We start from the raw sequence: 227858 nt of genomic DNA on the forward strand, positions 1-227858 counted from the left end.
CCGCCTCTTCGCATCGGCTATTGATCGGCGCCTGTTCGGTCAGGCGCTGGATCTCGGCCAGGTAGTAATCCATCAACGTGGAGGCGCGCTGGATGTGTGCTTCGTCCAACACACTGGCCTCTTCAACCATGGCCAGCACGCCCGCGATGCGCAGTACATTCGCCGCGGCCTTGCCCGCGACAGGCTGGACGCCGGCCAGCTCGCCGAACTCGCCAGACTGGCACTCGATGGTGTCGTGAATATCTATCCAGGCACGACGGGCACGGGGAGTCAGCTCCAGCGCGACAGGATTGAGTGACCCATCCTTGTGAAGCGACCAGGGCTTTTGCAGCAGGGCGGTGATTCGCTGTTGGTAGCGCTGGACTTTGGCATCTCGGCTCAGGTCGATCGCCTTGTAAAGTCGCTGGCCGGCCAGGCGCTCGGGCCAACTGATCAGGCATCGGCCGAGGATGCCTTGGCCATTGATCACCGGGTCTTTGAACAGCTGGTTGGCCAGGTAGGGCTGCAGCATCAGATGCAGGCTGAGGCGGCGGTCATAGGCGCGCAGGCTTTCTCCGGCCATAGAGCGGGCCCGGTCGATAGGGCTGCCATCCCACAGTGTCGACAAGGTGGTGATCGCCTTGAGCAGATTCTCTTTGCTCATGGTGCTGCTGCCCAAGAACTGTCCACCTTCATCATTGAACAAGCCCATGCTGGGCAAGCCATGGCACAGACTTTTGACCAGGGCCTCAATGGTGGGCTCGGCAATGATCAGTCTCGGCGGTACCGGCTCGGATAGTTCACCGCCTTCCGCCTCCGCATGCTTCTTTGAGGTTTTGGGTTTGGCCATGATGCTGGTAGCGGCGCGATAGGCTTTAAGCTTTTCCGCATACAGGGTCCACTGTTGCCGCTCCCAGTCGCGCGCTGCCCTTAATGCCAGGTGATCCACCGCGCTTTTGCGATCCCCCGAGGACGCCACCGTTAGTAGGTAGAGGGACAGCGGATAGGTTCGACCGTCGAGTTGGGCATTGGCGTGGCCCTGGCTCACCAAGGCAGTGGTAGCCAGCACCGACTGTGCAGCCATGGCGCAGGGCACGCCGATCACCTCGGCCAGTCGCTCGACCGCAGGGCCCAACAGATCCCCGAGTGCTTCGACCGGGTAGGGCAGTGGCGCCTGCTGGTACTCCAGCAAGGGTTGTGGGGGCTCGAACGCTTCGCACAGTTGCATCGAATTCTCCTGAGATTATCGATTTCGTCCTCACTCATCCCGCCGCGGTTGTTGAGTGTTATCAGGGATCAAGGCCCCTGCGACCTGTGAGGTTTGTCCACTAACGCGGGACTGACGGCTCCTTACGGCCGGGAGCTTGGGCATCTCATGATCTGGCCTCCTGAACACCGATAGCGGTGGGCGGGTGGAGGCTGCACTGGCTGACGAGACCGGTGTCGCGAGATCCTGAGTCGGGTGAAGGCAGTGATGCGATGACTGGGGCATGCCTGACTGTCAGTCAGGTGCAGTCCATTTCATGGGCTGCGGTACCATCATCGGCATCGCTGTGGCGAGTGAGCATTCGGTGTTTGTCACGCCGATTGTCACGAGGGGGAAAGCCGCAAAGGCCCGTGCGAACAGGGCTGCAGCAGTGTGATATGCGCCCGTCTCTTTAGGGGGCAAAGAGACGGGCAAAAGGTTGGCGCAAGAAATAGCCAAGCGGATAAGTTGCTGCAGAGCAGCCAGGAGGGGGCATGAGTTGCCGCAGTGGGCATTCTGGAAGAAGTGGCATCCATCACATCGCTGTGACTGTGCGAGCCGCCGGACGCTAATCGCACTTGGGGTGAACCACCACGATGTGGCGTAGCCTCAAAGGTTCTGGCTACCTGGGTGCTGTCGAGGACAGCGCTTGTACGGTTCTGGTTTAGCGCTCGTTCTGCTCGCGGTCAACAGTATTTTGGGGGCGACTGTTGAGCCAATCGGTAGCGCTGGAAGACCTTGGAGGCCGGTAGCTTTCCATGGTCGGGTTGTCGTTCGTCGGTTTTAATGTGAGCCCGCGCGAGTGGGAATGCGGAGCCTTCCCGCTCGCGTGGGCTTGGCCGAGAAAGCCCCAAGAGGGAGGCTTGCAACGGCGACAGTCGCCACTTCTGTCGCCATGCTGCAAACCAGGTATTACGCGGGTTGTCGCCGGTGTCGCCGCTGTCGCCAAATCAACAATCACTCCATCTGGGGAGTCATTCTCGGTTACTGGTGGCGTCCGGTGAGCGCTCACCGTATCGGCACCACGTTGTGGTCCCTGGTTTGATTGATCGCAGATGCCGACAGGTTGCCAGTGGCCGCTTTCTGGATGTGCTCACTCCACCAAGCCATCATCGGACGCCGGCGCTCGATATAGTCAGCTCGGTTGTAAGCGCTTCGGACTTCGTCCTTGTCGACATGCGCCAGCGCGACTTCGATCAGCTCCGGATCCCACCCATGCTCGTTCAGGATGGTGCTGGCCATGGAGCGCATGCCGTGGCTGACCAAGCGGTCCTGGAAGCCCATGCGTTTCAACGCCATGTTGGCGGTCTGGCTATTGGCGTGGGTGCGCGGGTTTCTATCTGCCGGGAACACGTATTCCCTGTGGCCGCTGTGGGGCTTGAGCGTCTCCAGTAACGCGAGTGCCTGTTCGGTCAGCGGGATGGTGTGCGGACGACGCTTTTTCATACGCTCCGGCGGGATGGTCCAGATGCGTTTGTCAAAGTCGATGTCTACCCATCGGGTGGTAGCCGCTTCGGCAGGACGGGTCATGGTGTGCAGTTGCCATTCGATCAGGCAGCGGGTGATTCGCTTGATGCTGGCGTTCGCGATTTCGATCATGAGCTCGGGTAGCTCTTCGGGTCGTAGCGCGGCCATGTTCTCTTTCTTGGGCTTCTTGAAGACCGCCCGAATGCCGCTGAGAGGGTTAGCGAAAATCAGTCCGGAGTTCACCCCGTAAGTCATGATCTCGTTGAGTCGTTGGCTCAGCCGCTTCACTGTTTCGAGGCTGCCTTTGGCCTCAATCGGGCGAAGGAGCTTGATCACCATAGGAGCACTGACTTCAGAAAGCGGCGTCGATTTCATGCTCGGAAAAACATGCAGCGTGAGTGAACGCCAAATGTCCTCGGCATACGCTGGCGTCACTGAGTCTTTCTTCAGTTCGAACCAGGCGGTGGCTATCTTCTCGAAGGTGTGTTCGGTCTCAGCCAGCCTGGCTTGCCTTTGCTCATCGCGCTGGGCTTTGGGATCAATGCCTTGAGCAAGTAGCTCTCGCGCCTCGACTGCTTTCTTCCGAGCATTCGCTAATGAGAGGTCGGGGTATGGACCGAGCGCCATATTAAGACGGCTTCTGGTCAACGGCTCGCGATAATTGAAATTCCACATCATCGAGCCGCTGGCGCGTACTCGAAGCTGCAGGCCGTCGCCGTCGCTGAGGACGAAGTCTTTACCAGTTGCCTTGACTGCCTTGAGCTGGCGATCGGAGAGGCGGGTTGCGTTAGTAGGCATGGGGGCTACCTCCAGCACCGTTTTGGTATCCTGAAAATAGCATTTGGCCGTCCGGGATACCACCTGGGATACCAAAGCGCCTGGAACTCAGAAACCCTGTAAAGCCCCCATAAGCGCTGAAACCCCTGTATTTACTGGATTTCAGGCACAAAAAAAGACGTCCGTGGACGTCTTTAGATGATGAAGTGGTGGAGCCGGGGGGATTTGAACCCCCGTCCGCCAGTACTCCGCTGTCGGTACTACATGCGTAGCCGTGTCTATTAAGTTAACCCTCAGCGACCCGACGGGCAGGGTGCTTTGGGCGAGTTGTGTAAGTTTTAGCCGCTTCGTCCACAACGTACTGCACGGCGATTCTGTTCTATATGACAATCACTTTGGGTTTACAGACATCCCCTGGTGATTGCTGGACCCGAAGGTACCAGAAGCTCAGGGCTAAGGCTGCTTACGCAGCGAGAGCGAATTCCTGGCCGTAGTTTTCGTCATTGGCAACTATAAGTAGTTGCAACAGTGGATTTACGAGTTCTGTTACCAACTCGGCATGCACCTAAAGTTTCGCAACCGGCGTCGAATCCTAAACGGCCCCGAACTCATTGCTCGTGAATCCGATGAGCAACAAGCCTGTGTAGTCTACGCCAATGTGGCACGGAAGGCCAACCCGAAGGTTGGCCTTGTCTGTGATCACTTTTTCGTAGGGCTGCGCTGCTGAATTTTCTCAAGCATCTGACTGGAGATCTCGATGCAGTCCTTCTCGTTACCGGCTGCCTTGGCCTTTTCCGCATCCTCCAGCGCAGTTTTTGCGTTATCCATGGAGCTCTCGGATACGGCAGGCGCGGTGGTGATGGCGTTCTTCAGTTTGGCAATGTTCCCGTCACAAAGATTTTCGTCCGCTGCGAACACCGGCGATGCCAACAGTGCAGCAGAAATGAACAATCCAGCCATTGCAGAGTGCTTCATGGGTATCTCCTTGCGCATGAGGGCTCGGTGCTGCCGGTGAATCGGGCTGCCAGCCGAGGTGGTTATAAGCCCGATTAGAGGGCCTAGCTAAATGACTATAGCCGCGCGCAGGAATTCGGTTTTTTTTTGCGATTTTGTGGGGTAAGAATTTGTAGGAGCGAGCTCGCGATGGATCTTGGGGTAACGAGTTTATCCAGACAGCACGCGTTATCGTTGACGTCCATCGCGAGCAAGCTTGCTCCTACAGGGTGGGGCGCGCTTGGGTTACGCGGTCTACCAGGTACACCAGGCTGTGATAATCGATTCCGCCATGCTGGCTCAAGCCGATTTCGCAGGTGCGGCTGGTGGAGATGCCTTCGCTGCAATACTGCACGGCATCCTTCAACGTGCGCAGCGAATGGGCGTTCAGCTCGGGGGTGGTGAAGCCCTTGTCGCCGGCAAATCCGCAGCAGTGAATGCCTTCGGGGATGACCACGTGGTTGCTGCATTTGCGCGCCAGATCGATCAGCGCCTGGCTTTCGCCAAGGTGCTGGGTGCTGCAGGTGACATGCACCGCGATGGGCGCTTCCTGCGGCGTGAAGTCCAGTCGATCCATCAGGTGCGTACGAATGAAGCGCACCGGGTCGTACAGGTCCAGGCGCACATCGCCCAGGTCCTGGGTCAGGCGCAAGGTGCAGGGGCTGGTGTCGCAGTAGATCGGGTCGAGTCCGCCACGGCTGGCGTGGAGCAAAGCGCCGATCAGTTCCTGGCGTTTGTGTTCGGCCTGTTCGGCATAACCCTTGGAGGCGAACGGCTGGCCGCAGCAGAGGTTGTCCAGGTTGTCCGGGAAGACCACCTGGTAACCGGCTTTTTCCAGCAGGCCGCGGGTCTTGTCGTACAGCGACATCTGTTCCTTGTCGCCCGCCGCCGGCCCCATCGCGCGTGAGACGCACGCGGCCAGGTACACCACGCGCGGGCGTTCGTCGGTCACCGTCGGGCTGAAGCGAATGGCTTTTTCCGGCTGCGGCATGGCGTTGGTCCATTGCGGGACCTGACCTTTGGACAAGCGCGTCAAGGTCGCTGACAACCTGGCCAGGCGTGGCGCACCCAGCAACATCCGTGCGCCATTGGCCACGTGCAGGGTGAAACGCGCACCTTGCAGCGCCGTGGCGAAATTGCCTTCAAGCCAGTTGGCGGTTTTCGTATGAGATGCGTGTAGGCCGCGAAGCTTTTTCACCAGCTCGCCGGTGTTGATTCCCACAGGGCAACGCTGGGCACAAAGACCGGTGGCCGCGCAGGTATCGATGCCCTGGTATTCGAAGGCCGCTTCAAGTTCGCGGGTATCGACCCCGGCGCGTTTCTTCGCCTGGATGTCCCGCCAGATGACGATGCGCTGGCGCGGGCTCAAGGTCAGTCCTTTGGACGGGCAGACCGGTTCGCAGAAGCCGCATTCGATGCACTTATCCACAATCTCGTCGGCGGCGGGTAAGGGTTTCAAGTGCTTGAGGTGGATCTGCGGGTCTTCGCTGAGAACCACGTCCGGATTGAGTATGCCGTTGGGATCGAGCAGGCGCTTGAGCTGCCACATCAACTGATAGGCGTCGCTGCCCCATTCCAGTTCGACGAAGGGCGCCATGTTGCGCCCGGTGCCGTGCTCGGCCTTCAGTGAACCGCCGAACTCGACCGCCACCAGTTGCGCCACGTCGTCCATGAACGCCTGATAGCGTGCGACTTCTTCCGGGTTGTTGAAGCCTTGGGTGAAGACGAAGTGCAGATTGCCTTCCAGTGCATGTCCGAAAAGGATCGCTTCGTCGTAGTGATGTTTGTCGAACAACTCGATCAGTCGGTTCACGCCGATGGCCAGTTGTTCCACCGGGAAGGTCACGTCCTCGATAATCACCGTGGTCCCGGTTTTGCGCACCGCGCCGACGGCGGGGAAGGTGTCCTTGCGGATCGCCCAGAGCCGGGCGTTTTCCAGCGGGTCTTCGGTGAAGTCGACTTGTTTCTCTACCGGGAACGAGGACAGCGACGCCATGATCTGCGCCAGTTGTTCCTGCAGCAACGAGGACGATGCGGCGCGGGATTCGATCAGCAGGGCGCAGGCATTGTTCGACAGCTGTTGTACGAAAGCGGGCATGCCCGGCTTGTTCTGCACCGAACGCAGGCTGCGCCGGTCCAGCAGCTCTACCGCTGACACCGGTTGGCTTTTCAGCACGGTGACGGCGTTGCAGCAGGTTTCCACATCCGGGAATACGATCAGCGCCGAAGCTTTGTTCGGGTGATCGATGACTGTGTCGTAAGTCACCGCGCTGATGAAACCGAGGGTGCCTTCGGAGCCCACCAGCAAGTGGCTCAAGATATCCACAGGCTCGTCGTAATCCACCAGGGCGTTGAGTGACAGGCCGGTGGTATTTTTCAGACGGTATTTGTGGCGAATTTTCGCAGCCAGATCGGCATTGGCGCGGGTCTCGCGGCCCAAGGTCGCGAGACGCTCCAGCAGGGTGCCATGACTGGCGCGAAACGCCGCGACACTCGCAGCATCTTCGGTATCGAGACGGCTGCCGTCGGCCAGCACCAGGCGAATGCCGGCCAGGGTGTGATAGGTGTTTTGTGCCGTGCCGCAGCACATGCCGCTGGCATTGTTGGCAACGATGCCGCCGATTTTGCAGGCGTTGATCGAGGCCGGGTCCGGGCCGATCTTGCGCCCGAACGGTGCCAGCCAGGCATTGGCCTGCGCGCCGATCACCCCCGGTTGCAGGCGGATTTGTGTGCCCTGGCCACGGATCTCGCGACCGTTCCAGTTATCCCCCAGCACGATCAACACCGAATCGCTGATGGCTTGCCCGGACAGACTGGTGCCGGCGGCGCGGAAGGTCACCGGCACCCGATCGCGTTGCGCCAGTTTGAGCAGCGCCACCACTTCCTCTTCGGACTCGACGCGAATCACCAGTTGTGGAATCAGGCGATAGAAGCTGGCATCGGTGCCGAAGGCCAGCGTCGACAGCGGATCGTCGAAACGTCGTTCCTGGGGAATCAGTTGCTGCGCATCGCGCAGGAAAGCGGCTGGTAGACTCATTGGTCCTCCAGGATCAGCACCACCAGGTCTTTCGGACCGTGGGCGCCGTAGGCCAGGACTTGCTCGATGTCAGCGGTTTTCGACGGGCCGGACACGAGCAAGGCATTGGTCGGCATGCCCTGGGCCCATTCGAATTCCTGTTGTACCTGATAGAAATTGTCGCGGATTTCACTGGCCTTGAGCAGGGCGAAATGCACCGGGGGCGCCAGGCTCATCAGGCGCGGTTCTTCCCGCGTCGGCCAGATAATCAGGCTGCCCGTGGCGGCGATTGCGCCAAGGGTGGTGGTCAGGCTCGCCGGGGTGTCGTTGAACAGTTCGGCTTTCCATTCTTCAACCGGACGGTTGTAGGCCTTGAGTGTTGGCAGCTCGGGATTTGTCGCCCAGTGCTGCGTGACACGTTGCCCATGCGGCGTAGTCGGGGCGATCAACAGGCTGGGCAGTTGGCGCTCCTGCAGCAGTTTCGCCAACAACGCCGGCCAGTCTTCGCCAGACGTCAGATGGATTTCCGTGTGCACCGCTTCCATCAGTTTGCGCAGCTGCGGGATGCGTTGTTCCGGGGTGTAAGTGTAGGGCTGGGTCACCAGATCGACATCGAAGTTGTCAGCCACTGGTGTGGTGCCTGTCAGACTCTTGCGCAATTTGGCGAGGATGTTTTGCTTGGCGCTCATCAACGGTCTCCCTGTTTGGCCAGATGCTCGCGGGCCATGTCATGCAGTGAGCGGGCAGCGGGTTTTGGCGCGCTGTGGTTTTGCGTCCACGGGCCGACATTCCTTGGCGTCAGGGCGCGCAGGCGAGTCGCCGCCAGGACGAACAGGCGATACAGCGTCGGCGAGCTGTTGAGCCTGGCCCAGGCGTTCCAGATGAACCGCTCCTTGCGCGAGTACTTGCTGCCCTGGCCGCGCATCACTTGATGAGGGCTGTCGGGCGCCTTGACGTTTTCTTCCCGCAGGCGACGCAGCAGTGAAGGAATCGGAATCTTTACCGGGCACACCTCACCGCAGGCACCGCACAACGAAGAGGCACTGGGGTGGTCCGGGACTTTCGCCAGGCCAACCATGTGCGGGGTGATGATTTTTCCGATAGGGCCGGGGTAGACCTCGCCGTAGGCATGGCCGCCGATTCGAGTGTAGACCGGGCAATGATTCATGCAGGCGCCGCAACGGATGCAGTTCAGGGTCTGGCGCAGTTCGCTGTCGGCAAAGGCCTGGCTGCGACCATTGTCGAGCAATACCAGGTGAACTTCCTGAGGGCCGTCGAGCTCATGCGCCTTGCGCGGGCCGGAGATCATGTTGACGTAGGTGGTGATCGGGATGCCCAGGGCCGAGCGGGTCAGCAACGACAGCAGCGGCACCACGTCGCGCAGGTTCTCCACGACTTTTTCGATGCCGGTGACGGCGATGTGCACCGGTGGCACCGTGGTGGTCATGCGACCGTTGCCTTCGTTTTCCACCAGCAGCAGGGTGCCGGTCTCGGCCACGGCGAAGTTGACGCCGGAGACGCCGATGTCCGCTTCGAAGAATTTCTGCCGCAGGACCCTGCGACCGATCTGAATGAGTTGGTCAACGTCCTTGGTGTATTCCACGCCAAGTTTGTCGTGGAACAAGGACGCGACCTGACCGGCATTCTTGTGGATCGCCGGCATGATTATGTGTGAAGGCTTCTCGTGGTCGAGCTGGACGATGTACTCGCCCATGTCCGATTCCAGGCATTCAATGCCCTGTTCAGCGAGGACGTGGTTCATCTCCATTTCTTCGCTGACCATCGATTTGCCCTTGATCACTTGCCGCCCCTCGTGAGCGCGGATGATCGAGAGGACGATGCCATTGGCTTCGTCCACCGTTTCCGCCCAGTGCACTGTCACACCGTTGCGGGTCAGGTTTCGTTCAAGTTGCTCGAGCAGGTCGGGCAACTTCGATAAAGCTCGGGCGCGGACAGCATTGCCCAGCGCGCGCAGGTGTTCTCTTTCATGGGCATCGCTGAACGCCGCGGCCCGTTTGGTCATCAGTGAATCCATCGCCTTGCGGAAGTTGCCTCGCAACTGCGCATCACCCAAGGCCTCGTGAGCCCGGTTGCGGAAGTCTTCTTCTACGGCGACCGTAGGAATAATCTCGGCGGCGCTCATTGGGCACCCCCGGTACGCTGCCAGAGGAAACTGGCCAGGTGTTGGCCGCGCAACGCTTCTTTCTGTTTCTCCAGCGAGCCGTTGATATTCATCAGGCAACCGCAATCGGCACTGAGTACCTGGTGCGCGCCGGATTCCTTCAGCGAGCGGGTCTTGTCGGCCACCATCGCCCCGGAAATGTCTGGCATTCGGACGCTGAAAGTCCCACCGAAGCCACAGCATTCGCTTTCGTGACTGTGCTCGACTCGTTCCACGTTGCCCAGTTGCGCCAACAGTTCGCGGCCGTGCAGGTGGGTGTTCATTTCCCGGCGGGCCGAACACGAGGTGTGCAGCGCTACCTTCACCGGCGTGCCACTGTCCTTGAACTGCACTTTGCAGACAAATAACAGGAACTCCGCCAGCTCATAAGTCCTGGCAGCCAGGCCCTGGACCTGTTTCAACGTCTCCGGCTCATCCTTGAACAAGTCGGCATAGTGTTCGCGCAACATGCCCGCGCAGGAACCCGAAGGCACCACCACCGGATAATCCCCGGCGAACAGCGCCAGTTGCGAGCGCGCCACGGTCCTGGCCTGCTCGGTGTAACCCGAGGTGTAGGCCGGTTGCCCGCAGCAGCTTTGCCCTTGCGGGTACTCGACACGGATGCCTTCGCGTTCCAGCAAGTGGATCGCGTCCATTCCGGCTTGCGGGTAGAACAGATCCACTACGCAGGTGCCGAACAGGTACACCCGTTGCGGTTTTTCGCTGGGATATTGCCGAGGCTCGGGCAGTGGCGGGGCGACGCGGGTCGCATTCGGCACAGCGTTGTAAAAAAGCTCGCTCATCAGGCGTGTCTCCGGGTGGGCCCGGTTATCCGTCCGCTGAGGCCGCTGAATATAGACAGAGATTCTTTCAGCAGCCTTGCAGACCGGGTGGTGAATAGCTGACGCCGGGGTTGTGGCCCGGCGTCGGTTTTTTCCTTGTCGCCTGTAGTACTCAGTGCACCAGCATGCCGGTGAGCCAGTAGGCCTGGGCCAGGGTGATCAGGCCGACAATCGTTGCAAAGAACAGGCTGTGCTTGAGGGTGAAGCGGAACAGGTCCGATTCCTTGCCCACCAGGCCAGTCGCGGCGCAGGCCACGGCGATCGATTGTGGCGAGATCATCTTGCCGGTCACGCCGCCGCTGGTGTTCGCTGCCACCAGCAAGGTGTCGTTGACGCCGATCTGGTGGGCGGTGGTTGCCTGCAACGAACTGAACAGCGCGTTGGACGAGGTATCGGAGCCGGTCAGGAACACGCCCAGCCAGCCGAGGAACGGTGAGAAGAACGGGAAGGCAGCGCCCGTGCCGGCGAGGACCAGGGCCATGGTCGAGGACATGCCCGAGTAGTTGGTGACGAACGCAAAGGCCAGCACCATGCCGATGGACAGGATCGGCCAGCGCAGTTCGTAGAAGGTCTCTTTCAAAGTGGTCAGACCAGTTTTGATATTGATCTTCAGGACCAGCATCGAGATCAGCGCCGAGAAGAAGATCGCGGTGCCGGTGGCGGAAATCGGGTCAAGCTTGAACACGGCCGGGAGGGCGGTCGGCGCGGCCACGATCGGCGCGACCTTGATCACCAGCTGATCCAGGTGCGGAATGGCGAAGTTGAACACGAAGCTGTACATCGAGCCACCAGCGGCAAACATCGCCTTGAACGGCTTGAGGGTCCAGATGGTCACCAGCACGGTCAGGATCAGGAACGGCGACCAGGCTTTGAAAATTTCCCCCAGGCTGTAAGGCGAAGCTACGGTAGTGCGTTTCTGGCCGAAGCCACCGGCGCTGGCGCTGACCACGGAAGCCGACACGGCACCGACGATGTGCTGGCCGGCGGCGCGTTTGGGCTGCCAGACCTTGAGGAACAGGGTCAGGGAAATCAGGCTGGCCAGGGCCGACGTGATGTCCGGCAGTTCCGGGCCGATGAAGTTGGAGGTGAAGTATTGGGTCACGGCGAAGCTCAAACCTGCGACTAGCGCTGCCGGCCAGGTTTCACGGACGCCACGCAGGCCATCCATCATGAACACCAGCCAGAACGGCACGAACAGCGACAGCAGCGGCAGCTGGCGACCGGTCATGGCGCCGATCTTGAAGGCGTCGATGCCGGTCACTTGCCCGGCGACGATGATCGGAATACCGAGGGCCCCGAAGGCCACTGGCGCGGTGTTTGCGATCAGGCACAGGCCCGCGGCGTACAGCGGGTTGAAGCCCAGCCCTACGAGCAGCGCCGCGGTGATCGCCACCGGTGCGCCGAAACCGGCCGCGCCTTCGAGGAACGCACCGAAGCAGAAGCCGATCAGCAACACTTGCAGGCGCTGGTCGTCGGTGATCGACAGCACTGAGCTGCGGATCACTTCGAACTGGCCACTCTTGACCGTCAGTTTGTAGAGGAATACCGCCGCCACGATGATCCAGGCGATCGGCCACAGGCCATAGGCAAAGCCATACCCGGCGGCGGCGAGCGCCATGTCCACGGGCATCTTGAAGGCAAGGATCGCCACCAGGATTGACAAGGCGAGGGTGATGCTGCCGGCCACGTGTCCTTTGAGACGGAACACGGCCAGGGCCAGGAAGAAAAACACGATGGGAATGACGGCTGCGAGTGCGGACAGGCCGAGGCTGCCGAGCGGGCTGTAGAGCTGTTGCCAGGTTTGCATATGGGGTGGCCCCTAATTGTTGTTGGTCAGGCACTGATCAGCGTTCTTGGTTAATTGGTAATACCAATTTACAATCGCTGTTGGCTAGGGTAAAAGCCTTGTAGGCGGTGTGTCAATTTGCCGCCCTAAAACTTTTGTCGTAGGCAGGGTTTTGCGCAGGATCTGGCCTGTTCGGGAAATGCTCGCGTGGCAGGTGCCTGCGCCGTATGGATAGGCCAGAATAGAGCCCCGGCGCACCGTCGGGTTGTTGGAGAAAATGAGTTATGGCGTTTGATCAGATTCGGCAGCGCCGTTTGTCTGACGATATTGTCGAGCAGCTCGAGGGGATGATCCTCGAGGGCACGCTGAAGGCGGGTGAGCGCTTGCCGGCCGAACGCGCGTTAGCCGAGCAATTTGGCGTTTCTCGTCCATCGTTACGCGAAGCCATTCAGAAACTGACCGCCAAGGGCCTGTTGGTCAGTCGTCAGGGCGGCGGCAATTACGTGGTCGAATCCCTGGGCACGACCTTCAGTGATCCCCTGTTGCATCTGCTGGAAAGCAACCCCGAAGCCCAGCGCGATCTGCTGGAGTTTCGCCACACGCTGGAGGCGTCTTGCGCCTATTACGCGGCGTTGCGCGCCACCGACGTTGACCGCGAGCGACTGACCGCGGCGTTCAATCAATTGCAGGACTGCTATTCGCGCCACGATGAAGTCAGTCGGGCGGAAGAGGGCGCGGCGGATGCAAGTTTCCATCTGGCGATTGCCGAAGCCAGTCATAACGCGGTGTTGCTGCACACCATTCGTGGCCTGTTCGATCTGCTCAAGCGTAACGTAGTGACGAACATCGGCGGCATGTACAAGCAGCGCTCCGAAACCCGCGACATGCTGATTACCCAGCACCGGGAGTTGTATCAGGCGATTATCGAAGGCAGGGCGGAACAGGCGCGGGAAGTCTCCAGTCGACACATCCTGTATGTGCAGGAGGTGCTGGAGGAGGTGCGTCAGGAAGTACAGCGCGTGGCTCGGGCGGAGCGGCGCAAGGGGATGTAGTCAGACGGTTTTGTGTCGTTTTTGCGATTGCATTCGCGAGCAAGCCCGCTCCCACATTTGTTTTGTGTCGTTCACAAATCCATTGTGGGAGCGGGCTTGCTCGCGAAAGCGGTCTCAGGGCAAAGACTAATCTTCCTTGCCCTTGTTGCGCACCGCACGCTGCAATTCGCGCCCGGCGTCGCGTTCGCGCTCGGTATCGCGCTTGTCGTATTCCTTCTTGCCCTTGCCCAGAGCGATCTCGCACTTGACCATGTGCTTGCTCCAGTACCAGGACAGGCACACGCAGGCGTAGCCTTTTTGCTGCACGGCGGCGGCAAGCTTTTCCAGCTCGCGCCGGTTGAGCAGCAATTTTCGCGTGCGCACCGGATCGGCGATGACGTGGGTGCTGGCGGTCGTCAGGGGCGTGATGTGGCTGCCGAGCAGCCAGGCTTCGCCATCCTTGAGCAGTACGTAACTGTCAACCAGTTGCAACTTGCTTGCCCGCAGACTTTTTACTTCCCAGCCGGCCAGGACCAGACCAGCCTCGAACCGATGTTCGATGAAGTAATCGTGTCGCGCCTTTTTATTTTGCGCGATGGTCCCTGTTGGGTGTTTCTTCTGTTTAGCCATAGGGGCGGCATTATAGGGAGTTGCGCGCGAGTCGGCTACGGGATTGCTGCGTGCTTGAGCAGGTTGATTGAATCCCGGACAATGCGGCCTCTTTTTTGAACGCTTGGTCGTAATAACGATGTCGACAGACAAGGTTTCTGTCCACGGCAGTTGGGCTAGCCGCTGGGTCTTCATACTCGCCGCGACCGGTTCGGCCGTGGGCCTGGGTAGTATCTGGAAATTCCCCTACATGGTCGGGGTCTATGGCGGCGGGGCCTTCGTGCTGATGTTCCTGGCCTGTATCGCATTGATCGGTGTGCCGGTCATGCTCGCCGAAACCCTGATCGGCCGGCGCGCCCGGCAGAGCCCGGCCAACGCCTTGAAGGTGCTGGCGCTGGAAGCGGGGCATTCGGGCAAGTGGTCCTGGGGCGCGTTTGCCGGAATGATCACGGCGTTGCTGATCCTGTCTTTCTATAGTGTGGTCGGCGGCTGGTCGCTGGACTACATCATCGACATGGGGCGTGGCGACTTCCAGGGCGCGACGGCCGATCAGGTGGGGGCGTACTTTGGCAACGTGATCGCCGATCCATGGCGCCTGACACTTTGGCACACGATTTTCATGCTGCTATCGGCGATAGTCATCGCCAAGGGCGTGGTGGCGGGGCTTGAGCGCAGCCTGCGGATCATGATGCCGCTGCTGTTCGTGATGATCCTCGTGTTGCTGGGCTACAGCATGACCACCGGGCATTTCATGGAGGGCGTACATTTCATGTTCGACTTCCACCCGGAAAAAGTCCTCGACGGCTTGCTGCCGGCCATGGGGCACGCGTTCTTTTCCCTGAGTGTCGGGGTCGGTTCGATCATGATCTACGGCGCCTACATGCCCAAGCATTCGTCGATTTCCGGGACCGTCGTCGGTGTGGCGCTGCTGGATACCTTCGTGTCCCTGGTGGCCGGCCTGGCATTGTTTCCGATTGTGTTTGCTGGCGGCTTGAACCCGAGCGAAGGCCCTGGCCTGATGTTTGTCAGCCTGCCATTTGCCTTTGGTAACGTAGCGTTTGGCCAGTTGATGGGCGTAGTGTTCTTCGTGCTGGTCGCGATTGCAGCCTGGAGTTCGGCCATATCCTTGCTCGAACCCATGGTGGCTTATTTGGTCGAGCGCTCGAAGATCAGTCGCGCCTGGGTCACCTTCTGGCTGGCGTTTACCTGCTGGTTTGTCGGTCTGGGCACCGTGTTTTCCTTCAATATCTGGAAGGAGGCCAAGTTTTTCGTGAACGAAGGCGGGCTGTTTCACCTCTATCAATGGGGTGCGGCGGGCGGCCTGGATTTCTTCGGCGTGATCGATTTCTTCACCTCGCGAATCATGCTGCCGCTGGGTGGATTGTGTTTCGTGGTATTTGCAGGCTGGGTAATGGGGCGTGACGCAGTGCGTGATGAACTGTCGATGCGTAACCCGATGTTGTTTGCCCTGTCCTTGTTCTTGATGCGCTATGTGGCGCCCATCGGCATTCTCGTAGTGTTTGCCGCCCAGCTCTGGAAGTGACGCTGACATGACGACACACATTTCACGTTCGGCCTTGCTGCCGTACCCCGCGCAAGCGCTGTATGACCTGGTCAACGACGTGGCGCGGTATCCGGAATTCCTGCCCTGGTGTTCAACGGCCGAAGTCCTGGAAAGCTCCGCCGAGCATATGCGAGCCAGCGTTGGCGTGGCCAAGGGCGGGCTCAGCCAGCATTTCGTGACGCGCAACACCCTGGTGCCCGGCCAATCGATCGAGATGAATCTCGAAGAGGGGCCGTTCACTCAGTTGCATGGTGTGTGGGTGTTCAAGCCGTTGGGCGAGAAAGCCTGCAAGATCAGCCTGGACCTGTCGTTCGATTACGCAGGCCCGATCATTCGCGCGACCCTGGGGCCGTTGTTCAATCAGGCGGCCAATACGCTGGTGGACGCGTTCTGCCAGCGCGCCAAGCAAATGCATGGTTGAGGCGATGATAGAGGTCGAGGTGGTCTATGCCGCCGTTGATCGCCAGGTGCTCTTGCCGGTGAAGGTGCCGGCAGGCACATCCGTTCGCGCCGCATTGCTGAAGTCCGGTATTGCTCAAGCTTTTCCGGAGCTGGAACTGTCGCAGTGCCCGGTGGGGATTTTCGGCAAGGTGGTCGTCCATCCCGACAGTCGCCCGGTGCAACCGGGGGATCGCATCGAGATTTACCGGCCATTGCTGGCGGATCCGAAGGAGGTGCGTCGACTACGTGCGGCCAAGGCTGCCGAGGCTAAAGCGCGAAATCAGTGAGCCGGGTAAATGCCAGGCATTAAAAAACCCGGACATGCCGGGTTTTTTTACGTCGCAAATTATTGCGGCGAGGTTTCCAGAGGTTCTGGAGTCGGAACGGGTACGGTTTCGACACCGTCCACTTCCTTCTGGATCTGATCGAGCAACGAACCTGGCTTGACCGGTTTTTCCGGTTTCGGCTGTTCGACGTTCTCTGCCGGCGCAGTGACGGCAGGGGCGCTGTCCTTGCCCAGAATGGCTTCGTCGCGGCTCATGCCGGGCATGAAGTCGCCAGAAAGGCTGACAAGCTGGTCATTTGGGTTGAAGATAACGCTAATGCGTTCCTGTTGGCGTTCACCGCCACCCGGTTGCAGGCTATACAAGTAATCCCAGCGATCGGCATGGAACGTATCAGTCAGCAGAGGGTTGCCCATGATAAACCGTACTTGCTTTCGGGTCATTCCCGGGCGTAACTGGTCTATCATGTCCTGCGTGACGACATTGCCCTGCTGGATGTCGATTTTGTAAACCCCGGGGAATGAACAACCGGCGAGTGCGAGCAGTCCCACAAAGGTGAAACTGGTTAGCAAGAGCTTGGTGTTTTGCATCGGTGGGCGACTTCCACTATCTTGGCTGGGACAACGTAAACGCCGATCATACCCGCATTAAGAGAAGCTGCGAAGCAGCATCGCGAGAAAGCTGACCATGGTTGAAAATAGCGAACTACGCAAAGCCGGCCTCAAAGTGACCCTGCCACGGGTCAAGATTCTGCAAATGCTCGACTCTGCCGAGCAGCGCCACATGAGTGCCGAGGATGTCTACAAGGCATTGATGGAGGCTGGCGAGGACGTCGGTCTGGCCACGGTTTACCGTGTACTGACCCAGTTCGAGGCAGCTGGACTTGTGGTGCGGCACAACTTCGACGGAGGCCACGCGGTCTTCGAACTGGACGACGGCAAGCATCACGACCATATGGTCAACGTCGAAACCAGCGAAGTGATCGAATTCTTCGACGAAGAAATCGAGCGCCTGCAGAAAGCCATCGTCGACAAGTATGGCTTCGAGATGGTTGATCACAATCTTGTGCTGTACGTGCGCAAGAAAAAGTAAGCATGTCGCGCGAACCCACGGTTCGTGAAACGAACGAAGGCGACCCCAGGGTCGCCTTCGTGCTTTCTGCTGCTTGTGCAGGTTTGGATAGGCCTGTAGGAGCTGCCGCAGGCTGCGATCTTTTGACCTTATAAAAGCAAGATCAAAAGATCGCAGCCTGCAGCAGCTCCTACAGTTCGCTTTAGATTTTTGCGGTGACGACCATTTTCTTGGCGTGAGCCAGGGATTCCTTGGTCAGGTCGATGCCGCCCAGCATCCGGGCCACTTCTTCGACGCGATCGTTCTTGCTCAGTTTGGAGACGGCCGTGCGAGTGGCATCCGCGCCGCGAACTTTGTGCACAAATAAATGCTGATGGCCCTGCGCCGCTACCTGGGGCAAGTGCGTGACGGTCAGGACTTGGCCGCGCTCGCCGAGACGACGCAGCAACTGGCCGACGATTTCCGCGGTGGGGCCACCGATGCCCACGTCCACTTCGTCGAACACCAGGGTCGGAACGCGGGAGGTTTGCGCGGTGATGACCTGGATGGCCAGGCTGATTCGCGACAGTTCGCCGCCCGATGCCACCTTCGCCAGCGCTTTCAAAGGCTGCCCCGGGTTCGCGCTGACCAGCAGTTCTACCTGCTCAAGCCCGTTCGGGAGCAATTCATTGCTGTTGTTCGGTCGCAGCTCGATGGCAAACCGCCCGCCGGGCATGCCCAAGCGCTGGATCTCCTGTTCCACCGCGCTGGCCAGGCTGCTGGAGGCCTGGTGGCGCAGGTCGCTTAACTCCCGAGCCTTCTCCTGATAATGACGGGCATAGGACGCCAGCTCATCGCTCAGTCGCTCGATGGACTCATCGTTGGCGTTCAGGGTTTCGATTTCATCCAGCAAGCGCTGCTGCATCTCGGCGACTTCGGTCGGCTGGATGCGGTGTTTGCGCGCCATGGTATAGATCGCATCGAGGCGTTCTTCCAGGTATTGAAGGCGCGCCGGGTCTGCGTCGAAGTTATCCAGGAAGCGGTTCAGCTCACCCACGGCCTCTTCAACCTGGATCTGCGCGCTGGTCAGCAGGCTGCTGGCTTCGCCCAGCGCGCCAATCGAGCTGTTCACGCTCGACAGGCGGTTCAGGCTTGCCGTCAGGGCGTTGAGGACATTGCCGGAATCGCTCTCGCTGCATTGTTCGACCACTTGCCGGCAGATACCCAGCAAGGTTTCCGCGTTTGTCAGGTTCTTGTGTTCCTGTTCCAGTTCTTCCAGTTCGTTGTCGCCCAGGCCAAGGTTTTCCAGTTCTTCAAGCTGGTAGCTGAGCAACTGATGGCGAGCGCGCTGCTCATCGCCGGAGTTGGACAGTCGCTCAAGCTCCTGGTGAGTCTGGCGCCAGCGCTGGGCCGCCAGATGCACCTGGCGGGCGAGGTCCGTGGCACCGGCGTACTCGTCGAGCAGGCGGCGGTGGGTGTCGGTCTTTAGCAGGGACTGGTGTTCGTGCTGGCTGTGGATATCGATCAGCAGCTCACCCAGGGCCTTGAGATCGCCCAGCGGGCAGGGCGTGCCGTTGATGTAGCCGCGGGAACGCCCTTCGGCGGTGATGACCCGGCGCAAGATGCACGGGCCATCGTTCTCGAGGTCGCGCTCGGCGAGCCAGGCGCTGGCTTCCGGGATGTCGACCAGGTCAAAGGTGGCCAGGATGTCGGCCTTGTCTGCGCCGGGGCGGACCACGCCGCTGTCGGCGCGATCGCCGAGGGTCAGGCCCAGGGCGTCGAGCATGATCGACTTGCCGGCGCCGGTTTCCCCTGTGATCACGCTCATTCCCCGATCCAGTTCAAGATCGAGATGTTCAACGATGGCGTAGTTATGTACGGACAGGTGCACCAGCATGAAGGCCGCTCCCAGGCTTTAGGTCTGGTTATTTATACAGTGTTTTGTTTCTGGCTGACAATGCCCCTCGTTAGCTCGTTTCGCTTGAGCCGACGAAATCCTTAGCGCGCCGGGGAATGACAATGCAGAGCTTTTTGTAGGGTTAATCGCATCCAGCCCCTTGAAGCCGGATTTTGCGGCCCCATATAGCTGGACAGAAGCGCGAGTCGAGCTCGCGGACGATATTGAAAGGAGAATTCTATGGCTGACGAACAGACAGTGGATACGCAAAATCTAGACGCCGACCAGGCTTCCCAGGCTTCGGGTGATGACCTGGCGGCTCGTGTACAAGTGCTCGAAGAGCAACTGGCAGCTGCGCAGGATCAGGCTTTGCGTGTAGCCGCCGATCTGCAGAACGTCCGCCGTCGCGCCGAGCAGGATGTGGAAAAGGCTCACAAATTCGCGCTGGAAAAATTCGCCAGCGACCTGCTGCCGATCATCGACAGCCTGGAGCGCGGCCTGGAGTTGTCCAGCCCGGATGACGAAAGCATCCGTCCGATGCGCGAAGGGATCGAGCTGACCCTGAAAATGTTCCAGGACACCCTGAAACGTTATCAGCTGGAAGCGATCGATCCGCACGGCGAACCGTTCAACGCCGTTCTGCATCAGGCAATGGCCATGCAGGAAAGCGCCGACCTCGAGCCGAACAGTGTTCTGAAGGTGTTCCAGAAGGGTTATCAGCTCAATGGACGCCTGCTGCGCCCGGCCATGGTCGTGGTCAGCAAGGCCCCTGCGCCAGTTTCGCCTTCGATTGACGAGCAGGCTTGAAATTAGCCGCAAGGCCCCCATTTAGAAGTCAAGCGTTTAAGTGCTACCGCAGTTAGCCACCACTGCTGCGGCAACCAAATCCAAAGTTTCGGGAGAGTGAACATGGGCAAAATTATCGGTATCGACCTGGGGACTACCAACTCCTGCGTCTCCGTGCTGGAAAACGGCAAGGCCAAAGTTATTGAAAACGCAGAAGGCGCGCGTACCACGCCGTCGATCATCGCGTACGCCAACGATGGCGAAATCCTGGTTGGCCAGTCCGCCAAGCGTCAGGCTGTGACCAATCCGCACAACACCCTGTATGCGGTGAAGCGTCTGATCGGTCGTCGCTTCGAAGAAGAAGTGGTACAGAAAGACATCCAGATGGTCCCTTACAAGATCGTCAAGGCTGACAACAACGACGCCTGGGTTGAAGTGAACGGCCAGAAAATGGCGCCGCCACAAATCTCGGCTGAAATCCTCAAGAAAATGAAGAAGACCGCCGAAGACTACCTCGGCGAGCCAGTGACCGAAGCGGTGATCACCGTTCCGGCCTACTTCAACGACAGCCAGCGTCAAGCGACCAAGGACGCCGGCCGCATCGCCGGTCTGGACGTGAAACGTATCATCAACGAACCAACCGCAGCCGCTCTGGCTTACGGTATGGACAAGGCCAAGGGCGATCACACCGTGATCGTTTACGACCTGGGTGGCGGTACGTTCGACGTTTCCGTGATCGAGATCGCTGAAGTCGATGGCGAGCACCAGTTCGAAGTATTGGCCACCAACGGCGATACGTTCCTGGGCGGTGAAGACTTCGACATTCGTCTGATCGACTACCTCGTCGACGAATTCAAGAAAGAAAGCGGCATGAACCTCAAGGGTGATCCGCTGGCGATGCAGCGCCTGAAAGAAGCCGCTGAAAAAGCCAAGATCGAGCTGTCTTCCGCTCAGTCGACCGACGTCAACCTGCCGTACATCACTGCAGACGCCACCGGTCCAAAGCACCTGAACGTGAAGATCTCCCGCGCCAAGCTGGAATCGCTGGTTGAAGACCTGGTTCAACGCACCATCGAGCCTTGCCGCATTGCGCTGAAAGACTCCGGTATCGAGATCGGCGCGATCAACGACGTGATCCTGGTCGGTGGTCAGACCCGCATGCCACTGGTTCAGAAACTGGTGACCGAGTTCTTCGGTAAAGAAGCACGTAAAGACGTGAACCCGGACGAAGCTGTAGCCATGGGTGCTGCCATCCAGGGCGCGGTACTGGCCGGTGACGTGAAAGACGTTCTGCTGCTGGACGTCAGCCCGCTGACCCTGGGTATCGAAACCATGGGTGGCGTGATGACCGCGCTGATCGAGAAAAACACCACGATTCCTACCAAGAAATCGCAAGTGTTCTCGACTGCCGACGACAACCAGGGCGCCGTGACCATTCACGTGCTGCAAGGTGAGCGTAAGCAGGCTGCACAGAACAAGTCCCTGGGCAAGTTCGACCTGGCCGAGATTCCACCAGCACCACGTGGCGTGCCACAAATCGAAGTGACCTTCGACATCGACGCCAACGGCATCCTGCACGTAGGCGCCAAGGACAAGGCCACCGGCAAGACTCAGTCGATCGTGATCAAGGCCAACTCCGGCCTGTCCGACGAAGAGATCGAGCGCATGGTGCGTGATGCCGAGGCCAACGCCGAGGAAGACCGCAAGTTCGAAGAGCTGGCCGCTGCCCGTAACCAGGGCGATGCACTGGTTCACTCGACGCGCAAAATGGTTGCCGATGCTGGCGACAAGGTAAGCGCTGAAGAGAAGACTGCGATCGAAGCTGCCGTGGTTGCCCTGGAAGCCGCCGTGAAAGGCGACGACAAGGCTGCTATCGAAGCCAAGGTTGAAGAGCTGTCGAAAGTCTCCGCTCCAGTGGCGCAGAAGATGTACGCCGAACAGGCTCAGCCAGCTGAAGGCGCGGCACCGCAAGGTGAGTCGGCCGAGAAGGCTGATGACGTGGTCGACGCTGAGTTCGAAGAAGTCAAAGACCACAAGTAAGTTGTTGGTCGGCCGGTTGACTGCCTTGCGGCGGTGACTGGTAGGATGTCGCCGCGCGGGAGCTTGCTCCCGCGTTGGCGTATCTGGAATACGCGAATTTTTACAGCATGCGACAACGTTCGGATGTTGGTGGTATGGCCGGAAATGCTCCTGCTTTTCGCGCCGCAAGTACCGCAAGAATCAAAGACCAGGATCGTTGAATTGACGTGAGTTGGGTCCGGGCCTGTATTGGGGCTCAATGAGTTCGGCAGACTCAGGAGGGTTTTGTCGAACGTCCTCAAGAGTGCAGAGACTTATGGCAAAGCGTGACTATTACGAGATATTGGGTGTTGAACGAGGCTCAAGCGAGGCGGACCTGAAAAAGGCTTACCGTCGCCTGGCGATGAAGCACCACCCGGACCGTAATCCTGATGACAAGGCATCGGAAGAGTTGTTCAAGGAGGCCAACGAGGCCTACGAAGTGCTGTCCGACTCCAGCAAGCGTGCGGCGTACGACCAGTACGGCCATGCCGGTGTAGACCCGAGCATGGGTGGCGGCGGTGCCGGTTTCGGCGGTCAGAACTTCTCCGACATCTTCGGCGATGTCTTCAGCGACTTCTTCGGTGGCGGTCGCGGTGGTTCCCGTGGCGGTGCCCAGCGTGGCAGTGACTTGCGCTATACCCTGGAGCTGGACCTGGAAGAGGCGGTGCGCGGTACGACCGTGAATATCCGCGTTCCGACATTGGTCAACTGCAAGCCGTGCGACGGCTCGGGGGCCAAGAAAGGCTCCTCGCCAGTGACTTGCCCGACCTGTGGCGGTATCGGCCAGGTGCGCATGCAGCAAGGCTTCTTCTCGGTGCAGCAAACCTGCCCGCGTTGCCATGGCCAGGGCAAGATCATCTCCGACCCGTGCGACTCCTGTCACGGCGAAGGTCGTGTCGAAGAGTACAAGACCCTGTCGGTGAAAGTGCCGGCCGGTGTCGATACCGGTGACCGCATTCGCCTGTCGGGCGAAGGCGAGGCGGGCGCCATGGGCGGGCCGACCGGCGATCTGTACGTGGTGATCAACGTGCGCGAGCACTCGATCTTCCAGCGTGACGGCAAGCACCTGTTCTGTGAAGTGCCCATCAGCTTCGTCGATGCGGCGCTGGGTGGCGAGCTGGAGATTCCGACCCTCGATGGTCGGGTCAAGCTGAAAATCCCTGAAGGGACCCAGACCGGCAAGCAGTTCCGCGTGCGTGGCAAGGGCGTTGCGCCGGTGCGTGGCGGCGGTGCGGGTGACTTGATGTGCCGTGTGGCGGTCGAGACGCCGGTCAACCTGAGCCGTCGTCAGCGTGAAATGCTCGAAGAGTTCCGCAACTCCCTGGCGGACGACAACAGTCATTCACCGAAAACCACAGGCTGGTTCGAAGGCGTGAAACGCTTCTTCGGCGATTTGTAAGGAGACAGGCATGCGACGTATAGCTGTGATGGGCGCCGCCGGGCGCATGGGCAAAACCCTGATCGAAGCCGTGCAGCAGGCACCGGGTGCCGGCCTGACGGCGGCAGTGGATCGTCCTGACAGCACGCTGGTCGGCGCGGACGCTGGCGAGCTGGCTGCCATCGGTCGCATCGGCGTGCCGCTGTCGGGTGATCTGGATCGTGTGGTCGATGAGTTCGACGTGCTGATCGACTTCACCCACCCGACGGTGACCCTGAAGAACCTCGCCTTCTGCCGTAAGCACAACAAGGCGATGATCATCGGCACGACCGGCTTCAGCGTTGAAGAGAAGCAGTTGCTGGCGGAGGCGGGCAAGGAAATCCCGATCGTCTTCGCGGCCAACTTCAGCGTCGGCGTAAACCTGTGCCTGAAGCTGCTCGACACCGCCGCTCGGGTGCTGGGTGACGATGTCGATATCGAAATCACCGAAGCCCACCATCGGCATAAAGTCGATGCGCCGTCTGGTACCGCCGTGCGCATGGGTGAAGTGATTGCCGACGCCCTGGGTCGCGACCTGAAGAAAGTCGCGGTTTACGGTCGTGAAGGCCAGACGGGTGCTCGCGAGCGCGAGACGATCGGTTTTGCCACTGTTCGTGCTGGCGACATCGTCGGTGATCACACCGTGCTGTTCGCCGCCGATGGCGAGCGTGTCGAGATCACCCACAAGGCCTCCAGCCGCATGACCTTCGCCAAGGGTGCGGTCCGTGCCGCTTTGTGGCTGGATGGGCGCGAGCCTGGTCTTTATGACATGCAAGACGTGCTCGACCTGCGTTAAGATGCACCCGAAACCGGGCTCGCGCACAGCGTTCGAGCCCGGTTTTATCCCGCCAAGCGACGTCCTGTCGCATTCTCCAGCCTTTAAGGCTCATTGGCGGTAGACCAAAAAGGCCTTTTTCTGTAAGCTACAGCTTTAGTGTGTCCACTAAAAGCGCGCAGAATAATTCAGTGAAGAAGCGGGGTGACGTGTCCATACGTCACTCCGCTTTTTTACAACCTGCGATCGCCCTTTCAGGCTTTATTTACGGGAGGTCTTCTTGACTAAGCCAGCCATACTCGCCCTTGCTGATGGCAGCATTTTTCGCGGCGAAGCCATTGGAGCCGACGGTCAAACCGTTGGTGAGGTGGTGTTCAACACCGCAATGACCGGCTATCAGGAAATCCTTACCGATCCTTCCTACGCCCAACAAATCGTTACCCTGACTTACCCGCACATCGGCAACACCGGCACCACGCCGGAAGACGCCGAGTCCAACCGCGTCTGGTCGGCTGGCCTGGTCATCCGTGACCTGCCACTGGTGGCGAGCAACTGGCGTAACACCATGTCCCTGTCCGACTACCTGAAGGCCAACAACGTTGTGGCCATCGCCGGTATCGACACCCGCCGCCTGACGCGCATCCTGCGTGAAAAAGGCGCGCAGAACGGCTGCATCATGGCCGGTGACAACATTTCCGAAGAAGCCGCCATCGCCGCCGCCCAGGGTTTCCCTGGCCTCAAGGGCATGGACCTGGCAAAGGTCGTCAGCACCACCGAGAAGTACGAGTGGCGCTCGACTGTCTGGGATCTGAAAACCGACAGTCACGCGACCATCGAAGCCTCCGAGCTGCCGTACCACGTGGTGGCCTACGACTACGGCGTCAAGGTGAACATCCTGCGCATGCTGGTCGAGCGCGGCTGCCGTGTGACCGTGGTGCCTGCCCAGACGCCTGCCGCCGATGTACTGGCCCTGAAGCCGGACGGCGTGTTCCTGTCCAATGGCCCTGGTGATCCGGAGCCTTGCGACTACGCGATCCAGGCGATCAAGGACGTGCTGGAAACCGAGATCCCGGTATTCGGCATCTGCCTCGGTCACCAGCTGCTGGCCCTGGCCTCCGGCGCCAAGACCCTGAAAATGGGCCACGGCCACCACGGTGCCAACCACCCGGTCCAGGACCTGGACACTGGCGTGGTGATGATCACCAGCCAGAACCACGGTTTCGCGGTAGACGAAGCGACCCTGCCGGCCAACGTTCGTGCGATCCACAAATCGCTGTTCGACGGCACCCTGCAAGGTATCGAGCGTACCGACAAGAGCGCCTTCAGCTTCCAGGGTCACCCGGAAGCGAGCCCTGGCCCGAACGACGTAGCACCCCTGTTCGATCGCTTCATCAACGAGATGGCCAAGCGACGCTGATCGCTCGCCCTGATGTTGCAAAGCCTGAGGGCGGCCCCGACACCGGTGGCCCCCTCGGGTCTTCACAGATTGAACAAGACGGCTTGCCGACTGACCTGCGGATTTGAGTGACAAACCCATGCCAAAACGTACAGACATTAAAAGCATCCTGATTCTCGGCGCTGGCCCGATCGTTATCGGCCAGGCCTGCGAATTCGACTACTCCGGCGCCCAGGCCTGCAAAGCCCTGCGCGAGGAGGGCTACCGCGTCATCCTGGTGAACTCCAACCCGGCCACCATCATGACCGACCCGGCCATGGCCGACGCAACCTACATCGAGCCGATCAAGTGGCAGACCGTTGCCAAGATCATCGAAAAAGAGCGTCCGGACGCGCTGCTGCCAACCATGGGCGGCCAGACTGCACTGAACTGCGCCCTGGACCTGGAGCGTGAAGGCGTTCTGGAGAAGTTCGGCGTAGAAATGATCGGTGCCAACGCCGACACCATCGACAAGGCTGAAGACCGTTCGCGTTTCGACAAGGCGATGAAGTCCATCGGCCTGGCGTGCCCGCGTTCCGGTATCGCCCACAGCATGGAAGAGGCCAATGCGGTCCTCGAGAAGCTCGGCTTCCCGTGCATCATCCGTCCGTCCTTCACCATGGGCGGCACCGGTGGCGGTATCGCTTACAACCGTGAAGAGTTCGAAGAAATCTGCGCCCGCGGCCTGGACCTGTCGCCGACCAAAGAGCTGCTGATCGACGAATCGCTGATCGGCTGGAAAGAATACGAGATGGAGGTTGTCCGCGATAAGAAGGACAACTGCATCATCGTCTGCTCCATCGAAAACTTCGACCCGATGGGCGTGCACACCGGTGACTCGATCACCGTGGCACCGGCACAGACCCTGACCGACAAGGAATACCAGATCCTGCGTAACGCCTCCCTGGCGGTACTGCGTGAGATCGGCGTGGAAACCGGCGGTTCCAACGTTCAGTTCGGCATCTGCCCGAACACCGGCCGCATGGTCGTGATCGAGATGAACCCGCGTGTATCCCGCTCGTCGGCACTGGCTTCGAAAGCCACCGGCTTCCCGATTGCCAAGGTCGCGGCCAAACTGGCTGTGGGCTACACCCTGGACGAGCTGTCGAACGACATCACCGGCGGCAAGACCCCAGCGTCCTTCGAGCCGTCCATCGACTACGTCGTGACCAAGCTGCCACGTTTCGCCTTCGAGAAATTCGCCAAGGCTGACGCGCGCCTCACCACTCAGATGAAGTCGGTGGGTGAAGTCATGGCCATCGGCCGTACTTTCCAGGAATCCCTGCAGAAAGCCCTGCGCGGCCTGGAAGTAGGCGTTTGCGGCCTGGACGAGAAGGTTGACCTGAGCAACCCGGAAAGCATGAGCGTGCTCAAGCGCGAGCTGACCGTGCCGGGCGCCGAGCGTATCTGGTACGTGGCGGACGCCATGCGCGCCGGCATGAGTGTTGAAGACATCTTCGGCATGACCATGATCGATCCGTGGTTCCTGGTACAGATGGAAGACCTGATCAAGGACGAAGAGAAGGTCAAGACCCTGGGTCTGACCAGCATCGATCGCGACCTGATGTTCCGCCTCAAGCGCAAAGGCTTCTCCGACATGCGCCTGGCCAAGCTGCTGGGTGTGACCGAGAAGGCCCTGCGTGCTCACCGCCACAAGCTGGAAATCTTCCCGGTCTACAAGCGCGTCGACACCTGCGCCGCCGAGTTCGCCACCGATACCGCGTACCTGTATTCGACGTACGAAGAAGAGTGCGAAGCCGCGCCATCGGGCCGCGACAAGATCATGATCCTGGGCGGCGGTCCTAACCGTATCGGCCAGGGCATCGAGTTCGACTACTGCTGCGTACACGCGGCACTGGCCCTGCGCGATGACGGGTACGAGACCATCATGGTCAACTGCAACCCGGAAACCGTTTCCACCGACTACGACACCTCCGATCGCCTGTACTTCGAACCAGTGACCCTGGAAGACGTGCTGGAAATCGTCCGCGTCGAGAAGCCAAAAGGCGTAATCGTCCAGTACGGCGGCCAGACCCCGCTGAAACTGGCCCGTGCGCTGGAAGCCGCAGGCGTGCCGATCATCGGCACCAGCCCTGACGCCATCGACCGTGCCGAAGACCGCGAGCGCTTCCAGCAGATGGTCCAGCGCCTGAACCTGCGTCAGCCGCCAAACGCCACCGTGCGCAGCGAAGACGAAGCGATTCGTGCCGCCGCCAAGATCGGTTACCCGCTGGTGGTGCGTCCGTCCTACGTATTGGGCGGTCGTGCGATGGAAATCGTCTACGAAGAAGAAGAACTCAAGCGCTACCTGCGTGAAGCGGTTCAAGTGTCCAACGACAGCCCGGTGCTGCTGGACCACTTCCTCAACTGCGCCATCGAAATGGACGTGGATGCGGTCTGCGACGGTAAAGACGTCGTCATCGGCGCGATCATGCAGCACATCGAGCAGGCCGGCGTTCACTCCGGTGACTCGGCATGCTCGCTGCCACCGTATTCGCTGCCGGCGCACATCCAGGACGAGATGCGCGAACAGGTCAAGAAAATGGCCCTGGAGCTGGGCGTGGTCGGCCTGATGAACGTACAGTTGGCGCTGCAAGGCGAAGACATCTACGTCATCGAAGTCAACCCGCGTGCTTCGCGTACCGTACCGTTCGTGTCCAAGTGCATCGGTGTTTCCCTGGCGATGATCGCCGCACGCGTGATGGCCGGTAAAACCCTGAAAGAGCTGGGTTTCACCAAGGAAATCATCCCGAACTTCTACAGTGTGAAAGAGGCGGTGTTCCCATTCGCCAAATTCCCTGGCGTTGACCCGATCCTCGGCCCGGAGATGAAGTCCACCGGTGAAGTGATGGGCGTGGGCGACACCTTCGGTGAAGCATTCGCCAAGGCCCAGATGGGCGCCAGCGAAGTGCTGCCGACCGGCGGTACTGCGTTCATCAGCGTTCGTGATGACGACAAGCCACTGGTTGCGGGCGTGGCCCGTGATCTGATCAACTTGGGCTTCGAAGTGGTTGCCACTGCCGGTACCGCCAAGCTGATCGAAGCGGCAGGCCTGAAAGTGCGCCGCGTGAACAAGGTGACCGAAGGGCGTCCGCACGTAGTCGACATGATCAAGAATGACGAAGTCACCCTGATCATCAACACCACTGAAGGCCGTCAGTCGATCGCTGACTCCTATTCCATTCGTCGCAACGCGCTGCAGCACAAGATCTACTGCACCACGACCATTGCTGCTGGCGAAGCGATCTGCGAAGCGCTGAAGTTCGGTCCCGAGAAGACCGTACGCCGCTTGCAGGATCTACACGCAGGATTGAAGGCATGAGCATAACCAAGTACCCGATGACCGTTCAGGGCGCTCGCGCCCTGGAAGAAGAACACACTCACCTGACCAAGGTCGTTCGTCCGAAGCTCAGCCAGGACATCGGTACGGCCCGTGAGTTGGGTGACTTGAAGGAAAACGCCGAATACCACGCTGCTCGCGAGCAGCAGGGTATGGTCGAGGCGCGGATCCGTGACATCGAAGGCCGGATCCAGAATCAGGTCATCATCGATGTCACGACCATTCCTCACACCGGCAAAGTGATCTTCGGCACCACCGTTGAAATCGCCAACGTCGAGACGGATGAGCGCGTCACCTACCACATCGTGGGAGAGGACGAGGCAGACTTCAAACTCGGCAAGATTTCGGTGGGCGCACCCCTGGCCCGTGCCTTGATCGGCAAGGAAGAGGGTGATGTGGTTGCAGTAAAAACGCCAAGCGGCGTTATCGAGTACGAGATTGTCGAAGTCCGTCACATCTGAAGCCAGGCGCCCGCTGCATGCGGGCGCCATGCTCTGGCAGCTGGCCCAGATGTTGTGGGTCGGCGGCCTGTGGCTGGTACATCTCGGCTTGCAGCCGGTGTTGGGTCGAATTGGCCTGGCACCGTTGCTGATCGATGAGATCGCCGGCTTGTTCGAAACCATGGTGGTGATGTTTGCCGCCGTGTGCGTGATCTTTCAGGCTTTGGTGCTGGTACAGGCCAATGGCCTTGCCAGTCTATGGCGGGATTTTCGTGGGCAGGTGTTGCTGATCGCGTTGTGCGCGTGTGCGATGTTTGTCGCGGTGCTTGTCGGCTGGCCTGATGCGCAGCGCTGGCAGGTGTTCAGCTATATGGTTCTGGGGTTCTCGGGACTGGTGCTGATCATGCAGCCGGTACCCGGATGGAGTGGCAGGGTGCGCGAAGCACACCCTTGACCCTTGTCATCACTTGAAGCGATGGACGTTCGACAGCTGCTTGTTGACGCTGAAGTTCTTGCGGTAAATCAGTGCCATCTTGCCGATGACCTGTACCAGGTCCGCTTTGCCAACCTTGCACAGCTCGGCAATGGATGCCAGGCGCGATTCGCGATCGAGGATGTTGAGCTTGATCTTGATCAGCTCGTGATCCGCCAATGCGCGTTCGAGTTCGGCTAACACACCTTCAGTCAAACCGTTGTCAGCCACAATCAAAACTGGTTTCAGATGGTGGCCAATGGATTTGTACTGTTTCTTCTGCTCTTGAGTGAGCGGCATAATCTGACCCTTTCGTCTGGATTCTGTAAAATGGCGGCCATTTTACCCGAGGGTTCGTGGATCCGCCCAACTAATCACGACCCTTATCATCGAGGTGCCCGATGGCGCGTTCCAAGACAAGCCTTGAGTGGCTGAAAAGACATGTCAATGACCCCTATGTGAAGCAGGCGCAGAAGGACGGGTACCGCTCGCGTGCGAGTTACAAGCTTCTGGAGATCCAGGAGAAGTACAAGCTGATCCGTCCGGGCATGAGCGTTGTCGACCTGGGTGCGGCGCCCGGTGGCTGGTCGCAGGTGACCAGCCGGCTGATCGGTGGCCAGGGTCGTCTGATCGCCTCGGACATCCTGGAAATGGACGGCATTCCGGACGTGACTTTCATCCAGGGTGACTTCACCCAGGACGAAGTGCTCGCCCGGATCCTTGAGGCCGTCGGTAATTCGCAGGTGGACCTTGTGATTTCCGATATGGCCCCCAATATGAGTGGTACGCCTGAAGTGGACATGCCCAAAGCCATGTTCCTGTGCGAGTTGGCACTTGATTTGGCTGAGCGGATACTCAAACCTGGTGGTAATTTCGTGATCAAGATCTTTCAGGGCGAAGGTTTCGATGTCTACCTGAAGGACGCTCGCAAGAAATTCGACAAGATCCAGATGCTCAAGCCGGACTCTTCGCGTGGCAGCTCTCGCGAGCAATACATGCTGGCTTGGGGCTATCGCGGTCGCAGTGAGTAAAACAAGGTTTTTTGGCGGGGTGATAGGTTTTTCGTATTTCGCCTCGCGTGCATAAGCGAATATTGTGTAGAAAGTGTTTCACAAAGGGTTACAGACGGCGCCTGCCAGAGTTGTAGGTAATGTAGTAAGTTAGGCCGGTGAATATCATGCGAAGCGCGCGCCAACGCGGCGCTTGCTTCAGAGGGTAGTTAATTGAACGATATGGCAAAGAATCTGATCCTGTGGTTGATCATCGCGGCTGTCCTGGTGACGGTGATGAACAACTTCTCCAGCCCTAACGAGCCGCAGACCCTCAACTATTCCGACTTCATCCAGCAGGTCAAGGATGGCAAGGTCGAGCGCGTGGCGGTTGATGGCTACGTGATTACCGGCAAGCGCAACGATGGCGACAGCTTCAAGACCATTCGTCCGGCAATCCAGGACAACGGCCTGATCGGCGACCTGGTGGATAACCACGTCGTGGTCGAAGGCAAACAGCCTGAGCAGCAAAGCATCTGGACTCAACTCCTGGTGGCGAGCTTCCCGATCCTGGTGATCATCGCGGTGTTCATGTTCTTCATGCGCCAGATGCAGGGCGGTGCCGGTGGCAAGGGCGGGCCGATGAGCTTCGGCAAGAGCAAGGCGCGCCTGCTCTCCGAAGACCAGGTGAAAACCACCCTGGCAGACGTTGCAGGTTGCGACGAAGCCAAGGAAGAAGTCGGCGAGCTGGTCGAGTTCCTGCGTGATCCGGGCAAGTTCCAGCGCTTGGGTGGCCGCATTCCTCGCGGCGTGCTGATGGTCGGTCCTCCGGGTACCGGTAAAACCTTGCTGGCCAAGGCGATTGCCGGCGAAGCCAAGGTGCCTTTCTTTACCATTTCCGGTTCCGATTTCGTCGAAATGTTCGTCGGTGTCGGTGCCAGCCGTGTTCGCGACATGTTTGAACAGGCCAAGAAACACGCGCCATGCATCATCTTCATCGATGAAATCGACGCCGTCGGTCGCCACCGTGGTGCCGGCATGGGCGGTGGTCACGATGAGCGCGAGCAGACTCTCAACCAGTTGCTGGTGGAGATGGACGGCTTCGAAATGAACGACGGCATCATCGTGATTGCCGCGACCAACCGTCCCGACGTACTGGACCCTGCGCTGCTGCGCCCGGGCCGTTTCGACCGTCAGGTCGTGGTCGGCCTGCCGGATATCCGTGGTCGCGAACAGATTCTCAAGGTCCACATGCGCAAAGTGCCAATGGGTGACGACGTCGCTCCGGCCGTGATCGCTCGTGGTACCCCTGGCTTCTCCGGTGCCGACCTGGCCAACCTGGTCAACGAGGCGTCGTTGTTCGCTGCCCGTGCCGGCAAGCGCATCGTCGAAATGAAAGAGTTCGAACTGGCCAAAGACAAGATCATGATGGGCGCCGAGCGCAAATCCATGGTCATGTCCGAGAAAGAAAAGCAGAACACCGCTTATCACGAAGCCGGCCATGCCATTGTCGGTCGTGTCGTGCCTGAGCATGATCCGGTGTACAAGGTCTCGATCATTCCGCGCGGTCGTGCGCTGGGTGTGACCATGTTCTTGCCGGAGGAAGATCGCTATAGCCTGTCCAAGCGCGCACTGATCAGCCAGATCTGCTCGCTCTACGGTGGCCGTATCGCTGAAGAAATGACCCTGGGCTTCGATGGCGTCACCACCGGTGCATCGAACGACATCATGCGTGCCAGCCAGATTGCGCGGAACATGGTGACCAAGTGGGGCCTTTCCGAGAAGCTCGGTCCGCTGATGTACGCCGAAGAAGAGGGCGAAGTGTTCCTCGGTCGCGGCGGCGGTGGCCAGAGTGCAAGTTTCTCCGGTGAGACAGCCAAGCTGATCGACTCCGAAGTGCGCAGTATCATCGACCAGTGCTACGGCACGGCCAAGCAGATTCTCACGGACAACCGTGACAAGCTCGACGCCATGGCCGATGCCCTGATGAAGTATGAAACCATCGATGCCGAGCAGATCGACGACATCATGGCTGGACGCACCCCTCGCGAACCTCGCGACTGGTCGGGCGGTACCGGTACATCCGGCACCCCTCCGGCAGTGCAGGGCGAACGTCCGGAAACACCTATCGGCGGTCCCGCTGCTGACGTTTAAGGTTTGAAATGACTTTTGTTCAGTCCTCGACCCGGTTGCCTTGCGGCAACCGGGTTCTTGATTTGGCCCAGACGCATGTCATGGGCATTCTCAATGTCACTCCCGATTCTTTCTCCGATGGTGGTCGATTCAGCCAGCTCGATGCGGCGTTGCGCCATGCCGAAGCCATGGTCGCGGCTGGCGCCACATTGATCGATGTCGGCGGCGAGTCCACTCGTCCGGGCGCCAGGGCGGTTTCTCCGCTCGAAGAGCTGGAGCGCGTGGCGCCGATCGTCGAGCGGATCCACCGTGAGCTGGATGTGATCATCTCGGTTGATACCTCCACACCCGCGGTCATGCGCGAAACAGCGCGACTCGGTGCCGGCTTGATCAATGACGTGCGTTCGTTGCGCCGCGAAGGAGCGCTGGATGCGGCGGCGGCTACCGGCTTGCCCGTGTGCCTGATGCACATGCTCGGTGAGCCGGGTGACATGCAGGACAACCCGCACTACCAGGACGTCACCCAAGAGGTGGGCCAGTTTCTTGCCGAGCGCATGGCTCAATGCGCAGCGGTGGGCATTCCGGCTGAGCGGATCATTCTCGATCCGGGTTTTGGCTTCGCAAAAAACCTGCAGCACAATCTAAGCTTGTTCAAGCACATGGAAGCCTTGCATGCCTTGGGGCGCCCGCTGTTGGTTGGGGTGTCGCGCAAGAGCATGATCGGTCAGGCGTTGAATCGTCCCGTCGGGGAGCGCCTGTACGGCGGTCTTGCCCTCGCGGCGCTGGCATCGCACAAAGGTGCGCGTATATTGCGTGTCCATGACGTAGCTGAAACAGTTGATGTGGTGAAAATGATCACCGCCGTGGAATCAGCCGAATAAGAAAGATGGAGTAATTATGACTAAGAAATATTTTGGCACCGACGGTATTCGTGGTCGGGTCGGCGTTTATCCGATCACTCCTGACTTCATGCTCAAGCTGGGCTGGGCTGCCGGCATGGCGTTCCGCAAGATGGGCGCGTGCAAGGTGCTGGTAGGCAAGGACACGCGGATTTCCGGGTACATGTTCGAATCGGCACTCGAGGCCGGGCTGACGTCGGCGGGTGCCGACGTGATGCTCCTGGGCCCGATGCCGACGCCGGCCATCGCTTACCTGACGCGTACCTTCCATGCTGAAGCCGGCATCGTGATCAGTGCGTCGCACAATCCCCATGACGACAATGGCATCAAGTTTTTCTCCGGGAAGGGCACCAAGCTTCCCGATGAAATCGAGCACATGATCGAAGAGCTGCTCGATACCCCGATGACCGTGGTTGAGTCGAGCAAGATCGGCAAGGTCTCGCGAATCAATGACGCCTCCGGTCGTTATATCGAATTCTGCAAGAGCAGCGTGCCGACCGGCACCAGCTTTGCCGGCCTGAAGGTCGTCATCGACTGCGCCCACGGTGCCACGTACAAGGTGGCGCCGAGCGTATTCCGCGAGCTGGGTGCCGAGGTCGTGGTCCTGTCCGCGCACCCCAATGGCCTGAACATCAACGACAACTGCGGTTCGACCCACATGGGCCAGCTGCAGGCTGCCGTGCTGGCCGAGCATGCCGACCTGGGTATCGCGTTCGACGGTGACGGCGATCGCGTGCTGATGGTCGATCACACCGGTGCCATCGTCGACGGCGACGAACTGCTGTACATCATCGCTCGCGATCTGCATGAGCAGAACAAGCTGCAAGGCGGTGTGGTCGGTACATTGATGAGTAACCTGGGGCTGGAGCTCGCCCTGGCGGACCTGGCGATTCCCTTCGTGCGCGCCAACGTCGGTGACCGTTATGTGATCGCTGATCTGCTGGAACGCAACTGGCTGGTGGGTGGCGAGAACTCGGGGCATATCGTGTGCTTCCATCACACCACCACCGGTGACGCAATCATTGCCGCGCTGCAGGTGCTGATGGCATTGAAGACTCGCTCCCAGGGCCTGGCAGAGGCACGCCAGGCATTGCGCAAGTGTCCTCAGGTGTTGATCAACGTGCGTTTCGGCGGCGGTGCAAACCCGCTCGAGCATGCGTCGGTCAAGGAAGCCAGCGAGCGTGTTACCCAGGCCATGGCGGGTCGCGGGCGGGTTCTGTTGCGCAAGTCCGGGACAGAGCCGCTGGTACGTGTAATGGTCGAAGGCGAAGACGAAACCCTGGTTCGCGGCTACGCCGAAGAGCTGGCAAAACTGGTTACTGAAGTTTCTGCCTGAATTCGGCTTGCCAGCCTCGATTGTGTTGGGTAACATCTGCGCCCACTTTGACCGACGAGGTACAGCATGCGTCGCCCTATGGTAGCTGGTAACTGGAAGATGCACGGTACCCGCGCCAGCGTCGCTGAGCTGATCGACGGCCTATGTGACTTGGCCTTGCCGAGCGGTGTTGAGGTAGCGGTATTCCCGCCTTTGTTGCATATCAGCCAAGTGGTTGATGGCTTGAAAGGAAAGTCGGTTTCGATCGGCGCGCAGAATTCTGCGGTGGAATCCGGACAAGGTGCACTGACCGGTGAGGTCTCGCCAAGTCAGTTGGTGGATGCAGGTTGTTCCCTGGTGCTTGTCGGGCACTCCGAACGCCGCCAGATAATGGGCGAGCAGGACGAAGTGCTGATTCGCAAGTTTGCAGCGGCACAGGCAAGCGGCCTGGTTCCGGTGTTGTGCATAGGGGAAACCCTGGAGCAGCGTGAAGCCGGCAAGACCCTTGAAGTTGTCTCGCAGCAACTGGGCAGCATTATCGACGAGCTGGGTGTCGGTGTGTTTGCCAAGGCAGTAATCGCTTACGAGCCGGTCTGGGCCATTGGCACCGGGCTGACTGCTTCGCCGCAACAGGCGCAGGATGTGCACGCAGCCATTCGCGCACAGTTGGCGGCAGAGAATTCTGAAATCGCACAAGGTGTGCGGCTTCTATACGGCGGCAGCGTGAAGGCGGCCAATGCGGTCGAACTGTTCGGCATGCCGGATATCGATGGGGGTCTCATTGGTGGGGCTTCCCTGAATGCAGATGAGTTCGGTGCGATTTGTCGCGCCGCGGGAAACTGAAAAAATGCTGGAAACAGTCGTAGTCGTTTTTCATCTGCTGGGTGCATTGGGCGTAGTAGCTCTGGTTTTGCTGCAGCAGGGTAAAGGTGCGGACGCTGGCGCGTCTTTCGGAGCAGGTGCTTCAAATACTGTGTTCGGAAGCCAAGGTTCCTCTACCTTTCTTAGTAAGTTTACTGCTATACTTGCCGCAGGTTTCTTCATAACCAGCTTAGGGTTAGGTTACTTTGCTAAAGAGAAAGCTCACCAGCTGACTCAAGTAGGTTTGCCAAACCCGGCAGTGTTGGAAGTTCCAAAGCAACAACCGGCTTCTGATGATGTCCCGGTGCTTCAAGAGCAAAAGTCGGCTACTCCAGCGACTGACGTACCTCCAGCTCAAGAGCAGAAGTAAGAAGGGTTTCAAACGTAGTATTGCCGAGGTGGTGGAATTGGTAGACACGCAACCTTGAGGTGGTTGTGCCCATAGGGTGTAGGGGTTCGAGTCCCCTTCTCGGTACCAATTAGTCAGGAGAGCCCGCTGTTGCGGGCTTTCTTGCAGGTGGAAGGTTACATTGACCCTGTAGGGGATCGGTCGTATACTTCCGCCCCAGCTTTGTCGCGGGGTGGAGCAGTCTGGTAGCTCGTCGGGCTCATAACCCGAAGGTCGTCGGTTCAAATCCGGCCCCCGCAACCAGTTTAAGGAGCCCCTTTTAAGGGGCTTTTTGTTAGCTGGACACTTCCAGCGCCGCTGTTCGACGGCGTTTCAAGGATGGGCGTTTCGCCCATTTTTTTATTTTGCACAGCATGCACATACATGCACGAGGGGGTTCAGGTGTCGAGCAAGCTAGAAGAGTTGCAGGCCTTGCTGGCCCCGGTGGTCGTGGCCCTAGGCTATGAATGCTGGGGTATCGAGTTTTCGGCTCAGGGTCGTCACTCGATGTTGCGCGTTTATATCGATAAAGAGGGCGGTGTGCTGGTGGACGATTGTGCCATCGTCAGCCGTCAGATCAGCGGTGTACTGGATGTTGAAGATCCGATCTCCGTTGAATACACCCTCGAAGTTTCCTCGCCAGGCATGGAACGCCCGCTGTTCACTCTTGAGCAGTTTGCAAAATTTGCCGGTGAACAAGTGAAGATCAAGCTGCGCTCGCCTTTTGAAGGACGACGCAACTTTCAGGGCCTTCTGCGCGGTGTAGAAGAGCAGGACGTCGTGGTGCAGGTAGATGACCATGAGTTCCTGTTGCCGATCGATATGATCGACAAGGCCAACATTATTCCCAGTTTTGACTGAGGCGTGCCAGATACTGCGGATCCCGCGGATCCAATGGCTTGCGAAAGGCGAGGCGTACGATGAGCAAAGAAGTACTGCTGGTTGTTGAGTCGGTATCCAATGAAAAGGGTGTACCGGCAAGCGTAATTTTTGAAGCGCTGGAGCTGGCTCTGGCCACGGCTACCAAAAAGCGTTTTGAAGACGAAGTTGATCTGCGTGTGGAAATCAACCGCCACACCGGTGCTTACGAAACCTTCCGTCGCTGGACGGTCGTCGAAGAAGAAAACCTGGACGATCCGGCCATCGAAACCTGGCCGAGCAAGGTTGCTGAAACGCACCCTGGCGCCAAGGTCGGTGACGTTGTAGAAGAGAAGATCGAATCGATCGAGTTCGGCCGCATCGCTGCACAGACTGCCAAGCAAGTCATCGTGCAGAAGGTTCGCGAAGCCGAGCGCGCCCAGGTTGTTGACGCTTACCGCGAGCGCCTGGGTGAAATCATCTCCGGCACCGTGAAAAAAGTCACCCGCGACAACGTGATCGTCGACCTGGGTAACAACGCTGAAGCGTTGCTGGCCCGTGAAGACATCATTTCTCGCGAAACTTTCCGGGTTGGCGTGCGCTTGCGTGCGCTGCTCAAGGAAATCCGCACCGAGAACCGCGGCCCACAGTTGATCCTGTCGCGTACCGCGCCGGAAATGCTGATCGAGTTGTTCCGCATCGAAGTGCCGGAAATTGCCGAAGGCCTGATCGAAGTAATGGCTGCGTCCCGTGATCCGGGTTCGCGCGCCAAGATCGCCGTGCGCTCCAAGGACAAACGCATCGACCCGCAGGGCGCTTGCATCGGTATGCGCGGTTCGCGCGTCCAGGCAGTGTCGGGCGAGTTGGGCGGTGAGCGTGTGGACATCGTCCTGTGGGACGATAACCCGGCTCAGTTCGTGATCAACGCCATGTCCCCGGCCGAGGTTGCGGCAATTATCGTTGACGAAGATGCCCATGCAATGGACATCGCCGTTGGCGCAGACAATCTGGCTCAGGCCATCGGTCGTGGTGGTCAGAACGTGCGTCTGGCCAGCCAGTTGACTGGCTGGACCCTGAACGTGATGACCGAATCGGACATCCAGGCTAAACAGCAAGCAGAAACCGGCGACATCCTGCGCAACTTCATCGACGAGCTGGAAGTCGACGAAGAGCTGGCACAGGTGCTGGTCGATGAAGGCTTCACCAGCCTGGAAGAGATTGCCTACGTACCGTTGGAAGAAATGCTCAACATCGACGGCTTTGACGAAGAAATCGTCAACGAGCTTCGCGCTCGTGCCAAGGATCGTTTGTTGACCAAAGCCATCGCTACTGAGGAAAAGCTGGCAGACGCCCATCCGGCCGAAGACCTGCTCTCGCTTGAGGGTATGGACAAGGATTTGGCGATGGAACTGGCGGTGCGCGGCGTAATTACCCGCGAAGACCTGGCCGAGCAGTCTATTGACGACCTGCTCGACATCGACGGCATTGACGATGATCGTGCCGGCAAGTTGATCATGGCCGCCCGAGCCCACTGGTTCGAGTAATTAGGCGCGGCCTGAGGAGAGAAGTGCATGACGCAAGTCACGGTGAAACAACTGGCCGATGAGGTCAAAACACCGGTAGAGCGCCTGTTGCAGCAGATGCGTGAGGCAGGTCTGCCGCACACCGCCGCCGAAGAAAGTGTGACTGACAGTGAGAAGCAATCGTTGCTGACTCACTTGAAAAGCAGCCACAAGGCGAAAGTGGAAGAACCACGCAAGATTACGCTGCAGCGTAAAACCACCAGCACCCTGCGTGTTGCTGGCAGCAAAAGCATCAGCGTTGAAGTACGCAAGAAGAAAGTCTTCGTACAGCGCAGCCCGGAAGAAATCGAAGCCGAGCGCAAGCGTGAACTGGATGAACGTCGCGCAGTAGAAAATGCTGCACGTCAGAAGGCTGAAGAAGAAGCCAAGCGCCGCGCCGAAGAAGAAGCGCGTCGCCAGCCTGCTGCTGCGCCGACCGCTCCAGCCCAACCCGTTGCAGCGCCCGCTGCGGTGGCCGAGCCTGTGCGCGAAAGTGCACCGGTCGTGGCAGCCGCTCCGGCACCTGCAGCCGATGCCCGCAAGCGTGACGAACAGCGTCGTCCGGACAAACCACGTGCCGACGACAGCAATCGTCGCGGTAGTGGCGATGGCGAGCGCAAAAACGCTCCGCATCGTGCTTCGGTCAAGGAAAAGGCGCCAGCGCCACGTGTTGCCCCACGTACTACCGACGAAGAAAGCGATGGCTTCCGTCGTGGTGGTCGCGGCAAGGCCAAGCTGAAGAAACGCAACGCCCACGGTTTCCAGAGCCCAACCGGCCCTGTCGTGCGCGAAGTGAAGATCGGCGAAACCATCACTGTTGGCGATCTCGCCCAACAGATGTCGGTGAAGGCTGCTGAAATCATCAAGTTCATGTTCAAACTGGGTACCCCAGCGACCATCAACCAGGTACTGGACCAGGAAACTGCCCAGCTGGTTGCCGAAGAGCTGGGCCACAAAGTGACCCTGGTCAGCGACACCGCCCTGGAAGATTCCCTGGCCGAGTCCCTGAAGTTTGAAGGCGAGGCTGTTTCCCGTGCACCAGTCGTGACCGTAATGGGCCACGTTGACCACGGTAAGACTTCCCTGCTCGACTACATCCGTCGTGCCAAGGTAGCTGCTGGCGAAGCCGGTGGTATCACCCAGCACATCGGTGCCTACCACGTTGAAACCGACCGTGGCATGGTGACGTTCCTCGACACCCCTGGTCACGCCGCGTTTACCGCCATGCGTGCCCGTGGTGCCAAGGCGACCGACATCGTGATCCTGGTGGTTGCAGCGGACGACGGCGTGATGCCGCAGACCATCGAAGCTGTTCAGCACGCCAAGGCTGCTGGCGTTCCGCTGGTTGTCGCGGTGAACAAGATCGACAAGCCAGGTGCTGACCTCGATCGCATCCGTAGCGAACTGTCGGTACACGGCGTGACCTCGGAAGAGTGGGGTGGTGACACTCCATTCGTACCGGTTTCGGCGAAGATGGGTACTGGCGTCGACGAACTGCTCGAAGCCGTTCTGTTGCAGGCCGAAGTCCTGGAACTGACCGCTACCCCATCGGCTCCTGGCCGTGGTGTCGTGGTTGAGTCCCGCCTGGACAAGGGCCGTGGCCCGGTGGCTACCGTGCTGGTTCAAGACGGTACCCTGCGTCAAGGCGACATGGTCCTGGTCGGTTCGAACTACGGCCGTGTACGTGCCATGCTCGACGAGAACGGCAAGCCAATCAAGGAAGCCGGTCCGGCCATCCCTGTCGAGATCCTCGGCCTGGACGGTACCCCGGACGCTGGCGACGAGATGAGCGTGGTTGCCGACGAGAAGAAAGCCCGTGAAGTGGCTCTGTTCCGTCAAGGCAAGTTCCGCGAAGTCAAGCTGGCCCGTGCTCACGCCGGCAAGCTGGAAAACATCTTCGAAAACATGGGCCAGGAAGAGAAGAAGACGCTCAACATCGTCCTCAAATCCGACGTCCGTGGTTCGTTGGAAGCGTTGAACGGTGCCTTGAACGGCCTGGGTAACGACGAAGTGCAAGTGCGCGTGGTCGGTGGCGGTGTCGGTGGTATCACCGAATCCGACGCCAACCTGGCACTGGCCTCCAACGCTGTACTGTTCGGCTTCAACGTGCGTGCCGATGCTGGCGCGCGCAAGATCGTCGAGCAGGAAGGTCTGGATATGCGTTACTACAACGTGATCTACGACATCATCGAAGACGTCAAGAAAGCCCTGACCGGCATGCTCGGCAGCGATGTTCGCGAGAACATCCTGGGTATCGCCGAAGTGCGTGACGTGTTCCGTTCGCCGAAGTTTGGCGCGATCGCCGGTTGCATGGTGATCGAAGGTGTCGTTCACCGTAACCGTCCAATCCGTGTACTGCGTGAAGACATCGTTATCTTCGAAGGCGAGCTGGAATCCCTGCGCCGCTTCAAGGATGACGCGTCGGAAGTACGTGCCGGCATGGAATGCGGTATCGGCGTGAAGAGCTACAACGACGTCAAGGTCGGTGACAAGATCGAAGTCTTCGAGAAGGTTCAGGTTGCTCGCAGCCTCTAACTCGCGCACTTCAAGAGCCGTGATGGCCAGCCGCATGCAATTGCGCGGCGCATCGCCCGGACTCTAAACGCAACGCCCGGTCTGGCTTTTGTCAGGCCGGGCGTTTGCCGCTTTCAGACCACACGGGTTTCACCGTGGGGCAGTAACAGGTAACAAGACATGGCAAAAGAATACAGCCGTACCCAACGTATCGGCGATCAGATGCAGCGCGAGCTGGCACAACTGATCCGTCGTGAAGTCAAAGACCCGCGCGTCGGCCTGGTCACCATTACCGCTGTGGAAGTCAGCCGTGACGTCGGTCACGCGAAGATCTTCATCACTGTAATGGGCCAGGACAGCCACGAAGACATCGCGCAAAGCATCAAGGTGCTCAACTCCGCCGCCGGTTTCCTGCGCATGCAGCTGGCTCGCGAGATGAAGCTGCGCAGCGTTCCGCAGTTGCACTTCCACTACGATGAAAGCGTCGTGCGCGGTGCGCATCTGTCGGCCTTGATCGAGCGTGCAGTAGCCGAAGACAACCAGCACTCGGTTGCGGCACAAGCCGAAGACACCAAGGAGTAATCGGTGGCTCAGGTCAAACGTATCCGTCGTAACGTCAGTGGCATCATCCTGCTCGATAAACCGCTGGGGTTCACCTCCAACGCGGCCTTGCAGAAGGTCCGCTGGTTGCTCAACGCCGAGAAGGCCGGGCACACCGGCAGTCTCGATCCGCTGGCCACTGGCGTGTTGCCGCTGTGCTTCGGTGAGGCCACCAAGTTCTCGCAGTACCTGCTCGATTCCGACAAGGGTTACGAAACCCTGGCGCAGCTGGGCAAGACCACCACCACGGCCGATGCCGAGGGTGAGGTTTTGCAGGAGCGCCCGGTGACCGTTGGTCAGGCCGATATCGAAGCCGTACTGCCGCAATTTCGTGGGCAAATCAGTCAGATACCGCCGATGTACTCGGCCCTCAAGCGTGACGGGCAGCCCCTGTACAAGCTGGCCCGTGCAGGTGAAGTAGTGGAGCGCGAAGCGCGTTCTGTTACTATTACGCGCTTGGAATTGCTGGCCTTCGAAGGGGATACTGCGCGGCTTGCGGTGGATTGCACCAAAGGCACCTATATCCGCACCCTGGTGGAGGATATCGGTGAGCAACTCGGTTGTGGCGCTTACGTTGCAGAACTGCGACGTACCCAGGCCGGGCCTTTCACCCTGGCGCAAACCGTTACCCTCGAAGAGCTGGAAGCGGTACATGCCGAAGGCGGCAACGAGGCGGTCGACCGCTTCCTGATGCCATCGGACAGCGGCCTGCTGGATTGGCCACTGTTGCAGTTCTCGGAAGCGAGTGCGTTCTACTGGCTCAACGGCCAGCCGGTACGCGCCCCGGATGCCCCGAAGTTCGGCATGGTACGGGTACAGGATCACAATGGTCGCTTCATCGGTATCGGTGAAGTGAGCGAAGACGGGCGCATCGCGCCGCGTCGACTGATTCGGTCAGAATGACCGAACGAGTGTGGCTGTTAGCAGGCACGGTCACTACTCATTTTTAGATACAGGGATTTGTCCCTGGCCTGTTGAAACTGTTTTTGAAACAGTTTCCTGATAAAAGGATTGCCACATGGCTCTCGACGTTCAAGAAAAAGCTCAAATCGTAGCTGACTACCAGCAAGCTGTTGGTGACACTGGTTCGCCAGAAGTGCAAGTTGCACTGCTGACCGCCAACATCAACAAACTGCAAGGTCACTTCAAGGCCAACGGTAAAGACCACCACTCCCGTCGTGGTCTGATCCGCATGGTTAACCAGCGTCGTAAGCTGCTGGACTACCTGAAAGGCAAAGACGTGAGCCGTTACAGCGCTCTGATCGGTCGCCTGGGTCTGCGTCGCTAATAAGCGATTGCGCTAGAGGTTGGTTGTCTGTCGTGCGTCAGCGGTTTTCCGCCGGCGCGTGGCAGGCTCCCAGCCTCAAGTTTTATCTGGATATCCGTTTTGCCTGTGTGACACCCAGGACAACCGGTCGGGCCGATTCCCGGCGTTGCCCAAGAATTTCGCAAGAACCCAGTTTCCCCAAGAGCCACAAAAGAAGGTAGGACACCGTGAACCCGGTAATCAAAAAGTTCCAGTTCGGTCAGTCGACCGTCACCCTCGAGACCGGCCGTATCGCCCGTCAGGCCTCCGGCGCAGTATTGGTCACCGTTGACGACGACGTCAGCGTATTGGTGACCGTCGTTGGTGCCAAGCAAGCCGATCCAGGCAAGGGCTTCTTCCCTCTGTCTGTTCATTACCAGGAAAAGACTTACGCTGCCGGTAAGATCCCTGGCGGTTTCTTCAAGCGCGAAGGCCGTCCTTCCGAGAAAGAAACCCTGACTTCCCGACTGATCGACCGTCCGATCCGTCCGCTGTTCCCTGAAGGCTTCATGAACGAAGTGCAGGTTGTCTGCACCGTCGTGTCCACCAGCAAGAAGACCGATCCGGACATCGCTGCGATGATCGGTACCTCGGCTGCCCTGGCCATCTCCGGCATTCCTTTCGATGGCCCGATCGGCGCAGCCCGCGTTGCTTTCCACGAAAGCACCGGCTACCTGCTGAACCCGACTTACGAACAGCAGGCTGCTTCGAGCCTGGACATGGTCGTTGCCGGTACTTCGGACGCCGTGCTGATGGTTGAATCGGAAGCCAAAGAGCTGACCGAAGACCAGATGCTGGGCGCGGTACTGTTTGCTCACGACGAATTCCAGGTTGTGATCAACGCTGTTAAAGAATTGGCCGCTGAAGCTGCCAAGCCAACCTGGACCTGGGCTCCTGCGCCAGAAGCCACCGAACTGCTGGGCGCTATCCGTGCCGAGTTCGGCGAAGCGATCTCCCAGGCTTACACCATCACCGTCAAGGCCGACCGTTACGCTCGCCTGGGCGAGTTGAAGGACCAGGTCGTTGCCAAGCTGTCCGGTGAAGAAGGCCAGCCTTCCTCCAGCGAAGTCAAAGCGGCTTTCGGCGAGATCGAATACCGCACCGTTCGCGAAAACATCGTAAACGGCAAGCCACGTATCGACGGTCGCGACACCAAGACTGTACGTCCGTTGAACATCGAAGTCGGCGTTCTGCCAAAGACCCACGGTTCGGCTCTGTTCACCCGTGGCGAAACCCAGGCCCTGGTAGTCGCGACCCTGGGCACCGCCCGTGACGCACAACTGCTGGACACCCTGGAAGGCGAGAAAAAAGACCCGTTCATGCTGCACTACAACTTCCCTCCGTTCTCGGTGGGCGAGTGTGGTCGCATGGGTGGCGCTGGTCGTCGCGAAATCGGTCACGGCCGTCTGGCCCGTCGTTCGGTTTCGGCCATGCTGCCTGCCGCTGACGTGTTCCCGTACACCATCCGTGTAGTGTCGGAAATCACCGAATCCAACGGCTCGAGCTCGATGGCTTCCGTTTGCGGCGCTTCCCTGGCCCTGATGGACGCTGGTGTGCCGATGAAGGCACCGGTTGCCGGTATCGCCATGGGCCTGGTTAAAGAAGGTGAGAAATTCGCCGTCCTGACCGACATCCTGGGTGACGAAGACCACCTGGGCGACATGGACTTCAAGGTAGCCGGTACCGCCAAAGGCGTCACCGCGCTGCAGATGGACATCAAGATCAAGGGCATCACCGAAGAGATCATGGAGATCGCTCTGGGCCAAGCCCTGGAAGCGCGCCTGAACATCCTCGGCCAGATGAACCAGATCATTGGCCAGTCGCGTACCGAACTGTCGGCCAACGCTCCGACCATGATCGCGATGAAAATCGACACCGACAAGATCCGTGACGTCATCGGTAAAGGCGGCGCGACCATTCGTGCGATCTGTGAAGAGACCAAGGCTTCGATCGACATCGAAGACGACGGCTCGATCAAGATCTTCGGCGAAACCAAGGAAGCTGCAGAAGCTGCTCGTCAGCGCGTCCTGGGTATCACCGCTGAAGCCGAAATCGGCAAGATCTACGTCGGTAAGGTTGAGCGCATCGTCGACTTCGGCGCATTCGTCAACATCCTGCCTGGCAAGGACGGTCTGGTTCACATCTCCATGCTGAGCGATGCTCGCGTTGAGAAAGTGACCGACATCCTGAAAGAAGGTCAGGAAGTGGAAGTACTGGTACTGGACGTGGACAACCGCGGCCGTATCAAGCTGTCCATCAAGGACGTAGCAGCAGCGAAGGCTTCGGGCGTTTAATTACTCCCGCGTCTGACCGCTGAACAACAAAACGCCCCGACTGGTTCGGGGCGTTTTGCTGTGCGCAGATCGCAGCTTATGCAGGAGCTGCCGCAGGCTGCGATCTTTTGATTTTAAACGTGTTCGAAGTTGCCTGACTCCATGGTCAGTGCTAGGTTTAGCCCACTGCCCGTGTAGCTCAGCCGGTAGAGCAGCGCACTCGTAACGCGAAGGTCGCAGGTTCGATTCCTGTCTCGGGCACCAGCGACACGTTGTTTTCAGATGATCCCGAATGGTTCTGAAGGCCAGAAAAACCGGGTTTTAAGCGGTTTTTTTGCGTCAGAGAGATCCTTGATGATCCAGATCCATCTTCCATTCCCCCGATCTAAGAGAACGCCATGACCGTTAAAGAGATGTCCCAGGAAGCAAGGCACGTAGAAGCACTGAAGAAATACGTGTTGGATGCGCCAGAATTGATGGACGAGATCAAGGACCTGCCCGCCGACGATCAGAAAGACCAGATCCAGTGGGCGTTCGAGGATGAAGCCGAAGCCCAGGGCTTGCAGCCGTGGGAACTGACGCTCAAATACACATCAACCCCCGAAGAGTACGAGGCCGAGCGCCTGAAACTGCATAAGGAAGCGGCTGAAGTGTTGGGTGTCGAGTGGGATGAGTACTGCGAGATGAACAATCTCGTCGTTTGACGAGAGCTACTAGCTCCAAGCCGCAAGCTACAAGTCAAAGCGGGACCGCTTTAAGCTTGTAACTTGCCGCTTGTGGCTCGCAGCTCCTCAGAGGCTCAGTCGCATCGACAGATCCACAGCCTTCACATCCTTGGTCATCGCCCCAATCGAAATGTAATCCACCCCGGTTTCGGCAATCGGCAGCAATGTGCTTTCGTTGATCCCGCCGCTGGCCTCCAGCTTTGCCTTGCCATCGTTCAGGCGCACGGCTTCGCGCATGTCATCCAGGCTCAGTTCGTCGAGCATGATGATGTCGGCCCCGGCCGCCAGGGCTTCCTTGAGTTCATCAAGGCTTTCCACTTCGATCTCTACCGGCTTGCCCGGTGCAATCTTGTGCGCGGCAGCGATGGCCTGGGGGATGCCTCCGCTGGCGGCGATGTGGTTTTCCTTGATCAGGAAGGCGTCATACAGGCCGATGCGGTGGTTGTGGCAACCGCCGCAGGTGACCGCGTACTTTTGCGCCAGACGCAGCCCCGGCAAGGTCTTGCGGGTGTCGAGCAGTTTCACCCGGGTTTCGGCAACGAAGTCTGCCAGTTGCTGCGCGCGAGTGGCGACACCAGAGAGCATTTGCAGGAAGTTCAGCGCGCTACGTTCGCCCGTCAGCAGCGAGCGGGCCGGCCCTTCGAGGTGGAACAACACCTGGTTGGGCTTTACGCGCTCGCCATCGGCGACCTGCCAATGCACCGCCACCCGTGGGTCCAACTGCCGGAACACAGTATCGACCCAGGCAGTGCCACAGATGACGGCGGCGTCGCGGGTGATGATGGTGGCTTTGGCCAGGCGTTCGGCCGGGATCAGCTGCGCGGTGATGTCGCCGCTGCCGATGTCTTCGAGCAGCGCGCGGCGCACGTTGGCTTCGATTTCGGCGTTCAAATCGGCGAGACGTAGATTCGGCATAAGCAACTCCACAAACAAAGTGGTCCGATTATAGGGCCATGCTACCGGGCAACCCAAGGCATCCGCATTGTTCCCGGTCGATTCCGCGCCTGATCGACATCCGTGAGACTGTTCTTTTCATGCGCAACGAGCGTCGGGGTGGCGTTAGGGCTACCTTTGTCCGATAATTCGCCTTGGATTTGACGTCACGACTTTGACGGCTGCAGGTTTCAGGAGGCTGGATGCACAACGACGGGAATGTGGTGCCTTTGCGCAGGGTCGCTACCGACCAGACGACGCACCCGCCACTCGCCCGCCTGCCTGTCATCGTCCTGCAGGTTCGCGACAAGGCTACTCAACAGCTCAGGCAGGGCTTGCAGGCGCTGTTCGATAATGCCGACGATAGCCTCTTCGAAATGGCTGACCGGGCACTCGATGATGTTGAGCAGAACCTGTTGTTTGAGGCGACGCGCGATTTGCGCTTGAAGCGCAAAAGCATCGAGCGGTTGTTTTTCGAGCAATTCTTCGAGGCGTTCATCAGCCTCGGTCACTGCGACCTCGCTTACAGGGCCCTGCCTCGGTCATTGTCTGCCGATACCCGTGGGGCGCTGCCGGATGACGGGCTGGGGCGTAACCAGGCTTTGGATGCGATGGTCAATCAGGTGCTCTATCGCGACGGATTTGCCCTTGACCAACTCACCGCCCGCCTCAGCACGTTGCTGGGCAGGACGCTGATCGAGCAGAACAATCCCCTGGGGCCGACGATGCTCTGCCAGTGCTTCCTTGGGGCCGGACGCCACCTGGGCGTGGACATCAAGGTCAAGCTGATTATCCTCAAGCTGTTTGATCGCTATGTGCTCAGTGGCGCCGGCCAGCTTTACGCCCAGGCCAACCAACTGCTGGTCGCCACCGGTGTGCTACCTGGCCTCACGCCCGCCCCGACCATCTCCACAACGGATAACGCCAGCGCCGGTACGGTTGCCACGTCAGCAGATCCGCAGGCTGATGAGATCGTGCCCGCGGTACTGGCGGCGCTGCAGGACCTGTTGTTGCAGGTGCGCGCGAGCATTGCCAATTCTCCTGAGGCCGAGGCCGGTGATCATGAGCGCGACAGTCTGTACCGGCGCATCGAGCAAGTGGCGCAGCGTTTTTTGGACGAGTTTGTCGACGACCCGGCGATATTTTCTGAACTGCTGAATGAATTCCTTGCGTTCGCCCGTGACGAACGCCGTCGCAGGGAATTGCTTGAGCAGCGGATTCGTGATGCCGAGGAAAGTCGCGGCAGAACCGCTTTGGCCCGCCAGCGAGTCGAGCAGGCTTTGAATCAGGCGCTGCTGGGCAAGAAATTGCCACAAAGTGTGCTGGCGTTCGTGCAAGACGCCTGGAGCAACGTTTTGCTGATGACCTGCCTCAAGCATGGCCATCTGTCGCTGCCGTGGCAGGCTGATGTGCAGACCATGGTGCAATTGATCTGGAGCGTCCAGCGTCATGACCTGCCCGATGCACGAGAGCATTTGTTGACGCTGGTCCCGGGGTTGCTCAAGTCATTGCGCGAGGGACTGAGCAGTTCGGCGTTCGATCCGTTTGCCACGAGCAAGTTTTTCAGCGAGCTGGAGCGCTTGCACGTTCAATTGTTCGAGCATCCAGGGCATTCACCAGGTGCGACGGCGATGGTCGAGGTGTTGGAGCCATTCACTCTGCCTACGGCTGGGGAAAGTCCCGCCGACACTGCTCGCGTGCTCGAGGATAGCGCATTGTTTGAACGCGCCCTGGCGTCGGTGATCGCAAAACTGCAGCGCCTCAATCGCGTCTAGTGATCGCCCCCGGTGGGCTATCGCGGCATACTGGGTGCCAACACAGTCGTCGTGAAGGAATCTGTATGCAGCTGGACCCCGCGAGCGGTTGGTGCAAGGGTGTGCATTTATGCCCCTCGCCCAACTTCAATGCGCGCCCCGAGGGCGAAATTTCCCTGCTGGTGATTCATAACATCAGCCTGCCGCCAGCGCAGTTCAAGACTGGCAAGGTGCAGGAGTTTTTCCAGAATCGTCTGGATGTCACGGAGCATCCCTACTTTCAAGGGATTGCCGACCTGCGGGTGTCTGCGCATTTTCTGATCGAGCGTGACGGGACCGTCACTCAGTTTGTCTCTTGCCTTGAGCGTGCCTGGCATGCGGGTGTTTCGAGTTTCGAGGGGCGGGAAACCTGTAACGATTTTTCCGTAGGCATCGAACTCGAAGGCACGGATGATCTGCCATTCGACGATGCGCAATACCGAGCGTTGACGACCCTGACCCGCCAGCTGCAGTCGGCGTTTCCGGCAATCACCACGCAACGTATCTGCGGGCACAGCGACATCGCCCCCGGGCGCAAGACTGATCCGGGGCCCGCGTTCGACTGGGCACGCTATCGGGCAGCCCTGGCACAAGAGGAAGGATAATGAGTTTTCTGGTGTTGCTGTTGGCGGTGTGGATCGAGAAATTTTCGGCCCTGCGCCATCGGGTTCAACGCGACGCTGGCTGGATTCGCGAGCTGCACAAGCTTGAACTCGGCCCGCGCCTGGTGAACCGTCCGTGGCTGGTCCTGGCGGTGCTGGTGTTGTTTCCGGTGGCGTTGCTGGGCTTGCTGCTGGTGGTGCTCGACCCAGTCGCCTACGGCCTGTTGGCGCTGCCGGTGCATTTGCTGGTGGTGATCTACAGCCTGGGTCGCGGTGATCTGCTGGCCGGTCTCGGTCCCTTCCGCGATGCCTGGCGTCGCGAAGACCTGCAAGCGGCGGCCCATGTGGCCAAGCGTGACCTGGACATCTGCGCCGACAATGCCGAGCAACTGCTGGAGCGGGTCGAAGGGCATTTGCTGTGGGAGGCCTACCAGAGCTTTTTCGCGATCATTTTCTGGTACTTCCTGCTGGGGCCGGTCGCCGCGCTGAGCTATCGATTGCTGGCCCTGGCCGAAGAACACGGGCAAAACCCCGCCGTGGTCGAGCGCGCCGCGCAACTGCGCCATGCATTCGACTGGGTGCCAGTGCGTCTGTTGGCCGCCAGCCTTGCCCTGGTCGGCAACTTTGTCGCGGTCAGCCGGGTGATGCTGCACGAACTGCTGAACTGGAACATCAGCGCCGCCCAACTGATCGAAAGGGTCGGACTGGTGGCCGGTGAAATTCCAGCGCCGGTGGTCGGGCCTGAGGGTATCCACAATCTTGACCGTATCTGGGAGTTGCTGCTGCGGGCGGCAGTGCTCTGGTATGCGGGGTTTGCGTTGTGGACTGTGTTGCCGTAGGAGCCGGCTTACCGAGTCGCCGCATGCTCGCGGATGCACCCGACCCACTGTAGGAGCTGGCTTGCCAGCGATGGAGGTCAACGATGACGCGTGGAGCCTGACACCCTGCGGTGTTCTCAGGTTTTTCGCGAGCAAGCTCGCTCCTACAGGGTTAACCGGGTTGCCCACAGCGCAGAACCTGGTACACGGTTCCCTGCCTGCGCCAGCAAGAATTTGTGCGCACCGTTAACCTTAAGTTACAAAACATCCCCCTGATTTACGCTATACAGAGATAGCGCCGAATAGTGGCTATCTGCTGTCTCGCTGCGCCCACCCATAAAAATAAGAAATCCAAGGGAGACTTCCAGTGAAGAGCTTGCTCTATCCCGCCGTCGCGCTGATGAACCGCCTGAGTTTTGGCATGAAGTTCAGCCTGATCAGCGTACTGTTCCTGGTGCCAATGCTGGTCACCAACTTCTACCTGGTGCGTGACTCCTATCGCGAATTCCAGGGCACCCGGGTCGAACTGCAGAGCCTGGACCTGTTGGGCAGCAGCCTCGCATTACGGCGTGATCTGGAGACCCTGAACAATCTTGTGCAGATCAACGTCGCCCTGGGCCAATCCGGCAAGGCGGCGAATCTCGAGGCGCAGATCAATACGCTGGAACAAGGCGTTCTGGCACGCTTGCAGGGGTTGACGGCGATGGCCACCGATCCCGAGCAGATCGCATTGTTCGATGGCAAGCGCGATGAAATGATCAGCGCGTTCAAGGCCCAGCAGACGGAAAAATCCCTGCAAAGCAAAAGTGCACTGATCGGCAAACTGGTCGGCAATGCCCAGGTCTTCGGCCAGATTATCGCCAGCCAGGCCGGCCTGAGTCACGACAGCCAGAGTGACATGCGCCAGCTGAGCGAACTCGTCACCAGCATCACCCCGCGCATCACCCAGATGCTCGGCGAAGGCCGTGCATTGGGCTCCGCTTCGCTGGGCCAGGGGTTTCTAAATTCGTCGTCGAGTACGCGTTTTGATGAATTGCTCGCGCAAATCGAAAAGCTCCAGGCCGAGTATGGCCTGAAGCTGCAGGATGCCACGGGCTCCAGCAATGCCGCGCGTGAAGCCCTGGCTACCCCGGCTGACAGCAGCAAGGCCTCGTTGAAAAAGGCCAGTGAACTGTTCGAAGAGCAAGTGGTGATGGCCGACACGCTCGATGCACCGTGGCTAGCCTTTTACGATCAGGTCTCGACGCTGATGGGCCAGACCTACCAGCTCAATGAAGCCACCTTGAAATTTCTCGGTACCCAGTTGCAACAGCGCCTGGACCAGAACCGCACGCACATGATCCTGCAGGCCGTTGCGCTGTCGGTGGTGTTCGTACTGATCTTTTATCTTTACGGCGCCTTCTACGCCTCCACCCGCACCACCCTCAAGCGTCTTGGCGCGGTCATGGACAAGGTGGCGGCTGGCGACATGACGGTCACCTTCAATGCCCACAGCCGTGATGAACTGGGTGAGTTGGGCGAGGTGTTCAACGGCACCGTGAAAAAGATCCATGACTTGATCGAGCGTGTCGGGCAGACGGTCGGCGAAGTCGAGCGCCAGGCTGGGCAAGTCGAGAGTGTCTCGGCGCAAAGCAACCAGGCCGTGGCCGGGCAGCGCTCGCAGATCGAGCAGGTCGCCACGGCGATGAACCAGATGTCGGCCACTTCCCTGGAGGTGGCGCGCAGCGCGGCCGCCGCCGTCAGCAGCGCCCACAGCGTCAACGACGAAACGGTGAGCGGTCGTGGGCTGGTGCAGTCGCAGCAGGGCAGCATCGCGGCACTGGCCAGCGAAATCGACCAATCGGTGCAGGTGATCAACCAGTTGGCCAGCGACAGTCAGTCCATCAGCCGTGTGCTGGAGGTGATAAAGAGCATCGCCGAACAGACCAACCTGCTGGCGCTCAATGCCGCTATCGAGGCTGCCAGGGCGGGTGAGCAGGGTCGCGGGTTTGCGGTGGTGGCGGATGAAGTCCGCACGCTGGCCAAGCGCACCCAGCAATCGACCGAAGAGATCGAACAGATGATCGCCAAGCTGCACGGCGGTGTCGGGGCCGCGGTCAAGGCGATGGGCGTCAGCCATGAGATGGCCAGCGGCACGGTGGGGCAGTCGGAAAAGGTCCAGCAGGCCCTGGAAAATATCCTTGGGGCGGTCGGCATGATCGTCGACCAGAACCAGCAGATCGCCGCGGCTGTGGAACAGCAGACCGCAGTCGCCCATGACATTGACCAGAACATCGTCGAGATCAATCGTGCCGGAGAGCGCACGGCCGAAGGTGCGCACCAGACCGAGGATGCCAGTCGAGCGCTTTCGGCGCAGGTGGTCGAGCTCAAACAGCTGATCAGCGCGTTCCGGGTCTGAAAGCTCTGTAGTACCTCTTCCCAATGCCTGGAGGAAACCTCCTGTTTTCCTCCGGGCTCTGGTTTTTCGGCTTCAATGAAGGAGTATCCACTTCACTGACCGCTTGGAGGAGGCACGGTTATGGCTGTTGCAACACTTGGAATCCAGGGTCGCTGTGCACATTGCCAGCGCACGCTGTTGCTTAAACCCTGGCAACTCCCATTGCAATCAACGAAGCATTCACCTGTTCGCACTGCCAGAAAACCCTGCAACTGTGCGACCCGAAACAGATCAGGCGCTTCAAGTCCCTGGACTCGATAGCCATGTTGAAGGCAAGCCTGTTGGTCACGATTTGCACCACATTGCTGGTGGTGCTGGTACTGGAATGGATCGGTATATTCAGCGTCGTGGAACAGCTGAATTTTTCGCTGGGCGCGATTTTCGTCTACTTCGTTGCCCTTCGATTTGCCCGTCAGCGTCAGCACATGACGCTGATTCTCGAGGCCGCCAAGGCCCACGTCGACTGATCACCAGTTGAACAGTTCACGGGCATTGGCGGTGCTGGCGGCGGCCAGTTGTTCGGGGGCGAGCGACATGATTTGCGCCAGCGCCGTGCAGATCGCCGGCAAGTGCGCCGGGCTGTTGCGCTGGCCGGGGAACATCGCCGGTGCCATGTCCGGCGAGTCGGTTTCCAGCACCACCGATTCCAGCGGCAACCGCGCGAGCACCCGGTGCATGCGCAGTGCCTGGGGCCAGGTCGCCGCACCTCCGAGACCGAGCTTGAAACCGAGCTTGATGTATTCGCGGGCTTCTTCCTGGCTGCCGGCGAAGGCATGAATGATCCCGGCGCGTTTCAATTTGAAGCGTTTAAGCGTGGCAATCACGGCCGCATGACTGCGGCGCACATGAATCAGCGCGGGCAGGTGGAAATCCACCGCCAGTTGCAGTTGCGCGTCGAACAGCGCTTGCTGACGTTCGCGATCCAGGGTTTCGATGAAGTAGTCCAGGCCGATCTCGCCCACCGCACACAGCTGGCGATGGCCAGCCAATCGCGTCAGCCAGTCGCCCAGCTCGGTAAGGTGCTCAGGAAGATGATCCTCCAGATACACCGGGTGCAAACCCAAGGCCGCATGCAGGTCCGGATCGTTTTGCACCAGGTCCCAGACACGTTGCCAATTGCCCTGATAAACCCCCAGCACCACCATCTGCCGCACCCCGAGTGCGCGGCTTTCGGCCATCAGCGCCTGACGATCCGCGTCGAAGTCGGGGAAGTCCAGGTGAGTGTGGGTGTCGATCAGGTCCATGGCTCAGTCCTGGCGAATACGTTGTTTGAACGTCCGCGCGATGGCCTGCACACCGGGTTGGTAATCGGATTGCTCGATGGCGGCCAGAGCCAGTGCGAGAGCCTTGTCGGCAATCAACTGGTGTTGCTGTGCCATGGCATTCACCGGCAGCGGCAGGAAATCCAGCAACTGGGTGTCACCAAATGTGCCGAGGCGCAGCGGACGGGTTTTCAGCGGGAAGTCGTGCAATGCATCGAACACGCCCTGCAGCAGGACATAGGACGTGGTCACCAGGGCTTCTGGCAAATGCCCTACGCGCTGGAGCAATTCTTCCATCAACTGTTTGCCGCATTCACGGCTGAACGAATCACCGTGTTCGATCAGGACCTCGCCGTCGTACCCGATCAAGGCCTCCTTGAAGCCGGCGGCCCGTTCCTGGCTGATGCTCAACTCGGGGCGGGCACCGATCAAGGCGATCTGTTTGGGCAGCGGATCAAGCAGGCTCCGGGTCAGATGCAGGCTGGCCTCGCGGTCGTCGCTGATCACCGAGCAGAAATACTCGGGCTCCATGACCCGGTCGATGGCGATGATCGGAATGCCTTTGGTTTGCAGCAGGCGATAGCTGTCGTCGCCCGGCGGCAGGCAACTGGCGACAATCAGGGCATCACAGCGACGGGCGCGGAACAGTTGCAGCAGTTGCCGTTCACTGTCGGGTGCATCGTCGGAGCTGGCGATCAACAGCTGATAGCCACGCGCCCGGGCACCTTGTTCCAGGAGCTTGGCGATCCGCGCGTAACTGGGGTTTTCCAGGTCCGGCAGAATGAAGCCCAAGGTTCGGGTGTGGCGACTGCGCAGGCCGGCCGCCTGGGGATTAGGCGTGAAGCCATGTTCTTCGACCACCGCGCGCACGCGCTCGACGGTAGCGCTGCTGATGCGTTGCTGTTCGGCCTTGCCATTGATGACGTAGCTGGCGGTGGTGACAGACACACCGGCCAGCTGGGCTATATCACTGAGTTTCAACCCGCTATTCCTTGTTTTCTCGAGGTTGCCTCGACATTTTCACCAATCCTACCCGATTCAGGCAGGCGACCTTTGTCACAACGCATCCGACAAGTTGGGCTTCAACGATGCAACATTATCGAGTAACGTGCCAATCACTCTAGATTAAACGATTCAGCAAGCGTATTTTCTACATTAATGGCTGCTTTGGCCGGTTCTGCCGCGAAACCACCAAAGATTGTTTAAAGACAAAGGCCTAAGCTGAATCATTCAAAAACAATACCTGGCGCCCCAAGGGTGCCAACAGGAGAAAGCATGCTCGAGCTCACCATAGAGCAGATATCCATGGGCCAGTCGGCTGTGGATAAGTCCGCCGCGCTGCAACTGCTGGCCCGGCACCTGGTTGCCGATGGCCTGGTTGACGAGGGCTACCTCGCCGGCTTGCAGGCACGCGAAGCGCAGGGCTCGACCTTTCTCGGACAAGGTATTGCCATCCCCCACGGTACGCCCGAAACCCGCGATCAGGTGTTTTCCACAGGCGTACGCCTGATGCAATTCCCCGACGGCGTGGACTGGGGCGACGGACAGATTGTCTACCTGGCGATTGGTATTGCCGCCAAGTCCGACGAACACCTGCGCCTGTTGCAACTGCTGACCCGTGCCCTCGGTGAAACTGATCTGGGCCAGGCCTTGCGCCGCGCCGGTTCCGCCGAGGCCCTGCTGAAATTGCTGCAAGGGGCGCCGCAGGAGCTGGCGCTGGATGCGCAGATGATCGGCCTGGGCGTTGCCGCCGAAGATTTCGAGGAGTTGGTCTGGCGCGGCGCGCGTTTGCTGCGTCAGGCCGACTGCGTCAGCAACGGTTTCTCCGCCGTGTTGCAGCAGGTTGAAGCGCTGCCGCTGGGCGATGGCCTGTGGTGGCTGCACAGTGAGCAAACGGTCAAGCGCCCGGGCCTGGCGTTCGTCACCCCGGACAAACCGCTGCGTTACCTCGGCCAACCGCTGAACGGTTTATTTTGTCTGGCCAGTCTTGGCGAGGCCCATCAAGCGTTGCTCGAACGGCTGTGTGCGTTGCTGATAGAAGGTCGCGGCCATGAGTTAGGCCGCGCCACCAGTTGCCGCGCCGTGCTGGAAGTGCTGGGTGGTGAGCTGCCAGCCGATTGGCCGAGCGCGCGCATAACGCTGGCCAACGCCCACGGCCTGCATGCCCGTCCGGCGAAAATCCTCGCGCAACTGGCGAAGAGTTTTGAGGGTGAGATTCGTATCCGCATCGTCGATGGCCAGGACAGCGCGGTGTCGGTCAAGAGCCTGAGCAAACTGCTCAGCCTCGGCGCCCGTCGTGGCCAGGTGCTGGAAATCATCGCCGAGCCAGGCATTGCTGCCGACGCCTTGCCCGCCTTGTTGGCCGCCATCGAAGAAGGCCTTGGTGAAGAAGTCGAGCCGCTGCCACCGATGAGTCAGCCGCGTGAAGAGATTGTCGAGGTGGCCCAGGTGCTGCTCGCCCCGGCGTCCGGCAGTCTGGTGCAGGCCATCGCGGCCGCCCCGGGAATCGCCATCGGCCCGGCGCATATCCAGGTGCTGCAAACCATCGATTACCCGCTGCGCGGAGAATCCGCCGGCATCGAGCGTGAGCGTCTCAAGCAAGCGTTGGCGCACGTTCGCCAGGACATCGGCGGCTTGATCGAGCGCAGCAAGGCCAAGGCTATCCGCGAGATTTTCATCACCCACCAGGAAATGCTCGACGATCCGGAATTGACCGATGAAGTCGACACCCGTCTCAAGCAGGGCGAAAGCGCGGAAGCGGCGTGGATGTCGGTGATCGAAGCCGCCGCCCGGCAACAGGAATCCTTGCAGGACGCCCTGCTCGCCGAGCGCGCCGCCGACCTGCGTGATATCGGTCGACGGGTGCTGGCGCAACTCAGTGGTGTCGAAACCCTGAGTGAACCTGAACAACCGTACATTCTGGTGATGGACGAAGTCGGCCCGTCCGACGTGGCGCGGCTTGATCCGATCCGGGTCGCCGGCATTCTCACCGCCCGGGGTGGTGCCACCGCCCACAGCGCGATTGTGGCGCGGGCCCTGGGGATTCCAGCGCTGGTCGGCGCCGGCGCGGCGGTGTTACTGCTGGCGCCGGGTACGCCGTTGTTGATCGATGGCCAGCGCGGTCGCCTGCATGTAGACGCTGATGCCGCCACGTTGCAACGCGCCACCGTAGAGCGCGACACCCGCGAACAACGCCTGAAAGCCGCCGCCGAGCAACGCCATCAACCGGCGTTGACCACCGACGGTCACGCCGTTGAAGTGTTCGCCAACATCGGCGAAAGCGCCGGCGTCACCAGCGCGGTGGAGCAGGGCGCCGAAGGCATCGGTCTGCTGCGCACCGAGCTTATTTTCATGGCCCACCCGCAAGCGCCGGACGAGGCGACCCAGGAAGCCGAATACCGCCGCGTGCTCGATGGCCTGGCCGGTCGGCCGCTGGTGGTGCGCACTCTGGATGTGGGCGGCGATAAACCGCTGCCGTATTGGCCGATCGCCAAGGAAGAAAACCCGTTCCTCGGCGTGCGCGGCATTCGCTTGACCCTGCAACGGCCGCAGATCATGGAAGCGCAGTTGCGCGCCTTGCTGCGCGCCGCCGACAACCGTCCGCTGCGGATCATGTTCCCGATGGTCGGCAGCGTCGACGAGTGGCGCCAGGCCCGGGACATGACCGAGCGCCTGCGCCTGGAAATACCGGTGGCGGACCTGCAATTGGGGATCATGATCGAAGTGCCATCGGCCGCCTTGCTGGCGCCGGTGCTGGCCAGGGAAGTCGATTTTTTCAGCGTCGGCACCAATGACCTGACGCAATACACCCTGGCCATCGACCGTGGCCATCCGACCTTGTCGGCCCAGGCGGATGGCTTGCATCCGGCGGTGCTGCAACTGATCGACATCACCGTGCGCGCGGCCCATGCCCATGGCAAGTGGGTGGGCGTGTGCGGCGAGCTGGCGGCCGATCCGCTGGCGGTGCCGGTGCTGGTCGGCCTGGGTGTGGATGAGCTCAGTGTCGGCGGGCGCAGCATTGCCGAGGTCAAGGCGCGAATTCGCGAGCTCAGTCTCGCCCAGGCCCGCACGCTGGCCCAACAAGCCCTGCTCGTGGGCAGCGCCAATGAAGTACGTGAATTAGTGGAGGCCCTGTAATGGCCAAGATTCTGACCCTGACCCTGAACCCTGCGCTGGACCTTACGGTCGAGTTGTCGCGCCTGGAGGCCGGTCAGGTCAACCGCAGCGACGCCATGCACACCCACGCCGCCGGCAAAGGGGTGAACGTGGCGCAAGTGCTGGCAGACCTGGGGCATCAACTGACGGTCAGCGGCTTCCTCGGCGAAGACAATCCGCAGGCGTTCGAAACCCTGTTCGCCAAACGCGGTTTTGTCGATGCCTTTATCCGGGTTCCCGGTGAGACTCGCAGCAATATCAAACTGGCGGAAAGCGATGGGCGCATCACCGACCTCAATGGTCCGGGTCCGCTGGTCAGTGCTGAGGCGCAGCAGGCCTTGCTCGAGCGACTCGAGCGGATTGCACCTGGGCATGACGCGGTCGTGGTGGCCGGCAGCCTGCCCCAGGGCATCAGCCCGCAGTGGTTGCAGGCGTTGATCGTGCGCTTGAAAGGCCTGGGCCTGAAGGTGGCCCTCGACACCAGTGGGCCGGCCTTGCGTGCCGCGCTCAAGGCCGGTCCATGGTTGATCAAGCCCAATGCCGAGGAGCTGGCTGAAGTGCTCGGTGGCGAGGTGGTGTCGGTGATGGCCCAGGCGCAAGCCGCCAGCCGTCTGCACGGCCAAGGCATTGAACATGTGGTGATCTCCCACGGCGCTGAAGGCGTGAACTGGTTCAGTGTCGGTTCGGCGCTGCACGCCACGCCCCCCAAGGTCAGTGTCGCCAGCACGGTCGGAGCGGGTGATTCGCTGCTGGCCGGCATGCTGCATGGCCTGGTCAGCGCCGACACGCCGGAGCAGACGTTGCGCACCGCCACGGCGATCGCCGCGATGGCGGTCACCCAGATCGGTTTCGGTATCAGCGATGCGGCGCAACTGGCGCAGCTCGAACAGGGTGTGCGCGTGCGCCCCCTGACAGAACAATAAGAGGGTTGGTCATGAAGTTAGCCATTGTTACTGCCTGCCCGAACGGCATGGTCACCAGTGTGCTGTGTGCCCGCTTGCTCGATGCGGCGGCCCAGCGTCAGGGCTGGAGCACCAGTGTCGAGATCAGCGATGCGGCGCACCCCGAACGGCAATTGTCGGCGGCCACGATCGACGCGGCCGAATGGGTGTTGCTGGTGACCAGCGCGCCTGTGGATATGTCGCGCTTCGTCGGCAAGCGCTTGTTCCAGAGCACCCCGGCCCAGGCGCTGCAAGATGTCGAAGCGGTGCTGCGTCGTGGCGCTGAAGAGGCTCAGGTGTATGTCGCACCTCAAGCCGTGGTCGAGCCGGTGGCCGTGGTCAAGAACGCGCCGCGACTGGTTGCCGTGACGGCCTGTCCGACCGGTGTCGCCCACACCTTCATGGCGGCCGAAGCCTTGCAGCAAGCGGCCAAGCGCCTGGGCTATGACTTGCAGGTGGAAACCCAGGGCTCGGTCGGCGCACGCAACCCGCTGAGCAGCGACGCGATTGCCGACGCCGATGTGGTACTGCTGGCGGCGGACATCGAAGTCGCCACCGATCGTTTTGCCGGCAAGAAGATTTACCGTTGCGGCACCGGCATTGCTCTCAAGCAGGCTGAGGCAACGCTGAATAAAGCGCTGGCCGAAGGCAAGCAGGAAACCGCCTCGACCGGTGCCAAGGGGCCAGCCAGGCAAGAGAAGACCGGCGTCTACAAACACCTGCTGACCGGCGTGTCGTTCATGTTGCCGATGGTGGTGGCGGGCGGCTTGATGATCGCCTTGTCGTTCGTGTTCGGCATTACCGCGTTCAAGGAAGAGGGGACGCTGGCGGCGGCGCTGATGCAGATCGGCGGCGAGACTGCGTTCAAGCTGATGGTGCCGTTGTTGGCGGGTTATATCGCCTACTCGATTGCCGACCGTCCGGGCCTGGCGCCGGGGATGATTGGCGGGTTGCTGGCGAGTACCCTGGGCGCCGGGTTCATCGGCGGGATCATCGCCGGTTTTATCGCCGGTTACGCGGCGCAGGCGATCAATCGTTATGCACGGTTGCCGCAGAGTCTTGAGGCACTGAAACCGATCCTGATCATCCCGTTGCTGGCGAGCCTGTTCACCGGCCTGGTGATGATCTACGTGGTCGGCAAACCGGTGGCGGGCATGCTCGCCGGGCTTACGCACTTCCTCGACAGCATGGGCACCACCAACGCGATTCTGCTCGGCGTGTTGCTGGGCGGCATGATGTGCGTCGACCTCGGCGGGCCGATCAACAAGGCTGCCTATGCGTTTTCGGTCGGGTTGCTGGCGTCGTCGAGTTATGCACCGATGGCGGCGACAATGGCCGCCGGCATGGTGCCGCCGATCGGCCTGGGCATCGCCACTTTCATCGCCCGGCGCAAGTTCGCCCAGACTGAACGCGAGGCGGGTAAGGCGGCGCTGGTGCTGGGGCTGTGCTTCATCTCCGAAGGCGCAATTCCGTTTGCCGCGAAGGACCCGCTGCGGGTGATCCCGGCGAGCATTGCCGGCGGTGCGCTGACCGGTGCGTTGTCGATGTACTTCGGCTGCAAGCTGATGGCGCCCCATGGCGGGTTGTTCGTGTTGGCGATTCCGAATGCGATCAACCATGCGCTGCTGTATCTGCTGGCGATTGTTGCCGGGAGTTTGTTGACGGCGGTGGTGTATGCGCTGGTCAAGCGGCCGGAGGGGGTGGAGTTGGCGTTGGAGCCCGTCAAGGCATAGATCAAAAGATCGCAGCCTTCGGCAGCTCCTACATTGGAATGCATTCCCCTGTAGGAGCTGCCGAAGGCTGCGATCTTTTTTCCGGGAGAACACCATGAGCGAATTCGACTCCGGTCGGCGGCGTGTCATCCAGGCGCTCGGTGCCGGTTTGTTGATGCCGAGCCTGGCACCGGCGGTGATCGCGTCGGTCAAGGATCGTCCGCAACTCACCGATGGCTTGCAGTCCGGCGACTTGCAGGGCGATAAAGCGATCGTCTGGAGCCGCTGCGATCGCCCCGCACGCATGGTGGTGGAGTGGGACACCCGCAGTCTTTTTCCCAACCCCCGGCGCTTCGTCTCGGCGCTGACAGACGCCCGCAGCGACTTCACGGCGCGGGTCGATCTCACCGGCCTGCCCGCCGACCAGGCGATTTTCTATCGCGTGCAATTCGAAGACGCCCAGAGCGGCGTCGCCAGCGAGCCGTGGTTCGGCCACCTGCGCAGCGTGCCCCAGACCCGGCGCGACATTCGTTTCGTCTGGAGCGGCGACACTGCTGGCCAGGGCTACGGTATCAATCCAGACATCGGCGGCATGCGCATCTACGAAGCGATGCGCCTGCGCCTGCCGGACTTTTTTATCCACAGCGGCGACACCATCTATGCTGACGGCCCGATACCGGCGCAGCTCCTCACCGAGGGCGGCCGGGTGTGGCGCAACATTACCAGCGAGGCGAAGAGCAGGGTCGCCAAAAGCCTCGACGATTTCCGTGGCAATTACCGCTACAACCTGATGGACGAAAACATCCGCCGCTTCAACGCCGAAGTCCCGCAGATCTGGCAATGGGATGACCACGAAGTGGTGAACAACTGGTCTCCGGGCATAGCGCTGGGTGTGCGCTACGCCAACAAAGATATCCACAGCCTGGTCAGTCGTGGACGTCAGGCCTGGCTTGAATATGCACCGATGCGATGGCAGTCCGCCGAGGGTGGCAAACGGATTTATCGTCAACTGAGTTACGGCCCGTTGCTCGATGTGTTCGTGCTCGACATGCGCAGTTATCGCGGGGCCAATGACGCCAACCTGGGCGATGCCAAACCGTTTCTTGGGCGCGAACAACTGGACTGGTTGAAGGCTTCGTTGAAAGCGTCCAAGGCCCAATGGAAAGTCATCGCCGCCGACATGTCGATTGGCCTCGGCGCACCGGATGGCAAGGTCAGCCCCGGCGTAACGCGCTGGGAAGCGGTGGCCAACGGTGACCCCGGACCGGCTCAGGGGCGGGAGCTGGAAATCGCCGAGCTGCTGGGTTTTCTGCGGGCGCAGCAGGTGCGCAATTTTGTCTGGCTGACGGCGGAGGTGCACTATTGCGCGGCGCATCACTATCACCCGGACCGTGCCGCGTTCCAGGACTTCGAACCGTTCTGGGAGTTTGTCGCGGGGCCGCTGAATGCGGGGAGCTTCGGCCCGGATACGCTGGACAGAACCTTCGGTCCTGAAGTGGTGTTCGAGAAAGCGCCACCGGTGCACAACATGTCGCCGTTTGGCGGATTCCAGTTTTTTGGCGAGGTGAACATCGACGGGCAGAGCGGGGAGTTGAGTGTGGTGTTGCGGGATCTGGAGGGGGTGGCGGTGTTCGAGCAGAAGTTGCAACCTCTGTAACAACACCAATCCCATCCTCCTGTAGGAGCTGCCGCAGGCTGCGATCTTTTGATGTTGAAAAAAAATCAAAAGATCGCAGCCTGCGGCAGCTCCTACAAGGACGTGCGGGGTCAGTAGACGTCGCGGCGGTAGCGGCCCTGTTCGATCAGGCGCTCGACCTCGGCAGCGCCGAGTACATCGTTGAGCACTTGATCGACGCCTGAGGCCATGCCCTGCAGGCTGCCGCAGATGTAGATCACCGCACCGTCCGCCAGCCATTTCTTCAGCTCATTGGCCGATTCGCGCAGGCGATCCTGCACGTAGATCTTCTCGGCCTGGTCCCGGGAAAACGCCAGGTCCAGGCGCTCGAGATCGCCGGCAATCAACCACTCTTGCAGCTCATCGCGACACAGGTAGTCGTGCTCACGATTGCGCTCGCCGAACAACAGCCAGTGACGCTGTTGGCCATCGGCAATGCGCGCCTTGAGCAGGCTGCGCAAGCCGGCGAGGCCGGTGCCGTTGCCCAGCAGGATCATCGGCACCGGTTCATTGGGCAGGTGAAAGCCGCTGTTGCGCCGCACCCGCAGGCTGATGCTGCCGCCCACAGGGGCGTGTTCGGTCAGCCAGCCGGAACCGACGCCAAGGCTGCCATCGGGATGCAGCTCCTGGCGCACGATCAGCTCCAGGACACCATCGGCGGCAATCGAGGCGATGGAGTATTCGCGCATCGCCAACGGCACCAGCGCATCCACCAGCGCCTGGGCATGCAAGCCGACCAGGTGCGTACGGTTCTCGGGCAGTTGGCGACCGGCGAGGGCCTGCTCCAGGGTTTGCGCCAAGCCATCGAGTTCAATCGTGGCGCGGCCGTCGATCCCCAGGCCGTCGAGGAAGTGTTCGATGGCCCAAGGGCAATTGCGTGGCAGCACTTCCACCAGGTCACCGGCCAGCCAACTGCTGGTGGTGGGGGCGGCCAGGCCAATCAGGTACACCGGGGCACCGCAGCTGTCCGGGTTGAGCAGCTCGCGACGGGTCAGGGTCCAGTTGTCGTATCGCGGGGCCTGCCAGGAGTCGATCGGCGCCTGGCCGGTCAGCTGGCCGAGTTGCTGCTGCCAGTGACGCAAGGCATAGGGGTCGCCACTGTCGACTTCCACCGGCGCGAACAAGGTCTTGCCGCCGTGCTCGCCCAGCCAGTTGTGCAGGCGGTGGGCGAACCCGCAGAAGTGTTGATACTGCCGGTCGCCGAGCCCAAGCACGGCGTAGTTCAGGCTGTCGAGGCTCAACGCACGGCCCAGCACCTTGCGTTCGAAACCGCGGGCGCTGTCCGGGGCCTCGCCGTCGCCAAAGGTACTGACCACGAACAGCGCATTGCTTGAGCCCTGCAGATCCTGCTCGCTGACAGTGGCCAACGGCTGCACGTTGACTGGCAGGCCAGCAGCCTGCAACTGGCCGGCAGTCTGCCAGGCCAGTTGCTCGGCAAAGCCACTCTGGCTGGCGAAACCGATCAGCCATGCCGGGGTGTCGCCGGCGGGTTGGGCCAGGCCTTTGCGGGCGTCCTTGATCTGGCGTTTCTTGCGTCGACGATCCAGGTACAGCAGCCAGCCGGTGATGAAGAACAGCGGCATGCTCAAGGCCGTGAGCGTCAGGATGATGCGTCCGACGATGCCGAAGTAGCTGCCCACGTGCAGCGCATAGATGCTGGTCAGCAGTTGCGCTTTGACGCTCTTGTCGCTGTAGCGGTCATGGCGTTTGATCGCGCCGGTCACCGGGTCGAGGCTTATCTGGTTCAGCGCACGGTCGTGGGGCGAGTTTTTCAACAGGTAGAAAACGGTCGCCGGTTGCCCGGCCACGGGGGGCATGCGCGTGTTGTAGAAGCTCAGGTCGGGACCGGCGGCGCTGTAGATGCTGCTCCACATCGCCGAATAATCGGCCGTCGGCGCCGGACCGCTTGGCCCAGGGCCGCGTCCGCCGCGCACGCGTTCGTTCTGCGGCGAATCGGAGAGCAATCGGGTCAGGCCCTTGTTGTACCACTCGTAGGACCAGGACAGCCCGGTCAACGCGGCCAGGAGGTAAAACACCAGGCACCAGGTGCCGGCAATCGAGTGCAGGTCCCAGTTGAAGCTGCGGCCTTTTTTCTTCCAGTCGAGGGTCAGCCAGGCGCGCCAGCTTTTCCACTGGCGAGGCCAGCGCAGGTACAGGCCGGACAGGCAGAAGAACACCAGGATCAGGGTGCAGGCACCGGTGATCTGCCGACCGGTATCGCCCATGGCAAGGAAGCGGTGCAGTTGCAGCATCAGGCCGAAGAAGCCCTGGCCGGTGGCGTCGCCCAGCAGTTCACCGGTGTAGGGGTCGAAGTAGCGCATGGGGCCGCGCCGCTCGCCCGCTGGCGGAGTGAAGAACACTTTGGCGGCAGTGTCGCTGTCGATGCCCACCGAGAGCATTGCGACTTTCATGCCCGTCGTCGCTTCGATCTTTTCCACCAGATCGGCGGGTGGCAGCACGCCAGCGACTTGCTTCTGGACTTGCAACACGGAAGGGTTCAGCGCGGACAGGATCTCATCCTGAAACGAGACCGTCGCACCGGTGATGCCCATCAGGGCCAGGACCAGTCCGGCAGTGATGCCAAAAAACCAGTGCAACTGGAACAGGGTTTTCTTCAACACGTCGCTCGCCTTGTTCGTTCAAAAGTAATCATCACGGCGCGCATTATGCCGTGGGTTGTCGAGAAACATTCCCTTTGCACACAAAAGCCCCGTTCACCTGGATGAACGGGGCTGGCCCCCTGTGAGCTGCCGAAGGCTGCGATCCTTTGATCTTGAAAAACAAAATCAAAAGATCGCAGCCTGCGGCAGCTCCTACAGGTGAGTACGCATTGCCCTGTAGGAGCTGTCGAGTGCAACGAGGCTGCGATCTTTTAAAAGGCAGCGCCTACAGGTTTGAGTCATCAGAAGTGGAAGTTGGTGCTCAGCAACGCAGTCCGGCCCGCCGCCTGGTTGGCGAAGTGCGTGGAGAACGCCTTGTCGTAGTAGGTGACGTCGGTCAGGTTCTGCACGTTCAGTTGCAGGTCGATGTTCTTGGTCAGCTTGTAGGCGGCCATCGCGTCGTAACGCACATAGTCGTTGACCATGGTGGTGTTGGCCACGCTGCCGAACACGTCGTCGACATAGAACGCACCGCCACCGATGGTCAGCTTCGGCGTGACCTGGTAGGTCGTCCATAGGCTGGCGCTGTTTTTCGGGGTGTTAGGCAGTTCGTTGCCATCGTTGGTCGCACCCAGCGGACCACCGTCAACTTGCTCGCTGTCCATGTAGGCGTAACCGGCGAAGACTTGCCATTTGTCGGTGAGCTTGCCGGTGGCCGACAGCTCGACACCCTGCACGCGGGTCTTGCCGGCGTTTTCGTACGAGGTGGTATCGACCTGCACACGGGCGTTGTCTTTCTCGGTGCGGAAGATATCCGCGGTCAAGGACAGACGATCGTTCAGCAGATCCCACTTGGTACCGATTTCGTAGTTCTTGGTGGTTTCCGGCTCCATGTCGCTGCTCAGCAGGTTGCCGTTACGATCCGGAGTGCCGCCCAGCGGGTTGCCGTCCTGACCTTCGCCAAGCGTGGAGCCCGGAGGCGTCGCGGACGTTGCGTAGGACGCATAGATGCTGCCGTTTTCCGCGGGTTTGTAGACCACACCGAACTGACCGGTAACGAACTCGCTGACGTCATCGCCCTTGGAAGTCGTGGTGCCGGCGGCGTTGTAGGTCTTGTAGTCGGTGTCGAAATGGTCGTAGCGCAGGCCCATGTTCACCAGCCACTGATCGGACAACGTCAAGGTGTCGAACACGTAAAGCGCGTAGGTTTTACCCGTGGTGTCGGTGCCGGCGTAGTTGCGGCTGATCGAACCGTTCCATGGATCGTTCGGGTTCGGGTTCGCCAGCGAGGTGCAGTTGTAGCCACTTGGTGTGCCGATGATTGCCGGGTTGCAAGTGGTGGTGGCTGCGGGTGTCCCCGGCGTGGTGTCGGTGTTGACGGTGTATGAGGACTTCTTGCTTTCCTCGCGGCTCAACTCGATACCGGTGGCGAAGCTGTTCTTGAAGCCGGCGATGTAGACATCACCAAACAGGTCGGTCTGGTTGGTCGTCGTATCGGTGTTGCTGACACGGGTGTTGGCCCGACGCCAGACGGTGCCGTTGTTGACGTTGCCCTTGCTGTCGTCCGGCTGGGTCAGGATGTAGTCCTGCATGCTGCTGCCGTGGCGCAGGGTGTTCTTGACGGTCAGTGCGTCGTTCAGGTCGTGCTCGACGGCGATGGTCGCGGTGTCGGTACGGCCCTTGCGGAAGTCACGATCGGTCAGGCCGTAGAAGTTGCTGCTGTCGCCGCCGGCGTAAGGCTTGTCCGGATTGGACTTGGTACGGGCAGCGGAGCCACCGGCCGGGATGGTGTAGGGAATACCCGAATCCGGCGTGTCGTTGCTTTCCAGGTGGTAGTAGTCAAGGTTGACGCGGGTGTCGGTGCCCAGGCCGAAGGCCAGCGATGGCGCGACGCCCCAGCGATCGTAGTCGACGCTTTCACGGCCGGCGACGTTGCTTTCGTGGCTCATCAGGTTCAGACGACCGGCAGCGGTGTCGGAGAACTGGTAGTTGCCGTCCATGGTGTAGCGCTGGGTCTGGTCTGAACCCCAGGTAAAACCACCGTCGAACGAGTCGCCCAGGTGCGCTTTCTTGCTCACCAGGTTGATGCTGCCGCCGGCAGCGCCGCGACCGCCAATGGCCGAGTTCGGGCCCTTGCTCACTTCGATCGATTCAACGGCGAAGATTTCGCGGCTCTGCGAACCGGTATCGCGCACGCCGTCCAGGTAGGTGTCCCCCTGGGCATCGAAGCCACGGATGAAAGGACGGTCGCCCTGTGGGTTGCCGCCTTCGCCAGCACCGAAGGTGATGCCTGGAACGGTACGCAGTGCGTCCTGCATGTTCAGGGCGCCGGTGTCCTTGAGGACCTGCTGCGGGATGACGGTGATCGAGCGCGGAGTGTCTACCAGCGGCGCGGTGTACTTGGGCGAGGAGGCTTTCTCGACGTTGTAGGAGGTCTCGTCCTGGGCTTCGCCGGTGATCGCGGTAGCGCCAAGGGAAATGGTGTTGCTCGGCGCTTTCTCGTCGGTTTTTTCGGCGGCGAAAGCCATGTGGCCCGCAGAGCCGGCCGTGATTGCCACGCCAATGGCGCAAGTGAGCAGACGCGGTGAACTGACCGGTAGTTGTGGGTGCTGACGTGACATTTTTTATTCCCCTCCCCAAGGATTTGAGGCGGCGGAATATAGGGTAAACACGTATTCGTATCAATTGCGAAACATTACTATTCGCACTGAATTTACATTCTTTACAATTTAACCTTACGGTTTTTGCTGTTTCATTCGTCTGGCGGGTTTTACACAGGCAATAAGAATCAATACCATTGGCACCCTTTTGCTTTCAGGTGCTTGCCCCATGCTGCTGCACATTCCCGGCTTGTTCGAAAAAGAAGAAGTGCAGCGCATTCGCGAGGCCTTGCAACGGGCCGATTGGGCCGATGGCAAGATCACCGCCGGCTATCAATCGGCCAAGGCCAAGCACAACCTGCAGCTGCCGGAAGGTCATCCGCTGGCCAAGGAAATCGGCGCGGCCATGCTGGAGCGGCTGTGGAAGAATCCGCAGTTCATGTCGGCGGCATTGCCGCACAAGGTGTTTCCGCCGTTGCTGAACTGTTACACGGCCGGCGGCAGTTTCGACTTCCACATCGACAACGCCGTGCGCCAGCCCAAGGGCAGTATCGAACGGGTGCGCACCGACCTTTCTGCCACGCTGTTCTTCAGCGAACCCGAGGACTACGACGGCGGCGAACTGGAAATCCAGGACACCTACGGCACCCAGCGCGTGAAGTTGCCGGCTGGGGACATGGTGCTGTACCCCGGCACCAGCCTGCACAAGGTCAATGCGGTTACCCGAGGTACACGTTACGCCTCGTTCTTCTGGACCCAGAGCCTGGTGCGCGAAGACAGCCAGCGTGCCCTGTTATTCGAGATGGACGGGGCGATCCGGCAGTTGACCGAGGACGTGCCGGATCACCCTTCGCTGATTCGCCTGACCGGTACCTATCACAACCTGTTGCGTCGCTGGGTCGAGGTATGAGTTTTCAATTGCGTCGCGAGGAAGTCTTCGACGGCGATGCGCTCAAATCCATGCTTGATGAAAGCCCGGCCCGTGCTGCCCAAGCCATTTTGATGGCTGCCCGCGAAAACCTCCTCGATGCCCAGGCGTTGCTCGGGCAGATTCTGCTGGACGGGCAGGGGATCGCCCAGGATCAGCCGCTGGCCGTGCGCTGGTTTGACATCGCCGCCCGGCGTGGACATCTGATGGCGCGCAACATGCTCGGGCGTTGTCATGAGCATGGTTGGGGCTGCGAGGCCGATGCTGCGAAGGCCGCCAAGCACTATCGAATTGCAGCTGAAGCCGGACTGGATTGGGCGATGTACAACTACGCCAACCTGTTGGCGACCGGGCGTGGGGTGGTCGAGGATCAGCTGCAGGCGCTCAATCTCTATCGCCGCGCGGCTGAACTGGGCCACGCGAAATCGATGAATCTGCTGGGGCGATATCTGGAAGAAGGGCAGGTCTGCCCGGCGGATCCGGCAGCAGCCCGTGACTGGTATCGGCGTTCGGCCGAGGGTGGGGATTTTCGCGGGCAGTTCAGCTTTGCGGCGGTGTTGGCTGATGAAGGGAATGTCGATCAAGCGCTGGTTTGGCTACGTAAGGCGCTGATCACCGGGAATCTGAATTTTCTGCGGGTGGCGAGCGGGGCGCTGATGAGCGCCACGGATCCGCGCATCCAGATGCTGGCGAACGATTACCGCCGCCGCTGCACCGAACTCGCCTCGGTCCTGTAGGAGCCGGCTTGCTGGCGATTAACGGTCACGCGGTATATCTGGTTAACCGCGGTGCCTGGATCGCCAGCAAGCCGGCTCCTACAGGGTTGTGGTGGGTCGATATTTTGTAATCACCCACAAAAAAGCCCATGACACGTCATGGGCTTTTTGATTTCTGCGAGCGGTACTTACACGTAGAACGACTTCAGCGGCGGGAAGCCATTGAACTCGACGGCGCTGTAGCTGGTGGTGTACGCACCGGTCGACAGCCAGTACAGGCGATCACCGATGGCCAGGTTCAGCGGCAGGCCGTACTTGTAGTTCTCGTACATGATGTCGGCGCTGTCGCAGGTAGGACCGGCGATGACGACTTCTTCCATCTCGCCTTTCTTTTCGGTCCAGATCGGGAACTTGATGGCTTCGTCCATGGTTTCGATCAGGCCGGAGAACTTGCCCACGTCCGTGTACACCCAACGCTCGACGGCGGTACGGGATTTACGCGCGACCAGCACCACTTCGCTGACCAGGATGCCGGCGTTGGCGATCAGCGAACGGCCCGGCTCCAGGATGATTTCCGGCAGGTCGTCGCCGAAGTCTTCCTTGAGGAAGCGAATGATTTCTTCAGCGTAGGTTTCCAGGCTGTTGGTGCGGGTGATGTAGTTGGCCGGGAAGCCACCGCCCATGTTGATCAGCTTCAGGACGATGCCGTCTTCTTCCTTCAGGCGCTCGAAGATCACCTTGACCTTGGCGATCGCGGCGTCCCAGACGCTGATGTCGCGCTGCTGCGAGCCAACGTGGAAGGAGATGCCGTACGGCACCAGGCCCAGGTCACGGGCGAGGATCAGCAGGTCCATGGCCATGTCGGTCTGGCAGCCGAATTTGCGCGACAAAGGCCAGTCGGCGGTGGTCGAGCCTTCGGTCAGGATACGTACGTAGACTTTCGAGCCCGGTGCGGCCTTGGCGATGTTGCGCAGGTCGGCTTCGGAGTCGGTGGCATACAGGCGCACGCCCTTCTCGTAGAAGTAGCGGATGTCCTTGGATTTCTTGATGGTGTTGCCGTAGCTGATCTGGTCGGCGCTGACGCCGCGGCTCAGCACTTTGTCCAGCTCGTAGATCGAGGCGATGTCGAAGCTCGAGCCTTTCTCTTTGAGCAGGTCGATGATTTCCACGGCCGGGTTGGCCTTGACCGCGTAGTAGACCTTGGCGAATTCGAAACCGGCGCGCAGGTCATCGTAGGCCTGGCTGATCATCGCGGTGTCGATCACCACGAACGGGGTTTCTTGCTTGTCGGCGAACGCCTTCATTTTCTGAAAGGTTTCGCGCGCGAAATAATCTTCGACCTGGATCGACATGCTGGGAACTCCTACTGGCAAACTGAAATTATCAATGGGTGCAAATGAACGTCCTCCGTATCCCCACTTTGGTTCGCCTACTTCCCAAGGCATGTCGCCGAAAGCAAAAAGGCCATGGGGAAGCGCTGCTTTCCCTTGGCCTTGCTGTCTCGTCGTCAGTACTTGAGCCGGATGGATCGTTTCCAGCATGGACGTTCGGCGCGAACTTTAGGGCGTGAGGGGCTTGAGATCAACAAAAAATGTCGCGTTTGTGCACGCTTCTGACGTGCGTCACGGATATCACTCTTTGTAGCGGACCGAGATGACGAACAGATGTTCCCCAAGAATTTTCAAGTGTTAAAAATACCTGCACGTTCGACGCTGTTGTGCGCCAATTTGCTGGAAGTATGAAGGCGTCAACATCGGCGACGTTGGCGGCGAGAGAAGGGGTGAAAGGGGATTTTGGTTGATAAGGAAGGTCTGACAAGGCAAGAATTTCAAACATTGCTGTTGATATTTCTTGCCGCCCTGCAGATCACTGAACAATCACACTGAACCTGTGGGAGCCAGCCTGCTGGCGATGACAATTTCATCATCAAAACAGAGTTGACTGAGATTGACCTATCGCCAGCAGGCTGGCTCCCACAGTTTTTCATGTTTACCGGGCGGTTCGAGTTATCAGGCGACCACTGCTTCAGCCGGCGAGACGATGCTGGTCTTCATCCCACGGGAACGACCGGAACTCAAATAAGCCGCAATCGACTCCTGAGTCACCTCACCCAAAAACACCCGCTCGGCATCCATCACCGGCAACCACGAGCGATTGAACTCATACATGCGCGACAACAGGATGCGCAAATGCTCGTCATACGCCGCCGTGGCGTTGAACTCACGCAGATACTGCCCGCAAGTGCCGCTCTGACGGTGCAGGTCGCGGCGGCGCACATAACCCAGCGCCTTGTTCTCGGCACAGGTGACCACCACGTAGCGACGGTCATGCTCGTCCATCAATTCCAGCGCATCGGCCACCGGCGTTTCCGGGCTTACCGACGGCGCGTTGTCCGCCGCATCTTCGGCTTTCACCAGCAACAGACGCTTGAGGGTGCTGTCCTGGCCGACGAAATTGCTGACGAAATCGTCCGCCGGGTGCGCCAGCAGGGTGTCCGGATGGTCGATCTGCAGCAGTTTGCCGGCGCGGAAGATCGCGATCTTGTCGCCCAGCTTGATGGCTTCGTCGATGTCGTGGCTGACCATGATCACGGTCTTGTTCAGCGCCCGCTGCATCTCGAAGAACTCGTTCTGGATCATCTCGCGGTTGATCGGGTCGACCGCGCCGAACGGTTCGTCCATCAGCAACAGCGGTGCATCGGCGGCCAGTGCGCGAATCACGCCGATCCGCTGTTGCTGGCCACCGGACAGTTCCCGAGGGTAGCGATGCAGGTATTGCTTGGGTTCCAGCTTGATCATGCTCATCAACTCGCGGGCGCGGTCGTGGCATTTCTGTTTGTCCCAGCCGAGCAGCTTGGGCACCACCACGATGTTTTCTTCGATGGTCATGTTGGGGAACAGGCCGATCTGCTGGATCACATAACCGATGTTGCGGCGCAGGGTCACTTCGTCGAGGCCGGTGGTGTCTTCGCCATTGATCAGGATCTTGCCCGAGGTCGGTTTGATCAGGCGGTTGATCATCTTCAGCGTGGTGCTCTTGCCGCAACCCGATGGCCCGAGGAATACGCAGATTTCGCCTTCATTGACGGTCAGGCTCACCGAGTCCACGGCTTTCACGTCTTTGCCGTTGCTTTGGAAGGTCTTGCTGAGGTTTTGAAGTTCAATCATTTGAGCAGTCCTTTTGGAGTCAGCGAGCGTTGCAGCCATTGCAGAAGCAGGTCGGCGAAGATGGCCAGGAGGCTGACCAGCACGGCGCCGACGATCAGCATCGACATGTCGCTGCGGCTGATGGAAGCGAGGATGAGTACGCCGAGGCCGCCGGCGCCGATGGTGGCGGCGATGGTCATGACGCCGATGTTCATGACCACGGCGGTGCGCACACCGGCGAGGATCACCGGCACGGCAATCGGCAGTTCGACCATGCGCAGGCGTTGGCCGAAGGTCATGCCGATGCCGCGCGCGGCTTCGCGGATGCCCGGTTCGACGTTGGTCAGGGCCAGGTAGGTGTTACGCATGATCGGCAGCAGCGAATACAGGAATACCGCGGTGATGGCCGGCATCGGGCCCAGGCCTTGGCCGAACTTGGAGTAGAACGGCAGCAGCAGGCCGAACAGGGCAATCGACGGCACGGTCAGCAGCACCGTGGCGCTGGCCTGGAGCGGGCCGGCGAGCGTCGGGAAACGCGTCATCAACACGCCCAGCGGCACACCGACCACGATCGCCAGGGTCACGGCGATGCCCACCAGGGTGATGTGTTGTCCGGTCAGGTGCAGTACCTGTGCCCAGTCGAGGTGGGAAAAGGCGTTGAGAAATTCCATGGCTTTTCCTCCTTATTTGATTGGATGCTGGCGCAGGAAATCTGCGGCAACGGACGAAGGACTTTGGTGATCCACGTCGACCCGTGCATTGAGCTCGCGCATGGTGTTGTCGTCGAACAGTTCAGCCAGCGGCTTGAGCTGTTCGGCCAATTGCGGGTGCGCATCGAGGTAGGCCTGGCGCACCACGGGCGCGGCGGTGTAGTCGGGGAAGTAGTGCTTGTCGTCTTCCAGCAGCTTGAGCTTGAAGGCGTTCAAGCGACCGTCGGTGGTGTAGACCAGGCCGGCAAACACCTGGCCGTTGCGCAGGGCGGTGTAGACCAGGCCGGCGTCCATCTGGCGGATGTTCTTGCGGGTCAGGCTCATGTCGTACAGCTTGACCATGCCATCCAGACCGTCGGAACGGTTGGCGAACTCGGTGTCCAGCGCCACCAGATTGTTGGTCCTGGCTTCATCGCGCAGCACCTTGTTCAGATCGCTGATGCTGTGGATCTGCGGGTATTTATCCGCGACGTTTTTCGGCAGGGCGAGGGCATAGGTGTTGCTGAATTTCGACGGTGTCAGCCAGACCAGGCCTTTTTTCCCGTCGAGTTCTTTCACCCGGGCGTAGGACTGTACGCTGTCGAGTTTTTCCGTCACATGGTTGTAGGCCACCAGCGACACGCCGGTGTATTCCCAAAGCATGTCCAGCTGCCCACTTTCGTGGGCGCTGCGGGCCAGATTGCTGCCCAGGCCGCCGGTCACCTGCACGTCATAACCCTTGGTGCGCAGGTACTGGGAGGTGATCTCCGCCAGCAGCGTCTGTTCGGTGAACACCCGGGCGCCGATGCGGATCAACGGTTTTTCCGCGGCTTGGGCAAATCCTGCGAACAGCAGGACGCAGCCCAGTAAAAAGCTTGAAGTCTTCATGATGATTCCTTTGCCGAGGCTTAAGACGGGCGCAAACCGCGTTCGAGCCAGAGACGGCTGGCGATTGTCACCAGGCCATCGAGCAGCAACGCCAGCAGGGCGGTGCAGGCCGCGCCCAGCAGCAGTTGCGGCTGGTTGTTCAGGGCGATGCCGGGGAAGATCAGGCTGCCCAGGCTGTTGGCGCCGATCAGGAACGCCAGTGGCGCGGTACCCACGTTGATCGCCAGCGCCACGCGCACGCCACCGATGATGATCGGCACGGCATTTGGCAGTTCGACCCGCCACAGCACTTGAGACGGGGTCATGCCGATGCCGACGGCGGCTTCCTTGAGCGAACCCTGGACGTTTTTCAGGCCTTCGTAGGTGTTGCGCACGATGGGCAACAGTGAAGCGAGGAACAGGGCGAAGATCGCGGGGCCGCTGCCGATGCCGAGGATGCCCAGGGCGATGGCCAGTACGGCGAGAGGCGGCACGGTGTTGCCGATGTTGAAGATCTGCATGAAGCGCTCGGCGCGGCCCACCATGCTCGGGCGGCTGAGGAAGATGCCGGCGGGGATGCCCACAACGAGGGCGGCCAGCATGGAAGCGAGGACGAGAATCAGATGAGCTTGCAGGTAAAACAACAAATCGTCGCGGTAGTGTTCGATCGTGTTGATGCCGATCCAGTGGATCAGCAGGGCCAGAAGGGCGATTACCAGCGCGCCTCCTATCAGCCCTTTGCCATAGCGAATAGCCACAGGCGGACTCCTTTTTTTCAGTCGGCGAACACTTCCCCGTGTGGCAACGCCATTCCTGGCTGCCGAAAAAGTGATCGCGAGATGCAGCTCATGCCAAGCGCTTTCCACTGTAGGAGCGAGCTCGCTCCTACAGAGGATCGGCGCACGGCTATCGAGCCATGAGCACAGCCTCGTCAGGCTGAAATGCGGGTGTTTCAGGCCCCCGACGAGTGGTCGTTACGGGGGAGTGGACGTCTCCGTGCTTTAAAAGGTTCCCATCTACGGCAGCATTTGGCCACCCCTGATGTGCTCAACGGTTCGGTTATTGCCTCAACTTGGGCTATAATCTGCGCCCTTTTTTGAATCACCTGCCAGGCGATTTCCCATGACCAAACAGGCCGCCGAAGTCGCGAAACGCCGCACTTTCGCCATTATTTCCCACCCCGATGCCGGTAAGACCACCATCACCGAGAAGCTCTTGCTGATGGGCAAGGCGATTGCGGTAGCCGGTACGGTGAAATCTCGTAAATCCGACCGCCATGCCACCTCCGACTGGATGGAAATGGAAAAACAACGGGGTATTTCCATTACCACGTCGGTCATGCAGTTCCCGTATCGCGAGCACATGATCAACCTGCTCGACACCCCGGGCCACGAAGACTTTTCCGAAGACACCTACCGCACCCTGACGGCAGTGGACTCGGCCTTGATGGTCCTCGACGGCGGTAAGGGCGTTGAGCCACGGACCATCGCCCTGATGGACGTCTGCCGTCTGCGCGACACGCCGATCGTCAGCTTCATCAACAAACTCGACCGTGACATCCGCGACCCGATCGAACTGCTCGACGAAATCGAAGCGGTCCTCAAGATCAAGGCCGCGCCGATCACCTGGCCGATCGGCTGCTACCGTGACTTTAAAGGCGTGTATCACCTCGCCGACGACTACATCATCGTCTACACCGCCGGTCACGGCCACGAACGTACCGAAACCAAGATCATCGAGAAGCTCGATTCCGATGAAGCCCGCGCGCACCTGGGTGACGAATACGAGCGTTTCATCGAGCAGCTGGAGCTGGTGCAGGGTGCCTGCCACGAGTTCAACCAGCAGGAATTCCTCGATGGCCAGCTGACCCCGGTGTTCTTCGGTACCGCACTGGGCAACTTCGGTGTCGACCACGTCCTCGACGCTGTCGTTGACTGGGCGCCGCGCCCACTGGCCCGGGTGGCCAACGAGCGCACCGTGGAGCCGGTGGAAGAGAAGTTCTCGGGCTTCATCTTCAAGATCCAGGCGAACATGGACCCGAAACACCGCGACCGTATCGCCTTCATGCGCATCTGCTCCGGCAAGTACGAAAAAGGCATGAAGATGCGCCACGTGCGCACCGGCAAGGACGTGCGCATCGGCGACGCGCTGACCTTCTTCTCCTCCGAGCGTGAGCAACTGGAAGAAGCGTTTGCCGGGGACATCATTGGCCTGCACAACCACGGCACCATCCAGATCGGCGACACCTTCAGCGAAGGCGAAGTCCTGGGTTTCACCGGCATCCCGCACTTCGCGCCGGAACTGTTCCGCCGCGTACGCCTGAAGGACCCGCTGAAATCCAAGCAACTGCGCCAAGGCCTGCAACAGCTGGCCGAAGAAGGCGCGACCCAGGTGTTCTTCCCGGAACGCAGCAACGACATCATCCTCGGCGCCGTCGGTGTGCTGCAGTTCGACGTGGTCGCCAGCCGCCTGAAGGAGGAATACAAGGTCGAGTGCTCCTACGAGCCAATCACCGTTTATTCCGCGCGCTGGATCGAATGCAGCGACAAGAAGAAGCTTGAGGAATTTTCCAACAAGGCCGTGGAAAACCTGGCACTGGACGGCGGCGGTCACCTGACCTACCTCGCGCCTACCCGGGTCAACCTGGCCCTGATGGAAGAGCGCTGGCCGGACGTGAAATTCCGCGCGACGCGCGAGCATCACTAAGCGCTACAGCAAAGGCGAAGCTTTCTGGCTTCGCCTTTTTTACAATCAAAAGATCGCAGCCTCCGGCAGCTCCTACATTGATCCGTGTAGGAGCTGCCGAAGGCTGCGATCTTTTGATCTTTTCGGCATAACTATTATTCAAAACCAGTCTGCCAATTACGGGCAATTTCCCTTAAGCGTTAGCGTCCTATTATGGAGAACGAGGCTGATCGCGACTAGATTTAATCAGCGCCAGACAGGCACTCTACGAAAGGATGGACTCGGCTATGAACAGGTTGCTACGCGTTGTGTTGCTGTTGAAGGTGTTGGTGATGCTGGCCCTCGGCAGTTCGGCGGTCTGGGCCGAGTGCGAGGATCATGAAACCCAGGCGGCGAGCGGGCAGGGGACCCAAGGTGAGCTGATGATCGCCAAGTCCGAATCGGAACCGGGCGACAAGGGGCAGGGTGGTGCCGACAACGATGATGACTCGACCACCGATGAACCGGACTCCGACGATTCGGACGAAGGCGATAGCCAGACGTAAATGGCAGACAAAACAACCCCCCTGTAGGAGCGAGCTTGCTCGCGATGGACGTCAACGATGACACGTGCTTTCAGGAAGAACGCGGCGTATTTGAGTGCATCGCGAGCAAGCTCGCTCCTACAGGAGTTCTGGTCTCAGGCTTGAAGCCCGTAGACCACCGGCCCGTGATGACCGAAGTCGATGAATGCCTCGGCGCCAATGATAATGCGAGCGGCGCCCTGCACCTTCACGTCCCACGCCAGTCCCCCTGAAGGACCAAAGGAAACCCACCCGTCCCCGTTCCTGCCGAATCGGGTGTCAGGGTCGCCATTGGGCAACAACCTGCCAGCGATGATATGCAGTGCCCGATTGTGACCGACCACGACAATCTTGCCATCCGGCTGCTGGGCCAAGGATCTCCAGAATGTTTCAGGACCGGTGTCGGTCAATACCGGACGCCCGCCATTCCACTCCTTGTCGGGGAGACCGTCTGCGGTAAATCTCATCACCATGCCGATGGTATCCAGCAGACCGCCAGCACACACCAGCTTGCCATCAGCTTGTGCGATGAGTTGACGCATTCTGAGTGAGCCATCCGTTATTGCGAAGAAAGCAAAGCCATCGACACCAAATTGGCTATCGATCTTCCCTTGCAGGTCATAACGTGCAAGAAAGAGCTGACCGGATAGGGTGGTCCCGCCAACAACTATTTTTCCGCCTTGAATCACAACGCCATTAACACGGATGAAGTCATCCCCGTTTTCGATCTCGATAAAACCCCTCGTGCCGAAACCGGTATCGAGTTCACCATTACTGTGCAGGCGCACCAGCAGTGACCCTTGGGATTCACTGATGTAATAGGTGAACGACACAAGCACTTTTCCATCAGCCTGCAGACAACCGTCGATCAACTCCACTTGGGAATAATCATGCTGTGCCACAGGAACAACGACACTGCCAAAGACCAGGTCAGGGCTGCCGTTGGCATTAAAGCGTCTCAGTGCTGCCCGGCGGATACCGTCGGGTTCCCGGGTCTCGCCGATCACCAGGATCTTGCGATCGTCCTGCAGTAGCAAGCGCACCGGCGTTGCCTGTTTACCGCTGACAAACTGCCACTCACCGGTGTTGCCGTCATGACCAAAGTTCGTGTCCTTGATACCGTCAAAATCAGTGCGGTACAGAGTGAAACCCTTTCCCTGCTGGGTAGCGTAGGTCAGGGCACCTTCAGCCGATAACACGACGGCCCTGACCGAGCCGGCCAGAAAGTCGGGGCGGATCTGGCCAAAATCACCAAATCCCGGGTCTAGCTGACCAGCGTTTTCGATTGTTGTTTGAATTTCCATGATGCTTGCACCTGTCCCTGTCGTTTGAATGTTTCCGGGTCTACGCCTTGTGTCGCGTGACTCTCCGACGGGATTCAAACAAAACGGCTGGGCGTGCGTAACTGTCAGAAAAGACAGTGCACTTGTGCAAACAAAAGAAAAACCCCTCCTCCCTCGATTGATGGCAATCGAAAGAGAAGGGGTTTGCCTGATTAAAGCGCCTCAGTGACCGAGGCGTTATTTACGCCGCGCCGTCGAGGAATTGCTCGGCGTAATGGCAAGCCACCTGGCGACTGTCGAGCAGGCGCAAGGCCGGCTCTTCAGTGCTGCAACGCTCGGTGGCGTAAGGGCAGCGCTTGTGGAAAGCGCAGCCGGCGGGCGGGTTCAGCGGGTTGGGCAACTCGCCGACGATCTTGATTTTCGGTTTGTCCGGGTCCGGGTGGATGGTCGGCGTGGCCGACAACAGCGCCTGGGTGTACGGGTGCAGGGGACGGGTGTAGATGTCTTCCTTGGGACCCATTTCCACCGGGCGGCCGAGGTACATCACCATCACGTGGTCGGCGACGTGACGCACCACCGCCAGGTTGTGGGAGATGAACACGTAGGCGGTGTTGAACTCTTGCTGCAGGTCCATGAACAGGTTGAGCACCTGCGCCTGGATCGACACGTCCAGCGCCGAGGTCGGTTCGTCCGCCACCAGCACTTTCGGTTGCAGCATCATGGCGCGGGCCAGGGCGATCCGCTGACGCTGACCGCCGGAGAACATGTGCGGATAGCGCTGGTAGTGCTCGGGACGCAAGCCCACCTGCTTCATCATCGCCTGGACTTTTTCGCGACGTTCGGTGGCCGACAGGTTGGTGTTGATCAGCAAGGGTTCTGCCAGCTGGTCACCGATTTTCTGCCGTGGGTTCAACGAGGCGTATGGGCTCTGGAACACCATCTGCACGTCTTTGCGCAGTTGCTTGCGCTGGGCCTTGTCGGCACCGGCGACTTCCTGGCCGGCGATTTTCAGGGAGCCGGAGGACGGCTCCTCGATCAGGGTGAGGGCACGGGCCAGGGTGGACTTGCCACAGCCCGACTCACCCACGACAGCGAGGGTCTTGCCGGCTTCCAGTTCGAACGACACCCCGTTGAGGGCGCGCACGGTAGCGTGACCCTTGAACAGGCCACGGGACACTTCGTAGTGACGGGTCAGGTCGCGGGCGGTAAGTACGACGGCCATTACGCCACCTCCTGGTTCAGCGGGTAGAAGCAGCGGGCGAGGCTGTTGCTTTTCGGGTCAAGGGCCGGACGCTGCACACGGCAGTTGTCCTGCACGTACGGGCAGCGCGGCGACAGCAGGCAGCCCTGCGGACGGTCGTAGCGACCGGGAACGATGCCCGGCAGGGTCGACAGGCGCGAGGCGCCCAGGCTGTGTTCCGGAATCGCCTTGAGCAGCGCTTCGCTGTACGGGTGCGCCGGGATGTCGAACAGCTGCGGCACCTGGCCGACTTCGACGGCTTGGCCGGCGTACATCACGCACACGCGCTGGGCGGTTTCGGCCACGACCGCGAGGTCGTGGGTGATCAGCACCAGGCCCATGTTCTGCTCTTTCTGCAACGCCAGCAGCAGGTCCATGATCTGCGCCTGGATCGTTACGTCCAGCGCCGTGGTCGGTTCGTCGGCGATCAGCAGTTTCGGCTCGCCGGCAATCGCCATGGCGATCGCGACGCGCTGGCTCATGCCACCGGACAGTTGGTGCGGGTAGGCGTCCATGCGGCTGGCCGCGCCCGGGATTTCCACTTTTTCCAGCAGCTCGATGGCGCGCTTGCGGGCGGCCTTGCCGGACATTTTCAGGTGCAGGCGCAGCACTTCTTCGATCTGGAAACCGACGGTGTAGCTCGGGTTCAGCGCGGTCATCGGGTCCTGGAAGACCATCGACAGGTCCTTGCCGACGATCTGCCGACGCTGACGGTTGCTGAGCTTGAGCATGTCCTTGCCGTCGAAGCTGAGCGAGTCGGCGGTGACGATGCCGGGATGCTCGATCAGGCCCATCAGCGCCATCATGGTCACGGATTTACCCGAACCCGACTCGCCAACGATGGCCAGCACTTCTCCCTTGTCCACTTTCAGGTCGAGGCCATCGACCACGGGCGTGGCGTTCTTGTCGCCGAAGCGAACGTTGAGATTCTTGATTTCTAACAGTGACATTGGAATCTCCTCAGGCGGCGTTCTTGAGTTTCGGGTCCAGCGCGTCGCGCAGGCCGTCACCCATCAAGTTGATTGCCAGCACGCTGAGCAAAATGGTCAAACCAGGCAGACTCACGACCCACCAGGCGCGTTCGATGTAGTCGCGGGCCGAGGCCAGCATGGTGCCCCACTCAGGGGTTGGCGGCTGAACGCCAAGGCCGAGGAAGCCCAGTGCGGCGGCATCGAGAATCGCCGAGGAGAAGCTCAGGGTGGCCTGGACGATCAGCGGCGCCATGCAGTTGGGCAGCACGGTGACGAACATCAGGCGTGGCAGGCCGGCACCGGCCAGGCGCGCGGCGGTCACGTAGTCGCGGTTCAGTTCACCCATCACCGCGGCGCGGGTCAAACGAACGTAGGACGGCAGGGACACCACGGCGATGGCGATCACGGTGTTGATCAGGCCAGGGCCGAGGATGGCGACGATCGCCACGGCCAGCAGCAGGGACGGCAGGGCCAGCATGATGTCCATCAGGCGCATGATGGTCGGGCCGACCGCTTTCGGGAAGAAGCCGGCGAACAGCCCCAGCAGGATCCCCGGTATCAGCGACATCACCACCGACGACAAGCCGATCAGCAGCGACAGGCGCGAACCCTGGATCAGGCGCGACAGCAGGTCGCGACCCAGTTCATCGGTCCCCAGCAGGAACTGGATCTGCCCGCCTTCCAGCCAGGCTGGCGGGGTGAGCAGGAAGTCGCGGTACTGCTCGCTCGGGTCATGGGGGGCAACCCACGGGGCGAAGATGGCGCAGAAAATCACCAGCAGCATGAACATCAGGCCGGCAACGGCACCTTTGTTCCTGGAAAACGCTTGCCAGAATTCCTTGTATGGAGACGGGTACAGCAGGCTTTGATCCACGGCGGAAGCGGCGGTGGCTACTGAGGATGTTGGAGTGCTCATGGTATTGACCTCAGCGCTGATGACGGATGCGTGGGTTGGCAAAGCCGTAGAGGATGTCCACTACGAAGTTGACCAGAATCACCAGGCAGGCGATTAACAGGATGCCGTTTTGTACGACGGGGTAGTCACGGGCGCCAATGGCTTCGATCAGCCATTTGCCGATGCCCGGCCAGGAGAAGATGGTCTCGGTCAGGACCGCACCGGCCAGCAGGGTGCCGACTTGCAGGCCGACCACGGTCAGCACCGGAATCAGCGCGTTGCGCAGGCCGTGCACGAACACTACGCGCGACGGCGACAGGCCTTTGGCGCGGGCGGTACGGATGTAGTCTTCACGCAGCACTTCGAGCATCGACGAACGGGTCATGCGCGCGATCACCGCCAGCGGGATGGTGCCCAGCACGATGGCCGGCAGGATCAGGTGATGCAGGGCATCGAAGAACGCGCCGACGTCATCGGCCAGCAGCGTATCGATTAGCATGAAGCCGGTGCGCGGCTCGATGTCATAGAGCAGGTCGATCCGCCCGGACACCGGGGTCCAGCCCAGGGACACCGAGAAGAACATGATCAGGATCAGGCCCCACCAGAAGATCGGCATCGAGTATCCCGCCAGGGAGATGCCCATCACCCCATGGTCGAACAGGGACCCTCGCTTGAGGGCCGCGATCACCCCGGCCAGCAGGCCCAGGATGCCGGCGAACAGCAGGGCGGCCATGGACAGTTCCAGGGTCGCAGGGAAGAGGGAGGTGAACTCGTTCCAGACGCTTTCACGGGTACGCAGGGATTCCCCGAGATCGCCGTGGGCCAGTTTGCCGATGTAATCCAGGTACTGGGCATACAGGGGTTTGTTCAGACCTAGGCGTTCCATTGCCTGAGCGTGCATTTCCGGGTCGACTCTGCGTTCGCCCATCATGACTTCCACGGGGTCGCCAGGGATCATGCGAATCAACGCGAATGTCAGCAAGGTGATGCCGAAGAACGTGGGGATCAGTAACCCCAGTCGGCGGGCAATAAAACTAAACATCGTAAGGTGTACCTCATCAGCCGGTTAGGCGTGCCCGGCATGCCAGGGTGCGGCAATGCCGGGAGTTTCTTATCTACTTCACCTGGGTGGTGGCGAAGTTATTGGTGGTGAGCGGGCTAATCTGGTAGCCCTCTACGTTGTTGCGCATTGCGGTAAACATTCTAGTGTGTGCGAGGCTGATCCATGGCTGGTCCTGGTTAAAGATAACCTGAGCCTGTTCGTACAGCGCTGCACGCTCGGCCGGGTCGGTTTTTTCACGGGCCTGGTCAAGCAGGGCCTGGAATTTTTCATTGCACCAGCGAGCGTAGTTTTCGCCGTTCTTCGCGGCCTCGCAACTGAGCATAGGCGTCAGGAAGTTATCCGGGTCGCCGTTATCGCCCGCCCATCCGGCGGAAACCATGTCGTGCTCGCCGTTTTTCGCGCGCTTGAGCATCTCGCCCCATTCCATTACGCGGATGTCGATCTTGATCCCGACCTTGGCCAGGTCGGCCTGCATCATCTGCGCGGCAAGCATCGGGTTCGGGTTGGTTGCGCCGCCACCGTTGCGGGTGAACAGGGTGAAGGTGGTGCCTTCCGGTACGCCGGCTTCCTTGAGCAGGGCGCGCGCCTTGTCCAGGTCGCGGGTCGGGTTTTTCAGCGTGTGGTTGTAGCCCAGCAGGGTGTCCGGATACGGGTTGACCGCCACGGTGGCATTGCCCTTGCCGAACAGCGCGTTGACCGCGGCTTCCTTGTCGAACGCGATGTCGATGGCCTTGCGCACGCGCGCATCGCTCAAGTACTTGTGCGTGGTGTTGATGGCGATGTAGGCGACGGTCATCGCGTTCATTTCCTCGACCTTCAGGTTCGAGTCTTTCTTGATGCTCGGGATGTCATCCGGCTTCGGATACAGCGCGACCTGGCATTCGTTGGCCTTGAGCTTCTGCAGGCGCACGTTGTTGTCGGTGGCGATGGCCAGGATCAGCGAATCGGCCGGCGGCTTGCCACGGAAGTAGTCCGGGTTGGCCTTGAAGCGAACCTGGGCGTCCTTGTTGTAGCGCTGGAAGACGAACGGCCCGGTGCCGATCGGCTTGCTGTTGAGGTCGCCGGTCTTGTTGGCCTTGAGCAGCTGGTCGGCGTACTCGGCAGGGTAGATCGAAGAGAACGCCATGGCGATGTCGGCCAGGAACGGCGCTTCGCGGCGGGTCAGGGTGAACTTGACCGTGTTGTCGTCGACCTTCTCGACGCTCTTGAGCAGCTCTTTGAAGCCCATGCTTTCAAAGTACGGGAAACCGACGCTCGAGAGCTTGTGCCACGGATGGTTCGGGTCCAGCTGGCGCTGGAAGCTCCAGACCACGTCGTCGGCATTCATGTCGCGGGTCGGCTTGAAGTAGTCGGTGGTGTGGAACTTGACGCCTTTGCGCAAGTGGAAGGTGTAGGTCAGGCCGTCTTCACTGATGTCCCAGGATTCGGCCAGGGCCGGAATCACCTCGGTGGTCCCTGGTTTGAAGTCCGCCAGGCGATTGAAGATGGTTTCGGCCGCCGCATCGGCTGTGACTGCAGTCGTGTACTGGACCATGTCGAAGCCTTCGGGGCTGTTTTCGGTACAGACCACCAGCGGCTTGGCCGATACACCCACCGCGACGCTCAGCAAGGCGGCCGCGATGGCCGCGCGTAGGGGAAGCATTTTCATCAAGAACCCTCTGCAATCGGTTTAAGGACAATAGTCGGACGGCTGATTCGTCGCTGAATCAGCCATCCGGCGGGTGCATTTACAGGATGTTGAACGGAACCGTGGTCACCAGACGGAACTCGTTGATGCTGCCATCAGCCTGGTTTTCACTGGCGCGGTGAGCGGTGTAGGTGCCACGGATAGTGGTGGCCTTGAACGGACCGCTCTGCACGGCGTAGGTTGCACCGATGCCATATTCGTAGTGGTGTTCGCCGTCTTGCGACTGGATACCGTCGTAGCCCTTGTCCGCCACGCCCTTGTTGCCGGTGTAGTGGGTACCGTCGATGCCCCAGCCACGTGCCTGGTAGATGTTGAACTTCAGGCCGGGTACGCCGTACTCGGCCATGTTCAGGCCGTAGGCGATCTGGAAGGACTTCTCGTTCGGGCCGTTGAAGTCCGACAGCAGGGAGTTGGCCAGGTAGATGCCGTTGGTTTCGTGCAGGTAGTCGAAGTACTCGTTACCGTTCACTTCCTGGTACGAGAAGGTCAGGGTGTGCGCCTGGTGGGTCAGGCCGAACGACAGGGAGTAGGTGTCGTTGTCGATGTCGCCGATCAGTGCTTTGCCTTCTTCCTGGGTCTTGTAGTAGTTCAGGCCGGTGGTCAGGCTCAGGACCTGGCTGTCACCCAGTACGTGGGTGGCGCCGAAGTAGTACTGGTTCCAGATGTCTTCGGCCTGGGTGGCCCAGAGGCTGGTGGTCAGGCTGGCGAACGGGGTGTAGGTGATGCCGCCGGTGTAGACGTGATCGGTTTCAACGATGCCGTTGGCGTATTCGGTGCGGAACTTGCGCTGGCTTTCTTCGGTACGCGGAGAGTTGCGATCGAAGGTGGCCAGGTCGAATTGCAGGTTGTTCAGCTCTTCACTGTGGATCGCCACACCCTGGAAGCTCGAAGGCAGCGCACGGTTACCGATGACGTCGACCATCGGGCTGCTGAAGTTCTGGCGACCGGCAGTCAGGGTGGTGTTGGAAATACGCGCCTTGACGTTGGCCAGGCCCAGCTTGCTCCACTGGCCAACGGCGTCGCCGCCTTCTTCGGTCAGGGTACGGTTGTTGCCCGCGCCTGGGCGAGTGCCCGGTGCGCCACCGTTGTTGGACGCCAGGTCCTTGCGGTCCTGGTCCAGGGCGATGGCGTTGTAGGCCGCGACTTCAGTGCTGAAACCGAGGGCACCTTCGGTGAAGCCCGAGTTGTACTTGACGATCGTGCCTTGAACCCAGTTGATACGGCGGTCAGTCGGGGTCGAAACGCCGTCTTTCTTGTAGGAAAATTTGGCCCCACGTTTCAGTTGTTCGTTGGCGTACCAGTTACGGGTCGTGCCGCTGATCGACTGGCCTTCCAGGAAGCCGGTTGCTTCGCTCTGGGCGCTTTTTTCATTCAGGGTAACCGGGGTATACGCCTGGCTTTGGGTTTCAGCGTATGCCGTGGCGGTTACGCTGCTAATGGCCAGGGCCAGTATCGCAGTGCTGCTCAGTTTCATGGGTGAAGCTCCTTACTTTCTATTATTAATGCCGGTCTTTTTTGGTGATCCGGCTATTTGCTTTGGAACACTTGCACACATCGCAAACGTTTGCTGTGGACCAGAATGGCGAATGACGGCAATACGCTTGCGTGGAGGCGCAATGCGCCCCCAGCGTTTTCAGCTACACGGTTTTATTTTTCGATGCCGACACCCGAGAACACGTTGCGACCGAAGGGGCTGACCTTGAACCCTTCGACTTTAGCGCTCAACGGCTGGTTGACCGTCGAGTGGGCGACCGGCGTGATCGGTACCTGCTGCTTGAGGTACTGCTGCGCCTGTTTGTAGAGCAGGGTGCGCTGGTCGCGGTCGGTCACGACCTTGGCCTGCTTGATCAGCTTGTCGTAAGCCGGATCACACCACATGGAGTAGTTGTTGCCGCCAATGGCGTCGCAGCTGTACAGCGTGCCGAGCCAGTTGTCCGGGTCACCGTTGTCGCCGGTCCAGCCGATCAGGCTGATATCGTGCTCGCCATTCTTGGTGCGCTTGATGTACTCGCCCCATTCGTAGCTGACGATCTTGACCTTGAGGCCGATCTTCGCCCAGTCAGCCTGGAGCATCTCGGCCATCAACTTGGCGTTGGGGTTGTAGGGGCGCTGTACGGGCATGGCCCACAGGGTGATTTCGGTGCCTTCCTTGACGCCGGCAGCCTTGAGCAGTTCCTTGGCTTTTTCCGGGTTGTAGGCGGCGTCCTTGATGCTGTCGTCGTAGGACCATTGGGTCGGCGGCATGGCGTTGACCGCCAGTTGACCCGCACCCTGGTAAACGGCGTTGAGGATGCTTTGCTTGTTCACCGCCATGTCCAGCGCCTGGCGCACTTCGAGCTGGTCGAACGGCTTGTGCCGTACGTTGTAGGCGATGTAACCCAGGTTGAAGCCGGGCTTTTCGATCAACTGCAGCGCGGGGTCGTTTTTCAGAGCGGTCACGTCGGCGGGGCGCGGGTGCAGGGTGACCTGGCACTCGTTGGCCTTGAGCTTCTGCACGCGCACCGAGGCGTCGGTGTTGATGGCGAAAATCAGGTTGTCGAGCTTGACCCGGTCAGGGGCCCAGTAATGCTTGTTGCCGGTGTAACGGATGTTCGAGTCTTTCTGGTAGCTCTTGAACACGAACGGCCCGGTGCCGATCGGCTTCTGGTTGATGTCGCTCGGCTTGCCTTCCGCCAGCAGCTTGTCGGCGTACTCGGCGGAGAGAATCGCGGCGAAGCTCATGGCGATGTTCTGGATGAACGCGGCATCCACGCTGTTGAGCGTCATGACCACGGTCAGCGGCCCGGTCTTTTCGACCTTGGCGATATTCTTGTTCAGGCTCATCCCGTTGAAATAGGGGAATTCGGTCGGATAGGCCTTACGGAACGGTTGCTGCGGATCGAGCATGCGATTGAAGGTGAACAGCACGTCGTCAGCGTTGAAGTCGCGGGTCGGCGTGAAGTACTTGGTCGTGTGAAATTTCACCCCGGGACGCAGGTGAAAAGTGTACTTGAGGCCGTCCTCGGAAATATCCCAACTCGTGGCCAGGCCCGGTACGACATTGGTCGAGCCTTTTTCGAACTCGGCCAGGCGGTTGTACAGCGGTTCGGCGGCGTCGTTATCGGTCGCGGTGGTGTATTGCGCGGTGTCGAAGCCGGCGGGGCTACCTTCGGAACAGAACACCAGGCTATTGGAGGCAGCCTGGCTCATGGACGTGGCGGCCAACAGGCCCGCGCCCAGCAGTGCGGATAAAACCAAGGTATGGCGCATGACGCTCTCTCTTGTTCAGTGTTTGACAATGAGAACTCCGGGTATAGGGAGGCCTCATCGGTCTCAATCCATGACGTGCAGCAAAACCGATGACCCACGCATGAACTGGTCGAATCCCGACGGTATGAAGCGTGGGTCCGGCAGTAAATACGAAGAGTCCTAAAGACTCGTAGGAAAAGGCGACGCGTCCTAATGCTCTGCTGTAGGCAGCAGGCGATTTGGAGGTGGGCGGATTCCTGCTTTCTCGGACGATAACGTAACGGCGACGTCAAGAAACGTCGCCGTTACCGAACCTTATTTGCTGACGCTGACGCCGTAGAAGGAGTTCAAGCCAAACGGGCTGATCTTGAAGTCCTGCACATTGGCGCGCATGGGTTGGAACACCGTCGAGTGAGCGATAGGTGTCATTGGAACAGCATCTTTGAGGACGTGTTGCGCCTGTTTGTACAGTTCGGTGCGCTTGCCCTGGTCCGAAGTACGCTTGGCTTGTTTGACGATGTCGTCGAACTTCTTGTCGCACCACTTGGAGAAGTTGTTGCCTTCCAGCGAGTCGCAGCCGAACAGCACGTTCAGCCAGTTGTCGGGATCACCATTGTCACCGCTCCAGCCAATCAGCATCGCCTGGTTCTCGCCACCTTTGGAGCGCTTGATGTACTCGCCCCACTCGTAGCTCTGGATCTTGACCTTGAGGCCGACCTTCGCCCAGTCGGACTGCAGCATTTCTGCCATCAGCTTGGCGTTCGGGTTGTATGGACGCTGGACCGGCATCGCCCACAGAACGATTTCGGTGCCTTCTTTCACACCGGCTTCCTTGAGCAGCTCCTTGGCTTTCTCAGGGTTGTACGGCGCATCCTTGATGGTGGTGTCGTAGGACCACTGGGTCGGCGGCATGGCGTTGACGGCCAGTTGGCCGGCGCCCTGGTACACGGAGTCGATGATCTGTTGCTTGTTGACGGCCATGTCCAGTGCCTGACGCACTTTCAGTTGGGCCAACGGGTTTGGCTCGTTGCTGCCCTTGACCTTGTCCATCACGTTGTAGGCGATGTAACCCAGGTTGAAACCAGCCTGGTCAGGCAGCTTCAGGGTCTTGTCTTCGCGCAGCGCTTTCAGGTCGGCTGGACGAGGGAACAGGGTGACCTGGCACTCGTTTTTCTTCAGCTTCTGGATGCGTACCGAGGGGTCGGTGGTGATGGCGAAGATCAGGTTGTCGATCTTGACGTCGTCCGGCTTCCAGTAGTCCTTGTTCCCGGTGTAGCGGATGTTGGAGTCTTTCTGGTAGCTCTTGAACACGAACGGACCAGTGCCGACCGGCTTCTGGTTGATGTCAGCGGCCTTGCCTTCTTTGAGCAGCTGGGCGGCGTACTCGGCGGACTGGATCGAGGCGAAGCTCATGGCCATGTTCTGGATGAACGCGGCATCGACGTCTTTCAGGGTGAACTTGACGGTTTTGTCGTCGACTTTATCGATCTTGGTGATGTTGGTGTCCATCCCCATGTCGGTGAAGTACGGGAATTCGGTCGGGTACGCTTTGCGGAACGGGTCATCCTTGTTAATCATGCGATTGAAGGTGAACAGCACGTCGTCCGCGTTGAACTCACGAGTCGGCTTGAAATACGGGGTGGTGTGGAACTTGACGCCTTCGCGCAGGTGGAAGGTGTAGGTCAGGCCGTCATCGGAGACGTCCCAGCTGGTCGCCAGGCCAGGAATGACGGCGGTACCGCCGCGCTCGAACTGGGTCAGGCGGTTGAACATGGTTTCGGCAGAGGCGTCGAAGTCGGTTCCGGTGGTGTATTGACCTGGATCGAAACCGGCCGGGCTCCCTTCGGAGCAGAACACCAGGTTAGTCGCAGCTTGGGCGAACGGTGCGCTAGCTAGCAAGCTGGCACCTAATAAAAACGGAATGACCGCTTGTTTAAGCATGGTGGCCTCATGATTTGTTGTCATTTTTTGATTTTGAGGACGACCTCGTGAGTCGTGCCTGCGGATACTTATGCAGGGGCCATACCCAATGCAAGATCCAGAGCGACTACAGGCATTAAACAGTGGCACGAACGTACCTTAATGTCGCATTAGTATAAAACCTGGCGCATTTGAACGTTTGCGCGGTGTTTTTGTAGTGCAATTGGCGCACCTTTATGGTGCGTTAAAGCCTTGGGCTGCCCGTGGGTGGGGCGGGGTGTTACCTATTTATACCCAGTCCTTGAGAGGGGTGTGGGGCTTAATGGGAGTGGTTATCGTTGCACTGGTATTGGTCGCGGGTTGCGAGTTGTACAAGGTGCAACTTTTCATTCCAATTTGTACGACATCTCTGTAGGAGCGGCCGCAGGCTGCGATCTTTTCGGTCGCCGCTGAAATGTCTTTGAGAGCATAGAACAAGATCAAAAGATCGCAGCCTGCGGCAGCTCCTACAGTTTGAATTCGAAAAAAAACGGCGGTCACCTGAGTGATCGCCGTTTTTTGTATTCAGTTATCGAATCAAGGCATCAGCACTTCAATCGAGCCATCGGCCGTCATGCTGACCTGGCTGGTGCCGGCTTCCACTTCCGGGGTCACCGGAGCGGCGTCCATGCTGGCTGCTTTCATCATCATCGGGGCGCGCATGTACGGTTGCGGGTAACCATTGCTGTTGAAGTTCAGGTTGACGATTTTGTAACCCTTGCCGCCCAGGGCGTCAGTGGCCAGTTGGGCGCGGGCCTTGAAGGCCGTCACGGCCTCCTTCAGCAAGGCATCTTCGCTGGCCTTGCGGGTGGGGGTGGCGATCGCGAAATCCATGCCGCCCATTTTCAGGTCGCCGAGCAGTTCGCCGGTCAGCTTGGACAGGGCCGCGAAGTCCGGGCTTTCCAGACGCAGTTCGGCACGCTCACGCCAGCCGGTGATTTTCTGGCCCTTGGCGTCGTAGATCGGGTAGCTGTTGCGGCTGCCCTGGCGCAGGGTGATGTCCTTCACTTGCTTGGCCTGGGCCAGGGCCTTGTTCATGGTGGTGCTGACGTCCGCGGCGAGTTTGGCCGGGTCGGTGTTCTGATCTTCGGTGTAGAGGGTCACGATCATCAGGTCGCGAGCCACTTCCTGGCTGACTTCGGCGCGCAGGGAAATCTGGTTGTAGTGAAGCTCGTCGGCGGCCATGGCCGGGAGGGCGGCGAGGGTGCCGGCACTCAGGGCGAGGAGGGCGGCGCTGCGGCGGAATGTGTGCATGAAGGCTCCTGGGTGGGTGCGCAGGTTGTTGGTGCGTGCCTGCGTGAAACCATCAGACTCTAGCTTTGATGATCCGGTTCGCGCACTTACAACTTTTGTACAGACGATTGCAGGTGGCTGCTTCGCAGCCAATCGCGGGCAAGCCACGCTCCTGCAGGGGTATGCGTTTGAATGTGGGAGTGTGGCCGTTTGCCGCACTTTCGCCTGCCAGCCCCCGCGCTTGGTTATACTCCCGTCGATCCGCCTGGAGCGCTCATCAGGAGAGCTCATGCTCGCCCCCGTTCAAATCACTTCCGCCACACGCCAGAATCTCTGGCGGCTGACGTTCATCCGCACCCTGGTATTGGCCGCTCAAGCTGGTTCCGTGGGCCTGGCCTACTGGTTCGAGCTGCTGCCACTGCCCTGGTTCCAATTGGCCGCGACCCTCGGCTGCTCGATGTTGCTGTGTGCTTTCACGGCCATCCGGCTGCGCACCACCTGGCCGGTCACCGAGCTCGAATACGCGGTGCAACTGGCCTGCGACCTGTTTATCCACAGTGCGTTGCTGTATTTCTCGGGTGGCTCGACCAACCCGTTCGTTTCTTATTACCTGGTGCCGCTGACCATCGCGGCAGTGACCTTGCCATGGCGATATTCGGTGATTCTGTCGGGCATCGCCCTGACCATGTACACCTTGCTGCTGGCGCGCTTCTACCCGCTGCAAACCTTCCCGATTGCCCGGGAAAACCTGCAGGTGTACGGGATGTGGTTGAGCTTCGCGCTGGCGGCGGCAGTGATCACGTTCTTTGCCGCGCGCATGGCCGAAGAGCTGCGTCGCCAGGAAGAGCTGCGGGCCATTCGCCGGGAAGAAGGCCTGCGCGACCAGCAGCTGCTGGCCGTCGCCACCCAGGCGGCGGGCGCTGCCCATGAACTGGGCACGCCGCTGGCGACCATGAGCGTGTTGCTCAAGGAGATGCAACAGGATCATCCTGACCCGATGCTGCAGGATGACCTGAAAGTGCTGCAGGATCAGGTCAAGTTGTGCAAAGAGACCTTGCAGCAGCTGGTACGGGCGGCGGAGGCCAATCGCCGGCTGGCCGTGCAGATGCAGGACGTCACCGACTGGCTCGACGAAGCGCTCAATCGCTGGCACCTGATGCGTCCGGAAGCCAGTTATCGCTTCCAGCGCCTGGGCCAGGGCTCGGTGCCGCGCATGGCACCACCGCCGGACCTGACCCAGGCGTTGCTCAATTTACTCAACAACGCGGCGGATGCCTGTCCCGAAGGGCTGCAAGTGACCCTGGACTGGAATGCCGAAGACTTGACCATCAGCATCCGCGACCACGGTGCGGGCGTGCCGCTGGCCATCGCCGAGCAGATCGGCAAGCCATTTTTTACCACCAAGGGCAAAGGTTTCGGCCTGGGCCTGTTTTTGAGCAAGGCCAGCGTGACACGCGCCGGCGGCTCAGTGAAACTCTACAGTCATGAGGAAGGCGGCACGCTCACCGAGCTGCGCCTGCCCCATGGCGCCCGAGGAGACGAACATGAGTGACGAAATCCAAGTTGAAGGCGAAGAACTGCCGCATTTGCTGCTGGTCGACGACGACGCGACCTTTACCCGGGTGATGGCCCGCGCCATGGCCCGCCGTGGCTTTCGCGTCAGCACCGCCGGTTCCGCCGAAGAAGGGCTGACCATCGCCCAGGCCGATCTGCCGGACTATGCCGCGCTGGACCTGAAAATGGATGGCGACTCGGGCCTGGTGCTGCTGCCCAAGTTGCTGGAAATGGACCCGGAAATGCGCGTGGTGATCCTCACCGGTTATTCGAGCATCGCCACGGCCGTCGAGGCGATCAAGCGCGGCGCCTGCAACTACCTGTGCAAGCCGGCCGACGCCGACGACGTGCTGGCGGCGCTGCTGTCCGAACACGCCGACCTCGACAGCCTGGTGCCGGAAAACCCGATGTCCGTGGACCGCCTGCAGTGGGAACACATCCAGCGCGTGTTGACCGAGCACGAAGGCAACATCTCCGCCACCGCCCGCGCCCTGGGCATGCACCGCCGCACGCTGCAGCGCAAACTGCAGAAGCGTCCCGTTCGACGCTGAATCAACGCTGAACGAATGCGGGCCGCTCCTCGCGACAAACCGAACCGATCATCTATGATCGGTTCGTGCATGTATTTTTTCTTATCGAGCCTTATCCATGAATCAGAACGCTGAATATTCCGCGGTCAATGATGCTGTGCGCGGGCAGTTTTTTCGAAAAGTCTGGGCGATGATCACGCCTTACTGGCAGAGCGAAGAAAAGGTCAAGGCCTGGACATTGCTGATCGCCGTGATTGCGTTGTCGCTGATGAGCGTGGGCATCTCGGTGTGGTTCAACACCTGGTACAAGGATTTCTACAACGCCCTGCAGCAAAAGGACGAGGAAGCGTTCTGGCGGCTGATCCTGTACTTCTGCGCGATTGCGGCGGTGGCGATCGTCGGTGCGGTGTACCGGCTCTACCTGACGCAGATGCTGACGATTCGCTGGCGGGCCTGGCTCACCGAAAAACATTTCGCCCGCTGGCTGGGCAACAAGAATTACTACCAGCTGGAGCAGGGCGGCTACACCGATAACCCGGACCAGCGCATTTCTGAAGACCTCAACAATTTCACCTCCGACACCTTGAGCCTGGGCGTTGGGCTGTTGCGCAATGTCGTCAGCCTGGTGTCGTTCTCGATCATCCTCTGGGGTGTGTCAGGGAGCATCGAGGTATTCGGGGTGACCATTCCCGGCTACATGTTCTGGTGCGTACTGGTCTACGCCGTGGTGGGTAGCTGGCTGACGCATTTGATCGGTCGCCGCCTGATCGGCCTGAACAACCGGCAACAACGCTTCGAAGCCGACCTGCGTTTCTCCATGGTGCGGATTCGCGAAAATGCCGAAAGCATCGCGCTGTACAACGGCGAGCCCAATGAGAACCGCCGCCTGACCCAGCGTTTCTCGATGGTCTGGCACAACTTCTGGGACATCATGAAGGTGTCCAAGCGCCTGACCTTCTTCACTTCCGGCTACGAGCAGGCCGCCATCATCTTCCCGTTCATGGTGGCCGCGCCACGTTATCTCTCCGGCAAGATCGAACTGGGTGAGCTGATGCAGATCAGCTCGGCGTTCGGCAATGTCCAGGACAGCTTCAGTTGGTTCATCACCGCGTACCAGAGCCTCGCCTCATGGCGCGCCACCTGCGATCGTCTGCTCAGCTTCCGTCAGGCCATGACCGACAACGAGCAACGGGCGCCAGCCATTGACGTGCAGAACTCAGGCTCGGCCTTGAAGGTGCACAACCTCGGCCTCGACCTGGCCGACGGTCGCCACCTGTTGACCAGTGCCGACATGACTGTGGAGGAGGGCGAGCGCGTCATGCTCAGCGGCCGTTCCGGCAGCGGCAAGTCGACCTTGCTGCGGGCGATGGGGCACCTGTGGCCAGCGGGGCATGGCAGTATCCGGCTGCCGTCGGCGCGCTATCTGTTCCTGCCGCAAAAGCCTTACTTGCCGATTGGCACGCTGCGCGAAGCGCTGAGTTATCCACAGGCCGGCGATACCTACCCCAACGAGCGCTACGTGCACGTTCTGGAAACCTGCCGTTTGCCGCATCTGGTGGCGCGACTCGACGAAGCCAATCACTGGCAGCGCATGCTGTCGCCGGGCGAGCAGCAACGCCTGGCCTTCGCCCGTGCACTGCTTTATGCACCGCAATGGCTGTACATGGACGAAGCGACTTCGGCGATGGATGAAGAAGACGAGGCGTCGCTGTACCAGGCACTGATCGATGAGTTGCCGGGCCTGAGTATCGTCAGCGTCGGCCATCGCAGCAGCCTCAAGCGTTTCCACCCACGGCACGTTCGTATCGAGAACGGGCATTTGGTGGACCAGACCGTGACCGCCTGATGGGTGATCGTACAACCGCGTTGCGCTATGATGCGGTTTCAGCAGCCGAATTTTTCGAGACAGATGTTCACCATGGAAAACCCGAACGCCGCACCACGCCTCCCTCGCAAGCGCCGCAGCCTCGCTCAGGAACTGGTGACGGTGCTGTCCGAGCAGATCCGCGACGGTCACCTCAAGCGTGGCGACAAGTTGCCCACCGAGTCGGCGATCATGGATGCCCATGGCGTCAGCCGCACCGTGGTGCGTGAAGCGATTTCCCGTTTGCAGGCGGCGGGGCAGGTGGAAACCCGTCACGGCATAGGCACCTTCGTGCTCGACACCCCGAGCCCGAGCGGTTTTCGCATCGACCCGGCGACTGTGGTCACCCTGCGTGACGTGCTGGCGATTCTGGAACTGCGCATCAGCCTTGAAGTGGAATCCGCCGGCCTCGCCGCGCAACGCCGCAGCCCCGAGCAGTTGGCGCTGATGCGCGCGGCACTGGATGCGCTGAACGAAAGTGTTTCCCACGCCAGCGATGCCGTGGCCTCGGACTTCCAGTTCCACCTGCAGATTGCCCTGGCAACCGGCAACCGCTACTTCACCGACATCATGACTCACCTGGGTACCAGCATCATTCCGCGTACCCGCCTGAACTCCGCGCGCCTGGCCCATGACGATCAGCAGCACTACATGAATCGCCTGAGCCGCGAGCACGAAGAGATCTACGACGCCATCGCCCGCCAGGACTCCGACGCGGCGCGCGCCGCCATGCGCCTGCACCTGACCAACAGCCGCGAGCGGTTGCGTCATGCCCATGAAGAGGCTGAGGCGCAGCGCGGGTAAGCGATCTACCTCGTGTCATCCATCGTCTGGGTTATCGCTATCGCCGGCAGGCTGGCTCCCACAGGAGTACGCGTTCCAATGTGGGAGCCAGCCTGCTGGCGATAGGGCCAGCGGCCATCCCACAGATCTTTCGGTTGTCTGGGCTAATCTTCCGACAACGTATCTCCTACGAACCCGCTAGACGCCACATTCCTCTCCGCTTTCCCTATCGCTGCAGCCTTTGAAAAACTGAGCTGGCGCTCTTTTTGTCGAACAATTTTCACCCGCAGCGATGAAATGCAGTTGACGGTTATTTTTTAAGTTGTACGATGACCTACAACTTCGGCGCAGGCTGAACGGTTTTCTCACACACAAACGTCGCTACCCAGGGTGTTCGAATAATGAATCCACAAGAACTGAAGTCCATCCTCTCTTCCGGTCTGCTGTCTTTCCCGGTCACCGATTTCAATGCCCAGGGCGATTTCAACCGCGCTGGCTACATCAAGCGTCTGGAATGGCTGGCCCCATACGGCGCCTCGGCTCTGTTCGCCGCAGGCGGCACCGGTGAGTTCTTCTCCCTGGCGGCCAGCGAATATTCGGAAATCATCAAGACTGCCGTCGACACCTGCGCCACCAGCGTGCCAATCCTCGCCGGCGTCGGCGGTTCGACCCGCCAGGCTATCGAGTACGCACAGGAAGCCGAGCGTCTTGGCGCCAAAGGCCTGTTGCTGCTGCCGCACTACCTGACCGAAGCCAGCCAGGACGGCGTCGCCGCCCACGTTGAAGCCGTGTGCAAGTCGGTCAACATCGGCGTGGTGGTCTACAACCGTAACGTCTGCCGCCTGAACGCGCCCCTGCTGGAACGTCTGGCCGAGCGCTGCCCGAACCTGATCGGCTACAAGGATGGCCTGGGTGATATCGAGTTGATGGTGTCGATCCGTCGCCGCCTCGGTGATCGCTTCAGCTACCTGGGTGGCCTGCCGACCGCCGAAGTCTATGCCGCGGCCTACAAGGCGCTGGGCGTGCCGGTCTACTCCTCGGCGGTGTTCAACTTCATCCCGAAAACCGCGATGGATTTCTACCACGCGATCGCTCGCGAAGATCACGCCACCGTCGGCAAGATCATCGATGACTTCTTCTTGCCGTACCTGGACATCCGTAACCGCAAGGCCGGTTACGCAGTGAGCATTGTCAAGGCCGGGGCAAAAATTGCCGGCTACGACGCAGGTCCTGTGCGTGCGCCGCTGACCGACCTGACCGGCGAAGAGTACGAAATGCTCGCCGCGCTGATCGACAAGCAGGGTGCGCAGTAATACATCCGATTTAGTAAGGCCGCTGAGCGATCAGCGGCCTTTTGCGTGAGGAGATCTTAAAGTGGCAGATGCAAAGCGTTTCGATAACTACATCAATGGCGAATGGGTTGCCGGTGGCGATTACTCGGCCAACATCAACCCGTCCGAACTGACCGATGCCATCGGCGATTACGCCAAGGCTGACCTGGCCCAGGTCAACGCCGCCATCGACGCTGCCCGTGCCGCGTTCCCGGCATGGTCCACGTCCGGTATCCAGGCGCGTCACGACTCGCTGGATAAAGTCGGCACTGAAATCCTCGCCCGTCGCGAAGAGCTCGGCACCCTGCTGGCCCGGGAAGAGGGCAAGACCCTGCCCGAAGCCATCGGCGAAGTGACCCGCGCCGGCAACATCTTCAAGTTCTTCGCCGGTGAATGCCTGCGCCTGTCCGGCGACTACCTGCCGTCAGTGCGTCCTGGCGTCAACGTGGAAGTCACCCGCGAAGCCCTGGGCGTGGTCGGTCTGATCACCCCGTGGAACTTCCCGATTGCCATCCCTGCGTGGAAAATCGCCCCGGCCCTGGCCTATGGTAACTGCGTGGTACTCAAGCCTGCCGACCTGGTGCCGGGTTGTGCCTGGGCCCTGGCTGAAATCATCTCCCGTGCGGGCTTCCCGGCCGGTGTGTTCAACCTGGTGATGGGCAGCGGTCGTGTGGTTGGCGATGCACTGGTGCACAGCCCTAAAGTCGATGGCATCAGCTTCACCGGTTCCGTGGGCGTCGGTCGGCAGATCGCCGTCAGCTGCGTGTCGCGCCAGGCCAAAGTACAGCTGGAAATGGGCGGCAAGAACCCGCAGATCATTCTCGACGACGCCGACCTCAAGCAAGCGGTCGAGCTGTCGGTGCAGAGCGCGTTCTACTCCACCGGCCAGCGTTGCACGGCATCGAGCCGCTTTATCGTCACCGCCGGGATCCACGACCAGTTCGTCGAAGCCATGGCCGAGCGCATGAAGTCGATCAAGGTCGGCCACGCGTTGAAAGCCGGCACCGACATCGGTCCGGTGGTCTCGCAAGCCCAGCTCGAACAGGACATTAAATACATCGACATCGGCCAGTCCGAAGGTGCGCGCCTGGTCAGCGGCGGGGGTCTGGTGACCTGCGACACCGAGGGCTACTTCCTCGCGCCAACGCTGTTTGCCGACAGTGAAGCGTCGATGCGCATCAGCCGCGAAGAGATCTTCGGCCCGGTGGCCAACATCGTTCGCGTGGCCGATTACGAAGCCGCACTGGCCATGGCCAACGACACCGAATTCGGCTTGTCCGCGGGCATCGCCACGACTTCGTTGAAATACGCCAACCACTTCAAGCGCCACTCCCAGGCCGGGATGGTGATGGTCAACCTGCCGACCGCCGGCGTGGATTACCACGTTCCGTTCGGTGGGCGTAAAGGTTCATCCTATGGATCACGTGAGCAAGGTCGCTATGCGCAAGAGTTCTACACGGTCGTGAAAACGTCCTACGTCGGCTCCTGATACACCGCAATACCCCTGTAGGAGCTACCGCAGGCTGCGATCTTTGCTTTTAAAGATCAAAAGATCGCAGCCTCGTTTCACTCGTCAGCTCCTACAGGGTGAACCAAAGATTCACCCCGCATAAAAATAATCAGTGGGAGTACATCTACATGCAATCGACCAAGAAGCCGACTCACGTCCGCTATCTGATCCTGCTCATGCTGTTTCTGGTGACCACGATCAACTACGCCGACCGCGCCACCATCGCCATCGCCGGCTCCAGCCTGCAGAAAGATCTCGGCATCGACGCAGTCACCCTCGGCTACATCTTCTCCGCATTCGGTTGGGCCTACGTGGCCGGGCAAATTCCCGGTGGCTGGCTGCTGGACCGTTTCGGTTCGAAAAAAATCTATGCACTGAGCATCTTCACCTGGTCGCTGTTCACCGTGTTGCAGGGTTATGTCGGCGAGTTCGGCATGTCCACGGCGGTGGTCGCGCTGTTCATGCTGCGCTTCCTGGTGGGCCTGGCCGAAGCGCCATCCTTCCCCGGCAACGCACGCATCGTCGCGGCCTGGTTCCCGACGGCTGAACGCGGCACCGCTTCGGCAATCTTCAACTCGGCGCAATACTTCGCCACCGTGTTGTTCGCGCCACTGATGGGCTGGATCGTCTACAGCTTCGGCTGGCAGCACGTGTTCATCGTAATGGGCGTGATCGGCATCATCTTTTCGGGCATCTGGCTGAAAGTGATCTACAGCCCACGCCAGCACCCGATGATCAATGACGCCGAGTTCAAGCACATCGCCGACAACGGCGGCATGGTCGACATGGACCAGGACAAAGGCAAAGGCAAAAAGGGCGATGGTCCGAAGTGGGACTACATCCGTCAGCTGCTGACCAACCGCATGATGCTCGGCGTGTACCTGGGCCAATACTGCATCAACGGCATCACCTACTTCTTCCTGACCTGGTTCCCGGTGTACCTGGTGCAGGAGCGCGGCATGACCATCCTCAAGGCTGGTTTCATCGCCTCATTGCCGGCGATCTGCGGCTTCATCGGCGGTGTGCTCGGCGGGGTGATTTCCGACTATCTGCTGCGCAAGGGCCATTCCCTGACCTTCGCCCGCAAGGCGCCGATCATCGCCGGCCTGCTGGTGTCCAGCAGCATCGTCGCCTGCAACTACGTGGACGTTGAATGGATGGTCGTGGGCTTCATGGCCCTGGCGTTCTTCGGCAAAGGCGTGGGTGCATTGGGTTGGGCCGTGGTGTCCGATACTTCTCCGAAGCAGATCGCCGGTTTGAGCGGTGGCCTGTTCAACACCTTCGGTAACCTGGCCTCGATCACCACGCCAATCGTCATCGGTTACATCATCAGCTCCACCGGTTCGTTCAAGTGGGCGTTGGTGTTTGTCGGTTGCAACGCACTGGTCGCGGTGTTCAGCTATCTGGTCATCGTCGGTCCGATCAAGCGAGTGGTGCTCAAGGAGCCGCCGGTAAACGGTCCTGAAGCATCCGGTAAATTGTCTCAAGCGCATTCCTGAGGAGCGGCGTCATGCAGTTGATTGAACATTCCGACTCGCCGCGTTACATCCGCCTGCACGAGCGGGACAACGTGGTGATCGTGGTCAATGACCAGGGTGTACCGGCCGGTACCGAGTTCCCGGATGGCCTGGTCACCGTGGACTTCGTGCCACAGAGCCACAAGGTCACCCTTGAAGACATTCCCGAGGGTGGCCAGGTGATTCGCTACGGCCAGGTCATCGGCTACGCCCTGCAGCCGATTCCCCGTGGCAGTTGGGTCAAGGAAGATCAACTGCGCATGCCGACTGCGCCGCCGCTGGACAGCCTGCCGCTGTCCACCGAAGTGCCGGCCGCGCAGGCACCGCTGGAAGGTTATACGTTCGAGGGTTATCGCAACGCCGACGGTACGGTCGGCACGCGCAACATCCTGGGTATCACCACCACGGTGCAGTGCGTGACGGGTGTGCTGGATCATGCGGTCAAGCGCATCAAGGACGAGTTGCTGCCCAAGTACCCGCACGTCGATGACGTGGTGGCGCTGACCCACAGCTACGGCTGTGGGGTGGCAATCACCGCCACCGACGCGTACATCCCGATCCGCACCGTGCGCAACCTGGCGCGCAACCCGAACCTGGGCGGCGAAGCCCTGGTGATCAGTCTGGGCTGCGAGAAATTGCAGGCCGGGCAGGTGATGCACGAGGACGATGCCTCGGTGGACTTGAGTGAGCCGTGGCTGTATCGCCTGCAGGATTCCAGCCACGGTTTTACCGAGATGATCGAGCAGATCATGGAACTGGCTGAAGCCCGCCTGAAGAAGCTCGACCAGCGCCGCCGGGAAACCGTGCCGGCGTCGGAGCTGATCCTCGGCATGCAGTGTGGCGGCAGTGATGCGTTTTCCGGGATCACTGCCAACCCGGCCCTGGGTTATGCCTCGGACCTGTTGCTGCGTGCCGGTGCGACGGTGATGTTCTCCGAAGTGACCGAAGTGCGCGACGCGATCTACCTGCTGACCTCCCGCGCGAAAACCGAGGGCGTCGCGCAGGAGCTGGTGCGGGAAATGGATTGGTACGACCGTTATCTGGCCAAGGGTGAGGCGGACCGCAGCGCCAACACCACGCCGGGTAACAAGAAGGGCGGGTTGTCGAACATTGTCGAGAAGTCCCTGGGCTCGATCGTCAAGTCCGGCAGCAGTGCTATCACGGGTGTTCTCGGCCCTGGCGAGCGGTTCAAGGAAAAAGGCCTGATCTTCTGCGCGACCCCGGCCAGTGACTTTGTCTGCGGTACGTTGCAACTGGCGGCGGGGATGAACCTGCATGTGTTCACCACGGGGCGCGGTACGCCTTATGGACTGGCCATGGCACCGGTGGTGAAAGTGTCGACCCGGACCGAACTGGCGCAGCGCTGGCCGGACCTGATCGACATCGACGCCGGGCGCATTGCCACCGGGCGCGCGTCCATTGAGGAGCTTGGCTGGGAGTTGTTCCACTACTACCTGGATGTGGCCAGCGGCAAACAGCAGACCTGGGCTGAAAAGCACAAGCTGCATAACGACATCACCTTGTTCAACCCGGCGCCGATTACCTGATACCGCGTTATCGTTCATCGCCAGCAGGCTGGCTCCCACAGTGATCTTCGGTGATTGCACATTTTGTGCAACAAAGAAGATCCCCTGTGGGAGCCAGCCTGCTGGCGATAGCGATCTACCAGACGCCATTGTCCCTGGTGGCTTATCATTAGCCAACTAACGACACCATCTAGGTTCCCACCGGCATGCTGGCAATTTTCCTCGAAACCCTGAACATCACCGCACCGGTGTTCGCCATGCTGTTTCTCGGGGTGTTGCTCAAGCGCATCGACTGGATCAACGACAACTTCATCCATACCGCCTCGTCCCTGGTGTTCAACGTCACCATGCCGGCGCTGCTGTTCCTGGGCATCCTGCATGCCGATCTGCATGCCGCGTTGCAACCGGCACTGCTGATCTACTTCTCCCTCGCCACCTTGGTGTGCTTCGCCATTGCCTGGGGCTGGGCGATCTTCAGGTGCCCGCGCGAAGACCGGGGGATTTATACCCAGGGTGCGTTTCGCGGTAATAACGGCGTGATCGGCCTGGCACTGGCCGCGAGCATGTATGGCGACTACGGGATTTCCCTGGGGGCGATCCTGGCGGCGCTGGTGATCCTGTTCTACAACACGCTGTCGACCATCGTGCTGGCGGTCTACAGCCCGGTGATCAAGTCCGATCCGTGGAGCATCTGCAAAAGCGTGATGGTCAATCCGCTGATCATCAGCGTAATTGCCGCGGCGCCCTTTGCCTATTTCAAGATCAGCCTGCCGGGCTGGCTGGAGACCTCCGGCCAGTACCTGGCACAAACCACCTTGCCGCTGGCGTTGATCTGCATTGGCGGCACGCTGTCGCTGGCGGCCATGCGCAAAAGCGGCTCTATGGCGCTCAGTTCAAGCCTGGTGAAAATGCTCGGCCTGCCGATCCTGGCGACGCTCGGCGCGTGGCTCTGGGGTTTTCGTGGTGCGGAGCTGGGCATTCTGTTCCTGTACTTCGGCAGCCCGACCGCCGCCGCCAGTTTTGTCATGGCCCGGGCAGCCAATGGCAATCATGAACTGGCGGCGGCGATCATCGTGATCACCACGCTGATGGCGGCGGTGACCACCAACATCGGGATCTTTTTGTTGCAGTGGGGTGGGTGGATCTAGCGGCTGGCCATCTCGGGCAGGGTTTTGCACAGTGGCCCGGTCTCTGGAGGTGCTGCGGTCGGGTAGCGATCAGGCAGGACCTGTACCGGTGTGGTGACGACAAAACCATCGGCGAAGGTCGCCTCGACAAATGTTGCTGTCCAGCCCTGTTCGGGTGTTTCTATCTGTACCTGTGCATGCAATGGGGTGGAAGGGGTGACATGCCGTGGCTGATAACGAACTCCGCAAGCATCCCGGAAGTCTCGCGCCGTCGGGTTCACGGCCGTCCATTGAGTCACCTGAACCGGCGCCTCGGTAAAGTGCAGCGAAACGGCTTTGCCCGTTCCATGGGTTGTTGCGCTTGTCGTCACGGAGGGTAACGGGCGATCTTGCTGCCACCGGTTGACCACAGGAATCAGTGAGCTTTCAACGAATTGCCGGATGCCGTTGTGGCTGGAATTGGGGGCAACCCGCAGGCTCTTCGGCCCAGGCAGTCGATCGAAATAGATATCCGAATTGTCAGGGGTGAAAAAGTCGTCACTGCTGGCGTTGACGATGTATTTCGCAATGGCCAATCGCTCGGCATAGGCACTGTCCAGATAAGCCAGGGGGTCGACGATTTTCAGCAGTTTCTCGAAGTTTTCGGTGTGGCGCAGACGGAGCACCCCTTCGCTGTAATAGTCATAGAAGGCCAGCGGCCAGTTTTTGCCATAGGTTTGAAAGGTATGTTCGAACACTTTGGCTGTGCCGAGTCCATCAATGACAAATGGCACGACGGCGTTGACGCGCTCATCGGCAATAGCGGCCAGCCAGGCTGCCCAGGCGCGTTTCGACACCCCACTGGCAATAAATCGTTCAACGTTCCATGGCTTCAGTTCTTTCTGGGCAAGGTCCATCGCCTTGACCAGAGACGCCATCATCGGAACATGAGCAGACATGTAAGGGCGCGTTTCAGGACTTTCGAGAAATAATTTCCAACTATGGGCGACGCTTGAGTCTTCTGTGCGGGGAACTCCGTCATCGGCGTAAGTGAGATATTGATTGGGGATGTTGCTGAGCGAGATGACGATTGTATTGGTTTGGCGTGCAACTTCCAGGGCCATGGCTTGAGTGAAATCTGTAGGTTCAGATTTAGCCTTGTTGCCGGCGGGTATGTTGGTTCCGTTGTTCGCCACCAGTAGTGCCTGTCCATGAAGGGCATTGTGCGGGATATAAATATCGACGCTATGTTTCCATTGTTCCGGGCTGACCAGTCCTTCAGGCGACCACTGTTGAGATGACAGATCAAAGCTGCGCTTCTCTACGCCAGGAAAGACCTGGGTGCCTTTTGCTACGTAGAGTAATGGTTTGGAGGCTTCCTGGTTTTTATAGCAGTTCAGTATTTCGCTGAAGTCGTTGGGGGAAGAGCATTTGTCGACCAGCGTTTCGGCTTGTGCCGTGAAGCTTGCCAATCCAAGAGTTAATAACATGTTTGGTAAAATGACACGAAGTGTGGATCGCATTGGACTAGTCTCGCTTGTTTCAATTTGTTTTATGATTGTTATCGCGAATTTTTTTTGCGGCGGGAAAATATTGTCTTCGTGTCATTGATATTGGAAGTTTTTTTGGAGGTGTTGTTTTTCGGGATATATGTAATGGAAAGTGACTTATATAAGTAGGCTTGGAGTTTTGGCGGTCGAATGCATTCGACGGGACGGCGAAATCAATCACCGTCCCCTCGAACGAAGTTTTAACAGGTAGGGGGGGTTACTGATATTGCTCGATCACTTCCTGCGCCGCGCGAAACGCATCGATGGCCGCCGGCACGCCGGCATACACCGCACAATGCAGCAGTGCCTCGCGAATCTCCTCCACGGTGCAGCCGTTGTTCAGCGCGCCGCGCACATGACCTTTCAATTCCTGCGGGCACTTCAGCGCGGTCAACGCGGCCAGGGTGATCAGGCTGCGGGTTTTCAACGGCAGGCCTTCGCGATTCCACACCCCGCCCCAGGCATGTTCGTTGACGAAGTCCTGCAGCGGCTGGGTGAACTCGGTGGCGTTGCCCAAGGCGCGGTCGACGAAGCTGTCGCCCATCACTTGGCGACGTACTTCGACGCCGGATTTTTTATTCTCGGTCATGGCAATTCCCTCTTGTGGTGTTGGCGACGCCAGGCGCGCAGTGACGTGAACAACAGGAACGCCAACAGTGCCGGCAGGACAAAAAACAGCATCAGGTGTTCAAGCTTGCCGGCCAGCGGCATGCCGGTGGTGAACGACACCACGTGCAGGCCGTAGGCCAGGTACAGGCCCAGAAACAGCAGGCCTTCGGCGCGGGTCACCCGGTAACCGGAATAGAATACCGGCAGGCACAACGCCGCGACGCCGAGCATCACCGGCAGGTCGAATTCCAGCGCGTTAGGCGATACCGACAAGGGCGACGGCGCGATCAGCGCCGTCAAGCCAAGCACGCCCAGGAGGTTGAACAGATTGCTGCCGATCACGTTGCCCACGGCAATTTCCCGTTCACCGCGCAAGGCGGCGATCAGGGAAGTGGCCAGCTCCGGGAGTGAGGTGCCGACGGCGACGATGGTCAGGCCGATGATCCGCTCCGACAGCCCCAGGTCGGTGGCGACCGCGACCGCCGCACCCAGCAGCAGATGCCCGGCGTACACCAGCATCGCAAGGCCGGCGACGATCATCAGCAGGCTGGTGAACCATGGCGCTTCCCCTGTATGGCCATGAGTCGACACCGGGCGCACCGAATGTCGCGACTGGCGCAGCAACAAGGCCAGGTACAACAACAGTGCCACCAGCAGCATGACGCCGTCGGTACGGGTCAGCTCTTCATTCCACGCCAGGAAGAACACCAGCAGGCTGGCGCCGATCATCAGCGGGATGTCCAGGCGCACCAGTTGCCGGGAAACCCGCAACGGTATGATCAGGGCGGAGAGCCCGAGGGTCACGAGGATGTTGAAGATGCTGCTGCCGATCACGCTGCCGACGGCAATGTCGGCGTTATGTGCCAGGGTGGCTTGCAGGCTGACCGCCATCTGCGGTGCGCTGCTGCCAAGGGCGACGATGGTCAGGCCGATGATCAGCGGGCGTACATGCAGGCGTGCCGCCAGGCGCACCGCAGCGCGCACCATCAGTTCGGCGCCGGCAATCAGCAGCACCAGCCCGCTGAGCAATTCGATCACGCTGATCAGGGGTAAATCGGCTAGTCCGAAAATGGTCGGGGCTCCGTCGGTCAGTCGAGGGCTTGCACGCGAACCCGCGCGGTGCCGCTCTTGAGCATGCCCAGGCGCTCGGCGGCTTCGTGGGACAGGTCGATCAGGCGGCCACGGGTATGCGGGCCACGGTCGTTGATGCGCACCACGCAGGATCTGTCGTTGTTCAGGTTGGTGACCTTCACCCGTGTACCGAAGGGTAGCTGGCGATGGGCGGCGGTCAGGGAATTCTTGTTGAAGCGCTCGCCACTGGCGGTGCGTTTGCCTTGGTGTTTGGCGCCGTAGTAAGAGGCAACGCCGGTTTTGTCGTAGCCGTGGGGGTCGACAACATCGTTGCTGGCGCAACCGGCGAGTAGAGACAGGAGGGCGCAAAGGCTGAGCAGACGATTCATTGAAGGTTTCCCAAAAACAAATGTGGGAGCCAGCCTGCTGGCGATTGCGGAGTGTCAGACACGGATAAGTTGAATGTCAGACCGCTATCGCCAGCAGGCTGGCTCCCACAAGGAGTGGAGCCAGATTTGAAGGCTGGCTCCATTTGCATCAGCCTTCGAGCTTGCTTTTCAGCAATTCGTTCACCTGTTGCGGGTTGGCCTTGCCTTTGGAGGCTTTCATGGCCTGGCCGACGAAGAAGCCGAACATCTTGCCGCGCTTGGCTTCGTCCGCCGCGCGGTATTGCTCGACCTGCTCGGCGTTGGCCGCGAGCATTTCGTCCAGCACCGCCGAAATGGCGCCGGTGTCGGTCACTTGCTTCAAGCCGCGCTTGTCGATGATCTCGTCCGCGCTGCCTTCGCCGTTGGCCATGGCTTCGAACACCACCTTGGCGATCTTGCCGGAGATGGTGTTGTCCTTGATGCGCTGCAACATGCCGCCCAGTTGCTCGGCGGAAACCGGCGACTGATCGATGTCCAGGCCTTGCTTGTTGAGCAGGCTGCCCAACTCGACCATCACCCAGTTGGCCGCCAGCTTGGCGTCGCCACCAATGCTCGCGACTTTCTCGAAGTAGTCGGCTTGTTCGCGGCTGGTGGCCAGGACGCTGGCGTCGTACACCGACAGGCCGAACTGCTCCTGGAAACGCTCGCGTTTCTGCGGTGGCAATTCCGGCAGGGTGGCGCGCACGTCATCGAGGAAGGTGTTTTCGATCACGACTGGCAGCAGGTCTGGATCGGGGAAGTAACGGTAGTCGTTGGCTTCCTCTTTGCTGCGCATCGGACGGGTCTCGTCCTTGTTCGGGTCGTACAGGCGAGTCTGCTGGATCACCTTGCCGCCGTCTTCGATCAGCTCGATCTGACGCTGGATTTCGCTGTTGATCGCCTTCTCGATGAAACGGAACGAGTTGACGTTCTTGATCTCGCAGCGGGTACCGAACTCGACCTGGCCTTTCGGGCGGATCGACACGTTGCAGTCGCAACGCAGCGAGCCTTCGGCCATGTTGCCGTCGCAGATGCCCAGGTAGCGCACCAGTGCGTGGATCGCCTTGACGTAGGCCACGGCTTCCTTGGCGCTGCGCATGTCCGGCTCGGAAACGATTTCCAGCAGCGGAGTGCCGGCACGGTTCAGGTCGATGCCGCTGGCGCCGCTGAATTCTTCGTGCAGGCTCTTGCCGGCGTCTTCTTCCAGGTGCGCGCGGGTGATGCCGACGCGTTTGACCGTGCCGTCCTCAAGGGCGATGTCCAGGTGGCCCTTGCCGACGATCGGCAGTTCCATCTGGCTGATCTGGTAGCCCTTGGGCAGGTCAGGGTAGAAGTAGTTTTTACGGGCGAACACGTTGTGCTGGCCGATCTCGGCGTCAATCGCCAGACCGAACATCACCGCCATGCGCACCGCTTCCTGGTTCAACACCGGCAACACGCCGGGCATGCCCAGGTCGATCAGGCTGGCCTGGGTGTTCGGCTCGGAACCAAATGTGGTGGAACTACCGGAAAAGATTTTCGACCGGGTGGTGAGCTGGGTGTGAATCTCCAGCCCGATCACGACTTCCCATTGCATGTGTGTCTCCTCAGAAGCCGGTTGGGGTGCGGGTGTGCCAGTCAGTGTTCAACTGATACTGGTGGGCAACGTTCAACAGGCGACCTTCCTGGAAATACGGAGCGAGCAGTTGCACGCCGACCGGCAGGCCGTCGACAAAACCGGCCGGCATCGACAGGCCTGGCAGGCCGGCGAGGTTGGCGGTGATGGTGTAGACGTCTTCCAGGTAGGCAGCGACCGGGTCGCTGTTCTTGGCGCCGAGCTTCCAGGCCGGGTTCGGCGTGGTTGGGCCGAGGATGATGTCGACCTCGTTGAAGGCGGCCATGAAGTCGTTCTTGATCAGGCGACGGATCTTCTGCGCCTTCAGGTAGTAGGCGTTGTAGTAACCGGCGGACAGCGCGTAGGCACCGACCATGATCCGGCGCTGCACTTCCGGGCCGAAGCCTTCGCCACGGGAGCGCTTGTACAGGTCGATCAGGTTGACCGGGTTTTCGCAGCGGTAGCCGAAACGCACGCCGTCGAAACGCGACAGGTTGGACGAGGCTTCCGCCGGGGCGATCACGTAGTACGCAGGGATCGCGTGCTGCATGTTCGGCAGGCTGATTTCCTTGACCACGGCACCGAGCTTTTCCAGCTCCTTGACGCTGTTGTGGATCAGCTCGGCGATGCGCGGGTCGAGACCGGCGCTGAAATACTCTTTAGGCACGCCGATGCGCAGGCCTTGCAGCGAACCGTTGAGGCTGGCGCTGTAGTCCGGCACGGGCTCGTCGATGCTGGTGGAGTCGTTCGGATCGAAGCCGGCCATACCTTGCAACAATATTGCGCAGTCTTCGGCCGTGCGCGCCAACGGACCGCCCTGATCGAGGCTGGAGGCGTAAGCGATCATACCCCAGCGCGAAACACGACCGTACGTCGGTTTCAGGCCCGTCAGGTTGGTCAGCGCAGCGGGCTGACGAATGGAGCCACCGGTGTCGGTACCGGTAGCGGCTGGCAACAGACGAGCGGCCACCGCAGCGGCCGAGCCACCGGACGAACCGCCGGGCACGTGTTCCAGGTTCCACGGGTTTTTCACCGCGCCGTAGTAGCTCGACTCGTTGGCCGAACCCATGGCGAATTCGTCCATGTTGGTCTTGCCCAGGGTCACGGCCCCGGCAGCGGCCAGCTTGGCGACAACGGTGGCGTCGTACGGCGCCTTGAAGTTGTCGAGCATCTTCGAGCCGCAGCTGGTGCGGATGCCCTGGGTGCAGAACAGGTCCTTGTGGGCGATCGGCGCGCCGAGCAGGGCGCCGCTCTCACCGTTGGCCCGGCGTGCGTCAGCGGCTTTCGCCTGCGTGAGCGCCAGGTCTTCGGTGAGGCTGATGAAACTGTTGAGCTGCGGGTCGAGCTGGGCGATGCGCGCCAGCAGGACTTTGGTCAGCTCTTCGGAGGAAAACTTTTTATCGGCGAGTCCGCGGGCGATCTCGGCCAGAGTCAATTGATGCATTGCAGGCTCTTTCCCTTTAGTCGATGACTTTCGGAACCAGGTACAGGCCGTTTTCGACCGCTGGTGCGATGGACTGGTAGGCCTCGCGGTGATTGGTCTCGGTCACGACGTCCGCACGCAGGCGCTGGCTGGCTTCCAGTGGGTGGGCCAGCGGCTCGATACCGTCGGTATCGACTGCCTGCATTTCGTCGACCAGCCCGAGAATGCTGTTGAGGGCCGAAGTGATGTGTGGAAGATCGGCATCATTGAGGCCCAGACAGGCCAGATGAGCGATTTTTTCCACGTCGGAGCGTTCAAGCGCCATTGGGATTCTCCAGTGGAAAACAAAACGGACGGCGTCCGTGTGTTAGATTGTCGGAACACTACCGCACTTCTACGGTCATATGGCCGCGATTGTGGGGTTTGGTGCACATAAAAGCGGTCAATTTAACATATTGGCGCCTTGCCCAAAATCCCTGTCGTTGTTAGAGTTTGCCGCACTTTTTTACCCACGCGTTGCCTAGGGTCCCTTTCCCATGTTCAAGAAACTGCGTGGCATGTTTTCCAGCGATCTTTCCATTGACCTGGGCACTGCCAACACCCTTATTTACGTGCGTGAGCGCGGTATCGTCCTGAATGAGCCATCGGTTGTGGCCATTCGGACGCACGGTAACCAGAAAAGTGTCGTTGCTGTCGGCACCGAAGCGAAGCGCATGTTGGGCCGTACGCCGGGCAACATTGCTGCCATTCGTCCGATGAAAGACGGCGTGATCGCCGACTTCAGCGTCTGCGAAAAGATGCTGCAGTACTTTATCAACAAGGTTCATGAAAACAGCTTCCTGCAGCCCAGCCCTCGTGTGTTGATCTGCGTTCCGTGCAAATCCACCCAGGTTGAGCGTCGTGCCATCCGTGAATCGGCACTCGGTGCCGGTGCCCGTGAAGTATTCCTGATCGAAGAGCCGATGGCTGCCGCGATCGGTGCCGGCCTGCCGGTTGAAGAAGCCCGCGGTTCGATGGTCGTGGATATCGGTGGTGGTACCACCGAAATCGCGCTGATCTCCCTGAACGGTGTGGTGTATGCCGAATCCGTACGCGTTGGCGGCGACCGCTTCGACGAAGCGATCATCACCTACGTGCGCCGCAACTACGGCAGCCTGATCGGTGAATCGACGGCCGAGCGCATCAAGCAGGAAATCGGTACCGCCTACCCGGGCGGCGAAGTTCGCGAAGTCGACGTTCGTGGCCGCAACCTGGCCGAAGGCGTTCCACGGGCATTCACCCTGAACTCCAACGAAGTGCTCGAAGCGCTGCAAGAGTCGCTGGCGACCATCGTCCAGGCCGTGAAAAGCGCCCTGGAGCAATCGCCGCCGGAACTGGCTTCCGACATCGCCGAGCGTGGCCTGGTGCTGACCGGTGGTGGCGCCTTGCTGCGTGACCTCGACAAGTTGCTGGCCCAGGAAACCGGCCTGCCGGTGATCGTCGCCGAAGACCCGTTGACCTGCGTTGCTCGCGGCGGTGGCCGTGCATTGGAAATGATGGATAAACACACCATGGACCTGCTCTCCAGCGAATAAATGCCGGATCGCCTCTATGCTGTTGAGCGCGCAGGCGGCACTTTGCAGTGCTGCCTGTTCGCGTTTATCTTCTGTCGTCTGCATCCAGGCCGGTTTGATGCCGTATGAATAAAGAGAACATTTGCCTGGGAGGAGCGGCTTATTAAACCGCTTTTCACCAAGGGTCCCTCACTGGGCGTGCGCTTGTTGGTGCTGGTCGTGCTGTCGGTCGCGCTGATGGTGGTCGATGCCCGCTTCACACTGTTCAAGCCAGTGCGTAGCCAGATGTCGCTGGTGCTGATGCAGTCTTACTGGATCACCGACCTGCCGCAGCGGCTATGGCAGGGTGTGGCCAGCCAGTTTGGCAGCCGCACCGAGCTCGTCGCCGAAAACGAAAAACTCAAGAGCGAAAACCTGCTGTTGCAGGGGCGCATGCAAAAGCTTGCCTCCCTCACCGAGCAGAACGTTCGGCTGCGCGAGTTGCTCAACTCTTCGGCACTGGTCAACGAAAAGGTCGAAGTGGCCGAACTGATCGGCATGGACCCCAACCCGTTCACCCATCGCATCATCATCAACAAGGGTGAGCGCGACGGCGTGGTGCTCGGTCAGCCGGTACTCGATGCCCGTGGCCTGATGGGCCAGGTGGTCGAGTTGATGCCCTACACGTCCCGGGTCCTGCTGCTGACCGATTCCACCCACAGTATTCCGGTGCAGGTCAACCGCAACGGCCTGCGCGCCATTGCCAGCGGCACTGGCAACCCGGAGCGCCTGGAGCTGCGTCATGTGGCCGATACCGCCGATATCAAGGAAGGCGACCTGCTGGTCAGCTCCGGCCTCGGCCAGCGTTTCCCGGCCGGTTACCCGGTGGCGACGGTCAAGGAAGTGATCCACGATTCCGGCCAGCCGTTCGCCATCGTTCGCGCCGTACCGACTGCCGCCTTGAACCGCAGCCGTTACCTGCTGCTGGTGTTCAGCGACACCCGCACCGCCGAAGAGCGCGCCAACGACGCTGCCCAGGCCCAGGAAAGCCTGGATGCGCAGGGTGGTGGGCCGATCATTCCGGCGACTGTGCCGAGGCCGGCGATTGTTCCGGCGGCTGTTGCCGCTCCCGCTGCTCCAGCCGCCCCGACTGCTGCCACCACCCCGGCCAAGCCTGCCGCCGCGACTGCACCCGCCAAGCCACCGGCGGCGCAACCCGCCGCCGCCAAGCCTGCGGCCAAACCGCCTGTCTCCGCGCCGGCTACCACCAGGGGACGAGAATAATGGTTGGTGTTACTGCTTCCCGAAACGGCTGGATCGTCTGGCTGACATTCGCCATCGGCATGTTGCTCAGCGTATCGCCGCTGCCGCAATTCATGGAGATCCTGCGCCCCCTGTGGCTGGCCTTGCTGCTGGCGTTCTGGGCGCTGGCGCTGCCGCAGAAAGTCGGGATGGTCACCGCGTGGTGCCTGGGCCTGGCGGAGGATGTGCTGTACGGCACGCTGCTGGGCCAGAATGCGTTGATCCTGACGCTCATCACCTACCTGGTGCTGGCGCTGCAACAACGCCTGCGCATGTTCCCGATGTGGCAACAGAGCCTGGTGATCCTGGTGATCTTCGGCCTGGCCCAGCTGGTACAACTCTGGCTCAGCGCCCTGACCGGCAACCGTCAACCGACCCTGGCGCTGGTATTGCCGGCACTGGTCAGCGCGTTGCTCTGGCCCTGGATCAGCTTCGGTTTGCGCGGATTGCGTCGACGCTACAAAATCAATTAATTCGCCTCGGCATTCAGACAGGGAGAGGTCTTGATGAAACAGCTGTACCTCGCCTCTGGCTCACCGCGTCGGCGTGAGCTGCTCACGCAGATCGGCGTGCCATTCACCGCCGTCAGTGCGGACATCGATGAAACCCCTTTGACCCATGAAAGCCCGTCGGCCTATGTCGAGCGCCTGGCGCGCGGCAAGGCCGAGGCCGGACGCGGCGCGATCTCGCCTGCAGCCTCGTGCTGCGTGCTCGGTGCCGACACCGCCGTGGTGCTCGACGGAAAAATTCTTGGCAAACCAGTTGATGAAGCCGACGCGTGCGCCATGCTGAAGATGTTGTCCGGGCGCGAGCATCAGGTCCTGACCGCGATTGCGCTGCTCGACGGCGAGCGCTGTGAGTCTCGGGTGGTCATCAGCCAGGTCCGCTTTCGGGCTATCAGCCCTGATGAAGCGACCGCCTACTGGGCCAGTGGCGAACCCCGGGACAAGGCCGGTGGATACGGTATTCAAGGACTGGGCGCGGTGTTTGTCGCCGGGCTCACTGGAAGTTACTCGGCGGTGGTTGGACTGCCGTTGTGCGAAACCGCGGAACTGCTCGGCCATTTCGGCATACCCTGTTGGCAACCCCATAACGCGCGCTAAGCGTTGTATCCGGCCATTATCGTGAACATGCCTGAACGAGACCCTGCCATGAGTGAAGAGATCCTGATCAACATCACGCCGATGGAATCGCGCGTGGCGGTGGTCGAAAACGGTGTCCTGCAAGAAGTTCATGTCGAGCGCACGCAAAAGCGCGGGATCGTCGGCAACATCTACAAGGGCAAGGTGGTGCGGGTATTGCCGGGCATGCAGGCGGCGTTCGTCGATATCGGCCTGGACCGCGCCGCGTTCATTCATGCGTCGGAAATCTCCCTGCGTGAAGGGCCGGCGGTCGAGAGCATCAGTGCGCTGGTGCACGAAGGCCAGAGCCTGGTGGTGCAAGTCACCAAGGACCCGATCGGCTCCAAAGGCGCGCGCCTGACGACGCAGCTGTCGATCCCTTCGCGTTACCTGGTGTACATGCCGCGCACCGCGCACGTCGGTATTTCGCTGAAGATCGAAGACGAAGCCGAACGTGATCGCCTCAAGCAAGTGGTGACCGATTGCGTGGCGAAGGAAGGCATCAAGGAAGCCGGCGGTTTCATCCTGCGCACGGCGGCCGAGGGCGCCGGCGCCGATGAGATCCTCATGGACATCCGCTATCTGCGCCGGTTGTGGGACCAGATCAGCGAGCAAATCAAGACCATCAGTGCCCCCAGCGTTATTTACGAAGACCTTGGCCTGGCGCTACGCACGCTGCGGGACCTGGTGAGCCCGAAGATCGAGAAAATTCGCATCGATTCCCGGGAAACCTTCCAGAAAACCACGCAGTTCGTCGCCGAACTGATGCCGGAGATCGCCGATCGCCTGGAACATTATCCGGGCGAGCGACCGATTTTCGACCTGTACGGCGTCGAAGATGAAATCCAGAAGGCCCTTGAGCGCAAAGTCCCGCTGAAGTCCGGCGGATACCTGGTGGTCGACCCGGCGGAAGCCATGAGCACCATCGACGTCAACACCGGGGCGTTCGTCGGGCATCGCAACCTTGAAGAAACCATCTTCAAGACCAACCTCGAAGCGGCGACCGCCATTGCACGCCAGCTGAGGCTGCGTAACCTGGGTGGCATCATCATCATCGACTTCATCGACATGGAAGATGAAGAGCACCAGCGCCAGGTGCTGCGCACGCTGGAGAAGCAACTGGAGCGTGACCACGCCAAGACCAACATCATCGGCATCACCGAGTTGGGCCTGGTGCAAATGACCCGCAAGCGCACCCGCGAAAGCCTCGAGCAGGTCCTGTGCGAGCCGTGCACGAGTTGCCAGGGGCGCGGCAAGCTGAAAACGCCGGAAACCATTTGCTATGAAATCTTCCGCGAAATCCTCCGTGAGGCTCGCGCCTATCAGGCGGAAGGCTATCGTGTATTAGCGAACCAGAGAGTCGTCGACCGCCTGCTCGATGAAGAGTCGGGCAACGTCGCCGAACTTGAAGTGTTCATCGGGCGCACCATCAGGTTCCAGGTCGAAACCATGTATTCCCAGGAACAATACGACGTCGTGCTGCTCTGAACTGCTGCGTCTTGAATTTTCCTGAACGGCTGGCCTCAGCTTTCTGCAAGACTTTTGCCATGGGAGCCAACTGACATGGAGCGTCTGACACGCATATTGGCCGCACTGACCCGCTGGGGTCTGGGCCTGTGCGCGTTGGTTTTGGTGTTGATGGCGTTGTACGTCAGCCTTGGCCGGGAACTGGCGCCGTTGGTAGCCGAGTACCGTGCCGAAGTCGAAACCAAGGCCAGCGAAGCCTTGGGCATGCCCCTGCAAATCGGTGAGTTGAAAGGCAGTTGGAGCGGCTTCGCGCCTGTTTTGTCCGCTCACGACGTGACGGTGGGCGAGGGTGCCAACGCCTTGCACCTGGAGCAGGTGCGGGCGATCCCGGACCTGTGGGCCAGTCTGCTGGCTCGCGATGTGCGCATCGCCAATCTGGAACTCAATGGCCTGAAGATCAGCCTCAAGCAAGGCGATGATGGCAAGTGGGCGCTGGAAGGTTTGCCGGTAAAGGACGATCAGCCCCTCGACCCGGAGCAGTTGCTCAATCGCATGCAGATGATCCAGCAGCTGTCGGTGCTCGACAGCCAGGTCACTTTGCAGCCGTGGGGGGAATCGCCGCTGACCCTGACGTACGTCGGCTTGAGTCTCAAAACCGGCGCCTACCGCCAGCGCCTCGATGCCCGCTTGACCCTGCCCGATGGCCAGCCGATGGCCATGAGTTTGCGTAGCCGCATTCGCGCCAGCGAGTGGAAGGACGGCGAGGTGGAAGCCTATGCGAGCCTGCCGCAAAGCGACTGGGCGAAATGGTTGCCCGAAACCCTGACCCAGAATTGGAATTTCTCCGAGATCAAGGCCGGTGGCGAGCTGTGGGTTACCTGGGGCAAGGGCGCCCTGCAAAGTGCCGCCATCCGTTTGAATGCCCCGCAACTCAAGGGTGCCTATGCCGAGCGCAAGCCGATCCAGATCAACAACCTGGCGCTTAACGGTTATTTCCAGCGCAGCGCCGAGGGCATGCTGGTCACGGTAGATTCCCTGGCCATGAACCTTGCAGAGACGCGTTGGGAGTCACGCCTGCAATTGAAGCAGACCACGGCCGCGGACAGCACCCAGAATCTCTGGCACCTGCAAGCCGACCGTCTCGACCTGACGCCGCTCACACCGCTGCTCAATGCCCTGGCGCCCTTGCCGGAAGGTGTTGCCAAGGTGGTCGAACGGCTCAAGGTCACCGGTGGACTGCGCAACGTGCTGATCGACGTGAAACCCAATGCCACAGACGACAGCCGATTCAGCTTCGCGGCCAACCTTGATCGGGTCGGCTTTGACGCGTATCACGGCGCGCCGGCGGCGCGTAATGTCTCGGGCAGCATCAGCGGGGACCTTGGCCATGGCGAGTTGCGCATGGACAGCAAGGATTTCATGCTGCACCTGGACCCGATTTTCGCCAAGCCATGGCAATACATCCAGGCCAACGCCACCTTGACCTGGAAGCTCGACAAGGAAAGTTTCACCCTGATCGCGCCGTACCTGAAGGTGTTGGGCGAAGAGGGCAAGATTGCCGGCGATTTCCTGATCCGCCTGTTCTTCGATGACACGAAGGAAGACTACATGGACCTGCGGGTCGGCATGGTGGAGGGCGACGGTCGCTACACCGCGAAATACCTGCCGACCGTTCTCAGCCCGGCGCTGGACGAATGGCTGCGTACGGCGATTCTCAAAGGTGCGGTGGACGAGGGTTTCTTCCAGTACCAGGGCTCGTTGAACCATGGCGCGGCGGAAACGGCCCGCAGCATCAGCCTGTTTTTCAAGGTCCACGATGCCGAACTGGCGTTTCAGCCTGGCTGGCCGCATGTCAGCAAGGTCACCGGTGATGTGTTCGTAGAAGACAGCGGCGTGCGGGTTCTGGCCAGCCAGGGGCAGTTGCTCGACACCAAGGTCCGCGACATCTACGTCAATATTCCCCACGTGCCTGACGGGCAGAACAGTCATCTGTTTCTCGATGGCGCGTTCGCTGGCGGCTTGGGCGATGGCCTGAAAATTCTCAAGGAAGCGCCGATTGGCACGGCCGAAACGTTCGCTGGCTGGGAAGGCGAAGGCGACCTGCAAGGCAAGCTCAAGCTGGATATTCCACTGGCCAAGGGCGAGCAGCCGAAGATCCTGGTCGACTTCAAGACGGCCAAGGCCCGCCTGAAACTGCCCGAGCCGCCCCTTGAGCTGACTCAGCTCAAAGGTGATTTCCGCTTTGACAGCAGCAAAGGCTTGAGTGGGCAGAACATCAGCGCGCGCGCCTTCGACAAGCCGGTGACTGCGCAAATTTTCGCCGAGGGTCGCGAGGGCAAGCTCAACACCCGGGTCACCGCTTCCGGGCAGGTCGAAGTGAAGAAACTCACGGACTGGCTGAGTGTCACCCAGCCGTTGCCGGTGAGCGGCGTGATCCCCTATCAATTGCAACTGACCCTCAATGGCGCCGATAGCCAGTTGCTGGTCAATTCCAATCTCAGGGGTGTGGCCGTCGATCTGCCGGCGCCCTTTGGCCTGGCGCCGGATGCCGGGCGCGACACCTCATTCCGCATGACCCTGCAAGGCGAGGAGCGGCGCTACTGGGTGAACTACGGTGAACTGGCGAACTTCACGTTTGCTGCACCGGCCAGCAACTTTGCCAACGGCCGTGGCGAGTTGTTCCTCGGCAATGGCAATGCCGTGTTGCCCGACACAAAGGGCCTGCGCATTCGTGGCACGCTGTCGGAGCTGGATATCGGCCCGTGGCAGGACCTGATGAACAAGTATGCCGGGCAAGACCCAGGCGGTAATGCCAAGCAGTTGCTCAGTGGATTGGACGTCAAGGTCGGCAAGCTCCGCGCTTTCGGCACAACGTTGGACCAGGCAGCGGTGCAGCTGACACGCAAACCTTCCGCCTGGGCCTTGCAGCTCGACAGCCAGCAGGTCAAGGGCAACGCCAGCCTCCCCGATGCCAAGGCCGCGCCGATGGTGATCAACCTGCAGACCGTGCGGCTGCCGGCACCTGACCCGACGGTGCTGGCCGATGAAAACTCGCCGGACCCCCTGGCCTCGGTGGACCCGAAAAAGATCCCGGCGCTGGATATCACCATCAACCAGCTGTACCAGGGCAACGACCTGGTCGGTGCCTGGTCGCTGAAAGTGCGTCCGACGGCCAAGGGTATAGCGCTCAACTCGCTGGACATGGGCCTCAAGGGCATCCTCCTGCAAGGCAGCGGCGGCTGGGAAGGTGCGCCGGGCGCCAGCACCAGCTGGTACAAGGGGCGGATCAGCGGCAAGAATCTTGCGGATGTGCTCAAGGGCTGGGGCTTTGCGCCGAGCGTCACCAGCCAGGAATTCCACATGGATGTCGACGGCCGCTGGCCCGGCTCGCCGGCATGGCTGGCCACCAAGCGCTTCTCCGGCACCCTCGATGCATCGCTCAATGAAGGCCAGTTTGTCGAGGTTGAAGGCAGTGCCCAGGCGTTGCGGGTGTTTGGCCTGCTCAACTTCAACTCGATTGGCCGCCGCTTGCGCCTGGACTTTTCCGACCTGTTCGGCAAAGGCCTGAGCTATGACCGGGTCAAGGGCCTGCTGGTGGCGACCAACGGTGTGTACGTGACCCGCGAACCTATCCGCCTGACGGGCCCGTCGAGCACCATCGAGCTCAACGGTACCCTGAACATGGTGGCCGATCAGATCGATGCCAAATTGATGGTGACCTTGCCGGTGACCAACAACCTGCCCATTGCCGCACTGATCGTCGGCGCGCCGGCCATCGGCGGGGCGCTGTTCCTGATCGACAAGTTGATCGGTGACCGTGTGTCGCGTTTTGCCAGCGTGAAATACACGGTCAAGGGGCCGTGGAAAGAACCGAAAATCACCTTCGACAAGGCTTTTTGAGAAACCACTGCCCTGGCCTATGGAGTAGCATGGCCGTACCCCCCCTGCGTTGATATCCGAACAGGAAAAGGCCATGTCTGTAGCGGTAATTCAAATGGTCAGCCAAAGCGAAGTGCCGGCCAATCTGGCCCGGGCGCGCCAATTGCTGGAACAGGCGGCCGCCGGCGGTGCGAAACTGGCCGTGTTGCCGGAAAACTTCGCCGCCATGGGCCGGCGCGACGTCGCCGACATCGGTCGCGCCGAGGCGCTGGGCGAAGGCCCGATCCTGCCGTGGTTGAAACAGACGGCCCGCGACCTCAAGTTATGGATAGTGGCCGGTACCTTGCCGCTGCCGCCGGTGGATCAACCGACGGCCAAGGTGCATGCCTGCTCGTTGTTGGTAAATGATCACGGCGAGACGGTGGCGCGCTACGACAAGCTGCACCTGTTTGACGTGGACGTGGCGGACAATCGCGGCCGTTATCGCGAATCCGATGACTATGCTTATGGCAGTGGCGTGGTGGTTGCGGACACACCGGTGGGGCGAGTCGGCCTGACGGTCTGTTATGACCTGCGCTTCCCGGAGCTGTATAGCGAATTACGCGCTGCCGGGGCGGAGTTGATTACCGTGCCATCGGCGTTTACCGCGGTGACCGGCGCGGCGCATTGGGAGGTGCTGATTCGTGCGCGAGCCATCGAAACCCAGTGTTATGTGCTCGCGGCCGCCCAGGGTGGAACGCATCCGGGGCCCAGGGAAACCTGGGGGCACGCGGCCATTGTCGACCCCTGGGGGCGGGTACTGGCACAACAGGATCAAGGCGAGGCCGTGCTGCTGGCCGAACGCGATAGCAGCGAACAGGCGTCCATCCGGGCGCGGATGCCGGTGTCCAGTCACCGGCGCTTTTTCTCGCAGGGCGCCCAGCGACCTGCCTCAGAACGATGAATTTAAGGCGTAAAGCATATGAGCGAGTTGTTGTCCTCAGTCAGTGAACACCTCCTGGCACCGGGTGGCGTAACGATCGAAAGTCTGCAAGGTGTGCTTGGCGACCTGGCCGGCCCGGGCATCGATGCCGCCGACCTGTATTTCCAGGGGCAGATTTCCGAGTCCTGGGCGCTGGAAGACGGCATCGTCAAGGAAGGCAGCTTCAACCTCGACCAAGGGGTTGGCGTGCGCGCGCAATCCGGTGAGAAGACCGGTTTTGCCTACAGCAACGCCATCACCCTGGAAGCCCTGGGCGCGGCGGCCCGTGCTGCCCGGTCGATCTCCCGAGCCGGGCAGAATGGCACCGTGCAAGCGTTTACCAGCCAGGACGTGGCGCAGTTGTACGGGCCGGACAATCCTCTGGAAGTGCTGACCCGTGCCGAGAAAGTCGATCTGCTCAAGCGCATCGATGCGGCCACCCGAGCCCTCGATCCGCGCATCCAGCAGGTCACCGTGAGCATGGCCGGTGTCTGGGAGCGGATCCTTGTGGCGTCCACCGACGGCGGCCTGGCGGCGGATGTACGGCCGCTGGTGCGCTTCAACGTCAGCGTGATCGTCGAGCAGAACGGCCGCCGCGAGCGCGGTGGCCACGGCGGTGGCGGGCGTACCGACTACCGTTATTTCCTCGCTGAAGACCGGGCCATGAGCTATGCCCGTGAGGCGCTGCGCCAGGCCTTGGTCAACCTGGAAGCCATCCCGGCGCCGGCCGGTACCTTGCCGGTGGTGCTGGGTTCGGGCTGGTCGGGCGTGTTGCTGCACGAAGCGGTCGGCCACGGCCTGGAAGGCGACTTCAACCGCAAAGGCAGTTCGGCCTACAGCGGGCGCATGGGCGAAATGGTTGCGTCCAAGCTGTGCACCATTGTCGATGACGGCACCCTGGCCGGGCGTCGCGGCTCCTTGAGCGTCGACGACGAAGGGACGCCGACCGAGTGCACCACGCTGATCGAAAACGGCGTACTCAAAGGCTACATGCAGGACAAGCTCAACGCCCGCCTGATGGGCGTGGCCCGCACCGGTAACGGTCGTCGCGAATCCTACGCGCACCTGCCGATGCCACGCATGACCAACACCTACATGCTGGCCGGCGAAAGCGATCCGGAAGAAATCATCGCCTCGGTGAAACGCGGCATCTACTGCGCCAACCTCGGCGGTGGCCAGGTGGACATCACCAGCGGCAAGTTCGTGTTCTCCACCAGCGAGGCGTACCTGATCGAGGACGGCAAGATCACCGCCCCGGTCAAAGGCGCGACGTTGATCGGCAACGGCCCTGAAGCCATGAGCAAGGTGTCGATGGTCGGTAACGACCTGGCACTGGACAGCGGCGTGGGGACGTGTGGCAAGGATGGGCAATCGGTGCCGGTGGGTGTCGGCCAGCCAACGCTGAAGATTGATGCGATCACCGTGGGTGGCACGGGCGCATAGGGATTGATACATCCCCTGTAGGAGCTGCCGAAGGCTGCGATCTTTTGCTTTTTAGAAGATCAAAAGATCGCAGCCTTCGGCAGCTCCTACAGGAGTTGCGATGGCTTAACGCAGACCGCGTTGAGTCTCGTCCAGCTCACGGATGTACTTGAAGATTTTACGGCTGGAAGCAGGAGGCTTGTTTTGCGCAACCTCGTGCTGGGCCTGACGGATCAGGGAACGCAATTGCTGGCGGTCCGCGTCCGGGTAGTCGACGACGAATTTTTCCAGTACGGCATCGTCGCCGGCGATCAGGCGATCGCGCCAACGTTCCAGGTTATGGAAGCGTTCGTTGTACTGGCGAGTGGAGGCATCGAGTTGATCGAGCAAGACCAGAATCGCGTCAGTGTCCTGATCGCGCATCAGCTTGCCGATGAACTGAAGGTGCCGTTTACGCGCGATGTTCGCGGTGTGCTTGGGCGCATCGGCCAGGGCCCGACGCATGGCGTCGGTCAATGGCAGTTTTGCCAGCAAGTCAGGCTTGAGCGTTGTAAGGCGCTCGCCGAGGTCAACCAGAGCATGCAGCTCGCGTTTAACCTGGGATTTGCTTTTTTCTCCCGTATCGAGGGAGTCGTCGTAAGAATCAACCATGGTGGCCGTCCGCAAAGAAACGCCGCCATGATAACCAGTCGGGGGCCGCTTGTCCGGCCCGGTCGCTCGATGACCGTTACCGAAAGCAGAATTTGAGTGGAGAACAGCATGAGTGCAGTTGAGAGCGTCGGCCCACAAGCGTTGCCGGCACTGCAAGAACAGGTCGAGCAGATCATCGCTGAAGCCAAGCGCCAGGGCGCCAGTGCCTGTGAAGTGGCGGTGTCGCTGGAACAAGGCCTGTCGACCACGGTTCGTCAGCGTGAAGTCGAAACCGTCGAATTCAATCGCGACCAGGGTTTTGGCATCACGCTGTACGTCGGTCAGCGCAAGGGCTCGGCCAGCACCTCGGCCAGTGGCCCTGAGGCGATTCGCGAAACCGTTGCCGCTGCCCTGGCGATTGCCAAACACACCTCGGAAGACGAAGCCTCGGGCCTGGCGGATGCCGCGCTGATGGCCAAGGACGTGCAGGACTTCGACCTGTTCCACCAATGGGATATCACCCCGGAACAGGCGATCGAGCAGGCTCTGGCCTGTGAAGCTGCAGCCTTTGCTGCTGACAGCCGGATCAAGAACGCCGATGGTACGACCCTGAGTACCCATCAGGGCTGCCGTGTCTATGGCAATAGCCACGGGTTTGTTGGCGGTTATGCGTCGACCCGGCATAGCTTGAGCTGCGTCATGATCGCCGAGGCCGATGGCCAGATGCAGCGCGATTACTGGTACGACGTGAACCGCCAGGGCAACCTGCTGGCCGATCCGGTGAGCATCGGTCAACGTGCTGCCCAGCGCGCGGCGAGCCGTCTGGGCGCGCGTCCGGTGCCGACCTGCGAAGTGCCGGTGCTGTTTTCCGCGGAGCTGGCCGGTGGTTTGTTCGGCAGTTTCCTGTCGGCGATTTCCGGCGGCAGCCTGTATCGCAAATCGTCGTTCCTCGAAGGTACCCTGGGGCAGAAGCTGTTCCCGGAATGGCTGACCATCGACGAGCGTCCGCACCTGATGCGGGCCATGGGCAGTGCGGCATTTGACGGCGATGGCCTGGCAACCTACGCCAAACCGTTCGTCGAAAAGGGCGAGCTGGTGTCCTACATCCTCGGCACCTACTCCGGCCGCAAGCTTGGCATGCCGAGCACCGCCAACGCGGGCGGCGTGCACAACCTGTTCGTCACCCACGGTGATGAGGACCAGGCTGCGTTGCTGCGTCGCATGGGCCGCGGCCTGCTGGTGACCGAACTGATGGGCCAGGGCCTGAACATGGTGACCGGCGATTACTCCCGTGGCGCGGCGGGTTACTGGGTCGAGAACGGCGAAATCCAGTTCGCGGTCCAGGAAGTAACCATCGCCGGCAACATGCGCGACATGTTCAAGCAGATCGTTGCCGTGGGTAATGACCTGGAGCTGCGCAGTAACATTCGCACCGGTTCGGTGTTGATCGAGCGGATGACGGTGGCGGGCAGCTAAGCCTCGCCGTTACACAAAAAGGCGCGCCACCCCTCAGGTGGCGCGCCTTTTTTTATATGCCTTACACAGATCCCATGTGGGAGCGGGCTTGCTCGCGAAGGCGGCACGCCAGTCAACGAAGATGTTGAATGTGCAGGCCTCTTCGCGAGCAAGCCCGCTCCCACAGTGAGTTCTACGTGCGCTATCGAGCTTGTGTTGGTTCTCATTATCATCTAATAATAAATCTCATTACCGAATGAGCCCCGGATCATGAGTTCTGCCTTGCACGAGCAGCCTTACCTCGAAAGCTGGCGCTGGATGAGTCGCCAGATCCGTTGCGCGATGGATCCCGACGAGCCGCGCCTGATCGATCATTACCTGGCCGAAGGCCGGTATCTGGCCTGTTGCACGGCAACCTCGCCCTGGACCATTGCCCAAACCTCCTTCCGTTTGCTGCTCGACACCGCTGCGGATGTCGCGCTGCCCTGGCACTGGCGCACTTACTGCCTCGACCAGGCCTGGCGCCCTTTGCGCGAACTCGAACGCCTCGCCTTGTGCAAATGCCGACTCAAGCGCTGGCAGAGCTACACCTGGCAACTGGCGACCTGCGAGCTGCAACCCTCGATTCCCTTAACTGAACTGGTGCAAGGATTTTCAGATGACCAAGACACGTATTGAGCGCGACAGCATGGGCGAGCTTCAGGTCCCGCATGACGCCCTCTATGGCGCACAGACTCAGCGTGCAGTGGATAACTTCCCGATCAGCGGCAAGCCAATGCCGGTGCAGTTCATTCGCGCGTTGATCCTGGCCAAGGCTGCGGCAGCGCGCGCCAACATCGAGCTCAAGCAGATCAGCGAGTCCCAGGGCATCGCCATCGTCGAGGCTGCGCAAGGCTTGCTGGAAGGCGATTTCATGCAGCACTTCCCGGTGGATGTGTTCCAGACCGGTTCCGGCACCAGCTCCAACATGAACGCCAACGAAGTGATCGCCACCCTGGCCAGCCGCCTGCTCGGCGAGCCGGTGAACCCCAACGATCACGTCAATTGCGGGCAGAGCAGCAACGACATCATCCCGACCACTATCCACGTCAGTGCCGCGCTGGCCTTGCACGAACAGTTGTTGCCGGCCCTGAACGGGCTGGTTCAGGTGATCGAACGCAAGGCGCAAGAGGTGCATCACCACGTCAAGACCGGGCGCACCCACCTGATGGATGCCATGCCGGTGCGCATGAGCCAGGTGCTCAATGGTTGGGCGCAACAACTCAAGGCCAACATCGGCCATTTGCAAGGCCTGCAGCCAAGCCTGCAATCCCTGGCCCAGGGCGGTACGGCAGTGGGTACCGGGGTCAATGCGCATCCCGAATTCGCTGCGCGCTTCAGCCAACAACTGAGCAAGCTGACCCAGGTGCAATTTACGCCGGGCGTGGATCTGTTTGCCTTGATCGGCTCCCAGGACACCGCCGTGGCCGTTTCCGGCCAGCTCAAGGCGACCGCGGTGTCGCTGATGAAAATCGCCAACGACCTGCGCTGGATGAACTCCGGTCCTCTGGCTGGCCTGGGTGAGATAGAGCTCGAAGCCTTGCAGCCGGGGTCTTCGATCATGCCCGGCAAGGTCAACCCGGTGATCCCGGAGGCCACCGCCATGGTCGCCGCCCAGGTAATCGGCAACGACACGGTGATCACCGTCGCCGGTCAGTCGGGCAATTTCGAGCTCAACGTGATGCTGCCCATCGTCGCCCAGAACCTGCTGGGCAGCATCGAATTGCTGGCCAACTCCAGCCGTCTGCTGGGGGAAAAGGCCATCGCCAGCTTCAAGGTCAACGAAGACCGGATCAAGCAAGCGCTGTCGCGCAACCCGATCCTGGTGACGGCACTCAACCCGATCATTGGCTACCAGAAAGCCGCTGAAATCGCCAAGAAGGCTTATCAGCAGGGCCGCCCGGTGATCGATGTCGCACTGGAGCACACCGAACTTCCGCGTAGCCAGCTGGAAACGTTGCTCAACCCGGAAAAACTCACCGCTGGCGGCGTGTAACCACCACCACCGCTTTGGAGGCTCACCATGGAACACTGGAAACGCACGATCGAAAGGGCAAATCGCTGTTTCATGTTGGGCGAGCTGGTCGATGCCCGCGAGGCTTACTTGCAGGCATTGGCCCTGGCCCAGGTGCTGTTCGAGCGCTGGGCAAATGCCGATGAAGCGGTGGCGGCCTGCGTGATCTCCCATCACAACCTGGCGGACCTGCATTTGCGCCTGAACCAGCCGGAGGAGAGCGCCGAGTACCTGTGCGCCATCCACCAGCGCCTGCTACAGACCGTGCAGGACCCGCGACTGACGCCAGCGCTGCGTGAAGCGGCGCTGCGCCAGAGCAACAAGACCTACGTCGAACTGCTGAATTTCATCAGCGAGCACGGTGAATATCCACGCACCCATCGGTTGCTGCACATCGAGACTGCCTCACCGTCGCATCGCCCTGCGCCTCACCATCATGGAGTCCACTGAACATGGCTTTTACCCTGCCTGCCTTGCCGTATGCCTACGACGCCCTGGAACCGCACATCGATGCGCAGACCATGGAAATCCACTACACCAAACACCACCAGACCTATATCAACAACCTCAACGCTGCGGTCGAGGGCACCGAGTTCGCCGAGTGGCCAGTGGAAAAGCTGGTGGCCGCCGTGCAGCAACTGCCGGAGAAGCTCCGTGCGGCAGTGATCAACCAGGGCGGCGGCCACGCCAACCATTCATTGTTCTGGGAAGTCATGGCGCCGCACGGCGGCGGCAAGCCTGAAGGCGCGCTGGCCAAGGCGATCGATGAGCAGCTGGGTGGCCTCGACAGTTTCAAGGACGCTTTCACCAAGGCGGCGTTGACCCGTTTCGGCAGTGGCTGGGCGTGGCTGAGCGTAACCCCACAAAAGACCCTGGTCGTGGAAAGCAGCGGCAACCAGGACAGCCCGTTGATGAACGGCAATACGCCGATCCTCGGCCTGGATGTGTGGGAACACGCCTATTACCTGCGGTATCAGAATTGCCGTCCGGAATACATCAGCGCGTTCTACAACGTGATCAATTGGCCGGAAGTTGCGGCGCGCTATCAAGCGGCACTGGCCTGAGTCCTTTATAAAAACAACCCAAGGCTGATTATGGGCACTGAAACGCTGGCGATCGGAAGTGGACGAATGTTTCGTTACGCATTCGGATCGCTGTTACTGCTGGCGGGCATGAGCTTGCTGGTTGCACATGGGCTGGCCTGGCTGGACCTTGAACCGCGGCTGTCGCGGGCGTTGCAGGGCGGTGCGATCTGCGCCCTGGGCACGGCGCTCGGGGCTGTGCCGGTGCTGGTGATCCGGCGCATGCCCCAGGCACTCAGCGATTCGCTGCTGGGCTTTGGTGCTGGCGTCATGCTCGCGGCGACAGCGTTTTCGCTGATCATGCCGGGCATTGCCGCGGCAGAAAACCTGGGCATGAGTCCGTGGGCTGCCAGCGGCCTGATGTGTCTTGGCATCCTGCTCGGCGCCTTCGGTCTGTTCCTGGTGGATTGCCAGGTCTCGGGTGCTTCACCGCAAATGCTCGTCGGCACCGTGGAGCATCCGGTCATTGCGCCACGGATCTGGCTGTTCGTGTTTGCCATCATTGCCCATAACATCCCCGAAGGCATGGCGGTCGGCGTGTCGGCCGGTGGCGGCATGCCTGACGCCGACAGCCTGGCGATGGGCATTGCCCTGCAGGATGTGCCGGAGGGGTTGGTGATCGCGCTGGTGCTGGCGGGAGCCGGGATGTCGCGGTTCAAGGCTTTCCTGATCGGTGCTGCTTCAGGGTTGGTGGAGCCAGTGTTCGCGCTGTTGTGCGCATGGCTGGTGAGCCTGGCCGAACTGTTGTTGCCTTTGGGGTTGGCGCTGGCGGCGGGGGCGATGCTGTTGGTGGTCACCCACGAAGTGATTCCCGAGTCGCGCCGCAATGGTCACGACAAATTGGCAAGCCTTGGGCTGCTGATCGGGTTTTGCCTGATGATGGTGATGGATACGGCGTTGGCCTAAAAAGATCGCAGCCTGCGGCATCTCCTACAGGTAAACACGATCCCATGTAGGAGCTGCCGCAGGCTGCGATCTTTTGATCTTGACCTTTATTCGCCTTCGTCGAAGTAGTTGTTGATCAACTTCACCAGCGCATCCAGCGCTTCCTGTTCCTGCTCGCCTTCCGTGCTCAGGTAAATCCTGGTGCCCTTGCCGGCGGCCAGCATCATCATCGCCATGATGCTTTTACCGTCGACGGTGGTCTCTGGCGTGCGTCCTACCCTGATCGTGCAATCCTTGAATTGACCGGCGATTCCAACGAATTTTGCCGAAGCGCGGGCATGCAGGCCCAGCTTGTTGATGATTTCGATTTCCAGAGCAGGCATCGCGGTGTGAATCCTTTAGCTGAGGTCGCGGTGGCGAACCTGGACGTTCTTCAGGGATTGCTGCAGGACCTGGCCAAGACGTTCAGTCAGGTAGACGGAGCGGTGATGGCCGCCGGTGCAGCCAATGGCAATAGTGACATAGGCGCGGTTGCTGGCGGCAAAGCGTGGCAGCCATTTGAGCAGGTACGTAGAAATGTCCTGGAACATCTCCTCGACATCGGGTTGCGCCGCCAGGTAATCGGCCACCGGTTGGTCGAGCCCGGACTGCTCGCGCAGTTCCGGCTTCCAGTAAGGATTGGGCAGGCAGCGCACATCGAATACCAGGTCGGCGTCGACCGGCATGCCACGCTTGAACCCGAACGACTCCACGAGGAATGCCGTGCCGGGTTCCGGCTGGTTCAGCAGGCGCAGCTTGATGGTATCGCGCAGTTGGTACAGGTTCAGGCTGGTGGTGTTGAGCTTGAGGTCGGCCAGGTCGGCAATCGGCCCGAGCAGGGTGGTCTCGTCGTTGATCGCCTCGGCCAGTGAGCGATTGGCATTGCTCAGCGGGTGACGGCGGCGGGTTTCCGAGAAACGCTTGAGCAGGGTTTCCTCGTCGGCATCCAGGTACAGGACATCGCACTGGATGTGGCGGCTGCGCACTTCGGCCAGCAGTTCGGGGAAACGCGACAGGTGACTTGGCAGGTTGCGCGCATCGATGGATACGGCAACCAGCGGTTGCGCCAGCTCGGTGTGAATCAGCGCGCGCTCGGCCAGTTCGGGCAGCAAACCGGCAGGCAGGTTGTCGATGCAGTAGTAGCCGTTGTCCTCGAGGACGTCGAGGGCGGTACTTTTACCTGAGCCGGAACGACCGCTGACGATGATCAAGCGCATGATTAGTGACCGTTTTGCTCGTCCAGGACAACCTGATACAAGGCTTCATTGCTCGCGGCGCTGCGCAGTTTTTCGCGCACTTCCTTGCGGTCGAGCATGCTGGCGATCTGGCGCAAAAGCTCCAGGTGCGCATCGGTAGCGGCTTCCGGGACCAGTAGCACGAACAACAGGTCAACCGGGGCGCCATCGATGGCGTCGAAATCGATAGGGGCGTCGAGGTGCATCAAGGCGCTGATGGGCGATGTGCAGCCCTTCAGGCGACAGTGGGGAATGGCGATGCCGTTGCCAAAACCGGTCGAACCGAGTTTTTCACGGGCGATCAAAGCCTCGAAGACATCTTGCATCTCCAGATCCGGCACTTCCCGGGCGATCAGGTTGGCAATTTGCTCGAGGGCTTTCTTTTTACTGCCGCCCGGCACGTTCACCAGGGAACGGCCGGGGGTCAGGATGCTTTCAAGTCGGATCATGGGTTGGGAGTGTTAACGACCCGTAGCGCCCTGGAGGAGGCTCTGGGTCTTTTCCTTATGCTTTTTGAGTTGTTTATCCAGCTTGTCGGTCAGTAAGTCGATAGCTGCGTACATATCAGTATGTTCCGCGTTTGCGACGACCTCATTGCCGGGAATATGCAGCGTGGCTTCGATTTTTTGCTTCAGCTTTTCGACGCACATCGTGACTTGCACGTTGGTGATCTTGTCGAAATGTCGCTCCAATCGTTCGAGTTTTTCGCCGATGTAGGTGCGAAGAGGTTCGGTCACTTCCAGTTGGTGTCCACTGATGTTGACTTGCATACAGCTTCTCCTTCGTTGCCAGTGCATAAAGCGGCAGATCCAGATGATCTGCCACTGGAACGCTGTGGCGTGGCCCTACATCAACCGCTTGCGTTCGCTCGAAGGCGCGATCCCGAGGGATTCGCGGTACTTGGCGACGGTGCGGCGAGCCACCTGAATGCCTTGTGCCTCCAGTAAACCAGCGATCTTGCTGTCACTCAACGGCTTTTTCTGATTTTCCGCCGCCACCAGTTTTTTGATGATCGCGCGAATCGCCGTGGACGAGCATTCTCCGCCCTCGGAGGTGCTGACGTGGCTGGAGAAAAAGTATTTCAGTTCATAGATGCCCCGAGGGGTATGCATGAATTTCTGCGTGGTCACCCGCGAAATCGTCGACTCGTGCATGCCGACCGCTTCGGCGATGTCATGCAGCACCAGCGGTTTCATGGCCTCGTCGCCGTACTCCAGGAAGCCGCGCTGATGCTCGACAATCTGCGTGGCCACTTTCATCAGGGTTTCGTTGCGGCTCTGCAGGCTCTTGATGAACCAGCGGGCTTCCTGCAGCTGATTGCGCATGAAGGTGTTGTCGGCGCTGGTGTCGGCACGGCGCACGAAGCCTGCGTACTGGGCGTTGACCCGCAGGCGCGGCACCGACTCCTGGTTCAACTCCACCAACCAGCGCTCGTTGTCCTTGCGCACGATCACGTCGGGCACCACATATTCGGCTTCGGTCGACTCGATTTGCGAGCCAGGGCGCGGGTTGAGGCTCTGCACCAGTTCGATCACCTGGCGCAGTTCGTCTTCCTTGAGTTTCATGCGGCGCATCAGCTGGCTGTAGTCGCGGCTGCCGAGCAAGTCGATGTAGTCGGTGACCAGGCGCTTGGCCTCGGCCAGCCAAGGCGTCTTGGCGGGTAGCTGGCGCAATTGCAGCAGCAGGCATTCGCCCAGGTTGCGGGCAGCGATACCGGCGGGTTCGAATTGCTGGATGCGGTGCAGGACGGCTTCGATTTCGTCCAGTTCGATGTCCAGTTCCGGATCGAAGGCTTCGAGGATCTCCTCCAGCGTCTCGTCCAGATAACCCTGGTTGTTGATGCAGTCGATCAGGGTCACGGCGATCAGGCGATCGGTGTCGGACATCGGTGCCAGGTTCAATTGCCACAGCAGGTGGCTTTGCAGGCTCTCGCCCGCCGATGTGCGGGTGGTGAAATCCCACTCGTCGTCATCGTTGCTCGGCAGGCTGCTGGCACTGGTCTGGTACACGTCTTCCCAGGCGGTGTCGACCGGCAGTTCGTTAGGAATGCGCTCGTTCCAGTCGCCTTCCTCGAGGTTATCGACCGTCGGGGCGGTTTCCTGGTAAGAGGGTTCCTGGATGTCGGTACTGGGCTTGTGTTCGGCGTTGTCGGCCAGCGGGTCGGAATTGTCGAAGTCGTCGCCTTCTTCCTGGCGCTCGAGCATCGGATTGGACTCCAGGGCCTCCTGGATTTCCTGTTGCAGGTCCAGGGTCGACAATTGGAGCAGGCGGATGGCCTGTTGCAGCTGCGGTGTCATCGTCAGCTGCTGGCCCATTCTCAAGACTAGCGATGGTTTCATGGCAGGGGCTTAACACCTTATTCGCCGGCGCACATGCGCCATCCACTACAGGGCGCCGGAGCGCCAAACATAAGCAAATTATATGCCCGAAACCGCGGCGTTTGCCTAGAGCGCTGTAACAATAAAAAAAGGTTGATTTTTTATTGCGCCGAGCGCTCGGTCGACCCGCCGGACACCTCGACGCTTACAGACGGAATTCGTGCCCCAGGTACACTTCCTTGACCAGGTCATTGGCCAGGATGGTTTCAGCGTCACCTTCGGCGATCAGTTGGCCATCGTTGACGATGTAGGCGGTTTCGCAGATATCCAGGGTTTCACGGACGTTGTGGTCGGTGATCAGCACGCCGATGCCCTTGGCCTTGAGGTGATGGATGATCTGCTTGATGTCGCCCACTGAAATCGGGTCGACGCCGGCGAACGGTTCGTCGAGCAGGATGAATTTCGGGTTGGTGGCCAGTGCCCGGGCGATTTCCACGCGGCGGCGTTCGCCGCCGGACAGGCTCATGCCGAGGTTGTCGCGGATGTGGCTGATGTGGAATTCCTGCAGCAGGCTTTCCAGTTCCTTGCGGCGGCCGGCCTTGTCGAGTTCCTTGCGGGTCTCGAGGATGGCCATGATGTTGTCGGCCACCGACAGTTTGCGGAAGATCGACGCTTCCTGTGGCAGATAGCCGATACCCGCCTTGGCGCGACCGTGCATCGGCTGGTGGCTGACGTCGAGGTCATCGATCAGCACGCGGCCCTGATCGGCCTGTACCAGGCCGACGATCATGTAGAAGCAGGTGGTCTTGCCGGCGCCGTTGGGGCCGAGCAGGCCGACGATCTGGCCGCTGTCGATGGACAGGCTGACGTCACGCACGACCTGGCGGCTCTTGTAGCTCTTGGCCAGGTGCTGGGCTTTCAGAGTTGCCATTACGGGGCCTTTTGCTCGTCGGTTTTCTTTTTCGGCTGGATCACCATGTCGATGCGCGGACGCGACTCGGTCACCTTGCTGCCTGTGGCGCGACCGGCGCTGGCCAGTTTCTTCTCGGTGTCATAGACGATTTTCTCGCCTTGGGTGACGTTGTTGTCCTTGTCGATGACTTTGGCCTTGTCGATCAGCACGACGCGGTTTTGCGGAGCGAGGTACTGGATGGTCACGCCCCAGCCCTGCACCGGCTTGGAGTCGCCAGCCGTCTGCATTTGCTCGAAGTAGGCCAGGTTGCCCACCGAGGTCACCACGTCGATGTCGCCGTTCGGCGCGCGGGTCATGGTCACCTTGTTGCCGGTGACCTTCATCGAGCCCTGGGTGATGATGACGTCGCCGGTGTACGTGGCGATGCCTTGCTTGTCGTCCAGCTGGGCATCGTCGGCCTGAATGCGAATAGGCTGCTGTTGATCGTCCGGCAGAGCCCAGGCGCTCACGCTTCCCAGTGCAGCGCCCAGACTGAGCAAAATAGGGAGGGTTTTAACGAGCCTCATACTGTCCTCTTACGTTCGATAGCAGGTGTATCCTGCTTTCTTTCAAATACGCCTTCATTCCCTTGCCAGTCGATACACCGCCAGCGCCGTCGATTCTAACGTCTCGCTCGGTCTGCGCATATTGCTGCTGCGGGAACACGGTCATGCGAGTGGTGGTGATCAGCGTCCTGCGATTTTTCTCGTCAAAACGTGTAATGCGTACCGAATCGATCAACTCGACCTCAGTGCCGTCGGGATTGACCTCGCCTTTTTCGCTCTGCACGTGCCACGGAAACTCGGTGCCGCGGAACATGTTCAGGTCGGGGTTTGTCAGCAGCGTCACCTCGGTGGCCTTGAGGTGCTCGACCTTGTCCGACGTCATCTCGTACTGCAGCCTGCCGTCCGGCAGGAACTGTACGCTGTGGGCGTTGGTGGCGTAATAGTCGATCGCACTCTCATCGACTTGCACGACCGGCTTGTCGAGGAAGCGTTCCGGGCTGATGTTCCAGTAGCCGACCGCAGCGAAAATCGCCGTGATGCTACCGAACACCAGTATGTTGCGAAACTTTTTACTTAGCATTATCTGGCTCACAGGTACGCGGCGTTAGCCTCATCGAGACGGCCTTGGGCGCGCAGGATCAATTCGCAGAATTCACGGGCGGCACCTTCGCCACCTCGGGCCTGGGTGATGCCGTGAGCGTGCTCGCGCACGAAGCTGGCGGCATTGGCCACGGCCATGCCCAGGCCGACGCGGCGGATCACTGGCAGGTCCGGCAAATCGTCACCGAGGTAGGCGACCTGCTCATAGCTTAGGCCGAGTTGGCCAAGAAGCTCGTCGAGCACCACCAGTTTGTCCTCGCGGCCCTGATACAGGTGGGGGATGCCGAGGTTCTTCGCCCGTCGCTCGACCACCGGGGTCTTTCGCCCGCTGATGATGGCGGTTTGCACGCCGGCCGCCGTCAGCATCTTGATGCCCTGGCCGTCGAGCGTGTTGAAGGTCTTGAATTCGCTGCCGTCTTCGAGGAAGTACAGGCGCCCGTCGGTCAGGACGCCGTCGACATCGAACACCGCCAGCTTGATCTGTTTGCCGCGTTGCAGCAGGTCAGCGCTCATTACATTACTCCCGCACGCAGCAAGTCGTGCATGTTCAAGGCGCCGACCGGGCGATCTTCGCTGTCGACCACGACCAGCGCGTTGATTTTGTGATCTTCCATTATTTTCAGGGCCTCGGCGGCGAGCATTTCGGCGCGGGCCGTCTTGCCGTGGGCTGTCATGACCTGATCGATGGTGGCGCTGTGGATGTCGATACTGCGGTCCAGCGTGCGTCGCAAATCGCCGTCGGTGAAGATCCCGGCCAGCTTGCCATCGGCCTCGAGCACCACGGTCATGCCCAGGCCTTTGCGGGTCATTTCCATCAGCGCATCCTTGAGCAGGGTGCCGCGTTGTACTTGCGGCAGCTCCTGCCCGGCGTGCATGACGTTTTCGACTTTCAGCAGCAGGCGACGACCCAATGCACCGCCCGGGTGGGAAAAGGCGAAATCCTCGGCGGTAAAACCTCGGGCTTCCAGCAGTGCAACGGCCAGGGCATCGCCCATGACCAGCGCGGCGGTCGTCGACGAGGTGGGCGCGAGGTTCAGCGGGCAGGCTTCATGCTCGACATGCACATTCAAGTTGACCTCGGCGGCCTTGGCCAGCGGTGAGTCGGGCTTGCCGGTCATGCTGATCAACTGGATGCCCAGGCGCTTGATCAGTGGCAACAGGGTGACGATTTCATTGGTTGAGCCGGAATTCGACAGCGCCAGGATGATGTCGTCGCGGGTGATCATGCCCATGTCGCCATGGCTGGCCTCGGCGGGGTGAACGAAAAAGGCCGTGGTGCCAGTACTGGCCAGGGTCGCGGCGATCTTGTTGCCGATATGCCCCGATTTGCCCATGCCGACCACGACGACACGGCCTTTGCTGGCCAGAATCATTTCGCAGGCGCGCACGAAATCCGCGTCGATACGGGGCAGCAAGCCTTTTACGGCTTCCACTTCGAGGCGGATGGTGCGTTGTGCTGACTTGATCAGGTCGCTGGATTGGCTCATTTCGAAAATGTTTAGCCTGATGAAAAGGCGGCGATTATAGCCGGTATGGTTCAAACCCTCACGCAAGTTCGTTGCCCATTGTCATTCATTGTTACCTAATCCCCTCTGGATTGAGCCTTCCTGGCTGTCATGTTGCTGAACATGGCCCGGCATTGGCCTTGGGCGCGTGCCGCTTGCAGTGATATAGTTCGCCGCCAGTTCGGCCCGCCCAGGAGGTAGTGTGCTTTTGTCAGGAAGCCAGGCGTCCGAGTGTGAGGCTGCATCGCAAGGAGTTTAGATGAGCGCCGATAACGCCTACGCGGTCGAGCTGAAGGGACTGACCTTCAAGCGCGGTACGCGCAGCATTTTCAATAACATTGATATCCGCATCCCGCGCGGCAAGGTCACCGGCATCATGGGGCCTTCCGGATGTGGCAAGACCACGCTGTTGCGCCTGATGGGCGCGCAGTTGCGGCCTGCCAGTGGCGAAGTCTGGGTCAATGGCCAGAACCTGCCGACGTTGTCGCGCAGTGATCTGTTCGATGCACGCAAGCACATGGGTGTGCTGTTTCAGAGTGGCGCACTGTTTACCGACCTCGATGTCTTCGAGAACGTCGCCTTCCCGTTGCGCGTTCATACCGGGCTGCCCGAAGAAATGATCCGCGACATCGTCCTGCTCAAATTGCAGGCCGTGGGGTTGCGTGGCGCCATCGACCTGATGCCCGACGAGCTGTCCGGCGGCATGAAACGTCGCGTCGCACTGGCGCGGGCGATTGCGCTCGATCCACAGATTCTCATGTATGACGAGCCTTTTGTCGGCCAGGACCCCATTGCCATGGGCGTGCTGGTGCGTCTGATCCGCTTGCTCAACGATGCGCTGGGCATTACCAGTATCGTGGTGTCCCATGACCTGGCCGAAACCGCCAGCATTGCCGACTACATCTATGTGGTCGGCGATGGCCAGGTATTGGGGCAGGGCACGCCCGACGAACTGATGAACTCGGACGAGCCGCGTATCCGTCAATTCATGACAGGCGAGCCCGACGGTCCGGTCGCCTATCACTTTCCAGCGACGGATTACCGCGCAGATCTTCTGGGGAAGCGTTGATGCGCAAGATTTCACTGTTGGAAAGGGTGCGCCGGTTCGGCCACGCGGGCATCGATGTGCTGGCGGTGTTCGGGCGCTCCTCGATTTTCCTGTTTCATGCACTGCTGGGACGCGGCGGTATCGGTGGCGGGTTTGGCCTGCTGGTCAAGCAACTGCATTCGGTGGGGGTGATGTCCCTGGTGATCATCGTGGTCTCCGGGATATTCATCGGCATGGTGCTGGCGCTCCAGGGCTTCAACATCCTGTCCAGCTACGGTTCGGAGCAGGCGGTGGGGCAGATGGTGGCGCTGACGCTGCTGCGTGAACTGGGGCCGGTGGTCACCGCATTGCTGTTCGCCGGGCGTGCCGGTTCGGCGCTGACGGCGGAAATCGGCAACATGAAGTCCACCGAACAGCTCTCCAGCCTGGAAATGATCGGGGTGGACCCGCTCAAGTACATCATTGCCCCGCGCCTGTGGGCCGGCTTCATTTCCTTGCCGGTGCTGGCGATGATTTTCAGCGTGGTGGGTATCTGGGGCGGTTCCTGGGTGGCCGTCGACTGGCTGGGTGTCTATGACGGCTCCTACTGGGCGAACATGCAGAACAGCGTGACGTTTGCCGACGATGTGCTCAACGGCATCATCAAAAGCATGGTTTTTGCCTTTGTCGTGACCTGGATCGCCGTATTCCAAGGCTATGACTGTGAGCCCACTTCAGAAGGGATCAGTCGTGCCACTACCAAGACCGTGGTGTATGCCTCTTTGGCTGTGCTCGGCCTGGACTTTATTCTGACCGCCTTGATGTTTGGAGATTTCTGATGCAAAACCGCACCCTGGAAATCGGTGTCGGCCTTTTCTTGCTGGCTGGCATCCTGGCTTTGCTGTTGCTGGCGTTGCGGGTCAGTGGCCTGTCCCCGAGCCCGAACACCGAAACCTATAAACTTTATGCGTATTTCGACAATATCGCCGGATTGACTGTCAGAGCCAAGGTGACCATGGCCGGTGTGACCATCGGCAAGGTCACGGCAATCGATCTGGACCGCGACAGTTTCACTGGTCGGGTGACCATGCAGCTGGAGAAGCGTGTAGATAATCTACCGGCAGACTCCACTGCATCTATCCTGACCGCTGGCCTGTTGGGCGAGAAGTACATCGGTATCAGCGTGGGTGGGGAAGAAGCCCTGCTCAAGGATGGCGGGACCATCCATGACACCCAGTCGTCGCTGGTGCTCGAGGACCTGATCGGTAAATTCCTGCTCAATACCGTTAGCAAAGACGCCAAATGAGGAGCTTTTGAATGATCTCTACCTTGCGACGTGGCCTGTTGGTTTTGCTCGCGGCCTTGCCGTTGGTGGCTAACGCCGTGGCGGCGCCTTCCGCGCACGAACTGGTCCAGGACACCACCAACCGGTTGCTGGCCGACCTGGCCGCCAACAAAGAGAAATACAAGCAGGACCCGCAGGACTTCTATGCGGCGCTCAACAGCATTGTCGGCCCGGTGGTGGATGCCGAGGGCATTTCCAAGAGCATCATGACGGTCAAGTACTCGCGCAAAGCCACACCTGCGCAAATGAAGACCTTTGAAGAAAACTTCAAGAAAGGTCTGTTCCAGTTCTATGGCAATGCCCTGCTCGAGTACAACAACCAGGGCATCACCGTTGATCCTGCCAAGGACGAGTCGGGCGAACGTACCAGCGTCGGCATGACGGTCAAGGGCAGCAACGGCGCGATCTATCCTGTGTCCTACACGCTGGAGAAGGTCGGCGGCGAGTGGAAGCTGCGTAACGTCATCATCAACGGCATCAACATTGGCAAGCTGTTCCGTGATCAGTTCGCTGATGCGATGCAGCGCAATGGCAACGACCTGGACAAAACCATCAATGGTTGGGCAGGGGAAGTCGCCAAGGCCAAGGAATCCACCGAGAAACAGACCCAATGAGTGAGTCGGCGGTCCGCATGGACGAGGCCGGCGAGCTGCGGCTCAGCGGTGTGCTGGATTATCGAACCGGTCCGGAACTGCGCCGGCAGGGGCAGTCGCTGATTAACTCCAGCAAGGCCGCGGCCGTGGTGGTCGATTGTTCAGCGGTGGAGAAGTCCAGCAGCGTCGGTCTGTCGTTGCTGTTGTGTTTCATGCGTGATGCCCAGGCGGCCGGCAAGGCGCTGAGCATCCGCGGGATGCCAGAAGATATGCGCGAAATAGCCCAGGTCAGTGAGCTGACCGAGCTGTTGGCGCATCCCTAACCCGCATCTATAAGGAAGCCCCCCGTCAGAGTCCTGCTTCCCGGGGTTCGCAGGCGCGGGGCTTTTTTGTATGATGTCCGACCCGCGCGCACAGGGCGCCGATTGAGGTTGAGCATGCAGGCCAACGAAGTTAAGAGCTTTCTTGAAGGAAAGCTGCCCGGAACGAATGTAGAAGTCGAGGGCGAAGGCTGCAATTTCCAGCTGAACGTGATTAGCGATGAACTGGCGGCGTTGAGCCCGGTGAAGCGTCAGCAGCAGATCTATGCCCATTTGAACCCATGGATCACCGATGGCAGCATCCATGCGGTCACTATGAAATTTTTCAGCAGCGCGGCCTGGGCCGAGCGCACCTGAGCCCAAGGGCGTCGAGATTCTTATGGATAAATTGATTATTACTGGCGGTGCTCGTCTCGATGGCGAAATCCGTATCTCCGGGGCAAAGAACTCGGCACTGCCGATTCTCGCTGCCACCCTGCTGTGCGACGGTCCCGTGACCGTGGCCAACCTGCCGCACCTGCACGACATCACCACCATGATCGAGTTGTTCGGTCGCATGGGCATCGAGCCGGTGATCGACGAGAAGCTGGCCGTTGAAATCGACCCGCGCACCATCAAGACCCTGATCGCTCCGTACGAACTGGTTAAAACCATGCGTGCGTCGATCCTGGTGCTGGGCCCGATGGTTGCCCGCTTCGGTGAAGCCGAAGTCGCGCTGCCTGGCGGTTGCGCCATCGGCTCGCGTCCGGTTGACCTGCACATCCGTGGCCTGGAAGCCATGGGCGCGATCATCGACGTCGAAGGCGGCTACATCAAGGCCAAGGCCCCTGAAGGCGGTCTGCGTGGCGCGCACTTCTTCTTCGACACCGTCAGTGTGACCGGTACCGAAAACATCATGATGGCGGCCGCTTTGGCCAAGGGTCGCAGCGTTCTGGCTAACGCCGCGCGCGAGCCGGAAGTGGTCGACCTGGCGAACTTCCTGAACGCCATGGGTGCCAAGGTTTCCGGTGCTGGCACCGACACCATCACCATCGATGGCGTCGAGCGTCTGCACACCACCACCTACAAGGTGATGCCGGACCGTATCGAAACCGGCACCTACCTGGTGGCCGCGGCCGTGACCGGCGGGCGTGTGAAGGTCAAGGACACCGATCCGACCATCCTCGAAGCCGTGCTGGAAAAACTCCGCGAAGCCGGTGCCGAAATCACCTGCGGCGAAGACTGGATCGAGCTGAACATGCACGGCAAGCGGCCTAAAGCCGTCAACGTGCGCACCGCTCCGTACCCGGCGTTCCCGACCGACATGCAGGCGCAGTTCATCTCCCTCAACGCCATTGCCGAAGGCACGGGCGCCGTGATCGAGACAATCTTCGAAAACCGCTTCATGCACGTGTACGAACTGCACCGCATGGGCGCCAAGATCCAGGTCGAAGGCAACACCGCCATCGTTACCGGTACCGAGAAGCTCAAGGGCGCGCCAGTGATGGCCACCGACCTGCGTGCCTCGGCCAGCCTGGTGATCTCGGCGCTGATCGCCGACGGCGACACCCTGATCGACCGCATCTACCACATAGACCGTGGTTACGAGTGCATCGAAGAGAAACTGCAGATGCTGGGCGCCAAGATCCGCCGCGTTCCGGGCTAGTACCTGCTGCATGGGCACAGGGAAGTGCCCGTTGAATTGTTCAAAGTCGAGGGTGGTCTACACCCTCGATGTATGTCCGGCGCCATTTGCGACCGGGCATGAGTACCTTGATAAGGACTGACGTTTCCCATGTTGACCATCGCACTGTCCAAGGGCCGCATCCTTGACGACACCCTGCCGCTTCTGGCTGAAGCGGGCATCGTGCCGACCGAGAATCCGGACAAGAGCCGCAAGCTGATCATTCCCACGACCCAGGAAGATGTACGCCTGTTGATCGTGCGTGCCACCGACGTGCCGACTTATGTCGAGCATGGTGCCGCCGACCTCGGTGTCGCCGGTAAAGACGTGCTGATGGAATACGGCGGCCAGGGCCTGTACGAGCCGCTGGACCTGCAGATTGCCCAGTGCAAGTTGATGACCGCCGGCAAGGTCGGCGCAGTCGAGCCCAAGGGCCGCCTGCGTATCGCCACCAAGTTCGTCAACGTTGCCAAGCGCTACTACGCCGAGCAGGGCCGTCAGGTCGACATCATCAAGCTCTACGGCTCGATGGAGCTGGCGCCGCTGATCGGCCTGGCCGACAAGATCATCGACGTGGTCGACACCGGTAACACGCTGCGGGCCAACGGCCTGGAGCCACAGGATTTCATCGCGGCCATCAGCTCCCGACTGATCGTCAACAAGGCTTCGATGAAAATGCAGCACGCCCGTATCCAGGCGTTGATCGACACCCTGCGCAAGGCAGTGGAGTCTCGACACCGCGGCTGATTCACCTGCGCGGCCTTGAGTCGCGCCCGTCTATCCGCCTCATAGCCAGAATTCTCAGGTGCCCAAGCGGAAACGACTGCTAAGTTAGGGCGCCTGAGTTTTTTGCCAATCCTATGAGGCTCTCGCTATGACCGCACCGACTGCAATTCGCCGACTCAACGCTGCTGACCCGGATTTCGCGCATCATCTGGATCATCTGCTGAGCTGGGAAAGTGTGTCTGACGACTCGGTCAATCAGCGAGTGCTGGACATCATCAAGGCCGTGCGCGAGCGCGGTGACGCGGCGCTGGTGGACTTCACCCGTCAGTTCGACGGCCTGGACGTGAAGTCCATGGCGGACCTGATCCTGCCGCGAGAGCGTCTGGAACTGGCACTGACGCGCATTACCGTGCCCCAGCGCGAAGCCCTGGAAAAAGCCGCGGCCCGGGTACGCAGCTATCACGAAAAGCAGAAGCAGGACTCCTGGAGCTACACCGAGGCCGATGGCACCGTGCTGGGCCAGAAGGTCACGCCGCTGGATCGCGCCGGCCTGTATGTGCCGGGTGGCAAGGCGTCCTACCCGTCGTCGGTGCTGATGAACGCGATTCCGGCCAAGGTCGCCGGCGTGACCGAAGTGGTCATGGTGGTGCCGACTCCCCGCGGTGAGATCAACGAGCTTGTGCTGGCTGCCGCCTGCATCGCCGGTGTCGACCGTGTATTCACCATCGGTGGTGCCCAGGCGGTGGCCGCGTTGGCCTACGGTACCGAAAGCGTGCCGATGGTCGATAAAGTGGTCGGCCCGGGCAACATCTACGTTGCCACTGCCAAGCGCCACGTATTCGGCCAGGTCGGTATCGACATGATCGCCGGTCCGTCGGAGATCCTCGTGGTGTGTGACGGCAAGACCGATCCGGACTGGATCGCCATGGACCTGTTCTCCCAGGCCGAGCACGATGAAGACGCCCAGGCGATCCTGGTCAGCCCGGATGCCGAGTTCCTCGACCAGGTTGCCGCGAGCATCGCCAAGCTGATGCCGACCATGGAACGCGCCCAGATCATCGAAACCTCGATCAACGGCCGTGGTGCGCTGATCAAGGTGCGCGACATGGAGCAAGCCATCGAAGTGGCCAACCGCATCGCGCCGGAGCACCTGGAGCTGTCGGTTGCCGATCCACAGGCCTGGCTGCCGCAGATTCGCCATGCCGGTGCCATCTTCATGGGCCGTCACACCAGCGAAGCGCTGGGCGACTACTGCGCAGGCCCGAACCATGTGTTGCCGACTTCCGGCACGGCGCGATTCTCGTCGCCGCTGGGTGTGTACGACTTCCAGAAGCGTTCGTCGATCATTTTTTGCTCGGAGCAGGGCGCGTCCGACCTGGGCAAAACCGCTTCCGTGCTGGCCCGTGGCGAGTCGCTGACCGCCCACGCCCGCAGTGCCGAATACCGCATCATCGACGACAAGCAGGGGAACTGAGATGAATAAATTCTGGAGCCCGTTCGTCAAGAACCTGGTGCCGTACGTACCGGGCGAACAGCCAAAACTGGCGAAACTGGTGAAGCTCAACACCAATGAAAACCCGTACGGTCCATCGCCCAAAGCCCTGGCTGCGATGCAGACTGAACTGAATGACAACCTGCGCCTGTACCCGGACCCGAACAGCGATCGGCTGAAAAATGCCGTGGCCCAGTACTACGGCGTGCAGAGCAACCAGGTGTTTCTCGGCAACGGTTCCGACGAAGTCCTGGCGCACATCTTCCACGGCTTGCTGCAGCACGATCAGCCGTTGCTGTTCCCGGATATCAGCTACAGCTTCTACCCGGTCTACTGCGGCTTGTATGGCATCCAGTTCGATGCGGTGCCGCTGGACGAGCAGTTCCAGATCAACCCGGCGGACTACGCCAAACCGAACGGCGGGATTATTTTCCCCAACCCGAACGCACCGACCGGTTGCCTGTTGGCACTCGATGCCATCGAGCAGATCCTCAAGGCCAGCCCGGATTCGGTGGTGGTGGTCGATGAGGCCTACATCGATTTCGGCGGTGAGACGGCGATCAGCCTGGTGGATCGTTACCCGAACCTGCTGGTGACCCAGACCCTGTCCAAGTCGCGCTCGCTGGCCGGTCTGCGGGTCGGCTTGGCGGTGGGGCATCCGGACCTGATCGAGGCGCTGGAGCGGATCAAGAACAGCTTCAACTCCTATCCGCTGGATCGGATGGCGAATGTCGGGGCCGCGGCGGCGTTCGAGGATCGTGAATACTTCGACAAGACTTGCCGCCTGGTGATCGAGAGTCGCGAGAAGGTCGTTGCACAGTTGAAAGCGAAGGGCTTTGAAGTACTGCCATCGGCGGCGAACTTCATTTTCGCCCGTCACCCCCAGCACGATGCAGCAGGCCTGGCGGCCAAACTGCGCGAGCAAGGCGTGATCGTCCGGCACTTCAAGCAGGAGCGGATTGCCCAGTTCCTGCGGATCTCGATCGGTACACCTGAGCAGAATCAGGCACTGATCGACGGCCTCGGCGACCTATAAACCCTGTGGGAGCGAGCTTGCTCGCGAAGGTGTGTCAGCGACATGGGTGTCGACTGACACACCTTCGCGAGCAAGCCCGCTCCCACATTGGTTTTTGTATACGGCTTAGTTTTCTTCTTTCTCTTTGACCGGCGCAGGCGGCGGACGCAAGCCAATCTCAGCCGTTAGCTTCAGTTCCTTGCCATTGCGCATCACCTGGATCGCGACCTTGTCGGTCGGCTTGATCCGCGCCACCTGATTCATCGAGCGACGGCCATCGCCAGCCGGCTCGCCGTCGATGCTGAGGATCACATCGCCCAATTGCAGGCCGGCCTTTTGCGCCGGACCGTCACGGAAAATCCCCGCGACCACGATGCCCGGGCGCCCCGACAGGCCAAACGACTCCGCCAGTTCCTGGGACAACGGCTGCACTTCGATACCGAGCCAGCCGCGAATCACCTGGCCGTGTTCGATGATCGACTTCATCACTTCCATGGCCAGCTTTACCGGAATCGCGAAGCCGATGCCCTGGGAGCCGCCGGACTTGGAGAAAATCGCCGTGTTGATGCCGGTCAGGTTGCCGTTGGCGTCCACCAGCGCACCGCCTGAGTTGCCGGGGTTGATCGCGGCGTCGGTCTGGATGAAGTCTTCGTAGTTGTTCAGGCCCAGCTGATTGCGCCCGGTGGCGCTGATGATGCCCATGGTCACGGTCTGGCCGACGCCGAACGGGTTACCGATGGCCAGGGTCACGTCGCCGATGCGGATGTTGTCGGAGCGGCCCACGGTGATCGACGGCAGGTTCTTCAGGTCGATCTTGAGGACCGCCAGGTCGGTTTCCGGATCGCTGCCGATCACCCTTGCCAGGGTTTCACGGCCGTCCTTGAGCGCCACCACGATCTGATCGGCACCGCTGGTCACGTGGTTGTTGGTGAGGATGTAGCCTTGCGGGCTCATGATCACGCCGGAACCGAGGCTCGACTCCATGCGTTTCTGCTTGGGCGAGTTGTCGCCGAAGAAACGGCGAAACTGCGGGTCCTCGAACAGCGGGTGATTGGGTTTGTTGATGACTTTGGTGGTGTACAGGTTCACCACCGACGGCGCGGCGGTGGTCACCGCGTCGGCATAGGACACCGGACCTTGCTGCATACTGGTGGTTTGCGGGGCTTGTTGCAGGTTGACGTCGAGGCTTGGAAGCCCGACCCACTGCGGGTAACGCTGGATGATTAACAGAGCGACAAGCACGCCGGCCAACAGCGGCCAGCCGGAAAAACGCAGCGCCTTGAGCATTAAGCACGTCCTGAGAGAGTTGCAGGCGGTATGAGACCGCTCATAATGACGCGCATTATACGAGGCCGCGCGTGCCTCTGAACGGGATATTTAGGAGTCTTTTATGGCCGTCGCCCTGAGCACCCTGGTCGAAGAAGCCGACCGTTACCTCGGCAGTTCGAAAATTGCCGATTACTGCCCCAACGGCCTGCAGGTCGAGGGCCGGCCGCAGGTGATGCGCATCGTCAGCGGCGTCACCGCCAGCCAGGCCTTGCTCGATGCTGCGGTGGAGGCCAACGCCGACCTGGTGCTGGTGCATCACGGCTACTTCTGGAAAGGCGAAAACCCGTGCATCACCGGCATGAAGCAGCGCCGCCTGAAGACGCTGCTCAAGCACGATATCAGCCTGCTGTCCTATCACCTGCCGCTGGACCTGCACCCTGACGTTGGCAACAACGTGCAGTTGGCGCGGCAGCTGGACATCACTGTCGAAGGTCCGCTGGACCCGGACAACCTGAAGATCGTCGGCCTGGTCGGTTCGTTGAACGAACCCGTGACGCCCCGGGACTTCGCCCGCCGCGTGCGCGAGGTGATGGGCCGCGAACCTTTGCTGATCGAAGGCGGCAACATGATACGCCGGGTCGGCTGGTGCACCGGTGGCGGTCAGGGCTACATCGATCAGGCGGTGCTGGCGGGTGTCGATCTGTACCTGAGCGGGGAAGCGTCCGAGCAGACCTTCCACAGTGCCCGTGAGAACGACATCAGCTTCATCGCCGCCGGTCACCATGCCACCGAGCGGTATGGCGTGCAGGCGCTGGGTGACTACTTGGCGCGCAGGTTCGCCCTCGAACACATCTTCATCGATTGCCCCAACCCGATCTAAATGTGGGAGCGAGCAAGCCCGCTCCCACAAAGGTCCGAGGCGCCCAAACGGGCGGGCATATTCATATGCTCTTTCGATCTAGTTGGCGTCCTCATTAGAAGGGGGCGCTGTGCTAGGATTCCCCGCTCGAACACGGCCCGCTGGCCGTTCATAAGAAAGATTTCGTGAGTAGCCATGGTCGACAAACTGACGCATCTGAAACAGCTGGAGGCGGAAAGCATCCACATCATCCGCGAGGTGGCCGCCGAGTTCGATAACCCGGTGATGCTGTACTCCATCGGTAAAGACTCCGCCGTGATGCTGCACCTGGCACGCAAGGCCTTCTTCCCAGGCAAGCTGCCGTTCCCGGTGATGCACGTCGACACTCGCTGGAAATTCCAGGAGATGTACGCTTTCCGCGACAAGATGGTTGCCGAGCTGGGCCTGGACCTGATCACCCACGTCAACCCGGATGGCGTGGCGCAGAACATCAACCCGTTCACCCACGGCAGCGCCAAGCACACCGACATCATGAAGACCGAGGGCCTGAAGCAGGCACTGGACAAGCATGGTTTCGACGCCGCCTTCGGTGGTGCCCGTCGCGATGAAGAGAAATCCCGTGCCAAGGAGCGCGTGTATTCGTTCCGCGACAGCAAGCACCGCTGGGACCCGAAGAACCAGCGTCCGGAGCTTTGGAACGTCTACAACGGCAAGGTTAACAAGGGTGAATCCATCCGCGTATTCCCGTTGTCGAACTGGACCGAGCTGGACATCTGGCAGTACATCTACCTGGAAGGCATCCCGATCGTCCCGCTGTACTTCGCCGCCGAGCGTGAAGTCATCGAGAAGAACGGCACCCTGATCATGATCGACGACGAGCGCATCCTCGAACACCTGAGCGATGAAGACAAAGCCCGCATCGTCAAAAAGAAAGTGCGTTTCCGTACCCTAGGTTGCTACCCGTTGACGGGCGCGGTGGAGTCCGAGGCCGAAAGCCTCACGGACATCATTCAGGAAATGCTCCTGACGCGAACTTCCGAGCGCCAGGGCCGTGTCATCGACCACGATGGCGCAGGCTCCATGGAAGACAAAAAACGTCAGGGTTATTTCTAAGGGGTTGTCATGTCGCACGCATCTGATTTGATCAGCGAGGACATCCTCGCTTACCTGGGCCAGCACGAACGTAAAGAGCTGCTGCGCTTTTTGACCTGCGGTAACGTCGACGACGGCAAGAGCACCCTGATCGGGCGCCTGCTGCACGACTCCAAGATGATCTACGAAGATCACCTGGAAGCCATTACCCGCGACTCGAAAAAAGTCGGCACCACCGGTGAAGACATCGACCTGGCGCTGCTGGTCGATGGCCTGCAGGCCGAGCGCGAGCAAGGCATCACCATCGATGTCGCATACCGCTACTTCTCCACCGCCAAGCGCAAATTCATCATCGCCGACACCCCCGGCCATGAGCAGTACACCCGCAACATGGCCACCGGTGCCTCCACCTGTGACCTGGCGATCATCCTGGTCGATGCCCGCTACGGCGTGCAGACCCAGACCCGCCGCCACAGCTTCATCGCCTCGTTGCTGGGCATCAAGCACATCGTCGTCGCCATCAACAAGATGGACCTCAAGGACTTCGACCAGGGCGTGTTCGAGTCGATCAAGGCCGACTACCTGCAGTTCGCCGAAGGCCTGAAGCTCAAGCCGACCAGCATGCACTTCGTGCCGATGTCCGCCTTGAAGGGCGACAACGTGGTGAACAAGTCCGAGCGCTCGCCGTGGTACACCGGCCAGTCGCTGATGGAAATCCTCGAGACCGTGGAAGTGGCGGGCGACCGCAACTTCACCGACCTGCGTTTCCCGGTGCAGTACGTCAACCGTCCGAACCTGAACTTCCGCGGTTTCGCCGGCACCCTGGCCAGCGGCATCGTCAAGAAAGGCGACGAAGTCGTGGTGCTGCCGTCGGGCAAGAGCAGCCGCGTGAAATCCATCGTCACCTTCGAAGGTGAGCTGGAACACGCAGGTCCAGGTCAGGCAGTCACCCTGACCATGGAAGACGAAATCGACATCTCCCGTGGCGACCTGTTGGTTCACGCCGACAACGTGCCGCCGGTGACCGACAGCTTCGAAGCCATGCTCGTATGGATGGCCGAAGAGCCGATGCTGCCGGGCAAGAAATACGACATCAAGCGCGCCACCAGTTACGTGCCGGGCTCCATCGCCAGCATCGTCAACAAGGTCGACGTCAACACCCTGGAAGAAGGCCCGGCCAGCGCGTTGCAGCTGAACGAAATCGGCAAGGTCAAGATCGCGCTCGACGCGCCGATTGCCCTCGACGGTTACGACAGCAACCGCACCACCGGCGCGTTCATCATCATCGACCGCCTGACCAACGGCACTGTCGGCGCCGGCATGATCGTCGCCCAGCCGTTGGCCCATGGCACCAGCACCCACCACGGCAAACTGGCCCACGTTGCCACCGAAGAACGCGCCCAGCGCTTCGGCCAGCAACCGGCCACCGTGTTGTTCAGCGGCTTGTCGGGCGCTGGCAAGAGCACCCTGGCCTATGCGGTTGAGCGCAAGCTGTTCGACCTGGGTCGTGCGGTGTTCGTGCTCGATGGCCAGAACCTGCGTCACGACCTGAACAAAGGTCTGCCACAGGATCGCGCCGGGCGCACCGAGAACTGGCGTCGTGCCGCGCATGTGGCGCGTCAGTTCAACGAAGCCGGCCTGCTGACCCTGGCGGCGTTCGTTGCACCGAGTGCCGAAGGTCGTGAACAGGCGCGGGAACTGATCGGCAAGGAACGTCTGCTGACGGTCTACGTCCAGGCTTCGCCGACGGTCTGCGCCGAGCGTGACCCGCAAGGCCTGTACGCGGCGGCCGGGGATAACATCCCGGGCGAATCCTTCCCGTACGACGTGCCGCTGGATGCCGACCTGGTGATCGACACCCAGTCCGTGTCGCTGGAAGAGGGCGTGAAGCAAGTGCTGGATCTGCTGCGTAAACGCGGCGCGATCTAAGCCTTAGCCAGAAATGAAAAACCCGCCGATGAGTGATCATCGGCGGGTTTTTTATTGAGACCTACTCGGTCAACTGTGGGAGCTAGCCTGCTGGCGATTACGGTGAATCAGTCAACAGATCTGCTGAATGTGAAACCGCTATCGCCAGCAGGCTAGCTCCCACAGGAGATCAGTGTCGGTTCGGATATTCGTGGTGCATCTGCCCCAGGAGCACATCCTTGTCTTCCCACAACTGGTTGATCCAGCCTTGGAACTGCAACCGATACTCACCATCCTGGTCATAGTTCTTGCCAATGAACTGCGGCGGAATCTTCAGCTCCTCAAAGTGCACCACCACATCCGTCACATTCCCGCACAACAAATCCCAAAAACCGGGACGCCCGGCCGGGTAGTGGATGGTCACGTTGACGATGGATTCCAGTTGCTCACCCATCGCGTCCAGCACGAACGCAATGCCACCAGCCTTGGGTTTGAGCAAATAACGGAACGGCGATTTCTGCTGGGCATGCTTGCCTTCGGTGAAGCGCGTGCCCTCGACGAAATTGAAGATGCCCACCGGGTTATCGCGAAATTTCGCGCAGGTCTTGCGCGTGGTTTCCAGGTCCTTGCCTTTCTTCTCAGGGTGCTTTTCCAGATAGGCCTTGGAGTAGCGCTTCATGAACGGAAAGCCCAGCGCCCACCACGCCAGGCCAATCACCGGTACCCAGATCAGCTCTTGCTTGAGAAAGAACTTCAGCGGCTGGATACGCCGATTGAGCACGTATTGCAGCACGAGGATGTCGACCCAGCTCTGGTGGTTGCTGGTGACCAGGTACGAGTGCTGATAGTCGAGGCCCTGCAGGCCGCTGACGTGCCAGCGGGTGCGCCGGACCAGGTTCATCCAGCCCTTGTTGACGCTGATCCAGGCCTCATGGGTATGGCTCATCAGCCATTGGGCAATGCGTTGGGTGAGCGCGAACGGCAACACCTTGAACAGCGCCACACAGAACAGGAACGAGCACAGCAAAATCGTGTTCAACGCCAACAGCAGCGCGGCGATTACTCCGCGTAAGAACGCGGGCAGGAAATCCAGCATTTACACATCCATAGGTCGGTTGGCAGCTTGAATCGCCGTCAGGGCGATGGTGTAGACGATGTCGTCGACCTGCGCGCCGCGCGGCAAATCGTTCACCGGTTTGCGCAGGCCTTGCAGCATCGGCCCGAGGCTGACGCAGTCGGCGCTGCGCTGCACGGCTTTGTGCGTGGTGTTGCCGGTGTTCAGGTCGGGGAACACGAACACCGTGGCGCGACCGGCCACCTGGCTGTTCGGCGCCAGTTGCCGGGCCACGGTTTCGTTGGCGGCGGCGTCATACTGCAATGGACCGTCGATCAGCAGCGAGTGTTGCTGTTCATGGGCGAGCAATGTCGCTTCGCGTACCTTCTCGACTTCCTCGCCGCTGGCCGACTCACCGCTGGAATAGCTGATCATCGCCACCCGCGGGGTGATGCCGAACGCGGCCGCCGAGTCGGCGCTTTGCAGGGCAATCTCGGCCAGTTCGCTGGCGCTCGGGTGCGGGTTCATCACGCAGTCGCCGTAGACCAGCACTTCTTCGGGAAACAGCATGAAGAACACCGACGACACCAGGGTGCAGCCCGGCGCGGTCTTGATCAGCTGCAGGGCCGGGCGAATGGTATTGGCGGTGGAGTGAATGACCCCGGACACCAGGCCGTCCACTTCATCCAGCGCCAGCATCATGGTGCCGATCACCACGGTGTCTTCCAGCTGCTGCTCGGCCATCGGTGCGTTGAGGCTTTTGCTTTTGCGCAGGGCCACCATCGGCTCGATGTAGCGCTCGCGGATCAGGTCCGGGTCGAGGATTTCCAGGCCTGGCGGCAGCTCGATGCCTTGGGCGCGGGCCACGGCTTCGACGTCTGCCGGTTTAGCCAGCAGCACGCAACGGGCAATGCCACGGGCCTGGCAGATGGCGGCGGCCTGGACGGTCAGCGGTTCGCTGCCTTCCGGCAGGACGATGCGCTTGTTGGCGGACTGGGCGCGCTGGATCAATTGGTAACGGAACACTGCTGGGGACAGGCGCATCTCCCGTGGCGTGCCACAGCGCTGGTGCAGCCAGTTGGCGTCGAGGTGGCTGGCGACGAAATCGGTGATGATCTCCGCGCGCTCGCGGTCGTCGATCGGGATTTCCTTGTTCAGGCCATTGAGCTGGTTGGCGGTGTCGTAGGAGCCGGTGCTCACTGACAACACCGGCAAGCCCGCCTGCAGGGCGCCACGGCACAGGTCCATGATGCGAGGGTCGGGCAGGGTATCACTGGTCAGCAACAGGCCGGCCAGGGGCACGCCATTCATGGCCGCAAGGCTCACGGCGAGGATGATGTCGTCACGATCGCCGGGGGTCACCACCAGTACGCCGGGCTTGAGCAGCTCCACGGTGTTGCGCATGGTGCGCGCGCAAATGATGATCTTGGTCATGCGCCGGGTTTCGTAATCGCCGGCGTTGAGCACCTGGGCGCCCATCAGGTCCGCCACGTCTCGCGTGCGCGGCGCATTCAGCTCCGGCTGGTACGGGATGCAACCAAGCAGACGGAAGTCGCCACTGCGCAACAGCGGCGAGTGTTCGTTCAGGCGTGCGGCGAAGGCTTCCATGCTTTCGTCGGTCTTGACCTTGTTGAGGATCACGCCGAGGACTTTCGGGTCCTTGGGGCCGCCGAACAATTGCGCCTGCAGTTCGACGCGACCGGACAGTTCGGTCAGTACTTCGTTTTCCGGTGCCGAAACCAGGATCACTTCGGCATCGAGGCTCTTGGCCAGGTGCAGGTTGACCCGCGCGGCATAGCTGGCGCTGCGGGTCGGGACCATGCCCTCGACGATCAACACGTCCTTTCCGATGGCGGCCTGCTGATAAAGGGTGATGATTTCTTCGAGCAGCTCATCGAGCTGGCCATCGCCAAGCATGCGCTCGACATGGGCCAGGCCCAAGGGTTGCGGCGGCTTCAGGCCGTGGGTGCGCGCCACCAGTTCGGTGGAGCGCTCGGGTCCGGTGTCGCCCGGATGGGGCTGGGCAATCGGCTTGAAAAAGCCGACCTTGAGGCCGGCCCGCTCGAGGGTGCGTACCAGCCCGAGGCTGATGGAGGTCAGGCCCACGCCAAAATCGGTGGGTGCGATAAAAAAAGTTTGCATGCGGATTCTCTAGAGGTGCATGGCAGTGGTGATCATCTATATCTGACGATCTACCGAAATTCAGTCGCCAAGGTTATCGCTAACCGAGCCCTGTGCGCACCAACCGCAGTCAAAGCGCTGGCCTATTTTTTCAAGGCGTTGCGCAGGGTCCAGGACCCAGGCCCGGGATTGCCAGGGTGGCTGGTGCCGCAGGTGCTGGGTGTGGCCGCAGGAAAGCTCGACCACCCAGTGGCCGTCTTCGTCCTGATGAAAGCCCGTGATCGTCGAATCCCGTCTGTCCGGGTTGTGTTCGCTTTCGGGCGATTGCTTCGCTAAACTGGGTCTTTCAATATTCTTATGCAAAAGGTCTCGCCCCATGCTGATCGCCGCCAATAAGGCTGTCTCCATCGACTATACCCTGACCAACGACGCTGGTGAGGTCATCGACAGCTCAGCCGGCGGCGCGCCGCTGGTCTACCTGCAAGGCGCAGGCAACATCATCCCGGGCCTGGAAAAAGCCCTGGAAGGCAAAGCAGTCGGCGACGAGCTGACCGTGGCCGTTGAACCGGAAGATGCCTACGGCGAGTACGCTGCCGAACTGGTCAGCACCCTGAGCCGCAGCATGTTCGAAGGCGTTGATGAGCTGGAAGTGGGCATGCAGTTCCACGCTTCCGCTCCGGACGGCCAGATGCAGATCGTGACCATCCGCGATCTGGACGGCGACGACGTCACCGTAGACGGCAACCACCCGTTGGCTGGTCAGCGCCTGAACTTCCAGGTCAAGATCATCAACATCCGTGATGCCAGCCAGGAAGAAATCGCCCATGGTCACGTCCATGGCGAAGGTGGCCATCACCACTGATTTCTGCGCTAAGCTCAGATAGCTGGAGAGGCGCCCCGAGGGCGCCTTTTTAGTCTGCGGCTGTTCCAGGCGACACCACCAAGTGGCTGTTTCGAGAAGAACACGGGAATCTGGAGTACGTCATGAGTGCTTTTCACGAACTTAATTTGACAGCCCTGGATGGTCAGGCGCTCCCTCTGGCCCCTTTCAAGGGGCACGTCGTGCTGGTGGTCAACGTGGCCTCCAAATGCGGCTTGACCCCGCAGTACGCGGCGCTGGAAAACCTCTACCAGCAATACAAAGGCAAGGGTTTCAGCGTGCTGGGCCTGCCGTGCAACCAGTTTGCCGGGCAGGAACCAGGTACCGAGCAGGAAATAAAGGACTTCTGCAACCTCAACTATGGCGTGACCTTTCCGTTGTCCAGCAAGCTGGAAGTCAACGGTCACGAGCGTCATCAGTTGTACAAGCTGCTGGCGGGCGAGGGCGCGGAGTTCCCCGGCGACATTACCTGGAACTTCGAGAAATTCCTGCTGGGTAAAGACGGTCGTGTGCTGGCGCGGTTCTCGCCACGTACGGCGCCGGATGATCCGAGTGTGGTTCAGGCGATCGAAAAAGCCCTGGCCTGATACCCCCCCTGTAGGAGCGAGCTTGCTCGCGATGGTCGTTAACGATAACGCTGCCAGCCTGACACCCCGCAGCGTTCTCAGGTTCATCGCGAGCAAGCTCGCTCCTACAGTGTTCCCTCCTTCTGACCCTTAATCACGCTGATCAATAATGCTGTTCAAGGCGTCGGACTCTCCATATTATCGCCGTCATAAAGTCATTCTTCCGTGGAGCGTCCAAATGCCCGTTAAAGCCCTGTTCAAACCGTTCCACCTCGGCAGCCTCGAATTGCCGACCCGTGTGGTCATGGCGCCGATGACCCGTTCGTTTTCGCCGGGCGGCGTACCCAATTCCAAAGTGATCGAGTACTACCGTCGTCGCGCCGCCGCCGGCGTGGGCTTGATCATCACCGAAGGCACCACAGTCGGGCACAAGGCTTCGAACGGCTACCCGAACGTTCCGCATTTCTACGGTGAAGCGGCCCTGGCCGGCTGGAAGAAAGTTGTCGATGCGGTTCACGCCGAGGGCGGCAAGATCGTTCCGCAACTGTGGCATGTCGGCAGCGTGCGTCGCATCGGCACCGAGCCGGACGCCAGCGTGCCAGGTTACGGTCCATCGGAAAAAGTGAAGGACGGCCAGGTCGTGGTTCACGGCATGACCAAGCAGGACATTCAGGACGTGATTGCCGCGTTCGCCCAAGCGGCGAAGGATGCCCAGAGCATTGGCATGGACGGCGTGGAAATCCACGGTGCCCACGGTTACCTGGTCGACCAGTTCTTCTGGGAAGGCAGCAACCAGCGCTCCGACGAATACGGCGGCAGCCTGGCCAACCGCTCGCGTTTCGCCATCGAATTGATCCAGGCGGTACGTGCCGCGGTTGGCGAAGGCTTCCCGATCATCTTCCGCTTCTCCCAGTGGAAGCAGCAGGACTACACCGCGCGCCTGGTGCAGACGCCAGAGGCCTTGGGCGATTTCCTCAAGCCCTTGGCCGACGCTGGCGTGGATATTTTCCACTGCTCGACACGCCGTTTCTGGGAGCCGGAGTTCGACGGTTCCGAACTGAACCTGGCAGGCTGGACGCGCAAACTCACCGGCAAGCCGACCATCACCGTGGGCAGCGTTGGCCTGGATGGCGAGTTCCTGCAGTTCATGGTCAACACCGACAAGGTAGCGCAGCCGGCCAGCCTGGAAAAACTGCTGGAGCGTCTGAATAACGACGAGTTCGATCTGGTGGCGGTGGGGCGTGCGCTGTTGGTGGACCCGGACTGGGCGCAGAAAGTGCGTGACGGTCGCGAGGAAGACATCCTGCCGTTCAGCCGTGAAGCGTTGATGACGCTGGTTTAAGTCGAGTCCGTAAGGGCCCCATCGCCAGCAGGCTGGCTCCCACATGGTTTCTGTGGTGTACACAGAACCTGTGGGAGCCAGCCTGCTGGCGATGACTGACCCAATGTCACCCTAGGCTCAGGGCAAGGTCGGTGCATTCGGCACCACCACCTCCCCAACACAAGCCCCTCGCAACTGCCCCTCGAACTGTTCAATGATCGCCGCCCAACCCTGGCGACTCGCATGCTGGCGCGCATTGAGCCGCAGACAACGCAAGTTTTCGCGCTTCTCCAGCAACCACACCGCGGCATCGCAAAACGCCTCCTCATCCCCCGGCATCGCCAGCACACCGTTGTAGCCATGGCGAATATGCTGCGCCGCTGCTGCCTGGTCGTAAGCCACCACCCCCAGCCCCGAGGCCAGCGCCTCAAGCACTACATTGCCGAAGGTTTCGGTCAGGCTCGGAAACACAAACACATCCCCCGACGCATAATGACTGGCCAGGGCTTCGCCTCGTTGTGCCCCACAGAAAATCGCTTCCGGTAATTCGCTTTCCATCTGCAGACGCTGCGGGCCATCGCCCACCACAATCAGCTTCAAGGTGCGCTGTGGATAAGTAACCTTGAGCGTGTCGAAACAGCGTTTGAGCAACCCGAGGTTTTTCTCCGCAGCCAACCGTCCTACATGGATGACGGCGATGTCTTTTTCCCCCAGCCCCCATTGATCTCGCAGCGCATTCAAGCGTTTGGCCGGGTGAAACAACTGGCTGTCGACCCCGCGGGACAGCAACGCCAGGCGCTCGAAATGCCGACGTTCCAGCTCCATGCGCTGGCTGACACTGGGCACCAGCGTCAGGTTCGAGCGATTGTGGAACCAGCGCAAATAGTGGGTCAGCAGGCGAGACAGCAAGCTGAAGCCGTACTGGCTGGAGTACTGCTGGAAGTTGGTGTGAAAGCCGCTGACCACCGAGATGCCCAGGCGTCGTGCGGCGCGCAAGGCCGACAGGCCGAGCGGTCCTTCGGTGGCGATATACAGCACATCCGGGCGATGGCGCTTCCAGCGCCGCAGCAGCTTGTGCATCGACGACTGCCCCCATTGCAGCCCGGGATAGCCCGGCAGTGGCCAGCCTCGGCACAGCAGCAACTCATCGTCGCTGCTCGCCGATTGATCGCAACCCTGGCGAGGTCGCACCAGTTCCACCTGATGCCCGCGCGCGCGCAAACCGTCGCACAGGCGCCCAAGGGTGTTGGCCACGCCATTGATTTCCGGGGGGAAGGTTTCGGTGATCAGGGTGATATGCAGAGCTGTCGTCATGACCTCAGTGTGGCCTGAGGCCATGTCGGCATTGTGACGACAGGATGATGGATTTGTGACCGACTCAGCGCTGGGTCACCAGATTCTCCGCCCCACGCTCACGCACCCAGAACAAGGTCGCGCCGGCCACGGCCGCCGGCATCATCAGGATGTTCACCACCGGAATCAGCAGCACCAGGTAGACGATGCCGCCAAAGCTCATGCTCTGCCAGCGCTTCTGGCGCAGCCAGGCGAGCATCTCGTTCCAGCCCAGCTTGTGGTTGTCCGCCGGGTAGTCGATGTACTGGATCGCCATCATCCACACCCCGAACAGCAGCCACAGCGGCGCCGCAATGATGTTCACCACCGGGATGAACGACAGGATGAACAGCCCGAGCGCCCGGGGCAGGAAGTAACCGAGCTTGCGCATTTCCCGGGCCAGGGTGCGCGGGATCATGGCGATCAGCTCGCCCCAGCTGAAGGCCGGGAAGTCGTCGGTGCCGCGCACCACCACCTCGACCTTTTCCGCCAGGAAGCCGTTGAACGGCGCGGCGATAACGTTGGCGAGCATGGTGAAGGTGAAGAACACCATCAACACCACCAGCACCACGAACAACGGCCACAGCACATAGTTGAGGAAGCTTAGCCAGTCGGGCAGGGATGGCATCAGCGTATCGACCCACAGGCTGAACTGATGGCCGGCCAGATAGATCAATCCGACGAACAGCACCAGGTTGATCACCAGTGGCAGTAATACAAAAAGGCGCAGGCTGGGGCTGAGCACCAGTTTCAGGCCTTCACGCAGGTATTGCGGGCCGGACAGTACAGGGGCGGGCATAGGGTGCTCCGAACAAAGGAAAACGCGCCGACCTTACCGGCTTTGCCTGACCGGCGAAAGCGCGACAGCGACATCGACATTAACTGTAACAAAGGCGTCCCGATCATCACTCAGTAGGGATAGAGACCACCTATGAGCTGGATTGTTAAACGGTATTTCCTTAATCTTCGCCCCCTCGATACGCTGCACCCAACTTTTTACAGGACTGTCGAGTTCAAGCCTTCCCCAAGTGCTTTCAATGGTCCTTTTTTATTCCCGCCGGTCATCCGGCGTTCCGCGCCAGGTATTCCGGGCCGGTCAACAGGAGCAGGTCATGTCTGAAGTCCGTCATTCGCGAGTGATTATTCTCGGTTCCGGCCCTGCCGGTTACAGCGCCGCCGTCTATGCCGCCCGTGCCAACCTCAAGCCACTCTTGATCACCGGCATGCAGGCCGGCGGTCAATTGACCACCACCACCGAAGTCGACAACTGGCCGGGCGACGTCCATGGCCTGACCGGCCCGGCGCTGATGGAGCGGATGCGCGAGCACGCCGAGCGCTTTGAAACCGAGATCGTGTTCGATCACATCAATGCCGTGGATTTCGCTGCCAAGCCGTACACCCTGACCGGCGACAGCGCGACCTACACCTGCGACGCCCTGATCATCGCCACCGGCGCCAGCGCTCGTTACCTGGGCCTGCCATCGGAAGAAGCATTCATGGGCAAAGGCGTTTCGGCCTGCGCGACCTGCGACGGTTTCTTCTACCGCAACAAGCCAGTGGCCGTGGTCGGTGGCGGCAACACCGCTGTCGAAGAGGCACTGTACCTGGCCAACATCGCCAGCACCGTGACCCTGATCCACCGTCGCGAAACCTTCCGCGCCGAGAAGATCCTGATCGACAAGCTCAATGCCCGCGTGGCTGAAGGCAAGATCATCCTGAAGTTGAACGCGAACCTGGACGAAGTCCTGGGCGACAACATGGGCGTGACCGGTGCCCGCCTGAAGAACAACGACGGCAGCTTCGACGAGATCAAAGTCGACGGCGTGTTCATCGCCATCGGCCACACCCCGAACACTTCGTTGTTCGAAGGCCAGTTGACCCTGAAAGACGGTTACCTGGTGGTGCATGGCGGCCGTGACGGCAACGCCACTGCGACCAACCTCGAAGGCATCTTCGCCGCCGGCGACGTGGCCGACCACGTCTACCGCCAGGCGATCACCTCCGCTGGCGCCGGTTGCATGGCGGCACTGGATGCCGAGCGTTACCTGGACAATCTGCAGAACGCTTGATTCTGCGTTGGTAAAAAAACCGGCTTCGGCCGGTTTTTTTCTGTCTGCAATTCATGCCTGAATGCTATCCCCTGTGGGAGCGGGCTTGCTCGCGAAGGCGGTGTGACAGTTGATATAGATGTTGCCTGACACGACGCCTTCGTCGGAACGCCGCCCGGACCAAGCCCGCTCCCACATTGGTTTTGTGTTCAGGTCAGTTTGGTGAGGCACGCCTCAAGGATGTCCAGGCCTTCCTCCAGCACCGAAGATTCGGTGGTCAATGGCGCCAGCAAGCGAATGATGTGGCGCGACTTGCCGCTGGGCATCAGCAACAAACCGGCGTCCCGCGCCAGGGCCAGCAGTTGCGTCAACTGAGCTGAAGCCGGTGTGCCGTCAGCGTTGGCCAGTTCAATGCCGCGCATCGCTCCAACGCCGGTCAGGCGGCCAAGGAACGGTGACAGATTACGATCGCGCCAGCTTTCGTAGCGACTGACAATCGCTTCTTCCTGTTGCGAACCCCAGGCCTGCAGATTGGCGTCAGTCATTTCGTCCAGGGTCGCCAGCGCAGCAGCGCAAGCGATAGGGTTGCCGGAATAGGTGCCGCCGAGCCCGCCCTTGGGCAAGTTATCCAGCAGCGCCTTGCGCCCGACCACCGCACCCAGCGGCACGCCGCCGGCGATGCTCTTGCCCAGCAGGATCAGGTCCGGTTCGATGCCCAGTCGCGAGAATGCAAAGCGCTGGCCAGTGCGGCCGAAGCCGGACTGGATTTCATCGGCAATCAGCACAATGCCTTTTTCGTCGCAGAACTTGCGCAATGCCTGGGCGAACTCGACATCCATGGCCAGGAAGCCCGCTTCGCCCTGCACCGGTTCGACGATGAAGCAGGCCACGTCCGCAACATCGATCTCGACGCTGAACAGGCGCTCCATGGCTTTCAGGGCCTCGGCACAGGTCACGCCGTTGTCCCGGCTGGGGAACGGCAGGTGATACACCGGCCCGGGCAACACCCCGACTTTCTGTTTGTAGGGCGCCACCTTGCCGTTGAGGTTGAGGGTGGCCAGCGTTCTGCCGTGGAATGCCCCATCAAAGGCAATCACGCCCGTACGCCCGGTCGCGCCACGGACGATCTTCAGCGCATTCTCCGCCGCTTCGGCGCCACTGTTGGTGAGCATGCCGCTGACCGGGTAATCGACCGGGATAAAGGCGCTGAGGCGGTCCATCAGGTCGATGTAGGGCGTATGGGGCGCGGCGTTGAAGGCGTAGTGGGTCAGTCGGGTGGCCTGTTCGCGGATGGCATCGACGATGCGCGGATGGCAATGGCCGAGGTTCAACACGCCGATGCCGCCGACGAAGTCGATGTAGCGCTTGCCATCGGTGTCCCAGACCTCGGCGTTTTTGCCGTGGCTGAGGGTGACAGGGTGAACGATGTTGATCGACTGGCTGATTGTTTCACTGCGCATGGGGGACCGGCTCGGAAGAAGGAGGACTTCTTTTTATCTAAGCCGTGAGCAGCGGTGGCGGGCAAACGAAATAAAGTGAGCGGGTTAATCTTAAAAGTCGGGATGTGTTGAACATTCCAAAAACAGACGCAGAACCTGTAGGAGCTGGCTTGCCAGCGAAGGGACCCTTGAATTTTGCATCACCCCTCAGGACGCCTTCGCCGGCAAGCCGGCTCCTACAAGGATCAGCGGCGGGTCAGGGGCTGCTGGGTGAATTTCACCCCGGCCAGGCCATGCACCATCAACGCACGAATATTGCCGTGATCGCTGCCCTCGGGCGTCGCCAGCACCGAACGGTAATGCTCGCCGAACGCCAGCAGTGCTTCGTCATCGCTCAGGCCTTCCAGCAATGCAAGGCCCAGGGTCTTGCACGAGCCTTCGTTCTGCCCGGCGGCGTTTTCCACGCCGCCATTATTGAAGGCCTGGGGCTGGTAGTCGTAACCGGCGGCAATGAATGCCAGGGTGTCGGCGAAGACGTGTTCGCCGCTCTTGAGGCTGGCGCGCAGGGTGTTCAAATCACTCATTGGGTTTTCCTTTGGCGAACGCCGCTTGTTGTTCGGCGCTGGCTTCTTGCTGAAATTTGGCTTTCCACTCGGCGTACGGCATGCCGTAGACCACTTCGCGGGCGTCATCGAGGCTGACCTCGATCTGGCGCTCGTCGGCCGCGGCCTTGTACCACTTGGACAGGCAGTTGCGGCAGAAACCGGAAAGGTTCATCAGGTCGATGTTCTGCACATCCTTGCGGCTGTCCAGGTGGGCCACCAGCCGGCGGAAGGCGGCGGCTTCGAGCTCAAGGCGTTCTTGATCGGTCATGGGGGGCTCTGTGAGACAGCTTCAAGCGGCAAGCTTCAAGCTGCAAGATGGTTGGCGGTGAGGTGAAGTTTACAGCTTGCGGCTTGAAGCTTGAAGCTAGCGGCTCGCTGCAAGCGTTATCGACACCGACTCGGCGAATCGCAGGGCGTGGGGCTTGTCGACTTCGACTTCGGCGTACAGCACCGACTCGTTGGCCATGACCAGGTCCAGCAACTCCTGGGTCAGGCGTTCGAGCAGGGCGAAGCGATTGCCTTCCACGTGGGCGATGATCGCCTTGGTGATGGTGCGGTAGTTCAGCGCGTGATCGATATCGTTGTCGCGCACCGCTTCCTGGGCTGCGTACAGAATGGTGAGGTTGATCAGCACATCCTGCTTGTTGAGGATTTCATCCTCGTTGATGCCGATGTAGGTGCGCAGGCACAGGTCCTTGACCCGGATGCGCGCCATGCCTGGTTGAAGTTGTGGCATTGCTACTTGCTCCGTCCAATCAATTGCAGGAACTCCTGGCGGGTGTTGCTCGACTCGCGAAAGGCGCCGAGCATCACCGAGGTGTTCATGGTCGAATTCTGTTTTTCGACGCCGCGCATCATCATGCACATGTGCTGCGCTTCGATGACCACGGCGACGCCGGCCGCGCCGGTCACCTGTTGCACGGCGTCGGCGATTTGCCGGGTGAGGTTTTCCTGGATCTGCAGGCGACGGGCGAACATGTCCACCAGCCGCGCAATCTTCGACAGCCCCAGCACCTTGCCCGTTGGAATATAAGCCACATGCGCCTTGCCGATGAAGGGCAGCATGTGATGTTCGCACAGCGAATACAGCTCGATGTTGTCGACGATCACCATTTCATCGTTGTCGGACGCGAACAAGGCGCCGTTGATGATTTCCTCGACACTTTGCTCGTAACCATGACACAGGTACTGCATGGCTTTGGCCGCGCGCAGCGGCGTATCACGCAGGCCTTCGCGATCTGGGTTCTCTCCGAGCCCGATGAGGATCTCGCGATAACTCTGTGACAGGCGATTATGGGGTAGCGAAAGCGTCATGGAAGTTCCTCAGGGACACTTATTTGATGTGCCTTCCGCCGTTGACGGTCAGGGTGGTGCCGGTGACATAAGGGTTGTCGAGCAGATAACGCAGGCTCTGATAGATCACTTCGCTGCCAGGTTCGATGCCCAGCGCGGATTTGGCCAGTGCCTTGGCGCGATAGGCCGCATCATCGTCGGGATTGAACAGTAGCAGGGCGGGGGCGATTCCGTTGACCTTGATGCCGGGCGCATATTTGGCGGCGAAGGACAGGGTCAGGCTGTCGAGCCCGGCTTTGCTGGCGCAGTAGCCGATGTGCTTGCTGCTGCCCTTGCGGGTCACGTCATCGCTGATGTGTACGATGTCGGCGGGGCTCGAGCGTTCGAGCAGTTCGGCGCAATGCAGGTTGATCAGGTAAGGCGCCAGCATGTGCACGCTGAACATGCGGCCGAATGCCGTGGCATCGGTGTCCGGTGTTTCGGCCAGCCATTCGGAGGCGTTGTGGATTATCGCTCGCAGGCTGTCGGTATGGGTTTTCAGTTCACTGATGAAGGAGACGATCCCGGCTTCGCTGGAGAAGTCCGCGAACAGCCCGATCGCCCCCAGGTCACGCAAGGTTTGCACGCCGGGACGTTCACTGCGGTAACTGAAAATCACCCGATGACCGTCTTCGAGCAAGCGCTGCGCGCAATGCAGGCCGACACGTTGGCCGGCACCGGTGATGAGAATGGGGGCTGCGGTAGAGGTCATGAACGGCTCGCATCGCGGTAAGAGCAAAACTATACCAGCGACGCGGGCGGTCTACCTATTTCAGCGGTTCTGGGTGGACGGTCGAACAGGCAACGGTCGTGCAGATGTGCCATTCAACCAATTGGCCAACAAACGGGTCGACAACGGAATGAAGAAATAGACCATCAACGGCGTCAGGCACAGGGTGCTGATCAGCACGCGAGGCAACAGCGTCATCTCACTCAGCAACGGCCCAAGTACAAAATTGAACAACAGCGACACCGGAAAAAACGCCAGCCAGATCGCGACAGCCTGTTTCCAGCGCGGCGGGCGTTGTCCTGCCGCGCCGAACCAGCCTTCGATGCCACTGACCCGATGTTCCTTCGGGTGAGCGAACAGATCGCTGCCACGGGCCAGCCAGGCGGTACGCGAAGCCGAGAGCTCCCAGGCGTGCAGCGTCGGCTCGTCGGCGAAACGGAAGATGATCTGGAATTCGTTATCGTCGGGCGGCGGAGCGAGCACGCCGGAGCCCAGGTAACCGGGGAAGTCGGTGGCCAGTTGTTCGCCTTCGCGCAACCAGACCATCAGGTCCTGATAACGCCCATCGGCGACGCGGCGCGCCACCATCAGCGTGACGGGGGAGGTAGACATCATGTATCTCCGTAAACAAATGCGTCGCTCCGGGTAGGAGTTTCGCCAGGCGCAGCGCCGGGGTGGTGGGCTGCATCTTGGGACAAGCAAAAATTATTCCTGATTCTACCCGCGACGTCAGTGGCTCGGTAACAATCTATGCCTTGAACCATAGAGGTGCAGCGGAGGTACAATGGGATTTGAACCACACATGGATGTAGGCCGATAAATGCCTGTCTTGACCGACGTTGACCTGGATGTGTCACCGGCGCTCTCCCTGGAACGGGAAGAGCTTTTTCCGATTCGCGAGGTGGCGCGCCTTACCGGTGTTAACCCGGTCACGCTTCGCGCATGGGAGCGACGGCATGGCCTGATCGTGCCCACTCGCACCGAAAGCGGGCACCGCCTGTATTCGATGACCGATATCGAGCGGGTGCGCAGCATCCTCAACTGGATCGAGCGCGGGGTAGCGGTCAGCAAGATCAGCAAGATCCTGGCCAAGACCGCGCCGTTACAGGCACTGGCCCACATCATTCCCAACAATCTGGTGCAGGCCGATTACGCACAATGGCAGCAACAGATTGCGGCTGCCGTCAGCGCTTTTGACGACGCCCGGCTGGAGCAGGTCTATGGGCAGATTTTTTCCAGCTACTCCCAGCCGGTTGTTTTCCAGGACATCCTTCTTCCGCTGTGGCGGCAATTGCTGCAGCGCCAGGACACGTTTGGCCGGGCCAGCGAGTGGTTGTTCCTCGATGGTTTCCTGCGCTCACGGGTGGTGCAGCGCCTGCTGTTGATCCGTGACAGGCACCCCAGGCGCGTCATCGTGAGCGCCTTGGCAGGCCAGTGTCGCGAGCTTGAATTGCTGATCGCCGCGTTGTTCCTCGCAAACGATCAAATGGGGGTGCGGGTGCTGACCACCGGCCAACCGTTCGACGAACTGACCCTGGTCTGCGAAAGGATCAAGCCCCGGGCGCTGGTGCTGTTTTCCAACCACGTCCCCAGCCCCGACTTGCCCCGGCGCCTGAATCGTCTGGCGATGAGCCTGGATTGCCCTTTGCTGCTGGCCGGTGATGCGTGCGACCTGGCGCAGGAAAACCTCGCCGGGTCATCGATCGGATGCCTGGGAAATGAGGGAACGGTGATGCGTCAGCGCCTCAACCAGTTTCTGGCGGGCAACCTGGATACCTGATGTTCAGAGGGGCAGGGTTCAGAAGGGCAGGATTCAGAAGGGTAGGGCTCAGAGGTGCAGGGTAGGATGGGTCAAGCGATGTTGTTGCAGAATGAACTGGCGCAGGCGCTCGGTTTCATCCAGATCGTTCTGGCTCAGTTGGTAGGCTAAGAAACCCCGCTCGGTTTCTTTTTCCAGCGTGCCACGCAAGGCGATCCGCTCATAACCTGATGGGCTGAACCACAAGGCGAAATGCTTGGGTGCCTTGGTCTTGTTGCGAATCTCCAGCAACACCCCTTTGAACGATACTTCGTGCACCCACAGGGTGCCGGGTTGGCCCTTGGCGTTTTCCAGCGCCACCGGTTCGTCGAGTACCAGCCGCCATGGCCGGACCGATGGCCCGCCTTCATAAATGCTCGGCACGCCCAGGCGCAGGTGCATGGCATGAAATTCGTCTTCCACCAAATGCAGGGGGAAGGTCATTTGCTGGTTTTCGAAATTGGCTTGCAGGGTGACCTGCTCATGCGCGGCCAAGCGCGTGAGCAGGTCACGGATCTGCGACCCACCATTGACGAGCAGGCTCGACGTCGCATCCCGCACATTCAGCTGCGGGTTGTGTTGCATGGTCTGGATAAAATCCAGCTCGTCCTGGGTGAGGAGCGCGTCGCGTTGCATGATGGGCTCGAAAAATTTAGTTACAGAGGCACTGGTGATTGTAGTTAATGACAATTAATTCGCGGTTTTGTTTTTGCCGTTCGTCGCTTTGAGCGCATCAAGCTCGGCCTGGACCTCGGCCAATTGAGCTTCAAGCTGCACCACTCGCTGCTGCGCCTTGACCTGGATGGTCACGTCCTTCTGTACGCCAATGAAATAAACCTGCCCGTCACTCGAACTTTTCACCGTCGAAAGCGACAGTTCGTTCCAGAACGGCGTGCCATCCTTGCGGTAGTTGCGCAGGATTTCCCGGCAGGAGCCTTCACTGGCCAGCGCGTCACGAATCTTCGGCAAGGCGTCCTGGTCGCGGTCCCCTGACTGCAGGAAGCGGCAATCCTGGTAGAGGATTTCTTCGCTGGTATAGCCGGTGAGGCGTTCGAAAGCCGGGTTGACGTAGATCAGGATCTTGTCCTGATCGCCTTCCTTTTCGGCAATCACGATACCGTCGTTGGAGGCATTGATCGCCAGCTGCAGCAGCTTCGCGTTGATCATCGGTAAAACCCTTCCTTGTTGGTCGTCTGTGGGATTCTAAAAGAACAATCCAGACCGTGCTGTTAATATCCCGGTCTTTTATTCAGCTTCAGGATCAGATTGATGAAAGTCGCCATCATTTCCGGCTCGGTGTACGGCACGGCCGAAGAAGTTGCCCGCCATGCCGCCAATATTTTGAAAGACGCCGGTTTCGAAACCTTCCACAACCCCCGTGCCAGCCTCGCCGATCTTCAGGCCTTCGCGCCCGAAGCCTTGCTGGCGGTGACGTCGACCACCGGCATGGGCGAGCTGCCGGACAACCTGCAGCCCCTGTACTCGATGATTCGCGACCTGCTGCCCAGTGCCTGGCGAGGCTTGCCGGGGGCCGTGATCGGCCTGGGCGATGCGAGCTATGGCGATACCTTTTGCGGCGGTGGTGAGCTGATGCGCGAGCTGTTCGGTGAGTTGGGCATTGTCGAAGTCCTGCCGATGCTGCGCCTGGACGCCAGTGAAAGCGTGACCCCGGAAACGGACGCCGAGCCTTGGCTGGCGGAACTGGTCGACGCCCTGCGGGGCTGATCGACACCGCTGACTCGCTCGGCCATCAAGCTGGCTGCCAATGCAACTACGCGAACCTCGGAGGGTGACTAGACTCGGTAGTCATTGGAAACACTCCATAATAAAAACCGAGGTTCCTTTTCGTGAGCGTAGCCCCCGTCCAATCCGCTTCCAGCGTCAAAGACCAAGTCAGCGCTGCCGAGTGGCAGGCCCGCGTCGACCTCGCTGCCTGCTACCGCCTGGTCGCCCAGCATGGCTGGGATGATCTGATTTTCACCCACATCTCCGCCAAGGTGCCCGGCACCGAAGACTTCCTGATCAACCCCTATGGGCTGATGTTTCACGAAATTACCGCCTCGAGCCTGGTCAAGGTCGATCAGGCAGGCAACAAGTTGATGGACAGCCCCTACGAGATCAACCCGGCGGGGTACACCATCCATAGTGCGGTGCATGAAGTTCGCCACGATGTCGTGTGCGTGCTGCACACCCATACGGCTTCGGGCGTGGCGGTGTCGGCGCAGCGCCAGGGCATTCTGCCGATCAGCCAGCAGTCGCTGTTTGTCCTGTCCAGCCTGGCGTATCACGGCTACGAAGGCGTTGCCCTCAACCACGAGGAAAAGGCGCGACTGCAAGCCGACCTCGGTGAAAACAATTTCCTGATGCTGCACAACCACGGTCTGCTGACTTGTGGCAGCACCATCGCCGACACCTTCCTGGCGATGTTTATCTTTCAGCGCGCCTGCGATATCCAGGTCATGGCGCAGAACGGCGGGGCAGAACTGATTGCCATCGAACCGCAGATTCTCGCGGGGGCCAAGGCGATGATCGCCGGTGTCACCAAAAGTGCTCAAGGAATGGGCGGAGCGCTGGCCTGGCCGGCGCTGCTGCGCAAGCTCGATAAACTCGACCCGGGATATAAACTCTAATGCAACTTGCCGAGATCCCCCTGAGTGTCTGGCGCAAGCGCGGCCAGACTTTCGTGTTTCGTGGTCACGCCATCCGTTACTGGACGGCGGGGCAGGGTGAGCCGCTGTTGCTCATCCATGGTTTCCCGAGCGCCAGTTGGGACTGGCATTACCTTTGGCAACCCTTGGCTCAGCGTTATCGGGTGATTGCCTGTGACATGCTCGGTTTCGGCGACTCGGCCAAACCGCTGAATCACGAGTACAGCCTGCTGGAGCAGGCCGACCTGCAACAGGCGCTGCTGGCCCACCTGGGCATCGAGCAACCGCTGCACCTGCTGGCCCACGACTACGGCGACAGCGTGGCCCAGGAACTGCTGGCCCGGCACTACGAAGCGGGCATCGACCTCGCCAGTTGCGTGTTCCTCAATGGCGGGCTATTCCCCGAAACCCATCGCCCGGTGCTGGTGCAAAAACTCCTGCTCAGCCCGCTGGGTTGGATGATCGGCCGTGCGTTCAGTCGCGATGGCCTGGTGAAGAGTTTCCGCCAGATCTTCGGCCCGCAGACCCGTCCCAGCGAGAGCCAGATGGATGATTTCTGGAGCCTCGTTGAGAGTAATCACGGGCCACGAGTCATGCACAAATTGATTGCCTACATCCCCGAGCGGCGAGTCCAACGCGAGCGTTGGGTCGGGGCGATGCAGCGCGGCGACGTGCCGCTGCGGGTGATCGATGGCGAGGTCGATCCGATTTCCGGTGCGCACATGGTGGCGCGCTACCGTGAACTGATCCCCAGCCCGGACGCGGTCCTGCTCAGCGACATTGGTCATTACCCACAAATCGAAGCGCCATGCCAGGTGCTCAAGCACTACCTGGCGTTTCGCGACCGTTTGATCGCAATGCCGCTCAAGGTGGCTTGCTCCTAGTAGCCCTGTGGAAACCGGCCCTCGCGACCACACCCGATCCCCTGTAGGAGCTGGCTTGCCAGCGATGGAGGTCAACGATGACGCGGGGAGCCTGACACCCCGCGGTGCTCTCAGTTTTTTCGCGAGCAAGCTCGCTCCTACAGGGTTCATGTTCATCATCCCCCTGCCTTATCGCACACCATTCAGCCTCCCCCGTATTCATTGTGACCCGCAGCCCCGTGCCTGACACTCCAATCCATTGTCCCTGGCCTGCTGGAGTTCCCCATGAATGAGTCTGTGCGTTTCGAAGATAAAGTCGTGATCATCACCGGCGCGGGTGGCGGCCTGGGACGGGCGCACGCACTGCTGTTCGCCAAACAGGGCGCCAAGGTGCTGGTCAACGACCTCGGCGGCTCGACCCAGGGCGAAGGCGCCAATGCCTCGGCGGCAGACCGCGTGGTCAGCGAAATTCGTGAGGCGGGCGGCACCGCCGTCGCCAACCACGACTCGGTCACCGACGGCGACAAACTCGTCCAGCACGCCCTTGACGTCTTCGGTCGCGTCGACGTGGTGGTCAATAACGCCGGCATTCTGCGCGACAAGACCTTCCACAAAATGGAGGATGGCGACTGGGACCTGGTGTATCGCGTCCACGTCGAAGGCGCCTACAAAGTCACCCGCGCCGCGTGGCCGCACCTGCGCGAGCAAAACTATGGCCGGGTCATCTTCACCGCGTCCACCTCAGGCATCTACGGAAATTTCGGCCAGTCCAACTACGGCATGGCCAAGCTCGGCCTCTACGGCCTGACCCGCACCCTGGCCATCGAAGGCCGCAAGAACAACATCCTGGTCAATGCCATCGCCCCCACCGGCGGCACCCGCATGACCGAAGGCCTGATCCCGCCGCAAGTGTTCGAGCAACTCAAGCCGGAACTGGTCAGCCCGCTGGTGGTGTACCTGGCCAGCGAAAACTGCCAGGAAACTTCCGGGCTGTTCGAAGTCGGCGGCGGCTGGATGGGCAAGGTGCGCTGGGAACGCAGCCTCGGCGCCGGGTTCGATCCGCGGGTCGGTTTCTCGCCGGAAGACGTCGCGGCGCACTGGCAGCAGATTTGTGATTTCGAAGGCGCGGCGCATCCGAAGGACAATATTGAGGCGCTGAAGGAAATGATGGGGAATTTGCAGAAGTATTCGATTTAAGGGTTTAGATACCCCAAGCCGCAAGGTGCGGCTTGGGGTGTGATTTTTTACTCGACGTAGCGTTTTTCTATGACGAACTGGGGGGCTTTCCAGTTGGGCCCTTTGTTTGATAGTCCCTTTTCCCCCTTCACTAAAACACCCTTTTCAAACAGTCGCGCATAGGAGATTCGAAGTTCTCCGTGCCGGATGGCTTCAGGCTTATAGCGACATATCATCATGTCTAAATGCGGGTGAGCTTTAATTAGAGCGAAAACTGTAACGATATCGTCTAAGGATTCATTGTTAACGATTTGTTGAATATCGCTCATTTCCATATCTCCTTCAGGAATCGTTGATAGTCACGCTCATCTTGTTTCTCCGCAGCGGCTAGCGCTTCCGGCGTGTACAGCAGTGAGGGATCATCTTTCAGTTTGAAATCTTCCAAAGTGGCAGTATGAACATTGTTCCATGCGGGGGACTCAGTACGCCTAATTCCCGTGCGATTGATTGCAATGGTGGCACCGGGTCCGTGGGGCCTTCATTTCGGGTCGCTGTAAGTTCTGCTTCCAGGGTTGCCGGTAGCTGAGCGGATCTGGTTTGATACTCCTGTTCCAGCGCTCGAGTGGTGTTTATTACGGTTCCACGATTTTGATTATAAGTTGATACCCCAGGTCCAAAAGGTCCCGCTTGCAAACGCGTTCCCGATTGGGGAGGGGGAATAAAGTGATCGGGTGCTACCCCGATTGTTACCAGCGGCGTGTCTATTTCAAGAAAGCCGGGTCTTGAATTTTTGTCCTTGGGGCGCGCTGGTGGCCTTTGCATATTAAAATCCTTTTAGTAGGAGCGTGTTTGGGACGCAAACATGTTGGCGCGGTTACGCTACCAACCGTCTTGTCTGGCCACTAAAAAGTTACAGCTAAATGACAAGTAAGGGGTCTGAGAAGTGCGTAGGCTTTTACAGAGGAAATTGAGAGAGGTTTCGATCCGGCAGGAATATATGCTGGATTATCTTTCTGTGTGAAAAGCTATTTCTTATAGTGTTATAGGAAATTTCTTGTAGGACGTACGTTTTAACTTTAGTGGTTGGGAAATTCCGCACAAACCACCGCCCATAAAAAAGGCCGCTGCAAACGCAGCGGCCAAAGAAGACGTTGGATCCAGGAGCTACAAATCAACGTCGATGTACACGGGGCGATGACTCGATACGTTCAAATCATCTGAAATCTGTCGCGAACCGCGAGGGCGCTTTGCGGCTGCTTTTTCCGAAAGCGCAGGGCAAGAATAAGTCTTTGCCGGCCAAGGAAAAATAGCGATCGCGGAGATGCACCGTTACGGTTGGTGCAACAGTCCTGCCTGCCAGCAGCGTAGACCATGTTTCTGAATGATGCCTTCACATCCAGTGTGTCTATGCCCCGCGCAATCCCCCCGTGCCACGCAGTCATTCATCCTTTCGAGCGACACCACGAATACCTCCTTGGTGCGCTTATCGCTCCCGGCGCTCGGCAGTAGGGTGTGGCCTTCTGTCACTCACCGGGGAAGACGCATGACAAAAACAACAATGCGCGCCATCTTCACACCGCAGGCGCTGGCCGTTGCGGTGGCCTTGGGGTGCTGTGCCCAGGCGCAGGCGCTTTCATTCAACATTGGCGAAATCGAGGGCACGTTCGACTCTTCGCTGTCGGTCGGTGCGAGCTGGGGCATGCGCGATGCCGATGATGCCCTGGTCGGCATCGTCAACGGTGGCAGCGGGCAGGCGTCGACGGGTGATGACGGGCGGCAGAATTTCAGCAAGGGTGAAACTTTCTCGAAGATCTTCAAGGGTATTCACGACCTTGAACTCAAGTACGGCGACACCGGTGTGTTCGTCCGTGGAAAGTACTGGTACGACTTCGAATTGAAGGACGAAGACCGGCCGTTCAAGCCGATCAGCGATCACAATCGCAAAGAGGGCTCCAAGTCGTCCGGTGGGCAGATCCTCGACGCCTTCGTCTATCACAACTATTCCATCGCCGATCTGCCAGGCACGGTGCGCGCCGGCAAGCAGGTGGTCAGTTGGGGCGAAAGCACCTTCATCGGCAACTCGATCAACAGCATCAACCCGGTCGACGTCTCGGCTTTCCGCCGTCCCGGTGCAGAGATCAAGGAGGGCCTGATTCCGGTCAACATGCTGTTCGCCTCCCAGGGCCTGACGGACAAGTTGACGGTGGAAGGCTTCTATCAGCTGGAGTGGGACCAGACCGTCGTCGATAACTGCGGCACCTTCTTCGGCGCCGACGTGGTGGCCGATGGGTGTGACAAGGGCTACACCGTGGCCAGCCCGGCCATTGCGCCACTGCAGCCGATTGCCGCTGCGTTTGGCCAGGGTTTCGAGGTCACCCGCGAAGGCGTGGTCGTTCCTCGTGGTCAAGACCGCGATGCCCGGGATTCCGGGCAGTGGGGTACTGCGCTGCGCTGGCTGGGGGATGACACCGAGTACGGTCTGTATTTCATGAACTACCACAGTCGTACGCCCAACGTCGGTACCACGACGGCCGGCCTGTCCACACTGGCGAGCATTCCCGGAATTGTCGCGGCCGCCAACCGTATCGCTCCCGGTAGCGGCTCAGGCCTGGCGCAAAGCGTAATGCTCGGTCGCGGCCAGTATTACCTTGAATACCCGGAAGACATTCGCCTGTATGGCGCGAGCTTCTCCACCACCTTGCCCACCGGCACGGCGTGGACCGGCGAGATCAGCTATCGCCCCAACCTGCCGGTCCAGATCAACAGCACCGACCTGACCCTGGCGATGCTCAACCCGATTGCCGGTGGCGCCGCGTCGCCGATCCAGACTTCACCGGGTGCCGACAACAAAGGCTACCGGCGCAAGGAAGTGACCCAGGTCCAGAGCACCCTGACGCACTTCGTCGACCAGGTCGCGGGCGCGGATCGCCTGACCCTGGTGGGTGAAGCGGCCGTGGTCCGGGTCGGTGGCCTGGAGGCGCGCAGCAAGTTGCGCTACGGCCGCGACTCGGTGTACGGCCAATACGGCTTCGGCGGTGACACCGATGGTTTCGTCACGTCGACCTCCTGGGGTTATCGCGCCCGCGCCATCCTCGATTACAACAACGTCATCGCCGGGATCAATTTCCGTCCCAACCTGTCGTGGTCCCACGACGTCGCCGGCTACGGCCCCAACGGGCTGTTCAATGAAGGGGCCAAGGCGGTCAGCCTCGGCGTCGATGCGGACTACCGCAACACCTACACCGCAAGCCTCAGTTACACCGACTTCTTCGGCGGTGACTACAACGTGCTCGAAGACCGCGATTTCGTCGCGTTGAGCTTTGGCGTGAACTTCTGACCTGGCTGAAAAAGGATGAATTCAATGCGCAAGATGATTCTGCAATTGGGCACCGCCCTGGCCCTGAGCCTGCTGGCCGTCAACGTGATGGCGGCGGTATCGGCCGAAGAAGCCAACAAGCTCGGCACCAGCCTCACGCCCCTGGGCGCCGAGAAGGCCGGCAATGCCGCCGGAACGATTCCAGCCTGGACCGGTGGTATTCCCAAGAATGCGGGTGCGGTGGACAGCAAGGGCTTTTTGGCCGATCCGTTCGCCAATGAAAAACCCTTGTTCATCATCACCGCCGCGAACGTCGACCAGTACAAGGACAAGCTGTCCGATGGCCAGGTCGCAATGTTCAAGCGTTATCCCGAGACCTACAAAATACCGGTCTATCCGAGCCATCGCACGGCGGCACTGCCGCCGGAGGTTTACGAGGCGGCCAAGCGCAGCGCACTGAATGTGACGCCGACCAACGACGGCAACGGCCTGGCCAATTTCACCGGCAATCGCTACTACGCCTTTCCGATTCCGAAGAACGGGGTCGAGGTGATCTGGAACCACATCACCCGTTATCACGGTGGCAACCTGCGTCGCACCATCACCCAGGCCACGCCCCAGTCCAATGGCGATTTCACGGTCATCCGCTTCAAGGACGAAGTGGCGGTGCCGTCACTGCTGGGAGACCTGAAGCCAGGCAGCGATGAAAACGTCCTCAACTATTTCAAGCAGGAAGTCACCGCGCCGGCGCGCCTGGCGGGCAACGTGCTGCTGGTCCACGAAACCCTCGACCAGGTCCAGGAACCCCGCAAGGCCTGGATCTACAACGCCGGTCAGCGCCGTGTGCGCCGGGCACCGCAAGTGGCCTATGACGGCGTGGGCACTTCGTCCGACGGGTTGCGCACCACGGACAACTTCGACATGTTTTCCGGCGCGCCGGATCGCTATGACTGGAAGCTGATCGGCAAGAAGGAAATGTACATCCCCTACAACAGCTACAAGCTCGACTCGCCTAACCTGAAGTACACCGATGTGATCAAGGCCGGGCACATCAACCAGGACTTGACCCGCTATGAGCTGCATCGGGTCTGGGAGGTGGTTGCCACGGTCAAGCCCAATGAGCGGCATGTGTATGCCAAGCGTCACATGTACATCGACGAAGACACCTGGCAGGTGGCCCTGGCCGATCATTACGACGGTCGTGGCCAGCTCTGGCGGGTGGCTGAAGGGCACGCGCAGTTCTACTACGATCATCAGGTCCCGGCCTACACCGTTGAAGCGCTGTACGACCTGATTGCCGGTCGTTACATCGCCTTGGGGATGAAGAACGAGGAGAAGCGCAGCTTCGAATTCAACATCGCCGCCAAAGCCGGGGACTACACGCCTGCAGCATTGCGGAGTACAGGTGTGAGGTAGATTTCCTACAGCGTTTGCACAAAAAGGTGACCTCGTGGTCACCTTTTTTATAGGGCTCGATAAGTGTGTTGAATACTTCTTCAATAAGCGCTCGACAGGGGGCTAGGGTGGCGCCACAAAAATAAAAAGGCGCACCACTATGACTGCCATGACGACGTGTCTGGACCGTCCTGGACACCTGCCCCGATTGTCTCCACATCACTTGTATCGCGCGCGCCTGGTCGAGCCGTTGCTGGCCTCGACGGCGCGGGTGAAATTGCTCTGCGCGCCGGCCGGCAGTGGCAAGAGTGCGCTGCTGGTCGAGTGCATGCTCAATGCGCCTGCAACCTGCCAGGTCCGCTGGCTGCCAATGGCGGGGGAGGCGCTCAGTGTCGATGGCTTTTGCCAGCGCCTGGCGCAGGCGCTGGGACTGGCAACGGCGGATGAGTCGGTATTGTTGGAGTACCTGGCTCGATTACCGACCGCAACCTGGCTGTTTATCGATGACTACTGTCGTGTTCCTCACCCGGCGCTGGACCTGTTGCTCGATCGCTTGCTGGCCGGCAGCAGCCCGATGATCACCTGGTGGTTGAGTGGGCGGCGACGTGCGCAATGCAACTGGCCACGGCTGCTGCTCGGTGACGAGCTGTACGATGCCGAGCCTGCCGCACTGGCGTTCAATCAGGATGAAATCGAAAAACTCTTGCATCACCTGGAGCCGGCCCTGGCCGCGAAAGGTGCCGAGAGAATTTTCCGGAACAGTGGTGGCTGGTGCGCCGGGGTGCGGATAGCGCTGCTGCAAAAATGCGACTGGACCCGCCACGACACCCCGAACGGTCGACCGGATACCCTGCACGACTACCTGGAGCATGAGCTCTTCGCCCATCTGGCGCCGGAGCTTGCCGAGGCCTGGCGGGTGCTGGCGCAGTTGCCACGGTTCAACGCTCGGCTCAGCGATCACCTGTTCGGCGCTGGCGAGGGCGCGCAATACCTGAGTGCGTTGCAGGAGCGGGGCTGTTTCATCGAGCCCTGGCAAGACTCCACAGACTGGTTGCAGGTCTTCGCTCCCCTGAGCCGTTTGATGCGCGATGAACAATGGCCGGCCGCACGCTTCTGGCATCGTCGTGCCTGCCAGTGGTTCGTCGCCGAGCAGGACTGGAAGGCCGCGTTTGAACAGGCCTTGCTGGCGCAGGAGTTCGAGGTCGCCGTCAGCTTGTTGCAGCATTTCGGTTTCGAGCAGTTGTTCGAAGAGCAGACCGTCGTTTTGCTCCTGCGTTTGCACGAGCAACGCGGCGAGGAGTTGCTGTTTGGCTCGCCGCAACTGGTCGGCTTGATCACCGCGGCCTTGTTGTTCGCCGGGCGCTTCGAACAGGCAGCCGAGTGCATCGAACAATTGTCGCGATTCAGCCCCCAGCCGTCGGCATTTCTGCAACGGCAATTGATCGCACGCTGGCAGGCTCAACAGGGTTGGCTCCTGCATTTGTTGGGGCGCATGGATGCGTCCCGGGCGCACTTGCTCGAGGCGCTCGACGAGCTCGACCTGGAGTGTTGGCCTGCCCGGCTGATGTGCCTGTCCGGGTTGACCCAACAGGCCTTGCTGCGGGGCGAACTCGACGTCGCACAGGCGCTCAGCCGGGAGGCGTTGTGTCTCGCCCGGGCGCAAGGCTCACTGGTATTCGAAGGCTTGCTGGAGCTCGATCACGCGCAATTGCTCGAGCAGCGCGGAGCGTCCGGCAGGGCCGATGACCTGCTCGCCCACATGCACGGCCTGCTCTGCAGCCAGCATGGCAATGCCGGACCCTTGTTGGGGCGGATCGCCCTGCGTCGCGGCCGCTTGAACCTGAGCCTGGGCCGCGAGCAACAGGCGGCCATGTACTTCGAGACCGGTCTGCAGATCTGCTTGCGCAGCCAGGACAAACGCGCGCTGTATGGCTTCCTCGGGCTGGCCCAGCTGGCGGCGAATCGCCTCGATTACGCCCAGGCATTCGACCAGCTGCGCGACGCCGAACGGCTGATGCAGCAACGGCGGATTCCCGAGACCGTGTATCGCGGAGTCTTGCTGCACACCAGTATCCATTTCTGGTTGCAACAAGGGCGACCGCAACTGGCGTACCAGGCCCTGACCCGGGTGTTGCGTCACTATCATGGCCCCTGTGCACGCCAAGCCCCTCCGGCCACGCTGGAGCTGATTGACGGCCTGGAATTCCTGCTGGTCCTGACCGAGGTTTACCTGGGGCAGGCGCAAACGCCTCTGGAGCGGCTTGAAGGGCAACTGCAACGGGCCAGGCAGCGGGGGATGACGGCGCTGCAAGGGCAATTGCATCTGGCGCTGGCTGAAGTCGCCTGGCTTGCAGGCGATGCGGACGCTGCCCGGCAAGCACTGGCGCAAGGACTGGCACTGGTCGAGCGGTGCAACCTGCAACAGGCCCTGCGCGATCTGCAGTTGCGCCAGGCGCAGCTGCCGCAAGCCATTGGCCTGACCGAGTCGCGCGATGATCCCCAGGCGCCGGGTGCGGACCAGAACCGCTTGAGCCAACGTGAAATACAGGTTCTGCGGCTAGTGGCGCAGGGCAACTCCAATCAACAGATTGCCGATCTGTTGTTCATTTCCTTGCATACGGTCAAGACCCACGCGCGACGCATCAACGGCAAGTTGGGTGTGGAGCGCCGGACGCAAGCCGTGGCCAGGGCGAAAGTATTGGGTATTGTTACTTGATGTTTGAATTGGCAGGTACTTTGTCTGTTCATGAATGCACACAAGTTTCGGGGTGTACTTCGCTGGCTGGAGTGTTTATAAAATTTGAATCGCCCCGGTAGTGACAGTCATTCAGTTTGAGTTTTTGAACAGGTTGGGGCGTTCGCAGTAACAAACTGCATAATGATGGATGCAAAAAGGACAGTGCATGAATATTAATGGATTAACCAATGAGGCCAAGTACAGGCTTCAAGAAGAAGTGTTACGCCCGACCAGGCAAACACAACAGCTGCCGGATTGGCTGCAGCGTGCAAGTGAGGAGGATCGCCAATACTACTTTGATGCCGAGCAGTCCCTGACAGAAAGTGAACAGGCGCTGGACAAACTGCTGGGTGAAACAAAATCCTTCAAGGCGTTCGCCCGATTTTATGCGCAGGAAGTTGTACGGATTCTCACCGGTGAAGTTCTCGAGCCGGAACATGTTTTCGTCAACGCTCGCCACACATTCTTTGTCGGCAAGCAAAAGGTCGTGCAGGGCAATCGCGTAACGCTTCCCGAATTCATGCTCAACGGATTGTACGGATCCACCGCAATCCCGCTGGAGATCAAACTGGAAGGGGAGGCGCTGCCGTCCGGCATGGATGAGGAAGATCTTTTGGAGCTGATGCTCGACGCAAGCATGCGCAAGCTCTATGCGGAAAAATTCGAAAAGAAATACGCGGACGAAGCCGTGCTTCAGGCCCTACAGCTTCTTTTGGGGTGTCGTATAGCCCTGAGTTCGTTCAGTGCGAAACTGCAGAGACAAATTAATGACGAGAGCCTGAAGATCGTCGCTATTGCCACGCAGGGTGACGAGCAATATTCAATGGGAGCACTCTCGATCGTTGATTCGAAAAGCGGTTTCGAGGGGATGATTGTCTATTGCGGGCCACAGGGTGAAGAAGGCCCTTGTGTACTTTATGCTCCGCAGGGTCCGGGTGGCCGGAGCTGGTATGAGTTCCCGAGCTTCAGGCAGTTGACTTTCCATCTGGCTGACTGGATCGCTCAAGCCGAAGGGCGCAGTTACCTGAGCCGCCAGACCCTCGCCAGTGAACGCGCCAGCATCGACGCGTACATGAGACTCGTACAAGACCTGCCGACTCAGTGGCGTGGCATCCAGCGCAGCCCTTGGTCGAATAGTGCAGAGGGTGCATTGCACAAGGCAGTTATGCAGCATGTCGATTGGCTGCGGGGAGAAATGGACGCGGTTGTGCCCGCAGGCTATCGCTCGGCTACCGCAGCCCAGCGCCAATGTTATGCCCGGCTGAACACCGAGCTCAAAGGTTTAACCCGACTTGCAAGCCGCGAGGCAGCGCTGATCAGTTACGAAGAATTCGCCCATGGGCTGATCAAGAAGTGTGCAGAGGAGGTCCTGGCGCAAAACGGCGAAACAGTCGACATCGATCCTGACCTGATTGTGGTAAGGCTTGATGCCTCGAAAGAGATGACCTTGTCCCGGATGATCATCGAGGAACATCACATTACCGAAGCCAGTGGTCCCGCCCACAACCCCGGAATCTACCCGTCCATTCGTCTATCTCCCGGTCATCCGCCTGTTTCCGACCTGCTGATCGAGTATTTGCCGGGCTGGTCAAGAACGTTGCGCCCAGGTGAGCAGTACATCGCCATGTTGAGGCGCGACTATCTGGATCAGGGCGCCCCGGGTTATGCCTTGAAGCGCGACGTCTTCCTGGATCTGCGGCGACATGAAATGCATCGATCAGCGTTGGAAGAATTGTTCAGAGGTCATCTTGAACACCAACAATTTGAGCAGCTCGAACGGCTCATTGATCAGCTGCGCGAAGCGGAACCTGGCGCAAGTCCGGATTCTGAAGATCCTGATTCCCCTCAACGCGAGGGTGTCTACACGTTTTATCTGCAAGATCGCCAGGTCGACGGCGTTTATATTTTCCGCCTCATGCGCAATGGCGTCGCCGAGGATCTGCTGTATACCCCCTATGCACCGGATTGCAGATCGTTCAGACCCTTGGCCGAGTTTGCCAAATCGGTAAAAACGGCGGGCCTTGGCAGTTATTACAGCAAGCGAGTCAAGTACACGCAGCAGAAAGTCGTCGATGCATACCTCGAGAAAGTGAAGCGCAGCAGCATCGAGGACATCCCTCATTTGCAGTTCGATAGTCGAGTCCGCGATTTCTCCCGTTGCTACACCGATGCAATCGCTCAAATCATTGACGACGTTGATGCCAAGACTACCAGCCTTGGGGAGATCGTCGGCAAGCTGATCTACGATACTGCCGTCGCGGCGGTCGCCATTGCCAGCATTCCTTTTGCACCCATCGGACTCGCATTGAGTGCAGTCGTGATGACGAAAGCGGTGTTTGAGGGGGCTAAGGCGTATCAGGAAGGGGACTACGAGAAGTTGTTCTCAAGTTACCTCGATTGCATGATGGAACTGGCCACCATGCGCATCGGCAAATTGGGGTTCTCGGTGGCGCAGAAGGCCATTGCCAAACAGCTCGGGAATGTTAATACCTGCATGGGGGCAATCTCTGCGTGCACCGGCACAACGGTGGATCTGGCCGTTGTCAGCGAACTGATGAAGCAGTCGCTCGCCGAGCCTGATTCCAGCGAGCGAACGATCTTGATGTAATCCGGCTAGCCGATGACGGTGGACGGTTCATACCCCATCCGCCAACTGACGGCCCGGGTCGCCGCCAGCAAGCGCTGGGCCGCCGGGCCGTTTTCGTCGGCATGGAACAACGAGGCCGGGCCGACAATGGTCATCACGGCAGCCACCTGCCCGACGGCGTTGAACACTGGCGCGGACAGGGCATCGACGCCGGGCATCAACAAGCCGTGCACATGATGCAAGCCGCGGTCGCGGATCTGCCCGCAGAGCGTTTCATAGGCCTGATCATCGCCGAGGGGATGGGCGCTGACGGATTGCAGTTCCTGCTCGCGCAACTCGACGGTTTCGCGCTTGGGCAGGTAGGCGCCGAAGACCAGGCCGGTCGATGAACTGAGCAACGGCAATACCGAGCCCAATTGGGTCACCACCGTCACCGCGCGCACCGCCGGTTCGATATGCACCACGGTCGCGCCCTGGTTGCCCCACACCGCGACAAAACAGGTTTCGTTCAAGTCGTCGCGCAGTTCGGCCAATGGCAGGGCAGCGACTTTCAGCACGTCCATACTGTTGAGTGCCGCCAAACCGACGCGCAACGCTTCGCGGCCGAGCCCGTAATGGTTGGTCGCGGCATTCTGTTCGGCAAAACCACTGGCGATCAGCGCCTGCAGATAGCGATGAACCTTGCTCGCCGGCATTTGCACGTGCTCGGCCAGGCGCGACAGCGAAGTCGAGGGCGACAGCTCGGCGAGCGCCTTGAGGATGTCGGTACCCACCTCGGCGGAGCGGACTTTCTGTTTACCGTTGCTTTCAGGCTTTTCCATGGAGGGATCCCGGGACGAATGGGCGTCTTTATAGCTTGACGGTCAATACCAATCAAATTACGTTATGCGTAATCAGATTACGATAAAAACAACCCCGGCGTGCCATGATCGCTGTCATAGCGTGAAGGGCCATTGCCGACTCCCTGTTCAGGAGGCTCCATGAACTCCGATTCAAACGTCCAGGCGCTGGCCTATCAGTCAGGCTTTGGCAACGAATTCAGCAGTGAGGCATTGCCCGGCGCACTGCCCGTCGGCCAGAACTCCCCGCAAAAAGCGCCGTACGGTCTCTACACCGAACTGTTCTCCGGCACCGCCTTCACCATGGCCCGCAGCGAAGCGCGGCGGACCTGGATGTACCGCATTCAGCCTTCGGCCAATCACCCGGCGTTCGCCAAGCTCGATCGGCAACTGGCCGGCGGTCCGTTGGGCGAAGTGACGCCCAATCGCCTGCGCTGGAACGCGCTGGATATGCCAGACGAGCCGACCGATTTCATCGACGGCCTGGTGAGCATGGCGGCCAACTCTGGCGCGGATAAACCGGCGGGGATCAGCATCTACCAGTACTGCGCCAACCGCTCCATGGAGCGCGTGTTCTTCAACGCCGACGGCGAGCTGCTGCTGGTGCCGCAACAGGGCCGTCTGCGCATCGCCACCGAACTGGGTGTGCTGGAAGTGGCGCCGCTGGAAATTGCCGTATTGCCTCGCGGGTTGAAATTCCGTGTCGAACTGCTCGACCCGCAAGCGCGCGGCTACATCGCCGAGAACCACGGCGCGCCATTGCGCCTGCCGGACCTGGGGCCGATCGGCAGCAACGGCCTGGCCAATTCGCGGGACTTCCTGACCCCGGTGGCGGCCTACGAAAACCTGCAACAACCCACGACCCTGGTGCAGAAATTCCTCGGTCAGTTGTGGGCTTGCGAGCTCAATCACTCGCCGTTGAACGTGGTTGCCTGGCACGGTAACAACGTGCCGTACAAATATGACCTGCGCCGTTTCAACACCATCGGCACGGTCAGCTTCGATCACCCGGACCCGTCGATCTTCACGGTGCTGACCTCGCCGACCAGCGTCCACGGCCTGGCCAACCTCGACTTCGTGATCTTTCCGCCGCGCTGGATGGTGGCCGAGAACACCTTCCGTCCACCGTGGTTCCACCGCAACCTGATGAACGAGTTCATGGGGCTGATCCAGGGCGAGTACGATGCCAAGGCCGAAGGTTTCGTGCCCGGCGGCGCGTCGCTGCACAGCTGCATGAGCGCCCACGGGCCTGACGGCGAGACCTGCACCAAGGCGGTCAACGCCGACCTCAAACCGGCGAAAATCGACAACACCATGGCCTTCATGTTCGAGACCAGCCAGGTGTTGCGCCCGAGCCGCCATGCCCTCGATTGCCCGCAACTGCAAACCAACTACGATGCTTGCTGGGCCACGCTGCCCGCCACTTTCGACCCGACCCGGAGATAACCCATGACGCAAACTTCCATCACTCGCAGCTGGGTTGCTTCGGCCAACGATCATGCGAATTTCCCGCTGCAGAACCTGCCGCTGGGCGTGTTCAGCGTGAAAGGTTCGGCGCCGCGCAGTGGCGTGGCCATCGGCGACCATATCTTCGATCTGCAAGCGGCACTCGAGGCCGGCCTGTTCGAAGGCGCTGCAAAAGTTGCGGTCGAAGCCACCCGTGGCGGCCAGTTGAATGCGTTCTTCGAGCTGGGCCGCGAGGCTCGCGTGGCCTTGCGTGAACGCTTGATCGAACTGCTCAAGGACGGCAGCACCCTGCACGGCAAGATCGAAGCCCAGGGCGCAAAACTGCTGCCTCTGGCCGCGGATTGCGACATGCACCTGCCGGCGAAAATCAACGACTACACCGACTTCTACGTCGGCATCGAGCACGCGCAGAACGTCGGCAAACTGTTCCGCCCGGACAACCCATTGCTGCCGAACTACAAGTACGTGCCCATCGGCTACCACGGCCGCGCCTCGACCATTCGCCCGTCGGGCACCGACGTTCGCCGTCCGAAAGGCCAGACGCTGCCGGCCGGCCAGACCGAGCCGACCTTCGGCCCGTGCGCGCGCCTGGACTATGAACTGGAGCTGGGCATCTGGATCGGCCAGGGCAATGACATGGGCGATTCCATCGCCATTGGTGATGCCGCCGATCACATCGCCGGTTTCTGCCTGCTCAACGACTGGTCGGCACGCGACATCCAGGCGTGGGAATACCAGCCGCTGGGGCCGTTCCTGTCGAAGAGCTTCATCACCAGCATTTCACCCTGGGTCGTCACCGCCGAAGCGCTGGAGCCGTTCCGCCGCGCCCAGCCTGCACGCCCGGAAGGCGATCCGCAGCCGCTGCCGTACTTGTTCGACCAGCGCGACCAAGCCGCCGGCGCTTTTGACATCGAGCTGGAAGTGCTGTTGCTGACCGAAGCCATGCGCGAACAGAACCTGCCTGCCCATCGCCTGACCCTGAGCAACTCGAAACACATGTACTGGACCGTGGCGCAAATGGTCGCGCACCACAGCGTCAACGGCTGCCAGTTGCAGGCCGGTGACCTGTTCGGTTCGGGCACCTTGTCCGGGCCGGAAAACGGTCAGTTCGGCAGCCTGCTGGAGATCACCGAGGGCGGTAAAAAACCGATCGAACTGGCCTCGGGCGAGGTGCGCAAATTCCTTGAAGACGGCGACGAAATCATCTTGCGTGGCCGTTGCAGCCGCGAAGGTTTTGCCTCCATCGGTTTCGGCGAATGTCGTGGCACAGTCGTGTCGGCGCGTTAAGAGGATCGGGTCATGGAGCTCTTTACCTACTACCGCTCGACTTCGTCCTATCGGGTGCGGATTGCGTTGGCGTTGAAGGGCCTGGATTACCAGGCCCTTCCGGTCAACCTGATCGCGCCGCCAGGTGGTGAGCATCGGCAGCCACCGTACCTGGCCGTCAATCCCCAAGGCCGAGTGCCGGCCTTGCGCACCGATGAAGGCGACCTGCTGATCCAGTCACCGGCGATCATCGAGTACCTGGAGGAACGTTATCCACAGCTGCCGCTGCTGTCCACGGACCTCGCTGCCCGCGCCCGTGAGCGTGGTGTGGCGGCGGTGATTGGCTGCGATGTGCATCCGCTGCACAACGTCAGCGTGCTCAACCGGCTGCGCCAGTTGGGTCACGATGAACCGCAGGTGGTGGAGTGGATCGGGCACTGGATCACTCAAGGCCTCGCGACCGTGGAACAATTGATTGGGGAGGAGGGTTACTGCTTCGGGCCTGAGCCAGGTCTGGCGGATGTCTACCTGATCCCGCAGCTGTACGCGGCTGAGCGCTTCAACATCGCCCTTGAGGCGTATCCACGGATTCGTCGAGTGGCGGGGTTGGCGGCAGCGCATCCGGCGTTCATCAAGGCGCATCCGGCTAACCAGCCAGACACCCCATAAAGCCTCGCATGTACCTGTAGGAGCCCGGCTTGCCGGCGAAGAACGATGACGCGGTATGACAGGTACACCGCAGCGCCGGGTACACCCGCATGTTCAATGAACGATGGAATTGGGCGGCAGGTGCCCCAGCCGCTCAGTCAGGCGAATCCGCTGGATCGGGTCGTCGCTGAGCAACAGCGCATGTTCCAGGTCGAAGCGCTCGGCATTCGGGCAGTCCAGCCGTTGGTAGAGGCTGGCCCGGGCCAGGTAGTCGGAGGCGCTGGCGTTGCCCAGTTCCAGCACGCGTTCGGCGTCGACCAGCGCGCCAATGTAATCGTCGTGGGAAAGGTGCAGCTGGCGCAAATTACGTGACAGGCGCTGGAGCATTTGCGCGGGGTCGGCGGTGAGCAGGTGCTCAGCGTTGAGTTTCAGGTTCGGGCCGTACTGGCGGTGCAGCAGTTCCCGGCAATCGTTGGGGTACAGGCGCCGGCCGCCGCAGGGGTCGAGCAGATGATCGGCGCCTGGCACCCGCAGCAGGAAATGCCCGGGGAAGTTGACGCCGACCAGGGGAATCTCCAGGCCTCGGGCCAGTTCCAGGGCGATCAGCCCCAGGGCCAGCGGTTGCCCGCGGCGACGCTCCAGGACCTTGTCGAGTAATGCCACTTGCGGTCGCAAGGGCGCGAAGTCATCCTGGGCGAACCCCAGCTCGACCATGCGCCTGAGCAGGGGTTGCGCCAACTCGCTCACCGGTAGCATTGGCAAGCCGCCACTGATTCGCTGTTGCAGCTCCTTGAAGTGCGCCAATACCGACTCGGGTTTCACCTGGTTGTCATGTTCGACGGCAATCCACAGCGCCGCCTCGAACAGCGCAGGCGGTGATCGTTGCAAGCAGGCGAAAAACGATTGGCGCGGCGTCATCACAATCTCCGGGCTATGCCTCGTTTTAGACCGGTCTATGCCTTTCGTCCAGTACCGCACAGGCGCAATTGCGGTTATTTCCTAAAGCTTGTCTGGCGCCCTCGCTTATTCCGGTGCGCTTCTGCAATTTTTGGGCGCAAGCCTATACTGGCGTCTACAAGAAGTGATTCGGGAGCCCTACGATGTTCGCTCTCATGCAAAGCACTCGCCTTGAATCGCTGCATCTGAGCGTCGACCCGGCCACCGGGTTGAAGGCGGTCATTGCCATTCATAACAGCCGTCTCGGGCCTGCCCTGGGTGGCTGTCGATACCTTGCCTATCCCAGCGACGAGTCCGCGGTCGAGGATGCGGTGCGCCTTGCCCAAGGCATGAGCTATAAGGCGGCGCTGGCCGGGCTGGCCCAGGGCGGCGGCGTGGCGGTGATTATTCGCCCCGTCCATGTGGCCAATCGCGCTGCGCTCTTTGAGGCCTTCGGACGTTGTATCAATCAGCTCGACGGGCGCTACATCACCGCCATTGACAGTGGCACCTCGGTGGCGGACATGGATTGCATCGCCCAACAGACCCAACACGTCACCAGCACCACGTCTGCCGGCGACCCCGCCCCTCACGCGGCGATGGGCGTGTTTACCGGCATTCGCGCGACGGCGATGGCCCGGCTGGGCAGCGATAATCTCGAAGGCCTGCGCGTCGCCATCCAGGGCCTGGGCAACGTCGGTTTTGCCCTGGCCGAACAGTTGCACGCCGCCGGTGCCGAGCTGCTGGTCAGCGACATCGACCACGGCAAGGTCCAACTGGCGATGGAGCAGCTCGGTGCGCACCCGATAGCCAACGATGCATTGCTTAGCACGCCTTGCGACATTCTGGCGCCGTGCGGCCTGGGTGGGGTGCTTAACAGCCACAGCGTGACGCAACTACGCTGCTCGGCGGTGGCCGGTTCGGCGAACAACCAACTGACCCATCTGGACGTCGCCGATCAGCTGGAACGGCGAGGCATCCTGTATGCGCCGGATTACGTAATCAACGCCGGTGGATTGATCTATGTTTCGCTCAAGCATCGTGGCGAAGAGTTGGGAACCATCACCGCGCATTTATCGAAAATAAGCTCGCGACTCACTGAAGTCTTCGCTCATGCCCAGGCGGAAAAACGTTCGCCGGCTCGAGTGGCGGATGAGCTGGCGGAGAAAGTGTTGTATCGATAAGAAGACCAAAAAGATCGCAGCCTGCGGCAGCTCCTACAAAGGCTGCGATCTTTTGATTTTTACGACGTTGACTTCGCTGCTTTTGCAGCCTTGGCAGGCTTGGCCGGTGCCGTTTGTTCGGCAGCTTCAACCACTTCAGGTACTTCAGGCACTTCAACCTGCGGCGCAGCTTCCGCTGGCGCCGTGAGCAGTTCGGACAAGGCGTCCGGCTGGCTCTTGAATGCCTTGGCGAACACATCGCGGTTCTTCGCCATGTAGATCCCGGCTTCTTCCACTTGCTGTTCGGTCAGGGACGGTACGGCTTTTTGCAACACTTCAGCCAGCAATTCGGCCAGCTCGAGCATTTTGTCATGACGGTCAGCTTCGGCTTTATCCATGAACAAGCGCTCCAGATCTCGGCTGCTGCGGTATACCACTTCGACGGCCATTCACCACCTCACATGCCTTCACATTTGTCAGTCTGATTCGACTACTGTATCTATATACAGCTAAGGATAAGCGAATCCTTTGGGTTTGGGTAGTGGCTTTTCAATGTAGGCCGGTTTCGGGATTTGTCAGGCCTCAGGTATGGGTAGCTGCGACCAAACGCCACGGAGCGCAGTTAACAGCGACTCGCCATCATGGTCGTGGCCTTGTTTCTGCATGCAGAACAACCGTCACGTCCAACTTGCATTATCCGGTCGAGTCGACCTAAGGAAGCATCATCGTGAAAATCAACTGGGCCGAAAAGCTGCGGCAGAACGTGCATGAACTGGCCGAGTCGCTGGGCAACCTGTTCGTCGAAACCTTCCACTACCTGGCGCTGTTCGCCATTGGTGCGGTGACCGCGTGGGCCGCGGTGATGGAATTTCTCGGAATGCTCGAGAAGGGGGATATCAAGATCGATGACATCCTGCTCCTGTTCATCTACCTGGAACTGGGTGCGATGGTCGGGATTTACTTCAAGACCAACCACATGCCGGTGCGTTTCCTGATCTACGTGGCGATCACAGCGCTTACGCGACTGCTGATTTCCAACGTGTCCCATCACAGTCCACCGGACCTGGGGATCATTTACCTGTGCGGCGGGATTCTGCTGCTGGCGTTTGCGATCCTGGTGGTGCGCTATGCCTCCTCGCAATTTCCGTCGGTGAAGATCGAGCATCCGCACCGTAAGACGGGTGCGGGTTCGGGTGAACATCCGGAAGTGGAGAAGGGCGAACTTTAGAGCCTGATGGACGGGCGCGGACGGTTTTTTACAGAGGGTGGCGGCAGGCTGCGCGTGCCGTCATCGGTCATGGCTTCGAGGATGGCCACCGCGCTGTGGCCCTGTTCGATCGCAATGCCGAACTGAATGCTTTGTACCAGTCGTTTGAGGCGTTGGGGATCGTTGCGTTGCTCGGCACTGATCATGCGTTTGGCTACTACGCGGCCACTGTTGGAGAGGGTCAGCATGATGCTGCCGTCCAGACCCTGAATGCTCAGGTTGATCTGATAATCCGCTGCAAAAGCATCGGTAATGAGCTGAAAAGGGTTGTCCATGATGCGTCACCGCTTGATTGAACGTGCAGTTGTTGACCGGCCATGATCGGGTTGGTTCGCAAACCCGGACCATCGGCCATTTCTCGTCAAATCGCCATCATTGTTCCAAGCGGGATGTAGCAAGGGGCATGCCGGAAAGATTGTCGGACAACAAACGGGGGCAAAAACACGGCGGACACTGTGGTCCGCCTTGTTTTTGCCTACCCTTTTCAGGGCACTGACTGCCCGCATGCCACCAAACCGGTCAGCATTCCACCCAGTTCACCGCCAGGCCGCCACGGGATGTCTCTTTATACTTGTCGTGCATGTCGGCACCGGTGTCGCGCATGGTGCGGATCACCCGATCCAGGGAAATGAAGTGTTTGCCGTCGCCGCGCAGGGCCATCTGCGTGGCGTTGATGGCCTTGACCGCAGCAATCGCGTTGCGCTCGATGCACGGCACTTGCACCAACCCGCCGACCGGGTCGCAGGTCAGGCCGAGGTTGTGTTCCAGGCCGATCTCGGCGGCGTTTTCCAATTGCTCTGGCGTGGCGCCGAGCACTTCTGCGAGACCGGCGGCGGCCATGGCGCAGGCTGAGCCGACCTCGCCCTGGCAGCCGACTTCGGCGCCGGAGATCGAGGCGTTTTTCTTGCAGAGAATGCCGACGGCGGCCGCGCCCAGGAAGAACGCCACGACGTCATCGTCCGACGCATCAGGGTTGAACTTCATGTAGTAGTGCAGCACCGCCGGAATGATCCCCGCTGCGCCGTTGGTCGGCGCGGTCACCATGCGCCCGCCGGCGGCGTTTTCTTCGTTGACGGCGAGGGCGAACAGGTTCACCCATTCCATGGCCGACAGGGTCGAAGTGATGACGTTCGGCTTGCCGATTTCCAACAGGCTGCGGTGCAACTTCGCCGCGCGTCGCGGCACATTCAGGCCGCCAGGGAGGATGCCTTCGTGCTCCAGCCCCTGCTCGACACATTCGCGCATCACCGACCAGATGTGCAGCAAGCCCTGACGTATTTCTTCGTCACTGCGCCAGGCCCGTTCGTTGGCCATCATCAGCTCACCAACCCGCAGACCGTGCTGGTTGCAAAGCTTTAGCAGTTCGGCAGCGCTGGAGAAATCGTACGGCAACACCACATCGTTGGCAGGCGCCACACCGGATTCGGCTTCCGCCGCCTCGATGATGAAACCGCCGCCGATCGAGTAGTACGTTTGCTCGAACAGTTCGCCAGTCTCGCCAAACGCGGTCAGGGACATGGCGTTGGGATGGTAGGGCAGGCTCTCGTCGAGCAGCAGCAGATCGCGGGACCAGTCGAACGCGATGCTCGCCTGGCCGGCCAGGGACAACTCGCCGGTTTCCCGCAGGGTATGGATGCGGCTGTCGATGGTGGTGGGATCGATACGGTCTGGCCATTCGCCCATCAGGCCCATTACGCAGGCACGGTCGGTGGCGTGACCGACGCCGGTGGCCGACAAGGAGCCGTAGAGGCGAATCTCCACTCGCCGCACATCGTTCAGCAGCGCCTGGTCGACCAGCGCTTGGGCGAAGGTCGCCGCGGCGCGCATCGGACCGACGGTATGGGAACTGGACGGGCCGATGCCGACTTTGAAGAGATCGAAAACACTGATAGCCATGCTAAAGCCTATTCCTGCAATGGGAGATGAATCGCTGCCATTTTTGTAGGACAAGCGCAATTTCAGCGATACTGCCTCCCTAGGTCCTACGTGACCAACGAAACTTCCTAAGAGAGCCTTTAGCAGGACTAAACGATGAGCCGTCAATTACACGCCCAGACTTATGTCTGGCTGCAGGTGTTTTCCTGTGCCGCACGGCACTTGTCGTTCACCCGTTGCGCCGAAGAACTGCACATAACGCCGGGGGCGGTCAGTCAGCAGATCAGGCAACTGGAGGAGCGCCTGGGTTTTCGCCTGTTTCACCGGCGTGCCCGGGGCGTGGAACTGAGCGCCGAAGGCCAGCGATTGGCCATAACCGTCAACGAGGCCTACGGCAGCATCGATGCGGAATTGCGCCGGCTGGACGCGGGCATGATCAGCGGCACGCTGCGGGTGCGTTCGATCCCTTCCTTCCTGAGCAAATGGCTGACGCCGCGCCTGCCGCGCTTGCAGCAGCGCTTTCCGGACATTCAGTTGCGCCTGGTGGCCGAAGACAGCAGCGTGCCGTTGCACGAAGGCGATTTCGACCTGGCCATCGACCTCAACGACGGCAGCTATCCGGGCCTGTTATCCACAGCCTTGCTCGACGAGCAGATTTTCCCGGTCTGCGCCCCGAGCCTGTTGCGCGGGCGTCCGCCGTTGCATGGCCCGGCGGACCTGCTGCATTTTCCGTTGCTGCATGACATCACTGCCTGGCGCGGCAGTTACGAATATGCGGAATGGGAGTTTTATCTGGATGCCATCGGCTTTGAAGGCGCGGATGTGCGGCGCGGCCACACCTTCAATCGCAATCACCTGACCATCGAAGCGGCCATCGCCGGAATGGGCGTGGCCATCGCCCGACGCACGCTGCTCAATGACGAGCTGGAGCGGGGCGCATTGATCGTTCCGTTCGGCCTGGCGGTGCCCAATCACAAGCGCTACATGGTGCTCTACGCGCCAGGGGCGCTGAGCCATCCGGGGGTGCGGGCGGTGCACGACTGGCTGGTGGAGGAAGCGGGGATTTTTCGCGGCCTGCACCCGCTGTCGGAGGGGCAGATGTGAGAATTCGTGACGAAGGAGCGGGTCGACCCAACTCCCGACCTTAACAGCGCATTTACCGGTTGTCCGGCTTTTTTTGCGAATAGATATTTATCTTTTTCTAGGGGTTGAAATGTTCATCGTACAGACCGATTGTGTAACCAAGAGGTCACGGTGATGACGCCCAAGGGCTTAGCTGACCGGCCTCTCGCGAGCTAGCTGAAATAAGGGATGAACTATGCAAATCCAAGTCAATAGCGATAACCATATTCAAGGCAGTAAACGACTGGAGGAGTGGGTACGTACTACCATTGAGAGCACGCTCGAACGCTACGAAGAGGACCTGACACGCGTCGAGGTCCACCTGCGGGACGAGAACGGCGACAAGCCTGGTCCCCACGATATGCGCTGCCAGCTGGAAGCGCGGCCAAAAGGCCACCAACCGATTTCTGTCACCCATAAAGCCGCCAGCCTGGAACTGGCGATCGACGGAGCCGCCGAGAAACTCGAGCATGCGCTGGAACACCTGTTCGGCAAATTGCGAGGCAAACCACGCGCCGCGGTAGTGCCGTTCGAGCCGAGGGCTCGCGCTGATGTGCTCCTGGAAGAAGAGTTTCTTGAAAACGAACAGGCTGCGCAAAACGCCTGACGCCTGATTCACTTTTTACCTTCCCACCGAAAACGGGCCTGCATTGCAGGCCCGTTTTGTTTTTTGTACCTGCTGGAACCTGATCTCATCCGACAGTTTTGCGTATGAGAATATTTATCATTAATATTGCGTCTTGCTGGCCCCGTGACGTTCATGGGGCCTCACCCGGTTTCAAGGTCGCGACATGAAAGCCAAGACACTCCCTGTTTCCTATCGCCTGGCGGTCACTTCGCGGGTGCTGGCTGCCGTGTTCGGCGGCTATCTGGTGACCACGTTGGCCAGCGTGTGCCTGACGCTTTGGGCCCCCATGGCCCGCACCGAAGCGGTAGTGACCGGGATGATGAGCTCGTTCGTGGTTTATCTGCTGGCGGTGATCTGGTGTTTTGCCTGTCGCTCAGCGTGGCGGGCCTGGTTCGGATTGATCGTGACGGGCCTGGTTTTGGCAGCGGCAGCGGGGATGGGGTACTGGATGGAGCGGTCATGAAAGAGGGCTTTCGCCAGGCCATGGCCTGGCTGCACACCTGGGCCGGCCTGATTTTCGGCTGGCTGCTGTTTGCGATTTTCCTGACCGGCACCCTCGCTTATTTCAAGGACGAGACCAACCACTGGATGCAGCCGGAAATCCCCGCCCGTCCAGTGTCCACCGAGGCCAGCCTGGCGCTGGCCCAGGCCTATCTTGGGCAGCACGCCCCGGGCGCTGCGCGCTGGATCATCGATTTACCCAGTGCCCGCGATCCCCGCCTGTCGGTGCGCTGGCAGCAGACGCCGGCCAAGCCCGGCGAGCGCGGCCAGCTCACGGAGAAACTCCTCGACCCGCAAACCGGCAACCAAGTGCAGGGCCGCGAGACTCGGGGTGGCGAGTTCTTCTACCGCTTCCACTTTCAACTGCAAATGCCTTATCCGTGGGGCCGCTGGTTGTCGACCCTTGCGGCCATGGTGATGTTTGTCGCGCTGATCAGCGGCATCATCACCCACAAGAAAATCTTCAAGGACTTCTTCACCTTCCGTCCGCGCAAGGGCCAGCGTTCCTGGCTCGACGGGCATAACGCGGTGGGTGTGCTGGTGTTGCCGTTCCACCTGATGATCACCTATAGCAGCCTGGTGATTTTCATGGCGATGGTGATGCCGGCGAGCATCGTTGCCGCCTATAAGGGCGATGCCCAGGCGTTTTACAGCGAAGTTTTTCCGGCGGCCAATACGCCGCCATCGGCTGGCAAACCTGCGCCGTTGGTGGCGTTGGCGCCCTTGCTGGAGCAGGCTCGAGGGCAGTGGTCGGGCGGTCGGGCCGCACGCGTGACGGTGAGCAATCCTGGCGATGCGAATGCCGCGGTGATCCTGGCCCGGGAAAGCGCGGACCGGGTGGTCTACGACTATGGCAGCGCCGTGACCTTCAATGGCGTGACCGGTGAACTGCTCGACTCGACACCACCACGAACCCTGCCCATGGCGATAGCCGGCGGATTCTATGGCTTGCACATGGGGCATTTCGCCGGCCCGATGTTGCGCTGGCTGTATTTCATCTGCGGACTGGCGGGCACGGCAATGATCGGCACCGGGCTGGTGATCTGGCTCGGCAAGCGTCAGCTCAAGCATGCCAAAAGCGGCGTGCTGCCATTTGAATTGCAGCTGGTGGAGGTCCTTAACATCGCCAGCATGTCGGGGTTGCTGGTCGCCGTCGCCATATACTTCTGGGCCAACCGGCTGCTGCCGGTCGGCATGGTCGGGCGAGCGGATTGGGAGGTCGACAGCTTCTTTATCGTGTGGGGCTTGAGCCTGCTGCATGCCCTGGTCCGCCGGGGTCGCGCCGCGTGGGTGGAGCAGTTGACGCTGGCGGCGGCGCTGTTTGCCGCGGTGCCGTTGCTCAACGCCTTGACCACGCCCTGGCACCTGGGCGTCTCGCTTGTTGAGGGTGATTGGGCCATGGCCGGTTTCGATCTGGCGTGCCTGGCCAGCGGCCTGCTCCTCGGATGGGCCGCCTGGAAAATGCAGCGCGCAGAGCTGGCAAAAGCCCGTGGACAGCAACGCGCCCGATCGACCCATCTTGAGCAAGAGGCGAACTGAATGTTGCTGGTCTCGTTGCTCTGCTACGCCGGTTTCACGGCACTGTGTTTGTCCATGGATCGGCACCATGCCGACTTGCTGGGGCGCAAACCGTCGCAGCGCTTATGCCTGGGATTGAAGCTGGCTGGCGGGCTGTTGCTTGTGCTGTCGCTCTGGATCGCGGTGTCGGTCCCAGGCTGGGCGTTGGGGCTGGTGGAGTGGTTCGCGGTGCTGATGCTCAGTGCCTTGCTGCTGGTGTTGCTGCTGCCGTATCGCCCGCGCCTGGCGTTGGCGCTGGCCGGACTGAGCCTGTTGGCCAGCCCGATGGCCGCCATGGCGCAGTACTGAATCGATGACGCCCCCCGAATCCCCTGAGATCGAGCACGCCGAACCACGCTGCGCCCGTGCGCATTTTCTCCAGGTGTTTCTCTCCCAGCGTTCGCAAATGGAAGCGCTGGTGAATCGTCGCGTCGGTTGCCGGGCAACGGCGGCGGACCTGGTGCAGGACCTGTTCGTCCGTTTCTGGCGCCGCCCCCTGGTGCAGGTTGAAGAGCTCAGTACCTACCTGTTGCGCTGCGCCGGCAACATCGCCATCGACCATTTGCGCAGTGAAGGCACGCGGGTGCGGGCCAACGAAGGCTTGATGGCGCAACCGTCGGACAGCGTGGGCGGCGAACCGCAAGCGGCGCTGGAGGCGGGCAACGATCTGCGCCATGTCGAAGCGGCATTACGCGCGTTGCCCGAGCGCACGCGGCAGATCTTCCTGCTCAACCGCATCCATGGCCGCAAGTACGCCGAGATCGCCAAGGCCATGGGCCTGTCCCAAAGTGCCGTGGAAAAACATATGATGCGCGCGCTCGAGGCCTGCAAGGCCAGCCTGCGGGAGCCCGACCCGCGCACGCCAGGGAAAGCACCGTGAATAGCATCGAACGCGTCATGCCGACGCCCGCTCAGGAACAGCAAGCGCTGGCCTGGCTGAGTCTGTTGCATGACCAGCCCAGCAGTGGTGATCAGGTCACCTTCAGCCAGTGGTTGCAGGCCGACCCGGCCCATGCCGAGGCGTATGCCCGTGCCCAAGTGCTGTGGGAGTTGAGTGAAGTGCCGGCGCGCACGCTTGCCGATGAGGATGCGCTGGCCTTGCAGGGTTACCTCAACGCGATGAATCGCTCACGCCGCAGCAGCGTCCGGCGTTGGTCGGGTGCGCTGGCCATGGCGGCTTGCCTGCTGCTGATGATCAGCCTTGGCAGCGGTTGGCAGCCGTTGCGCTGGATCGATGACCTGGGCGCCGATTATGTCTCGGCACCGGGGCAAATCCGCACCGTCACCCTGGCCGACCATTCGCAAGTCACTCTCGATGCCGACAGTGCGATTGCCGTGGATTTCAGCGGTGGCGAGCGGCATGTGCAGGTGCGGCGCGGCGCCGGATTTTTCAGCGTGGTCCACACCGGAGAGCCCTTTGTGGTCGACGCCGAGAAGGGGCAGGCGCGGGTGCTTGGCACAGAGTTCGAGGTGCGCCTGCAACCCAAGAGGGCGCAGGTGACAGTGTTGTCGGGTCGGGTTGGCGTGACGGCGGACAGGAACGCGGAGCAGCAGATCCTGACGGCTGGCCAGCAGGTGGTCTATGGCGAAGGTTCGGCGCAGAAGCTCCACGCGGTGGACAGCGAGGCTCAGTTGGCGTGGCGCCAAGGTTGGCTCAATTACTACAAGGCGACGCTGGCCGATGTGGTTGAGGATTTGCAGCGGTATTACCCCGGGCGGATCGTGTTGCTCAATGATGAGCTGGCCAAGCGAACGGTTAGTGGCAGTTTTCCGAGCAAGAATCCGCAGGCGGTTTTGAGTTCCTTGCAGGGGGTGTTGGGGTTTGAGCAGCATCAGGTTCTGGGGCGTCTGATCATTTTGCGGTGAGGCCACTGGCCCTTTCGCTGGCTAGCCAGCTTCTACAGGTTGAACGCGGTCCCCTGTAGGAGCTGGCTTGCCAGCGAAGGCGTCAGATCAAACACCTCAACGTCCAAAAAAAAATATTTCAACTTTCTGCTGAGGTAAACCCGAATGCCATCCGTGTAGTGATTGAAACTGCGAGTCATTCGCATCCGTTGCGGTTCTACACAGGTCATGAGTCATGAAGTCCAGGGCAATATCGGGTTCGGTCAAACAGTGGTTGGGTGTGTCTGCGTTGAGCTTCGCGGCGTTGGCGCTGCTGCCGTTGAATGGGGTGATGGCCGCGCAGGCCAACGCCCGGCAAAGTTCGCTGTTCAGCTTTTCGATGGCCGCCAAACCACTGCCCCAGGCCTTGAGCGACTTCAGCCAGGTCACCGGCATCAGCGTGGTCTACACCGATGAAGCGCCTTACGCCCTCAATGCCCCGGCGCTCAACGGCCAGTTGAGTGCCGAACAGGCCCTGCAGCGTTTGCTCAGCGGTTCTGGCCTGACCTTCCGCCGCATCGATGGCCACACCATGGCCCTGGAGCCGCTACCGACCGAGGGCGCGCTGAACCTGGGTGCCACCACCATTACCTCGGTGATGGATCAGTCCACCAGCTACCAGCCGCCACCCACCAGTTCGGTGATGCGCACCTCGACGCCGCTTCAGGAAACTCCCCAGACGGTCAACATCGTCCCGGCCCAGGTCATTCGCGACCAGGCGCCGCGCAACCTCGATGACGCGCTGGCGAACGTCAGCGGCATCACCCAGGGCAACACGCTGGGCAGCACCCAGGATTCGGTGATGACCCGCGGTTTCGGCGATAACCGCAACGGCTCGATCATGCGCGACGGCATGCCGCTGGTGCAGGGGCGGGGCATGAACGCCACGGTGGACCGGGTTGAAGTGCTCAAGGGCCCGGCCTCGTTGCTCTACGGCATCCAGGATCCCGGCGGGGTGGTCAACATGGTCAGCAAGCAGCCGCAGCTTGATCCGTACAACGCCCTGACCTTGCGGGGCTCGACCTATGGTGAAGGCAAGAACGGCAGTGGTGGCACCTTTGACAGCACGGGCGCCCTGGGCGATTCCGGCTTCGCCTACCGCATGGTGCTGGACCACGAAGACGAAGATTACTGGCGCAACTACGGCGTGCACCGCGAGACCCTGGTGGCGCCGTCGCTGGCCTGGTTCGGGGAAAGCACCAAGCTGTTGTTCGCCTATGAACACCGGGAGTTCCTGACCCCGTTCGACCGTGGCACGGTGATCGATCCCCGGGACAACCATCCGCTGGACATCCCCCGGGATCGCCGGCTCGACGAACCCTTCAACAACATGGAAGGGCGCTCTGACCTGTATCACTTCCAGGCCGATCACGAACTCAACGACAACTGGACAGCCCATTTCGGCTACAGCTGGAACCGCGAAACCTATGACGCCAGCCAGGTGCGCGTGACCGCCATCGACACCAACAAGGGCACGCTGACACGCAGCATGGACGGCACGCAGAATGCAATCAGCACCGACCGTTTCACCACCGCCAGCCTCGAAGGCAAGGTCAATGTCGCGGGCATGCAACACGACCTGGTGTTCGGGATCGATGACGAATACCGCAAGATCTACCGCGCCGACCTGATCCGCCAGAAAAGCCTGACCACCTTCAGCTACCTCGACCCGGTGTACGGCCGTGAAGTGCCAGGCACCACGGTCAGCCCGGCCGACAGTGCCCAGACCGACAAACTGCGCAGCGATTCGGTGTTCATGCAGGACTCGATCCACCTCACCGACCAATGGATCCTGGTGGCGGGCGCACGCTTCCAGGAGTACGACCAGTACGCCGGCAAAGGCGTGCCATTCAAGGCCAACACCGACAGCAACGGGCAGAAATGGGTGCCGCGCGCCGGTCTGGTCTACCGCTACACCGATGAGCTGTCGTTCTATGGCAGCTACACCGAATCGTTCAAGCCCAACTCGACCATCGCGCCGTTGAGCGGCAGCAGCACAGTGCTCGATGGCAGCATTGCGCCGGAAGAAGCCAAGTCCTGGGAAGTCGGGGCCAGGCTGGAAATGCCGGGCCGTGTAACGGGCAACATCGCGCTGTTCGACATCAACAAACGCAACGTCCTGGTGGCCAATTCCGAAGGCCCGGTGACCCTCTACAGCGCGGCGGGCGAAGTGCGTTCCCGCGGCCTGGAAGTGGATTTGAGCGGCCAGCTCAGCGACCGTTGGAGCATGATCGGCAGCTATGCCTACACCGATGCCGAAGTGACCGAAGACCCGGTCTACAAAGGCAAGCAGCTGCAGAACGTGGCCAGGAACAGCGGCTCGCTGTCGGCGGTGTACGACTTTGGCAGCCTCATCGGTGGCGATCAGCTGCGGGTGGGCGCAGGCGCGCGTTATGTCGGGGAGCGAGCGGGTAATGCCGTGAATGATTTCGACCTGCCGAGCTATACCGTCGCCGATGCGTTCGCCACGTACGACACCCAGCTCGATGGGCAGCGGGTCAAGTTTCAGCTCAACGTGAAGAACCTGTTTGACCGCACCTACTACACCTCGGCGGCGAGCCGGTTCTTCGTGTCGATGGGGGATTCGCGGCAGGTGACGTTGTCGAGTACGTTGGAGTTTTGATGAGGGTTGGCACTACCCTTGCCGTGTTATCGGCAAGGGTAGTGAATTGAGCAGACGTTATTCGCCTTGAATGTTGATTTTTCCGGTCGCCCACAATTTTGGAGCGCTGGATCCGCTTTGTAAGTGACCTTGGAAGTAAATGTCGCAACTATGCTTTACTTTATCAATTGACTTGATGGTAATCCGGAAATCGTCGCTGTGGACGAGTGAATAAACCTTGTGTCCCCCATCATATGCTTCCCGGAACCAAAACTTGTCTACTTCCGAGAAATGGATATCGCCCTCTTTGATAGAGTTGTGAAACCTAAGCCACATGTCGTAACTATTGTCAGGCATGGTGGCCCGCATTGTAATTAGGTCCGGGCTTAAATATTTCATGTTGGCGTTGGAAAGGATAAAGATCTCAGGAAAACTTTCAAGGCGAATCTTCATGGTATTTGATTCGCTGCTAACGATTTCTTCTTTAGTTTTGGGCATGGGATAGAACTCCTTGGGTTGAGTGGGGAGTGTTATCTATCCGGGTGTGGATGGATACTGTCAGAAATACTAGTATTTAATCGTATTCAATAGTGTTTAGAAATAAACAATTAGTTATTGTGTTGGGGATGAATATGAGGTTTCGATTTATTGTAAAAAAGCCTGTCGATACTCTCCAGGCGTTCCCCCCAATACCTGCCGAAATCGATTGGTGAAGTGACTAGCGCTGGCAAACCCGCACGCCAACGCAATCTCCCCCAACGGCTGCGAAGTTGAGCGCAACAATTCCCGCGCCCGGCTCAGTCGCCGCGCGAGCACATACTGATGCGGCGGCAACCCAAAGCTCTCACGAAACATCCGCGCAAAGTGATACTCCGACAGCGCACACAACGCAGCCAACTGCCCCAGGCTGATGGCCTCGGCCAACTGACTGTCGATGAACTCCACCAACTGCCGGCGCTGATGCGCAGCCAATCCGCCCTTGAGGCGCAAACCTTGACGAGTACCGACCTGGCTGAGCAGCGCATGGGCGAGCATCTCGTGGGCCAGGCTGCTGGTGAGCAGGCGTTCGCCCGGTTCGTGCCAATTGAGGGTGATCAACCGTCGAAAGCGCGCCGCCTGCTGCGGGTCATCGAGAAAGGTTTGCTCGCGCAACTGCATTTGCCGGGGCTCGCGATCAAGCAGGGTGACGCAGCCCAGGGCAAATTGCTCGGGGCTGAAATACAGGTGTGCCAGGCGAATGTCGCCGTTGATCACCCAGCCTGACTGATGCTCGGCCGGCAGGATGCACAGTTTGTCCGGGCCGCCCTTGGTGCCGGGCTGGTCACGGCGGAAGGTGCCGGTGCCGCCGGCGATGTAGCAGGACAAGGTGTGGTGACTCGGCGCTGCGTAGTCCTGGGCGTCGTGATGGTTGCTCCACAGGGCCGCAGCCATGCCGTCACCGAGCTCGGCGCTGTGCTCCAGGCGAGCATTGGGCGAGCGGTTGAGGGCTTGAAAGACTTGCAGGGTTTCCAGTGCGGGCATGATCGTTCTCTCCAACGCCTTGCATCCTACTCCGTAAGCGTTCGCCTGCCAGCCCGTCGCCGGACAAAAGCGCAAGATTATGCAAGTGCGGCGCATCGTGGCGCAGGACACTGGGCACCTAGCCGAGGAGCCTTTGTCATGAACCTTTCGTTGTACCTGCTGACTGTGTTGATCTGGGGCACCACCTGGATTGCCCTGAAATGGCAACTGGGCGTGGTGGCGATTCCCGTGTCCATTGTCTATCGCTTTGGTTTGGCGGCGCTGGTGCTGTTCGTGATCCTGTTGCTCAGCCGCCGCCTGCAAGTGATGAACCGCCGCGGGCATCTGATTTGCCTGGCGCAGGGGTTGTGCCTGTTCTGTGTCAACTTCATGTGTTTCCTCACCGCCAGCCAGTGGATCCCCAGCGGCCTGGTCGCCGTGGTGTTTTCCACGGCTACGCTGTGGAATGCGCTGAATGCACGGGTGTTCTTCGGCCAGAAAATCGCCCGCAATGTGCTGATGGGCGGCGCCTTGGGCTTGCTCGGCCTGGGCCTGTTGTTCTGGCCCGAGCTGGTCGGGCACACGGCCAGCCCGCAAACCTTGCTCGGCCTGGGCCTGGCCCTGTGCGGCACCTTGTGTTTCTCGGCGGGGAACATGCTGTCGAGCCTGCAGCAAAAAGCCGGGCTCAAGCCGCTGACGACCAATGCCTGGGGCATGGCCTACGGCGCGGCGATGTTGTGTGCCTGGTGCCTGGCCAAGGGCATTGCCTTCGACATGGAATGGAACGCACGCTACATCGGCTCGCTGTTGTACCTGGTGATCCCCGGTTCGGTCATTGGGTTCACCGCTTACCTGACCCTGGTCGGGCGCATGGGCCCCGAGCGCGCCGCCTATTGCACCGTACTGTTTCCGGTGGTGGCGCTGAATGTCTCGGCGTTTGCCGAAGGCTACCAATGGACCCCTCCGGCGCTCGTGGGCCTGATGATGGTCATGCTGGGCAACGTGCTGGTGTTTCGCAAGCCCAGGGCGAGCGCCAGCGCCGTGCCGGGAAAGCTGGCTTGAGCAGGCTGTTCAATTGTCTTTTACGGCGGTGAGATAAATCAGGGCAAGAAACATGTATTCAATGTTTCTTTGTGCCCAATCATTGGCATTACGTTGAGTAGAGTACTCCAGGTCAAACCACTCATTGAGTATGGTGACGTATAGAAGTTGGTAAACAATGATGCCTGTCACGAGGCCAGCGATCGCGAATTTTTTTGCTTCGTGAAACTCTTGGCGTGGAGCATCGACTTTTCGGTAAAGCTGATAAGTTCCCGCCATGCAGCTGAAAGTGAAAATGGTCTCCAGCGAAATGATCGCCCAGTAAAATCGATGATGAAACATGTTGGAGGTGATTGCCCTGTAGCGTCGGGAATCGTTGCCCTCGGTATTGCTCATGCTGATGATGTGCCCGATATAGTCGGCGTATGCCGCATAGTCGGTGACATTGTTGATGAGCGTCATCAGTCCGAACAATGCCGCTGTCAAAACAATCAGTATTTTGCTCCGCCTTATCACACAGATGGTGGTTAGTTTATTCATGGGGGTATTCTCCGAGTGCACGTTTGGTGCTCTTTTAATCGCTCGGAGTTTATAACTGTTCAGACAAGTTCGGCCGGAGACTGCATTGCAAGTTATGTCGTCTTTCAATAGCAATTCAGCGTTTTTTAATGTTGCGCAAAGTGGCACGTCCAGCCAGAGACGTGCCATCGTTCAATCAGCCTTTCCAAACCTGCGGGTTGACCAGATCTTGTGGGCGCTCGCCCAGCAAGGCACTGCGCAGGTTCGCCAGGGCACGGTTGGCCATGGCGTCGCGGGTTTCATGGGTGGCCGAACCGATATGCGGCAAGGTCACGGCGTTTTTCAGTTGAAACAGTGGTGATTCGGCCAGCGGTTCTTTTTCATACACATCCAGCCCGGCGCCGCGGATGCGGTTGTTTTGCAGCGCCTCGATCAGTGCCGGTTCATCTACCACCGGACCACGGGCAATGTTCACCAGGATCGCGCTCGGCTTCATCAGGGCCAGTTCGCGATGGCTGATGAGGTGCCTGGTTTTCTCGCTGAGCGGGACCACCAGGACGACGAAGTCGGCTTCAGCCAACAGCTCGTCCAGGCTGCGCATCTGCGCGCCGAGCTCCTGTTCCAGCGAAGTCTTGCGGCTGTTGCCGCTGTAGATGACCGGCATGTTGAAGCCCAGGCGACCCCGGCGCGCGATGGCCGCGCCGATATTGCCCATGCCGACGATGCCCAGGGTCTTGCCGTGGACGTCGCAGCCGAACAGCGGGGTACCGACGCTGGCTTGCCATTGACCTGCCTTGGTCCAGGCGTCGAGTTCGGCGACGCGGCGCGCACTGCTCATCAACAAGGCGAAGGCCAGGTCGGCGGTGCTTTCAGTGAGCACGTCCGGCGTGTTGGTGAGCATGATCCCGCGCTCGTTGAAATAGGCCACGTCATAATTGTCATAGCCCACCGAGACGCTGGACACGACTTCCAGCCGGGCGGCGTTTTCCAGTTGTGCGCGACCCAGCTTGCGACCGACCCCGATCAAGCCGTGGGCATGGGGCAGGGCTTCGTTGAACTGGGCGTTGATGTCGCCCTTTTTCGGGTTCGGCACGATGACGTCGAAGTCTTGTTGCAGGCGTTCAACCATTTCTGGCGTGACGCGGCTGAAGGCGAGGACGGTCTTTTTCATGGGCAAAGGGCTCTTCGGGCGCAGGAGAATGGGTGGAAAGCTACAAGCTTCAAGCGCCAGGCCGCAAGTTAAAAGCTACCCGCAGCGCTTTTAACTTGACGCTTGCAGCTTGGAGCTTGCAGCTGCCATTCCGCTATACTGTCGTCTTTCGCGGCCCGCTGACCGGGCCCGACACAGTGTGCATCACCCGGAGCTTTTCATGACTTCCCCGAAACAACCGCCGGTAGCCGACGCCTTGGGCGCCGAACAGGCAGAGCTGCCAGGCAGCGTCGACTCCAGCGCTGACAGCGAGACCAAACCCGCTATCCCGGCGTTCAAGTTCCCATTCAAGCCGGGTGAGCTGCAGGCCAACAAGGACGCCAGCCAGCCGTGGTACAAGAATGGCGCCAAGAATGGCCACACCAAGACGCCGGGGATGGCGCCTCCGGGTACACGCCGTTCGATGGGCAAGCGTTAGGTTTCAGGTTTATCCAGCGGGCCTTCGTGGCATCAAGCCGCCCGCAATGAAATAAACGCGTAGTCGGCGGGTGGCTCAGTCACCACCTGCGCACCCGCCGCCATTACGCGCCCCGCGATATCGTCCCCCGACACATGAAACTGCCACTCACTTTCCCAGACCGGTAACGTCTGCCCGGCCAATTCGTCGATGATCGTTGCAAACTCGGTCATGTCCGGCAGGTAAGCGGTAAACCCGTCGCCCTTGAGGGCCGTCGTACGAATCCCCAATAACGCGCAAATCGCATCCTTGATGTGGATGTCGTCGCGATCCGCCTGGCGGGAGCGCTGGATAAGTTGCGCCAGTTCCGGGTCCACCAGTTGGCCACCCACAATCAGCTGCGGCCCTGTTTCCCACGATTGCGGCGGGCATTCCTTGGCGGCGATGTTCAGGGGAATGTGCGGATTGATCTCCATCGGATAGATGCGGCACACCAGCGGCCGGCGCTCATAGATGCGGCACAGGTTGTCCTGGTCCAGATGGCGGCAGGCACCGGTGCTATAGGCGGCAAAAGTGATGGCAACGTAAACCTCGCAGGCGCCGCTGCGCACCAGCGCCGAGCGCGCTTCGGCATGCTCGCGTTGCTGCGCCGACAGGCCCAGGCCATTACTCAGGAAGGCTTCCACCAGCACGATCACCTGGCCACCGTCAGCCGCCCACATCCGGGCTTCGGGCAGGGTCAGGGGTACGTGGTGGTCATTGCAGCATTTGCCACAGCCTACACAGGAAAACGTCGTATTCATTGAGCGGTCAGTCGCATCCGAGGGCAGTCAGCGGCGTCGGAATGTCGCCGCGAAGGTTGCTGTGGAAGCAAGTTATGCGCCACGGTGCTATTTCATCCCCAGGCGCTTGGCCATCCGCCCGAGATTGGCCCGGTCCAGGCCCAGCTCCCGGGCAGCGCTCGCCCAGTTGTGATGGTGGCGCTCCAGGCAGGCGCCGATCAATTGGCGCTGGTAACGCTCGGTGGCTTCGCGCAAATCTCCCGTCACCGATTCGACGTCGACAACAGCGGGTTGCTCGGCGCTGACTTCGACGCCGGCTTCGACACGGGCATGGGGCAGGTCGAGGTCGGCGGCACTCAAACTGAGGATCTTCGGGCGATCCTTGCAGTTACCCAACGCCTTCAATGCACTGCGGCCGATCAGGTGTTCCAGCTCGCGCACATTGCCGGGCCAGTCGTAGGCCAGCAACGCCGCTTGAGCGTCGGTGCTCAGGCGCAGGCTGTTGAGGCCCATGCGCGAGCGGTTCTGCTCGAGGAAAAAACCGCTGAGCAGCAACACATCCCGCCCGCGATCCCGCAGCGCCGGGACCAGCAGGGGATAGACACTGAGGCGGTGATAGAAGTCGGCGCGGTAACGGCCACTGCGCACTTCCTCGGCCAGGTCGCGGTTGGTCGCCGCGATCAGTCGCACGTCGACCTGATGCTCCTTGTCCGAACCCAGTCGCTGCAGCTGGCCGCTTTGCAGCACCCGCAGCAGTTTGGCCTGCACCGTCAGCGACAGTTCGCCGACTTCATCGAGAAACAGCGTGCCGCCGTTGGCCAGTTCAAACTTGCCACGGCGATCATTCAGCGCCCCGGTAAAGGCGCCGCGGACATGCCCGAACAGTTCGCTCTCCACCAGCGTATCGGGCAACGCCGCGCAGTTGAGGCTGATGATCGGTTTGTCGGCGCGAGGCGAGGCGGCATGGATGGCCTGGGCCACCAGCTCCTTGCCGACCCCGGTTTCCCCGGTGATCAGCACCGTCAGATCGCTACCGCCCACCAGGTCGATCTCTTCCACCAGGCGTTTGTGCGCCTTGCTCTGGCCGATCATCTCGCGGTGTTGCTGGCCGCTGGCCTGGCGGTAGACCTCGGCGCGCTGGTGTTCGTCTTCGACTCGGTTGTTCAACCGCTCGATGCGTTCGGCGGCGTTGACGGTGGCCGCGGCGAGGCTGGCGAAGGCTTCCAGGGCATCCAGCTCGACCGGTTCGAACTGTTCCGGATTGAGCGCGTCGAGGGTCAGCAGGCCCCACGGCCGCTCGTCGATGAACAGCGGGCAGCCCATGCAATCGTGGACTTCCAGGTGATCATCGAGACCATCGACCAAGCCGTCATAGGGGTCAGGCAGGTCGCTGTCAGCGGCGAACCGGGTGGGACCGGTGCTGCCGAGCAGGGCCTGGAAACGCGGGTGCTCGCTGACTTTGAAGCGCCGACCGAGGGTGTCGGTGCTCAACCCGTCGACGGCCAGCGGCACCAGCCATTCGCCATCGAGGCGCAGCAGGGCGGCCGCGTCGCACGGGAGCAGGGCACGCATGGCTTCCAGCAGGCGCCGATAGCGCTCGCCTTCGGGGAGTTCACGGGACAGGTCGGAGACCAGGGGCAGCAGGGCGGTTAACAGGGATTTTGCAGTCATAGTGACTCCATGTAGTCGATGTGACTATAGATCACGCTGTGTCGATATGACTACTGTGTCATTAACTCATTGATTTATATGGTTTTAATTCTTGGCACGGAAACTGATAAGCATAGGGCAACTGTTAAGAAACCCTCGTTGCCCAGGAGTCACTCTATGCTCAGCGTTCAAGACCGTGCCATCGTCAAATCCACTGTGCCGCTGCTGGAAAGCGGTGGTGAAGCGTTGATCACCCACTTCTATCGCATGATGTTGTCCGAGTATCCAGAAGTGCGTCCGTTGTTCAACCAGGCCCACCAGGCTTCCGGCGACCAGCCGCGCGCCCTGGCCAATGGTGTGTTGATGTACGCCCGCCACATCGATCAGCTCGACCAGCTGGGCGACCTGGTGGCCAAGATCATCAACAAGCACGTGGCCCTGCAGATTCTGCCGGAACACTACCCGATTGTCGGCAAGTGCCTGTTGCGTGCAATCGCCGAAGTGCTGGGCGAAGAGATCGCCACCCCGGAGGTGATCGCGGCATGGGCGGCGGCCTACGGGCAACTGGCGGACATTCTGATCGGTGCCGAAAAAAGCATCTACGACCAGAAAGAGCAGGCACCGGGTGGCTGGCGCGGGGCGCGGGAATTCATCGTGGTGGCCAAGGTCGAGGAGAGTGCGGAAATCACCTCCTTCTATTTCGAACCGGCCGACAAAGGCCAGATTCTGGCGGCCGAACCCGGTCAGTACATCGGCATGAAACTGATCCTCGATGGCGAAGAGATCCGTCGCAACTATTCGTTGTCGGCCTTGGCGAACAAGGGCCAGTACCGCATCAGCGTCAAGCGTGAAACCGGTGGTCGGGCCTCCAATCATTTGCACGATCAACTGCAGGTAGGGGCGAGCATCCAGTTGTTCCCGCCATCGGGCGAGTTCACCCTGAGCGCCAGCGACAAGCCGCTGGTGCTGATCAGCGGCGGTGTCGGCATCACCCCGACCCTGGCGATGCTGGAAGCAGCGTTGCAAACCGAGCGGCCGGTGCACTTTATCCACTGCGCGCGCAATGGCAGCGTCCACGCCTTCCGCGACTGGATCGACGGGCTGGCCGAGCGTCATCCGCAACTCAAGCGTTTCTACTGCTATGCCGAGGATGACGGCGTCAGCCCGGCGGCGCACAAGGTCGGGATGTTGAGCCAGGAACAACTGGCCGCCTGGTTGCCCGAAGAGCGCGACCTGGACGCTTACTTCCTCGGGCCGAAGGGCTTCATGGCGGCGGTCAAGCGTCACCTCAAGGCGTTGGGTGTGCCAGAGAAGCAGAGCCGTTACGAGTTCTTCGGCCCGGCTTCCGCCTTGGAGTAAACATCGCTCTCTCTGTAGGAGCCGGCTTGCTGGCGATGCAGGCACCGCGGACTGTCAGGAACCGTGGTGATGCGATCGCCAGCAAGCCGGCTCCTACAGGCGATGCGGGCGCCGCGGTCTATCAGGAAAACCCGGGTGATGCGATCGCCGGCAAGGTATGGTTTCAGCCTTTGAGTTCCTTCAGGTGCTTGTACACCGTCGCCCGCCCCATGTTCAGCACATTGGCCACATAGTTGGAGGCGCTTTTGCCCTTGAAGGCGCCTTCGGCGTGCAGGGCCAGCACCAGTTCGCGTTTGTGATCGCGGGTCAACAGGTTCAGGCTCAGCTGGCGTTCGCGCAGCCAGGCGTGGAGGAAGGTATTGATCCGCTCCTGCCAGTCATCGCGGAATAGTGAATCCGGCTGAGGAATCAGCTTGGTCGGCGACAGGAACAGGTCCAGCGCGGCCTTGGCATTCTCGAACAGCGAAATATTCAGGTTGATGCACAGCACTGCCAGCGGGAGTCCCTCACGGTCGCGCAGCACGGTGCTGAGGCTGCGGATCTTCTGACCATCCCAATTGAGCTTTTCGTACGGCCCGATGTTGCGTTCGCCGACATCGTCGCCGAGCATGTCATCCAGCGCCGAATCGTCACCGATTTCCCGTTTCGACAGGTTGTTGGCGATGTAGTCGACCTTTTGCGTGCGCAGGTCGTGCAGCACTACTTCGGCGTGGGGAAAAAACAGCGTGGCGATGGCATCGGCAATCGCCCGGAAGTTATCCAGGGACGTGTCGTTCAGGGCAGGATCTTGTGCAGGTGCGTTCATACAATGGGGCTCCGGGGCAGCTTCAGCGCCCCGTGATTCAGGACGCTGAAAGTGTGCCGCAATCGAGTCGGCGCGTCACCTGAGGACAATAGTCAGCCCAGGCGGGCAGGGGACAGCATGCCGGCGTTCAGACCGAAACGGCTGAGGGTTTCGGGCAGGGCTTCACCGCGCACGAGCGCAGCACTGGCCTGGCCCATGGCCGGTGAGGTCTGGATGCCGTAACCGCCTTGTGCCGCCACCCAGAACAGCCCCGGCACCTGCGGATCGAAACCGGACAGCAAGTCGCCGTCGCTGACGAAACTGCGCAGGCCGGCCCAGGTTCGGGTCGGGCGGCGGATGGTCAGGGTGGTGGCTTCCTCGATCTGGTAGATGCCCATGGCGATGTCCAGTTCTTCGGGCTGCACGTCGTGAGGTTCCACCGGGTCGGCGTTGGCCGGCGAGCCGAGGAACATGCCGGCGTCGGGTTTCATGTAGAAGGATTCGTCGAGGCTGACCAGCATCGGCCAATGGTGGATGTCCACGCCTTCGGGGCCGGCAAAGATGAAGGCCGCGCGGCGCTTGGGTTGCAGGCCCAGCGGCCGGGCGCCGGCCATTTCGCCGATCTTGTCGGCCCAGGCGCCGGCGGCGTTGATGATCACCGGCGCGCTGAAGGTCTGGTCCTTGGTTTGCACCTGCCACAGGCCTGCGCCATCACGGGTCAGGCTCAGGACTTCGCTGTCGGTATGGACTTCGCCCTGGTTACGGCGGATTCCCCGCAGGTAACCCTGATGCAGGGCATCGGTGTCGATGTCGCTGGCGGTCGGATCGTAGATCGCACCGTGGACTTTTTCCCGGCGCAGGATCGGCACGAGCGCGCAGGCTTCGTCGGCGCTGAGTAACTGCATTTGCGGCACAGTGGCTTTGGCACTCAGGTATTGGTTGTTCAGTTCGGCCGGGTCACCGGTCAAGTCCACGGTCATTTCGCCGCGTGGGGTCAGCAGCGGGTGTTCGCAGAAACCGGTCGGAGGGGCGTCGAAGAAATCCCGGCTGGCCTGGGTCAGCGCCCGCACTTGCGGGGTGCCGTAGGCGGCGGTGTACAGCGCGGCCGAACGGCCGGTGGAGTGATAGGCCGGATGGGATTCGCGTTCGAGCACGATGACGCGTGCGTGCTGCGACAGCCAGAAACCGGTGGAAGCGCCGGCTATCCCGCCGCCGATGATGATGAAGTCTGCCTGGCTCATGAATGTCTCCTGTGAAACACAAATGCCGAAGGTTCGATGATCCCTGTAGGAGCCGGCTTGCTGGCGATGCAGGCGCCGCGGTCTGTCAGGAAAACCGAGGTGATGCGATCGCCAGCAAGCCGGCTCCTACAGGGATGTGTGGTGTCAGGGGTGCAGGCGGTAGATGGCATTGGCCAGCGCAATGTCTTCCAGGCCCAGGCCGATGGAGCGGAAAAACACATGACGGTCGTAGCCGGGGCGCTGCACTTTCTCGCTGAGCAGGTCGGGCAAGTCGCCGACAATCGCCTTGTTATCCCAGCCATGCTGTTCGCCGGCAATCAGCATTTCACCCGCCGAGCCCGGGGTGGTCACACGGTAGTCGCAGAATACCTGCATGTCGTTGAGGCTCAGCGGCGGTACTTCGTGGGCGCGCGGGGCGTTGGTGCTGATCGAGGTGATCAGCGCCGGTTTGCGCAAGCTCGACGGATCGATCACGGGCCCTGCGGACGAGGTGCACAGCATGATCACGTCGGCGTCCTGAACGGCAGTCTCGCGATTGTCGACGATGTTCAGGCGTGGCTCGATGTTTTTCAGCAGGCTCACCGTTTCAGCATCTTCGCTCAGGCTTGGCGAGTACAGGCTGATGTTCTGCCATTCGCGCAGACCTTTAACGTAATGCAGGTGCGCCTGGGCCACTTTGCCGCTGCCGATGATTGCCAGGCGACTCGCTGTGAGCGGCGCGAGGGCATCGACCGCCACCGCCGTGGTCGCGGCCGTACGGGCAGTGGTCAGTTCGCCAGCATCACACAACAACAGCGGCTGGCCGGTCTGCATCGACATCAGCAAGGTCCACGCGGTCACCAGCGGCCCTTGCTCGCCCACGATGTAGGGCGAGGTCTTGACCCCGTACACGCCCTCTTCGGCCAGCACGCCCAGGTAGTTGATGAAGTCGCCGGCACCCCGGGGAAATTCCACCAGTTGCTGTGCCGGTTGCACGGCTTGCCCGGCAGCCAGGTCGCGGAACAGTTTGCGCAGGATCTGCGGCACGTCGACCTGGGCCAGCAACTCGCGGGCCTGGGATTGGTTGATCACGTAGGGGGTGCTGGCCATGGTGGCTCCGTGAGTGGCGAGTAAACTATTTTGTCCATTATGGACTTTTAGTTATCGCGAGCAAGCGCCTGTTGAAAAAACCAGACGAAAAAAAAGCGCAGTCCGTTTCCGGCTGCGCCTTTTCCTGCAAGTCGCCCGTTACGGCCGCTTGCGCTCAACCGCCCGCAATAGATGCGTCGGTGGGGTTTCACAGCTGATCTTGCGACCGAGTTTTTCTTCGATGGCCGGCAGCTGGTAGGAGTCGTCTTCACCGGCAAAACTGATGGACACTCCATCGGCGCCAGCGCGACCGGTACGGCCGATGCGGTGCACGTAGTCGTCCGGGACTTCCGGCAACGTGAAGTTGATCACGTGGCTGATGCCGTCGATGTGGATGCCGCGACCGGCCACGTCGGTGGCGACCAGCACGCGGATCTTGCCTTCACGAAAGCCTTCCAGGGTCTTGATGCGCTTGTGCTGCGGCACGTCGCCGGACAGCTGCGCGGCGTTGACGCCATCGCGCACCAGGCGTTCTTCGATGCGCCGCACTTCATCCTTGCGGTTGGCGAAGACGATGACCCGCTCCCAGCCGTTGTCGCTGACCAGGTTGTAGAGCAGTTTGTATTTGTCGGCACCGGCTACGGCGTAGATGTGCTGTTCGACGTTTTCGCTGGCCACGTTCTGCGACTCGATCTCGACGATGGCCGGGTCGGTGGTCCATTGCTTGGCCAGGTTCATCACGTCTTCGGTGAAGGTCGCCGAGAACAGCAGGGTTTGACGCTCGTTCTTCGGCGGCGTCTGGCGAATGATCTGGCGTACCTGGGGGATGAAGCCCATGTCGAGCATGCGGTCGGCTTCGTCCAGCACCATGACTTCGACCATGTCCAGATGCACGTCGCCGCGCTGGTTGAAGTCCAGCAGGCGGCCCGGCGTGGCCACGAGGATGTCGCAGTGGCGGGCTTCGAGGTGCTTGAGTTGCTTGTCGAAGTCCATGCCGCCGACGAACGTCATGACGTTGAGGCCGGTGTACTTGGTCAGGTCAGCGGCGTCCTTGGCGATCTGCACCACCAGTTCGCGAGTCGGGGCGATGATCAGTGCGCGCGGCTCACCCATGTAGCGCTCTTTCGGCGGCGGGGTCTGCAGCAGCTGGGTGATGATCGAGATCAGGAACGCCGCGGTCTTGCCGGTACCGGTCTGCGCCCGGCCGATGGCGTCTTTGCCGGCGAGGGTGAAGCCCAGCACCTGGGCCTGGATCGGCGTGCAATACGGGAAGCCCAGGTCCTGGATGGCGTGCATCAGTTCGGGGGCGAGTTTGAAGTCGTGGAAGCGGGTCTTGCCTTCCTGGGGTTCGACGACGAAGTCTTCGAGTTTCCAGGGAATCACCGGCGCCTTGGGCTTGGGTTCGCGGCGTGGTTTGGCGGGTTTTGGCGCTTCGCTGCGCGGTTGCTCGGCGGCGGTTTGCACAACGGGCTCGGCGACCGCTGCGCTCTTTGGCTCGTGTTTCGGTGCCGCTACCGGGGCGGCCCGACCAGACTGATGACCGTCGGTGCGGTGGCTGGATGTGTGAGACGGAGCGCTGGGGACTGGCGCGAGTTGCTCAGTCTCGCTTTTACCGAACATTTTCTTGAGTGCTTTGAGCACGGTCATCTCATCAATTGGTTAAGGAATGTACGCCGGCCAGTGTAATGCAAGAATCGGGCGCGGCGTAGAGGGATGGATCAAAGGGCGTTTTTAAACATCGATGTTTAGCGCAAACGCTCGGTCAGCCACACGCCGATGTCGCGAATCTCCTCGGGTAACACTTCGTGCCCCATTGGGTATTCCTGCCATGTCACGGTGACACCACGCTGCTTCAGATGCTCGTAGGCGCTACGGCCCATCGAGTTCTGCACCACGTCATCGTACTGGCCATGCAACGACAGCACCGGAATGCGCTGCTGGCTGGCGGACAGTTCCAGGTCATCGCTGAAGGTCGGTGCATAGGTAGAGAGGGCAAGTACGCCACCCAGGGGGCCCTGCCATTTCAGAAACGCGGTGTGTAGAACCACGGCGCCGCCCTGGGAAAAGCCGGCCAGGAAAATTCGCGAGGCGTCTATTCCGATGGCTCGCTGCACGTCGATCAAATTAACGATCCTCTGCGAGGACTCTTCCAGCTGTTCGCGATTGATCGCGCGCGCCGGGCTCATGGCCAATATGTCGTACCAGCTCGGCATCTCGTAGCCACCATTGATGGTGACGGCACAGGTCGGTGCCTGAGGGAAAACGAAGCGCGTGGTCAGCAGGTTTTCCTGCAACGCTTCGGCCACCGGCAGGAAGTCGTAGCGGTCGGCGCCAAGGCCGTGGAGCCAGATGACGCAGGCATCTGCGGGCTTGATAGGTTCAAGAATCAAGGGCTCGGTCATGGTTGCTCCAATTTTGTGCGGGCGCTCTCATTGAGTGCGAGGTCTGAGGGCGCCTCTGGTTGATCAGTTACGAAGATGTCGCAAGGTTACAAGTTTTGCTATTGACCTGTCGCTTAACCGCTTTAGCAGCCGGTGTGGTACGGGCTTTGCTATGGGGAAGCGGTGCAACTCATCTCGCGCCTGGCGGTAACACTATCAGTGTACGACTGGCCGCGGGATAGCAAAAATCCGGTAATGGATGTTCGCCAGTGGCCGCTACGGGCTTCGCGAACGAGAAAGGGCTACAGCCCGTTCGGCCGATTGGTGAGAAGTGAGTTGTCCATTATGTGGATTTTCTCCTACTAGACTCATGGCTACGGTCCTACGTCGGTTGACCCTAAAAAAAGCCAACACGGGTCACCACCGCCTCAAAAGGGTGCGACTGGACTCACGCTCCGACACAACAAGAGCAAAACTGGAGGTTTGAATGAAGATGTTGAAATCCACCCTGGCAGTCGTGACTGCAGCCGCGGTACTCGGTGTCAGTGGGTTCGCTCAGGCGGGCGCGACCCTGGATGCAGTGCAGAAAAAAGGTTTCGTACAGTGCGGCGTCAGCGATGGCCTGCCTGGCTTCTCGGTTCCGGATGCTACCGGCAAGATCGTCGGCATCGACGCTGATTACTGCCGTGCCGTGGCCGCTGCCGTGTTCGGCGACGCGACCAAGGTCAAGTTCAGTCAGTTGAACGCCAAGGAGCGCTTCACTGCGCTGCAGTCCGGCGAAATCGACATCCTGTCGCGCAACACCACCATGACCAGCTCCCGTGACGCGGGCATGGGCCTGAAATTCCCGGGTTTCATTACCTACTACGACGGCATCGGCTTCCTGGTCAACAATAAGCTCGGCGTCAAGAGCGCCAAGGAACTGGACGGTGCAACCATCTGCATCCAGGCCGGTACCACCACCGAACTGAACGTTTCCGACTACTTCCGCGGCAACGGCCTGAAATACACCCCGATCACTTTCGACACCTCCGACGAGAGCGCCAAGTCGCTGGAATCCGGTCGTTGCGACGTACTGACCTCCGACAAGTCCCAACTGTTCGCCCAGCGCAGCAAGCTGGCTGCGCCTGCGGACTATGTGGTTCTGCCGGAAACCATTTCCAAGGAACCTCTGGGCCCGGTCGTGCGTAATGGCGACGACGAGTGGCTGGCCATCGTGCGCTGGGTTGGCTACGCCATGCTCAACGCTGAAGAAGCCGGCATCACTTCGAAGAACGTCGAAGCCGAAGCCAAGGGCACCAAGAACCCTGACGTTGCCCGTCTGCTGGGTACCGACGGCGAATACGGCAAAGACCTGAAAGTGAAGAAAGACTGGGTCGTGCAGGTCGTCAAGCAAGTGGGTAACTACGGCGAAGTGTTCGAGAAAAACCTCGGCAAGAGCACTCCACTGGAAATCGACCGCGGGCTGAACGCCCTGTGGAACGCTGGCGGCATTCAATACGCACCACCAGTGCGCTGATGGTTCTATCACCCGGCGGGCCAACCGCCGGGTGATGTTCTGTTCCATTCTTTGCGGGGCACTTCATGCAAAATTCAATCGGCGCACCAAAGCAGAGGCTCAGCCTCAGCGATCCACGAGTGCGTGCGTGGGTATTCCAGATCATCACCATTATCGGTGTGGTCTCGCTAGGCTGGTTTCTGTTCGACAACACGCAAACCAACCTGCAACACCGGGGCATCACCTCCGGTTTCGACTTTCTCGAGCGCAGTGCCGGCTTCGGCATCGCCCAGCACCTGATCGACTACACCGAAGCGGACAGCTACGCCCGGGTGTTTGTCATCGGCCTGCTCAACACCTTGCTGGTGACCTTCATCGGCGTGATCCTGGCGACGATCCTCGGCTTCATCGTCGGTGTGGCACGGCTGTCGAAGAACTGGATCATCGCCAAAGTGGCGACGGTGTACGTGGAAGTCTTCCGTAACATTCCGCCGCTGCTGCAGATCCTGTTCTGGTACTTCGCGGTGTTCCTGACCATGCCGGGGCCGCGCAACAGCCACAACTTCGGCGACACCTTCTTTGTCAGCAGCCGCGGCCTGAACATGCCGGCGGCGCTGATGGCCGATGGTTTCTGGGCGTTCGTGATCAGTGTCGTGGTGGCCATCGTCGCCATCGTGCTGATGTGCCGCTGGGCCAACAAACGCTTCGAAGCCACCGGCGTTCCGTTCCACAAGTTCTGGGTCGGCCTGGCCTTGTTACTGGTCATCCCGGCGCTGTGCGCACTGATTTTTGGCGCGCCCGTGCATTGGGAAATGCCGCAGCTCAAGGGCTTCAACTTCGTCGGCGGCTGGGTGCTGATCCCGGAACTGCTGGCCTTGACCCTGGCGCTGACGGTGTACACCGCGGCGTTCATCGCCGAGATCGTGCGTTCGGGCATCAAGTCGGTCAGCCACGGCCAGACCGAGGCGGCGCACTCGTTGGGCCTGCGCAACGGGCCGACCCTGCGCAAGGTGATCATCCCGCAAGCCCTGCGCGTGATCATTCCACCGCTGACCAGCCAATACCTGAACCTGGCGAAGAACTCCTCGCTGGCGGCCGGTATCGGTTATCCGGAGATGGTCTCGCTGTTCGCAGGCACGGTGCTGAACCAGACCGGCCAGGCGATCGAGGTGATTGCGATCACCATGAGCGTGTACCTGGCGATCAGTATCAGCATTTCCCTGCTGATGAACTGGTACAACAAGCGCATTGCGCTGATCGAGCGGTAAGGAAAAGCGCATGAGCACTCATACTTTCAAACCTGACATGCCGCCACCGAGTCGCAGCATCGGCGTAGTGGCGTGGATGCGCGCGAACATGTTCTCCAGCTGGCTCAACACCCTGCTGACCCTGTTCGCGTTCTACCTGATTTACCTGGTGGTACCGCCGATCCTGCAGTGGGCGATCCTCGATGCCAACTGGGTGGGCACCAGCCAGGCCGACTGCACCAAGGAGGGCGCCTGCTGGGTGTTCATCCAGCAGCGCTTCGGCCAGTTCATGTACGGCTACTACCCGCCGGAACTGCGCTGGCGCGTGGACCTGACGGTGTGGCTGGCGGTCATCGGCGTGGCACCTTTGTTCATCTCGCGCTTTCACCATAAAGCGGTGTATGGCCTGAGCTTCCTGGTGCTGTACCCGATCATTGCCTGGTGCCTGCTGCACGGCGGCGTCTTCGGCCTGACCCAAGTGGCGACCAGCCAATGGGGCGGCCTGATGCTGACCCTGGTGATCGCCACCGTCGGTATTGCCGGTGCCTTGCCGCTGGGGATTGTCCTGGCGTTGGGGCGTCGTTCGAACATGCCGGCGATTCGGGTGGTCTGCGTGACCTTCATCGAATTCTGGCGCGGCGTGCCGTTGATCACGGTGCTGTTCATGTCATCGGTGATGCTGCCGTTGTTCCTGCCCGAAGGCATGAACTTCGACAAGCTGCTGCGGGCGCTGATCGGCGTGATCCTGTTCCAGTCGGCCTACGTGGCTGAAGTGGTACGTGGCGGTCTGCAGGCGATTCCCAAGGGTCAGTACGAAGCCGCCGCAGCGATGGGCCTCGGCTACTGGCGCAGCATGGGCCTGGTGATTCTGCCGCAAGCCCTGAAGCTGGTGATCCCTGGCATCGTCAACACCTTCATCGCGCTGTTCAAGGACACCAGCCTGGTGATCATCATCGGCCTGTTCGACCTGCTCAACAGCGTCAAGCAAGCCGCCGCCGACCCGAAATGGCTGGGCATGGCCACCGAAGGCTATGTGTTCGCCGCCCTGGTGTTCTGGATTTTCTGTTTTGGTATGTCGCGCTATTCCATGCATCTGGAACGCAAGCTCGACACTGGCCACAAGCGTTAGGAGTTCTCTTCAAATGAGCGAAGCAATCAAACAGCCTGTGAGCCCTGAAGGCATTATTCAGATGCAGGGCGTCAACAAGTGGTACGGCCAGTTCCACGTACTCAAAGACATCAACCTCAACGTCAAGCAGGGCGAGCGTATCGTCCTGTGCGGCCCGTCTGGTTCCGGCAAGTCCACCACCATCCGCTGCCTCAATCGCCTGGAAGAACACCAGCAGGGCCGCATCGTGGTCGACGGCGTGGAGCTGACCAACGACCTCAAGCAGATCGAAGCGATCCGCCGCGAAGTCGGCATGGTGTTCCAGCACTTCAACCTGTTCCCGCACCTGACCATCCTGCAGAACTGCACGCTGGCGCCGATGTGGGTGCGCAAGATGCCCAAGCGCAAGGCCGAGGAAATCGCCATGCACTACCTGGAACGCGTACGCATTCCGGAGCAGGCGCATAAATTCCCGGGGCAACTGTCCGGTGGCCAGCAACAGCGTGTGGCGATTGCCCGGGCGCTGTGCATGAAGCCGAAAATCATGTTGTTCGACGAACCGACTTCGGCACTCGACCCCGAGATGGTGAAAGAGGTACTGGACACCATGATCGGCCTGGCTGAAGACGGCATGACCATGCTCTGCGTGACCCACGAAATGGGCTTCGCCCGTACAGTGGCCAACCGCGTGATCTTCATGGACAAGGGCGAAATCGTCGAACAGGCCGCGCCGAACGACTTCTTCGACAACCCGCAGAACGACCGCACCAAGCTGTTCCTGAGTCAGATCCTGCATTGATCGAACCCAGGCGATGAAAAAACCCGGACATGGTGTCCGGGTTTTTTTTTACCTGTCGTTCAGCTATGTCTCAGGTCGCCATCCGTGCCCCGGCGAGGCTGCCGCTCAATTCATACGCGGCCAGTTCCGCCTGGTGCGCCGCCAGCAACTCCGGCAATGACCCGCGCAGGTATTCCACCCAGGTCTTGATCTTTGCATCCAGGTACTGCCGCGACGGGTAGATCGCGTATAGGTTCAGCTCCTGGGAGCGGTAATTGGGCATCACCCGCACCAGCGTACCGTTGCGCAGCCCGTCGATCGCGGCGTATAGCGGCAGGACACCGACGCCCATGCCGCTGGTGATCGCGGTTTTCATCGCATCGGCCGAGTTCACCAGGAACGGCGAGCTGTTGATGGTGACCATTTCCTGGCCGTCAGGCCCGTCGAAGGCCCATTTATCCAGGGGGATGACCGGGCTCACCAGGCGCAGGCAGGCGTGGTTGAGCAGGTCGCCGGGTTTTTGCGCGCAGCCGTTGGCTTTGACATAGGCGGGCGAGGCGCAAACGATGCTGTAGGTAATCCCCAGGCGCTGGGAGACGAAACCCGAGTCCGGCAGTTCGCTGGCGAGCACGATGGACACGTCGTAGCCCTCGTCCAGCAGGTCCGGCACGCGGTTGGCCAGGGTCAGGTCGAAGGTCACGTCCGGGTGGGTCTTGCGATAGCGGGCGATGGCGTCGATCACGAAGTGCTGGCCGATGCCGGTCATGGTGTGCACCTTGAGCTGCCCGGCCGGGCGCGCGTGGGCGTCACTGGCCTCGGCTTCGGCTTCTTCGACGTAGTTCAGGATCTGCTCGCAACGCAGTAAATAGCGCTTGCCGGCTTCGGTCAGGGCGATGCGGCGCGTGGTTCGGTTGAGCAGACGGGTTTGCAGGTGGGCTTCCAGGTTGGAGACCGCGCGCGAGACGTTGGCCGTGGTGGTGTCCAGTTGCACGGCGGCGGCGGTGAAGCTGCCGGCCTCGGCCACGTAGCTGAAGGCGCGCATGTTTTGCAATGTGTCCATGGGGTGCTCTCGGGTTCGATGGCAAATTGTGACACGAAGTTTCAGGGTCTGAGACCCCGACCAAGGGATTATCGCGTTAACGGTAACAAAGATTCACAGGAATCCCAGCTTATCGCCATCCAGACCGCCCCATAGAATTGCCCCGGTCCCACGGGACCCGTATGCCTCCTCCCAAATTCAGGAAATCGCAGCAGTGCCGCGTCGCATCAGCAGAGCGCTTCAGCCGCTCAGTGTTTTGGTTTTAACCCTGGCAATCAGCGGCTGCATCGGAACCGGAGGTATTGCCCCACAGGGCAAGGCACTGGAGGCCAATTCACTGGCCACGGACGAAGCGATCCAGAGCGCCGCCCAGGACGCGCACTGGCCCACCGCTCAATGGTGGCAGGCCTATGGCGATCCGCAACTGAATCGCTGGATCGACCTCGCCGTGCAAGGCAGCCCGACCATGGCCATGGCGGCGGCGCGGGTGCGCCAGGCCAGGTCCATGGCCGGTGTTGCCGAAGCGGCGGAGTCGTTGCAGATCAACGGCGAGTCCACCCTCAAGCGCCACAACTGGCCCACCGATCAATTCTATGGTCCCGGTGAGCTGGCCAACACAACCACCTGGGACAACAACGCCGCACTGGGCTTCAGTTATGCCCTCGACCTGTGGGCCCGCGAAAGCAATGCCACCGAGCGCGCCGTGGACATGGCCCACATGATGGTCGCCGAAGCGCGCCAGGCGCAGCTCGAATTGCAGAACAACATCGTGCGCGTCTACATCGAACTCTCGTTGCACTATGCACAACGGGACATCGTCGAAGCGACATTGCAGCAGCAAGAGCAGATCCTTGAGCTGGCGCAGAAGCGCTTGAACGGCGGCATCGGCACCCATTTCGAAGTCAGCCAGGCCCAGACGCCGCTGCCGGAAACCCACCGTCAGATTGACGCCCTGGACGAAGAAATCGCCCTCAGTCGAAATCAACTGGCTGCGCTGGGAGGCAAGGGGCCGGGGGAGGGCGCGCAGTTGCAGCGGCCGACGCTGGCGCTGGGTGCCGCGTTGAAATTGCCATCGTCGTTGCCGGCGCAACTGCTCGGGCAACGCCCGGACGTGGTCGCCAGTCGCTGGCAAGTGGCGGCGCAGGCGCGGGGCATTGACGTGGCGCATGCCGGTTTCTACCCCAACGTCGACCTGGTCGGCAGCCTGGGCTACATGGCCACCGGTGGCGGCGCCCTGGAGTTCCTCACCGGCAAGAAGCTCAACTACAGCGTCGGCCCGGCCATTTCGCTGCCGATCTTCGACGGCGGGCGTTTGCGCTCGGAGCTGGGCGAAGCTTCGGCCGGTTATGACATCGCCGTGGCCAAATACAACCAGACGCTGGTCAACGCGCTGAAAAACATCTCCGACCAGTTGATCCGCCGCGAGTCCATGGACAATCAGCAAACCTTCGCCGCCGAGTCGGTGGCCACCGCGCAGAAGACCTACGACATCGCGATGATCGCCTACCAGCGCGGGCTGACCGATTACCTCAATGTGCTTAATGCGCAGACGCTGTTGTTCAAACAGCAGCAGGTGCAGCAGCAGGTGCAGGCGGCGCGATTGAGTGCGCATGCCGAACTGGTAACGGCGTTGGGCGGTGGGCTGGGTGCCGGCAACGATGTACCGAAAGACAGCCAGACCCAGGCACCGAAAACCCCGAGCCTTTTGCGTTGAACACAATACCTGTGGGAGCCAGCCTGCTGGCGATGAGGGCAGCACATTCAACATTGATGTCAACTGATACTCCGTTATCGCCAGCAGGCTGGCTCCCACAGGTTTCACAGAGCAGGAATCCATGACCCCCTTGCCCGCACCCTTGCGCTGGCTGTACTCCCTTGAATGGCGCCGGGGCTTCTTCGACTGGGCACGCAGCGATGGCGTGACCTGGGTCTACATTTTCAAGGTGCTGTTCGCCGCGTTCCTGACCCTGTGGCTGGCCATGCGCCTGGAATTGCCGCAGCCGCGCACGGCGATGATCACCGTGTTCATCGTCATGCAGCCGCAAAGCGGCCAGGTGTTCGCCAAGAGTTTCTACCGCTTTCTGGGCACCCTGACCGGCTCGGCAGTGATGGTGGCGTTGATCGCCCTGTTTGCGCAGAACACCGAATTGTTCCTCGGCGCGCTGGCGATCTGGGTCGGTATCTGCTCGGCCGGCGCGGCGCGTTGCCGCAACTTCCGCGCCTACGGTTTTGTCCTGGCCGGCTACACCGCCGCGATGGTCGGGTTGCCTGCGCTGGCCCATCCGGACGGCGCGTTCATGGCGGCGGTCTGGCGGGTGCTGGAAATCTCCCTGGGGATTCTCTGCGCGACCCTGGTCAGCGCCGCGATCCTGCCGCAAACCGCCAGTGCCGCGATGCGCAATGCCCTGTATCAGCGCTTCGGAGTCTTCGCCTTGTTTGTCACCGACGGCTTGCGCGGGCGCAGCCAGCGTGAGGCTTTCGAGGCCGGCAACGTGCGCTTCATTGCCGAAGCGGTTGGCCTGGAGGGGCTGCGCAGCGTCACCGTGTTCGAAGACCCGCACATGCGTCGACGCAACGGTCGGCTCAGTCGCCTGAACAGCGAGTTCATGGGCATCACCACGCGATTCAACGCCTTGCACCAGTTGCTCGAACGCCTGCGCAGCAGTGACACCGATCACGCCGTGGCAGCCATCAAGCCCGGTTTGCAGGACCTCGCCGAATTGCTCGACGGCTTCAGCGGCCGCGCGCTGACCAGTGCCGATGCAGCGCGTCTGGTCTCGGCGCTGACCGCCTACAAGGCCAGTTTGCCAGCGCGGGTGCGCAGCCTGCGGGCGGTGTTCCAGGAGAGCGAGCCGAGCGATGCCGAGCTGCTGGATTTCCACACCGCCTACGAATTGCTCTATCGCTTCGTTGACGATTTGCACAGTTATGCACAGACCCACGCTTCATTGGCCGATCACAGCCACGAGCGCGAACGCTGGGACGAGCCCTTCACCCCGCAAACCAACTGGCTGGTGTCGGCAGCCTCAGGGATTCGCGCTGCGTTCATCCTGGTGGTGCTGGGCAGCTATTGGGTGGCGACGGCGTGGCCGAGCGGGGCGACCATGACGCTCATCGCGGCGGCCACCGTGGGCCTGTCCGCCGCCACGCCGAACCCGAAACGCATGGCATTCCAGATGGCCTGCGGGACGTTTCTCGGCGCGCTGATCGGCTTCGTCGAGATGTTTTTCATCTTCCCTTGGATCGACGGTTTCCCCTTGCTGTGCGTGATGCTCGCGCCGGTGATCGTGCTCGGTTCATTCCTGGCCTCGCGCCCGCAGTACGCCGGCGTCGGCCTCGGCTTGCTGATCTTCTTCAGCACCGGTTCGGTGCCGGACAACCTCACGGTCTACAACCCCTACAGCTTCATCAACGACTACATCGCCATGGTGCTTGGCATGCTGGTGTGTGCGGCGGCCGGGGCGATCATTCTGCCGCCGAACAGCCGCTGGTTGTGGCAGCGCCTGGAGCAGGACCTGCGCGGCCAGGTGGTCTACGCCATCAGCGGCAAACTCAAGGGCCTGGCGTCGAGTTTCGAAAGCCGCACCCGCGACCTGGTGCATCAGGCCTACGGTTTCGCGACGGGCCAGCCGCAGGTGCAGCGGCAGCTGTTGCGCTGGATGTTCGTTGTGCTGGAAGTCGGGCACGCGATCATCGAATTGCGCAAGGAGCAGGCGATCCTGCCGGTGCATCCGGCCTATGCCGAGTCCCAGCCGTGGCGCCAGTCCATCCGCGTGATGGGGCGTGCGCTGGTGCGGCTGTTCCTGCAACCGGGCCAGAGCAATCTGGAGCGCGCGTTGATCGCCGTCGATCATGCGATCAGCCGCGTGCAAGCCACCGACGAACCCTTCGCCCCGCACTTCGACACCTCGGCGCTGCGCCGGGTGAAGAGCTACCTGCACTTTATCCGCACCTCGCTACTCGACCCGCAATCGCCGCTCGCTTCCTACACGAACACCAAGCCCCAAGGACTTGACCATGCCCCGTGAAATCGCCTTCCACGGCGTTTACATGCCGACCATGACCCTGATGTTTTTCATTGCGGCGGCGTTGGCCTGGGCACTGGACCGCTTCCTGTCCGGGTTCGACCTGTACCGCTTCTTCTGGCACCCGGCGCTGCTGCGCCTGAGCCTGTTTACCTGTCTGTTCGGCGCCATGGCGCTGACTGTTTATCGTTGAGAATGCTCTGATGAAAAAGCTCTTCAGCCTGCTCGCCACCCTGCTGGTTCTGGCCCTGGCGATATGGATCGGCCGCACACTCTGGGTGCATTACATGGAGACCCCGTGGACCCGCGACGGCCGGGTGCGCGCCGACATCATCAACGTTGCTGCGGACGTCACCGGCGAAGTGGTGGACGTGCCGGTGCGCGACAACCAATTGGTGAAGAAGGGCGACCTGCTGATGCGCATCGACCCCGAGCACTACCGCCTCGCGGTCAAACAGGCGCAGTCGCTGGTGGCGTCACGCAAGGCGACCTGGGAGATGCGCAAGGTCAACGCCCATCGCCGTGCCGACATGGACAACCTGGTGATCTCCCGGGAAAACCGCGACGACGCCAGCAACCTCGCCGACTCGGCCCTGGCCGATTACCAACAGGCCCAGGCGCAACTCGAAGCCGCCGAACTGAACCTCAAGCGCACCGAAGTGCGTGCGGCGGTGGATGGCTACGTGACCAACCTGAATGTCCATCGCGGCGACTACGCGCGCATTGGCGAAGCGAAAATGGCCGTGGTCGACATGAACTCGTTCTGGGTCTACGGCTTCTTCGAGGAAACGAAATTGCCCCACGTGCGCGTGGGCGATAAGGCCGACATGCAACTGATGAGCGGCGAAGTGCTCAAGGGCCACGTGGAAAGCATCTCCCGCGGCATCTACGACCGCGACAATCCGGAGAGTCGGGAGCTGATCGCCGACGTGAACCCGACCTTCAACTGGGTGCGCCTGGCGCAACGGGTACCGGTGCGCATTCACATCGATGAAGTGCCGGAGGGGGTGCTGCTGGCGGCGGGGATTACCTGCACGGTAGTGGTCAACGCACTGTAGGAGCGAGCTTGCTCGCGAAGGCGTCGACTGGGGCTCAGAGCTGCCCACGCAACCCGAACCGCCTCATCAACGCCGACTCCAGCAAGCCCTTGGGCAACAACCCTGCCATCAACGGCAACGCCCGGCTGCCATTGCCAAGACGAATCAGCCGCGGCGGTTTGCTTTGCTGCACGGCCTTGAGCAACCCCGCGGCAAACTCACTGGCCGGCGTCGGATTGTCCTGGGACGCCTTGGCCCGTGCCCGAATACCTTCGCGCAACGGAAACCACGGCGATTGTTCGGTGATCAATTGCTCCGCCTCATGCCCGGCATTCCTGGCAAAACTGGAAGCGATCGCCCCCGGCTGCACCTCCATCACCCGCACGCCAAACGGCGCCAGTTCCATGCGCAAGGCATCGCTCAAGGCATGCACCGCGGCTTTCGAGGCGCAATAAGCCCCTGCGAAAGGGGTGACCAGAACCCCGGAAACGCTACCGATATTGACGACAATCCCTTTGGCCCGACGCAACACACCAAACATCGCCCGGGTCACGCCGACGATGGCGAACACGTTGGTTTCAAACTGGCGCTGCATCGCCTGCACGCCGCCATCGAGCAAAGGCCCCATCGCACCGTAGCCGGCATTGTTGATCAGCACATCGAGGCTGCCGTGTTGCTGGTTGATCCGTTCGCTCAATTGTTCGAGTGCCGGGCCATCGTTGACGTCCAGTTGCACGGCAATAAAACCGGCAGTGGTCAGCGCTGCGACATCTTCAGTCTTGCGGGCACTGGCCCAGACGGTATAACCAGCAGATTTGAAGGCATCGGCCAGGGCGCGGCCGATGCCACTGGAACATCCGGTAATCAACGCAACGGGCATGGCGCGGTCCTTGTGCAAAAAAGTGGGGGAGAGGTCAGTCGGAGAAAGTGCCGTGCAAACGCTCGGCGCGAAACTCCAGGGTTTCCGGGCGATAGCCGGGGCGCAACGGCGGCATGGGCAGGCAATCTTCCCAGCTACCCCCAGCCTGCAATTCGCCAGGCCCGCGATAGCGAGGGGCGGTGTACTGATTGTCGGCCAGGTTGACGGTGTCGCCCGGCGCATAAGCGGCGACGCGCCAGCGCAACTCGGTCAGCGGCACGTCGTTACCGTTGCTCATGGTCAATTGCAGCGGCCGGTCGGCAGGGCAATGTTGCGGTGCGTAGCTGATGCGCAGTTCCAGGCGTTCAAGCTGTTTGAGTTCGCGGTGGTCCATCCAGATGACCCAGGTGGCGACGATGCCCAGGCCTACGGCGGCGGCCATGGACACGGGCAAGGCTTTGGTCGGATAGCGCAGGAGCAGGATCAGCCAGGTGATGACCAGCAGGACACCGATGAACATGACGTGAAAACCTTGGGGGATGGAGAGACCATCCTACCTAAGCGTAGGGGAGGTTGGCGATGGGCGAGATTTTGTGGCGGATGTGCTGGCCTATTCGCGAGCAAGCCCGCTCCCACATTCGATCGCATTTCTCCTGGAAAAACTCGGGCTTGCTCGCGAAGAGGCCAGCCTGGGCAACACAAAACCCGGACAAAAAAAGCCCCCGGTCAACCCGCTGCGGATAGGGGACGCAGCGGGTTGAGCGGGGGCTTAAGGTAAACAATGCTTACTGCGCGATGGTTTTCACCGACACGCCACGCTCAATCGGGGTCGAACGCCCGTAGATGTCTTCGAACCGCTCGATATCGTCCTCACCCAGATAACTGCCCGATTGCACTTCGATGATCTCGAGTGGAATCTTGCCCGGGTTGCGCAGGCGGTGCACCGAAGCAATCGGAATGTAGGTCGACTGGTTTTCAGTCAGCAGGAACACGTTCTCGTCGCAGGTCACTTCAGCCGTGCCGCTGACCACGATCCAGTGCTCGGCGCGGTGGTGGTGCATCTGCAGCGACAGGCACGCGCCCGGTTTCACCGAGATGTGCTTGACCTGGAAACGCCCGCCCATGTCGACCGAGTCGTAGGAGCCCCACGGACGATAGACTTCGCAGTGGTTCTGGGTTTCGCTGCGGCCCTGTTCGTTGAGGGTGTTGACCATCTGCTTCACGCCCTGGACCTTGTCCTTGTGCGCGATCATCATGGCGTCCTTGGTTTCGACCACCACGATGTTTTCCAGGCCGATCACCGACACCAGTTTGCCGTTGCCGTGGATCATGCAGTTCTTGCTGTCCTGGATCACCACGTCGCCTTTGGTGACGTTGCCATTGGCATCTTTGGCATTCACTTCCCACAACGACGACCAGCAGCCGACATCGCTCCAGCCCGCAGTCAGCGGTACGACGCAGGCGCGCTGGGTTTTTTCCATGACCGAGTAGTCGATGGAGTTGTCCGGGCAGCAGGCGAAAGTGGCTTCGTCGATGCTCACGGTGTCGGCGTCCTGGGCGCTGCGCTCGAGGGTCAGCAGGCAGGTGTCGTAGATGTCCGGATCGTGCTTTTTCAGCTCTTCGAGGAAGCGGCTGGCGCGGAACAGGAACATGCCGCTGTTCCAGAAGTAACCGCCGGACTGGACGTACTCGGTGGCGCGTTTCACGTCCGGTTTTTCGACGAAGTGCGAAACGCGGCTGACGCCTTCGGGCAGCAGTGAATCGTTGGTCGACTTGATGTAGCCGTAGCCGGTTTCCGGTTTGGTGGCCGGGACGCCGAACAGCACCATTTCGCCGTTTTCGGCGGCGACGGTGGCCAGGGCCAGGGCGCGTTGCAGGGCTTTCTGGTCTTCCAGCACGTGGTCGGCCGGCAGGACCAGCATCAGTTCGTCACGACCTTCGTTGACCAGCATCATCGCGGTCAGGGCCACGGCCGGCGCGGTGTTGCGGCCGAACGGTTCCATCAGGATGCGCTGGGTTTCGAGTTTGCGCGCGGCCAACTGCTCGTTGACGATGAAACGGTGGTCCTTGTTGCAGACCACGATCGGCGTGTCCATGCCGTCGAACACCAGGCGTTCCAGGGTTTGCTGGAACAGGGTGTGCTCGCCGGTCAGGGCCAGGAACTGTTTAGGGAACTGCTTACGGGAAAGCGGCCAAAGACGTGAGCCGCTACCACCTGACAAGATCACCGGAATCATGTTGTTACTCCTTGAAAATCGTTTGGTTAGGCTTTTGTGGGAGCCAGCCTGCTGGCGATGGCATCACCTCGGTACATCGACAAAACCGAGTGGCCTGCATCGCCGGCAGGCCGGCTCCCACGGAGCCGGGTCAATTCGGGAAAATGATTAGCGCGTCGATACCGGGCGTTTTACCCAGACCGGCGACAGGCTGCTGCCGCTGCCGGTGACGTACAGCACGGCGGCTTCACCGCGTTCCAGGGCGACCGGTTTCACGTCGCCGACTTTCGTTGCGCCATCGTATAGCGCCAGGCTGACTTTGACCGGGTTGATTTCACGCTCGCCACGGCCCTTGGCGGCCACGTTCGGGACCACGTCGGTCTTGCCGTCGGCGGTTTTCAGGGTCAGCGCCTTGTCGCTGAGGTTCTGCACGCGCACCAGGGATTTCTGCTTGTTCTTGAACGGCGGCTCTTCGATCAGTTGCGGTGCGCCGCTGGCGTTGTTGACCAGGGTGTAATAGTGGTCGCCGGCCAGTTTCACCGGCAGGGTCTGGCTGCCGACCTTGGCGCTGTAGTCACCGCCCGGCATGAAGCTGAAGTCGCTGCTCGACAGCGGCGCGACATCGCTCAGGTTGGTGCTGCCGACGGTGGCGCTGACTTCGGCGTTGCTGGCGTTGTAGATCCTCACGAAGGACGAGCCTTTCGGTGCGGTCGGGCCGTACAGTGCGGCATCGCCACCGGCGAAGGCCTGCATCGAAAGCACACTCATACCAGCAACCAGTGCAAAGGTCTTGGCGAGACGACGAGGAGTAGTCTTGAAAGTCATGGTAGTACCTCTCTCTTTCAGTTTTGCGCCCGGTCGGGCGTCTCGGATTTAGTGTTGATGGCTACGTTTTGTTGGCGGGCGCCGGCTTGTTTAAGCTCTGCGACCCACTGCGGGTCGGCGTCGCCGATTTCGTTGTTCACAGGCAGATAGCGTTCAGGAAACTCCCAGATCAGCACTTGTGGCGGGCTGTTCTTGAAAGCGTCGCTTTTGAGGTAGCTGAGCATCGGCAGGATCGGGCCGTGGCCGTCTTCGGCGTAATTGACCACGTCGCTGCGCAGCGCTTGTTTCAACGCGCCGACGAAGTTCCAGTTAGGGTTGGCGCTGTAGCTGGTGCCGATCAGTGCCACGGGCACTTCGGTGTTGGCGAACAGGGCGTCTTCAGCGGCTGGCTGGTCATCAGCGGCAACGGTGTTGCGCTTCTGCAGAGGCTCTTGCGCCGGCATCAGGTTTTCGAACAGCGGGTCCAGTGGCAGGAACAGACGCAGGTCGCCCTTGTGGGTGATTTTCTCCGCAGGCTCGGTGACGAAGTTTTGCGGTTCGCCGCTCAGCGGGTACTTGTCGGCAATGGTCCTGGCCAGGCGGTTGGCGGCGATCTCGGCGCCTTCCGGAGTCCAGTGGGTGTCGGTGCGCAGGAACACTTGCTTGCCGTCGCGCTTGGCCGCTTGCAGCGGGCCCAGCAAATCAGGGGCAAGGATGTGGTCGGCGGCCAGACGCTTGTGGAAGTCCTGGTAGAGGTTGGCGTGGATGCTGGCCGGTTTCACCTCACCGAGGTGTTCCGGGTACAGGCGCACCTTGGCCGGAACCACCGCCATCACCAGTTTCACACCCTTGTCTTTCAGGGTCTGGCGCACGCCTTCGACCAGCGCGTAGTTGCCTTGCAGGTTCAGCTCTTCGTTGACCGTCGGATGGAATTCTTCATCGCTGTACAGCCACTGGTCGCGACCGAGCACGACGCCCGGACGACCCTCGTTGAACAGCTTGAAGTCCAGCGCGGCCCAGAGGTTGGTGCCCAGGCGCTTGATCGGGAACTCGTCGTCGTAGTGCGTCTCCACGGCCTTGGTCCAGCGGCCGTTGAGCACCGTCGCATCGGCGTTGGTGCTGAAGCCGAGGAAGCTGCGGACCGACCACAGGCCCAGGGCCAGCAGCGTCACCAGGAACAGGGCGATGTAGAAGATGCGTAATGAGCGGGTCATGGTCAGATCCCTCAGAACTGGAAGTAAAGGAACGGCGAGAAGCTTTGCGCCGAGAGTTTGAGAATCGAGGCGATGAACAGCAGCAGTACCAATGCGCGCATTGCGTAGCGCGACCAGTCAGCGGTCCAGTAGGCCGGTTGCACCTGGGCATCGACGCCGACGGTGTAGCCAGGCTGGTGGATGCTCGCCGGGTTATCCCCAGGCGCTGCCTTGATCAGGCCGGGTTCGCTGGCGGCCGGGCCATCGGCATCGACATTCACTTCAGGCTTGGTCTTCACTGGCGGCTGGTTGCTGTAGAAATCACGCAGGCCGAAGAACGCCAGGGTCACGTAGGCCACTACCAACGTTGCGATTTGCAGGCCGGTGAGGCTGGCCTGGTTGAGTTCCGACAGCGACCACTCGCCGAAGCTGAACATCGCGCCGTACATGCGACCGGCCACGTGCAGGTTTTCCGCCCGGAAGATCACCCAGCCCATCACTACCAGCAGGAAGGTCAGTGCCCAGCGAATCGGGTTGAAGCTGCGTGGCGAAGTGTTCAGGCCGAGGGCTTTCTCGATCGCCAGCCACATGCCGTGCCATGCACCCCAAACGATGTAGGTGATGTTCGCACCGTGCCACAGGCCACCGAGCAGCATGGTCAGGAACAGGTTGCGATAGGTGGTCAGGGTGCCTTTGCGGTTACCGCCCAGGGTGATGTACAGGTAGTCACGCAGCCAGGTCGACAGGCTGATGTGCCAGCGGCGCCAGAACTCGGTGATCGACTGGCTGATGTACGGTTGCTTGAAGTTTTCCATGAAGCGGAAACCCATCATCAAGCCCAGGCCGATGGCCATGTCGCTGTAGCCGGAGAAGTCGAAGTACAGCTGCGCGGTGTAGGCCAGGGCGCCGAGCCAGGCGTCACCCGTGGTCGGGTTTTGCAGGGCGAAGCAATGGTCGGCCACTACCGCGAGGGTGTCGGCGATGAACACCTTCTTGATGAAACCCTGCATGAACCGCGTGCAGCCCTCGGAGAATTTGTCGAGGGTATGGGTGCGGTTGTTGAACTGGTCGGCGAGGTCGCGAAAACGCAACACGGGACCTGCGATCAGGTGCGGGAAGATCGCCACGAACGCCGCGAAGTCGATCAGGTTGCGGGTCGCCGGGGTATCGCCACGATAGACGTCGATGATGTAGCTGATGGACTCGAAGATGTAGAACGAGATGCCGATCGGCAGCAGCACATGGGTCAGGATAAACGGCTCCAGGCCCACGGAGGTCATCATGGCGTTGATGCTGTCGACGCCGAAGTTGGCGTACTTGAAGTAGCCGAGGATGCACAGGTCGACCGCCACGCCGAGCAGCAGCCAGCGCTGCGCCGGTTTGGTCCGAACGCCAGCGGCGCCGACTTTCAGGCCGATCCAGTAGTTCCACAGCGTGACCGCCGCGAACAGTGCGAGGAAGTCCACACGCCACCAGGCGTAGAACACGTAGCTGGCGATCAGCAGTAGCAGATTGCGATAGCGTTGCCCGCTCAAGTAGTACAAGCCGAGAAAGATCGGCAAGAACAAAAACAGGAACACGTTGGACGAAAAAACCATCCCGATCTCTCCTTGTTTGAAGCTACATTCAAGGGCCAACGGCCCCCCCAAACCCCCCACGAAAAACCGGGGGCACATTGCATTCAAAAACCACCGCGATCCCTGTAGGAGCTGGCTTGCCAGCGATTCGGTCTGACATCCAACATTGATGTCGACTGACACACCGCATCGCTGGCAAGCCAGCTCCTACAGGGGGAATGCGTCGTTCTAGGAACCCTTGCCCTTTTCGTTGGCCGGGTCGTAGACCTTGGTCAAATCCCCGCCCAGGCGGAAGGTCTTGAACGGTTGCATGTCATGCTTCTTCTCCAGCACCTCCGGCGCGCAGGTGTAGAGGGTGCAGAACGGTTCGAGCCAGGCGAATTTCGAGTCGACTTTCAGGTCGGTCATGTCCTGTTTCTTGCCGTTCTTTTCCTCGAACTCATCCGGGTCTTCTACCCCGGCGAGTACGCGATCACCCAGGCGTTTCAAGGCGCCATTGTTTTCCTGACGCAAATCCACACCATTGACCTGGGCGAAACTGGCGATCATCGCCAGCGGCGGCAGGGCATAGTTGTGATAGGCAAGGGCGCGTTGCTGGCGCTTGAGTTCGTTCGGCAGATAACCGTCCGCATCAACCTGATTGGCGCCGACCTTGTATTCCTTCACGGCCCAGTCGAACAGGTCGCGGCGGTTGGTGGCGACCGAGGTCGCCATCACCGACCAGGCGGCCCAGTACGAGTGGTTGTTGGTTTTTTCCAGCGGCAGGTTGTCCCAGTCGCTGACCACCTGGTCGGCCATGCGGTTGAACCAGGCTTCGATCAACTGCGACTCCTGCTGATGGTTGGCCAGCGGGTGGGAGTCGGAAAACTTCAGGCGAATGTAGGACGACGCCATGCTGCCCAGCGCCCATTTGCGCATCGACTTGCCGGTGTGGTTGAAGTCCTTGGACATCAACGCATCGGCCTTGGCCCACGCCGTCAACCAGTTCAGGGTGCATTCCAGCTGTTCCGGGCGACCGTCACGCATGAACTGCATGACGCGCTTGCTGGTGCCGCGCTCGAGCTTGGTGATGTCGGCGGTGCTGTCGCGGAAGGCTTTTTCCGACTGCACGTTCAGTGTTGAACGGGCCTTGTCCGAACCTTCGTACTTGCTGCGAAATTGCAGCGAGCCGGTGTAGGGCGTCGGCATGGCATCGCAGCCGTCGCTCTTGTCGCCGGTTTTGACTTTCTCGATCGGCGCAA

Annotated in this window: 201 protein-coding genes, 3 tRNA genes, 1 other RNA gene and 3 pseudogenes (2 of these 208 only partly in view); 117 read left to right on the forward strand and 91 right to left on the reverse strand. The window is 60.5% G+C overall.

Translation table 11 applies throughout. From position 1 onward, the window contains the following. From ACM6I6_RS06880 to ACM6I6_RS06920, 9 genes are all read right to left on the reverse strand, one after another. Positions 1–1207, reverse strand: partial view of a YfjI family protein gene (locus ACM6I6_RS06880; protein ID WP_414919662.1) — the 5' portion only. It extends 194 nt beyond the left edge of the window; 1207 of the gene's 1401 nt are visible here — the first part of the coding sequence; the start codon lies at positions 1205–1207; the stop codon falls past the left edge of the window. A 1026-nt stretch (positions 1208–2233) separates the two neighbouring features. Further along, the gene (locus ACM6I6_RS06885) at positions 2234–3490 is read right to left on the reverse strand and encodes an integrase domain-containing protein (protein WP_414919663.1); all 1257 of its coding nucleotides are present in this window, start codon (positions 3488–3490) and stop codon (positions 2234–2236) included. Between the two features lie 186 nt (positions 3491–3676). Continuing rightward, positions 3677–4073: a transfer-messenger RNA gene (gene ssrA, locus ACM6I6_RS06890) on the reverse strand. Between the two features lie 95 nt (positions 4074–4168). Further along, positions 4169–4444, reverse strand: coding sequence for a hypothetical protein (locus tag ACM6I6_RS06895; RefSeq protein WP_274074089.1), 276 nt, complete (start codon positions 4442–4444; stop codon positions 4169–4171). A gap of 241 nt (positions 4445–4685) precedes the next feature. Continuing rightward, a complete protein-coding gene (locus tag ACM6I6_RS06900) occupies positions 4686–7499 on the reverse strand; it encodes an FAD-binding and (Fe-S)-binding domain-containing protein (protein ID WP_414919664.1) in 2814 nt (937 codons plus the stop codon). After that, positions 7496–8167 carry a LutC/YkgG family protein gene (locus ACM6I6_RS06905; RefSeq protein ID WP_414919665.1) on the reverse strand — a complete coding sequence of 224 codons (672 nt, stop codon included), beginning with the start codon at positions 8165–8167 and terminating at the stop codon, positions 7496–7498. The genes ACM6I6_RS06900 and ACM6I6_RS06905 overlap by 4 nt, the downstream gene beginning before the upstream one ends. Beyond that, on the reverse strand, positions 8167–9621 hold the full coding sequence (locus tag ACM6I6_RS06910) for a LutB/LldF family L-lactate oxidation iron-sulfur protein (protein WP_414919666.1): 1455 nt from the start codon (positions 9619–9621) through the stop codon (positions 8167–8169). The genes ACM6I6_RS06905 and ACM6I6_RS06910 overlap by 1 nt, the downstream gene beginning before the upstream one ends. After that, the gene (locus ACM6I6_RS06915; RefSeq protein WP_323605474.1) at positions 9618–10442 is read right to left on the reverse strand and encodes a (Fe-S)-binding protein; all 825 of its coding nucleotides are present in this window, start codon (positions 10440–10442) and stop codon (positions 9618–9620) included. Before ACM6I6_RS06915 ends, ACM6I6_RS06910 begins: the two co-directional genes overlap by 4 nt. 151 nt (positions 10443–10593) lie before the next feature. Then, positions 10594–12288, reverse strand: coding sequence for a lactate permease LctP family transporter (locus ACM6I6_RS06920; RefSeq protein ID WP_414919667.1), 1695 nt, complete (start codon positions 12286–12288; stop codon positions 10594–10596). 263 nt (positions 12289–12551) lie between these two features. On the opposite strand from ACM6I6_RS06920, the gene ACM6I6_RS06925 reads away from it, so the two are divergent. Next, on the forward strand, positions 12552–13319 hold the full coding sequence (locus ACM6I6_RS06925) for an FCD domain-containing protein (RefSeq protein WP_274074083.1): 768 nt from the start codon (positions 12552–12554) through the stop codon (positions 13317–13319). Positions 13320–13445: 126 nt separating this feature from the next. Here the strand turns inward: ACM6I6_RS06925 and smpB are convergent, their stop codons facing one another. Next, positions 13446–13928 carry an SsrA-binding protein SmpB gene (gene smpB / locus ACM6I6_RS06930; RefSeq protein WP_008057382.1) on the reverse strand — a complete coding sequence of 161 codons (483 nt, stop codon included), beginning with the start codon at positions 13926–13928 and terminating at the stop codon, positions 13446–13448. 118 nt (positions 13929–14046) lie between these two features. On the opposite strand from smpB, the gene ACM6I6_RS06935 reads away from it, so the two are divergent. Genes ACM6I6_RS06935 through ACM6I6_RS06945 form a run of 3 tightly spaced genes read left to right on the forward strand, consistent with a single transcriptional unit; the run spans position 14047 to position 16199 of the window. Continuing rightward, positions 14047–15450 carry a sodium-dependent transporter gene (locus ACM6I6_RS06935; RefSeq protein ID WP_274074082.1) on the forward strand — a complete coding sequence of 468 codons (1404 nt, stop codon included), beginning with the start codon at positions 14047–14049 and terminating at the stop codon, positions 15448–15450. Positions 15451–15457: 7 nt separating this feature from the next. Then, a complete protein-coding gene (locus ACM6I6_RS06940; protein ID WP_274074081.1) occupies positions 15458–15892 on the forward strand; it encodes a type II toxin-antitoxin system RatA family toxin in 435 nt (144 codons plus the stop codon). Beyond that, the gene (locus tag ACM6I6_RS06945; RefSeq protein WP_274074080.1) at positions 15885–16199 is read left to right on the forward strand and encodes an RnfH family protein; all 315 of its coding nucleotides are present in this window, start codon (positions 15885–15887) and stop codon (positions 16197–16199) included. The genes ACM6I6_RS06940 and ACM6I6_RS06945 overlap by 8 nt, the downstream gene beginning before the upstream one ends. 59 nt (positions 16200–16258) lie before the next feature. Here the strand turns inward: ACM6I6_RS06945 and ACM6I6_RS06950 are convergent, their stop codons facing one another. Next, positions 16259–16786 (reverse strand): outer membrane protein assembly factor BamE, encoded by a 528-nt coding sequence (locus ACM6I6_RS06950; protein ID WP_274074079.1) that lies wholly within the window; start codon positions 16784–16786, stop codon positions 16259–16261. 97 nt (positions 16787–16883) lie between these two features. Between ACM6I6_RS06950 and fur the strand changes: the two genes are divergently transcribed. Beyond that, positions 16884–17288 (forward strand): ferric iron uptake transcriptional regulator, encoded by a 405-nt coding sequence (gene fur, locus ACM6I6_RS06955; protein WP_003197684.1) that lies wholly within the window; start codon positions 16884–16886, stop codon positions 17286–17288. A gap of 181 nt (positions 17289–17469) precedes the next feature. Here the strand turns inward: fur and recN are convergent, their stop codons facing one another. Further along, entirely contained in the window at positions 17470–19143 is a 1674-nt protein-coding gene (gene recN, locus ACM6I6_RS06960; RefSeq protein WP_274074078.1) for a DNA repair protein RecN, read from the reverse strand. A 240-nt stretch (positions 19144–19383) separates the two neighbouring features. Between recN and grpE the strand changes: the two genes are divergently transcribed. The 8 genes from grpE (at position 19384) to ACM6I6_RS07000 (ending at position 29851) form a co-directional block, all read left to right on the forward strand. Then, the gene (gene grpE, locus ACM6I6_RS06965; RefSeq protein ID WP_274074077.1) at positions 19384–19950 is read left to right on the forward strand and encodes a nucleotide exchange factor GrpE; all 567 of its coding nucleotides are present in this window, start codon (positions 19384–19386) and stop codon (positions 19948–19950) included. A gap of 102 nt (positions 19951–20052) precedes the next feature. Further along, on the forward strand, positions 20053–21969 hold the full coding sequence (dnaK, locus tag ACM6I6_RS06970; protein WP_274074076.1) for a molecular chaperone DnaK: 1917 nt from the start codon (positions 20053–20055) through the stop codon (positions 21967–21969). Positions 21970–22264: 295 nt separating this feature from the next. Beyond that, positions 22265–23389 carry a molecular chaperone DnaJ gene (dnaJ, locus tag ACM6I6_RS06975; RefSeq protein WP_323605483.1) on the forward strand — a complete coding sequence of 375 codons (1125 nt, stop codon included), beginning with the start codon at positions 22265–22267 and terminating at the stop codon, positions 23387–23389. A gap of 10 nt (positions 23390–23399) precedes the next feature. Next, positions 23400–24203 carry a 4-hydroxy-tetrahydrodipicolinate reductase gene (gene dapB / locus ACM6I6_RS06980; protein WP_274074074.1) on the forward strand — a complete coding sequence of 268 codons (804 nt, stop codon included), beginning with the start codon at positions 23400–23402 and terminating at the stop codon, positions 24201–24203. A 259-nt stretch (positions 24204–24462) separates the two neighbouring features. Further along, positions 24463–25599, forward strand: coding sequence for a glutamine-hydrolyzing carbamoyl-phosphate synthase small subunit (gene carA, locus ACM6I6_RS06985; protein ID WP_046820625.1), 1137 nt, complete (start codon positions 24463–24465; stop codon positions 25597–25599). A gap of 118 nt (positions 25600–25717) precedes the next feature. Next, the gene (carB, locus tag ACM6I6_RS06990) at positions 25718–28939 is read left to right on the forward strand and encodes a carbamoyl-phosphate synthase large subunit (RefSeq protein ID WP_323628169.1); all 3222 of its coding nucleotides are present in this window, start codon (positions 25718–25720) and stop codon (positions 28937–28939) included. A gap of 2 nt (positions 28940–28941) precedes the next feature. Then, positions 28942–29418 carry a transcription elongation factor GreA gene (gene greA, locus ACM6I6_RS06995; RefSeq protein ID WP_274074139.1) on the forward strand — a complete coding sequence of 159 codons (477 nt, stop codon included), beginning with the start codon at positions 28942–28944 and terminating at the stop codon, positions 29416–29418. Positions 29419–29446: 28 nt separating this feature from the next. Beyond that, positions 29447–29851 carry an MFS transporter gene (locus ACM6I6_RS07000; protein ID WP_274074072.1) on the forward strand — a complete coding sequence of 135 codons (405 nt, stop codon included), beginning with the start codon at positions 29447–29449 and terminating at the stop codon, positions 29849–29851. A 9-nt stretch (positions 29852–29860) separates the two neighbouring features. Here ACM6I6_RS07000 and ACM6I6_RS07005 read toward each other — a convergent pair whose 3' ends face one another. Further along, positions 29861–30169 (reverse strand): YhbY family RNA-binding protein, encoded by a 309-nt coding sequence (locus ACM6I6_RS07005; RefSeq protein WP_007942889.1) that lies wholly within the window; start codon positions 30167–30169, stop codon positions 29861–29863. A 101-nt stretch (positions 30170–30270) separates the two neighbouring features. On the opposite strand from ACM6I6_RS07005, the gene rlmE reads away from it, so the two are divergent. The 17 genes from rlmE (at position 30271) to ACM6I6_RS07090 (ending at position 46271) form a co-directional block, all read left to right on the forward strand. Next, complete coding sequence (gene rlmE, locus ACM6I6_RS07010) at positions 30271–30900, forward strand: 23S rRNA (uridine(2552)-2'-O)-methyltransferase RlmE (protein ID WP_274074071.1); 630 nt, start codon at positions 30271–30273, stop codon at positions 30898–30900. A gap of 201 nt (positions 30901–31101) precedes the next feature. Next, positions 31102–33012 carry an ATP-dependent zinc metalloprotease FtsH gene (ftsH, locus tag ACM6I6_RS07015; RefSeq protein ID WP_020796530.1) on the forward strand — a complete coding sequence of 637 codons (1911 nt, stop codon included), beginning with the start codon at positions 31102–31104 and terminating at the stop codon, positions 33010–33012. 8 nt (positions 33013–33020) lie between these two features. Then, positions 33021–33872, forward strand: a complete 852-nt coding sequence (folP, locus tag ACM6I6_RS07020; protein WP_414919668.1) for a dihydropteroate synthase — start codon at positions 33021–33023, stop codon at positions 33870–33872. A 16-nt stretch (positions 33873–33888) separates the two neighbouring features. Continuing rightward, complete coding sequence (gene glmM, locus ACM6I6_RS07025) at positions 33889–35226, forward strand: phosphoglucosamine mutase (protein WP_274074069.1); 1338 nt, start codon at positions 33889–33891, stop codon at positions 35224–35226. 66 nt (positions 35227–35292) lie between these two features. Further along, a complete protein-coding gene (gene tpiA / locus ACM6I6_RS07030; protein WP_274074068.1) occupies positions 35293–36048 on the forward strand; it encodes a triose-phosphate isomerase in 756 nt (251 codons plus the stop codon). A gap of 4 nt (positions 36049–36052) precedes the next feature. Next, positions 36053–36436: a preprotein translocase subunit SecG gene (secG, locus tag ACM6I6_RS07035; RefSeq protein ID WP_017336473.1), complete on the forward strand. Its 384-nt coding sequence runs from the start codon at positions 36053–36055 to the stop codon at positions 36434–36436. Positions 36437–36458: 22 nt separating this feature from the next. Next, a tRNA-Leu gene (locus ACM6I6_RS07040) sits at positions 36459–36544 on the forward strand. A gap of 97 nt (positions 36545–36641) precedes the next feature. Then, a tRNA-Met gene (locus ACM6I6_RS07045) sits at positions 36642–36718 on the forward strand. 138 nt (positions 36719–36856) lie between these two features. Further along, positions 36857–37315: a ribosome maturation factor RimP gene (gene rimP / locus ACM6I6_RS07050; RefSeq protein ID WP_007915250.1), complete on the forward strand. Its 459-nt coding sequence runs from the start codon at positions 36857–36859 to the stop codon at positions 37313–37315. A 59-nt stretch (positions 37316–37374) separates the two neighbouring features. Beyond that, positions 37375–38856, forward strand: coding sequence for a transcription termination factor NusA (gene nusA, locus ACM6I6_RS07055; RefSeq protein ID WP_274074067.1), 1482 nt, complete (start codon positions 37375–37377; stop codon positions 38854–38856). A gap of 27 nt (positions 38857–38883) precedes the next feature. After that, entirely contained in the window at positions 38884–41409 is a 2526-nt protein-coding gene (infB, locus tag ACM6I6_RS07060; RefSeq protein ID WP_274074066.1) for a translation initiation factor IF-2, read from the forward strand. Positions 41410–41568: 159 nt separating this feature from the next. Further along, complete coding sequence (gene rbfA / locus ACM6I6_RS07065) at positions 41569–41970, forward strand: 30S ribosome-binding factor RbfA (protein WP_008057429.1); 402 nt, start codon at positions 41569–41571, stop codon at positions 41968–41970. Between the two features lie 3 nt (positions 41971–41973). After that, positions 41974–42891 carry a tRNA pseudouridine(55) synthase TruB gene (gene truB, locus ACM6I6_RS07070; protein WP_274074065.1) on the forward strand — a complete coding sequence of 306 codons (918 nt, stop codon included), beginning with the start codon at positions 41974–41976 and terminating at the stop codon, positions 42889–42891. 115 nt (positions 42892–43006) lie between these two features. Then, on the forward strand, positions 43007–43276 hold the full coding sequence (rpsO, locus tag ACM6I6_RS07075) for a 30S ribosomal protein S15 (protein WP_046820615.1): 270 nt from the start codon (positions 43007–43009) through the stop codon (positions 43274–43276). Positions 43277–43482: 206 nt separating this feature from the next. Beyond that, positions 43483–45588, forward strand: coding sequence for a polyribonucleotide nucleotidyltransferase (gene pnp, locus ACM6I6_RS07080; RefSeq protein ID WP_007915263.1), 2106 nt, complete (start codon positions 43483–43485; stop codon positions 45586–45588). A 167-nt stretch (positions 45589–45755) separates the two neighbouring features. Beyond that, positions 45756–45831, forward strand: a tRNA-Thr gene (locus tag ACM6I6_RS07085). Positions 45832–45965: 134 nt separating this feature from the next. Then, on the forward strand, positions 45966–46271 hold the full coding sequence (locus ACM6I6_RS07090) for a DUF6388 family protein (RefSeq protein ID WP_274074064.1): 306 nt from the start codon (positions 45966–45968) through the stop codon (positions 46269–46271). An 87-nt stretch (positions 46272–46358) separates the two neighbouring features. On the opposite strand, the gene nadC is transcribed toward ACM6I6_RS07090, so the two are convergent. Continuing rightward, the gene (nadC, locus tag ACM6I6_RS07095; protein WP_274074063.1) at positions 46359–47207 is read right to left on the reverse strand and encodes a carboxylating nicotinate-nucleotide diphosphorylase; all 849 of its coding nucleotides are present in this window, start codon (positions 47205–47207) and stop codon (positions 46359–46361) included. Between the two features lie 221 nt (positions 47208–47428). Between nadC and ACM6I6_RS07100 the strand changes: the two genes are divergently transcribed. From ACM6I6_RS07100 to ACM6I6_RS07120, 5 genes and pseudogenes are all read left to right on the forward strand, one after another. Next, positions 47429–49000 (forward strand): DUF1631 family protein, encoded by a 1572-nt coding sequence (locus ACM6I6_RS07100; RefSeq protein ID WP_414919669.1) that lies wholly within the window; start codon positions 47429–47431, stop codon positions 48998–49000. 65 nt (positions 49001–49065) lie between these two features. After that, positions 49066–49623: a 1,6-anhydro-N-acetylmuramyl-L-alanine amidase AmpD gene (ampD, locus tag ACM6I6_RS07105; RefSeq protein WP_414919670.1), complete on the forward strand. Its 558-nt coding sequence runs from the start codon at positions 49066–49068 to the stop codon at positions 49621–49623. After that, positions 49623–50459: a regulatory signaling modulator protein AmpE gene (ampE, locus tag ACM6I6_RS07110; RefSeq protein ID WP_274074060.1), complete on the forward strand. Its 837-nt coding sequence runs from the start codon at positions 49623–49625 to the stop codon at positions 50457–50459. The genes ampD and ampE overlap by 1 nt, the downstream gene beginning before the upstream one ends. A gap of 1672 nt (positions 50460–52131) precedes the next feature. Continuing rightward, the gene (locus ACM6I6_RS07115) at positions 52132–52836 is read left to right on the forward strand and encodes a methyl-accepting chemotaxis protein (RefSeq protein WP_408601058.1); all 705 of its coding nucleotides are present in this window, start codon (positions 52132–52134) and stop codon (positions 52834–52836) included. 120 nt (positions 52837–52956) lie between these two features. Beyond that, a pseudogene (locus ACM6I6_RS07120) lies at positions 52957–53342 on the forward strand (hypothetical protein). On the opposite strand, the gene ACM6I6_RS07125 reads toward ACM6I6_RS07120, so the two are convergent. Together ACM6I6_RS07125 and cra are read right to left on the reverse strand one after the other, a co-directional pair. After that, the gene (locus ACM6I6_RS07125) at positions 53343–54119 is read right to left on the reverse strand and encodes a TatD family hydrolase (RefSeq protein ID WP_323628580.1); all 777 of its coding nucleotides are present in this window, start codon (positions 54117–54119) and stop codon (positions 53343–53345) included. 3 nt (positions 54120–54122) lie between these two features. Continuing rightward, the gene (gene cra / locus ACM6I6_RS07130; RefSeq protein WP_323605496.1) at positions 54123–55118 is read right to left on the reverse strand and encodes a catabolite repressor/activator; all 996 of its coding nucleotides are present in this window, start codon (positions 55116–55118) and stop codon (positions 54123–54125) included. Between the two features lie 294 nt (positions 55119–55412). Between cra and ptsP the strand changes: the two genes are divergently transcribed. The 4 genes from ptsP (at position 55413) to ACM6I6_RS07150 (ending at position 62602) form a co-directional block, all read left to right on the forward strand. Next, on the forward strand, positions 55413–58274 hold the full coding sequence (ptsP, locus tag ACM6I6_RS07135) for a phosphoenolpyruvate--protein phosphotransferase (RefSeq protein WP_414919671.1): 2862 nt from the start codon (positions 55413–55415) through the stop codon (positions 58272–58274). Further along, the gene (gene pfkB, locus ACM6I6_RS07140) at positions 58274–59215 is read left to right on the forward strand and encodes a 1-phosphofructokinase (RefSeq protein ID WP_323605499.1); all 942 of its coding nucleotides are present in this window, start codon (positions 58274–58276) and stop codon (positions 59213–59215) included. Before ptsP ends, pfkB begins: the two co-directional genes overlap by 1 nt. 11 nt (positions 59216–59226) lie before the next feature. Then, positions 59227–60966, forward strand: coding sequence for a PTS fructose-like transporter subunit IIB (locus ACM6I6_RS07145; protein WP_274074053.1), 1740 nt, complete (start codon positions 59227–59229; stop codon positions 60964–60966). A gap of 94 nt (positions 60967–61060) precedes the next feature. Further along, on the forward strand, positions 61061–62602 hold the full coding sequence (locus ACM6I6_RS07150; RefSeq protein ID WP_414919672.1) for an alkaline phosphatase D family protein: 1542 nt from the start codon (positions 61061–61063) through the stop codon (positions 62600–62602). 110 nt (positions 62603–62712) lie between these two features. Here the strand turns inward: ACM6I6_RS07150 and ACM6I6_RS07155 are convergent, their stop codons facing one another. Together ACM6I6_RS07155 and ACM6I6_RS07160 are read right to left on the reverse strand one after the other, a co-directional pair. After that, on the reverse strand, positions 62713–65241 hold the full coding sequence (locus ACM6I6_RS07155) for a PepSY domain-containing protein (protein WP_414919673.1): 2529 nt from the start codon (positions 65239–65241) through the stop codon (positions 62713–62715). A 281-nt stretch (positions 65242–65522) separates the two neighbouring features. Then, entirely contained in the window at positions 65523–67841 is a 2319-nt protein-coding gene (locus ACM6I6_RS07160) for a TonB-dependent receptor (protein WP_414919674.1), read from the reverse strand. 208 nt (positions 67842–68049) lie between these two features. Between ACM6I6_RS07160 and ACM6I6_RS07165 the strand changes: the two genes are divergently transcribed. Continuing rightward, the gene (locus ACM6I6_RS07165; protein WP_274074049.1) at positions 68050–68730 is read left to right on the forward strand and encodes a Fe2+-dependent dioxygenase; all 681 of its coding nucleotides are present in this window, start codon (positions 68050–68052) and stop codon (positions 68728–68730) included. Then, positions 68727–69485, forward strand: a complete 759-nt coding sequence (locus ACM6I6_RS07170) for a tetratricopeptide repeat protein (protein WP_414919675.1) — start codon at positions 68727–68729, stop codon at positions 69483–69485. The genes ACM6I6_RS07165 and ACM6I6_RS07170 overlap by 4 nt, the downstream gene beginning before the upstream one ends. Before the next feature lie 167 nt (positions 69486–69652). On the opposite strand, the gene ACM6I6_RS07175 is transcribed toward ACM6I6_RS07170, so the two are convergent. The 5 genes from ACM6I6_RS07175 to ACM6I6_RS07195 all read right to left on the reverse strand — a co-directional run bounded on the left by ACM6I6_RS07175 (position 69653) and on the right by ACM6I6_RS07195 (position 74924). After that, positions 69653–70816 (reverse strand): type III PLP-dependent enzyme, encoded by a 1164-nt coding sequence (locus ACM6I6_RS07175; RefSeq protein WP_046820597.1) that lies wholly within the window; start codon positions 70814–70816, stop codon positions 69653–69655. Positions 70817–71473: 657 nt separating this feature from the next. Beyond that, complete coding sequence (locus ACM6I6_RS07180; RefSeq protein WP_274074047.1) at positions 71474–72631, reverse strand: betaine/proline/choline family ABC transporter ATP-binding protein; 1158 nt, start codon at positions 72629–72631, stop codon at positions 71474–71476. Then, a complete protein-coding gene (locus ACM6I6_RS07185; protein ID WP_046820595.1) occupies positions 72628–73281 on the reverse strand; it encodes an ABC transporter permease in 654 nt (217 codons plus the stop codon). The genes ACM6I6_RS07180 and ACM6I6_RS07185 overlap by 4 nt, the downstream gene beginning before the upstream one ends. 12 nt (positions 73282–73293) lie before the next feature. Further along, positions 73294–74187, reverse strand: coding sequence for a glycine betaine ABC transporter substrate-binding protein (locus ACM6I6_RS07190; RefSeq protein ID WP_414919676.1), 894 nt, complete (start codon positions 74185–74187; stop codon positions 73294–73296). A gap of 20 nt (positions 74188–74207) precedes the next feature. Further along, positions 74208–74924 (reverse strand): ABC transporter permease, encoded by a 717-nt coding sequence (locus tag ACM6I6_RS07195; protein ID WP_274074045.1) that lies wholly within the window; start codon positions 74922–74924, stop codon positions 74208–74210. A 364-nt stretch (positions 74925–75288) separates the two neighbouring features. Between ACM6I6_RS07195 and ACM6I6_RS07200 the strand changes: the two genes are divergently transcribed. After that, the gene (locus tag ACM6I6_RS07200) at positions 75289–76872 is read left to right on the forward strand and encodes a peptide chain release factor 3 (protein WP_060541686.1); all 1584 of its coding nucleotides are present in this window, start codon (positions 75289–75291) and stop codon (positions 76870–76872) included. A gap of 266 nt (positions 76873–77138) precedes the next feature. Then, a complete protein-coding gene (locus tag ACM6I6_RS07205; protein ID WP_414919677.1) occupies positions 77139–77396 on the forward strand; it encodes a hypothetical protein in 258 nt (85 codons plus the stop codon). Between the two features lie 134 nt (positions 77397–77530). Here the strand turns inward: ACM6I6_RS07205 and ACM6I6_RS07210 are convergent, their stop codons facing one another. From ACM6I6_RS07210 to ACM6I6_RS07255, 10 genes are all read right to left on the reverse strand, one after another. Next, positions 77531–78718, reverse strand: coding sequence for a hypothetical protein (locus ACM6I6_RS07210; protein ID WP_414919678.1), 1188 nt, complete (start codon positions 78716–78718; stop codon positions 77531–77533). Between the two features lie 220 nt (positions 78719–78938). After that, a complete protein-coding gene (locus tag ACM6I6_RS07215) occupies positions 78939–79919 on the reverse strand; it encodes a peptide ABC transporter ATP-binding protein (protein ID WP_323605513.1) in 981 nt (326 codons plus the stop codon). Then, positions 79919–80887 carry an ABC transporter ATP-binding protein gene (locus ACM6I6_RS07220; protein WP_274074041.1) on the reverse strand — a complete coding sequence of 323 codons (969 nt, stop codon included), beginning with the start codon at positions 80885–80887 and terminating at the stop codon, positions 79919–79921. Before ACM6I6_RS07220 ends, ACM6I6_RS07215 begins: the two co-directional genes overlap by 1 nt. 10 nt (positions 80888–80897) lie before the next feature. Beyond that, the gene (locus ACM6I6_RS07225; protein ID WP_323605515.1) at positions 80898–81824 is read right to left on the reverse strand and encodes an ABC transporter permease subunit; all 927 of its coding nucleotides are present in this window, start codon (positions 81822–81824) and stop codon (positions 80898–80900) included. 10 nt (positions 81825–81834) lie between these two features. After that, on the reverse strand, positions 81835–82845 hold the full coding sequence (locus ACM6I6_RS07230) for an ABC transporter permease subunit (protein ID WP_274074039.1): 1011 nt from the start codon (positions 82843–82845) through the stop codon (positions 81835–81837). A gap of 73 nt (positions 82846–82918) precedes the next feature. Then, entirely contained in the window at positions 82919–84514 is a 1596-nt protein-coding gene (locus ACM6I6_RS07235; RefSeq protein ID WP_323605517.1) for an ABC transporter substrate-binding protein, read from the reverse strand. A gap of 79 nt (positions 84515–84593) precedes the next feature. Then, complete coding sequence (locus ACM6I6_RS07240; RefSeq protein WP_274074037.1) at positions 84594–86027, reverse strand: OprD family porin; 1434 nt, start codon at positions 86025–86027, stop codon at positions 84594–84596. A gap of 173 nt (positions 86028–86200) precedes the next feature. Continuing rightward, on the reverse strand, positions 86201–87802 hold the full coding sequence (locus ACM6I6_RS07245) for an ABC transporter substrate-binding protein (protein WP_414919679.1): 1602 nt from the start codon (positions 87800–87802) through the stop codon (positions 86201–86203). Positions 87803–88096: 294 nt separating this feature from the next. Further along, positions 88097–89722, reverse strand: coding sequence for an ABC transporter substrate-binding protein (locus ACM6I6_RS07250; RefSeq protein ID WP_212625801.1), 1626 nt, complete (start codon positions 89720–89722; stop codon positions 88097–88099). 555 nt (positions 89723–90277) lie between these two features. After that, a complete protein-coding gene (locus ACM6I6_RS07255; RefSeq protein WP_274074035.1) occupies positions 90278–90994 on the reverse strand; it encodes an SIMPL domain-containing protein in 717 nt (238 codons plus the stop codon). 268 nt (positions 90995–91262) lie between these two features. Between ACM6I6_RS07255 and ACM6I6_RS07260 the strand changes: the two genes are divergently transcribed. The 9 genes from ACM6I6_RS07260 (at position 91263) to ACM6I6_RS07300 (ending at position 102736) form a co-directional block, all read left to right on the forward strand. Continuing rightward, on the forward strand, positions 91263–92525 hold the full coding sequence (locus ACM6I6_RS07260) for an ATP-binding protein (RefSeq protein WP_274074034.1): 1263 nt from the start codon (positions 91263–91265) through the stop codon (positions 92523–92525). Next, positions 92518–93078, forward strand: a complete 561-nt coding sequence (locus tag ACM6I6_RS07265; protein WP_008057484.1) for a response regulator transcription factor — start codon at positions 92518–92520, stop codon at positions 93076–93078. The genes ACM6I6_RS07260 and ACM6I6_RS07265 overlap by 8 nt, the downstream gene beginning before the upstream one ends. A 97-nt stretch (positions 93079–93175) precedes the next feature. Then, entirely contained in the window at positions 93176–94903 is a 1728-nt protein-coding gene (locus tag ACM6I6_RS07270) for an ABC transporter ATP-binding protein/permease (RefSeq protein ID WP_414919680.1), read from the forward strand. A 72-nt stretch (positions 94904–94975) separates the two neighbouring features. Beyond that, a complete protein-coding gene (locus ACM6I6_RS07275; protein WP_274074032.1) occupies positions 94976–95725 on the forward strand; it encodes a FadR/GntR family transcriptional regulator in 750 nt (249 codons plus the stop codon). Between the two features lie 380 nt (positions 95726–96105). Next, the gene (kdgD, locus tag ACM6I6_RS07280) at positions 96106–97017 is read left to right on the forward strand and encodes a 5-dehydro-4-deoxyglucarate dehydratase (protein ID WP_020796617.1); all 912 of its coding nucleotides are present in this window, start codon (positions 96106–96108) and stop codon (positions 97015–97017) included. A gap of 61 nt (positions 97018–97078) precedes the next feature. Further along, positions 97079–98524: an aldehyde dehydrogenase family protein gene (locus tag ACM6I6_RS07285; RefSeq protein ID WP_414919681.1), complete on the forward strand. Its 1446-nt coding sequence runs from the start codon at positions 97079–97081 to the stop codon at positions 98522–98524. A gap of 149 nt (positions 98525–98673) precedes the next feature. Then, positions 98674–100044 (forward strand): MFS transporter, encoded by a 1371-nt coding sequence (locus tag ACM6I6_RS07290; protein WP_323605525.1) that lies wholly within the window; start codon positions 98674–98676, stop codon positions 100042–100044. Between the two features lie 11 nt (positions 100045–100055). Next, complete coding sequence (gene garD / locus ACM6I6_RS07295; RefSeq protein WP_323626031.1) at positions 100056–101609, forward strand: galactarate dehydratase; 1554 nt, start codon at positions 100056–100058, stop codon at positions 101607–101609. 185 nt (positions 101610–101794) lie between these two features. Further along, complete coding sequence (locus ACM6I6_RS07300; RefSeq protein ID WP_323605529.1) at positions 101795–102736, forward strand: AEC family transporter; 942 nt, start codon at positions 101795–101797, stop codon at positions 102734–102736. Here the strand turns inward: ACM6I6_RS07300 and ACM6I6_RS07305 are convergent. From ACM6I6_RS07305 to gatC, 7 genes are all read right to left on the reverse strand, one after another. Next, positions 102733–104217, reverse strand: coding sequence for a PhoPQ-activated pathogenicity-related family protein (locus ACM6I6_RS07305; RefSeq protein WP_323605531.1), 1485 nt, complete (start codon positions 104215–104217; stop codon positions 102733–102735). The genes ACM6I6_RS07300 and ACM6I6_RS07305 overlap by 4 nt on opposite strands. A gap of 244 nt (positions 104218–104461) precedes the next feature. Further along, entirely contained in the window at positions 104462–104833 is a 372-nt protein-coding gene (locus ACM6I6_RS07310) for a carboxymuconolactone decarboxylase family protein (RefSeq protein ID WP_274074026.1), read from the reverse strand. Continuing rightward, positions 104830–105891 carry a calcium/sodium antiporter gene (locus ACM6I6_RS07315; RefSeq protein ID WP_323626029.1) on the reverse strand — a complete coding sequence of 354 codons (1062 nt, stop codon included), beginning with the start codon at positions 105889–105891 and terminating at the stop codon, positions 104830–104832. The genes ACM6I6_RS07310 and ACM6I6_RS07315 overlap by 4 nt, the downstream gene beginning before the upstream one ends. Positions 105892–105941: 50 nt before the next feature. Then, entirely contained in the window at positions 105942–106313 is a 372-nt protein-coding gene (locus tag ACM6I6_RS07320) for a septal ring lytic transglycosylase RlpA family protein (RefSeq protein WP_323605535.1), read from the reverse strand. 148 nt (positions 106314–106461) lie between these two features. Next, on the reverse strand, positions 106462–107907 hold the full coding sequence (gatB, locus tag ACM6I6_RS07325; protein WP_274074023.1) for an Asp-tRNA(Asn)/Glu-tRNA(Gln) amidotransferase subunit GatB: 1446 nt from the start codon (positions 107905–107907) through the stop codon (positions 106462–106464). Between the two features lie 10 nt (positions 107908–107917). After that, on the reverse strand, positions 107918–109369 hold the full coding sequence (gene gatA, locus ACM6I6_RS07330) for an Asp-tRNA(Asn)/Glu-tRNA(Gln) amidotransferase subunit GatA (RefSeq protein ID WP_414919682.1): 1452 nt from the start codon (positions 109367–109369) through the stop codon (positions 107918–107920). A 16-nt stretch (positions 109370–109385) separates the two neighbouring features. Then, positions 109386–109673, reverse strand: coding sequence for an Asp-tRNA(Asn)/Glu-tRNA(Gln) amidotransferase subunit GatC (gatC, locus tag ACM6I6_RS07335; protein ID WP_003221657.1), 288 nt, complete (start codon positions 109671–109673; stop codon positions 109386–109388). A 211-nt stretch (positions 109674–109884) separates the two neighbouring features. On the opposite strand from gatC, the gene mreB reads away from it, so the two are divergent. From mreB to tldD, 8 genes are all read left to right on the forward strand, one after another. Beyond that, complete coding sequence (gene mreB / locus ACM6I6_RS07340; protein WP_002555108.1) at positions 109885–110922, forward strand: rod shape-determining protein MreB; 1038 nt, start codon at positions 109885–109887, stop codon at positions 110920–110922. A gap of 141 nt (positions 110923–111063) precedes the next feature. After that, positions 111064–112164, forward strand: coding sequence for a rod shape-determining protein MreC (gene mreC, locus ACM6I6_RS07345; RefSeq protein WP_323605737.1), 1101 nt, complete (start codon positions 111064–111066; stop codon positions 112162–112164). Beyond that, positions 112164–112655, forward strand: a complete 492-nt coding sequence (mreD, locus tag ACM6I6_RS07350) for a rod shape-determining protein MreD (protein WP_274074021.1) — start codon at positions 112164–112166, stop codon at positions 112653–112655. The genes mreC and mreD overlap by 1 nt, the downstream gene beginning before the upstream one ends. Before the next feature lie 33 nt (positions 112656–112688). After that, positions 112689–113285: a Maf family protein gene (locus ACM6I6_RS07355; protein ID WP_274074020.1), complete on the forward strand. Its 597-nt coding sequence runs from the start codon at positions 112689–112691 to the stop codon at positions 113283–113285. A gap of 48 nt (positions 113286–113333) precedes the next feature. Then, a complete protein-coding gene (gene rng / locus ACM6I6_RS07360; RefSeq protein WP_020796631.1) occupies positions 113334–114791 on the forward strand; it encodes a ribonuclease G in 1458 nt (485 codons plus the stop codon). 75 nt (positions 114792–114866) lie between these two features. Next, positions 114867–118670 (forward strand): YhdP family protein, encoded by a 3804-nt coding sequence (locus ACM6I6_RS07365; RefSeq protein WP_414919683.1) that lies wholly within the window; start codon positions 114867–114869, stop codon positions 118668–118670. A gap of 73 nt (positions 118671–118743) precedes the next feature. Beyond that, positions 118744–119592: a carbon-nitrogen hydrolase family protein gene (locus ACM6I6_RS07370; RefSeq protein WP_323605543.1), complete on the forward strand. Its 849-nt coding sequence runs from the start codon at positions 118744–118746 to the stop codon at positions 119590–119592. Positions 119593–119610: 18 nt separating this feature from the next. Then, positions 119611–121053, forward strand: a complete 1443-nt coding sequence (gene tldD / locus ACM6I6_RS07375) for a metalloprotease TldD (RefSeq protein WP_274074018.1) — start codon at positions 119611–119613, stop codon at positions 121051–121053. 105 nt (positions 121054–121158) lie between these two features. Here the strand turns inward: tldD and yjgA are convergent, their stop codons facing one another. Then, positions 121159–121683 (reverse strand): ribosome biogenesis factor YjgA, encoded by a 525-nt coding sequence (gene yjgA, locus ACM6I6_RS07380; protein ID WP_034148278.1) that lies wholly within the window; start codon positions 121681–121683, stop codon positions 121159–121161. 108 nt (positions 121684–121791) lie between these two features. Between yjgA and pmbA the strand changes: the two genes are divergently transcribed. The 6 genes from pmbA to ACM6I6_RS07410 all read left to right on the forward strand — a co-directional run bounded on the left by pmbA (position 121792) and on the right by ACM6I6_RS07410 (position 127158). Then, on the forward strand, positions 121792–123138 hold the full coding sequence (pmbA, locus tag ACM6I6_RS07385; RefSeq protein ID WP_046820559.1) for a metalloprotease PmbA: 1347 nt from the start codon (positions 121792–121794) through the stop codon (positions 123136–123138). A gap of 249 nt (positions 123139–123387) precedes the next feature. Then, positions 123388–123795, forward strand: a complete 408-nt coding sequence (locus ACM6I6_RS07390; RefSeq protein WP_046820558.1) for a hypothetical protein — start codon at positions 123388–123390, stop codon at positions 123793–123795. Then, positions 123776–125152 (forward strand): class II fumarate hydratase, encoded by a 1377-nt coding sequence (locus ACM6I6_RS07395; RefSeq protein WP_323605545.1) that lies wholly within the window; start codon positions 123776–123778, stop codon positions 125150–125152. Before ACM6I6_RS07390 ends, ACM6I6_RS07395 begins: the two co-directional genes overlap by 20 nt. Before the next feature lie 27 nt (positions 125153–125179). Next, positions 125180–125620, forward strand: coding sequence for a hypothetical protein (locus ACM6I6_RS07400; RefSeq protein WP_274074016.1), 441 nt, complete (start codon positions 125180–125182; stop codon positions 125618–125620). 2 nt (positions 125621–125622) lie between these two features. Continuing rightward, positions 125623–126234: a superoxide dismutase gene (locus ACM6I6_RS07405; protein WP_323605547.1), complete on the forward strand. Its 612-nt coding sequence runs from the start codon at positions 125623–125625 to the stop codon at positions 126232–126234. A 30-nt stretch (positions 126235–126264) separates the two neighbouring features. Continuing rightward, complete coding sequence (locus tag ACM6I6_RS07410) at positions 126265–127158, forward strand: ZIP family metal transporter (RefSeq protein ID WP_274074015.1); 894 nt, start codon at positions 126265–126267, stop codon at positions 127156–127158. Between the two features lie 86 nt (positions 127159–127244). On the opposite strand, the gene ACM6I6_RS07415 is transcribed toward ACM6I6_RS07410, so the two are convergent. The 10 genes from ACM6I6_RS07415 to ACM6I6_RS07460 form a co-directional block, all read right to left on the reverse strand. Beyond that, positions 127245–127520 carry an HPr family phosphocarrier protein gene (locus ACM6I6_RS07415; protein WP_046820553.1) on the reverse strand — a complete coding sequence of 92 codons (276 nt, stop codon included), beginning with the start codon at positions 127518–127520 and terminating at the stop codon, positions 127245–127247. Between the two features lie 15 nt (positions 127521–127535). Continuing rightward, entirely contained in the window at positions 127536–128393 is an 858-nt protein-coding gene (rapZ, locus tag ACM6I6_RS07420) for an RNase adapter RapZ (protein WP_083348227.1), read from the reverse strand. 2 nt (positions 128394–128395) lie between these two features. Continuing rightward, on the reverse strand, positions 128396–128860 hold the full coding sequence (gene ptsN, locus ACM6I6_RS07425; protein WP_274074014.1) for a PTS IIA-like nitrogen regulatory protein PtsN: 465 nt from the start codon (positions 128858–128860) through the stop codon (positions 128396–128398). Between the two features lie 12 nt (positions 128861–128872). Further along, positions 128873–129181, reverse strand: a complete 309-nt coding sequence (gene hpf / locus ACM6I6_RS07430) for a ribosome hibernation-promoting factor, HPF/YfiA family (protein WP_274074013.1) — start codon at positions 129179–129181, stop codon at positions 128873–128875. Between the two features lie 75 nt (positions 129182–129256). Next, positions 129257–130750 carry an RNA polymerase factor sigma-54 gene (locus ACM6I6_RS07435; protein ID WP_274074012.1) on the reverse strand — a complete coding sequence of 498 codons (1494 nt, stop codon included), beginning with the start codon at positions 130748–130750 and terminating at the stop codon, positions 129257–129259. Positions 130751–130934: 184 nt separating this feature from the next. After that, the gene (gene lptB, locus ACM6I6_RS07440; RefSeq protein WP_008054366.1) at positions 130935–131660 is read right to left on the reverse strand and encodes an LPS export ABC transporter ATP-binding protein; all 726 of its coding nucleotides are present in this window, start codon (positions 131658–131660) and stop codon (positions 130935–130937) included. After that, positions 131660–132208, reverse strand: a complete 549-nt coding sequence (gene lptA / locus ACM6I6_RS07445; RefSeq protein WP_323605551.1) for a lipopolysaccharide transport periplasmic protein LptA — start codon at positions 132206–132208, stop codon at positions 131660–131662. Before lptA ends, lptB begins: the two co-directional genes overlap by 1 nt. After that, a complete protein-coding gene (lptC, locus tag ACM6I6_RS07450; RefSeq protein ID WP_274074010.1) occupies positions 132195–132767 on the reverse strand; it encodes an LPS export ABC transporter periplasmic protein LptC in 573 nt (190 codons plus the stop codon). Before lptC ends, lptA begins: the two co-directional genes overlap by 14 nt. Positions 132768–132775: 8 nt before the next feature. Beyond that, positions 132776–133300: an HAD family hydrolase gene (locus ACM6I6_RS07455; protein WP_323605553.1), complete on the reverse strand. Its 525-nt coding sequence runs from the start codon at positions 133298–133300 to the stop codon at positions 132776–132778. Next, positions 133300–134274, reverse strand: a complete 975-nt coding sequence (locus ACM6I6_RS07460; protein ID WP_323605554.1) for a KpsF/GutQ family sugar-phosphate isomerase — start codon at positions 134272–134274, stop codon at positions 133300–133302. The genes ACM6I6_RS07455 and ACM6I6_RS07460 overlap by 1 nt, the downstream gene beginning before the upstream one ends. 277 nt (positions 134275–134551) lie before the next feature. On the opposite strand from ACM6I6_RS07460, the gene ACM6I6_RS07465 reads away from it, so the two are divergent. The 10 genes from ACM6I6_RS07465 to hisC all read left to right on the forward strand — a co-directional run bounded on the left by ACM6I6_RS07465 (position 134552) and on the right by hisC (position 142494). Beyond that, positions 134552–135361: an ATP-binding cassette domain-containing protein gene (locus tag ACM6I6_RS07465; protein ID WP_323605555.1), complete on the forward strand. Its 810-nt coding sequence runs from the start codon at positions 134552–134554 to the stop codon at positions 135359–135361. Then, a complete protein-coding gene (gene mlaE / locus ACM6I6_RS07470; protein WP_274074006.1) occupies positions 135361–136158 on the forward strand; it encodes a lipid asymmetry maintenance ABC transporter permease subunit MlaE in 798 nt (265 codons plus the stop codon). The genes ACM6I6_RS07465 and mlaE overlap by 1 nt, the downstream gene beginning before the upstream one ends. Further along, complete coding sequence (gene mlaD, locus ACM6I6_RS07475; protein WP_034147091.1) at positions 136158–136625, forward strand: outer membrane lipid asymmetry maintenance protein MlaD; 468 nt, start codon at positions 136158–136160, stop codon at positions 136623–136625. Before mlaE ends, mlaD begins: the two co-directional genes overlap by 1 nt. 11 nt (positions 136626–136636) lie before the next feature. Next, positions 136637–137278, forward strand: a complete 642-nt coding sequence (locus ACM6I6_RS07480; protein WP_274074005.1) for a phospholipid-binding protein MlaC — start codon at positions 136637–136639, stop codon at positions 137276–137278. Continuing rightward, complete coding sequence (locus ACM6I6_RS07485) at positions 137275–137580, forward strand: lipid asymmetry maintenance protein MlaB (RefSeq protein ID WP_274074004.1); 306 nt, start codon at positions 137275–137277, stop codon at positions 137578–137580. The genes ACM6I6_RS07480 and ACM6I6_RS07485 overlap by 4 nt, the downstream gene beginning before the upstream one ends. A 114-nt stretch (positions 137581–137694) precedes the next feature. Beyond that, on the forward strand, positions 137695–137934 hold the full coding sequence (locus tag ACM6I6_RS07490) for a BolA family protein (RefSeq protein ID WP_274074003.1): 240 nt from the start codon (positions 137695–137697) through the stop codon (positions 137932–137934). A 22-nt stretch (positions 137935–137956) separates the two neighbouring features. After that, positions 137957–139222: a UDP-N-acetylglucosamine 1-carboxyvinyltransferase gene (gene murA / locus ACM6I6_RS07495; protein WP_046820542.1), complete on the forward strand. Its 1266-nt coding sequence runs from the start codon at positions 137957–137959 to the stop codon at positions 139220–139222. 129 nt (positions 139223–139351) lie between these two features. Beyond that, positions 139352–139987, forward strand: a complete 636-nt coding sequence (hisG, locus tag ACM6I6_RS07500) for an ATP phosphoribosyltransferase (RefSeq protein ID WP_008018703.1) — start codon at positions 139352–139354, stop codon at positions 139985–139987. Positions 139988–140114: 127 nt separating this feature from the next. After that, the gene (hisD, locus tag ACM6I6_RS07505) at positions 140115–141440 is read left to right on the forward strand and encodes a histidinol dehydrogenase (RefSeq protein WP_274074001.1); all 1326 of its coding nucleotides are present in this window, start codon (positions 140115–140117) and stop codon (positions 141438–141440) included. Between the two features lies 1 nt (position 141441). Continuing rightward, on the forward strand, positions 141442–142494 hold the full coding sequence (gene hisC, locus ACM6I6_RS07510; protein WP_414919684.1) for a histidinol-phosphate transaminase: 1053 nt from the start codon (positions 141442–141444) through the stop codon (positions 142492–142494). A 105-nt stretch (positions 142495–142599) separates the two neighbouring features. On the opposite strand, the gene algW is transcribed toward hisC, so the two are convergent. Further along, the gene (gene algW / locus ACM6I6_RS07515; RefSeq protein WP_274073999.1) at positions 142600–143760 is read right to left on the reverse strand and encodes a Do family serine endopeptidase AlgW; all 1161 of its coding nucleotides are present in this window, start codon (positions 143758–143760) and stop codon (positions 142600–142602) included. Between the two features lie 103 nt (positions 143761–143863). On the opposite strand from algW, the gene ACM6I6_RS07520 reads away from it, so the two are divergent. The 3 genes from ACM6I6_RS07520 (at position 143864) to cysN (ending at position 147622) form a co-directional block, all read left to right on the forward strand. Then, positions 143864–144622: a Nif3-like dinuclear metal center hexameric protein gene (locus ACM6I6_RS07520; RefSeq protein WP_274073998.1), complete on the forward strand. Its 759-nt coding sequence runs from the start codon at positions 143864–143866 to the stop codon at positions 144620–144622. A 174-nt stretch (positions 144623–144796) separates the two neighbouring features. Then, the gene (cysD, locus tag ACM6I6_RS07525; protein WP_007970286.1) at positions 144797–145714 is read left to right on the forward strand and encodes a sulfate adenylyltransferase subunit CysD; all 918 of its coding nucleotides are present in this window, start codon (positions 144797–144799) and stop codon (positions 145712–145714) included. Positions 145715–145723: 9 nt separating this feature from the next. Continuing rightward, entirely contained in the window at positions 145724–147622 is a 1899-nt protein-coding gene (gene cysN, locus ACM6I6_RS07530) for a sulfate adenylyltransferase subunit CysN (protein ID WP_274073997.1), read from the forward strand. Between the two features lie 169 nt (positions 147623–147791). Here the strand turns inward: cysN and ACM6I6_RS07535 are convergent, their stop codons facing one another. From ACM6I6_RS07535 to ACM6I6_RS07545, 3 genes are read right to left on the reverse strand one after another with little or no spacing between them, the layout of a single operon-like run. Further along, positions 147792–148697 (reverse strand): acyltransferase, encoded by a 906-nt coding sequence (locus tag ACM6I6_RS07535; RefSeq protein ID WP_323626020.1) that lies wholly within the window; start codon positions 148695–148697, stop codon positions 147792–147794. Next, a complete protein-coding gene (gene pta / locus ACM6I6_RS07540; RefSeq protein WP_046820534.1) occupies positions 148698–150797 on the reverse strand; it encodes a phosphate acetyltransferase in 2100 nt (699 codons plus the stop codon). Between the two features lie 60 nt (positions 150798–150857). Beyond that, positions 150858–151184 carry a DUF3565 domain-containing protein gene (locus ACM6I6_RS07545; protein ID WP_274073995.1) on the reverse strand — a complete coding sequence of 109 codons (327 nt, stop codon included), beginning with the start codon at positions 151182–151184 and terminating at the stop codon, positions 150858–150860. Here ACM6I6_RS07545 and ACM6I6_RS07550 point away from each other — a divergent pair. From ACM6I6_RS07550 to ACM6I6_RS07565, 4 genes and pseudogenes are all read left to right on the forward strand, one after another. Beyond that, a complete protein-coding gene (locus ACM6I6_RS07550) occupies positions 151153–151638 on the forward strand; it encodes an FKBP-type peptidyl-prolyl cis-trans isomerase (protein ID WP_008054392.1) in 486 nt (161 codons plus the stop codon). The two genes, ACM6I6_RS07545 and ACM6I6_RS07550, sit on opposite strands and share 32 nt — an antisense overlap. Before the next feature lie 122 nt (positions 151639–151760). Further along, positions 151761–152243 carry a glutathione peroxidase gene (locus tag ACM6I6_RS07555; RefSeq protein ID WP_274073994.1) on the forward strand — a complete coding sequence of 161 codons (483 nt, stop codon included), beginning with the start codon at positions 151761–151763 and terminating at the stop codon, positions 152241–152243. Between the two features lie 31 nt (positions 152244–152274). Continuing rightward, positions 152275–152358 (forward strand): annotated as a pseudogene (locus ACM6I6_RS07560) (YqgE/AlgH family protein); the annotation flags it as partial. Positions 152359–152460: 102 nt separating this feature from the next. Next, positions 152461–153564: an NADH:flavin oxidoreductase gene (locus ACM6I6_RS07565; protein WP_408599741.1), complete on the forward strand. Its 1104-nt coding sequence runs from the start codon at positions 152461–152463 to the stop codon at positions 153562–153564. A gap of 117 nt (positions 153565–153681) precedes the next feature. Here ACM6I6_RS07565 and ACM6I6_RS07570 read toward each other — a convergent pair whose 3' ends face one another. Together ACM6I6_RS07570 and cysZ are read right to left on the reverse strand one after the other, a co-directional pair. Next, entirely contained in the window at positions 153682–154881 is a 1200-nt protein-coding gene (locus ACM6I6_RS07570; RefSeq protein WP_414919685.1) for a glycosyltransferase family 4 protein, read from the reverse strand. A gap of 40 nt (positions 154882–154921) precedes the next feature. Then, on the reverse strand, positions 154922–155674 hold the full coding sequence (gene cysZ / locus ACM6I6_RS07575) for a sulfate transporter CysZ (RefSeq protein ID WP_323605572.1): 753 nt from the start codon (positions 155672–155674) through the stop codon (positions 154922–154924). 313 nt (positions 155675–155987) lie between these two features. Between cysZ and trxB the strand changes: the two genes are divergently transcribed. Further along, on the forward strand, positions 155988–156944 hold the full coding sequence (gene trxB / locus ACM6I6_RS07580) for a thioredoxin-disulfide reductase (RefSeq protein WP_274073990.1): 957 nt from the start codon (positions 155988–155990) through the stop codon (positions 156942–156944). A gap of 188 nt (positions 156945–157132) precedes the next feature. Here trxB and ACM6I6_RS07585 read toward each other — a convergent pair whose 3' ends face one another. From ACM6I6_RS07585 to ACM6I6_RS07615, 7 genes are all read right to left on the reverse strand, one after another. Then, a complete protein-coding gene (locus ACM6I6_RS07585; protein WP_274073989.1) occupies positions 157133–158383 on the reverse strand; it encodes an aspartate aminotransferase family protein in 1251 nt (416 codons plus the stop codon). 224 nt (positions 158384–158607) lie between these two features. Continuing rightward, on the reverse strand, positions 158608–158946 hold the full coding sequence (locus tag ACM6I6_RS07590) for a HopJ type III effector protein (RefSeq protein ID WP_323605575.1): 339 nt from the start codon (positions 158944–158946) through the stop codon (positions 158608–158610). Then, positions 158939–159235 carry a DUF1244 domain-containing protein gene (locus ACM6I6_RS07595; RefSeq protein WP_414919686.1) on the reverse strand — a complete coding sequence of 99 codons (297 nt, stop codon included), beginning with the start codon at positions 159233–159235 and terminating at the stop codon, positions 158939–158941. Before ACM6I6_RS07595 ends, ACM6I6_RS07590 begins: the two co-directional genes overlap by 8 nt. Positions 159236–159331: 96 nt before the next feature. After that, positions 159332–159703: a dihydroneopterin triphosphate 2'-epimerase gene (folX, locus tag ACM6I6_RS07600; protein ID WP_008054404.1), complete on the reverse strand. Its 372-nt coding sequence runs from the start codon at positions 159701–159703 to the stop codon at positions 159332–159334. 2 nt (positions 159704–159705) lie between these two features. Continuing rightward, entirely contained in the window at positions 159706–160281 is a 576-nt protein-coding gene (gene folE, locus ACM6I6_RS07605; RefSeq protein ID WP_274073987.1) for a GTP cyclohydrolase I FolE, read from the reverse strand. 19 nt (positions 160282–160300) lie between these two features. Further along, complete coding sequence (folM, locus tag ACM6I6_RS07610) at positions 160301–161011, reverse strand: dihydromonapterin reductase (protein WP_414919687.1); 711 nt, start codon at positions 161009–161011, stop codon at positions 160301–160303. 60 nt (positions 161012–161071) lie between these two features. Further along, positions 161072–161641 (reverse strand): antibiotic biosynthesis monooxygenase, encoded by a 570-nt coding sequence (locus ACM6I6_RS07615; protein WP_414919688.1) that lies wholly within the window; start codon positions 161639–161641, stop codon positions 161072–161074. 208 nt (positions 161642–161849) lie between these two features. On the opposite strand from ACM6I6_RS07615, the gene ACM6I6_RS07620 reads away from it, so the two are divergent. Continuing rightward, on the forward strand, positions 161850–162809 hold the full coding sequence (locus tag ACM6I6_RS07620) for a MerR family transcriptional regulator (RefSeq protein ID WP_414919689.1): 960 nt from the start codon (positions 161850–161852) through the stop codon (positions 162807–162809). Positions 162810–162857: 48 nt separating this feature from the next. Here ACM6I6_RS07620 and ACM6I6_RS07625 read toward each other — a convergent pair whose 3' ends face one another. Both ACM6I6_RS07625 and ACM6I6_RS07630 read right to left on the reverse strand, forming a co-directional pair. After that, positions 162858–163463, reverse strand: a complete 606-nt coding sequence (locus ACM6I6_RS07625; protein ID WP_414919690.1) for a hypothetical protein — start codon at positions 163461–163463, stop codon at positions 162858–162860. A gap of 54 nt (positions 163464–163517) precedes the next feature. Beyond that, positions 163518–163994 carry a PAS domain-containing protein gene (locus ACM6I6_RS07630; RefSeq protein WP_414919691.1) on the reverse strand — a complete coding sequence of 159 codons (477 nt, stop codon included), beginning with the start codon at positions 163992–163994 and terminating at the stop codon, positions 163518–163520. A 102-nt stretch (positions 163995–164096) separates the two neighbouring features. Here ACM6I6_RS07630 and ACM6I6_RS07635 point away from each other — a divergent pair, with 102 nt between their 5' ends. The 4 genes from ACM6I6_RS07635 to ACM6I6_RS07650 all read left to right on the forward strand — a co-directional run bounded on the left by ACM6I6_RS07635 (position 164097) and on the right by ACM6I6_RS07650 (position 167535). Further along, positions 164097–164552, forward strand: coding sequence for a flavodoxin (locus ACM6I6_RS07635; protein WP_323605585.1), 456 nt, complete (start codon positions 164097–164099; stop codon positions 164550–164552). Between the two features lie 122 nt (positions 164553–164674). Further along, complete coding sequence (locus tag ACM6I6_RS07640; RefSeq protein ID WP_323626010.1) at positions 164675–165457, forward strand: class II aldolase/adducin family protein; 783 nt, start codon at positions 164675–164677, stop codon at positions 165455–165457. Further along, positions 165457–166359 (forward strand): alpha/beta fold hydrolase, encoded by a 903-nt coding sequence (locus ACM6I6_RS07645; protein WP_414919692.1) that lies wholly within the window; start codon positions 165457–165459, stop codon positions 166357–166359. The genes ACM6I6_RS07640 and ACM6I6_RS07645 overlap by 1 nt, the downstream gene beginning before the upstream one ends. A gap of 264 nt (positions 166360–166623) precedes the next feature. Continuing rightward, entirely contained in the window at positions 166624–167535 is a 912-nt protein-coding gene (locus tag ACM6I6_RS07650; protein ID WP_323605588.1) for an SDR family oxidoreductase, read from the forward strand. Positions 167536–167582: 47 nt separating this feature from the next. Here ACM6I6_RS07650 and ACM6I6_RS07655 read toward each other — a convergent pair whose 3' ends face one another. Next, on the reverse strand, positions 167583–167843 hold the full coding sequence (locus ACM6I6_RS07655; protein WP_323605589.1) for a hypothetical protein: 261 nt from the start codon (positions 167841–167843) through the stop codon (positions 167583–167585). Positions 167844–169057: 1214 nt separating this feature from the next. On the opposite strand from ACM6I6_RS07655, the gene ACM6I6_RS07660 reads away from it, so the two are divergent. The 4 genes from ACM6I6_RS07660 (at position 169058) to ACM6I6_RS07675 (ending at position 177570) form a co-directional block, all read left to right on the forward strand. Then, positions 169058–170851: a DUF1302 domain-containing protein gene (locus ACM6I6_RS07660; protein WP_414919693.1), complete on the forward strand. Its 1794-nt coding sequence runs from the start codon at positions 169058–169060 to the stop codon at positions 170849–170851. A gap of 24 nt (positions 170852–170875) precedes the next feature. Then, entirely contained in the window at positions 170876–172246 is a 1371-nt protein-coding gene (locus tag ACM6I6_RS07665) for a DUF1329 domain-containing protein (protein WP_274073974.1), read from the forward strand. Between the two features lie 139 nt (positions 172247–172385). Further along, on the forward strand, positions 172386–174941 hold the full coding sequence (locus ACM6I6_RS07670) for a helix-turn-helix transcriptional regulator (protein ID WP_323605591.1): 2556 nt from the start codon (positions 172386–172388) through the stop codon (positions 174939–174941). Positions 174942–175128: 187 nt separating this feature from the next. Next, the gene (locus ACM6I6_RS07675; protein WP_414919694.1) at positions 175129–177570 is read left to right on the forward strand and encodes a dermonecrotic toxin domain-containing protein; all 2442 of its coding nucleotides are present in this window, start codon (positions 175129–175131) and stop codon (positions 177568–177570) included. Between the two features lie 5 nt (positions 177571–177575). Here ACM6I6_RS07675 and ACM6I6_RS07680 read toward each other — a convergent pair whose 3' ends face one another. Continuing rightward, complete coding sequence (locus ACM6I6_RS07680; RefSeq protein ID WP_274073971.1) at positions 177576–178370, reverse strand: IclR family transcriptional regulator; 795 nt, start codon at positions 178368–178370, stop codon at positions 177576–177578. 159 nt (positions 178371–178529) lie between these two features. On the opposite strand from ACM6I6_RS07680, the gene hmgA reads away from it, so the two are divergent. The 3 genes from hmgA to maiA are packed head-to-tail and all read left to right on the forward strand — an operon-like array spanning position 178530 to position 181790. Next, entirely contained in the window at positions 178530–179834 is a 1305-nt protein-coding gene (hmgA, locus tag ACM6I6_RS07685; protein ID WP_274073970.1) for a homogentisate 1,2-dioxygenase, read from the forward strand. A 3-nt stretch (positions 179835–179837) separates the two neighbouring features. Beyond that, the gene (gene fahA / locus ACM6I6_RS07690; protein ID WP_414919695.1) at positions 179838–181142 is read left to right on the forward strand and encodes a fumarylacetoacetase; all 1305 of its coding nucleotides are present in this window, start codon (positions 179838–179840) and stop codon (positions 181140–181142) included. A 12-nt stretch (positions 181143–181154) separates the two neighbouring features. After that, a complete protein-coding gene (gene maiA / locus ACM6I6_RS07695) occupies positions 181155–181790 on the forward strand; it encodes a maleylacetoacetate isomerase (RefSeq protein WP_414919696.1) in 636 nt (211 codons plus the stop codon). A 93-nt stretch (positions 181791–181883) separates the two neighbouring features. Here the strand turns inward: maiA and ACM6I6_RS07700 are convergent, their stop codons facing one another. Continuing rightward, positions 181884–182687: a SirB1 family protein gene (locus ACM6I6_RS07700; protein ID WP_323626004.1), complete on the reverse strand. Its 804-nt coding sequence runs from the start codon at positions 182685–182687 to the stop codon at positions 181884–181886. Between the two features lie 182 nt (positions 182688–182869). Here ACM6I6_RS07700 and ACM6I6_RS07705 point away from each other — a divergent pair, with 182 nt between their 5' ends. After that, positions 182870–183889 (forward strand): Glu/Leu/Phe/Val dehydrogenase family protein, encoded by a 1020-nt coding sequence (locus ACM6I6_RS07705; RefSeq protein WP_008054432.1) that lies wholly within the window; start codon positions 182870–182872, stop codon positions 183887–183889. A 188-nt stretch (positions 183890–184077) separates the two neighbouring features. Here the strand turns inward: ACM6I6_RS07705 and ACM6I6_RS07710 are convergent. Further along, a pseudogene (locus ACM6I6_RS07710) lies at positions 184078–184317 on the reverse strand (YebG family protein); the annotation flags it as partial. Positions 184318–184595: 278 nt separating this feature from the next. Here ACM6I6_RS07710 and ACM6I6_RS07715 point away from each other — a divergent pair. Next, positions 184596–185096 (forward strand): phosphate-starvation-inducible protein PsiE, encoded by a 501-nt coding sequence (locus ACM6I6_RS07715; protein WP_274073966.1) that lies wholly within the window; start codon positions 184596–184598, stop codon positions 185094–185096. On the opposite strand, the gene ACM6I6_RS07720 is transcribed toward ACM6I6_RS07715, so the two are convergent. Then, positions 185093–185410: a DUF3509 domain-containing protein gene (locus ACM6I6_RS07720; RefSeq protein ID WP_274073965.1), complete on the reverse strand. Its 318-nt coding sequence runs from the start codon at positions 185408–185410 to the stop codon at positions 185093–185095. The genes ACM6I6_RS07715 and ACM6I6_RS07720 overlap by 4 nt on opposite strands. Positions 185411–185654: 244 nt before the next feature. After that, positions 185655–187031 carry an L-serine ammonia-lyase gene (locus ACM6I6_RS07725; RefSeq protein ID WP_274073964.1) on the reverse strand — a complete coding sequence of 459 codons (1377 nt, stop codon included), beginning with the start codon at positions 187029–187031 and terminating at the stop codon, positions 185655–185657. 135 nt (positions 187032–187166) lie between these two features. Between ACM6I6_RS07725 and ACM6I6_RS07730 the strand changes: the two genes are divergently transcribed. The 8 genes from ACM6I6_RS07730 to ACM6I6_RS07765 all read left to right on the forward strand — a co-directional run bounded on the left by ACM6I6_RS07730 (position 187167) and on the right by ACM6I6_RS07765 (position 195325). Beyond that, complete coding sequence (locus ACM6I6_RS07730) at positions 187167–188114, forward strand: LysR substrate-binding domain-containing protein (RefSeq protein ID WP_274073963.1); 948 nt, start codon at positions 187167–187169, stop codon at positions 188112–188114. 214 nt (positions 188115–188328) lie between these two features. Further along, entirely contained in the window at positions 188329–188739 is a 411-nt protein-coding gene (locus tag ACM6I6_RS07735) for an HPF/RaiA family ribosome-associated protein (RefSeq protein WP_274073962.1), read from the forward strand. A gap of 184 nt (positions 188740–188923) precedes the next feature. Next, entirely contained in the window at positions 188924–189223 is a 300-nt protein-coding gene (locus ACM6I6_RS07740) for a DUF3649 domain-containing protein (protein WP_274073961.1), read from the forward strand. After that, positions 189220–190800, forward strand: coding sequence for a PepSY-associated TM helix domain-containing protein (locus tag ACM6I6_RS07745; RefSeq protein ID WP_406592231.1), 1581 nt, complete (start codon positions 189220–189222; stop codon positions 190798–190800). The genes ACM6I6_RS07740 and ACM6I6_RS07745 overlap by 4 nt, the downstream gene beginning before the upstream one ends. Further along, entirely contained in the window at positions 190801–191127 is a 327-nt protein-coding gene (locus ACM6I6_RS07750) for a DUF3325 domain-containing protein (protein ID WP_323605597.1), read from the forward strand. Positions 191128–191131: 4 nt separating this feature from the next. Then, positions 191132–191698 carry an RNA polymerase sigma factor gene (locus ACM6I6_RS07755; protein ID WP_274073958.1) on the forward strand — a complete coding sequence of 189 codons (567 nt, stop codon included), beginning with the start codon at positions 191132–191134 and terminating at the stop codon, positions 191696–191698. Next, positions 191695–192684: a FecR family protein gene (locus tag ACM6I6_RS07760; protein ID WP_406592232.1), complete on the forward strand. Its 990-nt coding sequence runs from the start codon at positions 191695–191697 to the stop codon at positions 192682–192684. Before ACM6I6_RS07755 ends, ACM6I6_RS07760 begins: the two co-directional genes overlap by 4 nt. 214 nt (positions 192685–192898) lie before the next feature. Then, complete coding sequence (locus ACM6I6_RS07765; RefSeq protein ID WP_323605599.1) at positions 192899–195325, forward strand: TonB-dependent receptor; 2427 nt, start codon at positions 192899–192901, stop codon at positions 195323–195325. A gap of 57 nt (positions 195326–195382) precedes the next feature. On the opposite strand, the gene ACM6I6_RS07770 is transcribed toward ACM6I6_RS07765, so the two are convergent. Both ACM6I6_RS07770 and ACM6I6_RS07775 read right to left on the reverse strand, forming a co-directional pair. Further along, positions 195383–195802 (reverse strand): hypothetical protein, encoded by a 420-nt coding sequence (locus tag ACM6I6_RS07770; RefSeq protein ID WP_323605600.1) that lies wholly within the window; start codon positions 195800–195802, stop codon positions 195383–195385. A 147-nt stretch (positions 195803–195949) separates the two neighbouring features. Further along, a complete protein-coding gene (locus ACM6I6_RS07775) occupies positions 195950–196825 on the reverse strand; it encodes a helix-turn-helix domain-containing protein (protein WP_274073954.1) in 876 nt (291 codons plus the stop codon). 138 nt (positions 196826–196963) lie between these two features. Here ACM6I6_RS07775 and ACM6I6_RS07780 point away from each other — a divergent pair, with 138 nt between their 5' ends. Continuing rightward, positions 196964–197866 (forward strand): DMT family transporter, encoded by a 903-nt coding sequence (locus ACM6I6_RS07780; protein ID WP_323605601.1) that lies wholly within the window; start codon positions 196964–196966, stop codon positions 197864–197866. A gap of 9 nt (positions 197867–197875) precedes the next feature. Here the strand turns inward: ACM6I6_RS07780 and ACM6I6_RS07785 are convergent, their stop codons facing one another. Together ACM6I6_RS07785 and ACM6I6_RS07790 are read right to left on the reverse strand one after the other, a co-directional pair. After that, complete coding sequence (locus ACM6I6_RS07785; RefSeq protein WP_274073952.1) at positions 197876–198385, reverse strand: DUF2165 domain-containing protein; 510 nt, start codon at positions 198383–198385, stop codon at positions 197876–197878. Between the two features lie 175 nt (positions 198386–198560). Then, complete coding sequence (locus ACM6I6_RS07790; protein WP_323605602.1) at positions 198561–199535, reverse strand: D-glycerate dehydrogenase; 975 nt, start codon at positions 199533–199535, stop codon at positions 198561–198563. Positions 199536–199734: 199 nt separating this feature from the next. Between ACM6I6_RS07790 and ACM6I6_RS07795 the strand changes: the two genes are divergently transcribed. Next, on the forward strand, positions 199735–199992 hold the full coding sequence (locus ACM6I6_RS07795; protein ID WP_274073950.1) for a hypothetical protein: 258 nt from the start codon (positions 199735–199737) through the stop codon (positions 199990–199992). A 32-nt stretch (positions 199993–200024) separates the two neighbouring features. Here the strand turns inward: ACM6I6_RS07795 and ACM6I6_RS07800 are convergent, their stop codons facing one another. Then, complete coding sequence (locus tag ACM6I6_RS07800; RefSeq protein ID WP_323605603.1) at positions 200025–200774, reverse strand: YkgJ family cysteine cluster protein; 750 nt, start codon at positions 200772–200774, stop codon at positions 200025–200027. A gap of 87 nt (positions 200775–200861) precedes the next feature. Further along, positions 200862–202424 carry a nitric oxide reductase transcriptional regulator NorR gene (gene norR, locus ACM6I6_RS07805; protein WP_274073948.1) on the reverse strand — a complete coding sequence of 521 codons (1563 nt, stop codon included), beginning with the start codon at positions 202422–202424 and terminating at the stop codon, positions 200862–200864. Positions 202425–202580: 156 nt separating this feature from the next. On the opposite strand from norR, the gene hmpA reads away from it, so the two are divergent. Beyond that, entirely contained in the window at positions 202581–203762 is a 1182-nt protein-coding gene (gene hmpA, locus ACM6I6_RS07810; protein ID WP_414919697.1) for an NO-inducible flavohemoprotein, read from the forward strand. A 163-nt stretch (positions 203763–203925) separates the two neighbouring features. Here the strand turns inward: hmpA and ACM6I6_RS07815 are convergent, their stop codons facing one another. From ACM6I6_RS07815 to ACM6I6_RS07835, 5 genes are all read right to left on the reverse strand, one after another. Further along, entirely contained in the window at positions 203926–204567 is a 642-nt protein-coding gene (locus ACM6I6_RS07815; protein WP_414919698.1) for a helix-turn-helix transcriptional regulator, read from the reverse strand. 92 nt (positions 204568–204659) lie between these two features. After that, entirely contained in the window at positions 204660–205787 is a 1128-nt protein-coding gene (locus ACM6I6_RS07820; RefSeq protein WP_274073945.1) for an NAD(P)/FAD-dependent oxidoreductase, read from the reverse strand. Between the two features lie 144 nt (positions 205788–205931). Next, positions 205932–206876: an ornithine cyclodeaminase family protein gene (locus tag ACM6I6_RS07825; protein ID WP_323605607.1), complete on the reverse strand. Its 945-nt coding sequence runs from the start codon at positions 206874–206876 to the stop codon at positions 205932–205934. Positions 206877–207014: 138 nt separating this feature from the next. Then, a complete protein-coding gene (gene rhlB / locus ACM6I6_RS07830; protein ID WP_274073943.1) occupies positions 207015–208502 on the reverse strand; it encodes an ATP-dependent RNA helicase RhlB in 1488 nt (495 codons plus the stop codon). A gap of 98 nt (positions 208503–208600) precedes the next feature. Then, positions 208601–209257 (reverse strand): alpha/beta hydrolase, encoded by a 657-nt coding sequence (locus ACM6I6_RS07835; protein ID WP_414919699.1) that lies wholly within the window; start codon positions 209255–209257, stop codon positions 208601–208603. A 466-nt stretch (positions 209258–209723) separates the two neighbouring features. On the opposite strand from ACM6I6_RS07835, the gene ACM6I6_RS07840 reads away from it, so the two are divergent. The 4 genes from ACM6I6_RS07840 (at position 209724) to ACM6I6_RS07855 (ending at position 213888) form a co-directional block, all read left to right on the forward strand. Then, on the forward strand, positions 209724–210755 hold the full coding sequence (locus tag ACM6I6_RS07840) for an amino acid ABC transporter substrate-binding protein (RefSeq protein WP_414919700.1): 1032 nt from the start codon (positions 209724–209726) through the stop codon (positions 210753–210755). A 65-nt stretch (positions 210756–210820) separates the two neighbouring features. Next, positions 210821–212002 carry an amino acid ABC transporter permease gene (locus ACM6I6_RS07845; RefSeq protein ID WP_274073940.1) on the forward strand — a complete coding sequence of 394 codons (1182 nt, stop codon included), beginning with the start codon at positions 210821–210823 and terminating at the stop codon, positions 212000–212002. A gap of 10 nt (positions 212003–212012) precedes the next feature. Further along, entirely contained in the window at positions 212013–213110 is a 1098-nt protein-coding gene (locus tag ACM6I6_RS07850; protein ID WP_274073939.1) for an amino acid ABC transporter permease, read from the forward strand. Positions 213111–213123: 13 nt separating this feature from the next. Further along, positions 213124–213888 carry an amino acid ABC transporter ATP-binding protein gene (locus ACM6I6_RS07855; RefSeq protein ID WP_003171943.1) on the forward strand — a complete coding sequence of 255 codons (765 nt, stop codon included), beginning with the start codon at positions 213124–213126 and terminating at the stop codon, positions 213886–213888. A gap of 70 nt (positions 213889–213958) precedes the next feature. Here the strand turns inward: ACM6I6_RS07855 and ACM6I6_RS07860 are convergent, their stop codons facing one another. Then, a complete protein-coding gene (locus tag ACM6I6_RS07860) occupies positions 213959–214927 on the reverse strand; it encodes a LysR family transcriptional regulator (protein WP_274073938.1) in 969 nt (322 codons plus the stop codon). Positions 214928–215120: 193 nt separating this feature from the next. Here ACM6I6_RS07860 and ACM6I6_RS07865 point away from each other — a divergent pair, with 193 nt between their 5' ends. From ACM6I6_RS07865 to ACM6I6_RS07880, 4 genes are all read left to right on the forward strand, one after another. Continuing rightward, a complete protein-coding gene (locus ACM6I6_RS07865; protein ID WP_414919701.1) occupies positions 215121–216620 on the forward strand; it encodes an efflux transporter outer membrane subunit in 1500 nt (499 codons plus the stop codon). A 121-nt stretch (positions 216621–216741) separates the two neighbouring features. After that, positions 216742–218934: an FUSC family protein gene (locus ACM6I6_RS07870; RefSeq protein WP_274073936.1), complete on the forward strand. Its 2193-nt coding sequence runs from the start codon at positions 216742–216744 to the stop codon at positions 218932–218934. Then, positions 218924–219124 carry a DUF1656 domain-containing protein gene (locus tag ACM6I6_RS07875; protein ID WP_015096751.1) on the forward strand — a complete coding sequence of 67 codons (201 nt, stop codon included), beginning with the start codon at positions 218924–218926 and terminating at the stop codon, positions 219122–219124. The genes ACM6I6_RS07870 and ACM6I6_RS07875 overlap by 11 nt, the downstream gene beginning before the upstream one ends. Before the next feature lie 10 nt (positions 219125–219134). Next, positions 219135–219989 carry an HlyD family secretion protein gene (locus ACM6I6_RS07880; RefSeq protein WP_274073935.1) on the forward strand — a complete coding sequence of 285 codons (855 nt, stop codon included), beginning with the start codon at positions 219135–219137 and terminating at the stop codon, positions 219987–219989. Between the two features lie 34 nt (positions 219990–220023). Here ACM6I6_RS07880 and ACM6I6_RS07885 read toward each other — a convergent pair whose 3' ends face one another. The 7 genes from ACM6I6_RS07885 to ACM6I6_RS07915 all read right to left on the reverse strand — a co-directional run. After that, complete coding sequence (locus ACM6I6_RS07885) at positions 220024–220848, reverse strand: SDR family oxidoreductase (RefSeq protein ID WP_414919702.1); 825 nt, start codon at positions 220846–220848, stop codon at positions 220024–220026. A 34-nt stretch (positions 220849–220882) separates the two neighbouring features. Continuing rightward, on the reverse strand, positions 220883–221347 hold the full coding sequence (locus ACM6I6_RS07890) for a multidrug transporter (protein ID WP_274073933.1): 465 nt from the start codon (positions 221345–221347) through the stop codon (positions 220883–220885). Positions 221348–221612: 265 nt separating this feature from the next. Then, a complete protein-coding gene (locus ACM6I6_RS07895) occupies positions 221613–223064 on the reverse strand; it encodes a mannose-1-phosphate guanylyltransferase/mannose-6-phosphate isomerase (RefSeq protein ID WP_274073932.1) in 1452 nt (483 codons plus the stop codon). A 147-nt stretch (positions 223065–223211) separates the two neighbouring features. Next, positions 223212–223868, reverse strand: a complete 657-nt coding sequence (locus ACM6I6_RS07900; RefSeq protein WP_274073931.1) for an alginate O-acetyltransferase AlgF — start codon at positions 223866–223868, stop codon at positions 223212–223214. 17 nt (positions 223869–223885) lie between these two features. After that, positions 223886–225061, reverse strand: coding sequence for an alginate O-acetyltransferase (locus ACM6I6_RS07905; protein WP_274073930.1), 1176 nt, complete (start codon positions 225059–225061; stop codon positions 223886–223888). 11 nt (positions 225062–225072) lie between these two features. Further along, the gene (locus ACM6I6_RS07910; RefSeq protein ID WP_274073929.1) at positions 225073–226638 is read right to left on the reverse strand and encodes an MBOAT family O-acyltransferase; all 1566 of its coding nucleotides are present in this window, start codon (positions 226636–226638) and stop codon (positions 225073–225075) included. Positions 226639–226845: 207 nt separating this feature from the next. Beyond that, on the reverse strand, positions 226846–227858 hold the 3' portion of the coding sequence (locus ACM6I6_RS07915; protein ID WP_323625983.1) for a mannuronate-specific alginate lyase. It continues 100 nt past the right edge of the window; 1013 of the gene's 1113 nt are visible here — the last part of the coding sequence; its start codon lies beyond the right edge, outside the window; the stop codon is at positions 226846–226848.

The organism is Pseudomonas sp. IT-P218, assembly GCF_949767605.1.
GTDB classification, from domain to species: domain Bacteria; phylum Pseudomonadota; class Gammaproteobacteria; order Pseudomonadales; family Pseudomonadaceae; genus Aquipseudomonas; species Aquipseudomonas putida_AE.

What these genes read in the sequence shown, in the direction of transcription:
- ACM6I6_RS06885 (WP_414919663.1), bottom strand. Translation starts at nt 3,490, where the DNA reads ATGCCTACTAACGCAACCCGCCTCTCCGATCGCCAGCTCAAGGCAGTC.
- ACM6I6_RS06895 (WP_274074089.1), bottom strand. Translation starts at nt 4,444, where the DNA reads ATGAAGCACTCTGCAATGGCTGGATTGTTCATTTCTGCTGCACTGTTG.
- ACM6I6_RS06900 (WP_414919664.1), bottom strand. Translation starts at nt 7,499, where the DNA reads ATGAGTCTACCAGCCGCTTTCCTGCGCGATGCGCAGCAACTGATTCCC.
- ACM6I6_RS06905 (WP_414919665.1), bottom strand. Translation starts at nt 8,167, where the DNA reads ATGAGCGCCAAGCAAAACATCCTCGCCAAATTGCGCAAGAGTCTGACA.
- ACM6I6_RS06910 (WP_414919666.1), bottom strand. Translation starts at nt 9,621, where the DNA reads ATGAGCGCCGCCGAGATTATTCCTACGGTCGCCGTAGAAGAAGACTTC.
- ACM6I6_RS06915 (WP_323605474.1), bottom strand. Translation starts at nt 10,442, where the DNA reads ATGAGCGAGCTTTTTTACAACGCTGTGCCGAATGCGACCCGCGTCGCC.
- ACM6I6_RS06920 (WP_414919667.1), bottom strand. Translation starts at nt 12,288, where the DNA reads ATGCAAACCTGGCAACAGCTCTACAGCCCGCTCGGCAGCCTCGGCCTG.
- ACM6I6_RS06925 (WP_274074083.1), top strand. Translation starts at nt 12,552, where the DNA reads ATGGCGTTTGATCAGATTCGGCAGCGCCGTTTGTCTGACGATATTGTC.
- smpB (WP_008057382.1), bottom strand. Translation starts at nt 13,928, where the DNA reads ATGGCTAAACAGAAGAAACACCCAACAGGGACCATCGCGCAAAATAAA.
- ACM6I6_RS06935 (WP_274074082.1), top strand. Translation starts at nt 14,047, where the DNA reads ATGTCGACAGACAAGGTTTCTGTCCACGGCAGTTGGGCTAGCCGCTGG.
- ACM6I6_RS06940 (WP_274074081.1), top strand. Translation starts at nt 15,458, where the DNA reads ATGACGACACACATTTCACGTTCGGCCTTGCTGCCGTACCCCGCGCAA.
- ACM6I6_RS06945 (WP_274074080.1), top strand. Translation starts at nt 15,885, where the DNA reads ATGGTTGAGGCGATGATAGAGGTCGAGGTGGTCTATGCCGCCGTTGAT.
- ACM6I6_RS06950 (WP_274074079.1), bottom strand. Translation starts at nt 16,786, where the DNA reads ATGCAAAACACCAAGCTCTTGCTAACCAGTTTCACCTTTGTGGGACTG.
- fur (WP_003197684.1), top strand. Translation starts at nt 16,884, where the DNA reads ATGGTTGAAAATAGCGAACTACGCAAAGCCGGCCTCAAAGTGACCCTG.
- recN (WP_274074078.1), bottom strand. Translation starts at nt 19,143, where the DNA reads ATGCTGGTGCACCTGTCCGTACATAACTACGCCATCGTTGAACATCTC.
- grpE (WP_274074077.1), top strand. Translation starts at nt 19,384, where the DNA reads ATGGCTGACGAACAGACAGTGGATACGCAAAATCTAGACGCCGACCAG.
- dnaK (WP_274074076.1), top strand. Translation starts at nt 20,053, where the DNA reads ATGGGCAAAATTATCGGTATCGACCTGGGGACTACCAACTCCTGCGTC.
- dnaJ (WP_323605483.1), top strand. Translation starts at nt 22,265, where the DNA reads ATGGCAAAGCGTGACTATTACGAGATATTGGGTGTTGAACGAGGCTCA.
- dapB (WP_274074074.1), top strand. Translation starts at nt 23,400, where the DNA reads ATGCGACGTATAGCTGTGATGGGCGCCGCCGGGCGCATGGGCAAAACC.
- carB (WP_323628169.1), top strand. Translation starts at nt 25,718, where the DNA reads ATGCCAAAACGTACAGACATTAAAAGCATCCTGATTCTCGGCGCTGGC.
- ACM6I6_RS07000 (WP_274074072.1), top strand. Translation starts at nt 29,447, where the DNA reads ATGCTCTGGCAGCTGGCCCAGATGTTGTGGGTCGGCGGCCTGTGGCTG.
- ACM6I6_RS07005 (WP_007942889.1), bottom strand. Translation starts at nt 30,169, where the DNA reads ATGCCGCTCACTCAAGAGCAGAAGAAACAGTACAAATCCATTGGCCAC.
- rlmE (WP_274074071.1), top strand. Translation starts at nt 30,271, where the DNA reads ATGGCGCGTTCCAAGACAAGCCTTGAGTGGCTGAAAAGACATGTCAAT.
- ftsH (WP_020796530.1), top strand. Translation starts at nt 31,102, where the DNA reads ATGGCAAAGAATCTGATCCTGTGGTTGATCATCGCGGCTGTCCTGGTG.
- folP (WP_414919668.1), top strand. Translation starts at nt 33,021, where the DNA reads ATGACTTTTGTTCAGTCCTCGACCCGGTTGCCTTGCGGCAACCGGGTT.
- glmM (WP_274074069.1), top strand. Translation starts at nt 33,889, where the DNA reads ATGACTAAGAAATATTTTGGCACCGACGGTATTCGTGGTCGGGTCGGC.
- tpiA (WP_274074068.1), top strand. Translation starts at nt 35,293, where the DNA reads ATGCGTCGCCCTATGGTAGCTGGTAACTGGAAGATGCACGGTACCCGC.
- secG (WP_017336473.1), top strand. Translation starts at nt 36,053, where the DNA reads ATGCTGGAAACAGTCGTAGTCGTTTTTCATCTGCTGGGTGCATTGGGC.
- nusA (WP_274074067.1), top strand. Translation starts at nt 37,375, where the DNA reads ATGAGCAAAGAAGTACTGCTGGTTGTTGAGTCGGTATCCAATGAAAAG.
- infB (WP_274074066.1), top strand. Translation starts at nt 38,884, where the DNA reads ATGACGCAAGTCACGGTGAAACAACTGGCCGATGAGGTCAAAACACCG.
- rbfA (WP_008057429.1), top strand. Translation starts at nt 41,569, where the DNA reads ATGGCAAAAGAATACAGCCGTACCCAACGTATCGGCGATCAGATGCAG.
- rpsO (WP_046820615.1), top strand. Translation starts at nt 43,007, where the DNA reads ATGGCTCTCGACGTTCAAGAAAAAGCTCAAATCGTAGCTGACTACCAG.
- ACM6I6_RS07090 (WP_274074064.1), top strand. Translation starts at nt 45,966, where the DNA reads ATGACCGTTAAAGAGATGTCCCAGGAAGCAAGGCACGTAGAAGCACTG.
- nadC (WP_274074063.1), bottom strand. Translation starts at nt 47,207, where the DNA reads ATGCCGAATCTACGTCTCGCCGATTTGAACGCCGAAATCGAAGCCAAC.
- ACM6I6_RS07100 (WP_414919669.1), top strand. Translation starts at nt 47,429, where the DNA reads ATGCACAACGACGGGAATGTGGTGCCTTTGCGCAGGGTCGCTACCGAC.
- ampD (WP_414919670.1), top strand. Translation starts at nt 49,066, where the DNA reads ATGCAGCTGGACCCCGCGAGCGGTTGGTGCAAGGGTGTGCATTTATGC.
- ampE (WP_274074060.1), top strand. Translation starts at nt 49,623, where the DNA reads ATGAGTTTTCTGGTGTTGCTGTTGGCGGTGTGGATCGAGAAATTTTCG.
- ACM6I6_RS07115 (WP_408601058.1), top strand. Translation starts at nt 52,132, where the DNA reads ATGTCGGCCACTTCCCTGGAGGTGGCGCGCAGCGCGGCCGCCGCCGTC.
- ACM6I6_RS07125 (WP_323628580.1), bottom strand. Translation starts at nt 54,119, where the DNA reads ATGGACCTGATCGACACCCACACTCACCTGGACTTCCCCGACTTCGAC.
- ptsP (WP_414919671.1), top strand. Translation starts at nt 55,413, where the DNA reads ATGCTCGAGCTCACCATAGAGCAGATATCCATGGGCCAGTCGGCTGTG.
- pfkB (WP_323605499.1), top strand. Translation starts at nt 58,274, where the DNA reads ATGGCCAAGATTCTGACCCTGACCCTGAACCCTGCGCTGGACCTTACG.
- ACM6I6_RS07145 (WP_274074053.1), top strand. Translation starts at nt 59,227, where the DNA reads ATGAAGTTAGCCATTGTTACTGCCTGCCCGAACGGCATGGTCACCAGT.
- ACM6I6_RS07150 (WP_414919672.1), top strand. Translation starts at nt 61,061, where the DNA reads ATGAGCGAATTCGACTCCGGTCGGCGGCGTGTCATCCAGGCGCTCGGT.
- ACM6I6_RS07160 (WP_414919674.1), bottom strand. Translation starts at nt 67,841, where the DNA reads ATGTCACGTCAGCACCCACAACTACCGGTCAGTTCACCGCGTCTGCTC.
- ACM6I6_RS07165 (WP_274074049.1), top strand. Translation starts at nt 68,050, where the DNA reads ATGCTGCTGCACATTCCCGGCTTGTTCGAAAAAGAAGAAGTGCAGCGC.
- ACM6I6_RS07170 (WP_414919675.1), top strand. Translation starts at nt 68,727, where the DNA reads ATGAGTTTTCAATTGCGTCGCGAGGAAGTCTTCGACGGCGATGCGCTC.
- ACM6I6_RS07175 (WP_046820597.1), bottom strand. Translation starts at nt 70,816, where the DNA reads ATGTCGATCCAGGTCGAAGATTATTTCGCGCGCGAAACCTTTCAGAAA.
- ACM6I6_RS07180 (WP_274074047.1), bottom strand. Translation starts at nt 72,631, where the DNA reads ATGATTGAACTTCAAAACCTCAGCAAGACCTTCCAAAGCAACGGCAAA.
- ACM6I6_RS07185 (WP_046820595.1), bottom strand. Translation starts at nt 73,281, where the DNA reads ATGGAATTTCTCAACGCCTTTTCCCACCTCGACTGGGCACAGGTACTG.
- ACM6I6_RS07190 (WP_414919676.1), bottom strand. Translation starts at nt 74,187, where the DNA reads ATGAAGACTTCAAGCTTTTTACTGGGCTGCGTCCTGCTGTTCGCAGGA.
- ACM6I6_RS07200 (WP_060541686.1), top strand. Translation starts at nt 75,289, where the DNA reads ATGACCAAACAGGCCGCCGAAGTCGCGAAACGCCGCACTTTCGCCATT.
- ACM6I6_RS07205 (WP_414919677.1), top strand. Translation starts at nt 77,139, where the DNA reads ATGAACAGGTTGCTACGCGTTGTGTTGCTGTTGAAGGTGTTGGTGATG.
- ACM6I6_RS07210 (WP_414919678.1), bottom strand. Translation starts at nt 78,718, where the DNA reads ATGGAAATTCAAACAACAATCGAAAACGCTGGTCAGCTAGACCCGGGA.
- ACM6I6_RS07215 (WP_323605513.1), bottom strand. Translation starts at nt 79,919, where the DNA reads ATGGCCGTCGTACTTACCGCCCGCGACCTGACCCGTCACTACGAAGTG.
- ACM6I6_RS07220 (WP_274074041.1), bottom strand. Translation starts at nt 80,887, where the DNA reads ATGTCACTGTTAGAAATCAAGAATCTCAACGTTCGCTTCGGCGACAAG.
- ACM6I6_RS07225 (WP_323605515.1), bottom strand. Translation starts at nt 81,824, where the DNA reads ATGAGCACTCCAACATCCTCAGTAGCCACCGCCGCTTCCGCCGTGGAT.
- ACM6I6_RS07230 (WP_274074039.1), bottom strand. Translation starts at nt 82,845, where the DNA reads ATGTTTAGTTTTATTGCCCGCCGACTGGGGTTACTGATCCCCACGTTC.
- ACM6I6_RS07235 (WP_323605517.1), bottom strand. Translation starts at nt 84,514, where the DNA reads ATGAAAATGCTTCCCCTACGCGCGGCCATCGCGGCCGCCTTGCTGAGC.
- ACM6I6_RS07240 (WP_274074037.1), bottom strand. Translation starts at nt 86,027, where the DNA reads ATGAAACTGAGCAGCACTGCGATACTGGCCCTGGCCATTAGCAGCGTA.
- ACM6I6_RS07245 (WP_414919679.1), bottom strand. Translation starts at nt 87,802, where the DNA reads ATGCGCCATACCTTGGTTTTATCCGCACTGCTGGGCGCGGGCCTGTTG.
- ACM6I6_RS07250 (WP_212625801.1), bottom strand. Translation starts at nt 89,722, where the DNA reads ATGCTTAAACAAGCGGTCATTCCGTTTTTATTAGGTGCCAGCTTGCTA.
- ACM6I6_RS07255 (WP_274074035.1), bottom strand. Translation starts at nt 90,994, where the DNA reads ATGCACACATTCCGCCGCAGCGCCGCCCTCCTCGCCCTGAGTGCCGGC.
- ACM6I6_RS07260 (WP_274074034.1), top strand. Translation starts at nt 91,263, where the DNA reads ATGCTCGCCCCCGTTCAAATCACTTCCGCCACACGCCAGAATCTCTGG.
- ACM6I6_RS07265 (WP_008057484.1), top strand. Translation starts at nt 92,518, where the DNA reads ATGAGTGACGAAATCCAAGTTGAAGGCGAAGAACTGCCGCATTTGCTG.
- ACM6I6_RS07270 (WP_414919680.1), top strand. Translation starts at nt 93,176, where the DNA reads ATGAATCAGAACGCTGAATATTCCGCGGTCAATGATGCTGTGCGCGGG.
- ACM6I6_RS07275 (WP_274074032.1), top strand. Translation starts at nt 94,976, where the DNA reads ATGGAAAACCCGAACGCCGCACCACGCCTCCCTCGCAAGCGCCGCAGC.
- kdgD (WP_020796617.1), top strand. Translation starts at nt 96,106, where the DNA reads ATGAATCCACAAGAACTGAAGTCCATCCTCTCTTCCGGTCTGCTGTCT.
- ACM6I6_RS07290 (WP_323605525.1), top strand. Translation starts at nt 98,674, where the DNA reads ATGCAATCGACCAAGAAGCCGACTCACGTCCGCTATCTGATCCTGCTC.
- garD (WP_323626031.1), top strand. Translation starts at nt 100,056, where the DNA reads ATGCAGTTGATTGAACATTCCGACTCGCCGCGTTACATCCGCCTGCAC.
- ACM6I6_RS07300 (WP_323605529.1), top strand. Translation starts at nt 101,795, where the DNA reads ATGCTGGCAATTTTCCTCGAAACCCTGAACATCACCGCACCGGTGTTC.
- ACM6I6_RS07305 (WP_323605531.1), bottom strand. Translation starts at nt 104,217, where the DNA reads ATGCGATCCACACTTCGTGTCATTTTACCAAACATGTTATTAACTCTT.
- ACM6I6_RS07310 (WP_274074026.1), bottom strand. Translation starts at nt 104,833, where the DNA reads ATGACCGAGAATAAAAAATCCGGCGTCGAAGTACGTCGCCAAGTGATG.
- ACM6I6_RS07320 (WP_323605535.1), bottom strand. Translation starts at nt 106,313, where the DNA reads ATGAATCGTCTGCTCAGCCTTTGCGCCCTCCTGTCTCTACTCGCCGGT.
- gatB (WP_274074023.1), bottom strand. Translation starts at nt 107,907, where the DNA reads ATGCAATGGGAAGTCGTGATCGGGCTGGAGATTCACACCCAGCTCACC.
- gatA (WP_414919682.1), bottom strand. Translation starts at nt 109,369, where the DNA reads ATGCATCAATTGACTCTGGCCGAGATCGCCCGCGGACTCGCCGATAAA.
- gatC (WP_003221657.1), bottom strand. Translation starts at nt 109,673, where the DNA reads ATGGCGCTTGAACGCTCCGACGTGGAAAAAATCGCTCATCTGGCCTGT.
- mreB (WP_002555108.1), top strand. Translation starts at nt 109,885, where the DNA reads ATGTTCAAGAAACTGCGTGGCATGTTTTCCAGCGATCTTTCCATTGAC.
- mreD (WP_274074021.1), top strand. Translation starts at nt 112,164, where the DNA reads ATGGTTGGTGTTACTGCTTCCCGAAACGGCTGGATCGTCTGGCTGACA.
- ACM6I6_RS07355 (WP_274074020.1), top strand. Translation starts at nt 112,689, where the DNA reads ATGAAACAGCTGTACCTCGCCTCTGGCTCACCGCGTCGGCGTGAGCTG.
- rng (WP_020796631.1), top strand. Translation starts at nt 113,334, where the DNA reads ATGAGTGAAGAGATCCTGATCAACATCACGCCGATGGAATCGCGCGTG.
- ACM6I6_RS07365 (WP_414919683.1), top strand. Translation starts at nt 114,867, where the DNA reads ATGGAGCGTCTGACACGCATATTGGCCGCACTGACCCGCTGGGGTCTG.
- ACM6I6_RS07370 (WP_323605543.1), top strand. Translation starts at nt 118,744, where the DNA reads ATGTCTGTAGCGGTAATTCAAATGGTCAGCCAAAGCGAAGTGCCGGCC.
- tldD (WP_274074018.1), top strand. Translation starts at nt 119,611, where the DNA reads ATGAGCGAGTTGTTGTCCTCAGTCAGTGAACACCTCCTGGCACCGGGT.
- yjgA (WP_034148278.1), bottom strand. Translation starts at nt 121,683, where the DNA reads ATGGTTGATTCTTACGACGACTCCCTCGATACGGGAGAAAAAAGCAAA.
- pmbA (WP_046820559.1), top strand. Translation starts at nt 121,792, where the DNA reads ATGAGTGCAGTTGAGAGCGTCGGCCCACAAGCGTTGCCGGCACTGCAA.
- ACM6I6_RS07390 (WP_046820558.1), top strand. Translation starts at nt 123,388, where the DNA reads ATGAGTTCTGCCTTGCACGAGCAGCCTTACCTCGAAAGCTGGCGCTGG.
- ACM6I6_RS07395 (WP_323605545.1), top strand. Translation starts at nt 123,776, where the DNA reads ATGACCAAGACACGTATTGAGCGCGACAGCATGGGCGAGCTTCAGGTC.
- ACM6I6_RS07400 (WP_274074016.1), top strand. Translation starts at nt 125,180, where the DNA reads ATGGAACACTGGAAACGCACGATCGAAAGGGCAAATCGCTGTTTCATG.
- ACM6I6_RS07405 (WP_323605547.1), top strand. Translation starts at nt 125,623, where the DNA reads ATGGCTTTTACCCTGCCTGCCTTGCCGTATGCCTACGACGCCCTGGAA.
- ACM6I6_RS07410 (WP_274074015.1), top strand. Translation starts at nt 126,265, where the DNA reads ATGGGCACTGAAACGCTGGCGATCGGAAGTGGACGAATGTTTCGTTAC.
- ACM6I6_RS07415 (WP_046820553.1), bottom strand. Translation starts at nt 127,520, where the DNA reads ATGCCTGCTCTGGAAATCGAAATCATCAACAAGCTGGGCCTGCATGCC.
- rapZ (WP_083348227.1), bottom strand. Translation starts at nt 128,393, where the DNA reads ATGCGCTTGATCATCGTCAGCGGTCGTTCCGGCTCAGGTAAAAGTACC.
- ptsN (WP_274074014.1), bottom strand. Translation starts at nt 128,860, where the DNA reads ATGATCCGACTTGAAAGCATCCTGACCCCCGGCCGTTCCCTGGTGAAC.
- hpf (WP_274074013.1), bottom strand. Translation starts at nt 129,181, where the DNA reads ATGCAAGTCAACATCAGTGGACACCAACTGGAAGTGACCGAACCTCTT.
- ACM6I6_RS07435 (WP_274074012.1), bottom strand. Translation starts at nt 130,750, where the DNA reads ATGAAACCATCGCTAGTCTTGAGAATGGGCCAGCAGCTGACGATGACA.
- lptB (WP_008054366.1), bottom strand. Translation starts at nt 131,660, where the DNA reads ATGGCAACTCTGAAAGCCCAGCACCTGGCCAAGAGCTACAAGAGCCGC.
- lptA (WP_323605551.1), bottom strand. Translation starts at nt 132,208, where the DNA reads ATGAGGCTCGTTAAAACCCTCCCTATTTTGCTCAGTCTGGGCGCTGCA.
- lptC (WP_274074010.1), bottom strand. Translation starts at nt 132,767, where the DNA reads ATGCTAAGTAAAAAGTTTCGCAACATACTGGTGTTCGGTAGCATCACG.
- ACM6I6_RS07455 (WP_323605553.1), bottom strand. Translation starts at nt 133,300, where the DNA reads ATGAGCGCTGACCTGCTGCAACGCGGCAAACAGATCAAGCTGGCGGTG.
- ACM6I6_RS07460 (WP_323605554.1), bottom strand. Translation starts at nt 134,274, where the DNA reads ATGAGCCAATCCAGCGACCTGATCAAGTCAGCACAACGCACCATCCGC.
- ACM6I6_RS07465 (WP_323605555.1), top strand. Translation starts at nt 134,552, where the DNA reads ATGAGCGCCGATAACGCCTACGCGGTCGAGCTGAAGGGACTGACCTTC.
- mlaE (WP_274074006.1), top strand. Translation starts at nt 135,361, where the DNA reads ATGCGCAAGATTTCACTGTTGGAAAGGGTGCGCCGGTTCGGCCACGCG.
- mlaD (WP_034147091.1), top strand. Translation starts at nt 136,158, where the DNA reads ATGCAAAACCGCACCCTGGAAATCGGTGTCGGCCTTTTCTTGCTGGCT.
- ACM6I6_RS07480 (WP_274074005.1), top strand. Translation starts at nt 136,637, where the DNA reads ATGATCTCTACCTTGCGACGTGGCCTGTTGGTTTTGCTCGCGGCCTTG.
- ACM6I6_RS07485 (WP_274074004.1), top strand. Translation starts at nt 137,275, where the DNA reads ATGAGTGAGTCGGCGGTCCGCATGGACGAGGCCGGCGAGCTGCGGCTC.
- ACM6I6_RS07490 (WP_274074003.1), top strand. Translation starts at nt 137,695, where the DNA reads ATGCAGGCCAACGAAGTTAAGAGCTTTCTTGAAGGAAAGCTGCCCGGA.
- murA (WP_046820542.1), top strand. Translation starts at nt 137,957, where the DNA reads ATGGATAAATTGATTATTACTGGCGGTGCTCGTCTCGATGGCGAAATC.
- hisG (WP_008018703.1), top strand. Translation starts at nt 139,352, where the DNA reads ATGTTGACCATCGCACTGTCCAAGGGCCGCATCCTTGACGACACCCTG.
- hisD (WP_274074001.1), top strand. Translation starts at nt 140,115, where the DNA reads ATGACCGCACCGACTGCAATTCGCCGACTCAACGCTGCTGACCCGGAT.
- hisC (WP_414919684.1), top strand. Translation starts at nt 141,442, where the DNA reads ATGAATAAATTCTGGAGCCCGTTCGTCAAGAACCTGGTGCCGTACGTA.
- algW (WP_274073999.1), bottom strand. Translation starts at nt 143,760, where the DNA reads ATGCTCAAGGCGCTGCGTTTTTCCGGCTGGCCGCTGTTGGCCGGCGTG.
- ACM6I6_RS07520 (WP_274073998.1), top strand. Translation starts at nt 143,864, where the DNA reads ATGGCCGTCGCCCTGAGCACCCTGGTCGAAGAAGCCGACCGTTACCTC.
- cysD (WP_007970286.1), top strand. Translation starts at nt 144,797, where the DNA reads ATGGTCGACAAACTGACGCATCTGAAACAGCTGGAGGCGGAAAGCATC.
- cysN (WP_274073997.1), top strand. Translation starts at nt 145,724, where the DNA reads ATGTCGCACGCATCTGATTTGATCAGCGAGGACATCCTCGCTTACCTG.
- ACM6I6_RS07535 (WP_323626020.1), bottom strand. Translation starts at nt 148,697, where the DNA reads ATGCTGGATTTCCTGCCCGCGTTCTTACGCGGAGTAATCGCCGCGCTG.
- pta (WP_046820534.1), bottom strand. Translation starts at nt 150,797, where the DNA reads ATGCAAACTTTTTTTATCGCACCCACCGATTTTGGCGTGGGCCTGACC.
- ACM6I6_RS07550 (WP_008054392.1), top strand. Translation starts at nt 151,153, where the DNA reads ATGCTGATCGCCGCCAATAAGGCTGTCTCCATCGACTATACCCTGACC.
- ACM6I6_RS07545 (WP_274073995.1), bottom strand. Translation starts at nt 151,184, where the DNA reads ATGGAGACAGCCTTATTGGCGGCGATCAGCATGGGGCGAGACCTTTTG.
- ACM6I6_RS07555 (WP_274073994.1), top strand. Translation starts at nt 151,761, where the DNA reads ATGAGTGCTTTTCACGAACTTAATTTGACAGCCCTGGATGGTCAGGCG.
- ACM6I6_RS07565 (WP_408599741.1), top strand. Translation starts at nt 152,461, where the DNA reads ATGCCCGTTAAAGCCCTGTTCAAACCGTTCCACCTCGGCAGCCTCGAA.
- ACM6I6_RS07570 (WP_414919685.1), bottom strand. Translation starts at nt 154,881, where the DNA reads ATGGCCTCAGGCCACACTGAGGTCATGACGACAGCTCTGCATATCACC.
- cysZ (WP_323605572.1), bottom strand. Translation starts at nt 155,674, where the DNA reads ATGCCCGCCCCTGTACTGTCCGGCCCGCAATACCTGCGTGAAGGCCTG.
- trxB (WP_274073990.1), top strand. Translation starts at nt 155,988, where the DNA reads ATGTCTGAAGTCCGTCATTCGCGAGTGATTATTCTCGGTTCCGGCCCT.
- ACM6I6_RS07585 (WP_274073989.1), bottom strand. Translation starts at nt 158,383, where the DNA reads ATGCGCAGTGAAACAATCAGCCAGTCGATCAACATCGTTCACCCTGTC.
- ACM6I6_RS07590 (WP_323605575.1), bottom strand. Translation starts at nt 158,946, where the DNA reads ATGAGTGATTTGAACACCCTGCGCGCCAGCCTCAAGAGCGGCGAACAC.
- ACM6I6_RS07595 (WP_414919686.1), bottom strand. Translation starts at nt 159,235, where the DNA reads ATGACCGATCAAGAACGCCTTGAGCTCGAAGCCGCCGCCTTCCGCCGG.
- folX (WP_008054404.1), bottom strand. Translation starts at nt 159,703, where the DNA reads ATGCCACAACTTCAACCAGGCATGGCGCGCATCCGGGTCAAGGACCTG.
- folE (WP_274073987.1), bottom strand. Translation starts at nt 160,281, where the DNA reads ATGACGCTTTCGCTACCCCATAATCGCCTGTCACAGAGTTATCGCGAG.
- folM (WP_414919687.1), bottom strand. Translation starts at nt 161,011, where the DNA reads ATGACCTCTACCGCAGCCCCCATTCTCATCACCGGTGCCGGCCAACGT.
- ACM6I6_RS07615 (WP_414919688.1), bottom strand. Translation starts at nt 161,641, where the DNA reads ATGTCTACCTCCCCCGTCACGCTGATGGTGGCGCGCCGCGTCGCCGAT.
- ACM6I6_RS07620 (WP_414919689.1), top strand. Translation starts at nt 161,850, where the DNA reads ATGCCTGTCTTGACCGACGTTGACCTGGATGTGTCACCGGCGCTCTCC.
- ACM6I6_RS07625 (WP_414919690.1), bottom strand. Translation starts at nt 163,463, where the DNA reads ATGCAACGCGACGCGCTCCTCACCCAGGACGAGCTGGATTTTATCCAG.
- ACM6I6_RS07630 (WP_414919691.1), bottom strand. Translation starts at nt 163,994, where the DNA reads ATGATCAACGCGAAGCTGCTGCAGCTGGCGATCAATGCCTCCAACGAC.
- ACM6I6_RS07635 (WP_323605585.1), top strand. Translation starts at nt 164,097, where the DNA reads ATGAAAGTCGCCATCATTTCCGGCTCGGTGTACGGCACGGCCGAAGAA.
- ACM6I6_RS07645 (WP_414919692.1), top strand. Translation starts at nt 165,457, where the DNA reads ATGCAACTTGCCGAGATCCCCCTGAGTGTCTGGCGCAAGCGCGGCCAG.
- ACM6I6_RS07650 (WP_323605588.1), top strand. Translation starts at nt 166,624, where the DNA reads ATGAATGAGTCTGTGCGTTTCGAAGATAAAGTCGTGATCATCACCGGC.
- ACM6I6_RS07655 (WP_323605589.1), bottom strand. Translation starts at nt 167,843, where the DNA reads ATGAGCGATATTCAACAAATCGTTAACAATGAATCCTTAGACGATATC.
- ACM6I6_RS07660 (WP_414919693.1), top strand. Translation starts at nt 169,058, where the DNA reads ATGACAAAAACAACAATGCGCGCCATCTTCACACCGCAGGCGCTGGCC.
- ACM6I6_RS07665 (WP_274073974.1), top strand. Translation starts at nt 170,876, where the DNA reads ATGCGCAAGATGATTCTGCAATTGGGCACCGCCCTGGCCCTGAGCCTG.
- ACM6I6_RS07670 (WP_323605591.1), top strand. Translation starts at nt 172,386, where the DNA reads ATGACTGCCATGACGACGTGTCTGGACCGTCCTGGACACCTGCCCCGA.
- ACM6I6_RS07675 (WP_414919694.1), top strand. Translation starts at nt 175,129, where the DNA reads ATGAATATTAATGGATTAACCAATGAGGCCAAGTACAGGCTTCAAGAA.
- ACM6I6_RS07680 (WP_274073971.1), bottom strand. Translation starts at nt 178,370, where the DNA reads ATGGAAAAGCCTGAAAGCAACGGTAAACAGAAAGTCCGCTCCGCCGAG.
- hmgA (WP_274073970.1), top strand. Translation starts at nt 178,530, where the DNA reads ATGAACTCCGATTCAAACGTCCAGGCGCTGGCCTATCAGTCAGGCTTT.
- fahA (WP_414919695.1), top strand. Translation starts at nt 179,838, where the DNA reads ATGACGCAAACTTCCATCACTCGCAGCTGGGTTGCTTCGGCCAACGAT.
- maiA (WP_414919696.1), top strand. Translation starts at nt 181,155, where the DNA reads ATGGAGCTCTTTACCTACTACCGCTCGACTTCGTCCTATCGGGTGCGG.
- ACM6I6_RS07700 (WP_323626004.1), bottom strand. Translation starts at nt 182,687, where the DNA reads ATGACGCCGCGCCAATCGTTTTTCGCCTGCTTGCAACGATCACCGCCT.
- ACM6I6_RS07705 (WP_008054432.1), top strand. Translation starts at nt 182,870, where the DNA reads ATGTTCGCTCTCATGCAAAGCACTCGCCTTGAATCGCTGCATCTGAGC.
- ACM6I6_RS07720 (WP_274073965.1), bottom strand. Translation starts at nt 185,410, where the DNA reads ATGGACAACCCTTTTCAGCTCATTACCGATGCTTTTGCAGCGGATTAT.
- ACM6I6_RS07725 (WP_274073964.1), bottom strand. Translation starts at nt 187,031, where the DNA reads ATGGCTATCAGTGTTTTCGATCTCTTCAAAGTCGGCATCGGCCCGTCC.
- ACM6I6_RS07730 (WP_274073963.1), top strand. Translation starts at nt 187,167, where the DNA reads ATGAGCCGTCAATTACACGCCCAGACTTATGTCTGGCTGCAGGTGTTT.
- ACM6I6_RS07735 (WP_274073962.1), top strand. Translation starts at nt 188,329, where the DNA reads ATGCAAATCCAAGTCAATAGCGATAACCATATTCAAGGCAGTAAACGA.
- ACM6I6_RS07740 (WP_274073961.1), top strand. Translation starts at nt 188,924, where the DNA reads ATGAAAGCCAAGACACTCCCTGTTTCCTATCGCCTGGCGGTCACTTCG.
- ACM6I6_RS07745 (WP_406592231.1), top strand. Translation starts at nt 189,220, where the DNA reads ATGAAAGAGGGCTTTCGCCAGGCCATGGCCTGGCTGCACACCTGGGCC.
- ACM6I6_RS07750 (WP_323605597.1), top strand. Translation starts at nt 190,801, where the DNA reads ATGTTGCTGGTCTCGTTGCTCTGCTACGCCGGTTTCACGGCACTGTGT.
- ACM6I6_RS07755 (WP_274073958.1), top strand. Translation starts at nt 191,132, where the DNA reads ATGACGCCCCCCGAATCCCCTGAGATCGAGCACGCCGAACCACGCTGC.
- ACM6I6_RS07765 (WP_323605599.1), top strand. Translation starts at nt 192,899, where the DNA reads ATGAAGTCCAGGGCAATATCGGGTTCGGTCAAACAGTGGTTGGGTGTG.
- ACM6I6_RS07770 (WP_323605600.1), bottom strand. Translation starts at nt 195,802, where the DNA reads ATGCCCAAAACTAAAGAAGAAATCGTTAGCAGCGAATCAAATACCATG.
- ACM6I6_RS07775 (WP_274073954.1), bottom strand. Translation starts at nt 196,825, where the DNA reads ATGCCCGCACTGGAAACCCTGCAAGTCTTTCAAGCCCTCAACCGCTCG.
- ACM6I6_RS07780 (WP_323605601.1), top strand. Translation starts at nt 196,964, where the DNA reads ATGAACCTTTCGTTGTACCTGCTGACTGTGTTGATCTGGGGCACCACC.
- ACM6I6_RS07785 (WP_274073952.1), bottom strand. Translation starts at nt 198,385, where the DNA reads ATGAATAAACTAACCACCATCTGTGTGATAAGGCGGAGCAAAATACTG.
- ACM6I6_RS07790 (WP_323605602.1), bottom strand. Translation starts at nt 199,535, where the DNA reads ATGAAAAAGACCGTCCTCGCCTTCAGCCGCGTCACGCCAGAAATGGTT.
- ACM6I6_RS07795 (WP_274073950.1), top strand. Translation starts at nt 199,735, where the DNA reads ATGACTTCCCCGAAACAACCGCCGGTAGCCGACGCCTTGGGCGCCGAA.
- ACM6I6_RS07800 (WP_323605603.1), bottom strand. Translation starts at nt 200,774, where the DNA reads ATGAATACGACGTTTTCCTGTGTAGGCTGTGGCAAATGCTGCAATGAC.
- norR (WP_274073948.1), bottom strand. Translation starts at nt 202,424, where the DNA reads ATGACTGCAAAATCCCTGTTAACCGCCCTGCTGCCCCTGGTCTCCGAC.
- hmpA (WP_414919697.1), top strand. Translation starts at nt 202,581, where the DNA reads ATGCTCAGCGTTCAAGACCGTGCCATCGTCAAATCCACTGTGCCGCTG.
- ACM6I6_RS07815 (WP_414919698.1), bottom strand. Translation starts at nt 204,567, where the DNA reads ATGAACGCACCTGCACAAGATCCTGCCCTGAACGACACGTCCCTGGAT.
- ACM6I6_RS07820 (WP_274073945.1), bottom strand. Translation starts at nt 205,787, where the DNA reads ATGAGCCAGGCAGACTTCATCATCATCGGCGGCGGGATAGCCGGCGCT.
- ACM6I6_RS07825 (WP_323605607.1), bottom strand. Translation starts at nt 206,876, where the DNA reads ATGGCCAGCACCCCCTACGTGATCAACCAATCCCAGGCCCGCGAGTTG.
- rhlB (WP_274073943.1), bottom strand. Translation starts at nt 208,502, where the DNA reads ATGACCGTGCTCAAAGCACTCAAGAAAATGTTCGGTAAAAGCGAGACT.
- ACM6I6_RS07835 (WP_414919699.1), bottom strand. Translation starts at nt 209,257, where the DNA reads ATGACCGAGCCCTTGATTCTTGAACCTATCAAGCCCGCAGATGCCTGC.
- ACM6I6_RS07840 (WP_414919700.1), top strand. Translation starts at nt 209,724, where the DNA reads ATGAAGATGTTGAAATCCACCCTGGCAGTCGTGACTGCAGCCGCGGTA.
- ACM6I6_RS07845 (WP_274073940.1), top strand. Translation starts at nt 210,821, where the DNA reads ATGCAAAATTCAATCGGCGCACCAAAGCAGAGGCTCAGCCTCAGCGAT.
- ACM6I6_RS07850 (WP_274073939.1), top strand. Translation starts at nt 212,013, where the DNA reads ATGAGCACTCATACTTTCAAACCTGACATGCCGCCACCGAGTCGCAGC.
- ACM6I6_RS07855 (WP_003171943.1), top strand. Translation starts at nt 213,124, where the DNA reads ATGAGCGAAGCAATCAAACAGCCTGTGAGCCCTGAAGGCATTATTCAG.
- ACM6I6_RS07860 (WP_274073938.1), bottom strand. Translation starts at nt 214,927, where the DNA reads ATGGACACATTGCAAAACATGCGCGCCTTCAGCTACGTGGCCGAGGCC.
- ACM6I6_RS07870 (WP_274073936.1), top strand. Translation starts at nt 216,742, where the DNA reads ATGACCCCCTTGCCCGCACCCTTGCGCTGGCTGTACTCCCTTGAATGG.
- ACM6I6_RS07875 (WP_015096751.1), top strand. Translation starts at nt 218,924, where the DNA reads ATGCCCCGTGAAATCGCCTTCCACGGCGTTTACATGCCGACCATGACC.
- ACM6I6_RS07880 (WP_274073935.1), top strand. Translation starts at nt 219,135, where the DNA reads ATGAAAAAGCTCTTCAGCCTGCTCGCCACCCTGCTGGTTCTGGCCCTG.
- ACM6I6_RS07885 (WP_414919702.1), bottom strand. Translation starts at nt 220,848, where the DNA reads ATGCCCGTTGCGTTGATTACCGGATGTTCCAGTGGCATCGGCCGCGCC.
- ACM6I6_RS07890 (WP_274073933.1), bottom strand. Translation starts at nt 221,347, where the DNA reads ATGTTCATCGGTGTCCTGCTGGTCATCACCTGGCTGATCCTGCTCCTG.
- ACM6I6_RS07895 (WP_274073932.1), bottom strand. Translation starts at nt 223,064, where the DNA reads ATGATTCCGGTGATCTTGTCAGGTGGTAGCGGCTCACGTCTTTGGCCG.
- ACM6I6_RS07900 (WP_274073931.1), bottom strand. Translation starts at nt 223,868, where the DNA reads ATGACTTTCAAGACTACTCCTCGTCGTCTCGCCAAGACCTTTGCACTG.
- ACM6I6_RS07905 (WP_274073930.1), bottom strand. Translation starts at nt 225,061, where the DNA reads ATGACCCGCTCATTACGCATCTTCTACATCGCCCTGTTCCTGGTGACG.
- ACM6I6_RS07910 (WP_274073929.1), bottom strand. Translation starts at nt 226,638, where the DNA reads ATGGTTTTTTCGTCCAACGTGTTCCTGTTTTTGTTCTTGCCGATCTTT.